This window comes from Paenibacillus sp. J45TS6, from assembly GCF_018403285.1.
In the GTDB taxonomy this organism is placed as follows: Bacteria; Bacillota; Bacilli; order Paenibacillales; family Paenibacillaceae; genus Paenibacillus.
This window is the reverse complement of record NZ_BOSJ01000003.1, coordinates 288,358-454,874: the sequence shown is the minus strand read 5'-3', so window position 1 is coordinate 454,874 and position 166,517 is coordinate 288,358. Positions and strand designations below refer to the sequence as shown.

Sequence of the window (166,517 nt, the reverse complement as noted above, 5' to 3'; positions counted from 1 at the left end):
AGATGAAATACCTTATAAACAAGCAAACAGTATAGTAGAACTAAAACGAATGGTTGATGATTACATGGACCACTATAACAATACAAGAAAGCAATGGACATTAAAAAAGATGACTCCGGCAGCATACCGAAGTCATCTCATTGCCGCTTAAACAGCAGCGCATCCTTTTTTTAAAACTGTCTACTTAATAGGGTTCAGTTCACACAAAGAACTAGCTGAGTTTTTTAAAGAAGTTTATTAAGGAACCCAGTCCTGTTCAAGACATGGGTTCCTTTTATTTTACATTAACCCATTACTGCAACCCAAAAATGAGATAACGGCATGACAATCAAGAGCGCGGGCAACATGTTTGCAATAGGGAATGATTTTATTCCGCAAATACGGAAACCTGTAGCAATCATAATAATTCCGCCAGTAGCTGAAAAGTCTGCAATCATCGTTGCATCCGTCATAGGTACGATGAAACTTGCACTCAAAAACAAAGTTAAAAGTATAAAGAATTGAGGCACGGCAATGGTCATAACTATAAAACCAAGAGCAGTTGCAAAAATCGCGGCGGTAAAGAAATCAAGAAACGACTTGGTTAATAGAATCGAAGGGTCCCCAGTCATCCCCTCATTGAAAGCGCCAAAAATACCGGTGCCGCTTGCACAAAAAAGGACCACGATACCCACAAATTGTTCCATGAATAGTTTTGGATCTTGAACTCTTCCCGTATCCTTAAAAATTTTGTTGATCGGTTTCTGAACAAGGGTTGCACAATGCTCAATCCCTTTTTCTAATTTAAAGATTTCCCCGATTATGCTTCCCAAAATTAAGGATAGGACTACGGCAGGCAAGGTTTTTAATTCAACGGTTAGGCTGATTCCCATTACCATAGAGGCTAATCCGAGTGTCAAGGGTAAAGCAGTACGTAATCTTTCTGGTATTTTATTTCCTAATAAAGCTCCAACTAAACCACCAATTAAAACGGTGAAACAATTAACAATAACACCTACGGGTAAATGCATTCCATACTCTTTCCTCTCTAACTAAGTTCTAATAACAAGTAATCAATAATAGCCCCCTATCACTATGTACATCTTTCTCAGCAATACTAGATTGATACTTAGGTATTAGTCGATGTTCTCCCCTTTTGCAGCAATAAATATGATTATATCAACTACAATTTTTTGGAACAATTAATATTGTCATTGAGAACTAAAAAAAGCCGCGCTGATCGGCTGCGGCATTCATCGTTTATTACATATATTAGATATATTCTTCATCTTTATTAAACTATAAACCTGCTGATCGCTTTAACCTTTCTGCTATCTGAATAAGATCTTCTGCCGAGATTCCCGGCGCAAATTCTTCAGGTAAATCCGGCAGTTCCGGTACGGGTCCACTATATCCTGGCAGTCCCGCAAAAGCCTCAAGTTTCCCCCCATCTGTTGGATGAACCCCTTTCCAGATCTGGGCAATCTGCTGATAGTCTTTGTCACTGAACGTGTAAAGTCTTCGATGTTCTCCAGCCGCTTCCCACTTTCTTGTCGTATCAAATACTTTATTATCGAGTCTAGGTATGGGGAATAGCTTGGTTACATCGACTCCTGTAGCCATTTCAAGTGCTTTCGCATAAGCCAGTATATGTACACCGCCGCGCACAAGTAAATATCCGGTCATTTCCCGAGCCGCCGGATGATCTGTCATTTCATACACTCTCATTTTATGTGTGCGCGCTCCGCATTCCAGGAAAAAATTATGCAATAAATCGAATATAAGATTCCCGCTGCTTACCACATACGACCCGTTCCAGGGTCTTCCCATAGAATCATAAGGAAGTGCCGTCTGTGCAGACTCAATAAAATGAGATGTCATCCGTGCATCTTTACCTACTCGCAGCGGTGTTGTATCTGGATCTCCTGGAGATGTCGTACCGCTAAGCATAATATTAATCGTATTTGCTACAAGCTCAACATGACCAAATTCTTCTGCTGTGATGCTCGCCACGATATCATAGAACGGACGCAACTTAGATTTGCCTCTAAAGTTGAAGGACTGAAACATATAATTATTCAAGGTCGACATCTCTCCAAAGCGTCCACCCATAAGTTCCTGAACTGCACTGGCACCGTTCGGATCCGGTCCTGAAGACAGGGGAAGCGGCAATTCAATTGCGAGACGGTCTACTCGTTTAAACATTCCTATTTCCTCCTTAAATGCTCTTTGATTCATGTTATGTGACGATACTCGCGCGTTATGCATGGACAGGTTTTTTTGTCATTTATTGTTGTTGATTTTATAAAAACGCAGGAAACACAAAAAAGAGCCCCTCTAACCAGGGCTCTCATTCGTCAATAGATCGTGTTTAATTTAATACGTTATACTCAAAATTAGAAAACTCAGCAGTTCCCCCGATTTTTTCTGTAGAGAATAAAAATAAACCGATGCGGCATCCCATAAAATGATCCAATTTATACACCATATGATGTGTAATTCCGAGTTTTTTCCAGCTCTCGCCGTCTAAGTAGTGGAACATACACTCATCCGTGTTATTTATGAAGTTCGCCGATGCTTTCAACGTCACTTTGTTTTCTTTTACGGGAATTTTTGCATAGATGTCACCGGGCTTCGTATCTACTAAATTTCCAAAGATCGACTTATCGTCGGTATCTCGAGCGATCATTACCAAGTAATATTGCCCAGCCTCTTTCGTCAGTGCAATCAATCCATAAGTGCCGATTAAGAAACTCAAACCGGCATAATCCCCGTCTTGCAGTTCACTGCCATCTAGTGTAACGACTGCCTCACATGCAGGCCCCATCGCTCGCTGCGTCAACGTGTTCTGAGCAAACGTTAGATTGGGACTGATTTTTCCAGATTGAATACGGTATGTCCCCGGCTTATCTGTCACCGACCATAGATCATCATTCGGAATATGATTCCACTGCCAGAAATCCTTCAGCTTCACTTTTCCATTCTCATCCGTATCATAACGAAAATCATCGCTTCCGATCAGGGGCTTATACTCATAACCGGGTCTCGTACTTGGGATCTCAATATATGTTGGGGCCTCTTTCGCAAATACCGGAAAATCATCTTCAAAATGCAGAGGAACGATAACCGGGATACGGCCTACCGCACCATGATCCTGGAATAACATAGCATACCAGTCTCCATCAGGCGTATCGACAATCCCCCCCTGAGCTACTCCTGCATTAAAATACCCCATGTCATCATTAAAAACTTCTCCGCCTGTAAATTCACCCTCTAAAGAATCAGCAACATAACAAGCCTGCGTTCTGCGTCCTTTTGTAGCAGGTGTAATATGTATAAAGAAAGCATAGTATTTTCCGTTTATTTTATATAGATGGGCGCCTTCATAACCTAAGAAGTACTCTCCCGGTTCTCTCACGATAATTCGACTCAGTCCGTCTGGCTTTGGTCCAGATAAGTCTTCTTTTAGTTCGGTAAGATGAATGTCAGCGTTACCATAAATGAGATAAACACGGTCGTCGTCATCAAATAGAAGAGAACAGTCATGATAAAACCCTTCAATATACTGTTTTGTCCACGGCCCATTTATATCACTTGCTGTATACAAGTAGGTTTTGTGCGTATCGTTTGCTACAAATATGACATAGAATTTCCCTTTGTGATGACGGATAGATGCTGCCCACATCCCTTGGCTATAGATTTGCTGATCTCCCTCGAGCCTTTGAGCAGGTGTATCTTCAAGTATATCGTATACATGAGTAGCTACTTCCCAGTTGATCAAATCATAAGAACGCAGAATAACACACCCCGGCATCATATGCATCGTCGTACTAACCATATAATACGTATCTTCTACTCTAATCACGTCAAGATCCGGGTAATCAGCCCATATAATCGGATTGTTCTTCATGTTGTATCTCCTTCATCTTTTTGATATTTTCGAAGCATCTAAACTTAAGAAATTATATCGCCATCACACATCCTACCCAATAGCGTACTCACTTTGCTGCACAACCTTTAGCCACTCATTAGCAATAAGCTCGTGTCCCGCAGCGGTCGGGTGAATTCCATCCCACATCCAATATTCAGGGGTCACTTTGTCTGCTGCCTGATCAAATACCTCTTGCAGAGGGATAAATAAGGTATGGTATGTATGTGAGAGTTCCCTAACGATAGAGCGATACTCATCTGTCTTTTTACGCAGCTCTGTCCAGTTATTTGCTGTTAACTCTGTTTGAAGAATAAAAGGCTCACATAGCACCAATCCTGTCTGAGGAAGCACTTCTCTTGTTTCGCTCAGCAACTGGTGATAGATTCGTTCAAAACGGTCTGTAGCTCCGCGTGGATCACCAGAAATAAGGCTCGTTGCATCATTAACACCAATAAGAATACTAATCAGGTCAGGTTGTAAACTAATCGTATCTTCATTCCAACGTGCATACAGATCGGAGACTCGATTTCCACTAATCCCTCTATTTATAAAATGAGGCTGGCTTGCTGCAAACTCCGCTCCTAACTGGCTTGCAAGAAGATATACATAACCATGTCCAAGAATATGATTCAGGTCCATATCTCGTCCCCAATTCCCATCGGTAATGGAGTCTCCTTGAAATAAGATCGTTTTTCTTTTTCTCTCCATAAGTCCCCTTCTCTCCATTCAGCAGGTATAATTTGAATAATTATCTTTATATTGTACAGAATCCCAGTCGTTCTTGACTAGGATAGATTTTCTCAAATACAAAAAACTCATCGTCTCCCTTGAGGCAATGAGTTTTTTAAACGCTGAGGACGGTTATTTTATAACCCTTTAGAAACCTGCTGTCCAGCCACCATCCGCAGCAAGCACCGCACCATTTACGAAGCTCGACTCATCCGATGCTAGAAATAGAGCGACCCCAGCAATTTCTTCTGCTTGCCCAATGCGAGGGATAGCGCCTTGTGTAACTTTTGTTCTCGAAGCTCCAAACTCATTCACGTTCTTTATTGTAGAAGAAATATTAGTCATTGTTGCACCCGGAGCAATCGCATTACAACGAATACCTTTCTGTGCATACATAAAGCCCGTATTTTTCGTAATCCCAATAACGGCATGCTTGGACGCTGTATAAGCTGCACCTGCATGAGCTCCGCTAAAACCGCCTGTTGAAGCTGTATTTATAATGATTCCTTTTCCTTTATCCAAAAAGATCGGAAGTGCTTTACGGATTGCGCGCATAACACTTTTCGTATTGACATCAAAAATGAGATCCCAGCTCTCATCGTTAACATCACCGACTGGACCCATATTATCCATAATACCTGCGTTGTTCACTAAAATATCAAGTGTTCCAAATTCGTTAACTGCCGTATCAATCATTTCATTAATATCGTTCAGATCGGCAACATTGGTTTTTACAGCAATCGCTTTTCCGCCATTGGCCTCAATACCTGATGCGACCACTTCTGCACCTTCGATGTTCAGGTCTGACACAACAACGCTTGCTCCCTCTTTCGCATATAACTCTGCAATTGCTTTCCCCATACCTGATGCAGCTCCGGTAACGACCGCAACTTTACCTTCCAAACGCATGACAATCCCTCCAGCCATTTATTGAACACTTGTTCATTTAGATTATAGAGGGTATGGAATGTTTGTCAATAAAAGAAGGTGCTAGTTACCTAGACGATCAATTGTCTTTCCTAATAAAAACTTCCTTTTTGCAAGATGAAATAACTTCGTTTTAGAAAGTAGTGGTGCAGATGCGATCACCCATTTTTTCGTCCATCTTGGAGCTTTAATAATGGCCTTCGCGATCAATCCCTGCATCCGGTGGACCATCATCACTTCTTTCGCTCGTAAAGCGGTTAAAGACTCTACTTCTCTAAAATCAAGATCCTCATCTTGTATAGACGCATGAATTAAATCCGCTAAAACGGCTGCTGTCTCTGCTGCCAAAGAAATCCCGATTGCGCCTACTGGAGACGAGCAATGAGCGGCATCTCCAATGAGTACACAACCTTTTTTATACCATTGATCAACAAAGAATACATCGGCTTTTAAGGTAACAAAGGACTTAAAATCAGTAATCTCACGCAGCGGTTCTTGTAAATCTGGAAATACGCTGATTAGTTCCTCAGAGAGGGCACCGATTCCCCTCTGCTTTATTACCTCCCATTCCCCTTTCCTCACTGTAAACCCGATTTGCAGTACGTCACTTGAACTGGGTACAACAATGAAACTGCGATAATTAGTTACTCTGAAAAAAATATCTTTATGCTGATCTTCCTGAATCGGTACGGTGAACCAAATCATATCAAAATCATGATTCTTATATTTGTAAGTAAAATCACCCTGTTTTCGAATGGTTGAAAAACGGCCGTCTGCACCTACAGTCAAGTGGGCACGGATTTGGACTTCTTGTTTCTGAGTAAGAGCAACCACCCCACTGATTCTGTCTTCCTCTGTGATCAATGACTTCACTCTGGCATTAAAAATCATGTGAAAATGATCATACTTTACTGCTTCATCATATAGAGCTTGGAGTAATACAGACTGCTTCATTCGTACGGAAAAAGGTGCTTCTGGCGTATCCTCTGCGTAATCGATAGACGAAATCAGTTTATCCTCGCTCCAGATTTCTCCCGTTAACAGCTTTATATGTTCGTACTGGTACAGATGTTGATCCAGTCCTAATTGTTTCATTAATCGAATGAAACGAGGTTGTAACACTTCGCCTCTGAATTTACGTTCAAAATTGGGTTGACTCTCTAGCACCGTCACATGGATTCCTTGCTTAGCTAACAAGAGGCCTAATAGCAACCCTGAAGGTCCTCCGCCAACAATACATACGGTTGTATTCCTATTTTGTGTCATCACATTTTGCTCCCAACATTACTTGCTTTCGGTGTGGATTTATTCACCATCTCTTCATTTTAGCATCTTTACACATGTAATATCATGTAAGATAAAAAAGACGAAGAACTTAGAAGTCCTTCGCCTGGATAGCAAGATTAAACGGTAGTTTTTTCTTTTTTCACTAATGCATGACCTTTACCGGTTGCCATTTTCCCTATCGATGCAATTAACATAATAACACCTAATATAAGCAGAATCGCAAATAGTCCATGGTAAGTGCTAAGAATCGCCGCCTTCTTGGCATTTATATCTGCTATCGTATCGATCTGACTGAGCTGCCCTATCTGTTTTTCATATTGATTTGCATTCAGAAGGTAGAGAAACCACCCAAGGAATGGTGCAAAGACGGCACCTGCATAGTTTCTGATCGTGTGCAGTGAAGCTGAACGACTGGATGCTTGATGTGCATTTCCTGCAAATAAAGTTCCTATTGCGCCTGATATAAAGGTCATACTGAGGCCAAAGCCTAAACAAGCCATTTGGAAATTAAGCGTAGTGAGCGATGCCTCAGGTTGTATTGAGGACCACTTCATACTTACGATAACGGTGAGTATCGAACCTACGATTCCTAGAATTCCTGCTCCCCACCTATCGTAGAATAGAGCGCATAAGATAGCGGATATGACAATGCCTATAAAGAAACAGCAATAAAAATAAGTGAAGTCGATGAATGAAACATTTTTAATCGTTCGCATGTATCCATTAACCCCAACAAAGATAACAATAAGTGAGATATGTCCCGCTGCTGCCATTACTGTACCAAACACAGCCTTGGGCTGGGCTAAAGCACGTATTGGCACAATAGGAAATTCATTTCGACTATCATTTTTGAAAAGAAGCGTCATAAGAATTATAGCTATAACGAGAAAAGGCCAAACATAAACGGAATCAAAGCCTTTTTCTTGTAGATTAAGAATAGGAAAAGCGAAGGCTGCCGTCAGAAGACCTAATAAGAGAAGTCCGTTTTTGTTGATCACCGTTTTTTCTTTTTGTTCTGCTTTTTGTTTAGGTAATGTAACAAAACCAACGCAGAGACAAAGCAGTGAGCAAAATATATTAATAATATACAGCCAGCGCCAAGCATCCGTGCTTAAAGATATCGTACCAAATATCGCTCCAATGGCTGACGCACCAAAGAGTCCCACAACGACCGAGAACATGAAGAACTGACGTAAATGGTTCGGAAATGAAAGGAATTTAGCAGACAGAATCGTTAAAAACAACATCCCCGCACTAAGCCCTTGGATCACCCTTCCGATGATTAACGTGGTTATATTATAGGATAATGCATCAATAATGGTCCCGCACAGAAAAACAAACACAAGGCTAAGATAGAAGTTTCTCAGTCCAAATTTTTTAGAAAAAACACGTCCTAATGGTATGCCAAGTGCAAAAGCAAGACTGGATAAACTTGAAGGAATAAGCATCTCCTGCGCACTCAGATGAAGCCCATTTTGAATAACACTTTGTCCAACCGTATAAGAAAGATTAAGAAAATATTGTGGTCCAATCGAAAAGATCGTAAGAATCGACATAATTATGTATTTAGGAATACTTAATTTCTTTGGATTGGTCATCGTTGCATGATTGCTTTGACTCATATATGTCCTCCTCTAGTTGTCTAACGAGCCCTAACCTAGTAGAAAATAAAAAAATAGCTAAATGGATAAAATGAAACCCTCCTAAATTAAAATAACTCACTTTATAAACTAACTTGTAATATACAAGTTGTATGTTACAAGTTATAGTGAGTAAGTTACATTATACAACTTCGTATTATTAAATCAATCACTAAAATTATCCAATGATAAAATTTGATGTTTATGTAGATTATTTATTCCATCTTTTGAAATCTCGATTTAAGCGAGTCAAATTGGCTTCTAAGGTTTTTAATTCATCATGAGTCCAATCTTGAAGCACCTTTTCATATACTTCATACCTAGCGCGCTGAACTCTCTGTAGAACTTCTTTCCCCTCCTGCGTAATTTCCAAAAGGCTAATTCGTCCATTATGAGGGTCAGGAAACCGCTGAATGAAATGCTTTGCTTCTAACGTAGCAACTTGTCTGCTTGCTGTGGAAAGACTAAGTTGTAATTTCTCAGCAAGGATATTCATCGCGAGTGGACTATCATTATCCAGTTCGCTAAGCAGAAGATACTCAGAACGATCAAGAACTCCCAGGCGAGGCTTATAAGCGGTTGTAAGACGTACTAGCAATGCGATCTCGTGCTCAATAGTTTGAAGTGGGTCTTGTTTCATGGTTAATCCCTCATTTATACGCATATAGTTGATGAAGATTACATTCTTTCTCTTCTTTCTCTCATCATTCGTTATCGTTATTGTGTCATATTCAAACTCGGGGTACAAGATTAAGCTTCATTTATTCCCCTCCAAGTTCACTCATTTCTACATGATAACATGAGTCTTTTTAAGTTGCTGCTTGAAGGGGACAATACTACCCTGTAATGTCTATATTAAAATGAATCTAATCAATTTCATTCGAATTACGTTTGATCCTTATTAAACAGCAGATCGAGCACTTTTTCATTCGCCTTCCGATTCTTTCCTTTATATGGGTAGCAGTGAATATGAATCGCAGGATTGAAGTTGATTTCGATAACGCTGTAATTCGATTCTGTCGCTTGAACATCAACATCATCAATCATCATATCCACTCCGCAGATGGTTGCACCGGCAGCCTTCGCCGATAGAATCGCAATCCGCATATAGCTTTCATCTACCTCATCCGTATAATCAATGCTATCTCCACCTGTACTGATATTCGAGTTTTCTCGTAAATAGATGACTTCCCCTTTTGCAGGAATATCGTTCCACCCTTTATTATGATTCTTCAGAAACATCTCTTCTGAATCTCCAAGCTGAATCTTCTCCAAAGGTGTCTTGTACCCTCTTCCCCGAAGTGGGTCCTTATTCTTCTCATGAACCAATTCCTGAATAGTATGAACACCGTCTCCGACAACATTGGCAGGAACCCGGTGCAACACCCCTACAACCTCATCCCCCATTACAAGAAAACGATATTCTTTTCCTGTCATGAATTCTTCAAGAAGAACGGTTCGGTCATGCGTAAAAGCGATCTCGAAAGCTTTATCCATGTCTTCTCTAGAATATTCTTCGTTAAAAATCGTAATACCAAGTCCGAAGTTGGTCGATTTCGGCTTTATCACGATTGGTTTACCTCGGTACATATCATACGATTGTTTAGCTTCGTCTAAACGATGAAACACTTCACCGGACGGAACGCGTATGCCATGCTGAGATAGTACAGCCTTAGTAACGACCTTATTTTCCATAATCAAGACGGTGCTATACGAATCTAACGATGTCTTTGTCGCTTGCTTCACGTATTCCTTATGATTTCCTTTGGTTAATACAACAAAGTTTTCTTCTCGGTCTAGTATTTCAAATTTTATTCCGCGTTTTACCGCCGCTTTTAGAAGAAGTTGAGTGGATAGTTCAAGATCCTCATACCCGGAAAAACGATATCCCGTCAAAATGCTTTGCTCGGCGTATTCTTTCGCTTTTTCGAGATGGTACGTAAGGTACGAAGATTTTTGAATTTCGGACTTCACGATCGAAGCAGCACTAAGTTCTGGATGCATAATTTTTCGTTTCGCATTCTCTAAAATTTGCACATACATCTCTTTCTTAGGGAACAAAAGAGCCACCATCTCTTCCATTTCTTCTATGCAAGTGAGCGCAGTCTCTTTCATCCATTTTTTGTTGTTCTCTTTATCGTGTAAATGACCGGTCATCCCGTTTGTAATTAACTGATCATGATTCAAATCAGCTATCCTTTGATCCTGCTCGCTAAACGGCTCGTCCTTCTTCAGCAACATAAAGAGTAAGAACAAATGAATAAGTCTTAAGGTATCAATACTGATTCCATTCTTATAAAGCGGGTTTAAATCAATGAATCGCAGTTCCAAATAAGCGACTCCATCTTCTAGCAGTTCTTGCAGTGGATCTATGCCTTTTGCGGTTTTGATACGAACCGGGCTATAAAATTCTTTTACACTCAGTAATTCATCTTTCTGAATCAACTCTTTTAAATCACGAACATAATCCTTAGCTGAATCATATGAAACCCTCATCGGTTTTGTATTTCGATAGCCGCATGAACTATTTCGCAGTGAGTTCATATTCGGAAAATAATAGCTTTCGTTATCATCGGAATGTCCTGTTGCTACACAAATATCCATATAAGTTCTATCGAACACAGGGCTTGCCCCCGTTAAATAGATCAACATCCAGCGGTACCGAAGCATGTTGCGAGCTACTTTAAAATAAACCGCATCTTTGAACAATTTGTATTCTTCGCTGCCGCCTTCGATGTGATGCAATTCGCGAAGAAAACGTTCTTCAAACGAGAAGTTATAATGAATTCCGCTAAGCAGCTGGCGTTTTCGCCCATATTTATCCGCTAGCTCATGACGATATTCATCCGCAATCGGATCGTTCATTTGCGCGATTGGAATTTCATTTTCTTTTGGCAGCATTGGGGGATTGCTGCTCGGCCACAAATATTCTCCCTTCTCCATTAATTCGTGAGATACGATATCTTGCAGCGCTTCTAAAAAATAATAAGCTTCCTCTATCGATTCAAAAGTGGGCGTAATCATTTCCATTTGGCTCTCCGAAAAGTCCGTTTGAATATAAGGATGCTCAAGCTTATTCCCAAAAGCTTCTGGATGAGGAGTTAAGGCAAGCTTTCCTTCTTGATTCACCCTTACATTTTCTTTTTCCAGTCCAAATCGACCTTGGAGCAGCTCTTCTTGTAATGAGTGTTCCCTTAATGTTTGGATGAATTTATGATCTAGTAATCTCATGAATGAACCTTCCTTCTTGTTTTAGATCACCGTTTGTGGAACCGTCATTTTGCGTAAAGATCTTCTAAACCAATAGACGAGAACCAAACCTTTGAACACACTGCTTAGTGCAATTGCCATCCATATCCCATTTAAACCGAAAGGTTCCGATAAAATGATAGCAAGCGGTATTCTTAGTGCTGTAAAAGTGATGCTAAATAGCGGAGGAATATGCGTTTTACCTATTCCATTAAATGCACCCACTGTCATTAGTTCGAGACACATAAACAACTGAGAATAGCCTAAGATTCGCATATAATCCGTTCCAAGAGCGAGACTCTTCGCATCTGATAAGAATAGAGAAAACAGTTGCTCTGGGAATAGTATAAAAATAAGAGAAATAACAATACCGAATACAGAAGTCAGCGAGAGCGCTTTGGCATAACCCTCATGGATACGATCCATCCGCCGGGCCCCATAATTTTGTCCGAAAAAGGCCGCTATCGCACCTTGTAGACCTCCAATGGTCATATAAGAGATCGATTCGATTTGAATTCCTACTTTTTGAACGGCAATAGCCTCCGCTCCAAAACGTACAATTAATTTTGCAATAATAATTGAAATCATCGTAAAAGTAACGCGTTGGATCGTGATCGGAACCCCCATGCGGATGACTTCTTTTAAAAGCTTGGCATCCCATACAAGTGCTATTGTAACCAGATTAGAATGACGAGTCTGCAAGAAAAATAACAGGGTCACAACGATATTCGCTGTCAGTGTCGCGATAGCAGCCCCTACGACACCCCATCCTTCAAAATTTCCAAAACCGAAGATGAGGAATGGGTCCAAGGCAATATTTAAAATGAGTCCAATCGTATAAATACGAAATGGTTGTTTACTGTTCCCCATAGCATTCAATATCGTAGCGTATAACGTATTCAGTATGGAAAAGACCGTCCCTAAAATAGAAATGAGTAGAAACTGTTTTGCCATTCGTTCCACTTCACTACTTCCAAGATCAAAGAAACCAATCAGCTGATCCTGAGCAAGAAAGACAAAAATCATATACAGTACGCTTAACAAAACAGACATCACAAATCCATTTTTCACATAGGACTTAGCTTTGTCTTCCTGACCCGCTCCCATACAATGAGATACTTTAATCCCCGTACCAATCGTTATCAAGGTAGACAAAGCAATTGCTAAATTGATAAAAAAACTAGCTGTACCAATGGCCGCAACCGGGCCGCTGCCAAGTCTCCCAACCCAGATCATATCCACAAGCCCATACGTTGTTGAGATGAAATTCGTCGCAACAATGGGAAGTGCTAATTTCATTAAGGTCGGCATAATTGGGCCTTGAGTTAAATCGTGTGTACCTTTCATAGGTATGTATCTCCTTCCTCCAATTATAAAAAACCGATCACAAGGATCGGCAAAGCAAAACGATATCAATTCTTTTAGGAGATGAACATATAATTACATGTTTATATTACGATTTGCATAATCAAGAATACCACAAGAAAAAAGCTTCTTCAATTGAAGAAGCTGACCTACTAATCAATCAGATTTGCACCAATCATAAGACCCGTATCCCCAGGATCTTGCAAAGATATTTCCGAGATCGCCCAATATTCAGGGTCACCTGCTTTCACAATAGTGAGGACTGCTTTCCCATAATCTATAATCCCATCTGCAGCTACGAGCAGCGGATAGGCAAATGAAATTTGTACTTTGTCTGCTGACAAGGTTTTTGTATCCATCTTCGTTACCGTTCCCATATGCGGACTCGATCCGCCTGTAACCCAGGAATTATCTTCAAATTCTTGTTTGGTTTTTTTCTGTAATTCTGAAGTCATCACTGCATACTGAGTTGGACCGCTTCGACGCTGAACTCCGCGAATCCATGTATTTGCTGCTTCTTCCGGTGTTGTTGCAGCAAGCCCGTTCATCAGACCATTTACTTGTCTAGCTAAATGAGTTGCTTCTGGAAGGGTAATATAAATACCGTGGTCTTTGTATGCCACTTCTCCTTTAAACAGCTGCACCATGGTGCGTAAAGAAATCATTGCCGTACCTTTTTCGATTTTTAATTTCCCATAGGAATTTGCATATTCTACATTATTAATATAAATCTGTGGCAAGGATGTCATAGCGACAGCAGAACCGGATATCAATACAAAAGCAGTACACGTCACCATCAAGACCTTGAATCGTTTTTTCATGTCGCATCATTCTCCTGGTATAATTTGTAATATATACATAGTAACATGATCATTTCTATGAAAGTTACATTCAGATGACATTTAGTTTACATGTCTTACAAGAAAAAAAGCCGCCAAATTGGCAGCTAGTATAATAAGCTCTTGTCCCTATTAGAACGTCACTTTTCCTTATAAGAACATCATTAATAGAATGTATTCACTCCTGTGATCGCTATTTTTGTCTTCTACTTATAACCAATGCCTTCATAGTAGTAACCTAATGACTTCATGGTCTCCGCGTCAAGCATATTCCGTCCATCAAAAAGGTTGGGCTGCTTCATTTGCTGATGCATTGATTTCCAGTCTAGTTCTTGGAACATTGTCCATTCGGTACATATGAATACTACATCTGCCTCTTTAAATACATCTTCAGCCATAGGAACAACGGTCAGATGATCATGTGTGAAATCAGCGGGGAGTTTGGCGATCGGGTCATATAGATGAACGGTGGCTTGTTGACCCAGTAAGTCCTGAATCAAACGAAGTGACGGAGCTTCACGGATGTCGTCTGTGTCAGGTTTAAATGCTAAACCTAGAACAGCTACTTTCTTGCCTGCAAAATCTCCTAATCTATTCTTTGCTTTATCAAGCAAGTATAGATATTGGCTTTTATTTACGTTGACCACTTGTTCTAATATCTGCAGTTTCATCCCATTCTCTTCTGCTGTTTGCTGTAACGCAGATACATCCTTAGGAAAACAGGATCCTCCATAGCCGATTCCGGCTTGCAAGAATCTTGACCCAATTCTAAGATCGAGACCCATGCCTTTGGCTACCTCTCTGATATCTACCTCTAGACGATCACTTAACCTGGAAAGTTCATTCATGTAGGAGATTTTAGTGGCAAGGAATGCATTGGATGCATATTTAATGAGTTCGGCCGTGCGCGGGGTAGTTTCGATCATTTCACTATTCATAGAGGAATACAGCTTCTGAAGCAATTTCGCCGCTCGGTCACTTTCCGTTCCGATAATAATACGGTCAGGATGTAATGAATCTTCTAATGCCTTTCCCTCACGTAAAAATTCAGGGTTAGAAGCGACATCATAAGGATGAGCATTCCTATTCGATTCTGAGATCCATTCCGTAACTTTTTCCTGTGTTCCCACGGGAACTGTACTTTTATTTACGACAAGTTTATAGCCATTCATATGATAAGCCACATCTTCTGCCACCTGTTTCACATAGGATAGATCTGCACTCCCGTCCGGACGTGAAGGAGTCCCAACACAAATAAATATCACGTCATTCTTTTGGATGGCTTCTTTCTTATTTGAAGTGAATTGAAGTTGACCTGAATTATTATGCTTTAGAAGCAGTTCCTTTAAGCCAGGTTCATGAAAATATAGGATGCCCTTTTGCAGTTGATCTAATTTCTGCTGATCCGTATCAAGCCCCGTAACCTTCCATCCCATTTCGGCAAACACCAAAGCTGTTGTTGTCCCCACATACCCTGTGCCAATCACAAGTATATTCATCCCTCATCTTCTCCTTTTTCTTCGATCCCGACCCAAGTAGAACCTGAGCCAATCACCATCTTCCGAATGGGCTGCCCTATTTTCTTTATGTGAACATCACTGAGGAGGATACTGTCCTGTATAGAGCAGCCATTTATTGTTGAGTTCTCTCCAATGGATACATAAGGACCTATAACTGCATCTTCTATAACACTGTTTTGCTCAATAGAGACAGGTCCCAAAATAGTGCTATTTTTTACAATAACCGAAGGATGAATATAGCTCTCATTTGGCATTTCTTTCAGCATTTTTCGGTTGGCTGTAATCCACCTTTCTACGGTTCCTACATCAATACTCGATATTTCCGTCTTATAATAAGCTACGGGATACCCTTCCTGAATCAGCCACTGGATCGCATCCGTGATCTCGTATTCCCCTCTAGCGGATGGCTTGATCGTTTCAGCAGCCTTAAAGATAGATGATGAAAACGCGTAGGCACCCAGCACTGCTAGATTGGATTTAGGCTTTAGCGGTTTTTCTTCCAGTCTTACAATTTTTGAGCCAGCCACCTCGGCAATTCCATAATCTTGAGGATAATCCACCTCGGCTAACAATAAAGCAGCATCATTTTTCTCTGTGTCCACTTGATCTTTGAGTATCTGGAGTGAAGTAGAGATGAGATTATCTCCTAGCAGCAATATAAATGAATCCTGACCGATAAAATCTTTCGCCTGCAAGATTGCATTTGCAATCCCAGCGGGCCTTAGTTGATAGATATACGTAATTCTGATATTTTGTCCGCCTATCTTTTGCACACTTTCTCTGATACTAGATTCCTGAGAAGGATGGATCACGATCCCAATCTCGGTTATGTTTTGATCGATTAATTTATCAATACATCCGTGAAGCAATGGGACGTTCGCTACAGGAATTAATGTTTTAGGATGAGAAATGGTGAACGGATATAACCGGGTTCCTTTTCCTGCACATAGGATTAATCCTTTCAAAGGATCGCACGCTCCTTTCCATTACTGCATTCTCAATATTCTATGAAAAATAAATAGCTTTGGATTGGATTCTCGTACCTTAAAGGAGAAAGAGACATTAGTTTAATAGGTTCTAAAAAGGCCCATTCCATCCCAAAGCAATCGGCATAGAATGTGGAGTAGTAAGCCTTAGCTTCGGCTAGTTCAAAGGAGGCAGATTCATTTTGAAGATTGTTCAAGTATCCACAAATTCACTTCCCGTTCCACCTATCGATTACGGCGGTACGCAGCGAGATGTGTATTATCTTACAGAGGAACTAGTTAATCGCGGTCATGAAGTAATTCTCTTTGCAAAAAAAGGATCGAACACTCGCGCCACGAAAACGTTTGAATATCCGTCAGATAGTAAAGAAGAACAATTAGAATTTATTATTAAAAACACTCCCTCTGATGTAGATATCATTCATGACCACTACGGCATCGTAGCCAAGTCTAATCCACCTATTCCCACCATCCGTAATTCACATTCTAAAAGTGCGGCAGGAAGCCAAATCCCTGTGTTTGTCAGTAAAAAAATAAGGGACATCAACAAAAAAGGCTATTATGTGCATAATGGAATTCGTCTAAGTGACTACCCTTATAAAAAGAAGAAAAAAGGTTACTTACTCTTTATTGGCAGAATGATGAGCGGAAAAGGAGTCCATCTTGCCGTTGAGGTCGCCCAGAAAACAGGCAAAGAGCTGATTATCGCAGGGACCTTTAATAACAATCCAAAGTATGTAGAGTACTTTAATGAACAAATTAAACCTCATTTAAATGACAAGATCCGGTTTATTGGTCCTGTTGGCGGCGCTCAGAAAATGAAACTGTTATCTGAAGCAAGCTGTGTCCTATTCACTTCCACTTGGAATGAACCTTTCGGTTTAGTTCTCATTGAAGCATTAGCTTGCGGCACACCCGTGCTTGCATTCAAAGCAGGAGCCATCCCTGAAGTCCTTCATGGCTTACCACAGCTGCTCTGTAATAATGTGAATGAGATGTCGCGCAAAGTGAAAAGTGGTAAATCATATCCATCTCCAAAAACATGCCGCTTGTATGTTAAGAAATATTATTCAGATAAAGTAATGACAGATAACTTTTTAAAACTCTATAAAAAGGTAATTAAAAAGAAAAAATATAAAGTAACGAAAAATTCCACATGGAATAAAAGAAAAGCGATTATAGATAAGGAGTTGAACAGATAATGGCTTCTATCATCGCATGCACCATGAGACCCGAATTCATGGACAACATTTTTTCAAATTACGAACGGCAGGAGTGGCATAATAAGGAACTAATCATTATCCTGAATAATGACAGTATGAGTCTTAAAGCATGGAAGAAAAAAGCAAAAGAATATGATAATGTGAGAGTCTACAAGCTCCCCGAGCGTTACACATTAGGAAAATGTCTGAATTGGGCCATTGAAAGAGCAAAGGGAACTTTTGTCGCAAAATTCGATGATGATGATTACTACGGACCTCATTATTTAAAAGAATCCCTTCTCGCCTTGAAGGCAAAAAAAGCACCGATCGTCGGTAAACATTCCACTTATGTGTACTTCGAAGAAAAAAAGGCGCTCATGGAATATCGCAAAGGAAAAGAACACATGCTCGGAAGAAGACTGAAAGGCGGAACTTTGTTCTTTCGAAAAAGCGTATGGAAAAAAATCAAGTTTCCGGAGGATACCATCGGAGGATCTGACGCGAAATGGTTGAAGAAGTGTTACAACGCAGGGTACAAAATCTATTATGTCTCTAGTAAGAACTACGTCTGTGTTCGCAGAAAAAACATACAATCTCATACGCAAAAAAGAGCCACCAAACAATATATGAAATCTTGTGAACTTGTCGCCTACACGGATGATTTCGTGAACTTTGCAACTGCTAATATTCCTGATGATTATGAGGAGCTTGCAGACAACCCTTTTTCATATAAATCATATTAACTTCTCATCCGTCAGAGAATAAAGTAAACCATCCTAATGGCGAGCAACGGGCTGTCTGAGAACTCCGTATAGGGGATCATCTCACAGCCCTCTTTGCCATGTTATTCAATAAAAGAAATTCGATTTTATTTGTATTTTCGTATATTCTCGTATTCAATATATTTTTTCAACCAACCAATATCCTGACTTTTATATCGTTTGAGCAGCGTATATTTTCGCTTTAATACTCCTTTGTCCAATTTTTGCTTCGAACGTTTGAAAATATATAGTTTATCCGGTGCGATCTCTTTCACAATCTCATGCAGCGCTTTATGCTGCGAGTGTCCGTACTCTCCCCCTTTACTATGAGTGACGATCATGTTAATTTCGGGATTCGCTTTAAGCACGTTCTCTATATCTTTCTTTAATGACTTACGGTTAAAATCTCCTCCCCATTTATCCTTGTAGTCCCACATTTCATATTCAGCTCCAATGTCTTTCATCACTTTTCTGAACTCTTTGGAACGAACTTTATTTCTACCATTTGTTACACAAATGACCTTCCATCCCTTTTCAGCTAAAAGAAAAGCTCCTCCAAAGATAATCTCGTCATCCGGATGAGCGACAATCATAAGTTTGTTTATCATATAGCACACCCCCAGGCTTTGTTAGATCATCTTGTGGTATACAGCGAGTAATTCATCAGTGATACCCGATATATGAAACTTATTTTTAACAAACTCTCGTCCTGCGTCTCCCCATACGGCTGATGTTTTCTTCGAACGGAGTGCAATCCCGATTAATCGCTCAATTCTTTTCGTATCCGCCGTTTGTTTAGCTCTGTGATCTCCGAAATAATATCTCCACGCCACATTGTAATTTTCTGGCTTCACAATACCAAAGACCCCTTTGCTGCCAATCGCAATTACGGGACGTTTACAGGACATGGCTTCAAGGGCAACTCTTCCTGTACCAATTACCACATCACTGATGGAGAATAGTGAGACCGTGTCTAGTCGCTCTCCTAATATATGAATACGCTGAGCGTGTTTTTTTGCAGCCAATTTTTGAACACTTTTCAGATCGGGACCCCCGCCAACAATCACCACATGTACGTCTGTTTCTTTGTCCATAAAACGCTGAGCCGCTCGAATGAAATTTTTACAGACATCTCCTTTTTCATCTTCTAAACGACTGACATACAAAAGCACTTTCGATTTTCGGGGTATGCCAAGCTGTTTGAGAAGTTCTCTATTTTTGCTATATATAAATTGTTCTGTATTGATACCGTTTGGGATCACAATGGAGGAGATATTTTTTTCTTCCAACCATTTTTTTACGGGGAAACTGACACTGATTACTGCCTTGCGTTCATCACATTTCTTGAGGACTCGATTAATCAGGGAGCGCGGATAATAGGTTCCGTGAATGGTGAATATAAAAGGGATTTTCAGTTTCTTACTGAGATGGCTTCCAAGTAATCCTGTCGTTTCGTGATGAGCATTAATCATGTTAATCTTATGTTTCACTATCCATCTCTCAAACTTGGCCTGATTACGAATACTCGTAAAGGTAGGACAACCAATGGCTTTAAACTTTGACAGTAGACTACCTGGTTTACCTGCTACAAAGACAGAAATCTTTCGTTTTAACATTTCTTCTACGACAGCGGATACATAGGTCTCTGTTCCACCTACCTCGAACTTATCTATAATCATGAGTAAACGTAATGCTTCCATCGTTCTCCCTCCACTGTCTCAAAATCTATTTTATATAATATGGAGGACGGCGAGTTTACGTTACGTAAATACGTCTATATTTGCTAGAATAGTTGATAGACATGATGTTTTTTATTTTTTATATGTATGTATCATATTAACTGCTTGCTGCCTTTTCATAGTAGAATTCTACAATGCAAAAAAAGCCGTCAAATTTGACGACTTCTTGCGGTATAAATTCTATGATAATTTTAACATCTGATCCGATGCTGTTTAGCGTGTGGGCCGGTTTAGATTCTCATATTCTGTGCTTGCCTGCAAAAATGCTCCCAGTCCCTTTTGATCATTCGTAATGATCGGTTCACTGATATAGTAAGCGTAAGTTCCATCTCGGCGGGAACTGCCGCCAAGTCCTGCAACCTGGCAATTTTTATTCAGGTTTACCCAGCCTTCTTTTGTCTCCAGAATAAATTCATCAATAAGACCAGCATATGCTTGATCTAATACGTCAAACCATTCCGAAGAAAGCAAGTTCAGACGAAGTCCTTTCGCTATCGCGTATACAATCATACTCGAAGCGGAAGCTTCCAAATAGTTGCCTTTACGTGAACCTTCATTTACTACTTGATACCATACTCCCGTATGTGGATCTTGCACCTTACGAAGAGCAGCTAGTGTATCATTTAAGATACGAATAAGCTCCCCTCGATCTTGATGATTTGCTGGCAAAAGTTCCAGGACATCAGCTAAAGCCATCACGTACCAACCAAGTGACCTTCCCCAAAAATTCGGTGACAAACCCGTTACCCCATCTGCCCACGGCTGTTCCCGTTTCTCGTCCCAAGCATGGAATAACAGTCCCGTCTGTTCGTCTTTGGTATGCCGTTCGCAAAGAATAAATTGCCGGGTTACATCTTCGATATCCCCATCTTGTTCAAAATTCAGCAAGTACTCTAAGTAAAAAGGTGCTCCCATATAAAGCCCATCCAGCCAGATCTGATGTGGGTATACTTGTTTATGCCAAAAAGCGCCTTCCGAAGTGCGCGGATGACTGCGAAGCTGATCGCGAAGAAGAGCAGCAGCCTGTTTATATTTTTCCTCACCTGTCTCACTGTATAGTACAAACAGAAGCTTACCATTGTTTATATGATCAATATTATATTCTTCCTGGCGATAGCCTCGGATCGTACCATCATCTTGTATAAAGTGGTCCATATTGTCCCGAATATACTGAAAATATTGAGCCTCGCCGGTAATCTTCCAAAGCTTCGCGAACCCTTTTAATATTACACCGTAATCATACGACCATTTACCATTATAACCTTCACCCTCATACAGCTTAGGTGTTCGTTCCATAATGGAAGCAGCCACCTTTGTTGCCCATTCATATTGAGATTGAATCAGAACCATAGTTTTCTTACCTCCTATTCGTCTAGTCTTTCATCATAGGCGATTCATATAGATCATATTATAGCGTTTACAATTGGTAATTGATACATAGTTTTCCGTCTTATTCCCATTTAAGCGCGCTTGATTAATGAGGATAAACATTTTCAAACTCTATACCGCAGGGGCCCCCATCCGGATTTATCTCTAGATCAATGGCAGAACCGTCTGCGCGATACAGAGGACGATAATGATTACTGATATGAGTGGCAGATGCACCCACATAGTGGCATATAAAAGCGCGGCGGAATTGATCTTTTGTTTTGTTCCGGTACGAACCGTGAATGAGATTTCCATTAAAAAATAATACATCTCCGCGATCCATAATTGCGGGTATGGCTGCTGTATCCTTTGGCGGTTTCACATAGTGCGTCGTAAAAGACTCTTTGGAGTCCGCCTCTTCCGGACATACGATGTCATGCTCGCTAGTTTGAGGGACTACAAGCAGTCCACCATTCTCAAGCGTAGCAGGATCAATGGCAGTCCAAGCCGCTATACAGTTGCCAGGCTCTACTTGCAAATAAAAATTATCTTGATGCAGTGCCTGACCTCGGGAGCCGGGTGGCTTATAATAAAACATACTTTGTGCCGCTAACGCTTCCTCACCATAAAGATCTTCAAGTACATCCAGTACCGGTTTATGCAGCATGTAGGATTTGGCCGTTTCATTGAAACGGTGCGGATGCATGACCCTTGGGTAACGTTTCAGTGGATCGCCAGAAGCAGCCTCCAAATCAGGTTCGAAATATCCTGGAATAGATGAATTACTAATCTCATCAAATGTATGATCAATCCGGCACAGATCTTCTTTACTAAACAGCCCTTTTACGATGATATATCCTTCCTTTTGAAACAGGTTCCACTGATCAGGGGATAGCGTTTTCAACCCTTTGTTCACGATTACTCATCTCCTTATTAAACATACCTCATCGGTTGACAACAGCTTACAGGAATCCATAATAGATAAGAAGTAGGATTCTTGCTGTAAACTGCATGGATTCTGCTACCGATCTCGAATTAGGAGGACAGTACATGGCTCCTCAATATCAAACTGCGAATTATACAGCTACGCGTTATGGCGATATTCTGAGCGGACATTTTAACGAAGACGACACATATAGTCACAGCCGCCCCAAGGGAATGGGAGACTGGCTCATGGTATACACACTCGAAGGTGAAGGTTATTTCATAACCCCCGAGGGGTGTAAACATATCCGTGCAGGAGAACTTGGGCTACTACGTGCCGACACTCCTCATGAGTATGGTACAGTGGAAGGCAGACGTTGGAACTTTATCTGGGTTCATTTTCATAAACTCATGGAAATAAGTTATTTGCCTCAAGAGGAGTTTCTTATCGTACCTATCCCGGATGGATATACACAAGAGCGAGTTACCGATGGATTGGAACATATCCTCTATCATGCAAGAGAGCGATCGGATTATTGGTATGCTTTATGTGAAAATACAATTCGGGAGATTATCCTGCTGCTCGCACAGCAATTACATAGAAAGCACGACCCGCGAATCATCCTTACTTTGCAAAACCTGTCTCACTCTATGAATAACGAGATACGAATTCAAGATTTAGCAGATGCGGCCGGCTTATCTTCTTCAAGACTATCCCATCTTTTTAAAGAAGAAATGGGTGAAAGTATTATTGAACATGTGAATCGAATGAGAATCAAGCAGGCTGCCATCTATATGGAACATATGGGGAGAACGGCAACCGAAGCAGCACATGATGTAGGATTTAATAACTATAATCATTTTGCCAATCTGTTTCGTAGAATGATAGGGGTAAGCCCAGCAAAGTTTAGAAAAGATAAAGGATGACTATTCGGAGATTGCCAAGGTGAGAGCAAAGCGTTTAGCAACTGGGTAAAGGAAGTTGGATGATTAAAAAACGGAAAGTGTGGTTTGTATATGAATACAGTTAGCCAAGAAATCCAGGATTTATCCATTAAATCCTTGGAGTCAACGATGAATAAACTTACTAATGCTTGTAAAACCATGACAGAAAAAGGTTCAAGCACAACTCTAGTCAAAAAGAGACTGAACGCAGTGAAAATTGGTTTAGAGAGCTTAAAAGGGACTTGGAATGGGGAGGATTTTAACTATAGCGAAGAAATCATATTGACTTCTATAGAAGTTCTGCAAGGTATCCTTCCATCTATCGAAAAACAAATAGCAAAAGCAACAGAAGGCAGTTCTCAAAAAACATTAAATGAACGTCGCTTAACTGCACTACTCCTTGCAATCGAATCTTTGGAGAACCGTCTTATGTAAACGGTTCTTACTTATTTTATCGTAAAATAAACAGTAGATTTAAAAAAGACAAAAACACCAGCATTATACCGGTGTTATCGTTTGTTTTCTCTAGTTCCGCTCGTTAGTCCACCTTTGCTCCATGAGAAAGTGTAAACAATACCGCCTGATCCGTGTCCATTCGCACGCCTGCAATGCTCAGCGTTTTGAAATCCACGCCTTGCATCGCAGCTCCTCTTAGATCAGCCCCCTGCATATTTGCTTTCGCTAATACGGCCATTGTTAAATCACTATTTCTTAAATCGGCTTTTTCCAGATTGGCACCTGACAAGTCAGCTTCATAAAACTTAACTCCTCGCAGATCCTGTTTATTAAGCCGGGAATGTCTTAGATTTGTATATGACCAATCCCCTTCGACGATCGTGATGCCATCAATATCGGCACCTGAAAAGTCGGAGCCCGTCATTTTACATTGTTCAAATTTCGAAACATAAAGATTAGCTCCTTTAAAGTTGCAATTCTCAAATGCACTTTCTTTATGAATGGAACCGTTCAGAGATGCTCCACGAAAATCACACTCCATAAATCGGCAGTTGCTGGATGTGATCTCTTCTAATGAACCGTTCATGAATGAACAACGATAAAATGTACAGCTGATGAGTTCTCCATACCGCAGATCTTGAGTACTAAAATTAACTTCTTCGTAATGTTGATTACTATGTTGAAACATGTGATGCCTCCTATGAATGGGTAGTAGTTATAGTATAACAAACGGCTGTCAAGCACCTGTATCACTCAGAGTAAATGTCAAGACTTTTATTTTCATTCATATTATAAAAAGAGGACAGAAAAGTTGACTCCTTCTACTCCCCCGCCTTACGGATCAGCTCTTGTATCCAGTTCATCTCACCTCTCACCTGAGCGATGGATAGTTGTAACACTTCATACCTGTACATATCACGAACATGTTTCTTTTGCCATTTTGTAAGATCTGCTTCGAGTAATTCCAAATCTTTTTTTCTCATATTCAAGATTCGAAGCTGGTTTTCTTTCGAAATTCGCTGAAAAAGAGATACCCGAATCAAAAACTCAATTTGATGCTTTGACTCTTTATCTGAAAAAGCATTTATTAAATCAGTAATCTTGCTTCGACCTGAATCCGTAATTTCATATACATATTGATTGGGTCTCCCATTTTGTTCATTAATCTTCTTCGTAACAAAACCTTGCTCTGTAAAACGCCGCAACGTCGGATATAGCATATTGTGATTGACATCCGTTAAGTATCCTAAATCATTCTGTATTTCTTTTTTGATCTCGTATCCATATTTCGGGGATTCTTCAATCTGCATTAATATAAGTAGTTCGATATACATAACGCTTCCCTTTCATTAATTACTGTTGTATCTGAATTATGCCTTGTTATCGAAACAACCGCTAGTCTTAATTCAATCAGAATTCGACATATTTTTAATAGGTACTAGACTTTAAGCCATGGGTCGTTGGGATGTATCACCAATTTACTCTCTTATGTTAAAATAACATATGTTAACTTAACATAACTTGCCAGTAAGGAACATAACATCGAATTCAAAAAACAGAGGAGGATACGACATGAAAAATGAAATCATCTCCTTAGAGGAAATCACTCAATTTCAATCACCTAGTGAAGAATTTAACCCATACGAATGGTATAGGAACAAACTAGAAAATGAACCGGTAAGCTTTAATGAAGCAACGAACACCTGGAATGTATATCGGTACAAAGATGTAAAAAAAGTGCTTAGTGATTATGAACATTTCTCCAGTGTTAGAACGCGTACAACCATTAGCGTTGGAGCAGATAACGATGAAGGAAAACATATGGGAAAAGTGAATCTAATGTCCGATCCTCCTGAACACAGAAAGAGCCGTTCTTTACTTTCTGCTGCTTTTACCCCGCGCAGCTTAAAATTATGGGAGCCGCGGATTCATGAAATTGTGAATGGGCTTCTCAGTGATATAGAAGAAAATGAAGTCATTGATATTGTTAAAGATTTTGCCAGCGCCCTTCCTACCATAGTGATTGCCGACCTGCTAGGTGTCCCTTCCAAAGACCGTGAGTTATTCCAAAACTGGGTATACGATTTATTCCTTCCCATTCCAAAAGAGAATGCAGAAAAGGTGAATGAATTAAAACGTGAAGCTGCCAAGGAATACTATAATTATCTCTTCCCTTATATTGTACAGAAACGATCAAATCTAGCGGACGACATCATATCTGATCTGATCCAGGCTGAAGTAGACGGGGAACGTCTAACGGATGACGAGATTGTAAGAATGACGATGTTTATTCTCGGTGCCGGCATCGAAACAACGAGTCATTTATTAGCAAACACATTTTACTCTTTTCTATATGACAATGATCAAATATACCAAGAGGTCCGATTAAACCGCGAACTGCTGCCTAACACGGTAGAAGAAATGCTCCGTTTCCGGTTTAACATTGCGAAAATGGACCGGACTGTCAAACAGGATAACGACTTGTTAGGCGTTCCCTTAAAGAAAGGTGATGTCGTCGTTGCTTGGATGAGCGCAGCGAACATGGATGAAGAAGTATTCAGCAACCCGTTTACTTTAGACATTCACCGTTCCAACAACAAACAGCATTTAACTTTCGGCAATGGACCTCATTTTTGCTTGGGTGCTCCTCTGGCACGGATGGAAGCGAATATAGGGATCGGGTTATTCATGGATAAATTTTCACGAATCGAACCCGTATCAGACTTTAAGCTTGAACAAAATTTAACGCCTGCAGCAACAGGGCAAACCTTAATCTCCCTGCCTGTTCGTGTGTATAAATAAATCTCTCTGATGAGTAACTCTCTCTATGTATAAGGTAGCCAATTTTTGAAGTTAACAGATCATTACTAAAAAACATCAAAAGCAACCTTAGTTCGTCACTCAACTAGACTAAGGTTGCTCTTTTTTCATGATAACTTTCGTTATGAATAGATGTATGTAGAACCTATCATTAACTCAAATGATCTCTTTCCTTTTACCTAAATAAATATATAAGATAATTCCTGTAATCATACACAAAGCTGCACATAAACCGATAAATCCATACCCGGCCTGGAGTCCGCGAAATAGTCCTAGGTGAGTGTCTGCTCCGAAAATACCTTTGGTTAATTCAGTCACTGCCCCGATCAGATAATTACCAATTACACTACCGACTCCCATAAGCGTTACCGTAAAAGTAATCGCCGTGTCACTCCCATTAGGATATCTCCTAGCAATAAAAGCCATCACTGTAGGATAAATCATAGCAATACCTATTCCAGCGGCGGCAAAGAAAAAGGCTAGTTCTTCCCCACCAAAAATGGCAATAAATGTACAAACAGCAGATGCACCCGAAAAAATAATTAAGGATATAGTAAAACCAATTTTGTCTGTTAACGGTCCAAGCAATAATCTGGCTAGCGCAAAACATAAGAAGAATGCGGACAGCATTCCCGAAGCTGAAACGGTATCCCAGTCGTAAGCTTTCTCTAAGAAGTTAACGAGCCAGCCTCCTACAGCCAATTCGGAAACAACACCAAAGGATAGGACAAGAACCATGAGCCATAAAACAGGATCTTTGATCAGTGTTTTAAGAGGAATACGATCCTCAATTGAAATATCATCGCCAGGAAAAGAACTGAGCAGCGCGAAAACAATGGGAATAATGGATAATAATAACATAACAAGATACATTCCACGCCAGTCCAGTGTGTGGCCGTTAATGGTAACCTGCATGAGACCTGTTGCAATAAGTGGCGCTACCGTCGAACTAAGACCATAAAAGCCGTGGGTTAAGTTCATCATCGTTCCCGTATTCTTAACAAAAATACGAGCCCCCAGAATTGCTAAGCCGATCTCCAGCATCCCGTTACCGATATACATTAAGAAATAAGAAGCTGAAAACATGGCATAATGCTGTGAGAAAAAAATGAATATACCCGAGAGAGCCATGGAAGCAAAAGATAAAACCGTCACCAGTTTAATTCCCCATATTCTTGTCAGGTAAGCAGTAAAAGAACAAGCAAGCAAATAACCTAACGCATTAAGCGATAATAAGGTGCCAAGCTGAGATTCATTTAACATAAAATCGAATTGAATTCGTGGAATCGCAGGTCCTTTAATATTTTCTGAAAAACCAAAAATGATAAAACCGATAAATATGGTAGCAAGCTGCATAGCATAAATTTTGTTGATTTTCCCTGTACTTTTTTTCACTGTTATGTACGTCTCCTTATCCCTATATATGAACATATCATTATACTATATCGAGAAAATGACTTTATAAATATAATATTTTAAATTCGGTATATAAGAATATGGAACTAGAATGATTGCAAAAGTTTAATTCACGCTCTAGGTGCAAGCGATCTGCATAAAAAGAAGGACGCTGCTTACTATTCAGCTTACAGCTAAATAGTTAACAACGTCCCTTTTACATTTTATTAGTTCAAACTTAGTAATTGATGCAAAATCACCGCTGCTTCTGCCCGGATAGCTGTAGCCTTAGGCAGGAATTTGCCACTTGGCATACCGCTGATGATCCCTGCTTGCTTCAAAGCTGCTACCGCTTCTTTTGCATAATCCGAAATTGCTGAATGATCTGCAAAAGTTGATTCTGGGTTATTCGTGTTCCCCGTGAATTCAGTCGCTTTTAATGCTCTAAGCGTCATAACTGCCATTTCTTCACGAGTGATTTTATCATGGACGCCAAAGGTTCCATTCTTCTTACCCTGAACGATTCCTGCTTGATATGCCGCTGTAATCGCTTCAGAATACCATTGCCCCTTCTCTACGTCACTGAAGTTCACTCCTGTATTCGCAGCTTCCAGGTTAAGTGTACTGATCAGCATTTGTACGAATTCAGCACGTGTTACTTCTTTTCGAGGTAAAAACGATTGATCCGTTGCACCTTGAACGATATTACGAGCTGCTAACGCAGAAATGCTCTCTTTCGCCCACTCCGTTTGATTCAAATCAGTGAAGTTCACATCTACATGTCCCATTGTGAATTTACTGAAGTCATTAACACGAAACTCTACCATAGAGGTAGCCGGGTTATAGTGTCCGTTGTTAATAATCTGGAAGCTGTCGTTGCCGTTTATGGAGTACACGACAACTTGTTCCTTTTTCTCGTTTTCTTTTGACGCATAAGGAATCGCAATTTGAATCTTTTGGTTTTTGCCTGCATTACTGATTTGCTTTCCGCCAATGGTTAATTGGAAGTCGAACACAGGGTTGTTTCCGACTTTGCTGCGAACTGCATCCGTTAATGAATTGTTATCCACTTTTTCGATGCTGAATTCTGCATCGGCCGTATCCGTCGAATCAGGAATTAAAATGCTAGGCACAACTAACTTAGCTAGACCCGCATTGATTTCTAATTCCTTGACACCTGATGCCTTAGCTGTCTTAATTTGGTCTACTGGCAGCTTCACATTCACCTTTGTTGTACCGCTTGGTAACGGAATATCAAACAAGATTCGGCCTGCTTTTACTTTCTTCAACGCTTCAGTGAAAGCTGCATTGCTCACTTTTGCGATAGCATGACCATTCACATCCTTGCTCACCTGTATTGAAGTTGACTCATTTGTATTTTGATTGGTGTTTGGTGACGGACTTGGAGACGGATTTGGTGTTGGTGTTGGATTTGGTGTTGGACTTGGAACAGTCTCTTTCTCCTTGAACTGAAGAACACCGAACCTCGATGTATTCGTATAAGATAAACCCGTAGGATCATTCCATATGAATACACTATCCCGAGAACCCCCGTCCTGATCGTCATTTACCTGTAGATCAAAACCGATTACCGTATTCGGATTCACTTTAATCATATCCAGTGATATTGCTGCTTCGACAACATACCCTCCTGGAACAATTTTTGTCTGCGAAGTGAAATTATCTTCCGATGCATGCCCTGCGGTCGTTCTCACATTTTTGAAATTAATACGATACTGACCATCATCATCTTGATATGCTGTTGTCTTTCCATTATTCTGATCCACAAAAATTTCAATGGAATCTTGTTCATGAGCACTTTCTTTAATAGCATCGCTTAATACGCTGTCTGTGACCATCGCATATACGTATAAGTTCTCATCATCCCACATCGTGCGGAAATCTGCTTTGGCTGCTCCACTGCCTGTCTGTTCAACTTTCACATCCGTTTTATACACAGGTGCACCCGCCCAAACTGCATCCAGTTCTCCATCAATGATAGGTGTACCTTTGATAGCGGTGCCGATTTTCGTAGCTTCAATATAAGTGAGTACCCCGTACCCTTGTGTATCGTGCTCCTGCGCATTCCGCGGGTCACTCCAAGATACGATCATGCCATTCCCGCCCTGTTCAGAGCCGTCATTAACACCAAGGTCAGTTACTCTTACATCGAATTTGACTTTATCTCCGAGCTTTCCTTCCAGTGGAATTGCCGTTGTTAGTACATATCCACCTTCTATTTCAGTTACTGATGAGTCACCACGTGTAAATGTCCGTTTATTGTTACCACCCTCATCCGTAAACAGTTCAATCTTATCTGTAGAGTCTTTCGTGTTATCTTTTACTGCCACTCGAACATATAAATGAAGCGCGTCCCACAACAATTTTACATCTGCTTCAAGTGTACCAAGACTTTCCGTTTTCATAGCCGGAATTGTACCCCAGGCAATATCTTGAGGATCCCCTGCTTTTGGTGTACCTTGCGCTGCGGTAGCCGCTTTTCCGGAGACAGGAAGTTTGGAAGGGATTGTTGTATTTACCGCTTCCACCATTCCCCAGTATGCATATTTGATTTGATGTTGTTTGTCAAATGGGAAAGGTGCATCCTGGCGATCGATCGGACGGTTATGGAGCCAGGTGTGATCATCTGCTATGCCCCAAAGTGTCACATTGCTAATCCATCCTTCAGGATTCTTATCTGTTCTTCCAAGATCATCTAGACGTATCAACTCTTTGAATAATTCTTTGTATCGGTACCCTTGCGATACGAGCAAGTTCTCAGGAATCGTATCATAGCTCGTAGTATTGTTGGTGTATACAGATACGTCAACCTCTGTTAATTGATTATCAAAACCTGCTTCACCGAATTTTCGAATCGAATCTGAGATTTGCTCAATGGAAGGACCGCTGATATTAATATGTGTTTGGTGACCGACTCCATCGATAGGTACACCTTCGTCTTTAAGTTTCATAACAAGATCAAACATAGCATCGCGTTTTTTCGGACTGTGTGTATTATAGTCATTGATATACAGCTTCGCAGTTGGAAGCTCTTCTCTAGCGACGATAAATGCAGTCTTAATAAAGTCTGTACCCGTTAACCGGTACCATTCACTTTTACGCATACCGTCCGGCTGTCCTTCGTCAATGACTTCATTAACTACATCAATATCATGAATGGTGACTCCCATTTCTTTGTAGTGGCGAAGCACATCTTGTATATATTTCGTTAGTCTTTTCAGTACGAGTTGTTTATTTTCTGGTGTTGCTTCTAGAGGTTTTTTATTCTCATCCTGAAACATCCACTCTGCAGCCTGTGAGTGCCACGCAAGGGTATGCAGCCGTAAATTCAGGTTATTGTCCATCGCATATTTTGCAATTTTATCCGCTGATGAAAAGTTCCAATTTCCTTCGGACGGACTCAGGGACTGCGGTTTCATTGAGTTCTCAGCTACAACCGAATTATAGTGGAAATCAAGAAGCTGCTGAATGTTTCCACTTAATTGAGGGGGTTCCACTGCTGCCCCAATATCGAAGTATTTCTCATAAACCGTTTTGAGTGCGTCAATGTCAGTCTGAATTGGCAACGGCTTTGGACCTGATGCAGGAGCACTTAATGATATCTGAAAATCATCTAGGTAAAACGATCTTGCCTCAGCAGGCTGTTCTGCTGATTCAACATAAACCTTAAGTACTTCAGGTGCCGGAGGTACAGTATATGTACCTTTCAACTGTATCCACTCTCCTGATGTAACAAGTACGGTTGAGGACACATTTGAAAAGCTGTTTTCGCCTGATTGAACTGATATTCGAAGTGTCGTAGGCTTCGAATCAGGTGCCATTTTCACCCATGCGGATAAGTCGTATTTATCGTTTGGATTCATCTTTTCTAGTACATCGAGAATGGGTCCATCATCTTGCTGAGAAATGGTAGTCAGCAAGCTTTTTGAACCGCCTGAAGTATGATTAGCTTGATCAGTGACACTTATCTGACCATCTCCAAAGCGACGAATCCATTTACCTTGGCCGTCTTCAAAATCGAATATATTACCTGATTGATCAATTTCCCCATCACCCGGTAATGTTGGCTCAGAGTCTTCTGGCAGTTTGACAAGTTTAGCAGAGAACGTATCGATGTAATAATCAACCGTTGCATTGTCGGTAGATTGTACATACACTTGATATCCGCTCGCACGCTTATCAACTTGAAGCTGTCCTTCTAGATGTACCCAGTCGGCTTCTGTTACGGTATTTGAGTCAATTTTGACGTAAGTAGCCGGATTCTCTTTACCATCTATTTTTGGTAAATCAGATTGGTTCAGTGTCAATTCAATGGTAGCTGAACCTGCTTCTTTTAATTTGGCATAGATTGAGAACTCATAGGTAGCACCCTTTACCAGTTTTTCTGTTACATTCATCCCTGGTCCATTCCATGTCGCCGTACGCCCCGTTGTCAGCAAACTTCCGTTGCCGCTCTGCGCATCATACGTACTTTGTGTAACCGTTTCAGAACCACGCTTGAACCACTGATCAACTCCTGTTTCAAAATCACTGCTTACAACCGTATCACCGACTGAAGCAGCATCTGCTTTGGGAAGCCATAAACCTTGTGGTGCCATGATGGTTATGCACATGATGAAAGCTAATACACTTGATATTTTACTCCTCATTACGTTCCCTCCCTTATGATTACACCACAAAGCAAACGCTTTCAAATCACTTTGTGACGCTTCCTGATCTATTATGACGGGTATCCTGGTTGACGAAAACCTGACAAACTATAGATATTACTGTAAAAATCAAAGATGTTTCTGGAATACATAATGAAAAATAAAAGTTTCACAGCCCTTTTTACATCAACCCAAAATGGGTAAAAAAAGTTATAATTCAGTTGCATGGAAAAACATGGATATGAAGCGAGCTTGTCTTATTTCAAAACATCTTTTACAAATGTTCTCTAGGAGGAAAAGAAAAAGTGATCGAACAACCGAAATCAGAAAGTTTTATTTCTCTCGTAAAGAAAGGAAATGCTTCGTCCGCCATCGCTATGGCGGGTAATGCGGTGCTTGCTTTATGCAAAGGAGGAGCATTTATATTCAGTGGCAGCGGAGCCATGTTTGCCTCAGCCATGCATTCGCTCGCAGACGCCATTAATCAGGGATTTGTCTTTGTCGGCAGTGTATTGTCTGAGAAAAAGCCCACCGATCGCTTCCCTACTGGATTTGGACGTGTAATCAACATTTTCTGTATGATTGCTGTCATCGTCGTAACGATTATGGCCTATGAGACCATTCATGAAGGAATTCATTTATTGCAGCATCCTGCCGGCCATTCAGGTGGTCTATGGATTAATATTGGTGTATTGGTGCTGAATATTCTCATTGATGGTGCCATTTTGTTTAAAGCGATGAAAGAGATTCTCAAGGAATCGCGCGCTCCTGAGGCGAAAGGATTTGCTCTTGTTCCCGCTGCCATCAAAAATGTAGGGCGAGCTGCCCCGCCAACAAGACTTGTATTCTATGAAGATGTGGTTGCAGTATTAGGTGCACTTTTTGCTTTGATCTCTGTCGTTGTCATTGTACTCACTAACTTTGCACTCTTAGATGGAATCGTAACCACACTCATTGGGTGTTTGATGATTGCCGTTGCTTTCCGAGTCGGTTATGACAACATGATTGGTCTGATCGGGGTTGCTGCCCCTCAAGATATCGAAGACAAGGTGTCTCAGACGATTTTTGCAGATACGCATGTGGCGGATATCCAAATGATGCGCATTATTCAGGAAGGACGTTATTACCATGTGGAAGGTTTAATTGAACTTCATAAAGGACTGACGCTTGCGGATGCTGATGATGTCAAGTTCCGGATCCAGGAGAAACTCATGCAAAATCCAGACATCGCTGATGCAGTCATTTCTATTATTGAAGATGATGGAATTACGAGTTGGATTAAAAAGGATTCTGAAATCGTAAAATAAAATGATGTATAAGAAAAGAGTCATGCTTACGAAAAGTATGGCTCTTTTTACGTTTTCTCCCGCTATGATGCGCTCATAACCTACAAGCACAACAGTTAGCGTATCTCCGTCTCGTTCCTGCATTAAGCCAAAATATGTTGTCGCAAGAAAACGAAAAATGCGAAATTTCTGTCTTGATTCCTGCAAATGAATATTCTCTGTGTAATTCATAAACTGTTCAAACTATGATTTATACTCTCATTTTATCTATTACCACATCAGCTTCGTTTAGAGATTGCTCAGAAATTAGATATTCATTTCTATGATTTAACTCACTTTAGCATCAAAAAATCCTTATAAATCTCATACCCATCTCCATTTAGAATGGAATAGTAACAGCCTTTTTTATTATAATCAGCCAAAAAATTAAAGCTGAAAAGCTACACCGATTTTCACTATTTCATCTCATTTTTTCTTGTTTCTCTTATTTGTAGAGTACATACTCACTGCTCAAAAGCAGAAAATAGCCCATTTTTTGTAGCAATTTATCTACACAATTTCCGGATCATAATGCCATCTTCCCTTCAATTGACGGAAAAAAAAACTTGCACTAAGATACAAGTGAAAGTATTCACAAACATTTGTGTCTGACTTAAGAAAATGAATACAGAGATCTATGATAACATGTGAATCCTTTCACTATACAAATATTGGATTAAGATAATAAGGGGTGTGTCCTAATGTCAAAAGTTATTACTGCAATGGAAGCTGCAAAGCTGATTAATGATGGCGATACAGTGGCAGCAAGTGGTTTTGGATTGTCCTGCTGGGCTGAAGAAATGGGTATTGCGATCGAAAAACGATTTCTTGAAACAGGTCATCCAAAAAATTTGACCATAATTCATGCAAGTGCAGTCGGTGATCGCCGTGACAAAGGAATGAGTCATCTAGGTCATGAAGGCTTGATCAAACGATGGATTGGCGGCATTGCTATTGCTTCACCTGCTATGGCAAAACTGATTGAAGAAGATAAATGTGAAGCTTACAACCTGCCACAAGGCGTTATTACTCAGCTCTATCGTGAAATTGCAGCAAAACGTCCTGGTGTTATTACAAAAGTAGGACTTGGCACATTTGTTGATCCACGAATCGAAGGTGCCAAAATGTCTCCCTCAACAAAAGAAGATATCGTAAAAGTAATCGAACTTGAAGGCGAAGAGTGGTTATTCTATAAATCCTTCCCTATTCAAGTTGCTCTCATTCGAGGCACAGTAGCAGATGAAAACGGAAATCTAACCCTTGAAAAAGAAGGACTCCATATGGAAGTACTTCCGATTGCTCAAGCGGTACGTAACTCGGGCGGTATTGTTATTGCTCAGGTTGAATCGGTTGCGAAGGCTGGCTCACTAAGTCCAAAAGATGTTGTGGTTCCTGGTATTCTAGTTGACCACATCGTTGTTGCTAGTCCTGAAAATCACTTCCAAACGGAAAACACGCAGTACAACCCAGCATTCTCAGGTCATATCAAAGTACCAACGGAAAGCATTGAAGCACTTCCGCTTGATGAGCGTAAAGTGATTGCTCGCCGCTCTGCTGCTGAGTTAAAACCTAACACTATTCTTAATCTTGGTGTCGGCATTCCTGTCAATGTATCTATCGTTTCTGCGGAAGAAGGAGTAAGTGATCAGCTGATTCTTACAACCGAAGCAGGATCAATCGGCGGTGTACCAGCAGGCCTGAAAGATTTTGGACATGCATATAACAGTGAAGCCATTGTCGATCATCATGCACAATTTGATTTTTATGATGGCGGCGGAATTGACCTCTCCGTACTTGGTCTGGCTCAAACCGATGGAGACGGCAATGTGAACGTAAGTAAATTCGGAACTCGTGTTGCTGGATGCGGCGGTTTCATTAATATATCTCAGTCCGCTAAAAAATTAGTCTTTGCAGGAACGTTTACTGCTGGAGGATTAGACGTCCGTGTTGAAGATGGAAAACTGAACATTATTAAAGAAGGTAAATCCAAAAAATTTGTTAAACAAGTTCAGCAAATCACATTCAGCGGTGCTTATGCGACAAAAACGAACCAACCTGTTATCTATGTAACGGAACGTGCTGTGTTTGAACTATTAAACGGAAAATTGACCCTGACCGAAATTGCACCAGGTGTTGATCTTCAAAAACATATTCTAGATCAAATGGAATTTGAACCTGTTATCTCCCCTGATCTGAAACAAATGGATCCTGGTATCTTCCAAGAGCAATGGGGAGAATTAAAAAACATTCTTTTTAAACAATCGAAGAATTAATAATTTCTAGAAAGGGACAAAATCATGCAAACAAAACTGAATCGATGGACGATTTTGTGGGCTTCTACTCTCATTAATTTATGTGTAGGTGCGGTGTACGCCTTCAGTATATTTGCTTTACCATTATCCGAAAAATTTAATGCTTCGATGGGAGATATTATGATGGCATTTACCATCAATGCTGCCATTTCTCCTGTCCCAATGATTCTCGGCGGTAAATTAGTGGATAAAGGCGGAGCGAAGAAAGCCATTTTTATCGGTGGTACGATGTTTGGTCTTGGGTTCCTACTATCCGGACTAGCAACCGCTCCATGGATGCTTTATATCACATATGGTTTAATCGCCGGTATAGGTCAAGGTATTGTATATGCTTCAACGATTGGTAACAATGCGAAACTTTTCCCAGATAAACGCGGACTTGCAGCTGGTATCGTAACGGCTGGTTACGGTGGCGGTACAGTGATTATTTCTCCTATCGCGAATGCTCTAATTAGCAGCAGCGGTGTTAATATGGCAATGGTTACTCTGGGTATTGCCTTCCTGGTTATTATTCTAGGCTGCGGCTTCTTAGTTAAGCCAGCACCAGCAGGATACATTCCGGAAGGTTGGATTCCTCCAGTCACTTCAAGCGCAAAAAACAGCGTGAACCTCAACTGGAAGGAAATGATCAAAACTCCATTATTCTATGTCATTGCATCTATGTTCTTGATTGGTGCATTGTCCGGAATGATGGTAACCTCCAATGCTTCTGTAATTGGTCAAACGATGTTCGGTTTAACTCCGGCAGTAGCTGCACTTTATGTTAGTTTGTACAGTCTAAGCAATTGCTTGGGCCGTGTATTCTGGGGTGCTGTTTCCGATAAAATCGGTAGATTTAAATGCCTTATGATGATCTATCTCGTAATTTCAATCATGATGTTTATTATTGCACAGTCTTCTACAGTTACTGGCTTTGTCATTGCTATTGTGGGTATCGGACTTTGCTTTGGTGGAACCATGGGTATCTTCCCTTCCATTGTAGGCGAAAAGTTCGGTATGAAATATTATGGTGTGAACTACGGAGTTGTCTTCATCGGATACTCTGGAGCTGCATTCTTTGGACCAAGAATTGCTTCTAGTGTAGCTGCAGCGAATGATGGAAATTTCACTAACGCATTTTACATCGCACTCGTTATTTCTCTAGTTGGTCTACTGTTAACATTCGTCTATAACGCAATGGATAAAAAGAATAAACAAAATTCAACATCCAAACAGATGTCAATGGAAGCAGCAGAATAACAAATAAATAATAAAAAAAAGAATCAAAAAAACTTCATTATATTTAGGAGGAATTACACATGTCTATTACTAAACTTCTAGGAATTAAATACCCAATCTTCCAAGGTGCTATGGCACAAATTGCACTTGCTCCTCTTGCAGGTGCTGTATCTAATGCAGGCGGGCTAGGTATTATCGGTTCTGGCGGATTATCCGCTGATCGTCTTCGTGAAGAAATTCGTAAAACTCGTGAAATTACAGATAAACCGTTTGCCGTGAACCTAATGCTCATGATGCACAACATCCCAGAACTTATTCAAGTCGTTATTGAAGAAGGTGTTAAAATTGTAACGACTGGTGCGGGAACTCCGGCTCCATACATGCAAACATTTAAAGAAAACAATATTATTGTTATTCCTGTAGTCCCTTCCGTAAAAATCGCAAAGAAAATGGAAGCTTTAGGAGTTGACGCTGTCGTTGCTGAGGGAACAGAAGCTGGCGGACATGTTGGCGAAACGACTACAATGGCTCTTCTTCCTCAAGTTGTGAGCGCTGTGTCTATCCCTGTAATCGGTGCTGGCGGTATTGCTGACGGCCGCGGTGTTGCAGCTGCCTTTGCTTTAGGTGCTCAAGGTGTACAAGTAGGTACTCGTTTCTTAACAACTGTTGAATGCCCAACTCACGAGAACTTTAAAAAAGCAGTACTTGAAGCTACAGATACAAGCACAACAGTAACAGGCCGTAGTATCGGCGGACCAGTTCGTAGTATTAAGAATAGTATGATTGCGAAATACCTGGAACTTGAAGATGCAAAAGCAAGCCGAGATGAATTAGAAAAATTATCTCTTGGCTCCCTGCGTAGAGCTGTTTTCGAAGGAGACACAGATAATGGTTCTGTCATGGCTGGTCAGATTTGCGGATTGTGCAACGAAATCACAACGGTAGAGGAAATGATTACTTCCATGTTTGCAGAAGCTGAACAAGTATTTGAAAAACTTGGAAAAATTAAATTCCATGAGGTACGCGAGTTAACATTTGCTTAATATCACACTTTAGCCTGGATATTCATCCTGAATGTCCAGGCTTTTCTATGATATGTTCCTTTTCATATCGTTTGTTTAGAATGGTTTAAACTCCCCTATAATAGAGATGTACTTCTTATTAATGAAATAAACTTGGTTTGCTGATAAAGGAATGACACTTATGACAAACACAGAGATTTCAGGAAAATCGCATGAGCAGAATGATCTTCCTTCTACCCTCTTCGTAACAGATCGTTTAGGGAATATTTTAATTTCTAATGAATTTACAGCAATTACACTTGGAATACCACTTGAAGAGATTTTAAGATCTAACGTCATGGATCTTGTGAGTGCGGGATACTACGATTATTCGATTACGATGGAAGCGATTAGAACAAAAAAAAGGGTTACGAAAAAAATCAATACCAACCGAGGGTTTAGTATTCTATCTACTTCCATTCCGATCCTTGAGCCAGATGGAGAAATTCAGCTTGTAGTAACGACATCTAATGAATGTCCTATTGAAGAAAGTAAACTAGAAGCTGAGAAAATTGAAGCTTCTATTATTAATGAGTTGGATAATTCCATATCTCCACCTGATATTGTGGCTGAAAGTATTGCAATGAAACAGATTATTAAAGTATGTGACCAAATCGCTCCTTACGATAGTAAAATTCTAATCACAGGGGAATCGGGAACAGGTAAAGAAGTGATTGCTAATTATATACACCAAAAAAGCAATCGTTCTAATGGTCCTTTTGTCACTTTAAACTGTGCTGCCATTCCGAGTTCCTTATTTGAATATGAAATGTTCGGCTATGAAGATGGTGTCTATGACAGTAAGTCAAAAGGAAAAATAGGACTTATTGAAACAGCTCACCAAGGGATCCTATTTCTTGATGAGCTGTCAGAGATGCCTCTAGATATGCAGACAAAATTACTTCGGGTCATTGAGACGAATGAACTTCGAAGAGTCGGAGGAATTGAAAATATTAAGGTTGATTGTCGTTTCATTGCCGCTACGAACTGTGACCTTTGGAAACTCGTAAAGCAGGGAAAATTTAGACAAGATCTCTTTTACCGAATTAACGTCATCCCTATTCATATTCCTCCTCTTCGTGATCGTAAATTAGATATCGTGGGTCTCGTCTCTAGGTTTATAGATGAATTCAATCAAAAATACAACAAACATTTTTCATTAAGTGCAGATGAATTTCAGCACATGTTATCGCTTAGTTGGCCGGGAAATGTGCGGGAATTACGTAATTACGTTGAACGATTAATCGTTATCAATAATCTGCCTTTTAAAAACATGAATGAAATCGTTACAGACTGGTTTGCACTCGATCATTTCATTAACAACAATCAGTCCCATTTTCATTCACTAAAAGATTTCACAACGATCACAGAAGGACGATATATTGAAAAGGTACTTGATTCCTGCCAGGGTAACATAAGTGAAGCTGCTCAGAAATTAGGTATTCATCGTTCTGTTATCTATCGAAAGCTCAAAAAAATGGAAGAGAATCTAGAAAACGAACATTGATAACGAAAAGAGATCTGGATAAAAGTATGCAAGTATCTAGATCTCCTTTTTCATATTTAGTTCCCTTCCATTGCTTTTCGTAGATCATAGGGATGAATATCCATATCAAGTGGCATCCCGAGTGATAATTTAGCTAACTGACTTCCAATGTAAGGCCCCATCGTAAGACCCGATGAACCAAGTCCATTCGCGGCTAACAGCCCCTCCCACTCTGGAACCGTACCGAACACTGGCAAAAATCCCGGAGTAAACGGACGAAAACCAACTCTAACCTCTTGAAGTGTGCTATTCGCTAAACCTGGTGCCACTTCCATCCCTTTTGTAAGAACTTCATGCATCCCGCCTGCGGTAACCCTTGTATCATAACCTTCAATGTCATTTTCGTGTGTTGCTCCAATAACCATCTTTTGATTATCAAAAGAAAGCAAATATTGATCCGAAGGCGGCATGATTACAGGCGACTCATTTGTATTCTCACCATCTGGAACTTGCAGATGCATAATTTGTGCTTTTTGATAACTAACTTGAAAAGAAATACCTAGAGGTGCTAGCAGAGATGCAGCCCAAGCACCTGCACAGACGATCACTTGATCAGCTGAAATGCTCTCGGTTCCAACGGTGACCCCAGTTACTCGGTTTGAATGATACTTAAGTACTGCATCACCATGAATGAAAACCGCCCCTTTTCGCTCTGCCGAGCGGATCAGTGCATCACGCAGCGCACGGCCGTCAACACGTGCCGCACCGCTAATATGTACAGCATGGTAATCTTCTTTTAATAGAGGAAACCGTTCACGGGTTTCTTTCTCATTAAGTCTTGTAATTTCGCCGATCTCCGGCGCATCTGGTTTGCGTTTATGTGCTCTTTCCTCTATTTTCGCAATTTTTTCTACATCTGTATGGATACTAAGTGCACCCACTTTCGCATATCCAGTATCTGTTTCCCCTTCAGCTTCAAGCTCTTGAATTAGATTAGGATAAAAACTCGCGCCTGCTTTGGCAAGCTGGTACCAATCTTGATTACGCCTTTGTGATAACCAAGGACATATAATACCTGCAGCAGCATCGGTGGCTTGCCCTTTATCACCGCGGTCTATAATAATGACCTCTGCCCCTTTTTTTGCCAATTGGTAAGCTGTTGATGCTCCTAGAATTCCTGAACCTATGACGATGACTTTCTTCTTCATGTATTACATTCCTTTCCTTACAACCTGTATCCATGATAACAAACCCGCACTTCAAAAAGAAGGCAGGTTTGTTAAAGTGAAATATATCTTATATCTTATAGAACTATAATTCCTATTCTTATGGAACCTAACGATCAACATCAATAAATCGATTAAAAGATACCGGCTTTAACCGAAGTTTGTTTAATTCCATTTGTACCATGAACCACGGTGTTCCCCCAGCTCGTAAGACTTCCATTTGGACCTGTTGCTAGATCTAAGTAATTAAAATCGGCACTGTTTCCATGCCAAGACCATGCCAGCCAGCCGATTCCTTTCTCTTGACCATACTTCATAATTGCGGTTTCATCCACATCTGCACCTTGATGATATCCACCAAATTCACCAATGATCAGTGGTAGACCTTTGTTTATCACATTCTCCATATTTGACTTCACGGTCGCTGCATCTTTCCCAGCAAATTCATACATATGAATGGAGAACACTGTGTTTTTCTGAGAGTCCGCTGCAAATACGCTTTGTCCATAATCGACTATCGATTGCGGGTACTGACCCCATCCTGCAGCATCCACAATTAATGTGTTTTTGATACCCGCATTACGAAGCTTTGGAATCGCCTGCTTGTATCCATCAGCCCATCCACTGCCGTTCCAGCTTCCATACCATTCATTTGCAATGTTAATCATGACTCTGTCTTCTTTTCCGATGAAAGCATCCTTGATGCTAATCCAGTAGTTCACAGCCTGGTCCAGTGATGTATAATCATCTTTTCCTGTCGCATCATGTACTTCAAGAATAGCAACCATTTTATGCTGCGATACTAAAGAAATGATATTTTTCACGCTATTGATATCATCTTTCGTATACTGACTACCATTCGATAGTACGATACGTACGGTATTTGCTCCTGTATTTGCAATTGCTGGAATTGCCGCATTTAGATCAGACTTAAACCATGAATGTGCATAGTTAACCCCTCTCATGACAAAAGGTTTCCCCGTAGAGTCATAGATTTTGGTTCCGCTTACATAAAATCCTGTTGCAGCTTCTGCTTTTGGGATTCCTCCAAAGGCAAATACAGTAAGAACAGCCAACATCGAGATCAAACTTTTTTTCATTCGAAGCATATAACTACCTCCCATTTTTTATTATTTTAATTCTCATCTTATAGATGGAAGTAAAATCAAGATAAGTGAAAACAGAACTTTAATTAACTTATTCAACGAGGAATAAATAATGCATAGAATTAACCTTATCGATTAAGTTATCTTGAATTTTACAGAGGAAAACGCTTACAGTAAATGGTCTGTATTGCTTATTTTTGCTCTTTATTTGTATAAGATATCTCTTTCGATCATCCTACAAAAATGATTCCAAAGTCCGTGAATATGAGGGTTCTTGAACCTGCCAAATCAAATAAAAAAGATGACCCCAGATCAACTAGGAGCCATCTACGATTACATTTACAAATTAGGTAAGGATAAAAATGTACTTACTTGAAAACCGGTGCCGTTGTGCTGGTCATCTGCAAACCATAAGTACCATGTACAACGGTCGTTCCCCATTTGGTCAGACTATTTCCGGACCAATCTTTAGACAAATCCAGATACGCCCATTCTTCGCCATTCCCTTTCCAAGACCAAGCAATCCAGCCAATTTGCTTTTTCTCAGAATACTTCATAATGGTTACCTCATCCACATCACCATCTGTGTGTTTATTACCAAATTCACCTACTATTACCGCAAGCCCTTGATTCATAACTCCATCAATATTAGATTTCACCTGCTCCGCCGTTCCTCCAGCGTATTCGTACATATGAATCGAGAACAACGTATTTTTATTTGGGTCGCTTTGAAATACTTCTTTCCCTTTATCAACGATTGACTGCGGATATTGCCCCCATCCTGCCGAGTCTATAATCAAGGTGTGATTCATTCCTGCTTCTCTCAGTTTAGGAATCGCCTTCTTATAGCCTTCAGCCCATCCAGTGCTGTCCCAAGTGCCATACCATTCATTTGCAATGTTAATGAGTACCCGGTCTTCTTTTCCAGCAAGAACATCTTTCAGTTCAATCCAATAGTTTACCGCACTATCTAGCGCACTATATTCGTCACTCCCTGTTGCATCATGCACTTCAAGGATCGCGATCAGTTTGTTTTGTTCAGCTAAATCAAGCAGATGTTTTACTGCAGCTGCATCATCTTTTGTATATTTTGTTCCATCTGACAGGACAATACGTACGGTATTTGCCCCTGTTTTCGCAATTGCTTTCATTGCCTCTGCTGAATCTTCCTTATACCAAGAGTGAGCATGAGTAACACCGCGAATCTTGAATGGTTTACCCGTAGAGTCATAGAGGGTGGTACCGCTTACATAAAAACCAGTTGCAGCTTCCGCTTTCGGTAGTGCCGACGAAAATGCGCCAAATATAAATAATACGGCGAGTGTTGAAATAAAACACCTTTTAAAATTACGCATAATTACCTCCACTTAGTTGAGATATTTAACTTAATCCGGATTTATGATAGATCTCTGTATATATTAATTCCATGCCTTCCTATGGAAAGCATGGAATTAACTACAGGTATAACACACATCTTGAATCTAGAGTTCTTGTTGATAAAATGCTTTAATTACAGAACATCCATTATTAGATGAGGCCAATTTCATGATCGTCTGCTATATCTTCATGCGTATTTTTAATATATTCTACAATTTCGTTTACATCAGTATAAGCAACACCTACATAGGAATCCGCAGCTCCGTAGTAGATGGCAATTCTGCCTGTATCCGCATCTTGAAGAGTGGCACAAGGGAAGATTACGTTGTTAACGAATCCTCTCTCTTCATACCAAGTCTCAGGAGTAAGTACAAAAGTAGAGGAACGATATTTCACTTTTGAAGGCTCATCTTTATCAAGGATAACGGCACCCATGCTATATACGAAACCGTTACAAGTACCCGTTACACCATGATAGAACATCAGCCAACCTTCTGAAGTTTCAATAGGTGCTGGTCCGCCGCCAATCTTCACAGATTGCCACCATCCTTGTCCGCCTTTACTCATGACGTGACGATGTTTACCCCAATATACGAGGTCAGGACTTTCGCTGAGGAAAATATCACCAAATGGAGTATGTCCGCTATCACTTGGTCTAGACAACATTAAGAATTTACCGTCTTTCTTCTTCGGAAACAGAACTCCGTTACGATTGAAAGGCAGGAATGGATTTTCAAGTCTAGTAAATGTTTTGAAGTCCTCTGTTTTTGCAAATCCCAAAGCAGCGCCGTAAAAATCTGTACACCAAATGATATAATAAGTGTCTTCTACTTTTACTACGCGAGGATCATAAGCATAGTTCGGTCGATAAGGCTGACCCTTATCATCTGTGAACACAATCGCTTCTTCTTCAATCTCCCACTTCAAGCCATCTTTACTTTTTCCTAAATGCAAATGAGGACGTCCGTTTATTGTTTCGGCACGAAATACACCCATATAGCCATCTCCGAAAGGCACGACTGCACTGTTAAAAATTCGCGCAATTCCTTTCACCGGATTACGATCAATAATTGGGTTTGCAGAGTGTCTCCATACGGGTGTTGTAACCCCTTCTGGTCTGTTCTCCCATGGCATATTCGGCAAAGCTTGTCCAATAATATTTACTTTTGACATTGTAAAATCCCCTCTCCATTTTCTGATATTATTTAACAGAACCGTTTGTTAAACCATTGTAAATATACTTTTGAAGGCTCATGAATATAATAAGTGTAGGAATAATCGCTATCATAATCCCCGCACTGATTACTTCCCATTGGGATCCATAAGGACCCTTAAATTTAAATAATGCGGTCGATATCACTTGTAAATCCGTCTTCGGCATATACAGGAAAGGTGTATAGAAGTCATTATAAATATTGACACCTTTTACAATAATGACAGTGACGATCGCCGGCATAAGTAATGGCAATATAATTCTCCAATAAATCGTAAAGTACGACGCACCATCAAGCATTGCCGACTCATCTAGTGCCTGCGAAATGGTATCTAGGAATTGTAAGAAAATATAAACCGCAATGATATCAGTCCCCAAATATAGGACAATTGCTGCCCATCTTGTATTCATAAGATCAAGAGCATTAATAATCTGGAAAGTGGCTACCTGTGTAGTTACACTCGGAATCAGTGTTGCAAGCAGAAAAGCACCCATAAGCAATTTTTTGCCTCTAAATTTAAACCGGCTTAGGATAAAAGCAATCATAGAACCAGTTAAGGTTGCACCCACAATGGAGATAATTAAAATGATAAAAGTGTTCATAAATCCGATAAGCATATTCCCATCAATAAAGGCAGTTACATAGTTACTTACGTTTGTAAAGTCTGCCGGTGGTGTAATCGGACTCGTCGTTGCATACTCTTCTTTTGTTTTAAATGAAGCAAAAAACACAACAAGGATCGGTACAATAGCGACAAGAGAACCTACGATCAACGATATATATTTAATAGCCGACGCTACTGATTTCTTAAGGGTAAACATCAGTTATCCTCCTTAATGACAAGGCGCTGCAACAAGGTAACAATGATGACAATAAATAAGAGCACCACTGCCATCGCTGAAGCAAGACCAAACTTCCCGTATTTGAACGCCATATCAATGGTCTGAATAACAAACGTTTTACTGCCATTTGCTCCATCAACCATAATGTACGGAATATCAAAAGCACTGATCGCGCCGCTAATTGCAAGAATCAGATTCAGCTGTACGATTCGTTTAATACTCGGGATAATAATATGTTTGAATTGATGCCATTTGTTTGCACCATCAATATCCGCTGCTTCATAAATATCTTTATCAATCGAGGAAATAGCCCCGAGGAAGATAATGAAGTTAAAGCCCATATATCTCCATACGGAAGCACTTGCAAGCGAAATGTTAATTACATCTGGATTACCAAGCCAAAGCGTAATATACTCACCGAGTCCCAGTGCATTCAGTAACGTATCAAAGGTTCCATCTGGTCTAAAGAAGAACAGAAAAATAAAACCAATGGCAACCCCATTCAGCATATAAGGAAAAAATAAAACCCCTTTAAAGAAGTTCTTAAAGCGAACTTTAAAACTTAAGATGGTTGCAAAGTAAAGAGCCAGTCCCATTTGGAAAAAGGTAGCTACAAAGTAATACAAACTTACTTTAAACACGGCAAAATATTCAGGATTCGTAAAAATGTTAATATAGTTTTTAAAACCTACATATTCCATGTTTTTGCTGTAACCATTCCAGCTCGTAAAACTGTATTTGAACATATTCACTACGGGCAGGTAAGCAAATGTAACTAATAGAATAATCGGAATTAACGAGAACGCCAGTATTATTAATTTTCTCTGATTGGCGTAACTTAAATTAGATAATTTAAACATGCCATACCTCCACTTATCCAGCCATTTTATGAAATTTCAGAAGATCATCCGCACGGACCTAGATGATCTTCTGAACCTTTCACTATCTCTATTCGGCTACTGTTTTACGTGCCTCTACCCATGCATCATTCAAGTCTTTCATAATGTCATCGTAAGATTCTTTCCGGTTACCAAGCGCAGCTTCAATAATTCTTTTCTTAAAGTCAGGCTGCCACAGACCAACTTCCGCTTCTTTATCAATCTTATCTACTAGACCTTCTTGTCCTTCTTTGGAAGCTGTAATCGTTTTAAACTCAACACCTTTATCGCCGTACTCTTTCAAAATTTCAGGAAGTTCCGCGCCAACCACTGCACTGATGCTGCCTGCTTGTTCTACTGCATAGTTAGAATCATGAATGAAAAAATCTACCCATGCTTTTGCAGCCGCTTTATTCTTACTATTTACGTTAATTGCGAGGTTGTAATCGGCTCCAAGTGGTACAATTACGTTGTCTGCATTGGTAGGGAATGGCATAAATCCGATATCATCTGGATTCGTTGCCGAAGCTTTAATTTGGTCAATTGCCCAAGATCCAAGAACCATCGTCGCAATTTTCCCTTGTCCTAACTCTGCTTTTGAACTTTCCCAGTCGGTTGTCGTAGGGTCGCGTTCAATCAAACCTTCTTTCGTTGCATCAAACAAAATTTTATAAAGATCATAGTGCGGCTGACCAGCTACAAAGTTATCATCACTGTTCGGCTGTGTAACGTTTACATAATCAACATCGCCAGCTACCGTCGTAAGATCAGATTCCCACTGTGTCAGCGGCCAACCTGCTGCATAATTTGTGTACAGAGGAGTAGCATCTGTGTTTGCTTTCACACTTCTAAGAGCTTCCATAAACTGATCAATCGTTTGCGGTATTTCCGTTACACCAGCATCTTTAAACACTTGCTTGTTGTAGATGACACCGGAGTATGTAATCGCTACTGGAATTCCGTAGATTGTATTGTCTACCATCCGTTCTTCAATACCTGTGTACTTTGTTTTCATTTCATCATAGCTTCCTAGTGGTTCAAAGAAACTCGGAAGATCCGCAACAGGAACACTGGTTGGAATTAAAAGAACATCACCGTATTCATCCGTGTTCATCCGAATCTTGATTTGACCTTCATAATCAGAAAGTGCTTCAAAATTCACTTTTACATCAGGATACTTTTCATTAAATTTCTTGGCATAATCTTTAAATACCGTATCAACAATATCTGTTCTCTGCGTGATAACGGTGATTTCTCCTTTAATTGCCCCAGGATCGTCTGAAGCTGAACCACTTGAATCATCTCCTCCATTAGAAGAACATGCTGCCAAGATGGAGATGATGAGAAATACAGATAAAAACTTAAATAACCCTTTTTTCTTACTCACATTCATAACCCCTTTCAAGTGTTTTTAAGTTAACGATTAAGTTACAAACCAAAGTTTATAATGATAACGCTTTCCAGTCAAGCCTTATTTTAGTTTCTATCTTTCCTTCTTTTATACCGATCTATTTCCGTTAAATGATTGACAAGCATTAAAAAGGTATTTAATATTTGATTAAGTTATCGTTTACTTAAATGAATTTCATTTTAGAGAGGTTGTGACTTTTTGGTCGAATCTTTGAACACCTTAACTGCCGAGATTCAAGATGAATGGATATCTCATATTCTTCCTTTCTGGGCAAACATGAAGGATGACGAACAAGGGGGGTATTATGGAGAGCTGGATTACAGCTTGAAGTTAGATAAAACCGCAGCAAAAGGCGGAATCGCAAACTCAAGGATTCTTTGGTCTTTCTCAGCTGCTTATCGTTACATAAACTCTGGGGCGTATGCTGATCATGCCCATCACTCCTTCCGTTTCCTGAAAGAGAAACTTCTTGATTCTGAATTCGGCGGTGTATATTGGTCTGTTGATTACCAAGGTAATCCCCTCGATACGCGCAAACATATCTATAACCAATCTTTTGCCGTATATAGTTTAAGTGAATATTATCGGGCATTACGCAATGAAGAAGCTTTGGAACTTGCAAAGTCTCTATTTTTCCTCATAGAAGAAAAAGGTTATGATCCTGGGATCAACGCCTATAAGGAAGAATTTAATCGCAGTTGGCAGGAACAGCCTAATGAGATGTTAAGTGAAAACAATGTCATCGCAAGCATAACGATGAATACACACATTCATATCTTGGAAGCGTATACTACGCTTTATCGTGTGTGGCCAGACAGCAGAGTTCGAGCTGCACTTGAAAATCTGCTCCATATCCTTCACGACCGTATGTTTGACGCAAAGCTTGGCAGACTTCATGTTTTCTTTGATCAGAACTGGAATTCTCTACTTGACCTTACTTCTTACGGTCATGATATTGAAGCAAGCTGGCTTATCGATGACGCTATGCAAGTTATTGGTTCTGAAAATCCCGATCACAAAAAAATGATAATTGATTTGGCTTATTCCGTTGCGAAAAGTGCCATTCAAAACGATGGTTCTCTTGCTAATGAACGCGAAAAAGATCATTTAGATACGACAAGAATATGGTGGGTACAGGCTGAGGCTATTGTAGGATTCTACAATGCCTACCAGCGTACAAATGATCCATTATTCATAGATCTTGTTACTAACCTATGGAAATATACGAAAGACCATATTATTGACTCAAGACCTGGAAGCGAATGGGTGTGGGCAGTTAAGGAAGATGGCAGCCATGATCAGCGTGAGATCGCTGGGGCTTGGAAGTGTCCCTATCATAACAGCCGTTTTTGTCTAGAAATTATGGAGAGGATGAATAAATAATGGTACACAAAAAATATGATGAACTGCTTGCAAAACAAGAGGAATTGCTAAATAAAGAAAATAAAGTGAACGAACAATTTTACAATGGAATCTACGATCGATATGAAAATCCAGTTCTTACACGACATCACGTTCCCCTTCACTGGAGATTTGATCTGGATGAAGAACAAAACCCTTACTTCATGGAAAGACTCGGGATTAATGCTACATTGAATCCAGGGGCGATTTATCATGATGGTAAATACGTACTTGTATCACGCACCGAAGGTCTGGACCGTAAATCCATTTTTGCTTTAGCGGAAAGCGATAACGGTATCGATAATTTTCGTTTTGTAGGAGAACCCTTAGTGTGGGAAGACATTGATGAGAACGAGACCAATATGTATGACATGAGACTCGTGAAACATGAGGATGGATGGATTTATGGCATCTACTGTTCTGAACAAAAAGATCCGGATGCAGCTCCTTTTGATACATCTAGTGCAGTTGCACAAGCTGGATTCGTACGTACTCAAGATCTAAAGACTTGGACAAGACTTCCTAATATTAAGACCAATTCACCGCAGCAGCGTAATGTTGTTCTCCACCCTGAATTTGTTGATGGAAAATACGCGTTCTACACTCGTCCTCAGGACGGATTTATTTCTACAGGATCTGGAGGCGGTATTGCTTTTGGTTACTGTGAAGACATTTTAAATCCTGTGATTGATGAAGAATTTATTATTGACGAGCGTCAGTACCATACCGTATATGAAGTGAAAAATGGACAAGGTCCTGCACCAATTAAAACAGACCGCGGCTGGATTCATATTGCTCATGGAGTAAGAAACACAGCAGCCGGACTGCGCTATGTGCTCTATACGTTTGCGACTAGTCTTTCGGACCCTACAGAAATCATCGCCAAACCAGGCGGCCATTTCCTTGCTCCTTATGATGATGAGAGAGTCGGAGATGTATCAAATGTTGTATTTTGTAACGGGGCTGTTGTTAATGATCAGGAAGAAGTGTTCATTTACTATGCATCCAGCGATACTCGTATCCATGTGGCAACAACAACCATTGATAAATTGATCGATTATACATTTAATACACCAGCTGACACCTTCCGTTCCCTGGGCTCCGCAGCACAGCGTGCACAATTGATTAGGAAGAATGAAGCATTATTAAAAGTAACGAAATAAGCTCGATTTTTACTATATTTGTCGTTGCATTATTTCATTCATCTTCTTTATTCGTTTCCCAGAAGAAGGTATACTTAACATGCGTATAACTAATTACTTTAAATCATTAGTTTACTTCATATATAATCTACACCCGCGGGAATAAAGGAGATGAGATGATGTGATGAATAAAAACATCACTATGCGTGACATAGCGAATCAGCTTGGCGTGAGTAGCGTAACGGTGTCGAAAGCACTTAATGATAAAGAAGGCGTAAGTGATGAGCTAAAGGAACGGATTAAACAGCTGGCAAGTGAACTTGGATATCGAGTGAATATGGCAGCTAAAACGATGCGCGAAGGATTAACCTATAACATTGGGGTCATTATTCCTGAAAGATTTACGGGGCCTGATCAATCCTTCTATCTACGTGTCTACCAAGAAATATCAAAGTCTTTAGAAGCGACTGGGTATTACGGAATTTTGCACATTCTTAGCAGTTCTGATGAAGAAGGACTCCTTCTTCCTAGGATTTACTACGACCGTAAAGTAGATGGTTTTATCGTTCTTGGTCAGATTAATAAGTCTTATATCGAAGTGATTGAGAACATAGAACAGCCTAAACTGTTTCTGGATTTTTATGACGAACACTCGAGTATCGATTCTGTAGTCACGGATAATTTCTATGGTGCCTATGAACTTACGAATTATTTAATCCAACAAGGACATCGGGATATTGCATATGTCGGTAACCTTTACTCCACAAGCAGTATTCAGGATCGTTTCTTAGGGTATTACAAGTCACTGCTTGAGCATCACGTTCATTTAGAACCTAAGTGGATTATTAATGATCGGGACGAACAGGGAACCTACATTGACATTGAACTCCCCTCTCCGCTTCCTACTGCATTTGTATGTAACTGTGACCAAGTCGCATACTCCGTTGTACAGAAGCTCAAGCAGATGGGTCACCGAGTACCAGAAGATTGCTCCGTCGTTGGTTTTGATAATGATATTTATGCCACCCTTACGGAGCCTCATCTAACGACCATTGATGTAAACATCAATCAAATGGCTCAAACTGCTGTTCAGTCTCTTCTTCGTCAAATCAATCATCCAGATGTTCGTTTTGGCAGACTGGTTGTAAAAGGTGAAATCATCTACAGAGATTCCGTAAAATCGTTGAATCCGGCAGCTACGTCAGAATAGCAGGAAAATACAAAAAGGATGCAAGCAATCATAGCTCTGCATCCTTTTTGTATTTCACTTCTTTTTTGTATATTTTCTTTGTTATGGCCATGGTCTCGGTGTCTCCCACCTTCTTTAGCCCTTAATTCTTCATTAGTTCCATGTTCGTTACGCACTGATTACCCTCCTGTTTTATGTATACATTTGTATACAAGATATATACAAATGTTAATACGATTACTCTAGTCTGTAATGCTCTCCCTTTTCAAAAATTAGGTTCCATAATAAATATCCATTTTCCCTGTAGGAAGAGTGGTCTCATTCCATACGGCAGCGAGATTATCAGGAGCTATGGTTGCAGCCGTAATATAATCACCAATAAGGTCTGTAGGGATCGGAGATATTCCATTCGGATTAAATGAGGTCGTTGTGACACGCCGGTTCGCAAAGGAAGCTCCCCCGTCAAATGACTCAGCAACAAACACATCCAGAAGAAATCCGTCAATCCGGTTCGTATAGTAAATCACACGTATGGTTCCCGTAAATGGCGACACGGTAATAGAGGGACTGAAGTTTTGTGAACCTGGAGGTGCTCCCGTAATACTAACCGGCGCCGTCCAAAGAAGACCATCGGGAGATTTGCATAACAGGATATCGGTATAACCATTTCTTGCATCATTCCAAACGCCATATACACTACCGCTAAATGGACCATTTGAGATGTCCGCACCTAAACTTAAATTGGTCTGAACACGAAAGTTATAATTAGGTACAGGCAATGGAGAAGGTGCTTTGACTACAGAGGATATGAATGAAGACTGCCGTAGAACAGGAGGTTGATAGGTTACTCCACCATCATATGAAATTCGTAAAAAAGCAATTGGGTTAATTGGACCTGTTAATATAAAACCAGCATAGACTTGCCCAGAAAAACCAATCGCAAGTGCTGCACGATCGTGAAATCCTCGAGGATCTGAAATGCGATCTGGTGCTTCCCAATTCAATCCTTGGTCTAAGGAACGCTGTACAAAGATAGAAGACGCAGATCCAGCAAGCGGCGTATAACCGACATATGCATTACCACGGTATGGACTACCGGGAGATCGATCTACGGATATAAATGGTTCATCATTGTGAACTACTGTTCCATAGCCACGCTGAACAAAGACAGGTGGTGACCATGTTTCACCGTCATCAAAAGAGGTATAGCTGACGATTGTACCGTCATTCAAATCATTAAAAACATGTACAGTTACAATGAATGTTTGAGGAAATGTATAATCTATAGTAGGCGCTTCTGCTCCTGAGTATCCTGCAGGCTGAGGAAGAATCTCAGTGGTCCATGTTAATCCACCATCTATTGATCGATAAAAACCGGTTCGTGTAGGTCCCGAACTTGTATCTACCGCCACCACGCATAAAACATTTGGATTCAAAGTATTTACTGCAATGGAAGGCTCGAACTGCGTACCGCCAAGTCCCGCAGTAATATTAACCACTGGCATTTCGTTCACCCTCCCTTTTTCTAAGAAGTAATTGTAAATTGATCAATATAAGTCATTTCAGATTGAAGAACACGCTGAATGATTCCTCCTGCTGAATCAATACCATATACATGTGTTATGGTGCTTGTTGCACTGAAAAAATCACTTTGAACTTCATAATATCCTGCGTCTGAAAGTGCGTAGAGTAATGTTTTGGTCGTGAGCGGTTGAACTTGAATTAAATTAAGGCCAATTGGTGTTCGGCTGGTTAAAGATACATTCCATTTGAAAACTTGAATTTCAATATTAGAAGGGATATATGGGGAATCATTTAAACACGTTACTAAGATTTGGGTTGCCCCGCTTATACCTGAAGAATTATAAATTAAACCCGTCGAATATGGCACAAGTCTCCCTCCTTTCAGCTTACCTCCTATTAATCGCTCGTATTAATCTATTCTATGTTCATAGGTTACGAATGACACGGCTGCGCCTTATCGTAGAAGATTGGATCTGAAGGAAAAGTGCCGATACATAGATTTCATTAAAAGTTCAATAAAAATAAACCCGAAAGACTGCCACTCTTCTTGTAAAGTGACTATCTTTCGGGTTACTGTAAGGCTTACCCTATTATTTTACGATTCAGTACATCCTCCAACAAAGACCACGCTTCATCACAAGTTGGACCGGTCAGGAAAGGTTCAAATCCATAGTTTAAATACATATTAATTGCTTGATAACTTGTAGTTTGGGAGGTAAGATACGCTTTTGAGTGATGATCGGCTAGTATATTCATTGCAGCACTGAGTAACGGTTTGGCGAGTTTCTGCCCTTGATATTCAGGAGTAACACCTACCCAATGAATTCTGCCTGATATTTCTCCATTACCTAGTAAATCACCGTACCAGGCTGTTGTAGTAGCAATGACTTCTCCTTCTTTATTCTCAATAAATAGACAGCGCTTTGTCATATCATCAAGATAGGGTCCAAATTCTTTATTAAAACGCTCCAGCGCAGCTTCTTCACTTTTAAATTCACCTACACTGGTTTCAACCCGAGCCCAATGATGTTCATCACCTTTTTCAAACAACCTAATACGGTATCCATCAGGAAGTGAGTACTCTGGAATCGCAAGTAAGTCTTTTCTGACCATTTTAAGTGGTATTCTCTTCATTAATTCATCATCCCCTTATGATTAGACCAAAGAATAATCTAACTTGTTCCTAATAAAATAGCAACTCGCCGTTATTTTATCCTTCTTTCCACAATATCTCACCCACAATCATCACACCTTTTGACTCCATTAAAAAAGAATCCCCATCCTAAGGATGGAGATTCTCTATACCCGCTGTTTTACTCTGCTTTGCGTTTCAAAACACTTTTATGATGCGTGAATGTATCAAAACTTGCTTTACCATGATAAGAGCCCATACCGCTTTCACCCACACCGCCAAAAGGCAGATAAGGCGAAGTTAAGTGCGCAAGAGTTTCATTGATGCAGCCGCCGCCGAAGGAGACCCCGCTCAACAACTCATCTTGTACTTCTTTGCTCTCAGAGAAAACATAGAAAGCTAACGGTTTCGGACGATTTGTAATTTCTTCAATAATCTCGTTCAAATCATCATATACAATCACTGGAAGAATTGGACCAAAGATTTCTTCTTGCATAATCGAATCATCCCAAGAGATCTGATCAAGTATAGTTGGCTCAATAAAATGTCTAGAAGCCTCTGTTCTTCCGCCAAAATACAAATTACCATTATCTAAGAAAGCACTTAATCGATTAAATTGTTTTTCATTTACGATCTTAGGGAAATCAGGGTTTTTGGAAATATCTTCTCCATATAATCCATGAATCGCTTCTTTAAGTTTGCTGAGAAATTGATCTTTTACATCACGCTGAATCAAAAGATAGTCTGGAGCAACACAGGTTTGCCCTGCATTGAGAAACTTCCCTCTTGCAATCCGCTTAGCTGCAGTATCAAGATCAGCATCACTATGCACGATACAAGGACTCTTACCGCCGAGTTCCAAAGTAACCGGAGTTAAATGTTTCGATGCAGCTTCCATTACCACTTTTCCGACATTCGTGCTTCCTGTAAAGAAGATGTAATCAAATTTTTCTTTCAAAAGCGCAGTACTTGTTTCTACTTCTCCCTCTACTACTGCAATATACTCTTCAGGGAAGTTATCTCTGATCATTTTAGAAATGATACCTGATGTCGCTGGAGTGAACTCTGAGGGTTTCAGCACCGCACAGTTACCTGCCGCAATAGCTCCCACTAGAGGAGAAACAGCCAACTGGAACGGATAATTCCATGGAGCAATAATCAAAGCGTCACCGTAAGGCTCTGGATAGATTACGCTGGATGCATCTGTAATAAAAGCAGGCGTTTCTACATTTTTAGGTTCCATCCATGCTTTCAAGTTCTCTAAAGAATACTTAATTTCCTCAAGTACTAGTTTAATTTCGGAAGAATATCCTTCTGCCTCCGACTTATTCAAGTCTTTTCTCAAAGCAGCAAGAATTTCTTTTTCATTTGTATTGATCGCGTTTTGCAATGTATTTAATGAATCCATTCGATATTGAATAGGTTTAGTTACGCCTGTTTTGAAGAATGCCCGCTGTCTTTTTGCTAAATTCTTGTAATTTTCCATGACTCACATTCTCCTCTATATGTTAGTATGATTCGTATTTTACTCGCTAACTTTAACCAGCATCTTACCTAAGTTCGCCCCTTTAAACAATTGAAGGAAGGCCTCTACGACGTTATCAAAACCATCAACTACGGTCTCTTCGTATTTTAGTTTTCCTTCAGACAGCCATTTCCCAAGCTCTTGAAGTCCTTCTGACTGACGATCTGCATAATCGCTAAGTACAAATCCTTTAATCAAAGAACGGGTCTTAATCAACTGACTTTGGATACGTGGTCCCACATCTCCATCCGTACTGTTGTAAGAAGATATTGCGCCACACAACGGAATCCGTGCATGATCATTCAGCAAGCTCATTACTGCATCTGAAATGGATCCACCTACATTATCAAAATAGACATCGACACCATCAGGACATGCCTTTTCCAAATCTTGTTTGATATTTTCTGTCGTTTTATAATTGATAGCTGCGTCAAAGTTCAGCTCTTTCATTAAGTAGTCACATTTCTCATCGGTACCCGCAATACCAACGACACGCGCTCCTTTGATTTTAGCGATCTGACCCACGAACATGCCGACAGAACCAGCTGCGCCTGAGACAACCACTGTTTCTCCTTCTTTAGGTTGACCAATATCTAGTAACCCAAAGTATGCAGTAAGTCCTGTTAGACCAAGAACACTCAAATAAGCAGATACAGGGGCGATCGATTCATCAATCTTGGTAACTTGACTATCATCTACTGTATTAAAGAGCTGCCAGCCCAGCATACCGATCACTTTGTCCCCTGCTTTATACTTATCTGACTTTGATTCTACGATCTCTCCTACAGCTCCGCCTTTAATTACTTCATTCAACTGATAAGGAGGAATATATGATTTCGAATCGTTCATTCTGCCGCGCATATAAGGATCTACCGATAAATATAAAGTTTTTACGACAACTTGTCCCTCTTGAGGTTGCTGTACTTCTGCATCTGTAAATTTAAAATCACCCGGTGTAGGCAACCCTTCCGGACGCTTTATTAATAATACTTGTCTATTCTTTGTTGTCTGATTCATATGATCACTACTCCATTACTTCATAATTTTTTAATTATTTCACATTTACTTATTACCCGCTCGATCAGAAATCTAACGCTGATGATAAATCGGCAGCCTATACTTTGATAGTTCTAAAACTTTCAAAGTATTATCAAAAAATGATGGGTTTCTGGACATTCGAGTTACAAACTGTCCAAGAAACCCGGTAAAAATTCGGTAAATGTATCTTCTCGAAGACTACTGCACTTATTCTGACCCATGCGTGTCACACTGACTAGATCCGCTTCGTATAAAATCTTAAGATGATAAGATACATTTGATTTATCCATTCCCATCGATTCACCAATCGTACCACACGTGTTGCTGTCCCGGTGGTGATAAAGATATCGAATCATTTCTATACGTTTTACCTCTGACAATGCTTTGAAAATTTTAACCCGTTTTACATCATTCATTGAAGAGTATGGTTTGATCATCATAGAACTATTGTATTTCTCTCTTTTCTTAAAGTCAAATCTTACAAAAAGTACAGTTTAAAATACCCGCGTTATCGCGTCTTCTTATTTACATGTTAAGTATAAGTGCTTTTACGAATCTCGTCATATACCTTTTTTAAAGGAATTCCATGGGAAATTGCAATCTGTTTGCATTCTTCATATTCAGGAGCCCACTGAACTACTTGTCCTGCATAGATTCCCTTCTTCACAGTCACATTCCCCCACTGCGTTTCCACTTGTTCAAAAATTCGTTCCAAGCGGTGTACGGTTAATGGATAATAACGAATCCCGAGTGTAGTTGTTTCTGTAAAGAGAATTTCTTTCATTTTCTCTATTTTAGCAGTAGAACACAGCAATTGCAGTAAGGTGCCTGGTCTGTTTTTTTTCATAAAGATCGGTGTATAAAATACATCATTAGCCCCGTTTTCAAATAGTAAATCCATAACATATCCCAGCCATTCTCCGGGAATATCGTCCAGATTCACTTCCATTTTGACCATTTCCATATCTACATGTTCATGACTCGGAGGATGGTGAGATTCCATAGTCCAGCTCCTCTCGGTTTTCAGCTATTCACCGATAATAACCCGAAGTGCATTCGGATGATCCGGGAATGTTTTTGTTCCTGCTCCATAGCCAATCGTTTGAATCCTCATGGAGGGAATGGACCCAAACTCCTCTGCCAAGACCGCAATGAGCGCGGCGCCAGTCGGGGTTGTCAGTTCACCCCTTATATCTGAGTGCTCTATAGGAATACCACGTAACATTTCTAGTGTTGCGGGTGCTGGCACAGGATACATTCCATGATCAATGCGAATTTTCCCTTTACCAACTGGAATGGGCGAGGATATCACCGCTTCTATGCCTAACTGATGGAACAGAATAGCAGCACCTACAATATCGATAATAGAATCGACCGCGCCCACCTCATGAAAATGCACCTCTTCCAGCGGAACTCCATGTATTTTCCCTTCTGCTTCCCCGATTTTTTTGAAAATCTGTAAGGCTGTATTTTCCACCTGCTCTGAAAAACCAGCGGCTTCAATTAATCGAAAAATGTCTTTATAGGAACGATGATGATGGTGATCATGTTCATGTTCATGTTCATGAGTACGTTTGTGCTCATAGGTATGTACATGGTCGTGATCTTCATGTGTATGGTCGTGCTCTTGGGAATGCTCATGTTCATATTCATGTGAATGAGCGTATTCATGACCCTCGCGCCCATGAGAATGAGAATATTCATTCTTATGAGCGACTTTTTCAGGAGTATGAGTATGACTATGTACATGCGAGTGATTATCTTTTTGCAAAATCACATCAAACTTAGTGCATGTGATGCCATTTTTCAAGACCTTTTCCCATCTCAACTCATACTCATCTTCAATACGGAGCTTGCTTAGTTCTTCTCTTAAATGAACCGGATCTGCTCCCGCATCAAGTAACGCGCCAATGAACATATCTCCGCTAATACCAGAGAAACAATCAAGATATAGTGTTTTCAAAATTTACAACCCCTTTTGTATCAGCTTATGAATGAGTGCAGCATTATACCCGCCGCCAAATCCGTTATCTATATTGACAACACTGATGCCTGAAGCACAAGAATTTAGCATAGTAAGCAGTGCAGACAACCCGTTAAAGTTTGCTCCATAGCCGATACTTGTTGGGACAGCGATGACGGGATGAGCAACTAAGCCGCCTACCACGCTTGGCAAAGCTCCTTCCATTCCAGCCACAACAACCGAAACAACCGCATTTTGGATTTCTTCCGCATGGTGCAGCAGACGATGTATGCCTGCTACACCCACATCATAGATCCGATGAACATTGCTTCCGAGGACTTCAGCCGTAACGGCTGCTTCTTCCGCTACACGAATATCCGAAGTGCCGGCAGCAATCACAGCAATATAACCGGGCAGGTTACTATGGGTCTCTTTTTCTTTCCAATATAGAATTCTTGCGGCATCGTTATATATTAAATCAGGCATAACCTTCCGAATATCTTCCGCCTTATCAAGTGAAACTCTCGTGACGAGTACCTGATTATTCTGCGAACGTAAAGACTGGACAATGGAAATAATCTGTTCCGATGTTTTGCTTTCTCCATAGACAATTTCGGGGAATCCTTGACGTTTTTTACGATGATGATCGACCTTTGCGAAGCCCAAGTCTTCAAAAGCAGCTAAGTGCTCCTTGGCTTCAGCCACGCTCAGTTCTCCATTTTTCACTTGATTAAGTATGTTCTCCAGCATCTCATGCACCTCTTAACTTCGCTTCCTGACTAGAATAGGTATAGAAGAATAACAGAATGTCTCGTTTGTAACGATTCATCTTCCCTTACTACATAGAAAGAACTTTATTCATACTACCGCTGTGGTAACCAAGCAAATCCATCGTAACGTACTTATATCCGTAGTTTTGAAGTTCTTGTACGATAAAAGGATGATGTTCTAATACAATCTTCATATCTTGCGGTTCCACTTCAATTCTTGCAATCTCCTGATGTGTCCGAACGCGAACCTGGCGGATTCCGAGAGATTTTAAGTAAGCCTCCGCTCGTTCTACTTTTTTAAGCTTCTCATTTGTAATTTGTTCCCCATAAGCAATCCTAGATGATAAACACGCAAAGGAAGGCTTATCCCATGTAGGTAAGTTACGTTCTTTAGAAAGTTCTCTAATCTCTTGTTTGTATAGTTCTGCTTCAAGCAGAGGACCGAGAATCCCTCTTTCTTTTGCTGCTTGCATTCCCGGTCGAAATTCGTTCATATCGTCAGCAATGACACCGTATACAATATTCTGAAATGACATTTTCTCAAGTACAGGGATGAGATGGTCAAACAAGCTGCTTTTACAAAAATAACAGCGGTTCTTATTGTTTTCCGCATAACCCGGTATGGCAAGTTCAGAAGTTTCGATTACTTGATGGTTTACGCCAATCTGCTCCGCCAGTTCCTTGGCTTCTTCCAATTCACTTGATGGATAGGTCTCTGAATCTGCAGTAACCGCCAGGACATGATCAGCTCCTAAGGTATCGACAGCTGCCTTTAGAAGAAAGGTGCTGTCAACCCCGCCGGAGAAGGCAACAACGACTGACTTCATTTCAAGAAGAATCGATTGTAATTTGTTATATTTATTTTCCAGCAGGGTTGATCCTTCTGATTTTCCTGTAAGTTCAAATCGATTCGTCATTTTTCTCCTCCTATATCAAAATAAGTTTCCTTCACTGTCAAAAGGAATATCATATAGATCCGATACCAGTTCCATCTGAGGATGCTGTTTCACCATTTCTATTAAAGCCTCAGATACTTCGATCTCATTAAGTACGAGTGTATTTTTAATACGAACCATTTTTACTTGATGAAAATCTAGAATATTGCTTGTTTTAATCGCTGCCTGAATCGCTTCGCGATCGTTAGGTAATGTCGTTGCAATTTTAGTCGGTGCAACTACGGTGGAAGTTAATCCGTTCGCATATGTCGTTTCGAGGTCCATCTTGTCTACGAGTCTTTGAGTTGTAAAATCCGCTGTACCTACCCCATTCGCATTCCCTTCCGTCTGCGGAGTCAAATCCAGGACCACCATCTTATTCACATCAGGTCCTCCATGAGCGTATGGCGTAGGATATCGGCCTGTAATGTTTGGGTCCATTCCATCACCGCTTATGTTTTTGCCAATCTGATCAATAACAAGTACTTCTAATTGATCAAAGAACAGTTTAGGTAACATTTCCTTTGCTTTCATCTGTAATCCTGCTTCTGTCCCCTCAATCTCATCTGGTGTGAGGGTCTCGATGACAGCTACTTTATCAAATGCATTCTCAACGGTTGCTACTCCAAACAAAACTGGTTTTTTCTCCATTATCATTTTTGCCATGGCAGGCACATTCTCGGCCATATATTTAAATCCCAGCTGGTGACAAGCTTCCGCACCTTTTTGCTTACCCAGACCAATACTAATCATTTTCATGATTCCGCTTTCAACTGGACCTCTAAAAGCAGTATGGGGCTTGATGCGGTTAATAACGACGATTCCGTCAGCATTAGCTGCATACTGATCTATATATACAGGTAATCCATTAGACAGCTCTCCAAGCTGAACGACGTCCATAGAGGAACGTATCTCACAATTCATACTTTCTTCGGTTACCCCGAGATGTGCCAGTACTTCGCGTTGTCCTTCCGCTGTAGCACCGCCATGGCTGCCCATACTTGGCACGATGAAGGGGTTAGCTCCGGCATCTTGCAAAAACCTGACAGTCACAGCAGTGATCTCCACAAGTCTGTCGAGTCCTCTGCTCCCGACGGCGATCGCAATTTCCATTCCAGGCTTTATTTTACTTAGGATTTTCTCTCGATCCAGCTTTTTTCTTAGTTCTGTTTCCAAAACTTTGATCTGATTGTCCTCAAAATCAACTTTTACTTTCGCCATTTTTGGAACGGGAATATCTTTTAAAAGCTCTTGTAAAATCCCCATATTGCACTTCTCTCCTTTTTCAGCTCCCTGTGTACGTCTTACTACCTAATAAATAACATTTTATGATTACTATTTCTACTAATATCTATATTCTGATGTTTTTACCATAAAGACTGATTGCCTGTATAATACCATTATATTTCCTTGATGTCCCCGATCTGATTAAAGCGTTGGCTTCGGAGAGTATGAAAAACGCATTGGAATAAAGGAAAAAAACAAATTATTCATTACCTCAACCCAATCATCGTATACCATTCTAGCTATTGCTTGAAAGTTTGATAGTTCAAGAAACCAAAAAAACACTCCAATTGTTAGATTGCGTCTAACAATTGGAGTGCAGTTCAATGTTGGGGTATTTTCCTCTAGAGTCGTATTGTTTAATATTCAGAAAGTTGAAAGATTCGGTACATAAATACGGTGGCTTCTGCTCTTGTAGTAAACCCTTTAGGATTAATTTTCTCATTGTGCCCTACAATGAATCCGTTCTCTACCCATGATGTAACGGAGTCTAGTGCATAATCTGTTATTTCCCCCTGATCAAGATAAGACTCTATCTTCTTGGAGTTAGTCATAGGAAGTTTGATCTTGGCTGAATCCACTGCTCTTTTTGCTAGAACCATCATGTCTTGTCTTGATATTAGCTCTTGGGGTTGAAATAGATTGGTTCCTTGTCCATTTGCAATACCCAATTTCTTAGCGATTCCTACTGCATTGTAATAGTAGTCGTCTGCCTCTACATCTTTGAAGTTGCCGTCTATATCCGCGTCTAGTTCAAGTGCTCTCACTAGTAAGACTAGAAAATCAGCTCGGGAAATCTGAATTTCTGGACTAAAGTTCATTACAGACGTTCCTTCCACAATCCCTTTTGAAGCGAGTACCTCAATCTCTTTTTGTGCCCATGACACATGTTGCAGATCAGAGAAGGTTTTATGAACAAAAGATACAGCGTACTTCGTAGATTGATTGATCTTGAAGTCGATCCTGCTCGTAGTAGGATTAAATCGTCCATTGTATACAAAATTCCGATTTCCTTTTTCATCGACCCTCATAACAGTAAGGTGTTCGTGTTCCTTTGCCTCCTCGGTAGTAGGCGTGTAAGGAATCGAGATTTTAATAGGATTCGATCTCTTCCATTCTGCTGGGGTCCCATTAATGAGAAGTTTTACTTCGACTACCTTTTTGTCTGATGAATTTATAGGGTCCACATGAGCAAACATGATTTCAATAACATCACTTTCTTTCAAGTTCTCTTTTTCTAAGAGATTAGAAGGAAGTATAATATCCCCGAACTCACTTGTAATTGTTAATTGATGCTGGCCAGCTTCAGACTGTATCGCATCTACAGGAAGACGAACACGATAAGCTTGTCCCTTATCTGTAAGATCCACGATCAGCTGCTTTGTCCCGTTTACATCAGCTTGCGCCTTCATTAACAACTTACTGAAAAGTTCTTTTGTAACTGCAGCCTCGATCTGGCTTGTACTCGTATCGAACTTACCAGCTAACTTAATAGCGGCGGCCCCATCCGCTCTAATGATAACGTTAGGTATAGAAATTTCTGTCCCGCCACTTCCAGAGCCTTCTGAGTTTCCTGAGTTTCCTGAATTTGCTGAACCTCCTGTATCACCTGGATCTGTTGTTCCTCCATCCTCTGTGAAAGGTTTATTGGTGTAGACAACATTTGGTGCCTGAATAGATCCAGATAGTATATCTTCCCGAATATCTTCACCAAGGTAGAATCCGAGATGAGGCGGTTGATTATAGGCTGTATTCTGCCAAGCGATACCCATGCGATATACTGTATCGTGCATCAGGGTATATAGTCTGTATTCGGTAGGAATCGTTGTGCTAAATATACGCAGTTCTGAACTGTCTGTCGTAGGCAGCAGTACTTCTTCGCGCCAGTCGCCCAAAATATCGGCTTGAAGTGTTGGTGTAGCCTTCGTTCCATTACTGCTGACTACATCAGCAAAAGTGCGAATAACGCCTGCGGTAGCTGTTTTTTCGTTGTATTTGGTAATTGAAGTTTTATCGAGAAGTTCTTGTAATAAATCCCCGTCCCAATACAGTGCGAAGTTGACCGGAAGACCAATATCTCGGTAGCTATCCGCAATTACGTCTCCTTTTACATTGTATATGCCGCCTCCTGTAGTTACATCTCGTCCTGCTGCCCCCCAGAACTCATAACCAGGATTTGTCGTAATGTTTGCAGCCAGGCCACGACCTGCATCCACATAGGCATTAAATGACATGATCGTCTCACCCGTTGCGCCATCATGATATTCTAACGAGGCTACCGCTGGATCCTCGTGTACGCTAATGACATGCAGCCCTTCACGATCTGGATCAAATGCACCTACATGCAGAGCATCTCCGTGTGAACCTTTCTCGCGTCCTTGTTCCCCATCCATTGCATATAAAATCTTGCCATCATGATCAAGTGTTAGTGATCCGGCAATAATCTCGTCGAAACCGTCATTATCTACATCACCGGTTGCCAAGCTATGGAATCCTAGTCCTCCCCCTGTTCCTTCTTCTGTCGAGTCAAACGTCCAATTTTCCTGGAGCTTACCACTGACCAAACTATATGCGACATAGGTTGTTCTTTCGTAATAACCTCTTCCAAATACGGCACTTGGCTTCACTCCATCCAGATATGCTAACCCTGCCAAGAATCGATCGGAACGATTATGCCATGTGTCTCCCCACGATCCTACCTCGCCGAGCGGAAATGCATAATTAACGGTATCTATTACTTGTCCTGTCTCTCCATTAAATATAGACATGTATTCCGGACCACCATATACATGTCCGCCATCATTCACCCATTTTCCGTTATCTTCGGCATTTCCGATTACACTAATTACCTTTTCGCTGTCGTAGATGCCGTTTGTTGTTCCATATACCGTCGTTGCATCTGCTGTTTTAATTAATACCTCACTTTTCCCATTTCCATCGAAATCAGCAACAATAAATTGATTATAATGAGCGCCTGAAGTCAGATTCAAGCCCATGTTCATGCGCCACAGCAGCGTACCATCCAGTTTGTATGCATCAAAAATAGTAGGTCCCGTCATCGCTCGCTGCGAACTGTCAATCGCATTCGACGGATACCATTTTACAATGACCTCGTACTTCCCATCACCGTCTAAATCTCCTACACTTGCATCGTTAACACTATAAGTATAGGACCCAGAAGCGGTAGTACCGCCCTCAGGTTTCTGCATTGGAATCGAAAGATAGTCCGTTCCTGCTGCAACGACTTCATTTTTCTCCGTTCGCTTCCCTTTAACCAAGGTTTCAATACGATAGGTATCCCCTGGCTTTCCCCCAGAATCAGCAAAGTTCGTAACCGTTAAAGGCTCTGTCGTTAATTTCTCACCATTGCGGTAGATGTGGAAAGACACATCCTGATTCAATTCATCGGCAAGCAGACGCCAGCTGACAAAAACACCGTCATCTGAGTTAAGTGCAATCACTCCTCGATCAAGCCATTCTGTCTGCCGAACAGAGACAGGTGGTGACAAACGATTGTAGACATACATCGTTGCAGACCGATTATAGCTATTGGACAGATCCTCTGTTACAGCTAAAGTGCCTTGGAATTCAAATACCCCCGCTTTTGCCGCATTCCAAGTGTCACCGACCGTGTTCCACTCACTGACAGCTACATCGACTTTACTGTTATCTGCAAGTGTCACGGTAACTTGATTTGGCAGGCCAATGGAATCAATTGCATCCGTTTTTTCATTCACATACACTCGGTAGTAAGGAAGATTATCTACCCTAGTGATCGTATTTGCTTTTATAGAAACATTATAAATTCCTAAGTTATCTAGATAAGAAGTCCAATTCAGATTATTCCCAGAGGTACGTACCCCTCCCAGCTTCACTGCTTCGACTGAACCATCAAACTTGATATCTTCGATCGAAATCGTGTGTGTCTCGCTCCGTTCCGCAGCTACATCCGTCAGTAACAAAGTTGCTTCATTACTAGCTAAATCGAACGTAATATTTACGTTGTACCAAGTCTCCGAATTTGTCATTCCCGTCATAACAGCGGTACCTGACTGACCACCTACATAGAAAGATAGAGGTGCCTTATTCGTATGATTTAAGGTGAAAATAGTATTATTTGAGCTGTCATTAATTCTAAACTCACCGCTGTTTTCGTTAGCATTATTGATCCCCTTGTCACTAATTTTGCCGGGATACCAATCAAATGCGACAAGAATCTTATCTCCTTTAACTGGGGTATCAAAACTTTTACTTGCCACACGTCCACCGCTTTGATTCACAACACTAAATTGAAGCTTTGGTGTGCTGTTTCCGGCTAAGTCACTTGTGTGGGAAGATAATGTTGCACTCGCTGTCGTGAAACCCCAGTTCGTCGGAGCGGTGGTATCGCCAAAATCGCTATAATAAACCGAAGTAAATCCTTCAATTACAGGAGCAACACTGGTCTCAGCTACGTTAACCGTAGAGGCGGCCTTTATGTTATTGTCATTAGATACATTCGGGATTTCCCCATTAACTAGCGTGCCCGTGAATGAATAAACTCCTGATTGATTAGGATCATAGTCAGCACTATCCCAATTCACTTCAATCCCTTCCACTCGCACATTATTATCAAGTTCTACTTCAACAGTACCTGGTAGAAAGGTAACTACGTCTTCTATCGCTACCCCTTTAGGTACGGTAATCTCATCGGTATATTCTGTCACGATAGAAACGATCGCATTACCGCTTTCGCTCGGAACGGACTCTTTAGCTTCATAAATCTCTAGATTATCCAAACCAGCAGTAACCACCTCGTTGTTACCGCTTACATTATTACCGATGACTGACATCTTGGCGACGCTGCTGTTCCCATTATCGAAAGAACTGATATCTAGAAAAGAACTCGCAAAGTAATTAGAAGACCCTTCTTTATCGTATACACTCATAGAAACCGTCTTATTACGAGTATCAAAATTCACATTTACAGATAACCATCCTTGGTCTGTGCTTACTCCCGTCACAGGCAGTGTAGTAGATAGATCCGTACCTGTAGTACCCACACCATACATAATAGCGCCACTCGCTCCGCCCGCTTTCACCAGTCGAAAAAGGGGATTATTATGGCTGTCGCTGAATAATACTTCACTACTATTTTCAGGTGATAACATATCATTAGGTTTCCAATCAAAATGAAACTGAATTTGAGCATCCGCTGCAGGCTCAGCCAGTGTTTTTACAATAGCACTTGTACCACTGTCCTTACCCGTCAACTTCAAATAGTGATTGGCTCCATCATCCGACTCAATTGAAGTAGAAGCTCCTTCTTCTATAAAGCCCCCTGTATCACCATTTTCAAAATCCACACTCGTTAGAAGATGAGAAAGATGATTAGCGCCATAAACGGGTGGTATTGATGAAAACACGAGAAATACAGCGAGTAGTCCTGATACCACTTTTCTTGCTTTCCTTGTTCGAATCCTCAAAAATAAACACTCCCTCATCATTTAATGAAATCAGCCTTCCCTTTGATCTGCTAATCACCTCCCATGGCGATCTTTCCACCAATCATCATTGCTATTGATCATAATCTTTACTTGATTCGTGTGTCTATTAGACAATCTTGCCGGTGATAAGAACAAGAATGTCTAACCAATTGTTACGTTAATTATCAGTGGTCTTCTTTGGAAATTCAGATACGAAAAAAAGCAACCTCCTAATAGAGGCTGCTTTAGACTGTAAAGTTATTAATGGATCTTCATTCGAGATGACATTCACATTTTTCTATGTTAAAGAAGCTTTATAGATCGTTTCTACGGAACTCGTTAACAGCTTATTGAAGTCTTGATCTGTCTGATCTGCAACAAGACTTTCCGCTAGGGCACGTGAGAAACTTGCAATAACTCCATGGTTGCGTGCCAATTTCTCATTCGCTTCTTCTCGTTCATACCCCCCAGATAAAGCCACAACTCGAAGAACATGAGGATGATCGACTAATTCCTTATAGTAATTATCTTTGCTTGGCAAGGAGAGCTTCAGCATTACTTTTACATTCTCATCAAGTGTAGACAGATGCTTGCGTAATTCCTCTTTTAAAATTTCTTCGGATTTTTGTTTATCTTCACTATATATATCTACTTCAGGTTCGATAATCGGCATGAGTCCTTTCGCCAAGATTTGCTTGGCAACTTCGAATTGCTGCTCTACGACTTCTTTAATTGCTTCTTTATTCGCTTCTTTAATCACGGAGCGCATCTTCGTCCCAAAAATCCCTTTTTCATTTGCTCGGTCAAGCAAACGATCTAGTTCAGGCATCGGTTTCATGAGCTGAACTCCATTTTTCTCATCAGTCAGTCCTTTATCAATCTTGAGAAATGGAACAATTCCTTTCTCCTCCCACAAATACTCCCCAGTAAATTTCCCGTCTATTTTACGATCCATTGTATTTTCAAATAAGATCGCTCCTAAAATATAATCTGAAGAAAAAGCAGGACTCTTTATAATCCGTGTTCTCATCTCGTGAACGAGTGTATACATCTCTTCTTCATTACGATACTCATTTTCCTTTACTCCGTATTGTAGCAAGGCTTTGGGAGTACTGCCTCCGCTTTGATCTAGCGCTGCAATAAATCCTTTTCCTGATCCCATTCGTTCTAGTTGTTTTTGATTCATCTTAAAATACCCCTTTCTCTTTCAGCACTAAATTAAAAAATATAACTCCAATTCATTGACTCTACTATTTCTATACCGTAACTCAGCAATTCCCAAACATTCGACGCGAAGAAAGGAAAAGATTTTATCGTGTAAATAAAGCAGGATAATTATGGTAAAATGTTGAATATTGTCCATATAAAAAGATTATTATTCAAATATTGAGGTGCGCGATGAAAAAAACAATGATTTTATTTCTTTTCAGTTTATTATTATGCAGTATTTTTCCAAGCATCGGGCATGCTTCCAGTAATCCGCCTAAAGCTAAAATTATTCTTGATGGTAAAGAAATCGAACTGCCCTCCCATGCACAAGTGAGCATCATAAATAATTCGGTCATGATTCCCATCCGTGTCGTTGCAGAGAATTTGAACTTTAAAGTAACCTGGGATCAAAAGATAAAACGCGTCAAAATTCAGAACGATACAGATACCTTAACGCTCACCGTGAATAAAAAAGAAGCCTTGATTAATGACATCCCATCCCTGCTTGAGGTTTCACCGAGAAACCTGAATAAAACGGTCGTCGTGCCGCTTCGGTTTGTAAGTGAAAATATGGGACTTGCTGTGAAATGGGATAATAAGAATAAAGTAGTTACGCTTACAAGCAGTATTCCTGTAGCAGATTCAAATGGCAGTGAGGGAGAAACCTATGAGGAATCTGTCAAACAAGTGAATGATATGTATTTTGCTAACAACCAGCTCGTCGTATCTTTAGATGGGGAAGTAAAACCTTCTATATCTACACTCGCTAATCCTCAACGGATTGTGGTCGATATCCCGAACGCGACTTTCTCAAGCTCCTTTTCACAATCTTTAAACATAGGGACGATAGGTAAACTGGATGTTAGCGGATACTCCAGTGTTTCTGAGGTGAGATATTCCTTATTCAGTCGTGATCCTGAAGTTGTTCGAATTGTTATCGTTGCCGACGAAGAAATTCCTTTTGAGTTTCAGACAGAAATGGAATCAAATACACTCGTTGTCGATGTAACGGAAGCAGATGAAAATAACACTGCTGTTCCGCTCCCTCTTCCTGTTCCACCGGTTGACAATTCGGGACGTAAAACCGTTGTAATCGATCCCGGTCATGGTGGCAGCGATCCAGGTACAATCGGTATTACAAATACACATGAAAAAGACTTTACTTTAGCTTTAGCCTTAAAAGTAGAAGCTTTATTAGAAAATGAAACGCAGATCAATGTAGTTATGACTCGTGATGAAGATGTATACCCTACCCGGACGGAACGAGTAGCCTTAGCGAATCAATTAAAAGCAGATATATTTGTATCGATTCATGGGAATAGTGTCCTAGCCTCCCCTCAAGCTAGCGGGACCGAATCCTATTATTATCAGCGAAGCAGCAGTAAAGATTTAGCAAAGGTTATTCATAAACATCTTGTAAAGGCGCTCGGTTTTAAAGACCGCGGTGTTAAAGAAGGGAATTATCAAGTAATCAGAGAAACAACGATGGCCGCCGCACTGCTGGAGATTGGATTCCTTAGTAACCTAGCAGAAGAAGAAGCACTCTTTACAGAAGCTGTACAAGATAAAGCAGCACAGGCAATTGTAGAGGGGATTAAAGAATATCTAGGTGTTTAGAAGTTACGTTCTCTCATTTCATATTTACATTTGTAACTTGAAATTTCTGACCCTAATTCTGAATAAAGAGACCGCTGGCACTTATGTCAGCGGTCTCTTTATTCAAATGGACTTAGCCATTTTGATATTCGTAATCTCATATCCCATCTTTTCATATAATCCTCGTGCAACTTGGTTGTGACCAAAAACGTGAAGCCGAATTTTCTCCATGCCGAGTTCTTTTGCTTTCATTTCGATTTCTTTCATGGCTTGTTTGCCATATCCCTGCCCTTGATATTTCTCCCATATCACAAAATCATAAATAAAGCCTTCTTTATAATTGGTGGATGACTCAGGTGCAATCCATATCATTCCTAATAGCTGCTCTTCATCAAAGATGGAATACAAATGATTAAATTCAGTTTTCTCACCTTTTGGCAATAGTCTGGAAAATTCTTGCTCAGAGCGATCCATCGCTTCTTCTTCCGACCAATTACCAGAAATAATCTTATCTTTTGCATAATCTTTAATGGCATAACGCATGTACTGCTGAAACTCTTCTTGGTTCATAGGATCTAATGTAACCATATTTTATCCCCCTGTCATTTAGCTAGCCCTGAATCTCCACCATTAAAAAATGTTCCATTTCCTGATTTATTATGTATATATCATCATATGTAGAATAACATTAAATTAGCTGATGATTAAAGATTATTCTTCAATGATTTCCTGTGCAACCTGCTTAGAAAGATAAAATGGAGTGACCCTTTATGCGTAAAAGTTTACAAGAATTTAGAGATCTCATGATTACAGAGAATAAGTTAAGTTTACATGCAGACGTTCTTATCGCTTTTGATCATCTTCTTGATATGGTAGATGATCATGAAGCACAACATCAAATTGAACTCGGGATCCAAAGAACAAACTATGAAAAATCCAATGGCCTGGTGGAAGCAGCAATTCGTGAAGAAATGCGTTTCTTTCGAGAAGCAATCCATACTGTCATAAAAAAGACGGTACTCGATCTTATTCATGTAGGAAAAAAAGATTGGCAAAAGTTTTATGATCGTGTTCAGTAGGAAAATAAAGAAAGAAACTTTTCCCTCACAGGCGGTTTCTTTCTTCAAAATAGATGTGATAATGTGCAGCGCATCTTTCATTAAATAAAGCCTGGCAATGTGGACAGCTATCCGTCTTCATATACTCTGTAATAGACAATTCCGTGTGACAATTTCCGCATAGGATTGCAAGTTCACTGAACTGTTCCTGTCGCCAGCGCTGAATGGCGTGATCAGCATGTTCCTCATGACACTTATAACATGGATAATATCGGTTGCAGCATTTGAATTTAATCGCAATAATATCTTTCTCCGTATGATAATGAACACATCTTGTTGCATTGTCTACGACAGCTCCGTATACATCCATTTATACCCCCCCTATCTTAATCATCAGCAAAATCATGGGAAACAGGATGGTTAATCCTCCAACTATCACATCCATTCTCTTAAATTGAAGTTGCTTATAAACGGTTCTTCCCTTCCCATTTCCATAAGCCCGTGCATCAATCGCATAAGTAAGCTGTTCAGCGCGTTTGACGGTCGTAAAAATAAGCGGTACGAGAATGGGGACAAAGGCGAAAATACGTTTCATCCATGACAAAGAAGCTATATCATGCCCCCTTGCCTTCTGTGCTAGAAGTATGCGATCGAGTTCCTGCATAATCGTAGGAATAAAGCGAATCGCAATGACAATCATAAGTGAAAACTGTTCTACTGGCACACCGATTTTAGATAACGGGGACAGCAGGTTTTCCAAGCCCTGAGCCAAAGATAACGGTTTGGTGGTTAACGTTAACATGGATGCGAGTAAGACTAGTAAAACGATTCGCAAGACAAATCGCGTTCCATTTAGCAGTCCTTCCACTGTTACACTGATAAAAGAGTAAGACCACAAAATAGCGCCTTCCGTTGTGAGCGCATGAAAGAAAAAAGTGAACGCCAAAATAAATAAAATCGGTTTTATGCTTCTGAATACAACACGAAAGGGGACCTTGGATAATCGGATAATACCTATGATGAAAATGACTGCAAACCCGTAACTAATAAATGTATTCAGGAGCAGAAAGCTAAGCATGATCACGAATAGACTTAAAAGCTTGGTTCGCGGATCTAATTGATGAAGAATCGAATCCCCCTCTGAGTATTCTCCTAGTAGTATATTATTCACCATTTGTAAGTCTCCTTGCATGCCAAATAGGCAGCAGTTGTGCGAAAATTTCCTGCTCCTTGCAGCTCTTTACGGTAATTTTTTGTCCGTGTAATTGTTCCATGAGATGTAAGAACTGCACGGGTTCAGGTAAGGATAATCCTGCCTTTGCAAGCAGATCTGATTTGTTTAAAAACAAAGTTGTGGTATCTTCATGCCCTACTAATTGCCCCTCATGGAACACCATGACCTCATCTGAATATTCAGCAACATCCTCCATATGATGCGACACGAAAACAACAGTCCTGTTTCCTTTCTGCTGCCATTCTTTCAGCATCCTCAGTAGTGCGACTCGGCTTACGGGGTCAAGTCCCGCGGTTGGTTCGTCCAAAATGAGCAGCTTTGGGTTCATCATTAATACAGAAGCAATCGCGACACGGCGTTTTTGTCCCCCGCTTAATTGAAATGGAGCGCATGACAAAATATCCTGGGTAAGACCCACCTCAGGAAGTATGGACTCAGCAGCCTGTTCGATCTGCTGCGAAGTAGAACCCTGCAACTTTGGTCCAAAAGCGAGTTCTTTATAAACGCTCGTCTCAAACATTTGATGTTCCGGATACTGAAAAACAAAACCAATATCAGGTACTACTTTCATCCTTCCTTTGCGATCTTTTGGGACGGTCTGCTCATTTATACGATATTCTCCATCAACCATAGGAAGCAGCCCCTTTAATACTTTGACAAAGGTAGACTTACCCGCACCCGTTCGTCCAATGACGGAGATCCATTTACCTTCGTGAATCGTACAGCTGACATGGTTCAAAGCTGCTTGTCCACCATATTTCACTGTTACATCTATTAATTCATATCCCATTCCGAACGAATCATCTCCTTCCAATCTGCAGAAAGCGGTGTGTGTAGATTCAATCCTTGATGTAGTCGAACGGAGAAGGGCATAGCCAGTTGATAGTCATCTAGCCGCACGGTTTTAAAAAAGGTCTCCGGGTCACCATCATATTCAATACGGCCTTGATGTAAGAGGAGTACACGTTTGGCATATAGTACTTCATCCATATGATGGGTAATATGAATAATGGTCATACCCTGACTATGCAGTTCCTTCATAATGGACAGCACTTGTTTTCTCCCCAGCGGGTCAAGCATGGAGGTTGCTTCATCGAAAATAATCAGCTGAGGACGCATAGCTAGTATTGCCGCTATAGCGACACGCTGTTTCTGTCCTCCGGACAGGTGGTGCGGCATCGCTTCTTTATAATCTTCCATATGAACCGCTTGTAGGGCATGCTCCACACGATGATCCATTTCTTCTCTAGGCACCCGAATATTCTGAAGACCAAACAATACCTCATCTATTACCGTTGTGGTGATAAACTGATCCTCCGGATTTTGAAAAACAATCCCGATTTGCTCATGAATGTTCACAAGATCTTCCCGATTTGAAGTGTTCAGATTACCTAGTTTCACTTGGCCCTGCTTGGGCAAGAGCAATCCATCCATAAGCTTAGCTATCGTAGATTTTCCGCTGCCGTTAGCCCCAACCATCGCCACAAACTCACCTGACTCAATGGTAAAGCTTATGTCTTCTAAGACCTGTTGTTCTTGTTGATAATAAAAATGTACATGATCAAAAATAAGCATCTATTTCGTTCCCTTCTTCTGGTGCCAAGCAGTGAAAAACCTCTCTATTCCGTCTTCGAAAAAGGAAGGTGCCGGCTTTTGCCATTGGGTCACCTTCGAACCATTAACTCCAAAAATTTCACCTGTTATATCCTGATCAGGTTGTGCCAGCAATGCGGCTGCGAATTGCGCGACATCATCCGGATCACCGACTTTCCAGAAATCAGGAAATGACTCTTTGCGCCTAGCGCACTTTTCCTTTACATGCTCAATTACAGGTCTAGTCATATCCGTTAATGCGGCAGGCGAAATACCATTTACCCGTATCTGATAGCGCGCAAGCTCTGCAGCTAAAGTCCACACCATGCCGAGCACTCCGGCTTTTGCTGCACTATAATTCAACTGTCCTACAGAACCTGATAACCCGGCAGTCGATGTCATGAACAGAATGTCGCCTCCATATGGAGTCATATAAGGCAATACTCGCTGAGTGCAATAGAATGCACCATGTAAATGGACATCGATAACCGAGTTCCACTCATGATCCGTCATACGTATACACTTTTGGTCATGTAAGTTACCAGCACAATGAATCAATACATCTATCCTGCCATACTTTGCTGCAACATGGTCTACCATCGCAGTAACTGCTAATGGGTCAGCAACGTTAGCACAGTATCCAGTAGCCACGCCTCCTGAGCTCTGAACTTCTCTTACCACTTCATCTATAAGACTTTGTTTGGTACCATTGATAACGACCTGATAACCGCTTAATCCAAGCTGAAGAGCAATACTTCTTCCAATCCCCCTGCTCGATCCGGTAATTAAAGCTGTTTTACCCATTAGAACCTCTCTTCCACTGAAAAAGTGCCCTTCGCAATAACTTCGCCAGTTTCTGCTGTAACAGTTATGTCAATATGATCTGCGCAAACTTCAAAGTGAAAACTTGCTAACGTATCTGTTAATAGTGGATTGATAAATTTCATGTTGCAGGTTTTGATCCACTGAGCTGGATGGTCCGCTAAATACAAGGACTGTGCAATACCCATAATGTACATTCCATGTACAATTGGCCGTTTATAACCGGCCCTGGCTGCAGCTTCAGCATTCAAATGAATGGCAGCTCTATCTTTAGAGGCAGCAGCATACTGCTGAACATGGTCAGCTGTAATTCGCTTTTTCATATTCCATCACCTACGGAGATTAATACCGTTTCTGCTGTAACGATAAGTTTGTTCTCACTGGTACACACGAGTCTATGAGTATACAAGGTCAAATTCCCATGACGCCCAGCTTTTTTCTCTACTTTTTGTAACGATAATTCACAATCCAGAGTCATACCCGCCGTAAGTGGAGCCTCGTAGCTAAATTGCTGTGATCCATGAATTAGAGGTCCGTTCATAGGGAGCCACGGAATATCAAATTCACTCCAAAAAATAATCGGCATTGTGGCTGGAGCAATCAACTCACCACTTGATGTTGGCACGGGGAATTCGATGCTCTTCGCATACCGAGTTATCGACTCTGCAGATACATAAATCCGCTTATGAAGCTCATTCATTCCACCGCCTCCACTAAAGTGGCAAGACCAATTCCTCCGCCAATACCAAGTGTAGCAAGCCCGCGTTTGAAAGGTTTTCGCAGCATTTCAGCGCATAGTCGCGTCATTAAAATAGCACCGGATGCACCGTAAGGATGGCCTAAAGCCAGCGCCCCGCCACCACGGTTGACCTTTTCCTCGGGGATCTGAAGCTCTTTTAATGAGGCCAATACTTGAGAAGCAAAGGCTTCATTGAATTCAACAATATCTAAATCGTCCACTGTCAGCTGCTGACGGTTTACCAATTTTTGAACAGCTGGAACGGGCCCAATCCCTAAATAATGAGGATCTACCCCTGCTGCCTGAGTATCCACAATGCGCAAGATAGGCTTTAATTTAAGTTCAGTACATTTATTGAGGGACATGATTAGAACTAGCGCAGCCCCATCATTCATCGGACAAGCGTTTCCGGCCGTAACCGTACCTTGATCCAGAAAAATAGGCGGCAATTTCCGCAGCTTTTCCATGCTCGTGTTGGCTCTCGGACATTCATCGGTGCCCATGAGCTTTCCAGCCACTTCGATCGGAACAATCTCCTCAATAAATCTGCCGGATTGCTGTGAATGAATCGCCTTCTGATGGCTTTTTAAAGCATACTCATCCTGTGCTTCTCTGGAAATCTGAAACTTTTCAGCTACATTCTCCGCTGCTATGCCCATATCCGGATCGCCATACGCACTTGGAGTAAACGGAGCACGCGTATACAGCTGCGGGACACCCATCAAGGTTTGCGGCTTGGTCATTCTCCATGGAGCCCGGCTGGTACTTTCGGTCCCGCCTGCTAGATAGACTTCACCCGCACCACTCTGAATGAGTCTGGCTGCTATATTAATCGCTTCTAAGCCAGAACCACACTGCCGATCAATCGTGACACCTGGCACTGTGACAGGAAGCCCCGCTGCAAGTGCAGCCACTCGTGCAATATTACCTCCTGGTCCCACCACATTGCCAATAATAACATCATCAATGAGGTCGCTCTGCAGGTTTGTTTCAGTGACAATATGCTGAATAAGCGGTGCTAATAATGACTCTGGTTCCAGTTCACATAATAATCCGCCCATCTTACCAATAGGCGTACGTTTTGCCATGACAACAACAGCCTCTTTCATAGCATCACTCTTCTCATGTATTCCTTCATCTCATGGCGAGCGATCTTCCCGCTGCTAGTATAGATGAATTGATCTACTGTAATAAGCTGTTTTGGAGCTTTGTAGCTGGCTAAGTACCTACGGCAATGCTCTTTAATTTCTTTTAGAGACAAGTGTTCTTCTCCGCTCCATTGTATAAGTGCCGTCACCTGTTCTCCCCAATAGTCATCAGGCTGCCCAAACACCATTACTTCTTCAATCGCCGGAATGAGCTGCATAACGGATTCGACTTCCTCTGCAAAAACGTTCAGGCCCCCGGATACGATCATATTTTTTGCACGGCCAGCCAGGTGTAAATATCCATTTTCATCTATAGAAACATAATCTCCAAGCATGAGCCACCCATCACGGAAGACATTTGCTGTTTCGTCAGGTAATCCATAATATCCTGAGAACATCATTTCACTTCGGATATATAGCTGTCCAATCTCTCCTACGGGCAATTCTTTAAAATGCTCATCACGTATAGAGATTTCTACGCCTCTAAATGGTTTACCAACCGAATTCGGTTTATTTTCTGCATATACATCGATATAACTAATATAGCTCGCTTCAGAGGAACCATAAAATTCGTACATTTTTGCTCCACCAAAAACCTCCATGGATCTTTTTTTGGATCCTTCCGACCATTTCCCTCCCGAACTGATCAGCGCTTGCATGTATGCCCTACCTGGGATGGCCTCCCGCATCATCGATTCAATCATCGTAGGAACAACAAACAGAATCATGCCCGGAATATTTTCACATAGCTCCAGCACCTTTTTTGCATGGAAATGCTCTACGATATGAAAGGTTGCTCCACTTACCAGACTCTGCATTAAAGCAAATAGTGACAAAGAGTGTACAAAGGGACCGGGCGCCATAATATGTTCCATGTTATGAAACTCAAAAGCTTCGCTTGTTGCTTCAAAGCTTTTCATCCAAGACAAATGAGTGCGCATGTATCCCTTGGGCACCCCTGTTGTACCTGATGTGAAAGCGATAAATAATAATTCGTTTGTTTCATCCACTTCGGCTGCCGGGTTCAAAGAATCAATCCAACCGGCATAGGAGCACGTTTCTTCATGTGAAAAGGTGAGGAGCGGGATCTCATTATCGGACATGCGTAGATTTCTCGTATAGGCTTCCTCCGTAAAAATCATACGAGGATCGCATTGCTGTAGGATGGTGTTAACCTCCGACTGGCTCCATTTTGGATCTAGAGGGATAGGAACACATCCTGCATAGATGATACCAAGAAAAACTTCTACGAATTCTATACGATTCGTTGATAAAATTGCAATCTTATCATGATGGAAACCCTTCTGCTTAAAGCCATGAGCTACTTTTTTGATCCTTGTTACCAATTCAGAGTAAGAAAGACTATTCTCATTATGAACTAAAGCAATTTTATCAGGCTGATGCTTCCCGCATTCCAATATCGCCTTTACTATATTCAAATTCATCACACCTATTTATGACTTAAAATTCCGTTTTTTTAAGATCGATGGACTTTATCTTCAATGGGACTAATCGTTTTTAATTGAACCGCAACGAATGCTGCAATCAGAGCTTTGATACAATCTCCTGGTATGAATGCCAGAGCACCTATAAGGCCAGCCCAAATTGATGTATTCGTTACGAGCGCCATAACGGGTGCACCAATTAAACTAACAAGCAAGACACCAAAAACAACATTAATCATAAATAATTTCCATGTTTTCAGCTTTCCCCATACCTTCTCCGTCATATATCCTATACAGAATGCGGCAATGGGCCAGCTTAGTATGTATCCTGCCCCCGGTCCTATTAAAGCGGCTAATCCTCCACGTCCTCCAGATAATAGCGGTAAACCTAAAGCAACTAATACGATAAATAAAATCAAACTTATTCCAGCCGTCTTCCTCCCTAAAAAGCATCCTGCCAGCATAACACCAAGTGTCTGGGCAGTAATTGGAACGGGGATAAATCCTAGGGGAATTGGCGGAAGCATCCCGAGCACGCCTATAAATGCTGCGAATAATGCAGCGAATACCATTTCTTTTGTCTTCAAGTGAATACCTCCGATATCATTGTGAAACAATTATTCTATTAGAGCCGACATCTAATGTAATAGAATTATATCTTCATGTCCCTTTATTGTAAACCCGTAATTATTATTTTTGGTTTACAATCATAAAAAAACCACAATCTTTTGTGGTTTTCGTTACTCTTAAAGGTTTAATTTTAATAAACTCACATCGAAGTTATTCCAGCTAACATAACAAATAACATCAAAAGTAGAATACCTAAGATCATTTGAAAGATAGAACATAGCAAAACAGTTTTTGAACGGAAATTGACTCCAATCATGCCGATCACTATTCCGAGTATCCCAGCACTACCCCAATATAGATTGGCCCACGGCTCTGTCAGTTTATATAATTGGTCTGTTAAAAAGACAAGTAAAAAACTGATTTGGTAAAGAAGTACGATCATCACAAGTATGGAATATATGTATTTTGTTCGTTTTGTGAAACCTGCAAATGTAGGAGCTAATTTTCTTCTTACAAATCGTACAAACGGAACAGCAAGAATAAGTACTATGAACACGAATAATATAACCAATGTACTAAACGTCACATTAACACACCCTCATCATAGCTTTACTTCAACTGACAAATACCAGAAAACAAATGCTTTGAATAACCACGGTCATCAGAGTTACAACATGCTCCCTCTCTTCTCGAATGAATCTCCATTCCATAAATGCACGAAATATTAAAAACACAGTTGCAAAAATAATCCAAATAAATTCCAGTGATCCCTGCTCCCATAAAAAAATAGCTGTTACTCCACTTATAATCAGTAAAATGCTGCCCCATCTATAAACGTTCTTACCGGAAGTTTCTGTTATACACTCTGGGTCATCTTCTACCAGCCATAAGTGGAGTATTCGTTCCATAATCCCGACAAACAAAATCACCCATGTAATAGTAGCATCCATTAATAAGTTTCCTCCCCTCTATAACCTTACGAGTTGTCCTTGGTGATTCCAAATTGTGTCTTATATCCCTTTATCGTATACATTTCACTTCAATTAATAAACGTTTTTATTGTATTCCTAGTTACATCAGTTACATAAGTATTTTACTACATACTAAAAATAAAAAAGACTGCAGGTAAACTAGTTTAAGCTAGTTTGCCTGCAGTCTGCCTAATCAAATTCGATTAGGCCAGTTGGTAGACAGCTAACTTACTCTAGTTAGCCTACCATTTTTTACTCACCAATTTAGCCGATGCCTACTTCCTCCAACTCTTCGCGTGAGGGCGGTTCACCTTTTAATTGTTTGAGTACTTTCTTCAGCATCACAGATGCTTTGACTTTTATATCAAGTGCTTCGGAAATCTGGATCTCATATCTTTGGCTCTGAATTGCTCGTTTTAAATCTTCAACCGTATCGATTGGTTCGTCAAAACGATTCACAACACTTCCATATTGGAGACACTGATGAGTATCGCTCCCTGCAACAATGGGAAGACCAAGCTCCTCAGCAAACGGTTCTAATTTCTGACGATTCACTTCTACTCCTTGTTTGTATAAATCTTTTGCATTGAGATCCAGCGCGTCTAATTGGATGAGCAGATCTCTATTTAATTGATGCAGCGGAGTTGAATCTCGGAATGGATGCCCTCCTATTTTAAATACATGATAAGTGTCAGCAAGCTTTAGCAGCTGTGCAAATGGAATGAAGTTTTCTTTAGATGTAAAGGGCTCCAGTTCCGCTCGAATCGCTAAGATTTCTTCTTTTTTACCAATCAGCAGAATATGTCCTGTTTCTCTTATATCTACTTCAATTCCTGGGAATACCCGAACCCCATGGGCTTCATAGTAGTGACCATTATAAGGGAATGCGGAATCAAGTGCTTCATACATCGCCCCATAATTTTTCGTGTTAAAATGTTCGGTTAAAGCTACAGCATCTACCCCGTTCAATTTTGCTTCTTGCATCATTTCGTGAAAATAATCCAGTGAGAAATCAGATTGTTTGGATAGTTTTCCGTGGGTGTGTAAATCGATTAACATGTTACTTCATCTCCTTCTAAATATGTTCATATCAATTAATACAAAATGGATGGAAATTTCAGACCGAACCAGAACAACCAGGTAATATAAAGGATAGAGAATGCAATGAAATACAAATCTAGCATGCCGAGTTTAAGATAGGATAATCTCATCTTCTTTACTTCACGGTTATTAAGCCCATAAGTAAACCCGCGTGTTTCAAGTGCTTCAACTGTTGTTCTGGAACGTTTGGCCGTATTTAGCATCAGTGGATAGAAACAAAGTACCGTCAGGCGCAGATAATAAATGATAACCCGAATGTAGAGAAAACCGGGCCGTTCGGGAGACCTTCCTCTTAAACGGAAAGACAACAGAATCTGATGAAACTCTTCTAATAGAGTAGGTAGAATGCGGTACCCGTATGACAAACTAAATGAGAATGTATCTGGTACACCAAGAGCGGACAAGCCATCACTTAATTTTTCCGGATCCATACTTGAAAATACAGCGATACTGGCAAGTGAAATGACCGATAACTTCAGTGTTAGCGTAAGGAGCGGTAAAAGGGAGGATAGATCGCCTCCAAATAGCATCGAGAATAAGAACATCCATCCTACTTGACCCACGAGTCCTAAACATAATATGAAAATAAGGATCGAACTAACGCGAGATAACGCCGTCATACACACCATAAATACGAACATGCCGATTAGAATCGTCCGGTTATGAATAAACCAGGGAACAATGGCAAAAAACAAATACCAAGATAAAAGCGTACGCGGATCAAGCCTTCCAATAAATGTGGTGGAATTACCATAAGCCGTACCGAGTAATTCCAGCTTGATTCGTTCTACAGATATGCGGTCAAGTGTCTTTTTGACGATTTCCACGCGGTATCCTCTCCTTCCGGTTGAGATTGTTCTCTAGATGTGTAAAATGAAATGAATTCATCCAGTGAGTAACAGATTTTTGGCAATCCAAGACACCGGCTAAGTTCCATGAGCTGCGTAGGAAGCAGACCCGCTCGTTCAAGCAGCCTTGCATCTTCAAAGATTTGTTCCTTCGTACCATCTGCAATGACAACCCCCTGATGCATCACAATGATCCGGCTTGCCCACTCCGCCACAAGCTGCATGTCATGAGTTGCGATAGCGACCGTCTCTACATGTGATTTCAAAGTAGAGAGTACACTGAGCATTTCCTGCTTTGTTGCAATATCCAAATTTGCCGTCGGTTCATCAAGAAGCATAATGGATGGTTGTATAGCGGCTCCAATCGCTAAAGCTACCCGCCGCTGCTGACCCCCGCTGAGCAATCTTGCGTCCCGATCTTTAAGTCCAGTAAGACGGAAACTTTCTAGTACGTTATGAATACGTTCTTCCGCATCCGGCAGACGGTGTGCATGAACATAATAACCGACTTCTTTTTCAACGGAGTCCTCAATAAACATCTCTTCGGGGTTCTGATATACATAAGATACATGTCCTGCCATTCGCTCCGGGCTCATTCCTTTTAGCGAAAATCCATTCACATTTAAGTATCCGCCTGTAGGTTTCACTATTCCTGCGATCAGTTTAAGTAAGGATGATTTCCCTGCACCGTTATTGCCGATAATCGCAACCGCTTCACCAGAATGCAGAGTTACATTCACTCCATCCAGGACAGGGTGCATCTTCTTATGAATGGTACGGTATGATAAACGAACATCTTCTGCCACAACTACTTTTTTCCGAGCACCAGATTCTGTAACCACTTCTGGTTTTTCTGTGTTCTGAAGAGTCAAGGTAACGGGCCGCGAATGAAACCAATGTTCTCCTTCTGTTATACGAATCGGGAGCGAAGTTCCCTCTTTTGGTAATGATTCACGAGTCTTCAAATCCAACCATGCCGCCTGGGTCACTTGTGGCGGATAGATCCCAAGTCGGAGTAATGTGTCTACAGAAGATAGAGCTTCCCGAGTTGGACGCTTCCATGCGACTGCTCCTTGATCCATAAGAACAACTTCCTTACAATAGTCAGCGATAAATTCGGCATGATGTTCGATGACAACAATGGTTTTGCCATAATCTTCGTTTAAGCGTTTTAAAATATCATAGATATGCCTCGCATGCTGTGGATCAAGCTGTGATATCGGCTCATCAATCACTAAAATGTCGGGATCCATGGCAAGCGCACCTGCAAGTGCAAGCAGATGCTTTTGCCCGCCGCTGAGTGACCAGATAAACTCATCTTTCACATTAGATAGCCCCATCATCATCAGCGCTTTTTGGCCTCGAGCTTGATAGTCAGCATAACCATAGTTGAGTGGGGTAAAGACGACATCATCAAGTACGGTAGGACGAACCAGTTGATTCTCGAAATCTTGATATACGTATCCTACTTTTCTAGATAATTCCGCTACACTACTGGTCTCAGACGATTGTCCGCATATTTTCGACTCTCCGAAGTAATCTCCTGTGTAATAATGAGGAATCAGACCATTAAACAATTTACAAAGGGTGGACTTCCCTGAACCGTTACTTCCAATAATCGCTGTGAAATCTCCCCTATGCAGTGTTAACGATACATCACTCAAGACAGGCTGGTCAGACCCGGGATATGTAAAAGAAACATGTGATAATTCGATTAAAGGCTCACGCATTTTTCGTATCCGTCCTGTTCGAAGATTTTCCAGCCTTACTGCGAAGGATAAAGATTGTGACGATAGCAATCACAGCTGCTGCTGCAATGCTAACCCAGATCAGTGTGCTTTCTGAAGATTCTGCAAACGGAAGCTCCCATTCCCCAAAACTCCAATCCGTTTCGGACATAATTTCAGCACCGACGGCAACGAGTGCAAGTACTACGCCTATAATGACAAATTTGGGGGACAACCAATTGGACATTTCATATTTCGTATTTTTATGGCGCGGTCTCATCCCAAGAAGCGGTTCGATTTTGCCATATAGACGTGGAACCAAATACAGTGTCGGCAGCAGAGCAAACAAAATACCAGAGAATAAAACATCATTAAGGAATCCGACACCTTCAATGATTACAATACTTTCGGCTAGTCCTTGAACTGCTTCAAGTTCCTCTACACCAACCCATACCTTAACAACATCAACGATTGCACTCAGCAATTGATGGATAGCAACTCCTGTCATTGCGGCGATACCCACCTGCCGTTTATTCGTCGGATCTGACACCATTCGACCAGCTGTATACATAGCAAGGGAGAATGTAATGAATTTTTCCACTTCACCAATTCCTCCGAATTGACCCAGCATCAGCTCTCCAAAGATGATTTCTCCAACAGACGCACCTACCGCTGCATAAAGTGGATGAAACAGCATACAAAGGGTGAGTGGAATAAATGCGAAATACTCAACGGACAATTCAATCGGTCCTAGCTGTATGCTGGGTATGAGCTCGGTGAACATGTTAGACAAGCCATACAAAGACATCGACAGTACAAAAATCATCATTTTTTGAGATTGTGTCAGCGTATAGCGTGTAGACAACGTACTCATTAATAAAATCCTCCCTTAACATCTCATAATATAATCTCATTATAGGAAGGAGGGATTAACGCTAAATTGTAGTTTTATCAACGCTGTGTTAACTTTTTTTCATTATTTTTAATGATGTAAAAATATTTACATGACATTTCACCTGTAAGGTAGAGAAATAGAATAACCTTTGAGGTGGGATGAGCATGTATGAGAATTGGAATAAGAAATCATTTTCGACGAATCAAAGGCTGCTTGCGGAATTTATTCAGCGCAATGAACAGCGTGTACTCTATTTGACTGAACAAGAAATGGCAGATGAACTTGGAATTAGCATCGCTTCTGTTTCGAGGTTTTGGAAAGCGGTTGGATTTGTGAACGCCAAACAATTTAAAGCAAGACTTCGATTTCGACTGGAAACATCACCCGCGATTAAACTTCAAGAAACGATGAACCTAGTAAAGGAACTTTCACTGCCGGAGATGCTGCTAAATAGCTGCTTGCACCACTTGGAGGAGACGAGTAAGAGGCTTTCTCCTGAACTTTTGAAAGAGGCATCCGCCATGATCCAACAGGCAAGGCAAGTGTATGTATATAGCCCTGGACCTTGTATTTCGCTGGCAGAACTGTTTGCTTTTCGGTTACGACGTTTTGGAATAGGCATTCAACTAATGGCGGCAAGCGGTCACGAACTATTGGAGACGCTCATGCATGCAGGTGAGAAGGATGTCATTCTTGTATTCGGATTTGTTCATCTTCTGCCCGAAATTGAAGTCATTATGGATCATGCGCGTGAAGCTCATTACCGTATCATCCTGATCACAGATCGTTTCATCTATCCGAGGTTAGATCATGCAGATCTTGTTCTTTATGCGGGGCGCGGAGAAGTTTGGGAATTTCATTCGATGATCGCTCCTATGTATGTAATTGAAAATTTGATTTTACATATTGGGATGAGCCTGCCGGAACATCATGTAGATAAACTAACTCATCTTCAGCAAATGAGAGTTACTTATGCTTCTAAACTTCCTCGGCAATAACACACATAAAAGGACCATTCCGATAAAGGAATCATCCTTTTTCATGTGGTCCTTACTCAATTATTCCAGTACGAATTGTATCAATTTGTGCTTTCCCATGAATCTTTGTATTTGGAAAAATATCTTCCCACTGCTCGTCGACAAACTTGCCGTCCTTCGCATGACTTCGGTAAAGCTCACCAAAACCAATAATATCGGAATTTACTTTCCGAATCTTATCGAGAAACGATTGCAGATCTTTAGTTACTTCTATGTCTAATTGTTTCTCCAAAGCAATAATGGCTTTATTCTGTTTAAAATCATACACTTGAGATATTTCCTCAATGTTAATATCCATATCTATAGAGGCCTCAAATGTTCTCGATTCCTCGTCTATTAATTTGACTTTTCCTTTATTTTTAATAATACTAAACACTACTTTTACTTCGTCTGTATTTTCATCATTGAATTCTGTCAGGAAATACTGATCCATTCCGCTTTTTTTCATATCTTTTTTCTTAATGATAGCTTCATAAAGAAAGGGTGTTCTTTTCCCTTTTAGTGCTTTTAGAAAAAAACCTTCTTTTGGGGATGCTTCTCCTACGATGTCCCCACCATGTAACAAAGAGAGCGAGTTGATTACAATTTCCTCCCCTTCTCTTTTTAATGTTGGGATTGCGAGATCTAATGTATTCGTGTCCCTGAAATATGTGAAATCGTGAAGCGTTAACTCAGGTACCCAGTTAAATTTCGTATTATGATCAAGCAAACTGTTAAGTGACATCCCGACATTCTTATATTTCTCATACGGGTGTGTTAACAAATCTTCTGTAGAACCGTCTACGATCGCAATCTTAATCATATCTCCAAAAAACGGATCCCGACTTAAAACATAAACCTCATTCAACATTTTTAGATCAAAGATCGCTTTATTTAATAAAACGACCCTTGTTTGGCCTGTTGCAATTTCATTCGGCAGCTTCTCATTGAGTTTCCTCCGCGCAGATTTACTTGTCTCCGCTTCTACCGTGACTATATGACTGGTATCTTCCGCATGCTCCTCCGACTCTAATAGAGTCGCCGTTACTTGAAAAGAATGATTTTCTTTTGCATCATAGCCAATAGCAAGGGTAAGGGATTGCTGCTCTAGTATATTTGCTTTAGGACAGCCGCTAAGAAGAAACATAACGAGTAGGAATAATAGGATCCGCAGGTGCTTCATTATGTATGTTCTCCTCCTTTTCGCTGTTTCTTTTTACGCCATGCAAATACAATAAACACGATGCAACAAAGCAATGCTGGGTAAATAAAAGAAAAAAAGATGCTGCTTAATTCAAGTCGAATCATAAAATTTTTCACTTCAAGACGCTTATGGAATACAAACGACATCAATAGAATGATAAAAAACACGGCGATTAAAACGGGTTTTGGGTTTAACTTCCACATTCTCTTACAACCTCTTGTAATCAGCCATGTATTTAACAGGATTCCGGAAAGAATGACTAACATCCATGCGGAGATAACGATAAACTCCAGCCGTTCCAGGTAAGGATACTCGACAATTTTGAGCATATTCAGAGACGGCCAGAGAGATCGTAATAATTGATCTGGAGCAAAGTACCCGATCGATATAACCATAATAAAAAGGTATAGAACGTTACTGAATAAAACTGCGAGTTGTGAATGTAACATAACTCGGTTCTTATTCAGTATAAACGGATAAACCACAGTAATAATCTCAAATCCTGCCAGACTAAATCCCATTCTCACTGCGCCGTTCATTATGTCCCAAGCGCTTGAATCAAACACAGGAAGCAGCTGTGTCCATATTGCATGCTGTATCGAAGAATGAAACAGGATGAGAGTCAGCACCGTAACTATAAAGCTAAACAAACATATGCCAGCAATGACTCTTATTCCTCCCATCGCTGCATAAAATGCTAAACAGCTGATTAAGATGATCAGCACCCAAGTTGGTATATCAGGAAATATCCAAGCCTGAACTACAGAAGCATAGTTTCTCATCACCGCAAAGGTAACGAGAAAATAGTACACGATATAAACCAAATTAAATACCATACCAATCCATTTGCCATACAGGTCGTAATGAATGCCAAATAGATCAGCCGTTTTATATTTCTGCAAGGTACGGACGATAAGCCACATGATCAAATGGGTAACGACCCCAGCAATAATAACGGAGATCCATGCATCTCGCATGGAAGCTTCATATACTATTCTCTGGAAAGTAAATATCCCTACCCCCACCTGGGTATTGGTTATGATAAAGAAGAGAAGGTATGCATGGAGCATCATATTTTTAGGTGGAAAGACATTAATCTTCATAGCTCTACCTCCCGATCAATCATCATTGTCAGATTTCAACTTCTTCATCCATTTGGATCTCCAAGAAGAATCGTTCCTTTTCGTTAAATCCGTTTGATATGCAAACTGTGTAGAATTTGTAATCAATGTGGCATTAAGCATCCCTTTGGTATCCGGTGGATAGAGAGGATACAGGTATGGTTTACCATAACTTGTCATTTTCAGTAAATGAATCAACAAGAAGATAGCAAAGAAAGCAATGCCTATTAACCCTAAAGCCCCGGCAGCGATCAGCATAGGGAATCGTACAAAACGAATGGTAGAACCCATCATATAGTTTGGTGTCGTAAAAGAACCAAGTGCGGCAAGGGCAACGAGCATGACGAGTGTATTGCTTGTAAATCCTGCTTGAACGGCAGCTTGACCAATAACGATACCACCTACGATACCCATGGTTTGTCCCACTTTTGTCGGCAGACGTGCCCCTGCTTCTCTTAATAATTCAATGGATGTTTCCATAAGCAAGGCTTCTAAGAGCGGCGGAAACGGAACCCTTATTCTTGTACTGATTAGCGGCTCTAACAAGGGTACAGGAATCACTTCATAGTGATATGTTAAGGCAGCTACATACATCGGTGTGAGGAAAATCGAGAAAATAAAAGCAATCGCTCTTAATAAGCGAGTGAATGTTCCGATTCCCCACGTATTGTACCGATCTTCTACCGAGTAGAAGAAATCAAAAAATGTGGTAGGACCAATAATAACTTGAGAGTTCCCTTCCATTAAGACAACAACTTTCCCCTTTAATAAGGCGCGCGAGGTAAGGTCTGGTCGTTCGGTTAATGACATTTCTGGAAAAAGTGAATATTTATTATCCGTTAAAAGCTTCAGTAATAACGGACTTCCAAAAAAACCTGCTACTTTCCGCCTTTCGATCCGCTTTCGGATCGTCTCAATAAACGGAAGGACATCGGGTGATTGGATATAAAGCATCGTTGCTACCGTGTTGGTTTCTGTATTTAACTGAATTTCTTCTTGAATTAACTTCGGACTTGTAATGTAGGAACGAAGTAGTGCAATATTTTTTCCCATGGACTCGGTAAATGCCATCATCGGTCCATAAATGGTGGTTTCATTCTCGGCATTAGCAGGTGCACGAGCAGGGATATTAGCTACACTAACGATAATCCCTTCCTTGCTGCCCTCCATAAAAACAAGAGCACTTCCACTTAGCAATTCCTGGATAGCATTAGATATCTCATCAAACATTTTACAGTTGCCGATGGCAATCTGATCTGAAAGAGATTCTATGTTTTCATATTGATTTTTCTCTATAATTTTCCCGATTACATTCTGATTGATTTGCTCACAGTCCACCATTCCAGACATAAAACATATCGCTATTTTTTCACCTATCGGCTTTGTAATCAGTCCTTCACTTTCGTTCAATAATGTTTTTAATTGTTGTTCAATTTGCTTGCTATAATCTGACATAATGGCTTTATCCTTTTCCCTCATCATATTACTCCATAGCTAATATTCTCCACTATGGAGCATACATAATATGTCCCTATTATCTTCGCTTCATTCATAAATAATGACACTTCATGATGGATTAAGTTCCTTCATATAGCTCTGTCTAAAGAGATGAGTTCCTTGTTGACGCAAAAAAACCGCGGGGTTTTCCGCGGTTCTCTTAAAATCCTAATTTAAATAACCAAGCTGTGATTCGTTCTTCCCGATCTTTCAGATCACCATTCACTTTATTATATTTGCCCAGATGCAGCTGTGCAGTTATGTTCCCATCAAGCATGTAAAGTATTCGTTCCGCGTTAGCAGCAACTTTTGAATCATGTGTTGCGAGCAGTACGGTAGTCCCTTCGCTATTTATTTCGGTCAAAATCTCCATGATTTCACCCGCAGATTTAGAGTTCAGTGCACCTGTTGGCTCATCACCGATAACCATCAATGGCTCATTGATGAGCGCACGACAGATAGCAGCCCTCTGTAATTGTCCTCCCGATACCTGTGTGATATCACGATCTGCAAGAGATAAAATACCTGTTCTACTCATTAATTTATCAGCTCTTTTATTGATCGTATTTCGGCTGTGTTTCTTTGCACGATAGGCTGACAAAATGATATTGTCACGAATGTTCAAGTTTTTTAGCAGGTGCATTTGCTGAAAAATAAATCCCATCTTATGAAGCCTTAATTCTGCCAATTCTTCCTCGGATAGATAAGCAATTTCTTGCCCTTCAAAGACAACACTTCCCGAACTTATTTTATCCATACCACTGATTGAATAAAGCAAGGTTGATTTACCAGAACCGGAAGGCCCCATAATCGCAACAAACTCCCCGGACCAAATTTGCAGTTCAATACCTTGTAACACGGATTGCCGAAATCCCTGGCTATTAACATAGGCTTTATTTAATTTCTTCGCTGCTAATATAGGCATACCGATGCCCCCTCTTATTTGGAAATATGTTCAGCAATACTATACTTTTTCTTTGCGCGAGTGTTCAATAAACTTGTAATCGATATCATAGCTAAGAAAAGAAGCGGATAAAGAACATACGTGATTAACGAATTAAATTCTAAATGAATTTTTGGAGCACCCATAAATGAACCTACTACTTGAATAAGCCCTTGCCCAATGGTAACCGTACCTAATGTTCCAATAATAACCCCCGTCCCTCCCAGTAAAAGCATTCTTATCAAATATTGAATTTGGATATCCCGAATTGTAAAACCGAGACTTCTCATCATCGCTAATTGAGGAGCATCTTTTGCCAAAAGCATTCTTAGAAATAAAGACGTAATAAGAACTGTAATAGACAAAGAAATGACAATTGCTAGAATGGTGACAAACTGCAGTTGTCTGATTGTATTGCCTAGAGTTTGTGCTAGGTAGCTTTTCAGATGAGTTATTTTTGCCGGATAAAAGGCATCTGTGAATTGATCTACTTTCTTATGCACTGAAACATCTGGTTTCACATCTAGCGCTATGACATGCCACATCACATTCTTTGAATCATAAGGTATTTGCGCTTTAGCGGTTCGACCACCATTCGTTATATCTTGATAGGTTCCACTAACCCTCATTTTCACTTGTACCTCTCCCATTTTTATAACAAGCGTGTCATTCACCTTTTTGTTCAAGTCCTTAGCAAGAAGGTCAGAAAGCACAAGTTCATGACTCCCTTTTGGAGCTGATCCGCTTATATACGACAAAGGAAAAATCGAAAAATCACCCGTTTCCACGTTTACACTTTCCCAAACACCTTCATCATTCTGTACCTGATAGCGGGAGGTAATCAGTGGAGAGAACTTTTCTATGTCGGGATCATTATCTAATGCGGTTATTATCTGTGAAAATCTTTGCTGAGTGTTGGCCGATTGTGGTAAGTCAATGCGGATATCACTCTGTCCTACCCCCAAATAGGAAATGAAACTAGGCAACTGAAGCGTGTGTAACAATCCTAGCGGCACCATAATGATAAATACATTCAATGCATACACGAAAAACAATAATGTAAACATGGTGACTCGTCTGAAGACATCTTTTATTCCGAGAAAAACGTTTACGTTCACATATTTACATCTGCTAAGCTGTGCTCTTCCTATCGGATTTTGTGACTTCAAAGAAGTACCTGACCTCAGTGACTCTACTGCTGATATTCGATTTAACCTTCTAAGCATTACTTTACAAAAAAATACGACGATACAGAAAATTAGACCGACAGCCAAAAAAGGGATGACATAAGAAAGCAAGCTTTTCGTGACAGCACCCAAATATAGACTAATATTAGCGGTAACTAAATTTATGGTCGTTAGGGATATTAAATACCCGCAGCTCGTTGCGAGAGCGGATATCACAATATATTTTGCCAGATAGATTCGTTTGATATCGAGGTTAGATAAACCTATTGCTTTCATGACGCCAATTTCTTGATAATCCTCCTCCATCGTTGCGGTAATTGTAAGTCTTAAGCAAAGTAAAGCTATAACCATTAACAGAAAACTTACAATAATAATGACAATTGCTATCATTCCATCTGTCAGTGCATTCAACAAAGTAAATAAAGAATAATCAATCGTAGGACCTTTATTTGGCATATTGGATGAGAAATAGTTACTACTAAAATCGCTCAGTTTACTTAGATCGGTTAGTAGAAATTCAATGAGGTATTCCATATCTCCCACATTTTCTCTAAGTACAGCAAAATCCTTCTCACTTATGACAAAACGCTTTGAACTGACCATAGCGGGGTTCATTTGAGCATCACGCACAAAATCAACAATTTTAAATTCTCGTTTGAAACGCTCTGTTTGAATGAGGACAGTATCACCAAGTTCGAGGCTCTTCTGCTGCATGTAATAAATAGGCATCGCAATCTCTCCTGGAGCCACCTGAATAACTTGATTCTTTAAATTCAATAACAAATCGAAAGAAACATTCTGTCTTACAAAGCCGATATCCATAACACTATTTGCTTCCGACTGTTCTGAAGATCCTATAAATACATTTGAACCGTCAATTCTAAGCATCTCTACCGTCTGCTGTTCCTTGACGAGAGGATGGGCCCTCGCAAATTCTTCGATACCCCTCTTGTCGATGGGTCCAGCATGCATTTGTACAAAATGAGGAGCTTTAGATTGGGACAATAGATTGTTTAGAGAACTCGATAATTCCGTAATGACATGTGAAGCAGAAGCAATGAGCAGGGCTGAGAGCATAATAAAGAAAAATAAGATGGTCGTTATGATTTTATTTCTTTGAAAATCTCTCTTTACGATGTGCAGCAGCATAGATTGGTACCTTCCCCTTTCTTCTTAAATCAACTATGTATTCTCCAGTGCTCGGATCGATTTAATACGTGGAATGATAAGAGAAAGGATCACGATGAAGAGTCCGGAGACGATGAACAATAATCCTGTACCTCGTCCCTCCCCAATCCCAATAATATTCCCCAAAGTAGGAGTAAGGGGTCCTCCTTCACGTAATAGTGGATTAAATACATGGTCCGCCAAAGTTCCGGCTAATGCGTACGAAGCTACATAACCAAGCTGGGAAAGTATCCCGATGATCCCCCATGCCCGTCCCTGTGCTTCACTAGAGATTTTTTTACGAATCATCACATCAGCGCTTGTGTTGATAAAAGGAAGCGCAGCAAAGAATATAAATCCGAACACGGAAAGAAAGTAAATATTCGTTGTTATCCCTAACAGGGAAAAGAAGAAGCCGGCAAAACCAAGACCTATGGTTAACACAGGGATATAGCTTCTTTTCATATTGAATAACCCTATAAAGAGGCTCCCGATCAGCATACCGGATGCGCTTAGAGACATGATTGTGCCGAGGGTTCTGGAATTCATATAAGGTAGGAGCATCGGAGTAAATAATGTCTGGAGAAGGCCCATATAAAAAGTAATAATTGAAAGAATAATTGTAAGCTGCTGAACACCTTTCGAAGCTATAAGGATATCCCAGCCATCCTTCAGATCTTTGATAAACGTCACTTTTATTTTCGTTTTTTGTATCACTCGCAGATTTCTTTTCACAAAGAACACAGCAAAGAGCGTAATAAAAAAGGTAGCAATATCGATAATGAGTATGTTCCTTATATCCATGATCGTGAGGAGGATTCCGGCAATAATCGGGGAGAGAAGATATTTAGAGGCGCCGGCAAGTTGTACAAGTCCACTAGCTTTAGCAAACTGCTCTTCCGTTAATAAGTCCGTAATTGTAGCTTTGTAAGCGGGATCTAGCAAGGATACAAACACAGAGCTAAGCGTCACTCCAATGCATATTTGCCATAGGGCTGGTTCACCCAGCAACATCGCGATGAGTACAAACACTAGACCAAACGCAGAAAATAAATCACCTATAATCATCATTAGACGTCGATCAAATCGGTCTGCAAGCACTCCGCCAACAGGTCCAAGGATAATGGTGGGGAGAAAAGCACATAAAGTGACTATTGCAACACTACTAGCGGTCCCTGTCATCTGGTATACATATACTCCGAGCACAAACGCTGTCATACCGCTGCCAATACTGGATATCCATTCTCCGGCCCAGAGCACCATGAAATACCCAAAAGATTTATTGACCTGCGTCTGCGTCTCCATATATAGCCCCCACCTTTCAACATAAGAAATCTATTCAAACATTTGGGACACATAAGAAAAACTTCCTCTCTCTGCCCCGAGTGTCGACTCCATCATATAGATAAAAGCTTGTATCTTTTGCACAATTTCTTCAGGTGTCCATTTGAATATTCCTTCATCAAACAAAAACTGGGATGAAATAAGCAGAAACTCTATTGATTCACGAGGATAAGGGGTGTGGAAGAATTTTTCCTCGATTCCCTGCTCAATCACTCCTGTCAAAATAGGTGTTAATTGCAATATGGTTTCCGTTAAACTTTTCTGATGGATCTGTGCATTATCAGGTTCATGAAACTCTTCAATCATCTGCCTTTTGCTCGGGGTATTTGGCTTTTGCGCCATAATGATCTGTAGCAACTTTTCGTGGACAGTAAGCTCCTTATCCGTGGCAATTTTCTTGGCGGCCACAACTCCAGTTTCGATAAACCGCATCACAACGGCATCCATCACTTCTTCCTTTGATTTAAAGTAATAATAGAATGTACCTTTGGCGATACCTATAGCCTGCAACATATCATTCACTGTAGTTTTGCTATATCCTTTGGTGAAAAACAGTTGCTCTGCCGTGTCTAATATTTCGTTTCTGCGGTCTTCGGGAGCTTTTGAGATTCTCATTCATTGGGTCTCCTTTTTATGTATTGACTGACGGTCGGTCTACCAATGATTATATAAAATAACCATTCTTTGTCAATCTCTATTTTTCCTATAAGCACAAAAAATCCGTGGAGTTTTCCACGGATCGATTTAAATATAGGTTTCCGATTTACTTTTTCATCATTTTACTAAGATACAAATTCAGGAGATAATTATATTTATCTGCATGTTTTTGTTCGTCTGTGATAATTTCATAAACCATATCTCGATAATACTGGCTAGGTAGCCCTGCTCTGATATCCCGATAACGTTCCACAGCGGAGAGCTCTCCGAATAGAGCTTTTTTAACTCCTTCTATATAAGAACTTGGTTTTTCAAACTCGACATCAGTTGGAGAAGTAATGGTTTGTCCTGTCAGATCTTGATAGATCCTACGGAACATTTGATTATGCTTACGCTCATCATTACGAATACTCTCAATGATTTCTTTTTCTTCCTGGGACGGTGCTTCTGAAATTAAGTAATCGTAAAATAGTTCATCCTCACGCTCGCCGCTAACCGCATTTTTTATGAGAGTCAGCGCCTCTTCCAGTGATTTGTAAGTAGTCGTTTCCTGACGCATCTGCCCATACGGATAATAAGAAGTTGGAGTAACTGAACAATATCTCACTGGATAATACGTATTGTAATACATGGGTTCCCCTCCGGTATCGTTTGGTTTTCACTCCAATATATTCGTGAGTGGGCGCTTCTGTACCATGTCCTGCGTATACCCAGGTTTAGGTTCTAATAAACAGACGATTATTAACAACCATTTTTGTAACAACATCTTGTTGAAAATATATAGGAAAACTGAGATCAAAATTCCCTTGGACAACCACTTCCCCTTGACCAAAGATATAATCAACAAAACTTATTTCTAACACAGACAGCTTCACTAGCAGAATAAGTTCCTCTATGTTCTCGACGATTACACACCCAGGCTGTTTCTTGAGCAGTTTTTTATAGATCGTGAAGTCTACATCCCCTAGCCTATTCTTTTCTTCCTTGTTTAATTTTTTTATAGGATTGTTAAAATAGACGGTACACGTGTATTTAGAAAACATGTCCTTGAAAAAGGAAATAAACTTGTTCTCATGTTTCAAATGATATTCATATGGGATGATGATTTCCCTAGCTTCTTCCTCAGAAAGGCAATAATCGAATACATCAAGAATACCTTGATGCTGATCATGTTCTTCCAAGCTCGCCTCTTTTAATCGTTGCTTCATTTTCTTATAACGTCCGTCATGGCCGTTTCTCGGTATTAGAATCATCCTGTATCCCTTCTATTTTACATACTTGCTACTGACTCAGATTGGATTATTTAATAGAATATCCCTGATTTCTTTCGTTTCAAATCCGAAATCACCAAATGAAATTACAACTCCTCCGAGCGTGGCATAGTAAAATACCTCTTCCGTTTCGATGACGGTACTTATACTTAGAATCATCTCTCTTTTTATTCCGCCTTCATCGACAAAGCCTCCACTAATACTGCCCCAGATGAGATGATCCCCTGATTGCAACACCTCTTTTTCAAGTTGTGAGCTTGATACCGTAAAAGGGTATTCTTTACCTAATATCGTTAGTACACCTTCCCCTTCCGCTTTATAAAATTCTCCATTTGGCGAGAATGTTGCATCTAGCTTTAATGTATCTTTTTCGCTCATTTTATTGTAAAAATCAGGACTACCAAACATCTTTTCAGCCATTTCCTCATTAGTTGCTGTCTTGAAATCTTCAGGCACAGCGTCAATATATGTACTTTGATAATGAATGGTAACTTCCCCATCTTCATTGAACTTCTGTTCACTTGGCATCCCTTTTATAAGTATGTACATAGCAAATACAACTGCAACTAATAACAGCAGTCCACCAATCGTACCTATCATTTTCTTTTTCTTCTTCATGCTGTTCCCCCTGTTGTTGTCTGAAAAAGTTGACCTTACATCATTTCTTGATAATATAAATTTCTTTCTATATTTTCGCTATCATACTAACACAGAACACATGTGATAACAAAACGAAGCATATCCCTATAGCATAACGAAAAACACCTCTCCAATGAATAAAGAGGTGTAGTAAAATTACCCGAATATACTCCTATTTAAACCCTGGCTGGCACCTGTTCTCCCTGCCACAATAGCTGCATTTCTTCATTTTCTTCAAGCAACTTGGTTAGACTGCCTTCTGCTTCAATCCGTCCATCCTTCATTACAATAATATGGTCAGCCTTAGTAAGTGCTGCTTTACGGTGAGATACGGCAATGCAGGTTACATTCTTTTCTTTAAATAAACCATCCCATACTAGCTGCTCTGTCTCTACATCCAGTGCGCTCGATAGATCATCAAATATGAACAAGTCCGCTCCCGTCATGATCATACGTGCAGTTGCTGCTCGCTGAATTTGCCCGCCAGACAACATTACTCCTCGCGGTCCCACAAAAGTCTCAAGCCCTTGATCTAAATGGGTAATATCTTTCTCCATGACAGCAAGACGAATTGCTTTATTTAAAGACTCTTCTACATTTGATCTCTTTCCTTGAACGATATTCTCTTTTAGGGTATCACTGAATAGACGCGGAACCTGCGGTGTATATGCGGCTCTCGGAGGCATTAAGAAAGTACCAGGATCGACTTCCTCACCATTCCAGCGAACCGCGCCCCCTTGCTTGGGAAGCAGTCCAAGCAGCGTGCGGACCAGCGTAGATTTACCAGCACCAATCCGGCCCGTGATGACAATAAACTTACCCCTTTCAAGACGAAAATTAATATCTGAAATTCCTTTATCTGAATTCGGATAATGATAGGTTAAACGGTTTACCTCGAGTACACTCAGCTGTTCATTCGGTTCTCTATGAATGATAGGAAGCTCAGGAGGTTCCTCATTCAGATAAATTTTCCGTGATTCAATGATTCGATCTTCTTCACCTGGACGAAACAAAGTACGCATTCGGTCAAACGATATTTTAAGGCGCTTATGTTGAAAAACCATGTACCCGAATAGTGAAATACTGTACCCGATATTAGCTAGATACGTGGTGAATAAAGCAAAATCTCCAACCGTAAATCGGCCTGCCTGCATTTCAGAAGCACACATAAGAAGAATGAGACCCGTACATATGCTGATTACATGTTGATTGAGTGATCTCATCCATTGCTTGAACAGATTATCTTTCAGCGCCGCTTGACGGCGATCTTCATTCAATTTTGTAAAGCGATCATGAACATGATCTTCGGCCTGACCTAACTTCAGTGCTTGAACAGCACCAAAGGTTTCCGCAATAAAACTGGTAATGCGCCCCGTTGCCTCTTTGTTTTTCTGTCCATATCTGCGGGCTCGATTCCCTGACAAATTATTAAGGAAAGTAACGAGAAGTAGGGGTAGAACTGCCACCAGCATGATCTTCCAGTTGATACTCGCCATAATGCTGATCGATACAATAGAAAAAACGAGTTTCCCCCAAAAATCTACCCATGACTCTACATACTCTACAACTTCATCCACATCATCTCGAAAGCGACTCATCGCTTCTCCTGGTGATGCGGGTAGATTCCGACCAGGCCAGCGCATTATGCCTGAGAGCATATTCGTACGAAGAATCGCTTGAATATGAAAGATATAGGTTATCCATTGATAGAATGCTGTAAAGAAAGTACCTACTCTGATGAACCTTACTACCGCAATAAAGATCAGCGGAACCGCAAGCCACATATAGTCATTTGAACTTGCAGCGGTTGCCCGATCAAAGAACCACTGCATGCCAATTCCGATAGCGAGGGGTAAAGAGTGAAATACACACCATAACACTCCATTAATTAAAAATAAAAAGGGATTATACCGAAATAATCTTCCTATAAATCCAGCTACCGTCATGCTAGTTCCTCCTCTGTGCCTGTCGCCAGCAGTCTTGCATAATGCGAATTTGGACGCCGTGCAAGTTCTTCCCGTGCTCCAAACTCTATGATTTCGCCATCGCTTAGCACTAGAATTTTATCTGCCTTCTCTAATGTAGCCAGTCTGTGCGCAATAATAATGCCGGTGCACTCTTCCATTAATTGATCTACTGCGATTTGCAGTATCGTTTCTGTGGCTGCATCCAGCCGAGATGAAGGCTCATCGAGAATGACTAGACTCGGCTTTGTTAAAAAGACACGCGTTAAAGCAAATAGCTGTGCTTCCCCTGCCGATAGCGAGGAACCTCCCGCCGTCAAATGTGTATCCAGCCCTCTCGGCTGTGCATCAATCCATTTGCGAAGTCCAAGCTGCTCGGTCGTTTTCAGAATAGAATCATCAGACACACCTGCATCAAATAAGGTTAGATTGTCACGCAGTGAGCCATCGAACAACTGGACATCTTGTGTAACCATGCCAACTCTGCGATAGAGTGCCGGAAGCTTCAGTGAAGTAATATCGATCCCACCCACACGAATCACTCCGCTGTCTATATTGTATAACCGAAGCAAAATACGGCTGAGACTGGATTTTCCGCTGCCTGTTCGCCCGATGATGCCAAGCCTTTCTCCCGGTTTAACCGTAAAGTTAATGTTTCTGAGCACAGGTTTATCTTCGTTATAACTAAAGCTCACCTTATCAAACTCTAGACCAAGAGCTCCTTCAGGAAGCTGCTCCTGTTCCCCGTCCACAATACTACTTCGATGAGAGAGTAATTCTCTTGAACGAAGCATGCCAGACTTTGCTTTTTGGAATTCTTGGACCTGATCGCCCAGCATCTCAATCGGGTCGTTTAACATTTGGGTATATTGGTAGATTAGAAAAAGCGTACCCAGGCTTATTTGACCTATTAAATAGTAATGTACGCCAAGTAGCAGCACAGCAGTAACTGCTAAGGCAAACAAGATCACCGTCGTATTCCATGGGATGACCCGAATCATCCAGGCTTTTCTTCCTTTAAGGAATACAGCGCGCATTAAATGATGAAATCGGTTCATCACATAAGGAACGTTGCCGTTCGCTTGCACATCTTCAATACCGGCAATCCGTTCTTCAATGAGTCCAAATAAGGAAGCACTTGCTTCACGCTCATCCTTGGACGGACCAACACCTAAATCACGAATGAATACCATAAATAAGATCGAAACAAAGGTAAATACCGTCATAACGATGGCAATAGGTAAATTCACAGTGAACATGAACCCGAGTATTCCCGCGAGCAGAACAAAGCTCCCGATGACCTGAACGATAAACATGGAGAAAAAGTTCGAAATACTAGTCACGTCTCCATCCACACGTTCGATCATCTCACCAGGTGTTTTCATGTTGTGAAACCGCATATCAAGCCTTAAACAGTGCTTCAATAAGTCACCCCGAAGTCGGTTGGTCGCACGCCAAGAGACATCGTTACCTAAGTAACTAACTGCTACGGTTATGACCTGATTTAGAACAGCCACGACCAGAAATAGCCCTGCCAGCTGTATAAGTGTTGTCAGTACACCTCCAACTGCTGCCGTATCAATAAATCGTTTAATGATTTGCGGGCTGATCAGCTGCAGTCCCGTTGAAACTAACAACATGATCAGCAAGCTCGCTAATCGGCCTTTTACTGGCCTCAAATACTGAAACAACCATGTCATTGATACTTTCTTTTCTTTGGTCTTTTCTTTGGGCATATTGCCCACCCCCATATATGTGTAAATATGTAGATAAATGAATCAATTTTGTTATGAAAATGGATTCAAACCACTTAGAATAAAACTAATTCCAGCAGTAAATCTTTACCAGTTTACCGTATGTTTTCTTTTTTTCCTAGGTAAAAAATAATTATAAATTTGCTCGTAGATGTAACAGTGAATTAAAAGTAACATTTATCCATTTGTGATTGCGAGACCACTTGATTGTGCTTTAAAACTCTGAGTAATTGTTGTGTTCGTCCGGTCTTACTCGATTAGTGGCATCAGGAGCTTCTCATTTCGGCACAGGAAACAGAATTTAAAATAAGGAAAACTTGCCAAAATAAAAAGAACCGGCAAATGCCGGTTCTTTGTGGAATTATCTTCACTTTTCTCTTAGCTGCTTACCTTAGGAAAATATCCAATCTTCACTGCATAACTAATTAATTGATGAATAAAAGATTCATCCGGTTCAGCACATACTACACCTGTACCTTCCAGATACTCTAATGTTTGCGGACAAGCATAGCGAAATGCTGAATTTTTCGCTCCATCGCCTTCCAGCTGTGCCATAGCCAGTTCAAGTCCTGCTTGATCTTTCGGTTCTGCTGGATTCAGCAGCCAAGATTCAAACTCAGGGAGTGCAAACAAGTTAATATCATAGCCGTAGTTGTTAAAGTGTTCGACCATTTGTTCATACGGAATCGTGACCGGATTACAAATGTGGAATACCTTACCGACCGTCTCTTTCTGAAGAGCTAGAGCAATAATGGCTTCTCCCGCATAATTAATCGGAGTTAGATCAACTTCCCATCTTACATTAGGTGCCTTCTCTAATAGAAGCATTGCTTTCAGCATCCGGTAAAATGCATTCTGATCAATATTTTTCTGGAAGACCCCTGTAGTAGAATTGCAAGAAAGATTTCCCACACGATAGATACTAGCGGCTATGCCTTCTTCCTCACCATATTTCACAACGAGTTTTTCAGCTTCGAGCTTACTGTTCGTGTATACATTCTCAATATAGGAAGTTTTGTAACCTGATCCCTGAATAACACCGTTCCATTGACCGTTAAAAGCCAAATCTTCCGGTATACCCAGTGTAGAAATAAAATGAAAACGTGTATGCGGTTTTTTCTTCGCTAGTTTTAGTAGTCGTCTCGTACTATCGATGTTCACATTTGCAAAATGTTCGGAATCTCCGAAATGTTTTACATCGGCACCGCAGTGTACAATCGAATCAACCAGCTTATCTACGAGCATTCGGTCCGCTTCACTAAAACCAAGGTTTTCTTGTGAGAGATCACCTTCAATAATTACTACACGGTTTTTCATAACCTTCGCGATAGAATTTCCGAAATACCCTTTCATTACATCCGTTAAACGCTCTATAGGAGACAGCTCACGAGAGGGCCGTACAAGACAATATATAACGGCTTCTGATTTATGTAATAATTCATAGAGCAGATGGGATCCTAAGTAACCTGTCGCACCGGTTAGTAAAATATTATTTTGTTTAGACAAGTTCTCTTCCCTTGCTTCGTCCGAACCAAAGGTAAGCGGATATTCTACCAAATCTTGAATTGGAAGATTAGCCATATCTACTGCATCTTGAAGTAATTCTTCTCTACCCATCTCTTCTATTCTCTCTGATAATTTGAATATCGTAGGGTACACGAAGAAATCATTAATTTTCAGCTGCGGAAAATGAGGTTTTAAAATCACTAGACTTTCTAGGATTTTTAGTGAATACCCTCCAATTTCGAAAAAGTCATCATGGATGCCGATTCTAGTTAGTCCCAGCGCTTTTTGCCAAGCTTCGCTTACTTGTATCTGTAGTTCATTCTCAGGAGCTTCATATTCAGTATCATCATGTTCTGTATTTATTTCGTACAGAGCTAGTTTTTTACGATCCATTTTGCCTGTGGGTGATAAAGGCATTTGTTCTAAATGGCTAAAGTATTTCGGTATCATGTAATTTGGAACCTTTTTGCTTAAAAATTGCACAAGCTCACTTTGAGCAATAGCCTGACCATGATTTGATGTATAAAAGCCTACTAAAATCTTTACACCATCTTGGTCCGGTCTTGCTATAACGGCAATATCTTTGACGAGGTCATGCTTAGCCAGATTATCTTCAATCTCTCCAATTTCAACCCGAAAGCCCCTGATTTTTACCTGAAAATCTTTTCTGCCTCTATACTCTACTTCGCCATTTGGCAAAAGTCTGACCAAATCTCCTGTCCGGTATAATATTTTCCCTGAACCTTCTGTAATCGGATCAGCTATGAACACTTCCTTTGTTTTTTCCGGTAGATGTAAGTACCCTTTCGCAAGTCCAATCGAACTAATCAATAGTTCGCCGGTTACACAAGTCGGACAAAGCTTATTATTCGCATCTACCACATATAATTCATAGTTTGCAAGCGGCTTACCAATACATACAGTAGAAATATGTTCTGGAAGTTCATAGTCAATCACATGCGCTGTTGCAACGGAAGTAATCTCTGTAGGCCCATATAGATTAATAACAGGTACGGATAGTTTTTTCTGAAGCATACGTACCATTTCACCGGGCAGAGCTTCTCCTGCTACCGCAATACTTTTAATATTATGATAAATGTGCGTTTGATTTTCTGGTAAATGAGCTGCAAGCTGATTGAAGAAGACTGTCGGCAAAATAGCAAACCTCGTAGCTCCTGTTTGTTTTACTGCCTCTGTAAAAGCATCAATGGAAAAACGTTCTTCATCTGCTAACAGATGAAGTCTGGAACCACTGACAAGAGAACTGAACAAATCATACACAGAAGCGTCAAAACTGAAAGTAGAATACTGTAAAATGATGTCTTGCTCTGTCAACTGGAGATGATCTTGTGTGGCGAACGCCAAATTCACAACACCTTTATGAGAAATGAGTGCTCCTTTTGGTTTACCTGTTGAGCCGGATGTATAGATAACATAAGCTAGATCATCACCGTTCAAGTCTATAGTAGGAGTAACATTCGAATCTTCCGCATATGCCTCCATATTCATTTTCGGATAAATAATCAATGGCTTTACTTCGAAATCTGATAAAAGTGTATTTAATTTTGTCGTGAAATCAGACTGAGCCAGAATCAGTCTTGACTTCGTATCTTCAATAATATAAGCATTTCTTTCATCCGGATGGGAAGGGTCAAGCGGAACATAAGCTCCTCCAGCTTTGATAATACCAAATAGACTCACAATAGTAGAAAGACTGCGCTCCATAAAAATAGATACGAACTCACCTTTCTGTAGTCCATTGGAGAGCAGCATTTGAGCTAGACAACTAGATAACTGATCCAGCTCCTGGTAAGTGACCTCTTGGTCACCATAAGAAATTGCGGTCCGCTCAGGATACTTTTCTACTGACGCAGCAAACATGGATGTAATTGTTAGTTCAGAAGGCAGATCCTTTTTACTATTATTGAGCTTCTCGTAGGCTGCTAAATCAGCAGGTGTTACTATAGAAATTTGATCGATCGGCATATTCATATGTTCAATTAGCTCGTTACAGAGAAATAAATAATTATCGCAGAATTTGCGAATCGTTGATTCCTCATACAACTCTTGTGCATAGACAATATGAAGTTTCCAGCTATCCAACGCTCCCTGCCCTACAAACCAATGTAAATCACTGTTCGGATGGTGGAGTTGATCTCCGTAAAGCGTATGGAAAGCTATAGTTTGTCCCAGAAAATCTCCAATTTCTGTAAGTGTAATATCCGTTTCTTCGATCGCTTGCAGCTTCATACCTACTTGATCATATACTGTTTGAAAGTTCTCTAATCCACTTAGCGTCATGCGCAGTGGTAAAATGCCGCCTTTGTGATCGCTCACTCCGATCAGTAGATCTTTATCACCACTCATTTTGTATAAAAATACGATATAACTTGAAAGCATCCAAGTGTTTATATTGTACAAAGGACGTAGTTGTTCAAGTCTTGGTATTTTCCCATCCAGTAAAATGTTCATTTCCTTCATGCTTCTGCCTGACATCATTGCTGGGTAGTCTGTATACATATAAAATTCCTGGCAAAGGCAGCTGTAACTCATTAATCCAATACTCTTTGCCATGTTTAGTTAGTAGCGTTGCATTCAAAATCGATCAGCTCCTATTTTATTTTACTTGTAATTGTTCAACTAATCTTTCTAATCTGCCTGATACCTGATTCAGTTGTTCAGCAGACTCAAAGATCTGCGCAAACGTGGCTTGTTGTTCCTGAGTACCCATTTGGATTTCTGTAGATACGGAAGAATTTTTCTCAGCTAGTACAGCAAGCTGCTTAATAGAAGCTGTGATCTGTTCCGTTTCCGCGACCATTTGCTGTGTAGCAGCGGATACTTCCTGGATTTGGCTCGTCACTGAATCTGTTGAAATTAATATTCCTTCAAATAGCGAGCCCGTTTCTCTTACGACACGAATGCCTGTCTCGACTTTCTCTTCCCCTTCACCGATTGCTTTTACTGCGAGTTCCGTTTCATCTTGAATAAACTGGATTAACTCAGCAATCTGATCGGCAGACTTCTTGGATTCCTCAGATAATTTTTTGACTTCACCTGCTACAACTGCAAAACCGCGTCCTTCTTCGCCAGCACGAGCTGCTTCTATACTTGCATTTAAAGACAGTAGATTTGTTTGTGCAGCAATCTCAGTAATTACCTGTACGATTTGTCCAATCTCCTGAGACCGACTCTGTAATTTTTCGATAATATTTACAGAATCTTTGACAGAATAATTAATCGAATTCATTTGCTCAATGACTTGCTCAATATTGTGATTACCTAATTCAGACTGCTCTTTCATATGTAAAGAAATCTCGGATAATTCTGTCGTATTTCCCGCGATCGTAGTAACACCTGTCGTTATTTCTTCTAGCGAGACCACACTTTCAGTGATCGAAACACTTTGCATATCTGCACTATCAGACATTTCTTTCATATTTTTCGTAATTTCTGATGCGTTCTTGTTATTTAATTCTACAGTTGAAAATAAAACATTCGATTGCTCAGCAGATTGCTCCGATACTTTCTTTATCGTACTCACTAATTCGTTCATATGGTTAACTGTCATATTAAACTTCGCATTTACTTGTCCAAATTCATCATCACTTGTTTTTAATTGAACTGTAAAATCACCGTTACTTAGTTTTTCTAAGGCACCTTTTAAATCACTGATCGGTTTAAACGTACGTTTCAGCGTATAGTACTGCATAGCAAGTACGATGATTAAAGTGATCAAGAGCGCAATTAACGTGGAAGTGAGCAACTCTTTTTTACCTGAAGCAATTAAACTTGCATCTACATCAATCCCCATGTAGGCAAATACTTCACCGTTATTATCTAAAAAAGGATACAGGACCGTGATCCACGTACCAAAATCATCGTTATAGGCTTTCGTAAAGGAGAGTTCTTTTGTATCCAACATCTCATTTACGGCATCTACGTGTAGTTGGGGTTGCTCATATAAATCACCAAGCGCCATATTACTTTCCATAAACAGATCTAGGAGGGCTGGAGATAGAGCTATTACAGATGTTTTGTTCCCATCCTCAAGCTCGGGACCAAATATGTAACCCTGTGCAATATTAGGATGCGTACTGACTAACTCACTAAAGGTTTCCATTAATCTCTGTTGTACAGGGGAATTTGGGTCTATTGTATCTTTCGCTTCTTGGGCATCTTCCGTTGACACTTGTTTAACTAGAGTTTCCATTATCTTTCCGGAATCAGATTGAAGCTGATGCGTAAGAACATTTCCTTGAATATAATAACTGTACCAAATCACTACCGCACCCGTTAGGATGATATATAGACTTGTAAATATCATATTTCGTGTGACAATACTTTGATTCTTAAAGATGGAATTCAACTTCTGTATAAAGTTGTTTATTTTATTCATGACTGTGTTTCTCCTCCTAATATGTCCTTGTGGTTTTTCATAGGAAAATATCTCGATTTCCCATCCTGCAGTGACCCTATTTGGCCTTCTCTTTACGTCATCCATCCCTTCTATATTGAAATGTAGTACAGCAAATATTAATCTTCTGAAATTAATGTTAATAAAACCCAAAAACATTTTTTTATCTTATATACCTATGTAAACATCCCCCTTCACATAGGTCCTAATAACTAATCGGCTATTCTTTAAGGATTTTTTATACCTTTTTCAATTTAATCTCTTCGGAATTTTTCTATTTGTTTAAATTAAGATGAAAATACTTTAAATTACATTTCCTAATTATGACAATTGTTACATTATTAATTTATATTTTTCTATTCCGCTCCTTTCCCTTTTTTTGTTCATCAATAAGGATTAAATTCCTTTTATTGGTATAAGGTCTCTGCTATAATTAGCTTGATATCCGTGAAGAACACACGGAATACCGATATTAAAGAAGGAGTGATTGTATGAATTTTTCACCTATCTTTATTCGAAGGAAAGCGTTATTAGCTGCTTTTCTAGCTCTATTCCTCTTCTTAGGTGTACTCTTACCATCCGTACACGCCGATTCATCCCTCTCATCTACTGCTAGCGTTCCAAAAAATCTTTCTCCCGAAACAGCTCAGGTATTTCTAGATGAATTCTTTAACTCACAGCAGGCTTTATCTCATTATGTAGGCGCTTCCGTTATTATTGTTAAGGACGGCAAAGTGATCGCAGAAAAAGGGTATGGTTACTCTGACCTCGAAGAAAAGTCTCCCGTTGATCCGAAAAAAACAGCTTTTCGCATCGCCTCTGTATCTAAAACTTTCACGGCAGTTGCCATTATGCAGCTAGTCGAACAAGGGAAAATAGGTCTTAAGAATGATTTTAAAACTTATGTCCCTGGTCTTGATTTCGATAATCCCTATGATAAACCCGTAACCATTGAAAACTTACTTACCCATACGACCGGTTTTGAAATACGCGATCCTAAGGCAGAAGATATTCATGCCGATTTTGACAAATACATATCCATGGAGGACTATGTTCAAGAGCACATGCCTCCTGTTGTTCGTGAACCCGGTAGTTCCTATATGTACGATAACTTTGCATCATTGCTTCTAGGACTCGTTGTCCAAAATGTCAGCGGAGAGCCATTTGAATCCTATATACAGAAACACGTGTTTGATCCTCTTGGCATGCAAAACAGTGGTTTTATGCTGAACGATCAATTCAAAAAACAACTGTCCATAGCTTATGATGCTGCTCATAATCCCATTGATCTATACGCCCTTTCCCCTGCTCCTATGCCTCAAGGGGGGATGATGTCTACTGCTGAAGATATAGGCAAATTTATGATTGCTTTCCTGAATGGAGGTACTGACGGAACGAACCGCATACTTAAAGACGCTACAGTAACAAGTATGGAAACATACCGTTCTGAGATTCATCCCCTATTACCTGATACCACCTATGGATTTGAAGCACCATTTCAAATTCCCGGAGCAGGAAGCAGTTCCAAAATTATAACTAAGGCAGGAGATCTTATTGGTTTCAGCTCTTATCTCTTCTTCATTCCTGAGCAAAATACAGGTGTCTTCCTTACTTATAACCAAACGGGTGCTTTACGTAATTTATTCTATCCTGCATTTATCTCTACTTTCTTCCCAGAGTATGCAGAACCAGCCAAGCTCGATAATTTTGAACCGCAAACAGCAGAGGAACTGCAGCGTTACGCAGGGCTTTATTCTGATCTTCGTTTGAAAACGATCGTAAGTAAACTTACAGATGCTGACGATCAGGCTGGTAAAATGGAGATATCTGATGCCTATCTCGGTGCTCGATCCTTGATTCAAGTGGACGATAATTTATTCATGGATGAACTCAGCGGTCAATTCACCGCTTTCAAAGAAAATACGGACGGAACAATATATATGAAAGAACCTTATTTAAACCCGTTCGGATACGAAAAGAAAGGAGTAAAAGCTGCCGGGTATAAAGACGTTCGTCCAGGCAGCGCTTATGGAACGTTTATTTATGGACTGCAATCTCTTGGTCATTATTCGAACGATCCGAGCACCTATTTCCATCCGAAAAATGCACTAACTCGCGCAGAGTTTATCGAGGAAATCCTTGAACTCAGCGGTATCCCACAAAGCAAAACGCAACCAGAACCTGGTAGTGACTGGGCTACTCATTCTGCTGCCGGCTATATTCAGGCAGGCTATGAGATAGGCATGATTGAAGGTGCAGATCAGAAGCTGTTCAAACCAGATCAGGTCATTACCCGCCAAGAGGCAGCAGTGATGATATGGAGAATTTATAAACAGCAATACCCAGATCAATTATTCAGTAGTGTACAGCTCTCTGGAAAAACAGATACCTGGGCTGTCCCTGCTGTTCAAATGATGATCGGACTAGGCCTTTATGGACCTGAAGTTAAACTACAAGGAAATGGTTCTGCTAATTACCAATCGGTAAAACCGCTTATTCGTCAAGAAGCAGCGGCTCTTATGTACCAATTGCTAACCCAGCCAACCGACCAGATCGTCGCTGGACTTGCTAAAGAGCAAGAAAATGTGACAGCAGATCAAGCTGACGCCACAAAAGAATAAAGAACAATACAGGCATTTCCCAGGACGTTTATTCGTCTATCGGAAATGCCTGTTATTTTCATTCTATATTTAGACTGAGGGCATCTCCGACTGTCTCTAAAATATTCCCATAGTAGCGAATCCGTTCCACTCTAGATGTTGGTCTTTCAGCCTCCACTATCTCATAGGTCCCCCCTAGTACAGCCAATACATTGCCTTCTTCTATCAGCCTCTCTCTCTTTTTATTAGATTCAGGCAGCTCAAGACCTAACAACGCCACTGCATTACCGATGGATCTAAAGGCCCCTGCAATCCGGACACTGCTCGGCATGCCTTTTGCTTCGGCTACTAATGCGAATCCAATGGCCCTTAGAAACGTTCCCCGTTTTTCAAGTTTTTCTCTGACTACCTTCCTAATCTTCACTGTCCTCGTTGCCGCCAAAGCCGATAATATAGCTCCTATCGCAGCAGAACATGTACCAATTACATATAATCTGGAGGTTTCCCCTTGATTTGAGACGGAGGCGATCAGCGTAGTTCCCAAGGCCGCAATCCATAAACCAATACTTTCTATGCCTTGGGCCATTCTACTCTCCTCCCTTCTCTAACAAATAAGATATTATATTATATGTTTGAATAAGAGATTGGACTTTACTTTGAGAAAATTGGTTCTTTGTTCTGCGCTGCTTTGACAAAAGAATGAGTAGTGTTTCGAGACGAACCACTCTATATACTCATCATAAACAGAAAGAAGCGACTGATCATGTTCAGCCGCTTCTTTCCAATCTTTTTTAATACGTAGTCCGCTTCTTCGTTTAAATAAATACCATAGCGATCAACATGGCGATAATCCCCGACAAGATAACGTAAAACAAGTTTGGTATTAACGCTAGTCTGATGATCTGTCCTTCTTTACCGAGTACCCCAACGACAGCAGATACAGCGACGACATTACTAACGCAGATCATATTTCCCGCAGCAGCTCCGATCGCCTGCAGTGCAATGATCAGATCTGGGGCAAACCCATTCACGGTAGCTACATCAAATTGCAATGAACTAAACATCATATTGCTGAATGTTGCACTGCCTGACACAAAAGCGCCCAGTGTTCCTATGAATGGGGCAGCTATTGGCCACGCTCCGCCGAACACATTAGATGCAAGCTGCGCTAGTTCTGTCGGCATACTTTGTAATGTGGCTCCCTCTATTCCAGAGTTCAAAAAGATGCGTACCATGGCCGTAGAAAATACCAGTGCAATCGCAGTTCCTACCATAGATCCTGCCGCTTCAGAGAAAGCTAGCTTCATCTTGTTCCTTGGAATCTCATGAAGAACTACGGTAATTGCGACAACTAGCAAGAAGATAAATCCTGGTGAATATAGAATTTGCCAATTCTGACTAATTCCTGTTCCCATGATATCGTTCCACGAGATGCTTATCCCCTGTAACCACCGTTGTAATGGTTTAATCACACGAGTCAAAACAAGCAATACCGCAATAAGAATATAGGGAACCCATGCTTTTGCCAGTGTTAACGTATGCCCCGATGCTTCCTGTTCCTCTTCTGCTTTTATCTCTTTCTTGACATACTCCGAAGGACCAAATTTACACCATGGTTCTCCTTTAGGCAGTAAAAACCCTTTTTGAGCGGCAAGAACAACAATGATCAGGCTGACTAATGCTCCGAGCAGAGAAGGGAATTCATAACCTACAAAAGTAGCAACGAGTGCTGCTGGTATGGTATAGGTTAGTCCTGCAAAGATCGCAAATGGAGCCATTTGAAATCCTTCCTTAAAGGACTTATTTTTACCGAATACCCTTGTAATCATGAGAACTAAAATTAGAGGAATAAAGGTACCGATGAAGATATCAATCTGGGTTAACCGCATTGCAATGGCTTGCAAGAAGCCGCTGATATCTATACCTTGCTCTGTCAAATAGTTCATAAATACGGGTGATGTTTCATCAAGACCCTGTCTGATTCCCACATTAAAGGTTGTACCCACGGCTCCAAAAGCTACGGGCGTACTGTCAGCAATTAATGCCACCACTACCGCCGCAATAGGAGGAAATCCAAGGGCTAACAGCAATGGTGCTGCTATCGCTGCTGGTGTACCAAAACCGGCTGCTCCTTCGATAAAACCTCCAAAACACCAGGCTACGATAATAACCTGTACACGCATATCTTCAGAGATATTCATAAACCCTTCCCTGATCACTGCAAGTGCTCCCCCATGAGTCAACGTATTCAGAAGCAGGATCGCTCCGAAGATGATAAATAACACGGTAAGAGTAACAAATACACCCTCAAGTGTCGAAGCTGTAAGGTTAATCAGCGGCATATCCCATACAAAATAAGCCAGAACAGCAGTTACTGCAAAGCTAAGCGGCATAGCGACGGTTGCGGGCATCCGCAAGATCACAAGGAAAATCAACACCGAAAGAATCGGCATCGCTGCCGTAATCAATTCAAGGAAATTCAAGGTTATTTACTCCTTTACTCATACTTAAAGTGTAGTACTAAATATTCCCTAAACTTCGCTTTCTAAGTCTTTATTTCAAAATAGATGAGTATCTATAGCAAAAAAGCCGCTAATAAGCGACTTTCTCAATCTGCACCTATTCCTTCCACCAATGATCAAAAGGGGTAACTGGAAGTTCTCTTTTATGCTTCGTCATGTGATAACGCTGCTCGATTTTAGCAGTTGCTGCCGGGTCGATCTGTTTTCCTGTAAGAAAGTCATCCAGCGTGTCGTACTTTATACCAAGTTCCGTTTCATCCGCTTGCAGTGGTTTATTATCCAATAGGTCAGCTGTCGGTGTCTTTAAATACAGTCGCTCAGGAGCACCCAATTCTTTGAGCAGTTCTCTCCCTTGCCCCTTTGTCAGTCCTGTAAGAGGAACGATATCCGCACCACCATCACCAAATTTAGTGAAAAATCCAGTGACTGCTTCTGCTGCATGATCTGTACCGATAACAAGGCTTTGCCTTTCGCCTCCTATGGCGTATTGAGCAATCATTCGCATTCTGGCTTTGACATTTCCTTTGTGGAAATCCCCTAATTCTTCACCCGTGGAGGAGCTATATGCACTTACTAAGGCATTTACAGGATCTTCGATATTAAACACGATGGTATCATCAGGCTGAATAAATTTCAGTGCTTCCTGAGCGTCAGCTTCATCCTTTTGTGTACCGTAAGGAAGCCGTACTGCAGTAAACTTAGCTTCGTATCCTTCTTGACGCAGAGATTCAGCAGCCAGCTGTGCAAGTCGCCCGGCGAGCGTAGAGTCCTGCCCTCCGCTAATTCCGAGTACATACCCTTTCGCTCCTGCCTTCTTACAATAATCTTTTAGAAAATTAACTCTCTCCCTGATTTCATCCTTTGGAACAATGACAGGTTTTACGTGCAAAGACTCCTTAATTTCTTGTTGCTTATCCATTTTTAAATCCTCCCTATTCGAGTTAATTTCATAATACCTTTTCATGAGTATGAAATGAATTCATTCATATAAATGGTTGGTTTTTATATAGTCATAACACGGATCAGGAACTAAATAGCGGGGTTCGCCTCCCATTTTAAGTTCATCCCGAATATAGCTAGAACTGATCTCCATTGCCAATCCTTTGTCAATTAAGTGAAAAGTATAGCCATCATCTGAATTTCTGAGGATAGGTGATTTACTGATCGCTGACAGCATGTTAATTCCGTCCCGAGCCATGACAATAAATTTATTTTCTTGGATCAATTCTTCTGCTCGTTTCCATTTTCCTTCTCCAATATCAACAAGCAGATCCGCCCCCATTATAAATAGATCTCATCATCAGGAAATCTTTTTCTGTAATGCTTAAGTGTGAGATAAGTCGATATCTCCCAGCCGGGCTGCTCCATCTCATACCGGTCTGCTTCAAATTTCGGATTGTTCTGAATCGCCATGTTGACCATGTTCATCCGATGTTCATCGCTGACATTCATTTTTTTGTCTGGACGATTGCTTGAACAAGGAAGGAAAATCACTTTGTCGAGCTTTGCACGGTGAGCTACGGTACTGGCGGTCCAGAGATGCACATTTGTAATGGGATCAAAAGATGATCCGTATATGCCAACTCTCCCCATATCTATCTTTCCTCCTTTACCTTTTCATAAACGCTTCTACCTTTTTTCTTATTTCCTCGATCCGTTTCATTTTGTTATCCCAACATTGCTTACTTAAATTCACAGGATATTCTGCCGGATTCAGTGTCCGTTTGTATTCGTCCCACAATAAATGGAGATTACGCTGAGCAAAATCACGAATTTCTTGAAGGGTTGGAAGATCGTATATCAATTCTCCATTTTCATAAATCGTCTGATGAAGCTCTCTAGCTTCAAATCCGGTAACGAACTTCCCAATAAAAGTATGAACAGGGTGGAACATATGAAGTACTTCTTCCTTATCCGGTTCTTCCTCTTCAAGTGCAATATAATCTCCTTCTGATTTTCCATTCATTTTATTGATGATCCGGAACACTTTTTTAAGCCCGGGCGTTGTAATTTTTTCAGGATTCGAACTGATTTTGATCGTATCCACCATTTCACCTTTTTCATCTTCAATAGCAATCAGTTTATAAACTGCACCCAGTGCAGGCTGATCATAGGCCGTAATTAACTTTGTTCCGACTCCCCATACATCGATTCGTGCCCCCTGAGATTTGAGGTTCATTATCGTATGCTCATCAAGATCATTAGAAGCATAAATTTTGGCATTAGTGTAACCAGCTTCATCGAGCATGCGGCGGGCTTCCTTAGATAGATAAGCGAGATCACCGCTGTCCAAGCGAATACCTTTAAAATGAATCCGATCACCCAGTTCATTCGCCACTTGAATAGCTGTGGGTACGCCAGACTTTAGCGTGTCATAAGTATCAACTAAAAACACGCAATCTGTATGAACTTCCGCATATTTCCGAAATGCAATATACTCGTCACGGTAGGCCTGCACCATGGAATGAGCATGCGTTCCTGCAACAGGGATACCAAACATTTTTCCTGCTCTGACATTAGAGGTAGCCTCAAACCCGGCAAGATAAGCTGCTCTCGTCCCCCATATCGAAGCGTCCATCTCTTGAGCCCTTCTCGTTCCGAATTCAATGCAAGAGTCATTACCTGCAACCTGTTTAATGCGAGAAGCTTTCGTAGCAATTAAGGTTTGAAAATTGACCATGTTCAGAATAGCCGTCTCTACAAGCTGTGCTTCAGCGAGCGGTGCTTCAATACGCATCAACGGTTCATTCGCAAAGATTAGTTCTCCTTCTTGCATTGATTTCACGGTACCGGTAAACCTTAAGCTGCGCAGATATTCAAGATAAGCCTCGTCGTATCCCTCTTCTCTTAGATATGCTAAGTCACTCTCCGTAAAACAAAAGTCGTATAGATATCGAACTACGCGTTCCAATCCAGCAAAAACAGCATATCCATTCTGAAAAGGAAGCTTGCGGAAGTATACTTCAAATACAGCTTTACGCTTATGCATACCCTCTTTCCAATAAACCTCGGCCATATTAATCTGATACCGATCCGTATGAAGTGCTAAACTATCATCCAGATGATTATACTGCGGAAGTTTCATTTTTTTCATTTCACTATTCCTCCATTTCTATAGATCGCTGAGCCCAGTGTCCCAGCAAAATGTTTCAGTGCTAAGTGATGACCGGCTTGATCGAAGCTTGCGACGGCATCTTCATGAATAACAAGATGAAAACCTTTGTTATAAGCATCTACAGCGGTATGAAGAACACAAATATCGGTGCAAACCCCGACAAGATGCAGTTCTTCTATCCCTCGTTCCCGAAGCCTTAGCTCAAGATTGGTTCCTTGAAATGCGCTGTATCTCGTCTTATCTATCCAAAACACATGATTATTATCTTTATGATCTTCATATATTTTCCCCAATCCTCCGAATAGTTTGCGCCCAATTGTACCTTCCATGTTGTGCGGAGGGAAAAGTTTCGTTTCAGGATGATAGGCATCTTCTTTTTGATGAAGATCGATTGTAAAAAAGACATCCTCATGATTATGAATAAACTCATTCGTTATTGCGTTAATCCTTTTTTCAATGATTTGACCAGGTTCTCCACAGGTCAGTGCTCCATCATCTGCAACAAAATCGTTTGTATAATCGATATTGATCAGGGCTTTTTTCTTATTCATTGATAACAGCTCCTCTAATTATATTTTAACTATTATATATTTGTTAATTGTTGTGGCGGCAAACGGCGAATATGATCTTTTACATACACGTTTTAGGAAGCACTTCACAGGTAGTTTGCGAAGTGCCTTTAGAGACAATTAAATTATAGCTTAGCATGATAGATCGACTTATGAAGCTGTACGTCTACAAACCGATATAATTGGGTCGGCCTTTTCGATGTTCTTGTTGTCTTCTGCCCTATTACTTCCTCAATAAAAGGCAGGTTTTTGATTTTTCTAGCAAAGGCTGCTTCTAGGGCGATCGCCGAATCGTTCGTTACCGTGAGGAGAACAGCCTGAAGTTCAGAATAAGTAAACTCTTCCGGTAGGAACTGCTTTGCAGCTGTCGTCTCAAGCAGCTTCTGCCTAATCACTTGTATGGCATCAGTAATGATCTTAGCATGGTCGAAGGCAAGATCTAGTTCAAGCACCTCACTTACCGAGAAAAGCTGAACATCAGATGCATCGTCATTCGCTTCTCTTGCTGAGAGTTTATGCTCAGGTACAATCGCAAAATGTGCATTGGTTATAATCCAACCTCTGGGATCGCGACCTGGTTTATCATATACTCCAAAGTGTTCCAAATGAATATTTTGAATACCGGTTTCTTCGTACAGCTCACGCTCTGCACTTTGAAAAGCGGTTTCCTTTGCATCTACAAAGCCACCGGGGAGCGCCCATTTCCCAGCCTCAATATTGGGCCTTCCTTCCCCATCAAGCATACTTCTTTGGATCAGCATGATTTTGAGATCCATAACAGGGGGTCTGAATTCTTGATTCTTAACAGGAACAATGGTAAAGACAGCAATGTCCGAAGTATATCCATCAGGTGTTCTGTATTTTTTAATATCATATTGTTCTAGGGCTGCTTTATTAGACATCGCATTACTCTCCTCAGATAACAATTATCATTTTGTTAATTGTATTATATGCATGAAGGGTAAATGTGTCAACCATAATTTTACTTTTTTTATTTTTCTAGAGACTTACTACGTTTTTGAAATTAGCTTGTCCCGGGCAACCTATCTAATACTCTCCCAATTTGAGACAATAAAAAAGACTGCAGACAAACTAGTATAGCTAGTTTGCCTGCAGTCTGACTTGTCCACTTAAGAACGAGAGTTTAAAAAACATATTCAGATAACCGAAGTAGTTGAATGTCTATCAATCAATACTTTAGCGAGTCCTTCTAAATCAAGACCATCCACCTGAAATGCGGTACGTACAAGCTGCGGAGAAACAAACTCATCATATTTACTCAGATAAGGGGCTTCATCTTCATCAAGGAGTGCACTTGCGTCCTTATTGTTCTCAAGTTCGGAAAGAATCGCATTCCAGATCGCTGAATCATCTGTATTACCGGCAACCACCATATAATAAGGTTCCATTGGAACGAGGGAACGAAGTTCAAGCCGTCCTGCCAGGTTATGCTTCAGCATTCGTTCTAGGGTGCAAAACTGTTTACTGCCCGCCCACGGTAAAATAAAGAACGAGTCTCCTCCTGCCGGAATGACGATACTTTTCAGAAGTCCGCTTTCTCTTGCAAGTCTTCTCGCACGCTCGAGTCGATTGGCTGCGCTTGGCGTAAGGTAAGGATAGAGATCATCGCTATCCAGTACCTCGCGCATTTTCTGTATCACAAGTGTATGAATATCTCCGCCGGCACCGAGCCAGAGCGTATCCACTTTGCCTTTCGCCGACTTTACATATAAGGCTTTGTGCTTCGTATCTACTTCTTCTACTTTCCATAGCTTCCCTGCAAGTGAGAAACAATAACCTGGTGGGGGAACGGTTGTGATCGAGCCAATCTCCTCCGAACCGTTATATACCGTATGTTCTTCATCATCTTTAAACACAGCATAGAATCGGTAGTTATTCACAATTTTTTCTCCGCCTAGACCGATGATGAGCGTTCCTTCCTCTGTCCGCTGAATATGATCGATATCAAGGAGATACTGCAGGAACGTTTTATATTCAGCAGGTTCAATCTGCCGAAACGAAGGGAGCGTAAGCACCGCTCTAGCCAGTTCCGCCGGTTCCGCCTCTCCCATGCTTTTCAGTGTACTCATCGTTTGGTGATAGAGTACGCCAATTGGTTTTTTTCGGATGTAGACTGGTTCGACCCATTTATGCCTTACGTATAGCTCCGTTACTGCGATCGCACGAAGCAAAGTCCACGGCATCCGGGCCGGAAGTTCAGCTTGTTCGTCCTCTTCTTCCGGACACAGAAACAACATCTCAGATGCCTGATCTCCCCGGCGACCAGACCTTCCAAGACGCTGGACAAAGCTTGAACAGCTATAAGGCGCTCCTAATTGAATCACGCGCTCCAGCTCCCCGAGATCAATTCCGAGTTCGAGCGTTAACGTAGCCGCAGCTACTGCCGGTCCTTGCCCGGTACGAAGCGCTGTTTCTGTCTCTTCTCGCAGCATGGCCGAGATGCTTCCATGGTGAACGTGGAACACATCTCGCTGTTCTCTTTTCGCAGCAATTCGCCTCAGCTCAAGTGTAGTTAATTCTGCATCGGACCGGCTGTTCGTAAATACAAGTGCCTTTTTCAGATGCGTTACGTCGTATAGATAATCGTAGTAGGCTTTTTTAGCCAGTTCCAGTTGCTCCGCCTGCTTCTCGTCTCTCGCATCCGGGAACGAAAAATGATCGATCGAGATTCTCAGTTTACGTCTTCCTTGTGGGGATACAACCTCAACCGCTTGAGGCGTACCCGCTCCAATCCATCCTGCTGCTGCATCATAATCACTCAGTGTCGCAGATAAACCGATTCTTCTGGGACTACAGCCTGCCATTCGCTGAATACGAGTTAACTGTGATATCACCTGCATCCCTCGATCTGCGCCCATAAATGCATGAACTTCATCAATAATAATGTATCTGAGATCATGGAACAGTGCAGGAATGGCATTTGGACGATTCATCAGGAGTCCCTCTAAGGATTCAGGCGTAATCTGGAGTACACCCGATGGTTTTTGCATCAGTTTTGTTTTCTCTGTTTGACTGACATCTCCATGCCAGTGCCATACAGGAACTTGTCCTTCTTTGAGAAGATCACTAACCCGTTCAAACTGATCGTTAATGAGCGCTTTAAGCGGACCAATATATAGAATTCCCACCGATTCGGATGGATCATGATATAACTCCGTTAACGCAGGAAAAAAAGCAGCTTCCGTCTTCCCCGAAGCTGTTCCGGATGCGATAAGCAGATGATGATCTGTATCAAAAAGGACACGGCAGGCTTCTACTTGCGCTTCACGCAGTGTATCCCATTTCTTTTTGTAAATAAATTCTTGAATGAACGGTGCCAGTCTTCTGAACGGCCCACTGCTCATAGTTCAAACTCCGAGAATAAATCATCCAGATCGTCCTTGTTCGTAGAATGATTCACTTTTTGGTTGCCGGCAGATACTGCTTCTTTCTCACCGAGCAAACCTTCAAATGTTGCTTCCGGATGCTGATGTAAGGTATGAAGAAGATCCATAAAGTCCCTGACCACTTCCCGTGTCGTCAGCATTTCTTCTGCTCCAAGGCGTCCTACTGCGGCTTGCATAAAAGCAATCAACTGTTCATCGCTCAGCTGTGCTTCATATCCAAAATGCATCGCGTGAATATCACGCAGTTTTTGCAGCAAGATGAGAATCTCTTCATGAGACAACAAGTCTAGCTTCAAAATGGGTGAAGTGTACGTTTTGAGCGCACCGCCGCCATATCGTCCATCGATCAGTCTTGAGCGCAGGGCATCATAACTAAAAAGTCCTCTTCTTTCATCTTCAACAAATTGCGGAGTTCCGCCCATATAAATCCCCAAATGTTCTGCTTTCCCTTGCATCGTATCATTGAACATGGTTAGCAGTTTCTCATAGTTACTCTGCCGCGATATTGTGTTTGTTATCTTATAAAGATTAACCCCTTCATCGATGAAGAGCAGCAACCCTTTATAACCAATTTTCGCAGCAAATTCAGACCATAGTTTCATATAGTCATACCAGTTATCATCATCAATAATTACGCCAACACCAAGCTCCTTGCGCGCTTCCGTCTTCGTAGGAAATTCACCCCGAAGCCATCTCAGCGCAGCTGCTTTGCGGTCCTCGTCTGCAAGTTTATATCCAGACCAATAAGCGGCAAGAACTTTAGCAAAATCAAATCCATGTACGAGGTTCTGCATGTCACTCGTTACCGCGTAAATTTTCATTTCGACCGCTTCATTCATTGCCGGATCATCCGGACGCAGACCACTGCTCATCATCACTTCCTGCTGAAGTGAAGCAATCCATTTTTGCAGCATAATCTCTAGTGCACCGCCGTCAGGCCTCGTTTTCGTAGATAAATGCATCATCAGCTCACGATAGGTTGCGAGTCCCTGACCTTTCGTTCCCACTAGGCGGCGCTCCGGAGATAAGTCCGCATCAGCTACTACAAAATCACGATCCATGGCATATCCCCGAATCATTTGCAGCAAAAAGCTTTTCCCGCTCCCATATCGTCCTGTTATCAGCCGAAAAGCAGCCCCGCCTTCCGCAATGTTATCCATGTCTCTCAGGATCGATTCGACCTCCGGTTTACGTCCAACCGCGATATGTTCCAGACCCACTCTTGGCACGACCCCTGCGGTTAAAGAATTGACGAGCGCTGTCGTTAGTCTTTTTGGTATTTTCAGTTGTTTCATGAAGCCGTTCACCTCTATTCATCCGTATAACTCAAAGTTTGTAATGCTTCTATATATTCTTCTGTAATTTCTTCCCCATCAATCAAAATATCGCCAATAATCTCCATCGATATTTCGTTAATTTCTTCAATCATTAGTTCAGGCATGGATCCCGCCTTAGTAGCGATCTTTTGCAGCTCAGAAGACCCTTTTTTATCCCTAAGTATATAGAGAACCTCCAGTTGGTCTGAATTTAACCGCTCCGCCAGCTCCTGCCATTCTTCATCCATATTGTCGGTATCCCACACGAAGTGATAATCTGACTGTTCCCCACTTATAACTGAATTCATTTCTACATCGGTCGTTTCTACACCAGTCGATTCTGCACCATTCGTTTCTACATCCATAGTTTTCACGTCAGTCTCTTCTACGACAGAACTTTTTATGACAGTTCTTTCAACGTCAGTCTCTTCTGCCTTCAAAATTTCCATATTAGGAGATTGATCTTCATCTGCAGGTGGAGGGCTGTATAGCACAGAACCGTCAAAGTTCATCTCCGTTTGGATCGTTTGCAGTTTGCCTGGAATTGGTGCAGCTTGCTTTCTCGGCGTATCAACATAACCTGCTTCTTTAGCAGAATTTTCTGCATTGTCATCATCGATCATCAGCATCTCCCGTACTTCTTCCGACTCTTGCTGTAAACGTCTTAACTTCTTCGTGTTAATCGTCACCGCAGGACGAGCTTTCTTCGCTGCTTGTACTTCGCGTTCTTTTATTTCTCTTCTCAGGTAACGGGTTACCAGCTCTTCCACCTCGGATTCCAACTTCACTCCGCGAAGTCGACCTTTAAACCCCATCAATTCACGAAGCTTATTCTCCGTATAACGCACCAGCTGTGTTAAATAGGCACGAAGCGGAGGATGCTCGCTGATCGGAAACACCCTGACTTCCGCGTGTTTTCCATAAAAATCATGATCATACACCGCACTGCGGAATAGAATCCTCTTTCTTGTCACTTCTTCTGGCCAAAAACGATGGATTAGACGAAGCCCATGCTTTTTCAACCAGTACCGATCAACTAAGGCGATCACCTTAGGAGCATAGATTTTCATCTCTTTACGTCCTTGTTCCTTGAAGAAGCTGCTCTGTTCCGCATTATAATCTAATAACATCGCAAGCATATCCCAAGAAAAATCTAAAGGATCTGAAGTAAACCTGCGCATCCATTCGCGTTCCTTTAATTCATCAGACAGTTTGCGTGGGATTTTTTCCATGAGCTCTTTATATGGCATTTCAAGTCCGTGTACTAAACAAAAATCAAATATCCATTCTCGCATGTACGTATCGATCTTCTTCTCGCGCTCTCCATAACCAAACCAGACTTCGTCCAGTAAGGCGAGACCTTCCTCAGGAGCAGTCCATCCTACACCATGGATCAGTTCATAAATATAGAGAAACAAGTAGGATAGATCTGTATCTGGATATCTGCCTTGTTTTACTTCCTTACGCCAATAAAAATACCATCTCTTCTGGGCTGAACTCATCTGTTCATAGGTTGGCCAGTAGGCACGATAAGAGACAAAAGGTGCTTCCGAACAAACAACAGATTCAAATTCTCTTGCCTGCTTCACAAAGGTTTGCTCACGTGTCAGGAACATGAACTGCTTTTCCCAATCTGCATCTCGTTCAAACGTTTGTGGAGACACGACAAGGTTCCCTTTTCGTTTTAAGGTATCTTCTGGCATAATGATAGGTTTTACTTTATCTATATCAAAAGCAGGATCAACATCCCTATTATATAAGGGAGCCGGAGTCTTGTTGTTCTTTACTTGCTTACTTGAGAAGACGTCTTCACTGATCTCCTCATTCCATGGACTCCAGTCGTCCACCTGCATATCATCTAGAAAATCAAGCCCGTCCCATTCAGCGTCAATAGGGACATAAGTAAGATCCTGAACTTCTTTCTCAGGTTCTGACCGAGCATGAGAAAAATCTTTTCTCCTCGGAATCTCTGCTTCTTTCTCTTCATCCATCCATTCGTATTCCGCAAAGCGAATCTCATTCTTCTGATGAATGGACTGTTTCGGGATCGATTTCCCGCCATTTGCACTTCGCTGAATCCTATTCTGATTATCATCCATAAAGGCTATACCTCCATCACGATTTCATTATAACAAATCACTTCCTATCAAAGGAGGGTTAAAATAACTTCTGGAATTTATTGTTTAACATTAAGGAATCGCTTAAGATGTTTTATATGACAACCAAGACTACTAAAAGGAGTTTATTTATGAAATTAAGAAAGTTGCTTAAGCCCAGTTACATTCTTTGTATGATTTTATTTTACATCACAGCCGTCTTTGGCGGTATTTTTACTGTGATCGATCACGTCTTTCATCTGTGGTTCCCAGATCATCCGATTACTTTGTTTTTAGGACCGTTTGAACCTGTGTTCTCTTATGTAAATCTTTACTTTTACGAGCATCCCGAACTTTATAGCAGCACCTCTTTTCTTACCCTATCTTTTCTTAGCAGTATTTCTTTAATGGGATGGGCACTCCTTTTTCTTTGGTATATCAGCAGATTGATAAAGAATATTGATAAAAAAGGGCTTTTTAAAAAAGTGAATGTATCCATCCTTTATAAACTTGGAGTAGCGACTCTGATTCTAGGAACTATATCTTTTAATCTAGATAGTTATCTTCTTAAGCAAGCATTACAAGAGCTCGAGATTGTAAATGCCGATCTTATACTAGAAGATTTCCCTTATTTCGATGGTCTTTTTAGTGCAGTCGGGTTCTTTATCTTTGCCTTTGCTTTGAACAAAGCGATTCTTGTCATCGAAGGAAAAGAACAATAGGACGATTTAATCAATTCAATTTCATTACATAATAAAGATTCCAGAAATAACTTGCTTCTAGAAGAAGAAAAAAGTGAAATCGAAAGTACGATTTCACTTTTTCTTCTTCTATTTGTTTATATGCGAGAAAGATTCTATCACTTTTGAAACTAACGGTAAATCAGCGACTCCCAAATATTTTATAATTTAGATGAAGAAAGATGGCTAGAAGCAAATTCAGCCGTAGGAATCATATTTTTTCTGCGATATATAGATAGAACTAGTCCAATAGCTGATAAGTCAAGCCACTGATTCGTTCCTCCATAGCCGATGAAGGGTAATTCCATGCCTACAAACGGAAGAAATCCAAATGACATAAGTATAGGCCATGCAAATCTTATCGTAAAAAAGAACAACACGACACAAATAAGTTGCCTGCCGTATGATTCTTTGACTTTGGATAGTAACTGTACTAAATATCCAAGGAACAATCCGATCAGAATAATGGTGATGAGGCCAAAAATCCAGCCAAAACAGTATATCAAATAAGGAAATAAAGAATCGCTTTGAACATAACCAAGTCCGGGATTACTGGAAGCAAATCCTTGTCCAAACCATCCTGCTGATCGGATTGCCTCCATTGATTTCATCTGAAGATAGGCATTATCCTCTATCGGTTGCAGAAATTGCATGAATCTTTCCTTGATTGTATTGAAATGAGGCATTGTAAAATACAACAAAGCTACAGTAGGAATCATGGTAACGATGGCAAACTGTTTTACATTTCTTTTGGTGAGCCACATCAACATCATATACAAAGTCATGTACATTATACCGCCGTAAAGTACAGAATTGCCTATATAAGTGAGAATTAATAGAGGGATAACTACTCGATAAAAAGTGTGCAGGATGGTATGGATCCAGTTCATTTCTTTTATCGGCTTCATTCCCGCAAGTGCCAACAAGAGCAATATAACAGAGCTGTATAACATATTTATAGAGAAAGGACCTAGTATCACATAACCCTTAACACCATTAATCATAGGACTATTTATTAAGATAAATGCATTCATAAATAGTAGAAGAAAAAAAACTTGGTCTGAATATTTCTTCAGCTTCTGATAATCAAAGAAATAAAAACACACAAGAAATATGATTCCAATCCCCATTTGCAGTGTCTTTCTAGCCGTCAAATCAGGAATAGGAGATGAACCCGATACGTCAATACTGACTGCTCCAATAACTCCAATTAATGATATGGTCGCAACAATAAGGGCAATCCTCCAATTGAGCACTGGTTTATGGGTTTCATTCATGCTTTTCCCAATCACATCGGGAGATCCCATTTCTTCGATAGCCTTATGTATCGCAGTTTCTTTCGAACTGCCTCGGAGCTGCAATTCCTCTATCCGATCCTCGATATGATTCGTAAGTTCCTCTCGGATTTCAGGGTGCATCTTTTTGACCTTAATATGGCGGCATACTTGATCCAAAAATTGCTGAACCACTTCATTCTCTTCACTGTTCTGCACGTTATCCTCTCTCCCCTATTACAGTATCGACTGCTGTACGAAACCGAATCCATTCTTTCTTCTTTTCCTGAAGTTTTCTCTTTCCCTCATCTGTAATCTGATAGTATTTTCGTTTACGCCCATCCTGCTGACTCCAGTAAGCGTTAAGCAGACCTTCTGACTCGAGGGTGTGGAGAATAGGGTATAGAGTCCCTTCTTTCATGACAAACACCTGATCCGACTTGTTTTCAATTTCTTTGATCAACTCATATCCATACATTTCTCGTTCATTTAGCACAGTGAGCAGCAGAATTACTGTACTCCCCTTAAGGAGCTCCTTATTTACAGACATTTTCACATCCCCTTTTCATACCTCGTAAATCTATGTATCGTAAATCTATGTATATAGTACAACTAATTTCTACCTTAAACAAGAATAAATTCCTTTTATTTCATATTTTTGAAAATGAAAAAAGCGACTGGTATAGTACCGATCGCTTTTCTCGTCGTATGTATGCTTACATTAATAAATTAATTCTATCTCCATTGTTGCTAGTTATACCGGACAATACGGCGTTCTATAATACCGGTTATTACGTAAGATACCAGAATTGCAGAAGTGTAGGCAATGAGATCCAGGACACCGAAAACACCATGTCCTAGAATCAGCTGAAGGAACCTATTTTCACGGAGCTCATTGATCCAAGGAGCATGAACTAACTGAGTAAATTCTATGAAATAACAGAATAATAAAGGAATAATGAATTGATATCTACGAGGAACATTCAAAAAAACGAAGGAGAACAAAAAGAAAATGAGCGCTGCCCATAAAAAATCACCCATAAAGGGCACTTTTGATCTGAGTAGAAGCCCTAATAAAATAATGAATACACAAGTAATTCCCAAGATGATTCTTTTCATATGCTTACCCCTTTCTGTCTATTCATAATAACGCAGTACTTCAAGTAAAGTTTTACATTAGATAAGAAAAGAATCCTGTCACCAGGATTCTCATGATCAAGCAATTAGCAATAACTGCGAATAAATTCCCCAATTCTTCTTGCTGCTTCCTCCAGACGCTCTTGTTCTTGCACAAGTGCAATTCGTACATAACCGTCGCCTTCACTGCCAAATGCATCACCAGGTATGACAGTCACCCCGCTGTGAAGTAATAATGCTTTAGCAAATGATCTTGAATTCCATACCCCTGGTTTCCCGCGAAACGGTTCAGGGAGCGCTGCCCACAAAAACATCGTCGCACATGGTTTTTTAATATTCCAACCTTCTTTTGCAAGTAAATCAACGAATAGATTACGGCGGGCTTCATATAGCGGGGCTGGCCCTGTATAATCTTCTCCCTCTGCGATGGCTTGTTCCAAGGCTGTGACCGCAGCTTGCTGAATCGGTTCAAATACACCATAATCGATATTTTCCTTGAGGATCCTTAAAGACTGGATCGCTTGTTCATTACCAGCGAGAAAAGCAATCCGGCAGCCTGCCATTTGAAAACTTTTGGAAAAGGAATGGAATTCCACAGCAGTTTTGGCGGCACCCGGTATACTTAATATACTCATCGGGCGATAACCATCGAATCCCATTTCGGAGTAGGCCATATCATGTACAATGAGAACGTTCCACTTGCTCGCTTTAGCGATTAATTTTTCGAAATACTCCTGCGACGCAGCAGATGCTATCGGGTTCCCAGGGAAACTCAGCAGTATAAAGACCGCCTCTGCCCATATCTCATCAGGTATCGCATCCAAATCCGGCATAAACTGATTGTCTTCCTTAAGCGGAATTTCGTAAGCTCTTACTCCCGCAATAGCAAGTGATCCAGAATAAATGGGATACCCTGGATTTGGGACCATCGCTAAGTCCCCGGGATTACAGATGGCCTGAGCCAGATGAGCTAGACCATCTTGTGAGCCCATCAGCGATATAATTTCGGTCTGCGAATTTAGATCAACTTGAAATCGGTGATTCATCCACTTCGCCACAGTAGTAAGGAATATTTCACTTCCACTCGATTTGGGGTACGCATAGCTTCCCTCTTTCAACACTTCCCTGCTTAGGGTCTCACGTATAAAAGAGGAAGGCCCCTGATCAGGGCTGCCTATTCCAAGATCAATCAAGTCTTTTCCATTTGCTTTCGCTTCTTCTTTCCAGCTTGCCACTTCTGCAAATATGGATGAGCCTAAATGATCTAATTTGGCAGCACGCCAAGATCTATTTGTATACTCTGTATGTATTGTCATGATGAGTCCACCTTTATTTTCTTATTTATTACGAACCCTGCTCCCTTATTCTGAACCCTACTCCCAGAAAATCTGATGATTCCCACGCAGTCTAGCAAGACCTTCCACATAGAAATAATCACCGTAGATTAATGGGACATCTACATTTTGTTTTTCGGGATAATGGCTCGTACCGTGCATAATCAAACCTTCTTCCTCGGGATGATCAAATGCTCCATAGTTTTTGTAGAGTGACTCTAGAATCCGCTCCCCTGCCTGCCGGTAAACTGCCCTTTCCCACTCAGGAACAAGTGTTGATAAAAGTAAAAGTCCGCTAGCTGCACATGCTCCAGCAGAAGAATCTTTGATGTGTCTGGTATCTTCCGGTGCTCGAAAATCCCAAGCAGGTACAGAATCATCAGGCAGTTGTGATAAAAAGAAGTGTGCCGTTTGTTTGGATGCATTCAAATAGGCTTCATTACCGGTATGATGATAGGCAAGAGCTAGACCGTACAAAGCCCAAGCGTTTCCTCTTGACCACGCCGAATCCGGTGCATATCCTTGACCCCCGAGATATTCTGCTACTTCTCCTGTATCTGGATCAAACCGAACGATATGACGGACCGACCCATCAGGCCGAATAAAATGCGATAGGACGGTATTCATATGTGCATTAGCTACATGAGCATACCTTGGATCTCCACTCTCCCTAGAAGCCCAGTACAGTAAAGGTACATTCATCGCACAATCGATAATCGCAAGTCCAGAGTTTATCTCCCCCGGTGTCCATGGGTTCCACGCTCTTATGTAATTCCCTTTGAGGTTAAATCTACCCATTAAGTAATTAGCCGCTTTAAAAGCCCTGCGCCGAGATTCTTCACCGCCATGCAGTTTATAATTCGCTAGACTTGTAAGTGTCCATATAAATCCCATATCATGATCCAGCCGCTCATAGCCATCAAGTACCTTGTCCAGATGATTCTCACATTGTTCTGCAATGTTGCGAAACTGCTGTTCTCCGCTGCCTTCATACAGAACCCATAACATACCAGGCCAAAATCCAGCAGTCCACCATGCAGGTTCTTCTAACACGTAAGCCCCTTGATGACTGGCATGTGGAAAATTCGCACCGATTCGCTCCGAGGTGATGAGTACTTTCTTAACCGCTTGTTGAAAAGCCTGATCCTTCCAACATGTAACCTGTTCAGAAATATGCTGATCTTTGGGCTCAAGGGACAAGTATGATCCACTCCTTCAATTTTAAAATTGTGGTTCACAAGCAAAATATTGTATTACCCCAAATTCTACCATGGATTATTAAAAAATACCGACACTATTTGCCGATTTCAAATCTTTTATGCTTTTCAAATGAAACTCGGGGTAGATCTACAACGTGTCAGCGATTTGTTTTATCGTAGATGAATTACTTAGGAATAATGATCTATTCTTTCTCACTTATGACAAACGTGCAATCGCATGATTCGGTTCACGCATAAGATAGATTAGAAACAAGGAGGGGGTGAACTACATGAGTGAAGCATATGGAAACTACGAAGGATATGGAAACAACAAATCTAACGTAGCAGCGATTCTTGTTCTGTTCATTTTGCTCGTTATCATCGCTAAAGCTTTTAAAAGTTACTAATTGATGCATGAAACGGATTAAATCATGTAATCAATAAAAATCCAAGGAGCTTACGATCAAAGATGCATGTCATCTTGGTCGTAAGCTCCTATTTATCATGTACTAGAACGAAATTTCGTGTTTTTTCCCATTACCACTTTGATAATGATCTATTACCTGAACTTCTCCATCCTCTGTCCATTCCGCATAAAATACAGAATCAATCGTATGGTAACCTTGCTTAGCTAGTTCTGTAAGCAGCCATTTTTCGTCCCGGTGAATTGCGGCTAGAGCTTCTCTGTTTGGCTTACTATTTACAATAAGGGTCCGAGGAAGTTGAACAGGTTTCGTATCCAGTCCCAGGTCATTTCGGCTGGACTGATCGGAATCTGACTTTTTCAAAATACTGAGCGAACCGTTTGTTTCATACACGGCATATGCAACCTCACTTAATGAGAAAACATTTTGTTGTCTCATCATCATTTTTAATTCTTCAAACTCCACTTTATTACGCTTCATGGCTTCCATATCAATCTCACCATTCTTGATTAACAAGTCCGGATTCCCTTCAAATTTTTCACGCAAAGGTTTACTGTATCCCATAATCTTGTCAAATACATAAGATAACAGCGCCCATATAGCTAGAGAGAAGATAAGCTTCCATACGGAAACTTCTTCATCATATATGGTATCTCCTACGAGGTCTCCAAATACGAGAGCCGATATAAAATCAAAAGGAGACAATTGTGTAATTTCTCTTTTTCCTAATAATCTCGTTGCTGCCCATAATGCTGTAAAAGCGGTAATGAGTTTAATCAAGAGGAGACCATATTCATCCACGTACTACACCTCATTTACTGGTACCTATTTCACCTCTATTACCCATTAGTAAGGCAGTGATATCATTAACCTGCTCCTCAGGATTCATTCCATAACAAAAAGCCGTCTCCTATACAGGATAGAAGACGACTCTGATCAACGCATTTATTTTTTTGGCATTTGTGTAAACAGCAAGTTAACAGGAAGATTACTTCCTGGTGCTGCCGTCAGTAGAATTTCTACTTTTTGCTCATAGTCACCTGTGCGGTAGAGTACGGCTTGCTCATTAGGAGCACTAACTTGACCTTTCGAATAGATCGCTGTTATATCTCCATTAACCATTGCATAACCAGAATACTTTCCTCCGCGCGGATTAAAAGAGATTAGTGTATTTGGCGCTACACGGTCAAGTGTGATTTTGTATAGTACACCAAAATTACCTGAGTTAGAAGCTTCTACACCGAGCATCGGGTCCATACCTGCCAGGTTTGGATCATCTTGATTGTCTCCGAGAGCAAGACGCATTGACGTCGCTCCTACCGGTTCCGAATAACGAATAACGCGGGTGGAATTAGGGTAGGTACCCCGGTTATGAACGCCATCACGATCCAGGATAGGAAGTTTCTCTAGCACAGTTAATGGATCTAGTTTCTCATCAATCATGATTACATCGTATTGGATTGAATAATCACTGCTCATGTCCGAGAACAACGAGATTACGCCGCCTTGTTTCATGACAGACTTACTTAGCTCCGTCATGACAAGTTTGCTTTCGCCTGGAGCAAGTGTTATTGATGAACGTTTGCTTCCATCTTGCATGGACTCAAAATAACGTTCAACAGATGATTTCCCAGCAGCTGTCGCAATGGGGCTTGGCCCTGCAAATCCAAGGTTTTCTGTTTTAATCGTTGCTTCTGTGAAGTTCGTATTGGTTGCAACTACGTACATCTTCACATTCTTGCCTGTATTGTTCACATGGTGAATCATGAAGCGTGTGTTACCAGCTGCCGTTTCTTGATATACAATCCCTTCCGAATTCACGGTTTCCGGGCTGTTACTACGGATCAGAGTACTTGGTTCATCGCTAAATGTATACGGAACTTTAGACCAAGTTGGAACCGCTGAACCATCAAATACGAATTTTTCGCCGGCTGGCAAGAACATGCGATTAAATTCATCTTGTGAATAAAGCGTCTCACTTGTTACAACAATGGTTTTTTCGAAAGTAGCGGTTTGTCCGCTATCGTCAGTTACCGTCAGGCTGATATTTTTAGGACCTGGTGTAAAGAACGCATAAGCGTTGTTATTCCAATCATGTTTTACAATTTTACCGTCATCCGTACTTTGATCGGTGATCGTAATGAGTTCACCCATTTTGTACTCTTCTTTATCTGTTGTAAACATAGCTACTGGGGGAAGATTAGGCTGTTTAACTTCAATGGTCACTGTATAAGGATCGCTCCACGTACCATTTGAATCCTGTACAGAATAGGAAACATCATACTTTCCAGCAGAAGCAAACACTTCCTGTTTTCCTTCCCAACGCTCGTCAACAATAGACAGCCCTTGCGGAGAAGAAGATTCTGTACTGTATGTAACTTCCGTTTGCCCCGCCATAATCTCACCCGGCTGAATCGTGAACTTAGCAACAGGTTTGGTTGCCAGATCCATAATGACTTTCTTACCTATATTATCGACTTTATATTTAATGTCCAAGGCTGCTGTAATCGCAGTCAGAGGAACCATAAACGTATTTTTCGTCTGATAGGAAGTACCTTTCATCGTTTTCGTCACGCCATTTACCGTGTATTTGCTGCTGTCTGTCTTGAACCGCAGTTCATTCACACCGCTGACAATGACCGTTTCCTTCGTCTTTTTATCATAGCTTACTTTATACCCTACACGGTCCACTAGAGCGCGAATCGGAACATAGGATACTCCTTTTTTAACTTGCATAGGCTGAGGAGCATTGTACGTGACTCCACCTTGTTCCATTTTTGTACTGTTAAAATAAAGAACCAAATCCGTTGGTGTTGCAGTTTTAGCCGCGTTAGTCGCTGGTTTTGATTCCGCAGACTCTTCGCTTGGTGCTGTCTTCACATTAGGTGTGGCTGTTACTTCGCCTGTAACTTCATCCGTTTTTTCATTCGTCACAGTTGTCTCGTTTGTTGATTTAGTAACTCCTGTTGCTGGTTCTGCAGATGATGCAGGTTCTTTTTCTTCAGAGATCGTAGCGGCTTTTGATGTTTTTGAATCCGTTGCTGTTTCTTTTTCAGTTGCTGTTTCTACTGACTCTGTTGCCACTTTGTTTTCCGTTTCTTGTTTCGTTACACGTGTTTGCGGTGCGTTTTGACCTTCTTCTGCTGCATTTTCCACTCCGTATACTTCCTGAGCAACGACCTGCTGAGCAGTAGAAGTAGCCGCTTCCTGTGCGCTCACCGGGACTGCTGTTGCCACTTGGGACAAAGCTAGAACGGTCAGCATAGATAATTTCTTCAGTTTCATGCTTAGACTCCTTTTGATTCTATTTTCTATTCTCTTCGAATTCGTCTACTATTAGACGCTTAATCCTTGAAAAAGTTTCTAATGAAATGGGATAAAACTATAATAAGTGATAAAATGTTCCAAATAGTGAGAAGATTTCTCTTTTTTTCGCTAGACTCACAATAAATAACCCCTTAATGAGATTGACTCATCAAGGGGCTATTTTTAGATCATAATCCTAAACGTATTCTTTTTTCTTGATTCGGATCTTGAATCATTTCAATATTCGTACCAAAGATCATCGTTGCTCTATGTTCTATTGAGTATGGAGGCCACTCATGACCTCCTGGGACGGGAACTTCTCCTTTTGCAAATGCAATCCATGCGTCTTGCATAGTAGAAGCAAGCTGCTGCATTGAATCATTCGGCGTAATTCCCATCGAGGTAAAAAACTGCAGATTATGAAATACAAAAGCAATTTCACCTGCATGGATCGCTTTATTTAACAGCGGATGACCTTCAAGAGTCCAATCGAAGCGGTACATAAATACCGGTGCGTATTTAGACTGAGCAGCAGCGAACTGCACGGAGGAACGCCAAAAGAAAAGATCTGTCATTAACTGTGCCTGTCCATCTGTTGACTTTGGATACTGGGAGACGATTTCATGCCCATTAGGTACACCTGTCATCATTTCCATCGCTCGCACAATATCACCATCGTTCATGATCTCTGATTCTGGACGGATAAATAGTGCTCCTTCGTCAAGGTTGGTTCCAATAAGGAGCCGAACGTCACTTGCATCGCCATCTTTAATTGCTTGAACAGGTGATTTTGGAAGGGTAGATTGATCCACCACAGGCTGGAATAACAAGGCAAGACCTGCACCTGTCTGCTCTTTAAAGCGTTCTCCTGCAGCAAGGATTTGTTCAGCAGGCAGGGTTTTCAGTTTGTGAACCTCGTCTGAACCGATTCCTAGCATCTGCAGCATACCAGCTGTAACCTGGGCAGCTTGTTCTGCTGGTATATGCTGAGAAGCGCCGCTTTGCATAATGGCCTGTTGGAAGAGCCCTTTTGCTTTTGGCATCGCCATAAGAGCAGCAATACTCATACTTCCTGCCGATTCACCAAATACAGTCACTGCGCCGGGGTCTCCTCCAAAACCATCTATATTCTCTTGCACCCATTCCAATGCGGCAATTTGATCAAGCAGTCCCGCGTTCGAAATAAATGATTCACCAAGCGGTGATAAGTGCATAAATCCAAAAGGTCCCAGTCGATAATTCATTGTGACAACAATAACTTCGCCGCGTTTCACAAATTGGGTTGCATCGTAGAACGAGGTGCTGCCAGATCCGCTGACGAATGCACCTCCGTGAATCCATACCATAACCGGAAGCTTTTGTTCCGCTACTTGTTCTGGAGCCCACACATTCAGATAAAGACAGTCTTCAGATTCTTTCGGCTCATATCCTGGAGTCTGAAATAATCCCCCTTCTGTTCTTGGCTGTATACACTCCGGTCCAAATTGATCAGCTTCCTTGACACCTTCCCAGGAATCAGGCCGCTCGGGAGCTTCAAAACGCAGTTCATTCACGGGCGGTCTCGCATAAGGAATTCCCTTCCATACAGCCACTCCATTTATGTTCTGTCCCTTTAACGCACCATATCTTGTATTTACTTGCAACTCTCTCATCTCGTATCCTTCCTTCCTGATGTCCGTTTCTCCAAACGTTTGCTATAACGAATATACAATTCTTATTGATGCGCTTTACGAATTCTTTGCAATTGACCAATATGTCTTATTTCATGAATGGCAATAAAATGGGCCCACTGATTCGCATTTAATTCAAAACCGACCGGATGAGGAAATTTCAAATCATTCGTATTTCTTTCGGCCAGCTGATGAATTATTTTCTTCGATTCCGCTCGAATTTCATTCAGTTGATCCAACGCTTGATCATAGCTTAGTTGACCGCTTGGTTTTGCTAATGCAGGTGCTTCCATCTTTTTATCGATCAAACCGCTCTCTTTAACAATATCCATGACATCCGTTTTCTTTTCATGTAATGGTTCTGAAGGCATGATCGGTTCAGTAGCAAGTGCTTGTTTCAACTGATGCTGAATCATGCCTTCTATTTTACCCAAATGCTCTACAATTTCCGTGACATTCCAGCCGCTCTCCACTTCCTTTAACTCTTTCTCATTGGGACCAAAAGAATCTAGAACTTCAAGCAGTTGATTTCTTACACCGTCCATGTAAGGGATGATTTCATTAAATTGTACCATGTTGTAGTCCTCCTACTATGTCTACATTCTCAATTATTACATGCTTCTATATTCTGGTGTTTTCTTTAACTGATCAAAAAAATGACGTTGGGCTTCTCGGTAACTCTCCAAATCTTTTCCCTCATAGGAAGCTTTCAGTTCATCATATTGATCTCGGTATCCTTCATTAATTAACAATACATCACGGAATTTATGAAATACATCATGTTTGGTATGACATACGGTTAACTGAACACCTAATGGCAGGATTGTCTCCTTTGTATAAAAGGAACGAAAAGAAGCCGTTTGTTCTCCTTTTTCATCGACCGGGTATAAAGATTCCAGCACACGAACTGCTTCATCAAAGTCTTCTTGCTTTACTCGAACCTGAATATCGACATCTCCTTTCGTCAGGGTGCCGGGAATTGCTGAGCTTCCTACATGATGAATATCTGCATGTGCAAGAAGTTCCTTTAGCTTTTTACTTTCCTGCAAAAATAGTTCTGTCGCCTGGTCATGATATTTATTTCTTGCGAAAGATACGATTTCCATAACGCTTCCTCTCCTTATGTATAAAGTAGGGATGAATGACCATCCATTTAAACCGAAGTGCTGTCTTTCAAACATTCGAAATCAGAATGAAAACTCCTTCCGGGTTGGTAAATAAAACGTTATTCATCTATAATTTAGTGAGATGTAGCATTAAATTAACAAAGGAGTGATTCATTTACATGTTGCAAAAACTAAAAAAGATAGATTCCACAATCATCTGGATCCTTTGTTTTTTCATGCTCGCCAGCATTCTTTTAATACATAGCGGGATTCAATATAGCCCAGAAAAATTTGCCGGGTCCGAAATGAAAATGGTGATTTATTACCTACTTAGTTTTGCGGCTTTACTTGTGACTGCGTTGTTTCACTACAAGCTCATATTGAAATATTATTGGTATATCTACGGAGCAGGAATACTGCTGCTTGTGTATGTCTCGTTTTTCGGCAAGGTGATCAACGGCTCCAGGGGCTGGATCTCTATCCCTCATTTATTTAATGTGCAACCCGCCGAAGTCTTTAAAATTATACTGATCATTACGCTTGGCGGTATCTTAATGAAACAGAACAAGAAACTCACCTTCTGGAGAAATATCATCCCCCTTTCGCTTGTCACCCTTCTTCCATTTGCATTAGTCATGAAAACAAATGATATGGGAAATGCACTTAGCTATCTTGTCATCTTAATCGGGATGCTATGGATCGGGGACATCAAGAACAGACATGCACTTATTATACTTCTGCTCATCGCTGTTCTTTCTGTCGGTGGAATCAAGTCATATATTACCTTTCATGATCAAATTACTACCTATCTTTCTAATACGGAAAAAGGGCACTGGCTCGATCGAATCGATCCGTGGCTTTTGCCTGAAGAAGCAGGCAAAGATGCTTCTTACCATACAAGAAATGCGAAAATCGCGATTGCGTCTGGCGGTTTATTAGGAAAGGGGTATATGCAAGGGACGATGGTTCAGACTGGTTATGTTCCTTATACCTACTCTGATTCGATTATCGTCGTCGCTGCGGAAGAGTTTGGGTTTCTAGGTGTATCTCTTTTGTTATTTCTCTATTTCATACTTATATACCGGCTCATCTATATCGCACTTGAATGTAAAAATAAAGCCGGTCCTATTTTAATTGTGGGTATTGTTGCTATGTTCATCTATCAAATTTTTGAGAACGTCGGCATGTTTATCGGACTTATGCCTTTAACGGGGATTACTTTGCCTTTTCTTAGCTTTGGGGGTTCTTCTCTGCTCATTAATATGCTCTGTATAGGTGTCGTACTGAGTATCAAAGTGAATGATGAAGTAATCGATGATATGTTGCCAAGCACGGAGAGCTTGCAGCTAAATAAAAGAACTGTCTTATAGGGTGGTTTCAGGGCGGTAGACAAACTAGCTTACACTAGTTTGCTTATCGTCTTTTTTTATTTTACAAGCTTTCGTTACGTTCATGAAAACGATATTGATTTGCCAACCGATTCAAGAAAGCAGATACTTGCTTTGGGATGTTTCTCCTGTTCGGCTGTACCCATCCTACATAAGAGGAGACGGAAGTTTGGATTGCAAGCGGTAAGACTACAATATCACTGCTGGACATATGCGCATGTTTACCAAATGACAAATCAAATCCAATCGTAATTGCCACATTTTCTCGAACCAATTTCGAAATGACCGAAGTCTGATTCGTTGAAAATAACAGTTGACCTTTTCCATAATTCTGCTGGAGATCTTCGTAAAATTTCAGCAGCAGATCATCTTTATATAAAACAATTTGATGCTTCAAAATCTCTTCTGGGGTAATCGAACCCTGTAAGGCAAGGGGAGAGCGTTTGCTAACTCCTACGACCATTTCTTGCTGAATCAGCTTACCGAATAATAAGGATTTATGCTGATGTCTCAGCTCTTCTTCAAATATAATCAGTCCCACATCAAAACGTCTTTCATTCATTTCCTGAATGATATCATTCGTACTCATCTCACATAGTTCAAGCGTAACTCCGGGAAATTGTTTCTTAAAATCAATAATTGCATCGGTGTAGATCAGTGTCGGAAGCGGAATGGTCGCTATTCTAATAACACCTGTAAGCTGTTCCGGTTGAACCTCAGCCTCTTGCTTCAGTTCATCCAATGCTTCAAGCACCTTATATGCTTTGGATAAAATACGTCTTCCATCTTCGGTAGGGACCGCCCCCGCTCGCGATCTTTTAAATATAGGGAACCCCAGTTCATTCTCCAGACTCGTAATCGCCTGACTAACCGCAGATAGCGTAACATTACATGATTCAGATGCTTTGGTGAGCGATCCTGTTCTGGCTGTCTCTGTTATATACAAGAGTTGATCCATGTTCATAGATCTCCCCTCCTTTAGTTAACTTATTCTTACTTTCACTTAAAATACTTTAAATATAGTTAATGATAAAACGAGTATATACTAAATGTAAGTTAAACAGAAGCAATGATTCATATCACAAATAAGTAGTTCACATAGGAGGATTTTATCATGAGTAATGAAAAAAGAGTTGCTGTTATTACAGGCGGAGCAAGTGGAATTGGCCGCGAAACAAGCCTCATTTTCGCAAGAAAAGGCGCTCGTGTTATTGTTGCAGATTATAATGAAGCAGGCGGTAAAGAAACCGTTGCTTTGATCGAGAAAAATGGCGGCGAAGCTGCTTTTATTCAAGTTGACGTGTCTAATTATGAAAGTGTAGAAGCGCTTGTGGAGCAAACTGTACAACAATACGGACGTATTGATGTCATGTTCAATAATGCGGGAATTGGTCTGCCTACCCCCGTTGCTGCTCTTGACTGGGATACCTACCATCGCGTCATTAATGTGAACCAACACGGAGTAGCTCACGGAATTATCGCAGCCAGCAAAAAAATGAGAGAACTTGGTACCAAAGGGGTAATTATTAATACGGCTTCGGTATATGGATTCCTTGCATCGCCAGGATCTTTCGCTTACCATGCTACCAAAGGTGCTGTCATTATGATGAGTAAATCGGCTGCACTAGAACTAGCGCAGTATGATATTCGTGTTGTTGCGGTTGCTCCAGGTGTGGTAGACACTCCTATTATTCAAGGATACAAAGATCTAGGTATGGCGGATGAGATGGCTCATAAAGTTATGGGCGGCAAACTGACTCAACCGGAAGCCGTAGCTAAAACCGTTTACCTTGTATCTCTAGAAGAAGCGGAAGCGATTAACGGCAGTGTAGTAATGGCTGACCAAGGTTATGCTTCCTTTAAATAGGTTTTCGCGGAATCAAAAGCAACTAACGGTATTATGAAATGGATTCAGCACATTAAATGAATCAAAAAAAGATGACCTCAGTATATTTCCGAGAGTCATCTTTTTTGATCGTTATTTTGATGATAATGAGATGAAGTTCATGAATTGTTATTGTTCCACCAGGTCTTCCGTAAGCTCCATCTGATCCAAGATCACTGCATTAATCCCATTAATATATGCGATCGCACTGGCCTTAATGATATCCGTATCCATCGCACGCCCTGTGTACGTCTTTCCATCACATGAGATCTGCAAATGCACTCGTCCGACCGCTTCTTTCCCTCTGGATATACTATTTATTTTGTAGTGGGTCAGCTGAACATCCAGATCCGTTAACGTTTTAATGACACTATAAAGCGCATCAATCGGCCCGTCACCGATGGAGCTTCCTCTGAGGACATCATCTCCCTTTTTCAGTTCTACACTGGCCGTTGGATACTGATCGTTCGTGACCACTTGAAAGGATGCCAATTCATATAAGTGTCCTCTTGACTGTGGCTGGTTTAAATGTTCGGTCACCAGATAAAATACATCATGGTCGTACACTTCTTTTTTGGCATCGGCCAGGGTAATGAACTTTTCAAATAAAAATTCAAATTCTTCTGTACTCGAAACGCTGAACCCCATACGTTCCACTGCATTTTTAAATGCATGCCGTCCCGATCTTGCTGTAAGGATGAGCTCCATTTTTTCTCCGCCCACTTCTTCAGGTGACATGATCTCATATACATTCTTATCTTTGAGCAAACCGTCCTGATGAATTCCAGAGGAGTGAGCAAAAGCATTATCCCCCGTAATCGCCTTATTCACTTGGACATCCAGCCCTGTTAAATGCGTCAATAGCCGGGAAGTCTGCAAAATTTCTTTCGTCTGTATTCGGGTCGTACAGCCGTAAAAGTTCTCTCTTACCTTTAGCCCCATGACGACTTCTTCTAGAGAGGTATTCCCTGCACGTTCACCGAGTCCATTAATGGTACACTCTACTTTTTCCGCCCCGTTCTTAATGGCACTCAGCGTATTTGCCGTCGCCATCCCCAAATCATTATGACAATGAACACTTAGTATCACTTTATCGTTTAGATTCTTAAGGCGTTCATTAATTCTTCTTACCAAATCACCAAACTCTTCAGGAACGGCGTATCCAACGGTATCTGGAACGTTAATAATTGTCGCACCAGCTTTCACTACTGCCTCAATCGTTCTCCACAAATATTCAAAATCAGACCGAGAAGCATCCTCCGTCGAATACTGTACCTCGGGAAGCAGCGTCTTCGCATATTTCACCGCATCTACTCCCATCTGCATGACGGCATCCTCTGATCGAGCGAATTTTTTCTCGAGATGAATATTAGAAGTTCCAAGCACGATATGAATGAACGGATTCTGTGCCAGCTTAATACTTTCATAAACGGCATCAATATCACTTTTCACCGCTCTTGCGAGAGCCGTTATTGAGATTTGATCTCCTACTTTTTTCGCGATTTGTTGAACCGCATGAAAATCTCCTTGAGAAGAAGCGGGAAAACCTGCCTCGATCATATCTACATTTAACCGTTTCAGCTGTTGTGCAAATTCAATTTTCTGCAAGGTGTTTAGTTTCGCTCCAGGAACTTGTTCTCCATCTCTCAGGGTCGTATCTAGTACCAATACATTGCGATTTGTCATGTAAACTTCCTCCTCACGGAAAATAAGAATGTAATTCATTTTATGTAAACACGAGGCTTGCTAAACCCGGAATTTAGCAAACAAAAAACCCCGTCTCTGCTATAGAGACGAGGTTAACCCGCGGTACCACTCTAATTCGTTTCTTACCCCTACAGATGTACGGATAGGAAACAATCTTTGTTCGATGGCGAAGACCATCTATCCTTGTAACGGCGGAATCCCGGCGAACCCTACTATATTCAGGCAGCTGTTCATAGACGAGTTCAAAGTGGTAACTGCTGCCGTATTCACACCTGCCAACGGCTCTCTGAAAGAGTTCCTCACTTCTACTATTTCTAATCAGCACATTTGAATTTTCAATTGGTTAAATGGATTATATTGGTATTCATTTCCTTTGTCAACCTTAAATTACTACGACAGGTTCTACCGACACCCCATCAGGCTTTTGCTGTTCTGCCGCTTCTGCTTTTCGTAAATACTTCTGACCCCGCCACCTCACATAAGACAAAATCCCTCTTAAGTACTCATCCACAATCATACAAGAATAGATACCGATCAGACCAAAACCTAGATGAATCCCAAGTACATATGACATTCCTGTAGCAATGATCCACATGGACCCGAGCGAGATATACATGGTGAATCTCGTATCACCAATCGCATTAAGCGAGTTACCAAGTGCCATATTCAGCATTTTGCCAGGCTGAAGAATGAGGTTCATCCCAAGCAAGGATGCACCAATCGCGATAATCGTCTGATCATCCGTAAAGAGTCCGAGAAGCTGTCTTCCAAATAGATAAAGAATTAGCGCATTCACAACCACATAGATCGCCCCGACACCCAGTGCACGGTAGGCACTCCGGTAAGCTTCCCGGACTCGGCCAGCTCCGAAGAGATGCGCTATTTGGATCTGTGCTGCCATTGCGATCGATGACCCAAGCAGAAAACAGAACGATTCAAGCGTATTCATATAGGTCCGCGCCGCTAGTTCTGCCGCACCAAGTGTGGCGATGTAGGAGTAAATAATAAGCTGAGAAAACACCCAACAAGACATATTAACGCCAAGCGGCCATCCAATCTTCAGTATTTCACCGAATAAAGGCCGATTAAATACGGTTAGTTCCCGCCACTTGATCCGGTATTCAAAGGACCGTAAGAACATTAGGAGAAGCAAAATGACTGCGAGTAAGCGACTTGCAACAGTAGAAATAGCTACGCCCGTCAAGCCCCACTGTGGAAATCCAAACGCTCCAAAAATGAAAGCATAATTCAAAAACACATGAATCACATTCATCCCAAGTGCGACATACATGGGTCCTTTCGTATTCCCTGTATTCCGTATGACAGTGCTCATTGTGGCCATCATCGCAATCAAGATCATGCCTCCGCCAACAATCGAGATATAGATACCTGCCAGCGGCAGTAAATGCTCCGGTAATTGTAATGCCATTGCAATTCTTTGCGGAGATGCAACAAGGATTACACTGCATACCGCTCCAAGGATGGTCGTTACCGTGAACGCCATGATTCCAATGACACGGGCATCCATCTTTTTATGCGATCCCAGCTTCTGAGCGATCAGTATTCCTGCTCCGCTGGCCACCGTTGTGAACAGAACCGTCATCGCTTGAAACAGTTGATTGGAAAATCCAACAACGGCTACTGCGTCATCCGAAATACGACTGACCATTAATGTATCTACTGCTCCAAGCAAAAACTGTAGAAACAGCTCAATAAAAATAGGCCAAGCCAGCACCCACAGGGTGAATTTTTTGGTATTCATATCTAGTATTCCAACCTCCGATGAGAAAGTGGCGCTATAAGTAAAATGACGAATACAGCGCGTTAACTTTTCAAATTATAGTTGGTATAATGGATTTATAATATCATTTTATGAACTCATACTTATAAATTTGAAACCTCAATTCGATTTGAAAGGTTATACCTATGACAACTTTACATTTTACGGTCCCTCCTCTTCCGGAGTACATCATAAGCGGTCTGTGCGAGGCACCTTATGCAGGCAAACAGCCTAATCGAAAGAATTTCGGCATCTTCGATCTGCTTGTTGTCGTCAGCGGTCAACTTGATGTGATGGAGAACGGCGAACCGTACCAAGTTGAATCTGGGTTGTATCTTATTCTACGACCGGATGCTCATCATTATGGGACGAAGGATTGTTCTGCAGATACAACCTACTACTGGCTGCATTTTAAGACGAGCGGAGAATGGGGCATCGACAAGTCACTGATGTTTCAGAAGGAGGATGCAATTGAGCTGCAGTTTATGATTCCCAACTATTTTACGATTGAAATCCCTCAGTTCGGTCGTTTGACGCAAATGCAGCGCACGATCGAATTATTAGATACGCTCACAGGACTTGTACAAAACGGGCATCAGACAAGAGCGCTGTGGAATCAGCAAGTTCTTTTTCAAGAACTCATTCAGCTGCTTGCCGCAACAGGCGTACATCCTTCCGCTTCTCCTTCTTTAGCCTGTGCTGAGAAAGCAGCCAGTTATTTGCGGTCACACTACCGGGATGAATTCAAAGCTCATACTATGGGTCTGAACATTAATTTCCATCCGGTATATATTGCTCGCTGTATGCAAAAAGAGTATGGCTGTTCTCCAGTAGAGTACTTACAGCGGTACCGAATTGAACAGGCCAAGCTTTTACTAGTACAAACCGATTACAGTATCAGCCGTGTTGCAGAAAAAGTCGGATTTAATCAAGCTGCTTATTTCACTTCTTGCTTTACCAAGCAGGAGAACATCTCTCCGCGGAGATATCGTCAGCAGTTTTTTATGAATAAAAAAGCGCATCCCCTTGTTCTTAAGGGGGGCGCTTTTCTCTTGACTTTTTCTGTTGACATTTTGATTATTCATGTTCCAGTTCAATCGTGTTTAAACTCGCATAAACATGCGGTACAAAACCTTCCGATGGTTCACCTACTGGAATTGTGATGATAAAAACGAAATCATTTCCGTCTAGTTCCTTCACAATATATTGACGTGATGTTCCGCTCTTTTCTTCCTTTGCAGTTAGAAATAGGCTGGCATCCTTCATTGCTTCAGGTCTCTTCTCTTCAGATACGACCTCTACCTCTCCATACTCAGCAAGGGCTCGCGTTCCTTGCTCCTTCTGTTCCTGGAGCTGAATATCAGCAGGCAGTTTCTCGATCTGGACTGCATAATTCGGATCAACGTCCATCGTGAGCAGTCCTGTTTCCGGATTGAACGTGAAAATATCAAAAACATAAAAGGAATAACCGTCCGCAGCAGAGATGATACTTGCTTCCTTCTGTTCAGTCATCCCTTCTAACGTAAGCGTTAGCTCTTGTGTAGCGGGACGACTTTCGGAATTGTCATCCTCTTCGTTAGGTAATGTCCCAACGCTTGTCCCTGTTTTAACTATCTCGACAAGTACCCGCTGCTTCAAGGTATCTTCTCCTTCAATCGGTTTCTCTTCATATTTTAAAGAAACGGTATCATTCTCCTGAAGAATAGAGATCTCTTCCATCAGCGATTCGCCAAATTGATACGCCTCTGCTTCCCCATTCTCAAGAATGACTTCAATGGTATGCGAATCTGCGAGTCCTGTAAATGTTCCGCTGGCTTCCTTCACGATCACTTCTGGTTCAGTTGGTCGATTGTTTTCCTGATCGGTTCCAGGTTCTGTTGATGGTCCGCTTGCTCCATTCTGCCCGCAAGCTGCCAGTATAAGTACCAAGATAGTAATGAGCACAGCGGTGCCTTTTTTCATCTTTTTTCTCATCAGAACACCTCCTTATTTATGTAAACGCTTCGAACCCTACATGAGTTGCGTAAGATTCACCTTATTTTTCATAAAGAGAACCATTTCCGTTTTTATCCTTTTCTTTTTCCTCCTCGGACAGCTATAATATCAAAGGGCCAAACATCCTACGTTTGGAGGTACAGAAATGAATTTACGTAAAACAACGAAGCGTTCGCTGACCGAACAGATTGTAGACCAATTGGAACAATTAATTGAAACGGGAGAATGGCCTCTCGGATCAAAGATTCCCCCTGAACCCGAACTGATGGGTCAATTGGAAGTTAGCCGAAATACGCTTAGAGAAGCGATTAAGGCCTTAACCCATGCGGGACTTTTGAAAACGAGGCAAGGCGATGGAACCTATGTTTCTGCATCTAGTTCCCTTGGTCCCGTATTACAGAAAAGAGTGAACAGAACGGATTATATTCAATCTCTCGAAGTACGCCACGCTTTGGAGCGAGAAGCGGCCTATCTCGCAGCGAATAACCGAACCGAGTCCGACATAGAACAAATCAGGCTATGTTTTCAGTGTCAGAATGAAGCGATACAAAATGGACAGTATGAAGATTTTGCGGATTGGGATGTAGCGTTTCATAAGGCGATTGTTGCAGCAAGCAAGAATGGTCTTCTAATGGACCTCTATGAACATATTACGGATGCCCTCAAAGAGATGGTAACTAAAATAACCGCAAAGACAGGCGACGCCTACTACAGTAAAGACACGCATGAACAACTGTTAAACGCAATTGTAGAACAAGATCAGGTACGAGCAGTAGATGCTGTCCATCATTACATCGAAGAATCTAAACAACATTTTATACAATTTGGAGGCAGCATGAATGAAATCAATTGAAAAATCCGCTGTAACGCAGCGGCAATGGAGAATAAGCGAAAGCTTTATTCTTGTAATAGCCCTTCTTTTAGTAGGAGCAAATTTACGTGCTCCCATTACTTCCATCGGACCATTGCTTGGTTCTATTAAAGAAAGTACAGGGATATCGAACACATTAGCCGGTATGATTACCACTGTACCCTTACTTGCTTTTGCTGTACTTTCCCCATTTGCTTCAAAACTTTCACGCCGATTCGGCATGGAACGGGTTATTTTTTGTGCCTTGTTATTCATTGCGCTTGGGGCCATAGGACGCACCTTATTTGGCGCTGGATCCCTTTTTGCAGGTACGATACTCGTTGGACTTGGCATCGCCGTATGTAATGTTCTCTTACCGAGTCTGGTGAAGCAGGAATTCCCGAATAAAGTAGGAGTTATGACTGGTGCCTATACACTGTCAATGAATATATGCGGTGCTCTCGCTTCTGGAATCAGCATCCCGCTTGCTGTGCAGCTTGGAATCGGCTGGAAAGGTGCTCTTGTTTGCTGGGTCATCCTTACCGTTCTTGCCCTGGCGACCTGGCTGCCTCGGATGAGATCGGCCCGGCTAAGTGCAGCTACCTCAGCTTCTTACCGATCTCAGGTGAACATGTGGAAGTCACCGCTCGCTTGGCAGATCACCTTCTTCATGGGACTGCAATCTTTTATTTTTTATAATATTGTATCCTGGCTGCCAGAGATCCTTATGGACCGCGGCATGGTAGCGGACACGGCCGGGTGGATGTTATCACTCACCCAATTTTCGATGATGCCATTTACTTTTCTGGTTCCGATCTTGGCTAGCCGAATGAAAAGCCAAACTCCACTTGTATACGTTACTTTCTCGCTGTATACGGTTGGAATTTTAGGACTTATTTTTGGAAGTACCGCCCTCGTTCCTCTCTGGGTTTCCCTGATTGGAATTGCCGGTTCCTTCTCTTTTGGTCTAGTAATGATGTTTTTCAATCTTCGTACAAAAACAGCAGGTGAAGCAGCCGAATTATCAGGTATGGCGCAGTCCGTTGGTTATCTTATGGCAGCTGTCGGTCCTATGATGTTTGGTTACCTGCATGATCTGACTGCAAGCTGGACGATTCCGCTGTTCTTATTGTTCGCAGCAAGTATCTTAATTTTCATCTGCGGACTTGGGGCAGCAAAAAACAGATTTATCAGTGAATCAAATTCATAAATTGACTACTTATAAATCATAATTTTATGTATAGAAAGAGGGTCTTCCTGTATTCAGGAAAGACCCTCTTTCTTCACTTTTTTTCTAGAATGAGCTTAGTAACGATCCCAGAAGCGCTGTTTTGCCATGGCTTCGGTAAATACTTTTGAGAAAACTTTTGCTGAATGGTTAGTAACTACGCCTGGTTTACCGACGATGCCGAGTTCCTGGAGCAACTTCTCGCCTAATGGTGAACTTCCAATCGGTTTAAAATGATTATAAGATTCCACAATAAATGCCCTCGCCCGGTTATTAAAATATGGATCAGCATTCTCACTTCCTACTAGGTAAAGACCATCATAAAGTACAGGAGATGTCGTTAAAAAACTTGCATTGACTACCCACTGGTCTCCCTTATCATCACGAATCATGCCATTTCTAACACTGATGATCACCGGTTTCAATCCATTTTTAATTAACATTTCTAATACTTCTCTTGTTTCTTCACCTGCAAACCCTTCATCAACGAGCACACCTACTTTTAAGGTATTCGGAAGATAACGGGTGTTCATCATACTCAGTGCGGGGCTCGATTCAGTCACTGTAGATTCGGGAACATCTGCCGGTTGTAAAGTTAAATTCTCCCCCACGCGTGTAGCCAGTACCCGATCAATATGAGCAAGCATGTTCACCAGTTTTTGCCGAATTTCGATCGAGTTCACTTTTCCAAGTTCAAAAGAGTAAGCGTCAATAATGTGGTGTTTTTCTACGGGACTCATACTATTCCAAAACAATTTAGCTTGTGAAAAATGATCTTCAAAACTAGGGGCTGTAGCTCTTACTTTATACCCGTGTACTAATGATGGGTAAGTTACAAAACCTCCTTTTGTTCCAGGGACCGTGTAGGGTGTATTATTCGCGAGTGAATTGTTATGATAGGCTACTTTCCCTTGGTCGATTACATACCTGGCATTACCGTCTCTTTGGTTATTATGAACGGGACAAACCGGTCTATTAATCGGAAGTTGCTGAAAATTCGTCCCAACCCGGTAAATTTGTGTATCTGTGTAGGATAACAATCTTCCTTGTAATAAAGGGTCGTTCGTAAAATCAATTCCGCGGACGATATTTCCTGGGTGTAAAGCAACTTGCTCCGTTTCTGCAAAAACATTATCTACATTTCGATTAAGCGTCATCTTTCCGATTTTACGTACCGGAACGAGTTCCTCAGGCCACAATTTTGTAGCGTCAAGGATATCAAAGGTGAATTTATACTCATCCTCTTCTTCAATGACCTGAATGCCTAGTTCCCATTCTGGATAGTTTCCTGCTTCAATATTCTCCCACAAGTCTCTGCGATGGAAGTCAGGGTCAACACCCCCAATCTTTTGCGCCTCATCCCATAGGAGAGAATGAAGACCCAGCAGCGGTTTCCAGTGAAATTTTACAAATCGTGATTTTCCATGTTTATTAACGAGCCGAAACGTATGTACTCCAAACCCTTCGATCATGCGGAAACTGCGAGGAATCGTTCGATCCGACATAATCCAGAGGGTCATCGCTGCCGACTCTTGATTCGAAGTAACAAAGTCCCAAAACGTATCATGTGCAGTCTGTCCTTGCGGTATCTCATTATCCGGTTCTGGCTTTACGGCATGGATCAGATCCGGAAATTTAATACTATCCTGAATAAAAAAGATCGGAATATTATTGCCTACCAGATCAAAATTTCCTTCTTCTGTGTAAAATTTAGTTGCAAAACCGCGCACATCACGGTCTGTTTCATTCGCTCCTCTCGATCCTGCAACTTGTGAAAACCTTAGAAAAACAGGTGTTTTCAAGCTGGGATCTTGCAGAAAATGAGCCATTGTTAATTCCTCTTGAGATTCATATACCTGAAAAATACCATGTGCTCCGTATCCCCGGGCATGGACAACACGTTCGGGAATTCGCTCACGGTCAAAATGAGCAAGCTTCTCCCGAAACAAAAAATCTTCAAGCAGGGTAGGTCCGCGGTCTCCTGCTTTTAGCGAATTTTCATCATCTGAAATCTTAATTCCTTCATTTGAAGTTAGCGGTTTATCCGTATTATCTCGTATAAAAGATTTCAATTGTTCTGTTTTTTTATTTTCATTGTTAAACGGTTCGTTCATGTTATCACCTCATCATTATACTTACGATGACGGTAACAGTTTCATTACTAGAGCTTCTATGCCATCCACTTTCTTCTTTGCTTAGCAAAAATAAAAAGACGAAGACTGCTGTCTCCGTCATTAAGGTATTCTTTAATTGTCCTGATTTTTTTTAAACGAACAATCCAACAATCGTAGCCGTCAGGATCGAAACAAAGGTAGCTGCGAGCAGCATTTTAAGTCCAAAAGTAGCGACTATCTTTGCTTTTTCCCCATTTAGCGCCTGGATGGAACCCGAGATGATCCCAATAGAACTAAAGTTAGCAAACGAAACGAGGAACGAAGACACGATCGCTACCGTTTTTGCGGATAGCCCCGGAATCAAAGGTTGAAACTCCAACATGGCTACAAATTCGTTCGTTGCGAGCTTCGTCCCCATAATCGCACCTGCCGTTGTTATTTCATTCGATGGAACCCCCATAATAAAAGCGATCGGGCTAAATATATAGCCTAAAAGCTGGGTGAACGAAAGTCCGATCACAGCTACTAATAAGCCGTCAACGAGTGCGATAAGACCTACATATGCAACCAACATAGCCGCTACGATCAGTGCTATCCTTCCTCCATCGAGCGCTCCGGCTGATATTGCTTCAAATAAAGATTTAGAATTTGAGGCATCTTTAATATTTATTACTTCTTCTTCTGCTTCCTTCGTTGGTGCCATGAAGGTCGTAATAATGAGTCCCGATAGTGCATTAAGCAGCATCGCGACAAGCACATACTGTGGAGGAATCATCGTCATATAAGACCCCATGATCGAGGCAGAGACACTTGCCATCGCAACAGTCGATACAACAAACAACTTATTCCGATTCATCTTATCGAGATGGGATTTAATTGCAAGAAATGCCTCTGACTGGCCAAAGAAAATACTATTCACACTGTTAAAAGTGAGCACTTTCGATAATCCAGTAATTTTAGCCAAAGCACCACCTATGTACTTGATTGCCATTGGCAATATTCGAAGATAGGTAAGAATGGAAAGCAGCGTGGACGTGAAAATAATCAGCAAAAGAACATTAAAGAAAAAGATGCTGCCATCTGCCGGAACCAGATCACCCAGAATAAAACTAATTCCTTCATGTCCATAGGTAAGTACGTGGGAAACTCCATTAGAAATTGCTTCTACAATCATATTACCAAATGTCGTTTTGAACATGACTATGGTTACTGCCAATTGAACTAAAATCAGGACAATAATGGCCCTGAAATTGATATTCTTTTTATCATTGCTCAGTAAATAACATACACCAAGCAACAAGAGTATTCCTACAATACCAATGAAAACTGACATGAATATCAAGCCCCTTTTGATCCAAGTGTTATCACCATTTGATAATGGTGTCTAATGTAAAACCATTTCACGATTACATAGTGTATGGTGATCTAATCGGGGCTTGTTTATTCTATTTTTTATACGATATCAAGTGGAACCTTATTCATAGGTGCGGGAAAAGCCTCATCCAGTTGTTTAAGATCTTCCGCTGACAACATTACTTCATATACGAATGCATTTTCCTTAACATGCTTTTCACTCGAAGATTTAGGCAGCGAAAGGACATTACCTGAACGGAGTGTCCAGGCTAATAGTAATTGATATGGACTAATGCCTTGTTTTTCGGCTACTTTTATCACCGTCTCGTGCTGCACTAACTCTTTTCTAAGACTTCCTCCTTGAGCTAAAGGTGAATAAGCCATGATTGGCATCTGATGTTTTTCTTGCCACGGTAACAAATCGACTTCAATTCCTCTCGATCCCAAGTGATACAGCACCTGATTTACCATGCATCGATTTCCTTTATCCAGCTGTATTAATTCTTCCATATCGTCCTTATCCAGGTTCGATACACCCCAGCGGTCAATCTTTCCTTCCTCGACGAGTCGCTGCATTCCTTGGATGGTTTCTGCGAGCGGAATGTCGCCTCTCCAGTGTAATAAATAAAGATCCAGGTGATCTGTTTTTAGTCTTCTAAGGCTTTGTTCGCAGCTTGTAATGATTCGGTTTTTCCCTGCATTATGAGGGTATACTTTAGATACCAGAAAAACTTCATCTCTGATCCCGTGAATCGCTTCACCTACCAGTTCCTCTGATAAACCTTCCCCATACATCTCGGCAGTGTCAATCACTTTCATCCCGAGTTCTACACCCAGCCGGAGTGCTGCTATTTCCTCCATTCTTTTGCTTGGGTCATCTCCAATACGCCATGTTCCTTGCCCAATCGCCGGAAGCTGCGTTCCATCTGGAAGTGTAACGGTGGGTTGTTTAATCATGTTCTTCATCCTTTCTTTATTCACTATTATGATGTGTTTATTTGCCTTTCTTCGGTTCGGGGTATAAGATAATTTCTTGAATAGCTTGGTTTACTGTACATTAACCTTATATTTGTACGTTATATCCTTCTATTTCAAAGTTTTAACAATAAAGAAAGGTATGAACTCTTATGATCCACATTTTAGTTGCTGATGATGACGTACATATCCGGGAACTGGTCCATTTTTATCTATCTGCAGAAGGATATACCGTATACGAAGCGGCTGATGGAACGATGGCTTCCTCGCTTCTATCTACGGAACAAATTCATCTCGCCGTCGTTGACATTATGATGCCTGGCAAAGATGGGTATGAGCTGGTTGAGGAAATTCGCAAGTATTATGATATCCCTGTCATTTTGCTGACTGCGAAAGATCAACTCATTGATAAGGAAAAAGGATATGCGCTAGGAACAGATGATTATGTAACCAAACCTTTTGAGCCAAAAGAACTTATTTTTCGTATCAAAGCACTGTTACGACGTTACCGAATGGTTAATTCTCAAAAGATTACACTCGGAAGAACGATCATTGATCGAGACAGCTATGAAGTGTACTGTGATGATCAGTTATTAATGCTTCCGATGAAAGAATTCGAGTTATTATCCCAGCTCGCCAGCTACCCAGACCGAATCTATTCCAGAGAAGAATTAATTCATCTCGTATGGGGAGCCGACTTCAGGGGAGATGATCGTACAGTTGATGTACATATTAAACGTCTTAGAGAGCGATTCCAACATCGAAGCGATGATTTTGTTATAAAAACAATTCGCGGTATTGGGTATAAACTGGAGGTCTGCTCAAGGTGAAAACACTGTATCTTCGTATTGTACTTACGACTGCCTTGGTCATGCTGCTCAGCAGCCTGCTGGCTTTTGTCATCTCTAATACGTACTACCAGTATAATTTGAAGCCTTATAACGATAAAAAGATGACAGTCATGACAAACGATATCATTCAGTTCTATAAAGAGAACCCGGAAGTGAACTTACCTGCTTATCTTAACAGCATCGGAGATTTAGGGTATCAAATCTATCTAGCCGACTCACCGGATCAAGGAACTTTTTATGGCGGAGATTTTCGTAAGAAAAATTTAGATGCAGACGTTATTCGCCAGGTGCTCGGCGGACAAGTATATCACGGCATTGCCGACTTTCCTGCAAAATTATTTATCACTGGTTTCTTTGACAATTCACTCAGCAACTCGATTGGGATGCCTATTACTGTTAACGGGAAGACGCACGCTCTTTTTGTTCGCCCTAATGTAGAGCTGCAGTTCGGAGAACTTCGTATTTTCTTTGCCTTACTTCTCGTTCTGACAACACTAATCAGTATTATACTTGTCTTCATTAGCACGAGATATATTGTGAAGCCCGTCACTCGCTTAACGGAAGCAACCAAACAAATTGCCAAAGGCAATTATCATATTAAGTTACATGCTCGAAGACGAGATGAGATCGGTATGCTGGCTAATCATTTCTCACAGATGGCAAAAAGCTTAGAACAACTCGAATCGATGCGCCAAGAGTTTGTCTCGAACGTTTCTCATGAAATCCAATCCCCTCTTACTTCAATCCAAGGATTCTCTGAGCGCTTGAAATCAAATCAGTTAACAGAAGAGGAACGCTTGCATTACCTTGATGTTATTTCTGACGAGAGCCGAAGACTATCTCAATTAAGTAAACAACTGCTCACTCTAGCCTCACTGGATAAAGAGGAATCCATCATTGATAAGCAGCTTTATTCTGCCAAAGATCAGATTAAACAGGTTGTGTATATGCTGGAATGGAACTGGCGGGAAAAAGAAATTACTTTAGATCTACAGCTCTCTTCCGCACCGATCTATGCGGATCCAAAATGGATGCATCAAGTATGGGTTAATCTAATTACGAACAGTATTAAGTTCACTGATCCCGGAGGAACCATTCGAATTCGGCTTGAAGAGAAAGATAACCATCATTTGATCGAAATTGAAGACACCGGCATAGGGATCAAGGAAGAAGACCTCCCTTATATCTTCAATCGATTCTATAAAACCGATAAAGTTCGAAATCGCAGCGAAGGCAGCAGTGGTCTTGGACTCGCGATCGTAAAACGAATTATTGATATGCACGATGGACAGATTACGGTTCATAGTGAACTAGGAAAAGGTACATGCATTCAAATATGGATCCCGATCTCCTCCCCTGAGTGAAAACCTGGGGAGGTTTTTTTATATGTTCCATTTGTAATATGCTGTTCATCCTCCGTTCATATTTCAACCTGATACTTAAGCAGTGGGTGAGAAATTAAAAATATAGAAAAGCTTAAGGAATGGGGTTGAAACGTATGTTTTTAGCTTTACGAGAAATGAAACACGCCAAATTACGCTATCTGCTGATCGGTCTCATTATGGTTCTCATTGCATGGCTCGTCTTGTTCGTTACGGGTCTTGCCAAGGGTCTCAGTAATGACAACGTATCGTCGCTGCAAAATATGGACGCAGATTACATTGTTATGCAGAATGAATCCGAACTCAAACTGAATCGTTCTTTGTTATCGAGTGAAACATTGGACCAAGTAAGATCCATTACTGGGGATGAAGGGGCTACACCTCTCGGTCTGCAGATGAGTACATTAACCAAAGAAGGGACAAGCACCAAAATTGATGCTTCCTTCTTTGCCATTGATAAGGACAGCTTTATCGCTCCAACCGTTGTAGAGGGTTCAATGATCGACAATAAAACGGCGGACGAAGTGGTCGCTGATATTTCTCTGAAGGAGGAAGGATTTGCGGTTGGCGACCGAATCCAGGATCAATCCTCAGGCAAGTCGTTCACCATTATTGGTTTTACGGAAGGACAATCCTACAGCCATACTCCGGTTCTTCACATGAATATGGCAGGATGGTTTGCACTTCATGATGCGGATCCGGATAGTGAAATTTTCCATTTTAACGCGATCGCTTTAAAAACAACAGATGCCATTGCTGACGAAGTCAGTCAGATCAGTGACATTGAAGTCATAGCCAAGGATGACACGTTAGCTGGAATTCCTGGGTATAAAGAAGAAAGCGGCTCGCTTCTCATGATGATTGCCTTCTTATTTGTCATTGCTGCCTTTGTTCTGGCGGTATTCTTCTACGTGATTACCATTCAAAAGATGAATCAATTCGGTGTACTCAAAGCCATTGGCGCAAAAAACAGTTACCTGGTGCGTAATGTGATGTCCCAAATTTTAATCATAACGATTGTCAGTCTCGCCTTGAGCATCCTGCTAACTTATGGTGTCGCAGCTATACTTCCTGCAAGTATGCCATTTGACCTGAGTCCATCACTAGTTGCTCTATGTTCGATTCTGTTTATCGTAGTATCTATCCTTGGTTCTCTACTGTCCGTGTACCGAGTTGCTAAAATTGATGCGATCGAAGCTATAGGGAGGGCTGCTTAATGAACACAGAAAATCTTAAATTACAACTAGAAAATATTACAAAAACATTTGGTGACGGCGACTCTTCTATTAAAGTACTGAAGAATGTAACCTTGAATGTAAAGGCCGGTGAATTTGTTGCCCTAGTCGGTCCATCCGGTTCCGGGAAAAGCACCTTTCTCTCCGTTGCTGGCGCACTGCTTGCGCCTTCCAGCGGACGTATTGTCATTGGCGGACAAGACCTGAGTCAATTCTCAGAGAAGCAAATGAATGAAATACGTCTTGATAAAATCGGATTTGTATTTCAATCGGCCAATCTCATCCCTTATCTGACGGTAAAGGATCAGCTCCTTTTAATCGCTGAACTGTCTGGTAAGAAAGGAAAACAAGCAAACCAGAAAGCCGATGAGATGTTAAGTAGACTTGGGCTAAGTCACCGCGCCCATGCCTATCCGGAAAATCTCTCGGGCGGTGAACGTCAGCGTGTTGCGATCGCTAGAGCCTGGATGAATGATCCAGAAATTCTGCTGGCCGATGAGCCAACAGCTAGTCTTGATTCTGAACGGGGCCGGGCCGTCGTGGAAATGCTCTCACAAGAAGTAAAAGAAAGAAACAAAGCGGCAATCATGGTTACACATGATACCCGGATGCTCGATCTCTGTGATCGGGTCGTATATATGGAAGATGGCGTGCTCACGGAACAGCCTGTATTCCAGCATTAAATGATGAAAAGCAGCAGCCTTACTAATAGGGTCGCTGTTTTTTTTGATATCTACTCTTCAACTTCCTTAGGTTCTACTTTTTAACTTCCTTAGGTATCTGCTCGAACATTCAGTGTATGTCCGTATATTCGATTATTCGATATTATAGGTGTAATATAATGAGGAAAGATAATACCATTTCTTGAAAGGGATTTAACTTATGAGTATAGATTATGAATATAAACAACCTAAAACTTTACTAAATAAGGGGACTGGCTTCCTGGCCGGATACTCCCATTCCCTTAACCCATATACGGGCTGTACTTTTGGCTGTTCCTATTGTTACGTTCGTAAAATGCCCGTTTCTTTATTCCGAGGAAAAGAATGGGGAACCTGGGTAGACATAAAGAAAGAAAGTGCAGCACTACTGACAAAAGAGCTGATCAGAGAAAAGAAAAAGGGTGCGGTTACGATCTTTATGTCTTCAAGTACGGACCCCTATCAACCTCCCGAATACAAAGAAGAAATTACACGTTCTTTGCTTGAAGTTATGACAGAGGTTCAGCCCAATTTTCTGCTGGTACAAACCCGAAGCCCGCTCGTAAAAAGAGATATTGATCTTCTTCAAAAACTGGGCAATCGGGTGCGGGTAAGTATGACGGTAGAAACCGATCTTGATGATATTCGTAAACATTTCTCTCCATCGGCTCCTCCTATTCAGGCTCGTATACAAACACTTCGCAAGCTGCGCGAAGCTGGAATTCCTACACAAGTTGCCATCGCACCCGTACTGCCTAGCAGTGAAGCATTTCCCGAACTCCTTCGTCCGGTCGTAGATTTAGTATGCATTGATGATTTTTTCATGGGAGATGGAGCCCATGGAAGACGAACGCAGCAACTAGGCATACGAGATAAATACGAAGAACTAAGATATAGTGACTGGTATCATCCGGAAGCATATCAAGTGGTGGCTCGCCGGATGCGTGAAGTCTATCCCGAACAGCAGGTCCGGATCAGTCAGGAAGGATTTGCTCCTTTCTAATCTGCTAGAGATGATGTTTTCTAGCTAGACCCGCAGAAGTATTCTATTATTTATAAACAAAGACCATGAGAGGAGTATCTTCTCATGGTCTTTGTCTTAATAGATATTCAGTTTACATCCTTAATAATTAGACTGACTCTTTCAATTCCGCTTCACTTGACTGTGCACGTTCCGATCCCATGAAGAACACGATAACAACAGCAATCGCAATCGGGATAATGGCGATCTGGAATACATGTGTGATGGAATCCGACATCGCTTGCGTAATTTTACTTAGAACCTCAGGCGGAATTTGTGCACGACCTTGGGGAGTGAAGATTTCTCTCGTGTCCATATCTCCAGCAAAACCGCTGCTCGCTCCGCCAAAAGCTTCTGTTAGACGTCTAGTGAAAGTATGTGTCTGCAGCGTACCAAAGATGGTAAGACCTACTGTCATCCCGAACGAACGCAAGAAAGAATTCGTCGAGTTCGCCGTTCCGCGGAAGCGCGGGGAAAGTTTGTTGATGGAAGCCGTTGGCAACAGTGAAAAGGAGAACCCAACACCAAAACCAGCAATAAACATGTATAACGTTAAGATGATTCTTGAAGTCTCAGGTGTCATCGTTGACAGTAAAATCATACCTGCCAGGAAACTAAATACAGACAAAATCATCAGCGAACGAAAACGGATTTTTGTCTGTGTAATCCCGCTGATCATACTGCCGATTACTGTCCCGATGACCATCGGCATCAGTACAACCCCAGCGTTCGTTGCTGAACCGCCGTATACAGCTTGTACAAAGATCGGAATGAACACCGAAAGAATGATAAATGTTCCACCATAGATAAAGGCAAGCGCTTGTGAAGTGGCAAACAAACGTTTCTTAAACATCCAGAAGGGAATAATCGGTTCTTCTGCTTTGATCTCAACAAATATGAAGATGATAAAAGATACAGCTGCGATTACAAGCAAGGAGATAATTAAAGCAGAATCCCATGCATATTTGCCACCGCCAAGCTCCAGTGCAAACATAAGGCATACGATTGCCAAAACAAGTGTAAATGCCCCTGCCCAGTCAATTTTCTGCTTCTGATGTTCCAATGTTTCTTTATAATATTTAGCTATGAAGAAGATCGATAACGCACCAATCGGAAGGTTTACATAGAAAATCCAGTGCCAACTTAAGGAATCCGTCAAAAACGCACCTAATAGCGGACCTACCACACTTGATAATCCAAACACGGCACCTAACATCCCTGTCATTTTTCCACGTTTTTCAACAGGGAACAAATCAAAGATTATGGTAAATGCGATAGGCATCAGTGCTCCGCCGCCAATCCCTTGGATGACCCGAAACGCGATAAGCTGTCCCATCGTCTGAGATAATCCGCAAAGGGCTGAACCAATAATAAACACAGTTAATCCAAATAGAAAAAACCGCTTTCTTCCATACATGTCAGACAGTTTACCGTATATCGGCATACCTGCCATCATCGCCACCATATAAGCTGCAGTAACCCAAATAAACTGGTCGTAGTTACCCAAATCACCTACAATGGTACCCATAGCTGTAGCTACAATGGTGTTGTCAATAGCCGAAGCAAAAATTCCAAGCAAAAGTCCAATGGTTACAAACGAGGCAGCTCGATTCTTTTTCATTTTCTCATCTCCAATTTATAAAACTGTTAAGTATATATGAAATAATCATAAAAGATTATTATTCACTTTCTTCCTCGTCCTGTAGTTCCCTTAGCTGCTCTTCAAGCCAAGAAATCTCTGAACGTATGAAATGTGCCCGGTGAAGTAACGTCCTCTGAATGCTTTTGCGTTCCTTCTCAGTAAATATGGGATTTCTTTTAACTACTTTCATTCCAAGATCACAATGTTCTTGAAGAAAACACAAGTACTGACGATAGTCCTCATAGATCCGTTCTTGCAGCTCCTTAGAAACATGGTGAAGATTTGCAAATTTGATATCAAAATAATCTTTTGCATCGGAATTATACGATGTTTTCTCGTCCATTAATCGAAAAAACTGCTCTTTACCCGCTTCTGTAATACAATAAACCTTCCTATTACCATCTTTCCCTGACATTTGAATGAACTTCTCTTTTTCAAGTCTTTGAATAAGCGGATACAGCACTCCCCAACTAACTTGTCTTACCGGACCTATAATTCTGGACAGGATATGATGAAGTAGGTATCCATGCATAGGTCTATCCATTAACTCTCCCAGAACAAATAGTTCATACAAAATACATACCCTCCTTTTCTTATTTTGGAGTACACTTCCGTTCAAATATATCGTGATGATATAAGCCTATATTATAATATATCGCAGCGATATAAAAATCAATATCACAATGAACATAAAAAAACCGTCTGTTTATATAAACAGATCGGCCTTTATTTATTTTATTGTTTAAGAAGGATACCCAGTTCAACTATTTTCTCTTGATCCGGAGCTTCTTGTATACTCCTAATCTTTTCTTTAAGTTTATCTGTATCTTTTATAGTTTGATCATTTCCTATTTTCTCTTGTATGAGAAATGCTAAATTGAAGCTTATTTTCATATCAGAGTAATACGATAAAGTATCAATGATGGATGCCGAATTTAAAAGAGAAGTATTCGGAATTTTCCCCTCTTCTAATTGAGAAGCAAAGAAAGTAAGCTCACTGCTTATTCTTTGATTGAGATTGGTCTGAAATATATGTTGTTCATTTTTATGTGACTGATAGAGAAACATATTTAGAAATAAAGATCCAATAAGTAATATCAATAACGCTGGAATGTACTTTGTTTTTTTCATATCGATCCTTCTTTTATCACTTGATTTGGTTAAGATTATGAATATTTAAACAGACGGCACATGTATAAACCAATTACAGGTTACGAACTTACACTGTTCGCTGTGTTTTCAGGAATAACAGCTAGCTGATGAAGTATTTTCTGACTGGATTCATTTAGGCCAATCAAGGTAACTTCATTATGATTCTCTGCATATTTAAGTCTGATTTTATCAATCGCTCCCACAGCCGAATCATCCCAAATGTGCGAATCAGAAAAATCAATGACGATATGCTGTTCTTGAACATACGTATCGAACGCTTTTTCAAAACTTTGTGTTGAAGCAAAGAACAACTGTCCTTTGACATAAAACACTTGTTCATTCTCTTTCTTCTCACTTGTTACGGTAAGTTTAGAAACTTTGGCAACAAAGAAGATGGAACTCAGTATGACCCCTGCAATCACACCTTTAGATAAATCATGAGTTGCTACCACGATGATCACCGTCATAAGCATGACAAATGCATCTCCTCGTGGAGCTTTTCCCAAATAACGAAAGGAAGTCCAGTCAAAAGTGCCCACACATACCATGATCATAATTCCCGCTAATACCGGCATGGGCATAAGGACAACAAAATCGCCAAGAACGAGAATGAGGAACATTAAGAAAAGTCCAGCTACGAGGGTAGATAACCTGCTTCTGCCTCCTGATTTCACATTAATGACCGATTGACCGATCATCGCACACCCTGCCATACCGCCAAAGAATCCGTTGATGAAGTTCGCGATGCCTTGTCCTCTTGCTTCTCTGTTTTTATCACTTTCTGTATCCGTCATATCATCAATAATAGAAGAAGTCAGCAGTGACTCTAGTAAACCTACCAGTGCCAGTGCAAAGGAATAAGGTAAAATGATCTGCAGCGTATGTAGCGTCAGAGGTACATCAGGAAACAATAAATTGGGAAGAGTCTTCGTAATTGTGCCCATATCGCCTACCGTCTGAAGATGTACACCCGCTACAGTAGAAACAATCGTAAGGACAACAATCGCAATCAGAGGAGCCGGGACCACTTTTACATATCTTGGAACGAAGATTAGAATCAGTAATGTAATCCCTAGAAAAACAAAGGTCATTACTGATTTCCCTAAAAAATAAGGGACCTGCGCCATAAAGATAAGAATAGCGAGGGAATTGACAAAACCGATCATAACCGCTCTCGGTATAAATTTCATTAGACGAGCAACCTTGAAGGTACCTAACAGAAACTGAATAACACCGGTTAATATCGTAGCCGCAATCATATACTCAATCCCGTGATCTCTTACAAGCGGGGCGAGCACGAGCGCCATGGCTCCTGTTGCCGCTGAGATCATAGCCGGCCTTCCTCCTGCAAACGAAATAATAATCGCGATACAAAACGATGCATAAAGTCCAACCATCGGACTTACACCTGCAATCAAAGAAAAAGCAATAGCTTCTGGAATCAGCGCTAGTGCTACAACCATACCGGATAATATATCCGCCCGTACATTAAAAAACCAGTTACGTTTTAACCGTTCAACCAACTTAACTCCACACCTTTTCACTGTGATATAAATCATGTAGTATTTTTCCATGAGTGTATCACGAATCGTTCCTAAATGGAACCTTTTTGATACTACAAAGTATGTTATGATAACGAGTAAAAGTATAGTTTAGGAGAAAAACCTATGCGTATCGGATATATGAGACCCTATCAGGATGACAAGGATCTGAACATGCAGACTCGTGCTTTAGATCCGTTGTCCTGTGATAAAATAGTTATAGAAGAACATGCATCCGCTAAAAGAAGAAGTGAACTTGAACAATTAATGAATGAACTCAGCAAAGGCGATATCGTCGTTGTATACAAATTGTTTGCGCTTGCCGATTCGACCAGACATCTCGTAGAACTACTACAAAAGCTGGAAGAGAAACAAGCTCATCTCTGCTCTTTTGCTGAAGGCATTGATACGAGTAAATCCGAAGGATATCCTTTTCCTGAAATCGTCAAACATTTAGTGGATTTTCAAAGTGATGTCATTAGTGAGAAGACGAAAAAAGGACTTTACGAAGCAAAACAAAAAGGCAATCACCCCGGACGACCTCGTAAAGCGGATGATAATGTGAAAAGAGCGATCGTTATGTATCAGAGCAATCAGTATAGTCTCGCCCAAATTCGCGAGGAAACAGGAATCAGCAAATCGACGCTGTATCGTTATTTGGACTCTGAGAATTAGTGATTTCCTATTCGCAAGTAAAAAAGAGCGATTCCGCCATAACGCTTAGGCAGAAAAGCTCTTTTTTAGTTCATTTTAATACGTTTATTTATCAATGCTACTTATTGATCTTCAGCTTCGAAGTCCAGGTTTTCCCTCCGTCTTTGGTAAGATAAATGGCTCCCTCTGAGCTGGTATCCGCCATCCATCCTATTTTCCCATTAATAAAATCAATATCGTTTTCGAATCCGGTGATCGATGGCATGTTAGTCCACGTTTTGCCTCCGTTAGCGGATCGTCCTACTCCAATCTTCTCACCTGCTGGGGAGAACCCCCCAAGGTAAACGATGCCTTGTGCTATAGATATATTCCCAGGATGACCGCCCGGAGAAGCGGGTCCTTCATTTACGATACCTGCTGAATTCCCAGGTGCTTTGCCTCCGCCTGCTGTATTTTGGCTGATTACTTTCGTCCAGCTTTCTCCGTCATTTTGCGAAGAGTACAGAGCATACGATTGTTGAGACATCCCCGCTCCTCCGTTAAGTCGGGCCCACACTTGATTTCTTTCTACCGCAATTTCACCCCCGCTTATGCTTTCAGAAGGAACGGATAAAACAGAGCGCCAATTCTTGCCTCCATCTGTTGTTTTATGAATCTTGTATCCGTACCCAGGAACCACGACAAGCGCATACCCATTCTGCTCATCTGTGAAATCGGCATATCTTGTATTCGCTGGTGTTTTTATTTTCGTCCAGTGTTGTCCACCATCTGCTGTTTTGTAGGTAAATGCCCGAGAGTAACCAAAACCAAAGTTTTCGTTCTTAAAAGAGATCCGTTCAAGATTCATCGATCCCGTTTTGATTTTGGTTAGTGTCGTGCCTCCATCTTTGGTATAGAGCAGAGCATTCGGACCATTCACCGCAGATTTGGCAAGCATCCATCCTGTCGTGTTATTAATGAAATCCAGCTGTGTAAATTGCCATGTACCTGTATAGATCGATTGCCAATCATTGCCGAAATCTGAAGTACCAATCATGAACCCGTTTCCGGCAACACGACCTGTATTTCCAGTTAAAAACTGAATATCACTAAACTGAAATTTGTCAGAACCTGCTGGCTTACTTCCCAATAGATCACTAGTTGAAGAAGAAGCCGCTCCTGCTGAAGCTGCACTCATCGTCATTGCTGCGGTGATTGCAAGGGTGGTAATCCCTTTAGTGAATTTACTTTTTCTCATTGGTATTACCTCCTGTCTATCGGTTATTCACATCATTTCCATACGATCTACTTAAACCATATGCATATATGTAAACATAATCATATAAGATTAAAGTCATAAAAATAGACGAACCTTTGGTGGTTCGCCTCAGTCCTGTCAACTAAAATGAAATATCTCCTTTGCCGTGGTTCACGCTTCTATCTATTTTGTAATCCGAAATGATCCCGTACTTAGTGCAACCAGTTCATGGTCACGATCTACCACTCGTGATTCGGTCGTTAGCGATCGGCCGGTTTCATGAACTATTTTTGCAGTAACGGTAAGTGGGCCTTTTTTCGCTGGTTTAACGAAATGCACATTCAGGTTACTGGTCACTGAAGCTTCTCCGGGACGCCGTACCATGACCGCAATCCCCATTGCGTTATCCATCAGCGAAGAAAGTACACCCCCATGAACAATTCCCATGAGATTCAGATGGTGCGGCTTCGTATCAAGCGTAACCACCACTTCACCTTTTTGAATGGCTGTAAGTTCACATCCAAGGTATCCCCAAAAAGTGTGTTCCGCCGCCTTCGTCAAAGACTCTATATACTGCTTTCCTTCCATGCTCTCCATCAAAAAGAGCCTCCTTCTCTATCCGGGTAGCCGTAAAACTTTCAACCTGCCGGAGTTTCTTCCTCTTCCTCAAGTAATTTACGGCGCAATACTTTACCTACAAGGGTCTTCGGAAGTGATTCACGGAATACATAGTGTCTAGGCACTTTATAAGCTGCAAGCTGGGAACGACAGAACATTTCTATATCTTTTGGATCAGGCGTCTTTCCATCCTTAAGGACAATATAGGCTTTCACTGTTTCACCGCGGTACGCGTCTTTTATCCCTATTACAACAGCCTCTTTTACGGCTGGATGTTCGTAAAGAACTTCTTCAATTTCACGCGGATAAATATTGAAACCGCTCGCAATAATCATATCTTTTTTCCGGTCAATAATCGAAAAATAGCCTTCCTCATCCATGGTTGCCATGTCACCGGTAAATAACCAGCCGTTTCGAATCGTATCAAAGGTATCCTCTGGCCTATTCCAATATCCTTTCATCACCTGCGGTCCTTTGACAATGAGTTCCCCTGCTTCCCCCGGCAGAACGTCTTCACCTGTAACTGGATTCACCACTTTCGCTTCGGTGTCAGGAACCGGAATCCCGATCGTTCCTATCTTTCTTCTTCCCCATATCGGGTTTACATGCGTTACTGGCGAAGCTTCCGTAAGTCCGTAACCTTCGATTAATTTTCCTTTTGTCAGCTCTTCAAAACGATCTTGCACTTCAAGCGGAAGCCCAGATGAGCCGCTGATACAGGCATTAATCGAGGATAAGTCGTACTCTTTGATCTTAGGATGATTAATAAGGGCAATATACATCGTGGGTGCTCCTGGAAAAAGGGTCGGTTTTTTCTTATCGATGATTTTGAGAAGGGAATTCAGATCGAATTTAGGTATGAGGATTAGCATCCCTGCACGGTAGACCCCTTGGCTGAGAAGTGTAGTAAGCCCAAACACATGAAAACAAGGCAGTACAGCTAAATATCGTTCTTTGCCATTCTCCACTTGATAACACCAATTGGCGGATTGGATGGTGTTTGCAATGAGATTCGTGTGGGTTAGCATGACCCCTTTAGGGACACCAGTCGTCCCGCCGGTGTACTGTAATAATGCTAAGTCATGATCTGCATTCACCTTTTCACAGCAAGGTGCATCGTCCGCTGAAGCAAGAAGTGCGGTAAACGAATGGACAGTTCGGCTGTATTCAATTTGTGGCAGCGGTCCTTGTTTTTTAGCGACGAAGGGATACAATATTTTTTTAAAAAAAGGCAAGTAATCTGGTATAGCCGTAACGATGGTATGTTCAAGCCTCGTTTCCTCTGCAACATTCTGAACTTTTGAATAAAATTGATCCAGGGTAATCATGATCTTCGCTCCTGAATCCTGCAATTGATATGCCAGCTCCCGCTCTACATAGAGCGGATTCGTCATTACAACGATGCCCCCTGCAAGGAGGGTTCCATAATATGCAATCACAACCTGCGGGCAATTGGGTAGCATAATAGCCACCCGATCCCCCTTCTTGAGTCCTTTACTTTTCAGCGCGTTTGCCATACGGTAAGCAGACTCTAGCAGCTTTTTATAACGAATGGTCTTTCCCATAAAATACATGGCCGGCCGGTTCGGATACTGCCCAGCAGAGCTGATCAGAAACTGCGCCAGATTCTGTTTAGGATAATCGAAACTAGGGGCCACTTCGGTCGGGTAATACGGAAGCCAGGGCTTTGCATTCATCGAATATCAATCCTTTCCTCTCGGAATGCTTCCTGCTGACCTACTCCTCATCCAAAACCATTTTATATCTAGCAAAGAAGATGCGCAGTTATACGGTATAACGTTCGTTTGTTACCACCCTAGCGGCAATGCTGCGTTTCAGTGCTACCTTGTCTACTGGACTTAATTTTGTTAGTTTTTTCAGCACAGATAACTGCATCCGGAGCATATCGCCGGATTCAAGAGAAGTGAGTGTTTCCTTGGCGGTAGCTTCCGCTCTTTGCAGCGCTTCATAAGCATACACTTTGGTCATCTCCACCATGTTCATGGCTTTTTCTTCTGATACGCGAGCTAGTTGTTTCTTTGTACGAAGCAGCGCACTCTCCAGCGCAAACACATCAATTAAAATATCCGCTAGATTGGACAAAGCCTCTTGTTCTTTCTCTAGGCTGGTACCTAGTCTCTGCACTGCAAAGCCGCCTGTGAGCAGGAATATTTTCTTCACCATATCCAGAATGTGTTCCTCTTGTCCGAGCACCCCTTCATATTCCTGAGCCGGAACCATTTGCAGCAGTTCACCTTGTAGACCTTGTGCTTTTTGCAGAAGGGCAATTTCCCCTTTTAACGCTTTTTTCACTAAGGTACCGGGTATAAGGAGGCGGTTAATTTCATTCGTTCCTTCAAATATTCGATTAATACGGGAATCTCGGTAGATTCGTTCAATTTTATATTCCTGAATGTATCCATACCCTCCATGAATCTGGACTCCTTCATCTGCAATAAAATCGAGACCTTCTGAAGAAAACACCTTATTGATCGAGCACTCAATGGCATAATCCGAAATTGCGTTTGCTGAGTGAACACCTGCATCAGGATGATTGTAATCAATGTCTGCGAGCGCTTCATCCAACAGCCCCGCTGTACGGTACACCATACTTTCCATCACAAATGTAATAATATTCATTTCGGCCAGTTTTTTACGTATGAGCGGGAAGCTCGAGATCGGGGTTTCAAATTGTTTGCGCGTATTCGCATACTTGGCACTGAGTTCTATCGATTCTTTCGACGCACCCACGGTACCTGCCGCAAGTTTATACCGACCGATGTTAAGAATATTAAAAGCAATTCGGTGACCTTTTCCAATCTCTCCGAGTAAATTTTCTTTGGGGACTTTCACATCTTCAAAAAAGAGCGGACGTGTAGAGGAACTTTTGATTCCCATTTTCTTTTCCTCCGGCCCGATCGTAAATCCTTCCATCTCTTTCTCTACTATAAAAGCAGTGAAATGCTCTCCCTCCACCTTCGCATAGACAATGAAAATATCGGCAAATCCTGCATTCGTGATATATAGTTTTGATCCATTTAAAATATAGTACTCTCCGTCCTCTGTGAGACGAGCTGTTGTCTTTGCAGCCAGAGCATCAGAACCCGATGTTGGCTCAGTCAGACAGTATGCAGCAATTTTCGCTCCGCTTGCTAAGTCGGGTAAATATTTATGTTTCTGCTCCGCTGTACCAAAGTAAACGATGGGCAGCGTCCCGATTCCGACATGAGCACCAAAGGATAGGGCAAACCCTGAACTTTTGGAAAAATACTCGGTAATGATCGTTGAGCTTACTTTATCAAGACCAATTCCTCCAAACATCTCAGGAACATCTGCTCCAAGAAGTCCAAGCTCTCCCGCTTTTTGAAGCAGCTCTACGGTCAGGTCATAATTTAGTTTCTCAAGTTCCTCATCTTTAGGAATGACTTCGCCATCAATAAAATCACGAACCGTTTCTCCAATCATGCGGTGTTCTTCGGTAAAATCCTCGGGGGTTACGATGCGATTCACATCTACGTTATCGATGATAAAACTTCCGCCTTTGATTTTTGGCTCTTTGGTTTGGTTGTCAGTCATGGGTGGTAGCTCCTTTCAGGAGGGAATTTGTGGTGGATCAGGATCGGTTTAGCATCGTTGAATTATAAATGGAGTGATTGTAGAAATGAAAAATGATAGATGTGTGGTGATGGTGGCTGCGTTGGGCGAGCATCATTGGGTGGTGCTTCGAATGCGGATCGACCTTACGATCGCTGTTGAATCTGGATTTCTTGATGGAATGGGGTAAGGTTGAAATCCAGATTCAAAGGCGAGCGCTTCGCTTCTTCAGGACGATTCCGCTTTCTACGCAAGCAGGGTTGGGTACCGCCTACAAGACATACTGCTCCTACACATATTTGGTGTAGGCAGGGGCGAGTTTCAAGGTTTCTCCCCTTGAAACTGCCTTGGGTAAAGCGAACTACTTAGTGTGAGTATGAGTAAGAATCAGCTTCGCTTCGTTCCACTTCAATTCTTGCTTTCAGCCACGAACTTAATCCTCTTTATCTGCATCACATCTTGGGGCTGAATTGGATTTCCAAGGGCTAGCTGTTCGCCCATTAAAGTGGTACGCGAGCTGGGTTCAGAACTCATGAGACAGTTCGGTACTCTTAAGACAGTTCGGTCCCTATCGCTGCTGCATCTCAAATTGAGGATAATATTAGGTAAGGTGAAATTCAGATTCATAAAGGGAAAGCTTACTTCTTCAGAGCGATTTCGTCCCTAACGCAAGTAGATTAGAGGAAAATACGTGAAATCAAGTGATAGGATTTATCTGCATTCCTCGGCAATTTGTTTAATCCAGTGTCTGCACCTGTTATGTCTTTCAATAACTTAATACCCCATACTGAACTGTTTCTGTGGGTGGACTTCAAACACCCCGGCGGCTCCCATCCCTCCGCCGATACACATACTTACTACACCGTAGCCTCCTCCCCGTCTCGCCAGTTCGGAGATCAAGCTGACCGTAAGTTTAGCACCCGTACAACCTAGAGGGTGACCTAGGGCAATTGCCCCTCCGTTCACATTCACCTTGTTCTCATCAAGTTCCAAGGCTCGAATGATATGAAGGCATTGTGATGCAAAAGCTTCATTAATTTCATAGAGATTTACATCGTCTTTTTCGATTCCTGCCATTTTAAGTGCTTTGGGAATCGCTTCGACGGGACCTACTCCCATCACCTCCGGCTCTACCCCGGCAAGGGCAAATGAACGGAAAGTAGCAAGCGGTGTAAGCCCAAGTTCCTGTGCTTTTTCACGGCTCATCACTGCAACGGCCGCTGCTCCGTCACTGGTCTGAGAAGCATTCCCTGCCGTTACCGTACCTTTGATGGAAAATGCAGGTCTCAGACGACCGAGTCCTTCCATTGAAGTATCTTCTCGTACTCCTTCATCGGTATCAAAAGTGAAGCTACGGCTGCGCAATCTTCCCTGTTCGTCTACTGAAGTAGCGGCTACAGTGACAGGTACGATTTCTTCTCGGAATCTACCGGAAGCAATCGCTGCTGCTGCTTTGCGATGACTTCCTACGGCAAAGGCATCCTGCGCTTCACGATCCACACCGAATCTTCGTGCAACCTCTTCTGCCGTATGCCCCATACCCATGTACACTTCCGGCATATCTTCCACAATCCGGTGATGAGGAGCAGGTTTGAATCC

The 166,517-nt window shown here is 41.1% G+C and carries 135 protein-coding genes, 2 pseudogenes and 2 other annotated features (1 of these 139 running past the window's edge); of the genes and pseudogenes, 31 read left to right on the top strand and 106 right to left on the bottom strand.

Annotated features, from left to right (window positions below; genetic code table 11):
• On the top strand, positions 1-151 hold a 151-nt coding region (locus KJS58_RS07140; protein WP_213531824.1), incomplete at its 5' end, for an IS3 family transposase.
• Between the two features lie 133 nt (positions 152-284).
• Here the strand turns inward: KJS58_RS07140 and KJS58_RS07135 are convergent.
• The 13 genes from KJS58_RS07135 to KJS58_RS07075 all read right to left on the bottom strand — a co-directional run bounded on the left by KJS58_RS07135 (position 285) and on the right by KJS58_RS07075 (position 16,431).
• Positions 285-1,010 carry a DUF554 domain-containing protein gene (locus tag KJS58_RS07135; RefSeq protein ID WP_213531747.1) on the bottom strand — a complete coding sequence of 242 codons (726 nt, stop codon included), beginning with the start codon at positions 1,008-1,010 and terminating at the stop codon, positions 285-287.
• Positions 1,011-1,278: 268 nt separating this feature from the next.
• Positions 1,279-2,184, bottom strand: a complete 906-nt coding sequence (locus KJS58_RS07130) for a manganese catalase family protein (RefSeq protein WP_213531745.1) — start codon at positions 2,182-2,184, stop codon at positions 1,279-1,281.
• Between the two features lie 166 nt (positions 2,185-2,350).
• Positions 2,351-3,889 (bottom strand): glycoside hydrolase family 43 protein, encoded by a 1,539-nt coding sequence (locus KJS58_RS07125; protein WP_213531743.1) that lies wholly within the window; start codon positions 3,887-3,889, stop codon positions 2,351-2,353.
• A gap of 72 nt (positions 3,890-3,961) precedes the next feature.
• On the bottom strand, positions 3,962-4,618 hold the full coding sequence (locus KJS58_RS07120; RefSeq protein WP_213531742.1) for an SGNH/GDSL hydrolase family protein: 657 nt from the start codon (positions 4,616-4,618) through the stop codon (positions 3,962-3,964).
• A gap of 168 nt (positions 4,619-4,786) precedes the next feature.
• Positions 4,787-5,548 carry an SDR family oxidoreductase gene (locus KJS58_RS07115; RefSeq protein ID WP_213531740.1) on the bottom strand — a complete coding sequence of 254 codons (762 nt, stop codon included), beginning with the start codon at positions 5,546-5,548 and terminating at the stop codon, positions 4,787-4,789.
• Positions 5,549-5,629: 81 nt separating this feature from the next.
• The gene (locus KJS58_RS07110; RefSeq protein WP_213531738.1) at positions 5,630-6,832 is read right to left on the bottom strand and encodes an FAD-dependent monooxygenase; all 1,203 of its coding nucleotides are present in this window, start codon (positions 6,830-6,832) and stop codon (positions 5,630-5,632) included.
• Positions 6,833-6,969: 137 nt separating this feature from the next.
• Entirely contained in the window at positions 6,970-8,475 is a 1,506-nt protein-coding gene (locus tag KJS58_RS07105) for an MFS transporter (RefSeq protein WP_249716977.1), read from the bottom strand.
• Positions 8,476-8,704: 229 nt separating this feature from the next.
• Positions 8,705-9,133 carry a MarR family winged helix-turn-helix transcriptional regulator gene (locus tag KJS58_RS07100; RefSeq protein ID WP_191799781.1) on the bottom strand — a complete coding sequence of 143 codons (429 nt, stop codon included), beginning with the start codon at positions 9,131-9,133 and terminating at the stop codon, positions 8,705-8,707.
• Positions 9,134-9,378: 245 nt separating this feature from the next.
• Positions 9,379-11,724, bottom strand: coding sequence for a bifunctional glutamate--cysteine ligase GshA/glutathione synthetase GshB (gene gshAB / locus KJS58_RS07095; protein ID WP_213531736.1), 2,346 nt, complete (start codon positions 11,722-11,724; stop codon positions 9,379-9,381).
• A gap of 21 nt (positions 11,725-11,745) precedes the next feature.
• The gene (locus KJS58_RS07090; protein WP_213531734.1) at positions 11,746-13,089 is read right to left on the bottom strand and encodes an MATE family efflux transporter; all 1,344 of its coding nucleotides are present in this window, start codon (positions 13,087-13,089) and stop codon (positions 11,746-11,748) included.
• Between the two features lie 170 nt (positions 13,090-13,259).
• Positions 13,260-13,928 carry a hypothetical protein gene (locus KJS58_RS07085; RefSeq protein WP_213531732.1) on the bottom strand — a complete coding sequence of 223 codons (669 nt, stop codon included), beginning with the start codon at positions 13,926-13,928 and terminating at the stop codon, positions 13,260-13,262.
• Between the two features lie 224 nt (positions 13,929-14,152).
• A complete protein-coding gene (locus KJS58_RS07080; protein ID WP_213531730.1) occupies positions 14,153-15,445 on the bottom strand; it encodes a UDP-glucose dehydrogenase family protein in 1,293 nt (430 codons plus the stop codon).
• Positions 15,442-16,431, bottom strand: a complete 990-nt coding sequence (locus KJS58_RS07075; protein ID WP_213531728.1) for a sugar phosphate nucleotidyltransferase — start codon at positions 16,429-16,431, stop codon at positions 15,442-15,444. The genes KJS58_RS07080 and KJS58_RS07075 overlap by 4 nt, the downstream gene beginning before the upstream one ends.
• A gap of 203 nt (positions 16,432-16,634) precedes the next feature.
• Here KJS58_RS07075 and KJS58_RS07070 point away from each other — a divergent pair, with 203 nt between their 5' ends.
• On the top strand, positions 16,635-17,654 hold the full coding sequence (locus tag KJS58_RS07070) for a glycosyltransferase (RefSeq protein WP_213531727.1): 1,020 nt from the start codon (positions 16,635-16,637) through the stop codon (positions 17,652-17,654).
• Positions 17,654-18,397 carry a glycosyltransferase family 2 protein gene (locus tag KJS58_RS07065; RefSeq protein ID WP_213531726.1) on the top strand — a complete coding sequence of 248 codons (744 nt, stop codon included), beginning with the start codon at positions 17,654-17,656 and terminating at the stop codon, positions 18,395-18,397. Before KJS58_RS07070 ends, KJS58_RS07065 begins: the two co-directional genes overlap by 1 nt.
• A 125-nt stretch (positions 18,398-18,522) precedes the next feature.
• Here the strand turns inward: KJS58_RS07065 and KJS58_RS07060 are convergent, their stop codons facing one another.
• The 4 genes from KJS58_RS07060 to KJS58_RS07045 all read right to left on the bottom strand — a co-directional run bounded on the left by KJS58_RS07060 (position 18,523) and on the right by KJS58_RS07045 (position 22,438).
• A complete protein-coding gene (locus tag KJS58_RS07060) occupies positions 18,523-19,023 on the bottom strand; it encodes a PIG-L family deacetylase (protein WP_213531725.1) in 501 nt (166 codons plus the stop codon).
• A gap of 21 nt (positions 19,024-19,044) precedes the next feature.
• Positions 19,045-20,115, bottom strand: a complete 1,071-nt coding sequence (locus KJS58_RS07055; protein ID WP_213531724.1) for a glycosyltransferase — start codon at positions 20,113-20,115, stop codon at positions 19,045-19,047.
• Positions 20,116-20,367: 252 nt separating this feature from the next.
• A complete protein-coding gene (locus KJS58_RS07050; RefSeq protein ID WP_213531723.1) occupies positions 20,368-21,504 on the bottom strand; it encodes a glycoside hydrolase family 88/105 protein in 1,137 nt (378 codons plus the stop codon).
• A gap of 124 nt (positions 21,505-21,628) precedes the next feature.
• The gene (locus KJS58_RS07045; protein ID WP_213531722.1) at positions 21,629-22,438 is read right to left on the bottom strand and encodes a phytanoyl-CoA dioxygenase family protein; all 810 of its coding nucleotides are present in this window, start codon (positions 22,436-22,438) and stop codon (positions 21,629-21,631) included.
• Positions 22,439-22,572: 134 nt separating this feature from the next.
• Here KJS58_RS07045 and KJS58_RS07040 point away from each other — a divergent pair, with 134 nt between their 5' ends.
• Positions 22,573-23,373 (top strand): helix-turn-helix domain-containing protein, encoded by an 801-nt coding sequence (locus KJS58_RS07040; RefSeq protein WP_213531721.1) that lies wholly within the window; start codon positions 22,573-22,575, stop codon positions 23,371-23,373.
• A 90-nt stretch (positions 23,374-23,463) separates the two neighbouring features.
• Positions 23,464-23,826, top strand: coding sequence for a hypothetical protein (locus tag KJS58_RS07035; protein WP_213531720.1), 363 nt, complete (start codon positions 23,464-23,466; stop codon positions 23,824-23,826).
• A gap of 103 nt (positions 23,827-23,929) precedes the next feature.
• On the opposite strand, the gene KJS58_RS07030 is transcribed toward KJS58_RS07035, so the two are convergent.
• Positions 23,930-24,535: a pentapeptide repeat-containing protein gene (locus tag KJS58_RS07030; protein WP_213531719.1), complete on the bottom strand. Its 606-nt coding sequence runs from the start codon at positions 24,533-24,535 to the stop codon at positions 23,930-23,932.
• Positions 24,536-24,668: 133 nt separating this feature from the next.
• The gene (locus KJS58_RS07025; RefSeq protein ID WP_213531717.1) at positions 24,669-25,181 is read right to left on the bottom strand and encodes a PadR family transcriptional regulator; all 513 of its coding nucleotides are present in this window, start codon (positions 25,179-25,181) and stop codon (positions 24,669-24,671) included.
• Positions 25,182-25,419: 238 nt separating this feature from the next.
• Here KJS58_RS07025 and KJS58_RS07020 point away from each other — a divergent pair, with 238 nt between their 5' ends.
• Positions 25,420-26,649 carry a cytochrome P450 gene (locus KJS58_RS07020; protein ID WP_213531716.1) on the top strand — a complete coding sequence of 410 codons (1,230 nt, stop codon included), beginning with the start codon at positions 25,420-25,422 and terminating at the stop codon, positions 26,647-26,649.
• Positions 26,650-26,823: 174 nt separating this feature from the next.
• On the opposite strand, the gene KJS58_RS07015 is transcribed toward KJS58_RS07020, so the two are convergent.
• Both KJS58_RS07015 and KJS58_RS07010 read right to left on the bottom strand, forming a co-directional pair.
• Complete coding sequence (locus KJS58_RS07015) at positions 26,824-28,023, bottom strand: MFS transporter (protein WP_249716995.1); 1,200 nt, start codon at positions 28,021-28,023, stop codon at positions 26,824-26,826.
• Positions 28,024-28,289: 266 nt separating this feature from the next.
• The gene (locus tag KJS58_RS07010) at positions 28,290-32,732 is read right to left on the bottom strand and encodes an endo-1,4-beta-xylanase (protein ID WP_213531714.1); all 4,443 of its coding nucleotides are present in this window, start codon (positions 32,730-32,732) and stop codon (positions 28,290-28,292) included.
• A gap of 305 nt (positions 32,733-33,037) precedes the next feature.
• Between KJS58_RS07010 and KJS58_RS07005 the strand changes: the two genes are divergently transcribed.
• The 5 genes from KJS58_RS07005 to KJS58_RS06985 all read left to right on the top strand — a co-directional run bounded on the left by KJS58_RS07005 (position 33,038) and on the right by KJS58_RS06985 (position 40,155).
• On the top strand, positions 33,038-34,039 hold the full coding sequence (locus tag KJS58_RS07005) for a cation diffusion facilitator family transporter (RefSeq protein WP_213531713.1): 1,002 nt from the start codon (positions 33,038-33,040) through the stop codon (positions 34,037-34,039).
• 719 nt (positions 34,040-34,758) lie between these two features.
• On the top strand, positions 34,759-36,330 hold the full coding sequence (locus KJS58_RS07000; protein WP_213531711.1) for an acyl CoA:acetate/3-ketoacid CoA transferase: 1,572 nt from the start codon (positions 34,759-34,761) through the stop codon (positions 36,328-36,330).
• Between the two features lie 24 nt (positions 36,331-36,354).
• Positions 36,355-37,608, top strand: coding sequence for an L-lactate MFS transporter (locus KJS58_RS06995; protein ID WP_213531709.1), 1,254 nt, complete (start codon positions 36,355-36,357; stop codon positions 37,606-37,608).
• A 59-nt stretch (positions 37,609-37,667) separates the two neighbouring features.
• A complete protein-coding gene (locus KJS58_RS06990; protein ID WP_213531707.1) occupies positions 37,668-38,630 on the top strand; it encodes a DUF561 domain-containing protein in 963 nt (320 codons plus the stop codon).
• A 151-nt stretch (positions 38,631-38,781) separates the two neighbouring features.
• On the top strand, positions 38,782-40,155 hold the full coding sequence (locus tag KJS58_RS06985) for a sigma-54 interaction domain-containing protein (protein ID WP_374705791.1): 1,374 nt from the start codon (positions 38,782-38,784) through the stop codon (positions 40,153-40,155).
• Positions 40,156-40,211: 56 nt separating this feature from the next.
• Here KJS58_RS06985 and KJS58_RS06980 read toward each other — a convergent pair whose 3' ends face one another.
• From KJS58_RS06980 to KJS58_RS06950, 7 genes are all read right to left on the bottom strand, one after another.
• A complete protein-coding gene (locus KJS58_RS06980; protein WP_213531703.1) occupies positions 40,212-41,342 on the bottom strand; it encodes an NAD(P)/FAD-dependent oxidoreductase in 1,131 nt (376 codons plus the stop codon).
• Positions 41,343-41,494: 152 nt separating this feature from the next.
• Entirely contained in the window at positions 41,495-42,460 is a 966-nt protein-coding gene (locus tag KJS58_RS06975) for a glycoside hydrolase family 5 protein (RefSeq protein WP_374705792.1), read from the bottom strand.
• Between the two features lie 374 nt (positions 42,461-42,834).
• Positions 42,835-43,821 carry a glycoside hydrolase family 5 protein gene (locus KJS58_RS06970; RefSeq protein ID WP_213531700.1) on the bottom strand — a complete coding sequence of 329 codons (987 nt, stop codon included), beginning with the start codon at positions 43,819-43,821 and terminating at the stop codon, positions 42,835-42,837.
• Positions 43,822-43,993: 172 nt separating this feature from the next.
• A complete protein-coding gene (locus KJS58_RS06965) occupies positions 43,994-45,016 on the bottom strand; it encodes a glycoside hydrolase family 130 protein (RefSeq protein ID WP_213531698.1) in 1,023 nt (340 codons plus the stop codon).
• Between the two features lie 28 nt (positions 45,017-45,044).
• Positions 45,045-45,878, bottom strand: coding sequence for a carbohydrate ABC transporter permease (locus KJS58_RS06960; RefSeq protein WP_213531696.1), 834 nt, complete (start codon positions 45,876-45,878; stop codon positions 45,045-45,047).
• Positions 45,878-46,759: a carbohydrate ABC transporter permease gene (locus KJS58_RS06955; RefSeq protein WP_213531694.1), complete on the bottom strand. Its 882-nt coding sequence runs from the start codon at positions 46,757-46,759 to the stop codon at positions 45,878-45,880. The genes KJS58_RS06960 and KJS58_RS06955 overlap by 1 nt, the downstream gene beginning before the upstream one ends.
• An 88-nt stretch (positions 46,760-46,847) precedes the next feature.
• On the bottom strand, positions 46,848-48,164 hold the full coding sequence (locus tag KJS58_RS06950) for an ABC transporter substrate-binding protein (protein WP_249716975.1): 1,317 nt from the start codon (positions 48,162-48,164) through the stop codon (positions 46,848-46,850).
• Between the two features lie 234 nt (positions 48,165-48,398).
• Between KJS58_RS06950 and KJS58_RS06945 the strand changes: the two genes are divergently transcribed.
• The 3 genes from KJS58_RS06945 to KJS58_RS06935 all read left to right on the top strand — a co-directional run bounded on the left by KJS58_RS06945 (position 48,399) and on the right by KJS58_RS06935 (position 51,941).
• Positions 48,399-49,571 (top strand): AGE family epimerase/isomerase, encoded by a 1,173-nt coding sequence (locus tag KJS58_RS06945; RefSeq protein WP_213531820.1) that lies wholly within the window; start codon positions 48,399-48,401, stop codon positions 49,569-49,571.
• The gene (locus KJS58_RS06940) at positions 49,571-50,752 is read left to right on the top strand and encodes a glycoside hydrolase family 130 protein (RefSeq protein ID WP_213531690.1); all 1,182 of its coding nucleotides are present in this window, start codon (positions 49,571-49,573) and stop codon (positions 50,750-50,752) included. Before KJS58_RS06945 ends, KJS58_RS06940 begins: the two co-directional genes overlap by 1 nt.
• Before the next feature lie 163 nt (positions 50,753-50,915).
• Positions 50,916-51,941, top strand: coding sequence for a substrate-binding domain-containing protein (locus KJS58_RS06935; protein ID WP_213531818.1), 1,026 nt, complete (start codon positions 50,916-50,918; stop codon positions 51,939-51,941).
• A gap of 251 nt (positions 51,942-52,192) precedes the next feature.
• Here the strand turns inward: KJS58_RS06935 and KJS58_RS06930 are convergent, their stop codons facing one another.
• The 12 genes and pseudogenes from KJS58_RS06930 to KJS58_RS06870 form a co-directional block, all read right to left on the bottom strand.
• Positions 52,193-53,425 (bottom strand): sialidase family protein, encoded by a 1,233-nt coding sequence (locus tag KJS58_RS06930; RefSeq protein WP_213531688.1) that lies wholly within the window; start codon positions 53,423-53,425, stop codon positions 52,193-52,195.
• 20 nt (positions 53,426-53,445) lie between these two features.
• Complete coding sequence (locus KJS58_RS06925; protein ID WP_213531686.1) at positions 53,446-53,811, bottom strand: hypothetical protein; 366 nt, start codon at positions 53,809-53,811, stop codon at positions 53,446-53,448.
• A gap of 215 nt (positions 53,812-54,026) precedes the next feature.
• Positions 54,027-54,578 carry a GNAT family N-acetyltransferase gene (locus KJS58_RS06920; RefSeq protein WP_213531684.1) on the bottom strand — a complete coding sequence of 184 codons (552 nt, stop codon included), beginning with the start codon at positions 54,576-54,578 and terminating at the stop codon, positions 54,027-54,029.
• A gap of 179 nt (positions 54,579-54,757) precedes the next feature.
• A complete protein-coding gene (locus KJS58_RS06915) occupies positions 54,758-56,062 on the bottom strand; it encodes an aldehyde dehydrogenase (RefSeq protein WP_213531682.1) in 1,305 nt (434 codons plus the stop codon).
• 39 nt (positions 56,063-56,101) lie between these two features.
• The gene (locus KJS58_RS06910; RefSeq protein WP_213531680.1) at positions 56,102-57,118 is read right to left on the bottom strand and encodes an NADP-dependent oxidoreductase; all 1,017 of its coding nucleotides are present in this window, start codon (positions 57,116-57,118) and stop codon (positions 56,102-56,104) included.
• A 164-nt stretch (positions 57,119-57,282) separates the two neighbouring features.
• Entirely contained in the window at positions 57,283-57,579 is a 297-nt protein-coding gene (locus KJS58_RS06905) for an ArsR/SmtB family transcription factor (protein WP_213531678.1), read from the bottom strand.
• A 92-nt stretch (positions 57,580-57,671) separates the two neighbouring features.
• Positions 57,672-59,057: pseudogene (gene larC / locus KJS58_RS25410) on the bottom strand (nickel pincer cofactor biosynthesis protein LarC).
• 48 nt (positions 59,058-59,105) lie between these two features.
• The gene (gene larB / locus KJS58_RS06890; protein WP_213531672.1) at positions 59,106-59,852 is read right to left on the bottom strand and encodes a nickel pincer cofactor biosynthesis protein LarB; all 747 of its coding nucleotides are present in this window, start codon (positions 59,850-59,852) and stop codon (positions 59,106-59,108) included.
• 88 nt (positions 59,853-59,940) lie between these two features.
• Positions 59,941-60,789 (bottom strand): ATP-dependent sacrificial sulfur transferase LarE, encoded by an 849-nt coding sequence (gene larE, locus KJS58_RS06885; protein WP_374705790.1) that lies wholly within the window; start codon positions 60,787-60,789, stop codon positions 59,941-59,943.
• Between the two features lie 15 nt (positions 60,790-60,804).
• Positions 60,805-62,073 (bottom strand): nickel pincer cofactor-dependent isomerase, group 22, encoded by a 1,269-nt coding sequence (locus KJS58_RS06880; RefSeq protein ID WP_213531669.1) that lies wholly within the window; start codon positions 62,071-62,073, stop codon positions 60,805-60,807.
• Positions 62,074-62,450: 377 nt separating this feature from the next.
• The gene (locus tag KJS58_RS06875; protein WP_213531667.1) at positions 62,451-67,556 is read right to left on the bottom strand and encodes a rhamnogalacturonan lyase family protein; all 5,106 of its coding nucleotides are present in this window, start codon (positions 67,554-67,556) and stop codon (positions 62,451-62,453) included.
• Positions 67,557-67,854: 298 nt separating this feature from the next.
• The gene (locus tag KJS58_RS06870) at positions 67,855-68,742 is read right to left on the bottom strand and encodes a fructose bisphosphate aldolase (protein WP_213531665.1); all 888 of its coding nucleotides are present in this window, start codon (positions 68,740-68,742) and stop codon (positions 67,855-67,857) included.
• A gap of 212 nt (positions 68,743-68,954) precedes the next feature.
• On the opposite strand from KJS58_RS06870, the gene KJS58_RS06865 reads away from it, so the two are divergent.
• The gene (locus tag KJS58_RS06865) at positions 68,955-70,382 is read left to right on the top strand and encodes an N-acetylmuramoyl-L-alanine amidase family protein (RefSeq protein WP_213531663.1); all 1,428 of its coding nucleotides are present in this window, start codon (positions 68,955-68,957) and stop codon (positions 70,380-70,382) included.
• Positions 70,383-70,484: 102 nt separating this feature from the next.
• Here the strand turns inward: KJS58_RS06865 and KJS58_RS06860 are convergent, their stop codons facing one another.
• Positions 70,485-70,949 carry a GNAT family N-acetyltransferase gene (locus KJS58_RS06860; RefSeq protein WP_213531660.1) on the bottom strand — a complete coding sequence of 155 codons (465 nt, stop codon included), beginning with the start codon at positions 70,947-70,949 and terminating at the stop codon, positions 70,485-70,487.
• Between the two features lie 182 nt (positions 70,950-71,131).
• Between KJS58_RS06860 and KJS58_RS06855 the strand changes: the two genes are divergently transcribed.
• On the top strand, positions 71,132-71,440 hold the full coding sequence (locus KJS58_RS06855; RefSeq protein WP_213531658.1) for a hypothetical protein: 309 nt from the start codon (positions 71,132-71,134) through the stop codon (positions 71,438-71,440).
• Between the two features lie 25 nt (positions 71,441-71,465).
• Here the strand turns inward: KJS58_RS06855 and KJS58_RS06850 are convergent, their stop codons facing one another.
• The 15 genes from KJS58_RS06850 to KJS58_RS06780 form a co-directional block, all read right to left on the bottom strand.
• Positions 71,466-71,789 carry a CHY zinc finger protein gene (locus KJS58_RS06850; RefSeq protein WP_213531656.1) on the bottom strand — a complete coding sequence of 108 codons (324 nt, stop codon included), beginning with the start codon at positions 71,787-71,789 and terminating at the stop codon, positions 71,466-71,468.
• Complete coding sequence (locus KJS58_RS06845; protein WP_213531654.1) at positions 71,790-72,593, bottom strand: energy-coupling factor transporter transmembrane component T family protein; 804 nt, start codon at positions 72,591-72,593, stop codon at positions 71,790-71,792.
• The gene (locus KJS58_RS06840) at positions 72,583-73,443 is read right to left on the bottom strand and encodes an ATP-binding cassette domain-containing protein (protein ID WP_213531652.1); all 861 of its coding nucleotides are present in this window, start codon (positions 73,441-73,443) and stop codon (positions 72,583-72,585) included. The genes KJS58_RS06845 and KJS58_RS06840 overlap by 11 nt, the downstream gene beginning before the upstream one ends.
• A complete protein-coding gene (locus tag KJS58_RS06835) occupies positions 73,428-74,228 on the bottom strand; it encodes an energy-coupling factor transporter ATPase (RefSeq protein ID WP_213531650.1) in 801 nt (266 codons plus the stop codon). Before KJS58_RS06835 ends, KJS58_RS06840 begins: the two co-directional genes overlap by 16 nt.
• The gene (locus KJS58_RS06830; protein WP_213531648.1) at positions 74,229-75,050 is read right to left on the bottom strand and encodes an SDR family NAD(P)-dependent oxidoreductase; all 822 of its coding nucleotides are present in this window, start codon (positions 75,048-75,050) and stop codon (positions 74,229-74,231) included.
• The gene (locus KJS58_RS06825) at positions 75,050-75,391 is read right to left on the bottom strand and encodes a MaoC family dehydratase (RefSeq protein ID WP_213531646.1); all 342 of its coding nucleotides are present in this window, start codon (positions 75,389-75,391) and stop codon (positions 75,050-75,052) included. The genes KJS58_RS06830 and KJS58_RS06825 overlap by 1 nt, the downstream gene beginning before the upstream one ends.
• Positions 75,388-75,768, bottom strand: coding sequence for an FAS1-like dehydratase domain-containing protein (locus tag KJS58_RS06820; protein WP_213531644.1), 381 nt, complete (start codon positions 75,766-75,768; stop codon positions 75,388-75,390). Before KJS58_RS06820 ends, KJS58_RS06825 begins: the two co-directional genes overlap by 4 nt.
• Positions 75,765-76,916 carry a thiolase family protein gene (locus KJS58_RS06815; RefSeq protein ID WP_213531642.1) on the bottom strand — a complete coding sequence of 384 codons (1,152 nt, stop codon included), beginning with the start codon at positions 76,914-76,916 and terminating at the stop codon, positions 75,765-75,767. Before KJS58_RS06815 ends, KJS58_RS06820 begins: the two co-directional genes overlap by 4 nt.
• Positions 76,913-78,400 (bottom strand): class I adenylate-forming enzyme family protein, encoded by a 1,488-nt coding sequence (locus tag KJS58_RS06810; protein WP_213531640.1) that lies wholly within the window; start codon positions 78,398-78,400, stop codon positions 76,913-76,915. Before KJS58_RS06810 ends, KJS58_RS06815 begins: the two co-directional genes overlap by 4 nt.
• A gap of 32 nt (positions 78,401-78,432) precedes the next feature.
• Positions 78,433-78,987, bottom strand: a complete 555-nt coding sequence (locus tag KJS58_RS06805; protein WP_213531637.1) for a biotin transporter BioY — start codon at positions 78,985-78,987, stop codon at positions 78,433-78,435.
• A gap of 597 nt (positions 78,988-79,584) precedes the next feature.
• Positions 79,585-79,920, bottom strand: a complete 336-nt coding sequence (locus tag KJS58_RS06800) for a DUF4181 domain-containing protein (RefSeq protein WP_213531635.1) — start codon at positions 79,918-79,920, stop codon at positions 79,585-79,587.
• A 285-nt stretch (positions 79,921-80,205) separates the two neighbouring features.
• Positions 80,206-81,000, bottom strand: coding sequence for a PHP-associated domain-containing protein (locus KJS58_RS06795; protein WP_213531633.1), 795 nt, complete (start codon positions 80,998-81,000; stop codon positions 80,206-80,208).
• 35 nt (positions 81,001-81,035) lie between these two features.
• On the bottom strand, positions 81,036-81,869 hold the full coding sequence (locus KJS58_RS06790) for an energy-coupling factor transporter transmembrane component T family protein (RefSeq protein ID WP_213531631.1): 834 nt from the start codon (positions 81,867-81,869) through the stop codon (positions 81,036-81,038).
• Positions 81,830-83,620, bottom strand: coding sequence for an ABC transporter ATP-binding protein (locus KJS58_RS06785; protein ID WP_213531629.1), 1,791 nt, complete (start codon positions 83,618-83,620; stop codon positions 81,830-81,832). Before KJS58_RS06785 ends, KJS58_RS06790 begins: the two co-directional genes overlap by 40 nt.
• Entirely contained in the window at positions 83,613-84,491 is an 879-nt protein-coding gene (locus KJS58_RS06780; RefSeq protein ID WP_213531627.1) for a DUF8171 family membrane protein, read from the bottom strand. The genes KJS58_RS06785 and KJS58_RS06780 overlap by 8 nt, the downstream gene beginning before the upstream one ends.
• A 185-nt stretch (positions 84,492-84,676) precedes the next feature.
• Here KJS58_RS06780 and KJS58_RS06775 point away from each other — a divergent pair, with 185 nt between their 5' ends.
• Positions 84,677-85,510: a MurR/RpiR family transcriptional regulator gene (locus tag KJS58_RS06775; protein WP_213531625.1), complete on the top strand. Its 834-nt coding sequence runs from the start codon at positions 84,677-84,679 to the stop codon at positions 85,508-85,510.
• 52 nt (positions 85,511-85,562) lie between these two features.
• Here the strand turns inward: KJS58_RS06775 and KJS58_RS06770 are convergent, their stop codons facing one another.
• The 14 genes from KJS58_RS06770 to KJS58_RS06705 all read right to left on the bottom strand — a co-directional run bounded on the left by KJS58_RS06770 (position 85,563) and on the right by KJS58_RS06705 (position 106,181).
• A complete protein-coding gene (locus KJS58_RS06770) occupies positions 85,563-86,711 on the bottom strand; it encodes a Ger(x)C family spore germination protein (RefSeq protein ID WP_213531623.1) in 1,149 nt (382 codons plus the stop codon).
• Positions 86,711-87,835, bottom strand: coding sequence for a GerAB/ArcD/ProY family transporter (locus KJS58_RS06765; protein WP_213531621.1), 1,125 nt, complete (start codon positions 87,833-87,835; stop codon positions 86,711-86,713). The genes KJS58_RS06770 and KJS58_RS06765 overlap by 1 nt, the downstream gene beginning before the upstream one ends.
• A 15-nt stretch (positions 87,836-87,850) precedes the next feature.
• On the bottom strand, positions 87,851-89,335 hold the full coding sequence (locus KJS58_RS06760; protein WP_213531619.1) for a spore germination protein: 1,485 nt from the start codon (positions 89,333-89,335) through the stop codon (positions 87,851-87,853).
• Between the two features lie 175 nt (positions 89,336-89,510).
• Positions 89,511-90,275 carry an ABC transporter ATP-binding protein gene (locus tag KJS58_RS06755; RefSeq protein ID WP_213531617.1) on the bottom strand — a complete coding sequence of 255 codons (765 nt, stop codon included), beginning with the start codon at positions 90,273-90,275 and terminating at the stop codon, positions 89,511-89,513.
• A 14-nt stretch (positions 90,276-90,289) separates the two neighbouring features.
• Complete coding sequence (locus KJS58_RS06750) at positions 90,290-92,629, bottom strand: ABC transporter permease (protein WP_213531615.1); 2,340 nt, start codon at positions 92,627-92,629, stop codon at positions 90,290-90,292.
• A gap of 33 nt (positions 92,630-92,662) precedes the next feature.
• On the bottom strand, positions 92,663-93,952 hold the full coding sequence (locus KJS58_RS06745; protein WP_213531613.1) for an MFS transporter: 1,290 nt from the start codon (positions 93,950-93,952) through the stop codon (positions 92,663-92,665).
• Positions 93,953-93,982: 30 nt separating this feature from the next.
• Positions 93,983-94,606 carry a TetR/AcrR family transcriptional regulator gene (locus KJS58_RS06740; RefSeq protein WP_213531611.1) on the bottom strand — a complete coding sequence of 208 codons (624 nt, stop codon included), beginning with the start codon at positions 94,604-94,606 and terminating at the stop codon, positions 93,983-93,985.
• A 148-nt stretch (positions 94,607-94,754) separates the two neighbouring features.
• Positions 94,755-95,279 carry a ferritin-like domain-containing protein gene (locus tag KJS58_RS06735; RefSeq protein ID WP_213531610.1) on the bottom strand — a complete coding sequence of 175 codons (525 nt, stop codon included), beginning with the start codon at positions 95,277-95,279 and terminating at the stop codon, positions 94,755-94,757.
• Between the two features lie 85 nt (positions 95,280-95,364).
• Positions 95,365-95,901 carry a hypothetical protein gene (locus tag KJS58_RS06730; protein WP_213531609.1) on the bottom strand — a complete coding sequence of 179 codons (537 nt, stop codon included), beginning with the start codon at positions 95,899-95,901 and terminating at the stop codon, positions 95,365-95,367.
• Between the two features lie 36 nt (positions 95,902-95,937).
• The gene (locus KJS58_RS06725) at positions 95,938-96,537 is read right to left on the bottom strand and encodes a hypothetical protein (protein WP_213531608.1); all 600 of its coding nucleotides are present in this window, start codon (positions 96,535-96,537) and stop codon (positions 95,938-95,940) included.
• Between the two features lie 197 nt (positions 96,538-96,734).
• Positions 96,735-98,504: an ABC transporter ATP-binding protein gene (locus KJS58_RS06720; protein WP_213531607.1), complete on the bottom strand. Its 1,770-nt coding sequence runs from the start codon at positions 98,502-98,504 to the stop codon at positions 96,735-96,737.
• Positions 98,501-100,258, bottom strand: coding sequence for an ABC transporter ATP-binding protein (locus tag KJS58_RS06715; RefSeq protein WP_213531606.1), 1,758 nt, complete (start codon positions 100,256-100,258; stop codon positions 98,501-98,503). The genes KJS58_RS06720 and KJS58_RS06715 overlap by 4 nt, the downstream gene beginning before the upstream one ends.
• 396 nt (positions 100,259-100,654) lie before the next feature.
• The gene (locus tag KJS58_RS06710; protein ID WP_249716971.1) at positions 100,655-104,302 is read right to left on the bottom strand and encodes a non-ribosomal peptide synthetase family protein; all 3,648 of its coding nucleotides are present in this window, start codon (positions 104,300-104,302) and stop codon (positions 100,655-100,657) included.
• 97 nt (positions 104,303-104,399) lie between these two features.
• Positions 104,400-106,181 (bottom strand): methyl-accepting chemotaxis protein, encoded by a 1,782-nt coding sequence (locus tag KJS58_RS06705; RefSeq protein WP_213531605.1) that lies wholly within the window; start codon positions 106,179-106,181, stop codon positions 104,400-104,402.
• Positions 106,182-106,690: 509 nt separating this feature from the next.
• On the opposite strand from KJS58_RS06705, the gene KJS58_RS06700 reads away from it, so the two are divergent.
• On the top strand, positions 106,691-108,820 hold the full coding sequence (locus KJS58_RS06700; protein ID WP_213531603.1) for a serine hydrolase domain-containing protein: 2,130 nt from the start codon (positions 106,691-106,693) through the stop codon (positions 108,818-108,820).
• 58 nt (positions 108,821-108,878) lie between these two features.
• Here the strand turns inward: KJS58_RS06700 and KJS58_RS06695 are convergent, their stop codons facing one another.
• The 10 genes and pseudogenes from KJS58_RS06695 to KJS58_RS06650 form a co-directional block, all read right to left on the bottom strand.
• On the bottom strand, positions 108,879-109,385 hold the full coding sequence (locus tag KJS58_RS06695) for a DUF6944 family repetitive protein (protein ID WP_213531601.1): 507 nt from the start codon (positions 109,383-109,385) through the stop codon (positions 108,879-108,881).
• Between the two features lie 229 nt (positions 109,386-109,614).
• Positions 109,615-111,282 carry an L-lactate permease gene (locus tag KJS58_RS06690; protein WP_213531599.1) on the bottom strand — a complete coding sequence of 556 codons (1,668 nt, stop codon included), beginning with the start codon at positions 111,280-111,282 and terminating at the stop codon, positions 109,615-109,617.
• Between the two features lie 136 nt (positions 111,283-111,418).
• The gene (gene nadE / locus KJS58_RS06685; RefSeq protein ID WP_213531598.1) at positions 111,419-112,240 is read right to left on the bottom strand and encodes an ammonia-dependent NAD(+) synthetase; all 822 of its coding nucleotides are present in this window, start codon (positions 112,238-112,240) and stop codon (positions 111,419-111,421) included.
• Positions 112,241-112,300: 60 nt separating this feature from the next.
• A pseudogene (nadD, locus tag KJS58_RS06680) lies at positions 112,301-112,914 on the bottom strand (nicotinate (nicotinamide) nucleotide adenylyltransferase).
• A gap of 16 nt (positions 112,915-112,930) precedes the next feature.
• Positions 112,931-114,415, bottom strand: coding sequence for a nicotinate phosphoribosyltransferase (locus KJS58_RS06675; RefSeq protein WP_213531596.1), 1,485 nt, complete (start codon positions 114,413-114,415; stop codon positions 112,931-112,933).
• Positions 114,412-114,987, bottom strand: coding sequence for a cysteine hydrolase family protein (locus KJS58_RS06670; protein ID WP_213531594.1), 576 nt, complete (start codon positions 114,985-114,987; stop codon positions 114,412-114,414). Before KJS58_RS06670 ends, KJS58_RS06675 begins: the two co-directional genes overlap by 4 nt.
• Positions 114,988-115,130: 143 nt before the next feature.
• Complete coding sequence (locus KJS58_RS06665) at positions 115,131-115,907, bottom strand: NUDIX hydrolase (protein ID WP_213531592.1); 777 nt, start codon at positions 115,905-115,907, stop codon at positions 115,131-115,133.
• 255 nt (positions 115,908-116,162) lie between these two features.
• The gene (locus KJS58_RS06660; protein WP_213531590.1) at positions 116,163-118,370 is read right to left on the bottom strand and encodes a DEAD/DEAH box helicase; all 2,208 of its coding nucleotides are present in this window, start codon (positions 118,368-118,370) and stop codon (positions 116,163-116,165) included.
• A complete protein-coding gene (locus KJS58_RS06655) occupies positions 118,367-119,707 on the bottom strand; it encodes an ATP-binding protein (protein ID WP_213531589.1) in 1,341 nt (446 codons plus the stop codon). Before KJS58_RS06655 ends, KJS58_RS06660 begins: the two co-directional genes overlap by 4 nt.
• A 14-nt stretch (positions 119,708-119,721) precedes the next feature.
• Complete coding sequence (locus KJS58_RS06650) at positions 119,722-121,827, bottom strand: TerB N-terminal domain-containing protein (protein WP_213531587.1); 2,106 nt, start codon at positions 121,825-121,827, stop codon at positions 119,722-119,724.
• Positions 121,828-121,976: 149 nt separating this feature from the next.
• Here KJS58_RS06650 and KJS58_RS06645 point away from each other — a divergent pair, with 149 nt between their 5' ends.
• Entirely contained in the window at positions 121,977-122,546 is a 570-nt protein-coding gene (locus KJS58_RS06645) for a hypothetical protein (protein WP_213531585.1), read from the top strand.
• 179 nt (positions 122,547-122,725) lie between these two features.
• On the opposite strand, the gene KJS58_RS06640 is transcribed toward KJS58_RS06645, so the two are convergent.
• The 5 genes from KJS58_RS06640 to KJS58_RS06620 all read right to left on the bottom strand — a co-directional run bounded on the left by KJS58_RS06640 (position 122,726) and on the right by KJS58_RS06620 (position 127,509).
• On the bottom strand, positions 122,726-124,057 hold the full coding sequence (locus KJS58_RS06640) for an FtsW/RodA/SpoVE family cell cycle protein (protein ID WP_213531583.1): 1,332 nt from the start codon (positions 124,055-124,057) through the stop codon (positions 122,726-122,728).
• Between the two features lies 1 nt (position 124,058).
• A complete protein-coding gene (locus tag KJS58_RS06635; RefSeq protein ID WP_191799695.1) occupies positions 124,059-124,388 on the bottom strand; it encodes a PadR family transcriptional regulator in 330 nt (109 codons plus the stop codon).
• A 200-nt stretch (positions 124,389-124,588) separates the two neighbouring features.
• Positions 124,589-124,957, bottom strand: coding sequence for a ribosomal maturation YjgA family protein (locus KJS58_RS06630; RefSeq protein ID WP_213531582.1), 369 nt, complete (start codon positions 124,955-124,957; stop codon positions 124,589-124,591).
• A 104-nt stretch (positions 124,958-125,061) separates the two neighbouring features.
• The gene (locus KJS58_RS06625; protein ID WP_213531581.1) at positions 125,062-126,291 is read right to left on the bottom strand and encodes an aminotransferase class I/II-fold pyridoxal phosphate-dependent enzyme; all 1,230 of its coding nucleotides are present in this window, start codon (positions 126,289-126,291) and stop codon (positions 125,062-125,064) included.
• Positions 126,292-126,348: 57 nt separating this feature from the next.
• A complete protein-coding gene (locus tag KJS58_RS06620) occupies positions 126,349-127,509 on the bottom strand; it encodes a glycoside hydrolase family 88 protein (RefSeq protein ID WP_249716969.1) in 1,161 nt (386 codons plus the stop codon).
• A gap of 289 nt (positions 127,510-127,798) precedes the next feature.
• Between KJS58_RS06620 and KJS58_RS06615 the strand changes: the two genes are divergently transcribed.
• On the top strand, positions 127,799-127,915 hold the full coding sequence (locus KJS58_RS06615) for a YjcZ family sporulation protein (RefSeq protein ID WP_213531580.1): 117 nt from the start codon (positions 127,799-127,801) through the stop codon (positions 127,913-127,915).
• A gap of 102 nt (positions 127,916-128,017) precedes the next feature.
• Here the strand turns inward: KJS58_RS06615 and KJS58_RS06610 are convergent, their stop codons facing one another.
• The 5 genes from KJS58_RS06610 to KJS58_RS06590 form a co-directional block, all read right to left on the bottom strand.
• A complete protein-coding gene (locus KJS58_RS06610) occupies positions 128,018-128,734 on the bottom strand; it encodes a DUF421 domain-containing protein (RefSeq protein WP_213531579.1) in 717 nt (238 codons plus the stop codon).
• Between the two features lie 144 nt (positions 128,735-128,878).
• Positions 128,879-131,218, bottom strand: a complete 2,340-nt coding sequence (locus KJS58_RS06605; protein WP_213531578.1) for a stalk domain-containing protein — start codon at positions 131,216-131,218, stop codon at positions 128,879-128,881.
• 209 nt (positions 131,219-131,427) lie between these two features.
• Positions 131,428-132,891, bottom strand: coding sequence for a carboxylesterase/lipase family protein (locus KJS58_RS06600; protein WP_213531577.1), 1,464 nt, complete (start codon positions 132,889-132,891; stop codon positions 131,428-131,430).
• 62 nt (positions 132,892-132,953) lie between these two features.
• Positions 132,954-133,484 (bottom strand): DinB family protein, encoded by a 531-nt coding sequence (locus KJS58_RS06595; RefSeq protein WP_213531576.1) that lies wholly within the window; start codon positions 133,482-133,484, stop codon positions 132,954-132,956.
• Between the two features lie 36 nt (positions 133,485-133,520).
• Positions 133,521-134,015: a GrpB family protein gene (locus KJS58_RS06590; protein ID WP_213531574.1), complete on the bottom strand. Its 495-nt coding sequence runs from the start codon at positions 134,013-134,015 to the stop codon at positions 133,521-133,523.
• Positions 134,016-134,194: 179 nt separating this feature from the next.
• Between KJS58_RS06590 and KJS58_RS06585 the strand changes: the two genes are divergently transcribed.
• On the top strand, positions 134,195-135,385 hold the full coding sequence (locus tag KJS58_RS06585) for an FtsW/RodA/SpoVE family cell cycle protein (protein WP_213531571.1): 1,191 nt from the start codon (positions 134,195-134,197) through the stop codon (positions 135,383-135,385).
• Positions 135,386-135,446: 61 nt separating this feature from the next.
• Here KJS58_RS06585 and KJS58_RS06580 read toward each other — a convergent pair whose 3' ends face one another.
• A complete protein-coding gene (locus KJS58_RS06580; protein WP_213531569.1) occupies positions 135,447-136,367 on the bottom strand; it encodes a LysR family transcriptional regulator in 921 nt (306 codons plus the stop codon).
• A gap of 150 nt (positions 136,368-136,517) precedes the next feature.
• On the opposite strand from KJS58_RS06580, the gene KJS58_RS06575 reads away from it, so the two are divergent.
• Positions 136,518-137,270 carry an SDR family NAD(P)-dependent oxidoreductase gene (locus tag KJS58_RS06575; protein WP_213531567.1) on the top strand — a complete coding sequence of 251 codons (753 nt, stop codon included), beginning with the start codon at positions 136,518-136,520 and terminating at the stop codon, positions 137,268-137,270.
• 147 nt (positions 137,271-137,417) lie between these two features.
• Here KJS58_RS06575 and KJS58_RS06570 read toward each other — a convergent pair whose 3' ends face one another.
• Together KJS58_RS06570 and KJS58_RS06565 are read right to left on the bottom strand one after the other, a co-directional pair.
• Positions 137,418-138,974: a 2-isopropylmalate synthase gene (locus tag KJS58_RS06570; protein WP_213531565.1), complete on the bottom strand. Its 1,557-nt coding sequence runs from the start codon at positions 138,972-138,974 to the stop codon at positions 137,418-137,420.
• A gap of 100 nt (positions 138,975-139,074) precedes the next feature.
• Positions 139,075-139,326, bottom strand: a binding site (T-box leader).
• Between the two features lie 51 nt (positions 139,327-139,377).
• A complete protein-coding gene (locus KJS58_RS06565) occupies positions 139,378-140,766 on the bottom strand; it encodes an MATE family efflux transporter (RefSeq protein ID WP_213531812.1) in 1,389 nt (462 codons plus the stop codon).
• Between the two features lie 155 nt (positions 140,767-140,921).
• On the opposite strand from KJS58_RS06565, the gene KJS58_RS06560 reads away from it, so the two are divergent.
• The gene (locus KJS58_RS06560) at positions 140,922-141,938 is read left to right on the top strand and encodes an AraC family transcriptional regulator (protein ID WP_213531563.1); all 1,017 of its coding nucleotides are present in this window, start codon (positions 140,922-140,924) and stop codon (positions 141,936-141,938) included.
• On the opposite strand, the gene KJS58_RS06555 is transcribed toward KJS58_RS06560, so the two are convergent.
• Complete coding sequence (locus tag KJS58_RS06555; protein WP_213531562.1) at positions 141,853-142,749, bottom strand: hypothetical protein; 897 nt, start codon at positions 142,747-142,749, stop codon at positions 141,853-141,855. The genes KJS58_RS06560 and KJS58_RS06555 overlap by 86 nt on opposite strands.
• A 166-nt stretch (positions 142,750-142,915) precedes the next feature.
• Between KJS58_RS06555 and KJS58_RS06550 the strand changes: the two genes are divergently transcribed.
• Together KJS58_RS06550 and KJS58_RS06545 are read left to right on the top strand one after the other, a co-directional pair.
• Positions 142,916-143,623 (top strand): FadR/GntR family transcriptional regulator, encoded by a 708-nt coding sequence (locus tag KJS58_RS06550; RefSeq protein ID WP_213531560.1) that lies wholly within the window; start codon positions 142,916-142,918, stop codon positions 143,621-143,623.
• Positions 143,610-144,830 (top strand): CynX/NimT family MFS transporter, encoded by a 1,221-nt coding sequence (locus tag KJS58_RS06545; protein ID WP_213531558.1) that lies wholly within the window; start codon positions 143,610-143,612, stop codon positions 144,828-144,830. The genes KJS58_RS06550 and KJS58_RS06545 overlap by 14 nt, the downstream gene beginning before the upstream one ends.
• Before the next feature lie 95 nt (positions 144,831-144,925).
• Here the strand turns inward: KJS58_RS06545 and KJS58_RS06540 are convergent, their stop codons facing one another.
• The 3 genes from KJS58_RS06540 to KJS58_RS06530 form a co-directional block, all read right to left on the bottom strand.
• A complete protein-coding gene (locus KJS58_RS06540) occupies positions 144,926-146,962 on the bottom strand; it encodes a catalase (protein ID WP_213531556.1) in 2,037 nt (678 codons plus the stop codon).
• A 151-nt stretch (positions 146,963-147,113) separates the two neighbouring features.
• A complete protein-coding gene (locus KJS58_RS06535) occupies positions 147,114-148,295 on the bottom strand; it encodes a NupC/NupG family nucleoside CNT transporter (RefSeq protein WP_213531554.1) in 1,182 nt (393 codons plus the stop codon).
• Positions 148,296-148,414: 119 nt separating this feature from the next.
• Complete coding sequence (locus KJS58_RS06530; protein ID WP_374705789.1) at positions 148,415-149,281, bottom strand: aldo/keto reductase; 867 nt, start codon at positions 149,279-149,281, stop codon at positions 148,415-148,417.
• 161 nt (positions 149,282-149,442) lie between these two features.
• Between KJS58_RS06530 and KJS58_RS06525 the strand changes: the two genes are divergently transcribed.
• From KJS58_RS06525 to KJS58_RS06505, 5 genes are all read left to right on the top strand, one after another.
• Entirely contained in the window at positions 149,443-150,120 is a 678-nt protein-coding gene (locus tag KJS58_RS06525; RefSeq protein WP_213531550.1) for a response regulator transcription factor, read from the top strand.
• The gene (locus KJS58_RS06520) at positions 150,117-151,505 is read left to right on the top strand and encodes a sensor histidine kinase (protein WP_213531548.1); all 1,389 of its coding nucleotides are present in this window, start codon (positions 150,117-150,119) and stop codon (positions 151,503-151,505) included. The genes KJS58_RS06525 and KJS58_RS06520 overlap by 4 nt, the downstream gene beginning before the upstream one ends.
• Before the next feature lie 134 nt (positions 151,506-151,639).
• Entirely contained in the window at positions 151,640-152,740 is a 1,101-nt protein-coding gene (locus KJS58_RS06515; RefSeq protein ID WP_213531810.1) for an ABC transporter permease, read from the top strand.
• Positions 152,740-153,441 carry an ABC transporter ATP-binding protein gene (locus KJS58_RS06510; RefSeq protein WP_213531546.1) on the top strand — a complete coding sequence of 234 codons (702 nt, stop codon included), beginning with the start codon at positions 152,740-152,742 and terminating at the stop codon, positions 153,439-153,441. The genes KJS58_RS06515 and KJS58_RS06510 overlap by 1 nt, the downstream gene beginning before the upstream one ends.
• 199 nt (positions 153,442-153,640) lie before the next feature.
• Positions 153,641-154,462, top strand: coding sequence for an SPL family radical SAM protein (locus KJS58_RS06505; protein WP_213531544.1), 822 nt, complete (start codon positions 153,641-153,643; stop codon positions 154,460-154,462).
• A 127-nt stretch (positions 154,463-154,589) separates the two neighbouring features.
• Here the strand turns inward: KJS58_RS06505 and KJS58_RS06500 are convergent, their stop codons facing one another.
• From KJS58_RS06500 to KJS58_RS06485, 4 genes are all read right to left on the bottom strand, one after another.
• On the bottom strand, positions 154,590-156,101 hold the full coding sequence (locus tag KJS58_RS06500; RefSeq protein WP_213531542.1) for an MDR family MFS transporter: 1,512 nt from the start codon (positions 156,099-156,101) through the stop codon (positions 154,590-154,592).
• 58 nt (positions 156,102-156,159) lie between these two features.
• Entirely contained in the window at positions 156,160-156,696 is a 537-nt protein-coding gene (locus KJS58_RS06495) for a PadR family transcriptional regulator (RefSeq protein WP_213531541.1), read from the bottom strand.
• 161 nt (positions 156,697-156,857) lie between these two features.
• On the bottom strand, positions 156,858-157,253 hold the full coding sequence (locus tag KJS58_RS06490) for a hypothetical protein (RefSeq protein WP_213531539.1): 396 nt from the start codon (positions 157,251-157,253) through the stop codon (positions 156,858-156,860).
• A gap of 80 nt (positions 157,254-157,333) precedes the next feature.
• The gene (locus KJS58_RS06485) at positions 157,334-158,797 is read right to left on the bottom strand and encodes a SulP family inorganic anion transporter (RefSeq protein WP_213531537.1); all 1,464 of its coding nucleotides are present in this window, start codon (positions 158,795-158,797) and stop codon (positions 157,334-157,336) included.
• 144 nt (positions 158,798-158,941) lie between these two features.
• Between KJS58_RS06485 and KJS58_RS06480 the strand changes: the two genes are divergently transcribed.
• Entirely contained in the window at positions 158,942-159,490 is a 549-nt protein-coding gene (locus KJS58_RS06480) for a recombinase family protein (RefSeq protein ID WP_213531535.1), read from the top strand.
• 97 nt (positions 159,491-159,587) lie between these two features.
• Here the strand turns inward: KJS58_RS06480 and KJS58_RS06475 are convergent, their stop codons facing one another.
• From KJS58_RS06475 to KJS58_RS06455, 5 genes are all read right to left on the bottom strand, one after another.
• The gene (locus KJS58_RS06475) at positions 159,588-160,706 is read right to left on the bottom strand and encodes a WD40/YVTN/BNR-like repeat-containing protein (RefSeq protein ID WP_213531533.1); all 1,119 of its coding nucleotides are present in this window, start codon (positions 160,704-160,706) and stop codon (positions 159,588-159,590) included.
• Positions 160,707-160,889: 183 nt separating this feature from the next.
• Complete coding sequence (locus KJS58_RS06470; protein ID WP_213531531.1) at positions 160,890-161,303, bottom strand: PaaI family thioesterase; 414 nt, start codon at positions 161,301-161,303, stop codon at positions 160,890-160,892.
• Positions 161,304-161,344: 41 nt separating this feature from the next.
• Positions 161,345-163,021 (bottom strand): long-chain-fatty-acid--CoA ligase, encoded by a 1,677-nt coding sequence (locus KJS58_RS06465; protein ID WP_213531530.1) that lies wholly within the window; start codon positions 163,019-163,021, stop codon positions 161,345-161,347.
• 88 nt (positions 163,022-163,109) lie between these two features.
• Entirely contained in the window at positions 163,110-164,900 is a 1,791-nt protein-coding gene (locus KJS58_RS06460; RefSeq protein WP_213531528.1) for an acyl-CoA dehydrogenase family protein, read from the bottom strand.
• A 456-nt stretch (positions 164,901-165,356) separates the two neighbouring features.
• Positions 165,357-165,462, top strand: a sequence feature (23S ribosomal RNA rRNA prediction is too short).
• Positions 165,463-165,692: 230 nt separating this feature from the next.
• Positions 165,693-166,517, bottom strand: the 3' portion of a protein-coding gene (locus KJS58_RS06455; protein ID WP_213531526.1) for an acetyl-CoA C-acyltransferase. The gene runs 381 nt beyond the window's last position; the window shows 825 of its 1,206 coding nt (coding positions 382-1,206); its start codon lies beyond the right edge, outside the window; the stop codon is at positions 165,693-165,695.

Coding starts and splice junctions, on each gene's coding strand:
- KJS58_RS07135 (WP_213531747.1), bottom strand. CDS start 1,010: ATGCATTTACCCGTAGGTGTTATTGTTAATTGTTTCACCGTTTTAATT.
- KJS58_RS07130 (WP_213531745.1), bottom strand. CDS start 2,184: ATGTTTAAACGAGTAGACCGTCTCGCAATTGAATTGCCGCTTCCCCTG.
- KJS58_RS07125 (WP_213531743.1), bottom strand. CDS start 3,889: ATGAAGAACAATCCGATTATATGGGCTGATTACCCGGATCTTGACGTG.
- KJS58_RS07120 (WP_213531742.1), bottom strand. CDS start 4,618: ATGGAGAGAAAAAGAAAAACGATCTTATTTCAAGGAGACTCCATTACC.
- KJS58_RS07115 (WP_213531740.1), bottom strand. CDS start 5,548: ATGCGTTTGGAAGGTAAAGTTGCGGTCGTTACCGGAGCTGCATCAGGT.
- KJS58_RS07110 (WP_213531738.1), bottom strand. CDS start 6,832: ATGACACAAAATAGGAATACAACCGTATGTATTGTTGGCGGAGGACCT.
- KJS58_RS07105 (WP_249716977.1), bottom strand. CDS start 8,475: ATGAGTCAAAGCAATCATGCAACGATGACCAATCCAAAGAAATTAAGT.
- KJS58_RS07100 (WP_191799781.1), bottom strand. CDS start 9,133: ATGAAACAAGACCCACTTCAAACTATTGAGCACGAGATCGCATTGCTA.
- gshAB (WP_213531736.1), bottom strand. CDS start 11,724: ATGAGATTACTAGATCATAAATTCATCCAAACATTAAGGGAACACTCA.
- KJS58_RS07090 (WP_213531734.1), bottom strand. CDS start 13,089: ATGAAAGGTACACACGATTTAACTCAAGGCCCAATTATGCCGACCTTA.
- KJS58_RS07085 (WP_213531732.1), bottom strand. CDS start 13,928: ATGAAAAAACGATTCAAGGTCTTGATGGTGACGTGTACTGCTTTTGTA.
- KJS58_RS07080 (WP_213531730.1), bottom strand. CDS start 15,445: ATGAATATACTTGTGATTGGCACAGGGTATGTGGGGACAACAACAGCT.
- KJS58_RS07065 (WP_213531726.1), top strand. CDS start 17,654: ATGGCTTCTATCATCGCATGCACCATGAGACCCGAATTCATGGACAAC.
- KJS58_RS07060 (WP_213531725.1), bottom strand. CDS start 19,023: ATGATAAACAAACTTATGATTGTCGCTCATCCGGATGACGAGATTATC.
- KJS58_RS07055 (WP_213531724.1), bottom strand. CDS start 20,115: ATGGAAGCATTACGTTTACTCATGATTATAGATAAGTTCGAGGTAGGT.
- KJS58_RS07050 (WP_213531723.1), bottom strand. CDS start 21,504: ATGGTTCTGATTCAATCTCAATATGAATGGGCAACAAAGGTGGCTGCT.
- KJS58_RS07040 (WP_213531721.1), top strand. CDS start 22,573: ATGGCTCCTCAATATCAAACTGCGAATTATACAGCTACGCGTTATGGC.
- KJS58_RS07035 (WP_213531720.1), top strand. CDS start 23,464: ATGAATACAGTTAGCCAAGAAATCCAGGATTTATCCATTAAATCCTTG.
- KJS58_RS07030 (WP_213531719.1), bottom strand. CDS start 24,535: ATGTTTCAACATAGTAATCAACATTACGAAGAAGTTAATTTTAGTACT.
- KJS58_RS07025 (WP_213531717.1), bottom strand. CDS start 25,181: ATGTATATCGAACTACTTATATTAATGCAGATTGAAGAATCCCCGAAA.
- KJS58_RS07020 (WP_213531716.1), top strand. CDS start 25,420: ATGAAAAATGAAATCATCTCCTTAGAGGAAATCACTCAATTTCAATCA.
- KJS58_RS07015 (WP_249716995.1), bottom strand. CDS start 28,023: ATGCAGCTTGCTACCATATTTATCGGTTTTATCATTTTTGGTTTTTCA.
- KJS58_RS07010 (WP_213531714.1), bottom strand. CDS start 32,732: ATGAGGAGTAAAATATCAAGTGTATTAGCTTTCATCATGTGCATAACC.
- KJS58_RS07000 (WP_213531711.1), top strand. CDS start 34,759: ATGTCAAAAGTTATTACTGCAATGGAAGCTGCAAAGCTGATTAATGAT.
- KJS58_RS06995 (WP_213531709.1), top strand. CDS start 36,355: ATGCAAACAAAACTGAATCGATGGACGATTTTGTGGGCTTCTACTCTC.
- KJS58_RS06990 (WP_213531707.1), top strand. CDS start 37,668: ATGTCTATTACTAAACTTCTAGGAATTAAATACCCAATCTTCCAAGGT.
- KJS58_RS06985 (WP_374705791.1), top strand. CDS start 38,782: ATGACACTTATGACAAACACAGAGATTTCAGGAAAATCGCATGAGCAG.
- KJS58_RS06980 (WP_213531703.1), bottom strand. CDS start 41,342: ATGAAGAAGAAAGTCATCGTCATAGGTTCAGGAATTCTAGGAGCATCA.
- KJS58_RS06975 (WP_374705792.1), bottom strand. CDS start 42,460: ATGAAAAAAAGTTTGATCTCGATGTTGGCTGTTCTTACTGTATTTGCC.
- KJS58_RS06970 (WP_213531700.1), bottom strand. CDS start 43,821: ATGCGTAATTTTAAAAGGTGTTTTATTTCAACACTCGCCGTATTATTT.
- KJS58_RS06965 (WP_213531698.1), bottom strand. CDS start 45,016: ATGTCAAAAGTAAATATTATTGGACAAGCTTTGCCGAATATGCCATGG.
- KJS58_RS06960 (WP_213531696.1), bottom strand. CDS start 45,878: ATGTTTACCCTTAAGAAATCAGTAGCGTCGGCTATTAAATATATATCG.
- KJS58_RS06955 (WP_213531694.1), bottom strand. CDS start 46,759: ATGTTTAAATTATCTAATTTAAGTTACGCCAATCAGAGAAAATTAATA.
- KJS58_RS06940 (WP_213531690.1), top strand. CDS start 49,571: ATGGTACACAAAAAATATGATGAACTGCTTGCAAAACAAGAGGAATTG.
- KJS58_RS06935 (WP_213531818.1), top strand. CDS start 50,916: ATGAATAAAAACATCACTATGCGTGACATAGCGAATCAGCTTGGCGTG.
- KJS58_RS06930 (WP_213531688.1), bottom strand. CDS start 53,425: ATGCCAGTGGTTAATATTACTGCGGGACTTGGCGGTACGCAGTTCGAG.
- KJS58_RS06920 (WP_213531684.1), bottom strand. CDS start 54,578: ATGAAGAGAATACCACTTAAAATGGTCAGAAAAGACTTACTTGCGATT.
- KJS58_RS06915 (WP_213531682.1), bottom strand. CDS start 56,062: ATGGAAAATTACAAGAATTTAGCAAAAAGACAGCGGGCATTCTTCAAA.
- KJS58_RS06910 (WP_213531680.1), bottom strand. CDS start 57,118: ATGAATCAGACAACAAAGAATAGACAAGTATTATTAATAAAGCGTCCG.
- KJS58_RS06905 (WP_213531678.1), bottom strand. CDS start 57,579: ATGATGATCAAACCATACTCTTCAATGAATGATGTAAAACGGGTTAAA.
- larB (WP_213531672.1), bottom strand. CDS start 59,852: ATGCTGGAGAACATACTTAATCAAGTGAAAAATGGAGAACTGAGCGTG.
- larE (WP_374705790.1), bottom strand. CDS start 60,789: ATGACGAATCGATTTGAACTTACAGGAAAATCAGAAGGATCAACCCTG.
- KJS58_RS06880 (WP_213531669.1), bottom strand. CDS start 62,073: ATGGGGATTTTACAAGAGCTTTTAAAAGATATTCCCGTTCCAAAAATG.
- KJS58_RS06870 (WP_213531665.1), bottom strand. CDS start 68,742: ATGAATCAAAAACAACTAGAACGAATGGGATCAGGAAAAGGATTTATT.
- KJS58_RS06865 (WP_213531663.1), top strand. CDS start 68,955: ATGAAAAAAACAATGATTTTATTTCTTTTCAGTTTATTATTATGCAGT.
- KJS58_RS06860 (WP_213531660.1), bottom strand. CDS start 70,949: ATGGTTACATTAGATCCTATGAACCAAGAAGAGTTTCAGCAGTACATG.
- KJS58_RS06855 (WP_213531658.1), top strand. CDS start 71,132: ATGCGTAAAAGTTTACAAGAATTTAGAGATCTCATGATTACAGAGAAT.
- KJS58_RS06850 (WP_213531656.1), bottom strand. CDS start 71,789: ATGGATGTATACGGAGCTGTCGTAGACAATGCAACAAGATGTGTTCAT.
- KJS58_RS06845 (WP_213531654.1), bottom strand. CDS start 72,593: ATGGTGAATAATATACTACTAGGAGAATACTCAGAGGGGGATTCGATT.
- KJS58_RS06840 (WP_213531652.1), bottom strand. CDS start 73,443: ATGGGATATGAATTAATAGATGTAACAGTGAAATATGGTGGACAAGCA.
- KJS58_RS06835 (WP_213531650.1), bottom strand. CDS start 74,228: ATGCTTATTTTTGATCATGTACATTTTTATTATCAACAAGAACAACAG.
- KJS58_RS06830 (WP_213531648.1), bottom strand. CDS start 75,050: ATGGGTAAAACAGCTTTAATTACCGGATCGAGCAGGGGGATTGGAAGA.
- KJS58_RS06825 (WP_213531646.1), bottom strand. CDS start 75,391: ATGAAAAAGCGAATTACAGCTGACCATGTTCAGCAGTATGCTGCTGCC.
- KJS58_RS06820 (WP_213531644.1), bottom strand. CDS start 75,768: ATGAATGAGCTTCATAAGCGGATTTATGTATCTGCAGAGTCGATAACT.
- KJS58_RS06815 (WP_213531642.1), bottom strand. CDS start 76,916: ATGAAAGAGGCTGTTGTTGTCATGGCAAAACGTACGCCTATTGGTAAG.
- KJS58_RS06810 (WP_213531640.1), bottom strand. CDS start 78,400: ATGAATTTGAATATAGTAAAGGCGATATTGGAATGCGGGAAGCATCAG.
- KJS58_RS06800 (WP_213531635.1), bottom strand. CDS start 79,920: ATGGATGCTACTATTACATGGGTGATTTTGTTTGTCGGGATTATGGAA.
- KJS58_RS06795 (WP_213531633.1), bottom strand. CDS start 81,000: ATGTTAATCGATTTACACACCCACGGAAAACTATCCAAACAATCTGAT.
- KJS58_RS06785 (WP_213531629.1), bottom strand. CDS start 83,620: ATGCGTGAGCCTTTAATCGAATTATCACATGTTTCTTTTACATATCCC.
- KJS58_RS06780 (WP_213531627.1), bottom strand. CDS start 84,491: ATGAGTACGTTGTCTACACGCTATACGCTGACACAATCTCAAAAAATG.
- KJS58_RS06775 (WP_213531625.1), top strand. CDS start 84,677: ATGTATGAGAATTGGAATAAGAAATCATTTTCGACGAATCAAAGGCTG.
- KJS58_RS06770 (WP_213531623.1), bottom strand. CDS start 86,711: ATGAAGCACCTGCGGATCCTATTATTCCTACTCGTTATGTTTCTTCTT.
- KJS58_RS06765 (WP_213531621.1), bottom strand. CDS start 87,835: ATGAAGATTAATGTCTTTCCACCTAAAAATATGATGCTCCATGCATAC.
- KJS58_RS06760 (WP_213531619.1), bottom strand. CDS start 89,335: ATGATGAGGGAAAAGGATAAAGCCATTATGTCAGATTATAGCAAGCAA.
- KJS58_RS06755 (WP_213531617.1), bottom strand. CDS start 90,275: ATGCCTATATTAGCAGCGAAGAAATTAAATAAAGCCTATGTTAATAGC.
- KJS58_RS06750 (WP_213531615.1), bottom strand. CDS start 92,629: ATGCTGCTGCACATCGTAAAGAGAGATTTTCAAAGAAATAAAATCATA.
- KJS58_RS06745 (WP_213531613.1), bottom strand. CDS start 93,952: ATGGAGACGCAGACGCAGGTCAATAAATCTTTTGGGTATTTCATGGTG.
- KJS58_RS06740 (WP_213531611.1), bottom strand. CDS start 94,606: ATGAGAATCTCAAAAGCTCCCGAAGACCGCAGAAACGAAATATTAGAC.
- KJS58_RS06735 (WP_213531610.1), bottom strand. CDS start 95,279: ATGTATTACAATACGTATTATCCAGTGAGATATTGTTCAGTTACTCCA.
- KJS58_RS06730 (WP_213531609.1), bottom strand. CDS start 95,901: ATGATTCTAATACCGAGAAACGGCCATGACGGACGTTATAAGAAAATG.
- KJS58_RS06725 (WP_213531608.1), bottom strand. CDS start 96,537: ATGAAGAAGAAAAAGAAAATGATAGGTACGATTGGTGGACTGCTGTTA.
- KJS58_RS06720 (WP_213531607.1), bottom strand. CDS start 98,504: ATGACGGTAGCTGGATTTATAGGAAGATTATTTCGGTATAATCCCTTT.
- KJS58_RS06715 (WP_213531606.1), bottom strand. CDS start 100,258: ATGCCCAAAGAAAAGACCAAAGAAAAGAAAGTATCAATGACATGGTTG.
- KJS58_RS06710 (WP_249716971.1), bottom strand. CDS start 104,302: ATGTATACAGACTACCCAGCAATGATGTCAGGCAGAAGCATGAAGGAA.
- KJS58_RS06705 (WP_213531605.1), bottom strand. CDS start 106,181: ATGAATAAAATAAACAACTTTATACAGAAGTTGAATTCCATCTTTAAG.
- KJS58_RS06700 (WP_213531603.1), top strand. CDS start 106,691: ATGAATTTTTCACCTATCTTTATTCGAAGGAAAGCGTTATTAGCTGCT.
- KJS58_RS06695 (WP_213531601.1), bottom strand. CDS start 109,385: ATGGCCCAAGGCATAGAAAGTATTGGTTTATGGATTGCGGCCTTGGGA.
- nadE (WP_213531598.1), bottom strand. CDS start 112,240: ATGGATAAGCAACAAGAAATTAAGGAGTCTTTGCACGTAAAACCTGTC.
- KJS58_RS06675 (WP_213531596.1), bottom strand. CDS start 114,415: ATGAAAAAAATGAAACTTCCGCAGTATAATCATCTGGATGATAGTTTA.
- KJS58_RS06670 (WP_213531594.1), bottom strand. CDS start 114,987: ATGAATAAGAAAAAAGCCCTGATCAATATCGATTATACAAACGATTTT.
- KJS58_RS06665 (WP_213531592.1), bottom strand. CDS start 115,907: ATGTCTAATAAAGCAGCCCTAGAACAATATGATATTAAAAAATACAGA.
- KJS58_RS06660 (WP_213531590.1), bottom strand. CDS start 118,370: ATGAGCAGTGGGCCGTTCAGAAGACTGGCACCGTTCATTCAAGAATTT.
- KJS58_RS06655 (WP_213531589.1), bottom strand. CDS start 119,707: ATGAAACAACTGAAAATACCAAAAAGACTAACGACAGCGCTCGTCAAT.
- KJS58_RS06650 (WP_213531587.1), bottom strand. CDS start 121,827: ATGGATGATAATCAGAATAGGATTCAGCGAAGTGCAAATGGCGGGAAA.
- KJS58_RS06645 (WP_213531585.1), top strand. CDS start 121,977: ATGAAATTAAGAAAGTTGCTTAAGCCCAGTTACATTCTTTGTATGATT.
- KJS58_RS06635 (WP_191799695.1), bottom strand. CDS start 124,388: ATGTCTGTAAATAAGGAGCTCCTTAAGGGGAGTACAGTAATTCTGCTG.
- KJS58_RS06630 (WP_213531582.1), bottom strand. CDS start 124,957: ATGAAAAGAATCATCTTGGGAATTACTTGTGTATTCATTATTTTATTA.
- KJS58_RS06625 (WP_213531581.1), bottom strand. CDS start 126,291: ATGACAATACATACAGAGTATACAAATAGATCTTGGCGTGCTGCCAAA.
- KJS58_RS06615 (WP_213531580.1), top strand. CDS start 127,799: ATGAGTGAAGCATATGGAAACTACGAAGGATATGGAAACAACAAATCT.
- KJS58_RS06605 (WP_213531578.1), bottom strand. CDS start 131,218: ATGAAACTGAAGAAATTATCTATGCTGACCGTTCTAGCTTTGTCCCAA.
- KJS58_RS06600 (WP_213531577.1), bottom strand. CDS start 132,891: ATGAGAGAGTTGCAAGTAAATACAAGATATGGTGCGTTAAAGGGACAG.
- KJS58_RS06595 (WP_213531576.1), bottom strand. CDS start 133,484: ATGGTACAATTTAATGAAATCATCCCTTACATGGACGGTGTAAGAAAT.
- KJS58_RS06590 (WP_213531574.1), bottom strand. CDS start 134,015: ATGGAAATCGTATCTTTCGCAAGAAATAAATATCATGACCAGGCGACA.
- KJS58_RS06585 (WP_213531571.1), top strand. CDS start 134,195: ATGTTGCAAAAACTAAAAAAGATAGATTCCACAATCATCTGGATCCTT.
- KJS58_RS06580 (WP_213531569.1), bottom strand. CDS start 136,367: ATGAACATGGATCAACTCTTGTATATAACAGAGACAGCCAGAACAGGA.
- KJS58_RS06575 (WP_213531567.1), top strand. CDS start 136,518: ATGAGTAATGAAAAAAGAGTTGCTGTTATTACAGGCGGAGCAAGTGGA.
- KJS58_RS06570 (WP_213531565.1), bottom strand. CDS start 138,974: ATGACAAATCGCAATGTATTGGTACTAGATACGACCCTGAGAGATGGA.
- KJS58_RS06560 (WP_213531563.1), top strand. CDS start 140,922: ATGACAACTTTACATTTTACGGTCCCTCCTCTTCCGGAGTACATCATA.
- KJS58_RS06555 (WP_213531562.1), bottom strand. CDS start 142,749: ATGAGAAAAAAGATGAAAAAAGGCACCGCTGTGCTCATTACTATCTTG.
- KJS58_RS06550 (WP_213531560.1), top strand. CDS start 142,916: ATGAATTTACGTAAAACAACGAAGCGTTCGCTGACCGAACAGATTGTA.
- KJS58_RS06545 (WP_213531558.1), top strand. CDS start 143,610: ATGAAATCAATTGAAAAATCCGCTGTAACGCAGCGGCAATGGAGAATA.
- KJS58_RS06540 (WP_213531556.1), bottom strand. CDS start 146,962: ATGAACGAACCGTTTAACAATGAAAATAAAAAAACAGAACAATTGAAA.
- KJS58_RS06535 (WP_213531554.1), bottom strand. CDS start 148,295: ATGTCAGTTTTCATTGGTATTGTAGGAATACTCTTGTTGCTTGGTGTA.
- KJS58_RS06530 (WP_374705789.1), bottom strand. CDS start 149,281: ATGAAGAACATGATTAAACAACCCACCGTTACACTTCCAGATGGAACG.
- KJS58_RS06525 (WP_213531550.1), top strand. CDS start 149,443: ATGATCCACATTTTAGTTGCTGATGATGACGTACATATCCGGGAACTG.
- KJS58_RS06515 (WP_213531810.1), top strand. CDS start 151,640: ATGTTTTTAGCTTTACGAGAAATGAAACACGCCAAATTACGCTATCTG.
- KJS58_RS06510 (WP_213531546.1), top strand. CDS start 152,740: ATGAACACAGAAAATCTTAAATTACAACTAGAAAATATTACAAAAACA.
- KJS58_RS06505 (WP_213531544.1), top strand. CDS start 153,641: ATGAGTATAGATTATGAATATAAACAACCTAAAACTTTACTAAATAAG.
- KJS58_RS06500 (WP_213531542.1), bottom strand. CDS start 156,101: ATGAAAAAGAATCGAGCTGCCTCGTTTGTAACCATTGGACTTTTGCTT.
- KJS58_RS06490 (WP_213531539.1), bottom strand. CDS start 157,253: ATGAAAAAAACAAAGTACATTCCAGCGTTATTGATATTACTTATTGGA.
- KJS58_RS06480 (WP_213531535.1), top strand. CDS start 158,942: ATGCGTATCGGATATATGAGACCCTATCAGGATGACAAGGATCTGAAC.
- KJS58_RS06475 (WP_213531533.1), bottom strand. CDS start 160,706: ATGAGAAAAAGTAAATTCACTAAAGGGATTACCACCCTTGCAATCACC.
- KJS58_RS06470 (WP_213531531.1), bottom strand. CDS start 161,303: ATGGAGAGCATGGAAGGAAAGCAGTATATAGAGTCTTTGACGAAGGCG.
- KJS58_RS06465 (WP_213531530.1), bottom strand. CDS start 163,021: ATGAATGCAAAGCCCTGGCTTCCGTATTACCCGACCGAAGTGGCCCCT.
- KJS58_RS06460 (WP_213531528.1), bottom strand. CDS start 164,900: ATGACTGACAACCAAACCAAAGAGCCAAAAATCAAAGGCGGAAGTTTT.